Source organism: Nocardia sp. NPDC057663, assembly GCF_042799895.1.
Lineage (GTDB): Bacteria > Actinomycetota > Actinomycetes > Mycobacteriales > Mycobacteriaceae > Nocardia.
In genome coordinates, this window is record NZ_JBHVHX010000002.1 from 340,966 (window position 1) to 570,648 (window position 229,683).

The following is a 229,683-nucleotide window of genomic DNA, read 5'->3' on the forward strand; positions in this document are numbered from 1 at the left end:
GATGAACGGCGGCAGGGTGACGACGACGTCGGCCTGCGGGTTGGACTGCTCCTTGTCGACGCGGTTCACGACCTCGCCGGAGCCCGCCTCGACCAGGTTGACCGCGATGCCGGTCTGCTTGGTGAACTCGGCGAAACGATTCTTGTACCAGCCGCCGACGCCGTCGGCGGAGTACACGGTGACGGTCTTGCCGTCCGCGGATTCGGTGCCGGTGCCACCGCAGGCCGCGGTGAACGCGACGGCGGTGACGCCGGCCAGCAGCAGCGCGGCCCTGGACAGGCGGCGCGCGGTGAGGGAAGTACGCACGATGACAGCAACTTTCGGCTCGTTGTCGAGGGGGAATCGCAGGGACGGTGGGACGTACCGCGACGGCTGCCGCGGCAACGGGAATCAGGAAGCGAGGACGAGTGCGGGGAACTCGGCGACCGAGGCGACCACGTGGGTGGCGCCCGCCGCGCGCAGCTGGTCGGCGGTGTGCGCGCCGGTGCGGGTGCCCGCGACGATGCCCGCGCCCGCGGCGAGACCGGTCGCGATGTCGCTGGTGGTATCGCCGAGCACGGCGATCCGGTCGACCGCGTCGACGCCGAGGCGCAGGGCCGCAGTGAGGATCATGTCGGGGTACGGGCGGCCGCGGCCGGCGTCCGACGGCGCGAGGGTCAGGTCGACCAGGTCCGCCCAGCCGAGGGCGGCCAGCAGCTTGTCCTGGGTGCCGCGGCTGAATCCGGTGGTCAGCGCGACCCGCACACCCGCCTCGCGCAGTGCGGTAATCGCCTCGACCGCACCCGGGATAGGCGCGATGTCGGCCTCGTCGATGAGGGCATCGTAAGCGGCTTCGAAGGCGAGATTGGCGGTCTGGGCGCCGTTCTCGTCGCCGAGCAGCGCGCGGAACACCTCGATCTTGGACTGCCCCATGGTGTCGGCCACGTACCGGCGGGCCTCGTCGCGGCGCGGGCCCTCGGTGTCGATCCCGGCGGCGGTCGCGGCGGCTTCGAAGGCGCGCAGCACCAGTCCGCCGTCGGCGACGGTGGTGCCTGCCATGTCGAGGGCGGCGAGCTGAATCCTGTTGTCCGGCATGGTCGTCCTCACAGTCCGATCTGGTCGGCGGTCTGCTCGCCGATGGCGGGGCCCAGCGTCATGCCGCGGCCGCCGGGGCCGGTGACGACCCAGACGTTGGTGTCGGCCCGCACCCGGGTGACGATGACGTCGGGGTCGGCGCTCTGGCTGTAGACGCCCGCCCAGCGGCGCACGATCGGCGGCAGCGTGCGGCCGAGCAGCTCCTCGGTCACCTCGGTGAGGTGGTCGTAGGGCGCTTCGTCGACGTCGAAGGCGAACGGCTCGGTGTACTCGTGGGTGTCACCGATGGTCAGGCCGCCGTGCAGGCGCTGCACACACAGCAGCTGCATCCTGTGCTCGGCGGCGGTCGCGGTCTGGGACTGCTCGGCGGCGAGCGAATCCACCTCGGCGCCTGCGAAACCCGGGTAGTAGCGGAAGCTGTCGCCGTCGGCGATCGCGGTGGTGAGCGGTTCGCCCAGCGGCGCGGTCTGCATCATCTGCAGCCGGACCCGGCGTACCGGCAGCTCACCGGCGAGCTCGCGGGTGAGTCCGGAGTGCGCGGCGCCGGGACAGTGCACGACCAGGTCGGCTTCGTGGCGGCGGCCGTGATCGTCCACGACGACGGCAGCCGATCCGGTATCGAGCACCGACCGGGCCTCGGTGCCCTCGTGGAAGGTGTAGCGGCCACTACCGGCCATATGGGCGCGCAGCGCGGGCAGCGCCTGGCGCGATTCCACCGCGGCGTCGGTCGAGCAATGCAGTCCGGCAAGGTATTTGCCGCGCAGCGCCGGGTTGAGCGCGCGCACCTCGTCGGGGTCGAGCAGGGCGAAGCCACGTGCCTGCGCGGTCGCGCCCGCGGCCGCGGCCTCGGCGACGGCGAGTTCGGCGGGCGTGCGCACCAGTGTGATCGAGCCCGCCGGCCGGAAGCCGACGCCGGCGACCCGGCCGCCGATCTCCTCCCACAGTTCGCGCGAGCGCAGGGTCAGCTCCAGCTCCCCCGCCGCCCGGCCGGAGACCCAGACCAGGCCGAAGTTGCGGACCGTCGCACCGCGTGCCGCACGTTCGCGTTCGAGCTGAACGACCTCGTGGCCACGGGCGATCGCCGCCCAGGCGTGTGCGGTGCCGAGTATCCCGCCACCGATGATGACCAATCGCATGCCAATGATGGTGGCAAATGGTCTAGACCGATAGGTGTGGGCAGCGAGAACGGAAAGTTAATTTTTGGTATAGACCAATCCATGTAGGCTGGATCGCATGGCAGTACCGCACCCGACGCGCGTTCCCAAGGTGTTCCTGGTTCGCACCGAAATCGACGGCATCCTGGCCGATCTCGGCGAAGGCGACCCGGTGCCGTCCGAACGCGACCTCGCCGCCCGCTTCGGCGTCGCCCGCGAGACGGTGCGCCAGGCACTGCGAGAACTGCTGGTGGAGGGCAAGATTCGCCGCCGCGGCCGCGGCACGGTGGTCTCCCGCCCGAAACTCACCCAGCCGCTGTCGCTGCGCTCCTATACCGAGGGCGCGATCAGCCTCGGCCGGACACCGGGCCGCATTCTCGTCGCCTGGGAAGACGTCCCCGCCGACGCGGAGACCGCCGCCGACCTGGAACTGGAGCCAGGCACACCGGTGATGCACCTGGAACGGGTGCTGCTCGCCGACGGCGAGCGCATCGGGCTGGAGAGCACCTACCTGCCGCTGCACCGTTTCGCCGGCCTGCGCGGCGGCTACGATCCGACCACCTCGCTGTACGCGGCGATCCGCGCGACCGGCGTCGTCTTCGCCGGTGCGCGCGAACGCATCGAAACCGTACTCGCCGCGCCGCGCGAAGCGGGCCTGCTGGAATGCACCACCGCGCTACCGATGCTGTTGCTGCACCGGCGCAGTGTCGACGCCGACGGCGCACCCATCGAACGGGTGCGATCGCTGTACCGGGGCGACCGCATCGCCTTCGAGGCGATGCTGTCACCCGAGCACGCGTGATGCGCTACTGCTCCGGCAGCCTGCGCCTGCCGCCGGCCACATCGGTGACCAGATCGGTGTAGCCGTCGACCAGCTCGGCCAGGTGGTACCAGTGCTTGTGCGTGCTGTCGCTGCGCGCACCGTCGATGTCGATGGCCTGGTTGGCATCCACCCAGCTGCGCGCCATCCGGTCGACCACGGCGCCGAGACTCTCGGTGTGCAGTGACGCGCCGTTGCGATGCAACGGGATCTCCTGCACGATCCAGTCGTTGATATCGTCGACGAGTTCGCTGCGACGGCAATCGATTTCGGCTATCAGTGCGGCATCGCGCACCTGCGCCCGCCGTTCGTGCAGTTCAGCCAATGCGTGCGCTGAACGCAACAATTCTCGATCTTGAAAACGCCTGCCCTGGAATGCACACAACAATTGCGGCGCAGTCGGCAGTACCCCCATCACCGGCGCGCTCATCGCAACGCCCCGAATTCACCCGACACCCAAGATTTGTCTACCAACATGATTGGCTCTCGATTCGGTTATCCCGGTCTTCTGTTCGGATTGCTCGCAACCAGGCTAACTGGATCATGCTCGCTCACAAGACGAAACGCAAGATTGCGTTGTCACTCCTGCAGTAAAGCCACCCTGACAGAACCGGTGGTCACATCCGAAGGGCAGCAGGGCTTTCCGGCGTGTCTCCGCGCGCGCCGACCTCCGGCTATACGCGATGGCCTGCCTTCTTCGCCGATCGCGTGACATCGGCGCCCCACAGCGCAATAATGCGATTCACGAAGCGCGCCACAGGCGAAGGGGAACCATGGCAGGCAAGCGCACGACACTGACCGTCCGGCTACGCAGGCTCGCCGCCATGTTGCGCGAGTTGCGCGAAACGGCGGGACTCAGCAAGGAAGATGTCAGCGCTCGCACCGGCATCAACGTGACCACGCTGTATCGCATCGAAATGGCCCAGGCTCGCCCGCAACGCCGCACTCTCGGCGCGATGCTGGACCTGTATCAGGTGAACGAGAAAACGCGCGATGAAGCGCTCAGCCTGCTCACCGACGCGCTCAAACCCGGTATGTCGCACGCCTATGAGGGCGCGTTATCCGATGTATACGCCACGTACATCAATTTCGAGGCGGAAGCGCTGTCGGCCCGCCAGTACCAGACGTCGACCGTGCCCGGCCTGCTGCAGACCTTCGACTACGCCGCAGCCGTGATCGACACATCGATGCCGCGCCTCGATGCCGCGGTGATGGAGAGCAGGGCGAAGGCGAGGATGGATCGTGCCGTCAACCTCACCAAGGAGGAGCCGCTCGAGCTCTGGGTGGTGATGGACGAGGCGGCGATCCGCAGGGTGGTCGGCGGGCCTGCCACGATGGCCGGTCAGCTCGACCGGCTGCTGCTCGAGACCAAGCGCAAGAATGTGATCCTGCAGGTACTGCCGTTCGACGCGGGCGCCCATCCCGGCATGGCAGGCTCGTTCACCCTGCTCGACTTCCGCAATCCGGTCGACCCCGAACTGGTGTACGTGGAGAGCATGTCGGTGCACGACCTTGTCGAAGGACATTCCGAGATCCGCCGGTTCGGCGTGATCTTCGACCAGCTGCGCGCGATGGCGTTGAGCCCGCGTGATTCGGCGGCGCTGATCGCCCAGGCACGCGCCGATATCGCTCAGTAGCGACTGGGGCTGCCGGAGCCCGATCGCGGCCGGGCGCGATCAGCCTGAGGTGCGGGCCGTCGACGTCGCGGTGGCCATGCCGAGGACGCGGGCGATCTCGGCCAGCCCCTCCGGTGCGGTCAGCTCGTCGGGCGCCGCGTCCAGGACCAAGCCGGTCACCGCGCCTTCGACGTACGGACGCCAGTTGCGTACCACGACTTCCGGATTCGGCCGGTCGTCACCGCCGGGCTCGCGGCCAGCGACGCAGACGGTCAGATCGCCGGCGAGGAGCGCGGGGCGATGGCCGGCCACCATCCGCGCGGCCGTGTCCGCCGCGTCGGCGATCCGGTCCAGGTCGGCGCCGGTGAGCTCCACGGTCCCGGCGAGGGCGGCGGTGACGACCGCGGCGGTCTGGTCGGCGGTGAGTTCGGCCGTATCGGTCTCGACACCGAGCAGCGGGCCGAATCGGGCCACGAACTCCCCGGCCGAGAGCCGCTGCGGCGGAACGGCTCTGTGTGCGGCGGGGTCGGCGTCGAGCAGCACGACCCGGACATCGTCACCGGCCGCTCGCAACAGCACCGCGATCTCGTGGGCGACGAAACCGCCCACGGACCAGCCGAGTAGTTGACAGGGACCGTGCGGGGCGATGCTGCGGATCTCGGCGACGTAGCGGGCGGCGTATTCGCGGATCGTGCGCGGCGCCGGGTCAACAGGCGCCTGCAGCCCGTAGATCGGAACGCGGGGATCGACGTGCGCGACCAGACCGGCGTAATTCCAGGCCAATCCGGCTTCACCAGCCACACAGAACAGCGTGGCACCGTCGGCGGACGCCGTGCGCGGACGAATCGGCAATACGACCGACAAGGCCGACGACCCAGCGGGCCCGCCGTCGAACGCGGACGCCGCCAGACAGGAATCGGGCCGATCCGGCGACCACACGCAGGCAGAGTCGGGCGGGGCGCCGGACGAATCAGCGTGAATGCTCACGCCCAATGATACGTCGTACGAAACCTCCACCGGCCCAAGAGTTTCGGGGGCATCGTGGGTCAGTACGTGTACGCGGGCAGGCAGCGCACCCCTGCCCACAGATCGTCGACGAGGCGCTGATAGCTGTCGGCGAGATCGTCGAGCCTGACCCACTCGTCGTAGTAGACCGGGTCGGGCGCACCGGCCAGCGCGACGAACGCCTGGGTGCTGTGCCTGGCCAGCCGGTCGACCAGTCCGCCCAGCGTCTCGCAGTGCTCGTCGGCCGCGGCGAACGGAATCGGCGCGGCCAAGATCACCCAGCGGTCGATCGACCGCATGAGCTGCGCCCTGCGGCGGTCGATCTGAGCCGACTCGCTCAGCGGTGTCCGCTCCCGCAACTCGTGCAGCTGAGCCAGCTCGCCTGCCGCGTCGAGGATCGGATGGTCATCGTGTGGCAAACCACGAAACGCCGCGAGCAGCACGTCGCGACCGGGCAGCATCGACCCCCGAGCCGACTGCCGCATCTCACCGCTCCCCCGCCGAACCGACAACGTCACCGCACGAAACCTTCATCTGGCATCCCTCCGGATCGGCCACGACACCCCGGCGGGAGCGCCATCGCGTGCGACGGAACGAAGGCACGGCCACGCGAATAGCGCGCACCCGGCAATCATTCCGCCTCCACTGTCCCGCACAACGCGCAAAGACGGAAGCAATGGCCCACCGGACACTCGAGTTGTCCGGTGGGCCCGCTCTCGCAAGCACCGATCTCGCAAGCACATGGGTAACTCACCGGGCACGGGCTACCTAGACCACCCACATCCCGCCGGCCGCACGCCCGAGGCGACCACGCACCTAGTCTGGCCTGAATACCCGGAGAGGCGGCTAGAGCACGCGGAGGCTGCCGAAGAGGCCGTCCTTTTCGTCCTCCGGGCCCGCCGTGAAGTACAGCGCGTTCGCATCGCCCAGGCTCTCGCCGTTGCCGAACATCAGCGCCCACAGCCCGGCGATCTCGACCGGCTTCGCGTCACCGTCGCGCAGGTAGTCGACGAAGGTGCCGGTGGTGTCGTCGTAGGCCAGTACGCGGCCGAGGCCACCGAAGTTGCCGATCAGCAGCTTGCCCGAGAGCGCACCGAAGTTCGACGGCGCGATCGCCACGCCCCACGGCGCGTTGAGCCTGCCGCCGTCGTCGATGATCCGCACCAGCTTGCCCGCGGCGTCGAACTCGGCGATCTTGCCCTTGTCCGGCTTGCCGCCCGACGCCTTGTCCGCCTCGGCGTCGAGGGCGTCCTCTTCGGCCTTGTCGAACTTCGCGGGATTCTTCTCGTCCGGCTTGGTCACCGCGTAGGAGACGAACACGCGGCTGCCCAGGGTGGTGATGTTGAACGGCGCGGGGTCGCCCGGCTTGACCTTCTTGCCCTTCTCGGGCGTGGCCGGGTCGATCACGTCGCCGGTGGCGAACGGGTTGGCGAAACCGGTGGTCGCCACCGGCTGCCAGAACTTGTCGAACGTGCGGACCTGCGGGTCGGTACCGAAGTCGGCGGCGAGCAGCTTGTCACCGGACGGGGCGAGCGCGATCCCGAAGAACGCCATGCCCTGCGCCGAACCGTCGAACACCTGGTTCGAGCCGCCGTCGCGGCGCACGATCGCGCCGTCGGGTGCCTGCTCGGTCCAGGCCGAGATCTTGCCGGAGTCGGTGGCGAAGATGAAGCGCGAGGAGCCGCCGAGCGGGATCGGCATGCCGTCGACATCCACCCATTGGTCGCGCACAGCGAACAGGTCGGAGGTGATCGGCGCCGGGTTGAACACCACGCCGGTGATCTTGCCCGCGCTCTTGTCGGAGGTGTCGGCGTCGGCGCCGGGCACGCCGACGAGCTTGAGCTGGTCCTGGAACAGCTTCTGCAGCTTCGGGTCCGACGACGTGTGCACGTCACCGACGAACTGGAACGACTTGCCGCCCGCGCCGACCCAGAAGTGACCGCCCGCGCCCTTGGGGCGATCGGCCAGGCCCCAGGCGTTGACCAGGTCGGGGTAGGTGAACTGGGCGTGGTAGGAGTCCCTGTTGGCCGCCAGGTTGGTCTGGCTGTACAGGTTGCCGTCGAGCGCGGCGACATCGTCGCCTGCGGGCTCGTTGCTCGAGCACGCCGCGGCCAGCAGCAGGGCCGCTCCGAGAACCACACCGCGCACCAGCCCGGACCGTACCCCGCGGGTACCCCTCACATGTCCGTTCACGTTCTTTCCTTTCGACCTCCGCCGGACGGCGTTTCAGGCGACGCTGACCTTAGCCTGACGGCGGCGGCGGCGTGCCGTGACCGTCGCACCCGTGACACGTCCAGGCGTACCTCCGCCTTCGCTCCGCCCATGCGCGGGTCTGTCGACGGCTACGCCGACTGCGCCATTAGGCTGTCGCCCGTGGTCGAACCCTCCGCCCCCGTCGCCCCGCACCCCGACATCGCCGCCCTGGCACCGCTACTCGGCAGCTGGCGCGGCCGCGGCCACGGCGAGTACCCGACCATCGAACCGTTCGACTATGTCGAGGAGATCATCTTCGGGCATCTCGGCAAGCCGTTCCTCACCTACCGGCAGCGAACCAGGGCAGCTGCCGGCGGCAGGCCGATGCACGCCGAGACCGGCTACCTGCGCAGTCCAGCACCCGGCCGGGTGGAGCTGATGCTCGCCCACCCCACCGGCATCACCGAGATCAGCGAGGGCACGATCACCGAAACCGTCGACGGAATACGCCTCGAATTGAACTCGACGAATATCGGCCGCTCCGGATCGGCGAAATCGGTTACCGCCGTCGGCCGCTCATTCCACGTGACCGGCGACACCATCGACTACACGCTGCGAATGGCCGCCGTCGGTGAATCCCTGCAGCACCATCTGGCCGCAACTCTGCAACGGGCGTGACCGCCGCCGAATTCGAAATATTACCCAGACACGGCCGCTGAACTGCGTATTCGCGCGATCGATACCGATCATTCACCGTTTCATCACGGTCGGATACCGGTTGCGTTCGAACACGCCCGCACATAACGCAACAATTCGGTGTCGCTTACCGCCGCCGCCTGTTGCGGCTGTGATCACCGTTCTACGGTTCAAGCAACCAGCTATCCGTCAGACAATCGAAAGGCTGCCCGGGAAAGCACGTCGAAACCCTGAACGAGGGAGACGGACCATGAGGCGTTCCACCCTGATCTTGACCACTGCCGGGATGATTCTGGGCGGCGCGGCCGCCATCGACCTCCTGGAGGGCGCGGGCACCAACGCCGCACCCGAACCCACTGCGAGCTACAACGTCTCGCACAACATGGCGACAACGCATTCCGAGAGCAGTTCCCTCGCGGTGGTGCGGGGCCTGCTGACGACCGAGAACGCCCACAGACCCGGCCACACCGCCGGCGCCCCCGCTCAGTAGCCGGGCGGCAGCGCGGCGAACATGTCCCGCGTGACGGCGACGGCATTGTCCGAGCTGCCACCCTTGACCAGCAGCGTCGCGAACGCCATATCCCCGCGATAGCCGACGAACCACGAGTGCGACCCGCCGTCGACCTCGGCTTCGCCGGTCTTGCCGTACACCTCGCCCTGGTCCCTGATCCGTTCGGCGGTGCCGCCGGTGACAACCATGCGCATCATCGAACGCAGGCCGTGCACCACGGTCTGGTCGATCGCGGGCCGGTCGCCGGTAACCTCGGTCGGCCGGCCCGCGATCAGATACGGCACCGGCGCCGACCCGTGCGCGACGGTCGCCGCCATCACCGCCATCCCGAACGGGCTCACCACCACCCGGCCCTGGCCGATGCCGTCCTCGGCGCGCTGCACGAGTTCCTCCGCGGGCGGTACCGACCCCGACATGGTCGGCAGCCCCGCCACCTTGTAGTCCTGGCCGATTCCGAGGCGAGCGGCGGCCGCGGTGAGCGCGGTGCCGTCGAGCCTGCTCGCCAGCCGCGCGAATGTGGTGTTGCAGGACCGTTCGTAGGCGGTCGCCATCGGCACGTCGCCGACGGAGAAGAGGTTGTAGTTGGGGATCGTGCGCTCGCCGATGGTGGTGCGGCTCGGGCACGGCAGCACCGTGTCGGGCGTGACGATGCCCGCCGCCATCGCGGCCGAGGCCGTCACCGTCTTGAAGATCGAGCCGGGCGGGTACTGACCGCTCGTGGCCACCGGGCCGTCGCGATCGGCGGCCTTGTTCTGGGCGACCGCGAGGATCGCGCCGGTCGACGGGCGGAGCACCACCATCATGGTCTGCTCGGTGCGCAGGTCCACCGCGTGCTGCGCGGAGTTCTGCACGAACCGGTCGATGCTCAGCGCGAACGACGGTGCGGGCTGGGCCGAAACCTCGTGCAGCACATCGAGATCGGCGCCGTGGGCATTGCGGGTGACCACACTCCAGCCCGCCTTGCCGTCGACCTCGGCGATCACCGTCTTGCGGACCTGGGTGAGCAGGTCGGGCGCGAACTTGCGGTCGGTGGGCACCATGTCCCACTCCTGGGTGAGTGTGATGCCGGGCAGCCCGATCAGTTCGCCGCCGATGGTCTCGGCCTCGTACTCGTCGAGCAGGATCACCGTGTACGGGCCGTCGGACCTGCGCGCGGCGTCCAGGATCGACTGCGGGGTATAGGCGACCGGGTCGATGCGGCTCAGCGCCGCGGCGAGCGTGCCGGCGACCCGGGTCGGATCGGGGGCGTCGGCCGGATCGAACCGGACTCGGGACACCTTGCCCGGCACCAGGACATCGCTGCCCGCCGATTCGTTGACCCGCGCGCGCGGCGCCGGTGCGGTGCGCAGTTCCAGCGTCTGGGTGTCGCCGAGTTTGGGATGGATGTCGGCCGAGGTCCAGCGGACCAGCCAGCGGCCACCGCTGCGGCCCATCTGCAGTTCGCCGGTGTAGGTCCATTGACGGCCCTTGGGCAGAGTCCAGGCGTAGGTGTAGTCGACCGTGGCGGTGTCACCGCTGACGCGGGCGTCACCGGTCCTGATCTCCAGTTTCTCGGCCTGCAGCGCCTGCCACGTCGAAGTCAGTGCGGCCGTTGCCTTCTCGGGCGAGCTGGTCAGCCCGGCGGCCGCGACGAGATCGCGGTCGGCGAACGCCGCGGCGAAGGCGTCGGCGGCGGGAACCGGTCCCTGCGGGCCGGCGGAACAGGCGGTCGCCGCCACCGCGAGGGCGGCCACCGCGTACGTGGTTACCATCCGTGTCCTCATCGGCACCGATCGTAACGGCGACCGGGCAGCAAACCCTGGATGACGGCGCCGTACACGCCTGGATTCAGTCCACGAGCACCGTGGCGAAGGTGGCGATCTGGCGGAAACCCACACGGCTGTAGGCACGTCGGGCGATCTGGTTGTAGTCGTTGACGTACAGGCTGGCCGTACGTCCCGTCGCGACAACAGCATTGGCGACCGCGGCCGTGCCCGCCGTGCCGACGCCGGAGCCACGGAATTCGGGATGCACCCACACGCCCTGGATCTGGCCGGTCCGCCGCGACAGCGCACCGATCTCCGCCTTGTAGACGACCACGCCGTCCTCGAAACGCGCCCAGGCCCTTCCTGATTCGATCAGGCTCTTGATTCGCCGACGGTAGCCGCGGCCACCGTCGCCCGCGCGCGGGTCGACACCGACCTCCTCGATGAACATCGCGATCGCGGCGGCCAGGTAGCGATCGATCTCGTCGGGCCTGACCCGGCGCACTCCGCTGTCGGGCCGGGCCAGCGCGGGCGAGGCGAGGGCGAGCAGCGGCTGATCGGCACGCAGATCCCGGGCGGGCCCCCACGTGGGCTGCAGCAGTTCCCACAGCGGCAGCGCGAGTTCCTGCCTGCCGACCACCGAGGAACACACCCGCGGCCAGCGCGCCGCGCGTTCGGCGAACGCCCGCAGGGCCTGCTGGTCACCGCGAAGCGGCATCAGATTCGCGCCGGAGAAGCACAGCGAATCCGCGGGCCCGCCGCGACTCCACAACTCACCGAGACCGGAGCGCGCGTCGAGACCGAACTCCTGGACCCGGGCGGCGATCATGCAGGATGCCACCGGGTCTGCGTCCAGGACACGCAGCACCTCGGCCAGATCTCGGACGGACACCGGGCGCGCGGGCGCGGTTTTGGACCGTCGCGTCGGCTCCAGCAGACTCCGCACGGCACCAGCCTGCCACGAAAGCACGCCGAGCGGTACGGGTCCGCGGAATCCGATGCCCGTGGCGAGCGAGCCGTGACTCAGCTGACAGTGACGACCGGCTCGGCGCCCGGCTGCTCGCCCATCTCCTCGGCGATGCGCATCGCCTCTTCGATCAGCGTCTCCACGATCTGGGCCTCCGGCACGGTCTTGATGACCTCGCCCTTGACGAAGATCTGGCCCTTGCCGTTGCCCGAGGCGACGCCGAGATCGGCCTCGCGGGCCTCGCCGGGACCGTTCACGACGCAGCCCATCACCGCGACCCGCAACGGCACCTCGAGCCCGTCCAGGCCCGCGGCGACCGCGTCGGCGAGGGTGTAGACGTCGACCTGCGCGCGACCGCACGACGGGCACGACACGATCTCGAGCTTGCGCGGGCGCAGGTTCAGCGACTGCAGGATCTGGCCGCCGACCTTGACCTCCTCGGCGGGCGGCGCCGACAGCGAGACCCGGATCGTGTCACCGATGCCCTCGCTCAGCAGTGCGCCGAAGGCCACCGCCGACTTGATCGTGCCCTGGAACGCCGGGCCCGCCTCGGTGACACCCAGATGCAGCGGGTAGTCGCTCTGCGCGGCCAGCTGCCGGTAGGCCTCCACCATGATCACCGGGTCGTTGTGCTTGACCGAGATCTTGATGTCGCCGAACCCGTGGTCCTCGAACAGGCTCGCCTCCCACAGCGCCGACTCGACCAGCGCCTCGGGGGTGGCCTTGCCGTACTTCTCCAGCATTCGCTTGTCCAGCGAACCGGCGTTCACGCCGATGCGGATCGGGATACCCGCGGCGCCCGCGGCCTTGGCGACCTCGCCGACCCGGCCGTCGAACTCCTTGATGTTGCCCGGGTTGACCCGGACCGCGGCACACCCGGCATCGATCGCGGCGAAGATATAGCGCGGCTGGAAGTGGATGTCGGCGATCACCGGGATCTGCGACTTCCGCGCGATCGTGGCGAGCGCGTCGGCGTCCTCTTGGCGGGGACAGGCCACCCGGACGATGTCGCAGCCCGACGCGGTCAGCTCGGCGATCTGCTGCAGCGTCGCGTTGACGTCGTGGGTCCTGGTGGTCGTCATCGACTGCACCGAAATCGGCGAGTCACTGCCGACGCCGACATTGCCCACCTTCAGCTGGCGGGTCTTGCGCCGCGATGAGAGAACAGCAGCGGGAGCGGCGGGCATCCCCAATCCGATTGTGCTGGTCACGTTCGGCTGCCTTCTTTCGTACGTCTGTCGATTCGACCGGGATTGTTGCTGCCGAGCTTAGTCGCGCCGGTACCCGGGGCGCCCTGTGAGGGGCACGACACCGGGCGGACGCGGATCAGGGGAGGCGGATCGGGTTGACGATATCGGCGGCCAAGGTCAGCAGCATGAACGCACCACCGATCACCACCGCCACATACGTCACAGGGAGCAGCTTCAGGTAGTCCACCGGGCCGGCCGGGGCCTTGCCACGCCAGGACCGGATCGTGTCCCTGGCCTTTTCGTAGAGCACGACCGCGATGTGCCCGCCGTCCAGCGGGAGCAACGGCAGCAGATTGAACGCGCCGAGGAAGAAGTTGAGGCTGGCCAGCACCAGGATGAACATGCCCCACAGGCCGCGCTCGGCGGTCTCGCCGCCGATGCGGCTGGCGCCGTACACGCTGACCGGGGTCTCCGGGTCGCGCTCACCGCCGGTGACAGCCTCCCACAGCGCCGACACCTTCTGCGGCATCTTCGCCAGCGACTTCACCGTCTCGATGAAGAAGTCGCCGGTGAACGAGATCGTCGCCGGGATCGCGGCGACCGGGCCGTACTGCTTCGGCTCCGCGAAATCCGGGCCGACGCCGACCGCGCTCACCTCACGGCTCGGGCCCTCCTTCGGGTACCGCACGGTGCGCTCCGGCGTCACGGGCACCGTCAGCGTCTTGCCGTCCCGCTCGATCGTGTAGGTGAAGGTGCCGGTCTGCTTCTGCGTCTCGGCCTGGAACTGCACCCAGGTCGTCACCGGCACACCGTTCACGGCGGTCACCACGTCGCCACGCTGCAGACCCGCCCGCTGCGCCGGACCGGCACCGGCACACGGCTGCATCGTCTGGTCGGGGTTCTGCTGCGCGACACAGCTCATCGAGCCCAGTGACGTCGCCGGCGGCTGCTCGAGTTGCGGCAGACCCCAGCCGATTGCCAGGACGACCAGCAGCACGAAGCCGAGCAGGAAGTTCATCGCGATACCGCCGAACATCACGACCAGGCGCTTCCAGGTCGACTGCCGGTACATCGCCCGGTCGACCTCTTCGGGCTCGAGCTCGTCGAGCGCCGTCATGCCCGCGATATCGCAGAACCCACCCAGCGGCAGTGCCTTGAGGCCGTACTCGGTCTCACCACGGCGGAACGAGAACACCTTGGGTCCGAAACCGATGAAGTAGCGGCGCACCTTCATGCCGGTGGCCTGCGCCGCCCACATGTGCCCGCACTCGTGCAGCGCGATCGAGATCGTGATACCGAGGGCGAACAGCGCGAACCCCAGCGCGAATACCATCTGGCTCCTGTGTCGATTCGCGTCGTGTCAGGACGCGATGATTTCCGTGGCGTACTGCCGTGCCCAGCGGTCGGCCGCGAGGACGTCGTCCAGGGTATCGGGTTCCGCCTGCCAGCGGTCGGCGGCCTCTACCGCCTGTGTGACGGTGCGCACGATCGCGGGAAAGCTGATCTTGCCGTCGAGGAAGGCTTGGACCGCAACCTCGTTGGCGGCGTTGTAGACGGCGGTGACGCTGCCGCCCGCCTCGCCCGCCTGCCTGGCCAGGCGCACCGCGGGGAAGACCTTGTCGTCGACCGGTTCGAACGTCCAGGTCGACGCGGTGCCGAAGTCGCACGCGGCCGCGGCGCCCGGGACCCGGTCGGGCCAGCCCAGCGCCAGAGCGATGGGCAGTTTCATGTCCGGCGGGCTGGCCTGGGCGAGGGTGGAGCCGTCGGTGAAGGTGACCATGGAGTGCACGATCGACTGGGGGTGCACGGTGACGTCGATGCGGTCGTAGGGGACGCCGAAGAGCAGGTGGGTCTCGATCAGCTCGAGGCCCTTGTTCACCAGCGACGCCGAGTTCAGGGTGTTCATCGGGCCCATCGACCAGGTCGGGTGGGTTTTGGCTTCGGCGGGGTTCACCGCTTCGAGCATCTCGGCGGTCCAGCCGCGGAACGGGCCGCCGGAGGCGGTGAGGACCAGTCGCGCCACTTCCTCGGCCCGGCCGCCGCGCAGACACTGCGCGAGCGCGGAATGCTCGGAATCGACCGGGACGATCTGGCCCGGCGCGGCCGCGCGGGTGACCAGGGATCCGCCGGCGACGAGGGATTCCTTGTTCGCCAGCGCGAGGCGGGTACCCGCTTCCAGGGTGGCCAGGGTCGGCCCGAGGCCCAGCGAGCCGACCAGGGCGTTGAGCACGACATCGGCTTCGGTGCGGCGCACGAGTTCGGTCGCGGCGTCGGGGCCGCCGAGCTCGAGGTCGAGCGCCTGCGCGGCGGCGGGATCGGCGACGGCGACATTGCGGGTGCCGGTGGCCGCCATCTGCTCCACGAGCAGGGCGGTGTTGCCCCCGCGCGCGGCGAGACCCACCACCTCGAAGCGGTCGGGGTTGGCGGCGATCACCTCTAGCGCCTGGGTACCGATCGAACCGGTACTGCCGAGGAGCAGCACCTTCACCCGGTCGGCGGACGTGGAGCGGCCTTCTGCGGCACGCGTTGCTGGGTGGGACACGGCCCCATTGTGGCAGGGCTGCTGGCTACGACGGACGGTCGTATGCCACGATATGACCAACTCGCCCAACCAGAACTCGAGCCCTAAGGAGCGATCGTGGCCGCCACGGACCTCGAATCAGCCAGCACCGAGCGCGCCGTCGCCACCAGCGTCGACCCCGCCGAGGTGCCCTCGGCCGCATGGGGCTGGAGCGGTGAGTCGCGCAAGACCTTCCGCATCGCGGGCTGGGTCGTCGTCGTGGCCCTGCTCGGCATGACCATCGGCAACCACCAGGGCCACGTGGAGGACATCTTCCTCATCGGCCTGGCCGGTCTGCTGGCGACGATCATGGTCGTCGACTCGCTCACCCGGCGCGTCCCGAGGTAGCACCTCGATACGAAACCTCCGCCTGCGGCCGCAATAATTCTTGCGCCGCAGGCGTTTTCGTGTGTCCGGAGGTCAGCGACCGCGCCGGGCGCCCGGCTTGCGTCCCTTGCCCTGACGTGCGGGCTGCTGCTTGGCCACCGGCTTCTTGGCGGTGTTCTTGCGGGCGGGTTTCGCCGCGGCACGCCGCTCCGGTTCCGCGGCGGCGACACCGCGGGAACTGTTCGCCGACCGGCCGCGCACGATCCCGACGAACTCCTCGAGCAGTTCGCTGTCGGTACCCGCGGGCCACGCGAGCGCGATCTCGGTGAACTCGGTGTCGCTGACCGGGCGGTACACCAGATCGCGGCGGTGATGCAGACGTGCGATCGACTGCGGCACGATCGTGGCGCCGCCGACCGCGGCGACCAGCGCGAGCGTGTCGGCGGCCTGATCGATGTCGCTGCCGTGCTGGATCCGCTCCTCGGCCAGATCGGCCGGGTTGATCGTCTCCAGCAGTGAGAGCGCGTCGTCCTTCTGCACGACCGCGACCGGCGTCTCCTGCCACAGCGGGATCGCGTTCAGCGCGGTCCGGTCGATCGGCAACCGGACGAAGCACAGATCGATCCGGCCCTCGCGCAGCGCGGACTCCTGCTCCCCCTGCGCGACCCCGACGACCTCGAGCGGATGATCCGGCAACCGGTCACCCCAGATCCGCGCCCACTTCGACACGGTGACGCCGGGCACGAACCCGACCCGCAGACTCGCGGGCGCTTCCGGCTTCTGCTCACGTTCGGCCTGCTCCTGCGCGCTGATCAGCGCCCTGGCATGCGTCAGCAGCGCCGCGCCGTCCTCGGTCAGCTGGGTGGGCGCGGCGCCCGGCACGAAAACCCTTGTCCCGAGCTCGTTCTCCAGCTCGATGACGGTGGCGCTCAAGCTCTGCCGGGAGATCCGCAAGCCCTTCGCGGCGCGCGCGAAATGCAGTTCCTCGGCGACCGCGACGAAGCGACGCAGCCGGGCGAGGTCGATGGAGTCGGCGGCGGTGACATCGAAGTCGCTCATTCTGACCAGAATATGGCACCCGCCGCGGCGGCCTGTCGCCCGATCACAGGTTCGACAGCAACCACATCACGCCGATGACCGACCCGATGACGGCGACCACGATGAGGAAGGTGCCGAGCACCGATCCCCATCCGGCCCGTGACGGCGCGGGATACGGCATCGGCGGCCGCACCGCCGGGCCCTGCCAGGCAGCGGGAGCGACCGGGCGTGGCGCCATCGGCTGGTACGGATTCACCGGCGCCGGATAGGGGACGCCCGAATTGTGCACCGGGCTCATGGGCGTCATCCCGACGAACGGCTGGGCGTGTGCTCCCGATGCCGCCGTCGGCCTGGCCCCGGTCGGCGGTGTGCGCAACGCGCGCTGCACCGCGTCGACGAACTCCTCACACGAGGTGAACCGGTCGGCCGGACGCTTGGCGAGCGCACGGGCCATCACGGCGTCGAGCACCGGCGGCAGCCCGGCTCGGCGCGGGCTCACCGGCGGTGGCGGTGCCTGCAGATGCCCGGTGATGACGGCGGCCGGGCTCGCGGACTCGTACGGCGCGGTGCCGGTCAGCAGCGAGAACAGCGTGCAGGCCAGCGCGTACTGGTCGGCGCGGTGATCGAGGGCGGCGCCGGTGAGCTGCTCGGGCGCCGCGTAGGCGAGCGTTGCCGTGAACGACCCCGTCTCGGTCAGGTGACCGGAGTCGTCGCGCAGCCGGGCGATCCCGAAATCGGTGAGATACACCCGTTCCTGGCTGTTGGACCGCGCCAGCAGGATATTGGCCGGTTTCACATCGCGGTGCAGCACGCCCGCGCGATGCGCGTAGTCCAGCGCGGCGGCGGTCTCGCCGATGATCTGCACCGCCCGGTCCGGCGGCAGCGTCCGCGGATCCAGCGTGGAGGCGTCGACCCCGTCGATGTACTGCATGCTGATCCACAGCTGGTCACCCTCGACGCCGCGGTCGAAGACGGTGACGATATTCGGATGGTCGAGCTGGGCGACCAGGTCGGCTTCCCGCTCGAACCTGGCCCTGATCTCCTTGTCGGAGTACAGCTCCTGATTCAGCAGCTTCAGCGCGGTCCACCGCGGCAGCCGCGGATGCCTGGCCAGATACACCGACCCCATCCCGCCACGGCCCAACTGCCGGTCGATCGTGTACCCGGCGAATACCGTCCCGTCAGAAACCATTCTGACCCCCGAATCTCGCTCGTCGTCCGACGGGTGAGGACCCTACCAAAATGCCGTTGGTGCCGTCGCGGGCATTGCGGTCGGCTCATCCCAGCGGGAAGCTGGAGAGTTCGGTGAGCAGCACAGGGGGTGACGACGTCAGTCCTCGATCCGCACACCCATCGATCGGGCGGTACCCGCGACGATCCGCATCGCCGCCTCGACATCGGTGGTGTTGAGGTCGGGAAGTTTGCGGATCGCGATGCGCCGCAACTGTTCCCGCGAAAGCGCGCCGACCGGTTTGTGGCCGGGCTGGGGTGAACCGGGTGTGCCGAGAGCCTTGCGGATCAGCGACGCGGTCGGCGGCGTCTTGAGTCGCATGGTCCAGCGTTTGCGGGCATCGATCGTGATGACCGCGGGGATGATCTCCCCGCGCCGATCCGCCGTCGCCGCGTCGTACCGGCGTTTGACTTCGAACGGCGGGATGCCGGTGGGGCCTAGCATCTTGCCGAGAATCATGAGGGAGGCATTGCCCGCCTCGAGTTCGAGAGTGACTGTGACAGAGGCTGTTCCGCGCGCCATAGTCAACCATCTCGGACGCGGGCCTCGATCCGGTCCCGCGCCGGTAACGCCTGGGCCGCAACGTGTTCGAGCTCAGTCGAACCGCGGGTGTCCCGTCTCCGGCGCCACGAACCCGGTAGTAGGACCGCGATCCCGGCAGGCGATCGGGTTCGAGTCGCCCCGCGCGTGTTCGCCTGGCAGGCTGGAGCGGTGAAACGTGACGTTTCCGCCACCTTGGAGATCGCGGTCCACGCCGACACGGTCCTGCAATGGCAGATCGCCGTGGCCCGGCAACCGGGCATCGACCTGGTCGAGTCCATGACGTGCGTGCTCGACGGGGAGTTCCTCACCCCGCGCGAGGTGATCGGACCGCACCATTCCCGGCTCCATGTGCTCGAGGCTCGCGCGGGCACGCTCCGCCTCGACTATCAGGCGACGGTGTTCGGCACAGCCGTTCCCGAACCGGCCTCCGACTACGAGATCGCGCTGTACCGGCGCCCCAGCCGCTACGCCGAATCGGACAAACTGCTCGGCTACGCGGCCGCCGAATTCGGTTACGGCATCATCGATCCGGACATGCCCGCCCGCGTCGCGGCATGGGTGGGCAGGCGCATCTCCTACGTCTCGGGCAGCAGCGCGCCGATCGACGGCGCGGTCGAGACGCTACTGTCCGGAACCGGCGTCTGCCGCGACTTCTCCCACCTGGTGGTGGCGCTGCTGCGCGCGGTCGGCGTACCCGCGCGGGTGGCGGCGGTCTACGCCCCCGGCTGTGTGCCGATGGACTTCCACGCGGTCGCCGAGGCCTATGTCGACGGCGCGTGGCGCTCCCTGGATCCGACCTGCCTGGCGCCGCGGTCCAGCCTGGTCCGCATCGCCACCGGCCGCGATGCCTCCGATATCGCTTTCCTGGACAATCACGGCGGCGACATCACCCTGAACTCGATGTCGGTGCAGGCCTTCGTCGACGGCCCACTGCCCTATGACGACTTCGTCCAGCCGATCAGCATCGAATAGCGGATCAGCCTTCGGCGGCGAGCTGACCGCAGGCGGCGGCGATCTCCTGGCCGCGGGTATCGCGCACCGTGCACGACACGCCCTGGGCGATCACGCGGCGCACGAATTCCTTCTCGACCGGCTTCGGGCTGGCATCCCACTCGCTGCCCGGGGTGGGGTTGAGCGGGATCAGGTTCACGTGGACGAGCGGGCCGAGCGCCTTGTGCAGCTTCTTGCCGAGCATGTCCGCCCGCCACGGCTGATCGTTGACGTCGCGGATCAGCGCGTACTCGATCGACACCCGGCGCCCGGACTTGTCCGCGTAATACCGGGCGGCGTCGAGCACTTCGGCGATCGACCAGCGGTTGTTCACCGGCACCAGGGTGTCGCGCAGTTCGTCGTCGGGTGTGTGCAGCGACACCGCGAGCCGCACCGACATGTCCTCGTCGGCCAGCTTGCGGATCGCGGGTGCCAGGCCGACGGTCGACACCGTCACCGAACGCTGCGAGATGCCGAGGCCGTCGGGCGCGGGCGAGGTGATCCGGCGGACCGCGTTCACCACCCGCTTGTAGTTGGCCAGCGGCTCGCCCATCCCCATGAACACGATGTTGGACAGCCGGCCGGGACCACCGTGCACCTCACCGTCGCGCAGCGAAGCGGCGGCGGCCCGCACCTGGTCGACGATCTCCGCCGTCGACAGATTGCGGTTCAGGCCGGCCTGGCCCGTCGCGCAGAACGGGCACGCCATGCCACAGCCCGCCTGGCTGGAAATGCACAGGGTATTGCGGTCGGGGTAGCGCATGAGCACGCTCTCGAGCAGGGTGCCGTCGTGGGCACGCCAGAGCGTCTTGCGGGTGTCACCCTCGTCGCAGGCGAGGTGGCGGACCACCGACAGCAGCGGCGGGAACAGCGTCTCGCCGACCTTCTCGCGCACATCGGCGGGCAGATCGGTCATCTGCGCCGGGTCGGCCTGCAGCCTGCCGTAGTACTGACGGGCCAGCTGATCGGCACGGAACTTCGGCAATCCCAGCTCCTGCACCGCGACCTTGCGTTCGTCCGCGTCGAGATCAGCGAGGTGGCGCGGCGGCATACCGCGACGCGGGGCATCGAACACGAGGGGCAGGGAGATGGCCATAATTCGACCATTGTCCCAAACGAAGCGGCGGGCCCGGTCGCCGGGCCGCCACGCCGAACGCCGTTATCGAGAAGATGCGTGCACCGGTGATAGCTGTCGGCAATGATCGAACCATGTCCACCAATGCCGAATCAGGGGCGTCACCGGCCGAGCAGGAGCCCGCGGCACCGACGACCGGGCACACCGAGGCCAAGCATCGACGGGACGAGCGGGTGCCCGCGAAACGCGCCACCCCGGCCGGGGTCCACGGTTCGAAAACCGGCTACGCCTGGATCGCCCTGCTCGCGGCCGCGATCATCGGCATCGTCGTGCTGATCTTCATCATCCAGAACCTCGAAAAGGTCACGGTAGACCTGCTGCTCTGGCACTTCTCGCTACCGATCGGCATCACCGTGCTGCTGTCGGTGATCGCGGGCGCGCTGGTGATGGGCCTGGTCGGTGGCGTGCGCATCCTGCAGCTACGCCACGCCGCCAAGAAGCCCTGACCTGGCGCTCTACAGCAGCGCGCTGAGCACCAGCCACGACACGAAGGCCGAGGGCAGCATCGAGTCGAGGCGGTCCATGATACCGCCGTGGCCGGGCAGCATCGTGCCCATGTCCTTGATGCCGAGTTCCCGCTTGATCTGCGACTCGATCAGATCGCCGCAGGTCGCGACGACCACCAGGCCGACACCGAGCACGACACCGATCATCGAGTTCGCCTCGAGCAGCAGGGTGACGGTCAGCAGACCACCGATCACACTGAACACCAGCGAACCGCAGAACCCCTCCCACGACTTCTTGGGGCTGATCGCGGGCACCATCGGATGCCTGCCGAACAGCACGCCGGCGACATAACCGCCGACGTCGGAGCAGACAACCAGGATCATGAACGTCAGCACCCGCAGGTTGCCGTCGGGTTCGAGCAGCAGCAGCGTCGAGAACGCGGCGAGCAGCGGAATCCAGGTGAGGGTGAACACCGTGATCGCGGTGTCGCGCAGGAAGTTCTTCGGCGCGGTATTCAGGCCGTGATCGAACAGTCGCCACACCATGCACACCAGCGCCGTCGCGGCGAACGCGCCGACCACCCCGCGCGCACCCCACGGCCAGCCCAGCCAGAACACCGCCTGGCCACCGACCAGCAGCGGAATCCGCGGCACCAGGACGTCGGCCTCACGCAGCCGCTTGGCGACCTCCCAGGTCGCCACGGCCACCCCGACACCGGCCACCCCGATGAACACCTTGGGGACGAACAGCAGGATCGCGATCAGCGACAGGCCGAGGCCGAGCCCGACCGCCAGTGCGGCGGGCAGGTTGCGGCCTGCGCGCGACGCGGGCGCCTGCTGCTCGGCAGGCGCGTCGTCGCCCGGTGTCGGCGTCGCCGCGTGGGTCGTGTCGACCCGGTCCGGCATCGGCTCCGGTGCCGCTCCGGTGGCGGCGGCGTCTTCGGCCACGATTGTCCCGTCGCTCAACTCGTCGTTCCGTTCATCCCCCGCACGAGCGGGACTGGCGAGATCTGCGCTCAGACCTCGAGCAGTTCGGCTTCCTTGTGCTTGACCAGCTCATCGATCTGGCCCACGTACTTGGCGGTGGTCTTGTCGAGCTCCTTCTCGGCGCGCCCGACCTCATCCTCACCCGCCTCGCCATCCTTCTGGATCCGGCTCAGTTCGTCCATGGCCTTGCGACGGACGTTGCGAATCGAGACCTTGGCGTCCTCACCCTTGCCCTTGGCCATCTTGACCATCTCGCGGCGACGTTCCTCGGTGAGCTGCGGCACCGTGATGCGCAGGATGTCACCGTTGTTGGTCGGGTTCACGCCTAGATCGGAGTTGCGGATCGCGTTCTCGATCGGGCCGAGCTGGCTCTGCTCGTAGGGCTTGATCACCACCATGCGCGGCTCCGGCACGGTGATGCTCGAGATCTGGGTGATCGGCGTCGGCGAACCGTAGTACTCGACCACGACACGGGCGAACATGCCCGGGTTGGCGCGGCCGGTGCGGATGGTTCCGAGGTCGTCCTTCGCCACCGAGACGGCCTTCTCCATCTTCTCCTCGGCATCGAAGAGCGCTTCATCAATCACGACCGGTTCCTCCACAGCGTCGTCATCGTCATCTTCCGCGGTTGCGGGATCAGGACCGAACCAAGGTGCCGATGTGTTCACCGGCGACTGCGCGGGCAATATTGCCCTTGGTCAACAGATTGAACACCAGAATCGGCATCTGGTTGTCCATGCACAAGCTGAAGGCGGTCGCATCGGCCACCTTCAGGCCCTTCTCGATCACTTCCTTGTGCGTGATCTCGGTGAACATGCTCGCGTTCTCGTCCACGCGCGGGTCGGCGTCGAACACACCGTCGACCGCCTTCGCCATCAGCACGACGTCGGCGCCGATCTCGAGCGCGCGCTGGGCGGCGGTGGTGTCGGTGGAGAAGTAGGGCATGCCCATGCCGGCGCCGAAGATCACGACGCGGCCCTTCTCGAGGTGCCGCTTGGCGCGCAGCGGGAGGTACGGCTCGGCGACCTGACCCATCGTGATGGCGGTCTGCACGCGCGTGTCCACCCCCTGCTGCTGTAGGAAGTCTTGTAGCGCAAGGCTGTTCATCACGGTGCCGAGCATGCCCATGTAGTCCGAGCGGGCGCGTTCCATGCCGCGCTCCTCCAGCTCGGCGCCGCGGAAGAAGTTGCCGCCACCGATCACCACGGCCACCTGCACACCGGTCTCGACGATCTCGGCGATCTGCTCGGCCACGGTCTGCACGACATCGGGGTCGAGACCGACCCCGCCGCCACCGAACATCTCCCCACCCAGCTTGAGCAGCACCCGGTTGTATCCAGGGCGGTCGTTACCCGGGTCGGTCATGGGTGTTCGTCTCCTTCGGCGAGATTGAGATCGGTCGAACTGCGGGCACGCGAATCGGCCGCACAGCAAGGCGAAGCGGCATCCATCCTGCCTTATCCGGTTCCCGCCACCGCACAAGACCCCCTTGCGCGACACGGACACCCCGGAACTGGGGGCAGCTGCCGCCAGGAATCGGCAAGAGCCCCTCGGGTGCAGACGTACGCTGCTCCCGAGGGGCTCTCGTTCAGGCGGATCAGGCCTGGCCGACCTCGAAGCGGGCGAAGCGGGTCAGGGTGACACCGGCCTCGTCCAGGAGGGCCTTGACGGTCTTCTTCGAGTCGGTGACCGACGCCTGCTCGAGCAGGACGACGTCCTTGAAGAAGCCGTTGACGCGGCCCTCGGTGATCTTCGGCAGCGCGGCCTCCGGCTTGCCCTCTTCGCGGGCGGTCGCCTCGGCGACGCGACGCTCGTTCTCGACCAGCTCGGCCGGGACCTCGTCACGGGTGACGTAACGGGCCTTGAGCGCGGCGACCTGCATGGCGGCGGCGCGGGCGGCCTCGGCGGCGGCGTCGCCTTCACCGGTGTACTCGACGAGCACGCCGACGGCGGGCGGCAGGTCCGACGCACGCTTGTGCAGGTAGGTGGCGACCGGGCCGTCGAAGGAGACGACGCGACGCAGTTCCAGCTTCTCGCCGATCTTGGCGGCCAGCGCCTGCACGGCCTCGTCGACGGTGCCGTTGTCGAGCTTGAGCGCCTTGAGTGCGTCGAGGTCGGCGGGCTTACCGGCGGCGGCAGCGGTGACGACGGCCTCGGCCAGCTCCTGGAACTCGGCGTTCTTGGCGACGAAGTCGGTCTCGGAGTTGATCTCGACCAGGACGCCGTCCTTGGCGATGACCAGACCCTCGGCGGTCGCGCGCTCGGCACGCTTGCCGACATCCTTGGCGCCCTTGATGCGCAGCACCTCGACGGCCTTGTCGAAATCGCCGTCGGACTCGGCCAGCGCGTTCTTGCAGTCCATCATGCCGGAGCCGGTGAGCTCCCGGAGCCGCTTCACGTCAGCAGCGGTGTAGTTCGCCATCGGGGGCGAGCCTCCTCGTGTGTGGGGTGCTTGGGTGTTTACACCACCTTGCCGACCGCTTCTGAATTCAGAAGGGCCGGCAAGGTGAACGTAGAGCTACCGATCAGCTCAGAAGTCGGCCGGGGTGTGCTGCGCCGGGTCGGCCTTGACCTCGGCCTCGGCCTCGGCGGGCGTCTCGACGGCAGCTTCGGCGGCCGGGGTCGCCTGAGCCAGCAGCTCCTGCTCCCACTCGGCGAGCGGCTCACCGGCGCCGGCCTCGGGCTTCGCGTCGCCGGAAGCCTGGCCCGCGCGGGCCTGCACGCCCTCGGCCACCGCGGAGGCGACGACCTTGGTGAGCAGAGCGGCGGAACGGATCGCGTCGTCGTTACCCGGGATCGGGTAGTCGACCAGGTCGGGATCGCAGTTGGTGTCCAGGATCGCGATGACCGGGATGTTCAGCTTGCGAGCCTCGCCGACGGCGATGTGCTCCTTGTTGGTGTCGACGACCCAGATGGCCGAGGGCACCTTGGCCATGTCGCGGATACCACCGAGGGTGCGGTCCAGCTTGGTCATCTCACGCGTCAGCATGAGAATTTCCTTCTTGGTGCGACCCTCGAAGCCACCGGTCTGCTCCATGGCCTCGAGCTCCTTCAGGCGCTGCAGGCGCTTGTGGACGGTCGAGAAGTTGGTGAGCATGCCACCCAGCCAGCGCTGGTTGACGTAGGGCATCCCGACGCGAGTCGCCTCGGCCGCGATCGACTCCTGGGCCTGCTTCTTGGTACCGACGAAGAGAACGGTGCCACCGTGGGCGACGGTCTCCTTGACGAACTCGTAGGCCTTGTCGATGTAGGTCAGCGTCTGCTGCAGGTCGATGATGTAGATGCCGTTGCGGTCGGTGAAGATGAACCGCTTCATCTTCGGGTTCCACCGACGAGTCTGGTGCCCGAAGTGCGCGCCGCTGTCGAGCAGCTGCTTCATAGTTACGACAGCCATAGCTCCCGTATCTCTCTTTCGTTGCCGGTTGACGCAGCCGATCGGCGATCGACTGCCCTGGCGCCACCGAAACCGCCGGACCCGATCGAAAAACCGGGACCAGCCGACGATTTCACTGTTCATCCGCTGGAGAACTCGCGCTGACATGCCCTCGCGGACCGTCTGCATAGCGAGCGACGACCGGATGGACGAGCACGGGTGGCGCGCGAAGTCGGTCCGTGCTGTGCACACACTCGCTGCTGAGCACAAACCGCGTTGATCAGTCTACGCGGACCTACGCCAGGGCCGAAATCGCCCCCGGACGGGCACCGCCCATACCCGCGGTGAAGTGCGCGGTATCCACATGCGGCGGAGTTGTCCACATTCGCCGAATCGGTCCGCCGGGCGGGTTGTCCGGCATCGAGAGTAGGTGCATGAACACCTTCACACGAACTCTGATCTCCACGTTTCCGCTGCTGTGCGTGGCCGGAGTCCTGGCGGCGCCTGCCGCGGCTCACCCCGGCGATCGAGTACCGATCACGCCGGTGTGCTCGGGCGGTGCCGTTGCTACGCCGCCGGAGCGTCACGGCGCGGCGGGACCGAGTGTTCCCTCGCGCGATCGGGCAACACCCGCGCCGGTTCCGGTTCGGGTGACGGTCCACGATCTGACCGGCACTCCTCCGTCGGCCGTGCGCGGCGAGACGGGACGCTCAGCAGCGCCGGTCGAGGTCGAGATCGTCGTCAAGGGTGGTGGCAGCGGCTCGGCGGCGGAATTGCCCGCCGTGCTGCGCGACCTGGTGCGGACGCTCGCGACGCCGCAGCGCGTGCCTGCGCCTCGGCCTCACCGCTGAGCTCGGTGTGTGCATTCACCGGCGCCGAAGGGGGTCGCGGTGGGACCGCCACCGGTTTGCGCCAGTCGGCACCGTAGTCCCGAACCATTCGGTTGTCGGCCCGTCCCGACCGGGGTCCGTGCCCAGTGCACTTCCGTCTACCGGCCGGCGTCTCGCGAAGTTCACGAACGTTGTGCCCTCGGGCACCAGTCGACATTCGGCGGAATCCGTGGACTCTGTGGCTCCCGGCCGACGATTCGCAGGGGGCGCAATCGGGAAATGTCAGGTAGCTGGGAGCAGTGTCGCGGCGCTGTGTCTGGTGGCGGTGATGCTCGGGGTTGCGGCGCCGGTCGGTGCGGCCGAGGTGGGCGTCTTCGGGTGGCCGCTGCGACCGCGGCCGACCGTCGAACGGCACTTCGACAAACCGGAACGGAACTGGCTGCCCGGGCATCGCGGGGTGGATCTGGCGGGCAGCGCCGGGCAGACAGTGCTGGCCGCGGGCGAGGGCATCGTTGTGTTCGCGGGGGTGGTCGCGGACAAGCCGGTGGTGTCCATCGACCATCCCGGCGGTCTGCGCACCACATATGAGCCGGTGGAAGCGCGGGTCACCGTGGGGAGACGGGTGAGCAGGGGGACGCCGATCGGCACGTTGGTGGCCGGGCATGAGGGGTGCCCGGCCGCCGCCTGTTTGCATTGGGGCGCGCGACGGGAGGCGAGCGAGCACGGAAGACGCGAATATGTCGATCCGCTGGGTCTGCTGCACGAGGTGCCGGTCCGGTTGAAGCCGCTGGAACCGGTGCTGTGACGAACCGCTCGGCCACACCGAGTACATCGACGTCGATCGAGGGACGACAATCAGGGTGTGTCAGAGGAATCAGCACCCTTCACCTACCCCGAGGTGGGTGCCACCCGTGCGACTTTCCCGTCGGGCTACCACCGGTTCGAGCATCGGCGGCCGCTCGGCCACGGCCGTGATCTGTTCGACCGGGCTGCAACGCACATCCTCGACTTCGGGATACAGAAGGGCTCCGGCGTCTTCGAGCGCGCCGATACCGAAACCGCAGTGGCGGGAACGGAATTGACGGTGCGGATCGGGCTCGGCCCGATCGGCATCGTCGCCCCCTGTCGTGTGGTCTACATCCTGGACGAACCAAATCGGCGGGGGTTCGCGTACGGCACGCTCCCCGGACATCCCGAGGTGGGTGAGGAACTGTTCGCTGTCGAATACGACCCCACGGACGACACGGTGTACGGACTCGTCACCGCCTTCTCACGGCCCGGTACCTGGTATGTGCGGCTGGGCGGTCCCGTCGTCCGGCTGATTCAGCGCTGGTTCGCCCACCGCTACGTGAACACCCTCCCGACAGGCGACTGAGCCCGCCTGATCATCAGGTATCCCGACATGACCTCAGGTGCCGACGCGAGCCTCACGTAAAGGTGCCCAACGCGGGGTCTCGGGTGCCCGACATAAGCGCAGGCGCCGACTCCCACCGTCTCGTCGAGACTGGCTCGATCCTCGAGTCACCGACGCGAACCGTGGAGTGCCGGGGCCGCCATCGGGTCGTTGCCGCGTCGGTCAGAGGAGGGCGGCGAGGGTGTCTGCTTCGGCGGTCAGGGAATCGCGGCGGTCGGTGGCGCCGAGGCGGTCGTATTCGGCTGCGGCGTCTCGTCTTTCGCCGATTTCACGACGCACGATATCGGCGATGTCGGCTTCGGTGAGGTCGCGGCGGCGGGCTTCGGCCGCGCCGAGGCCGACCGCACTGTCCTCCAGCGCACCGGCTTTCACGTCTACCGCGTCGATTGCCTCGGCATTGTCGATCGCTCCCAGCGCGGAGCGCAGTGCCGAGACCGCACTGTGGTCGCGGGCCCTCATCGCGGGCTTCAAGGCGGCGCGGAGCCGCTCGCGCAGAGCCGAATCGGGCTGGTCCGACAATCCGGGAGTCATGCTCGACGAGCCTAATTGCCGGTTCGGGGAGCGTCGAGCGAGTTCTCACCGCGGTAGGCATGGCGTGGAAGCCGTCGTCGAGCAACTGCACGCGCGAGTCGCGGCAGGCGATGAAGCCGACCGACGCTGCAGGGACAAGGGCTGGGCGCGGGCGGCACCGACGCGATGGCGTTCGCGCAGTCGCCAGGCTGATCGGTTCTGCGACGGCTCAGTCGAACAGCCGATCGACCAGCACGCCGCTGATGGCGATGAGCGCGATGACCACCACCACGAGCGTTGTGGTCACCACGACACGGGCGCCCGCGGTCACCTGCCCGCGATGGAGTGCGCGACCGCGTGACCAGCCGAGGAAGCTCAGCAGCAAGGCCGCCAAGGAAGCGGCCAGCGGGAGCATGATGATCGGCCAGCCACCGCGGGTGACCTGGTGGGCGAACAGGAGGGCGCAGCCCGCCGCGCCGAGGGAGGTACGACGCCAGGCCAGCGCGGTGCGCTCCATCGCCAAGGTAGGCGCCGTCATGACAACAGCACCGCCAGGCAGGCGAGCGCGGCGACGAGTGCGACGCCGGCGGACAGCACGGGAACCAGAATCGTGCCGGGAAGCGGTCGTCCTACGCGCATCGCGACATCGACCCGGCGCCAGTGCCGGAAAGCGCCGAGCGCCACCGCGAGTGCCATCGCCAGGCAACTCAGTGCGATGACACCGCCGAGCCCGGCCAGGCGCAGTGGCTGGACCAGGGTGTGCACGGCGACACCGCCGGCGAGCAGGCCGAGCGCAGTCCGGATCCAGGCCAGAAACGTTCGCTCGTTGGCGAGGGTGAACCGATAGTCGACCTCGTCCTCACCGTCCTCGGATTCGCCCCCGACCTCGGGCAACGCCATCACCACCACCTCCGTTCCCCATCTTGCCGTGCCGACCCGGGACACCACCGCAACGCCACCGCGCGGGCGCGCCGGTCACGCGCGGGGGTGTGCCTGGTCGTGTACTCGTTTGAGTCGCTCTACGGAGACGTGGGTGTAGAGCTGGGTGGTCGCCATGCTGGCGTGGCCCAGTAGTTCCTGGACGACTCGGAGGTCGGCGCCGCCCTCGAGCAGGTGGGTGGCGGCGGTGTGGCGTAGTCCGTGTGGGCCCATATCGGGCGCACCGGGGATCGCCGCGACGACCTCGTGGACGACGGTGCGGGCTTGGCGTTGGTCCAGGCGGCGCCCGCGTTGGCCGAGGAGGAGCGCTCGTCCGGAGTGATCGTTGACGAGGGACGGGCGGCCCGCACGGAGCCAGGCGTCGAGCGCGGTGTCGGCGGGACCACCGAACGGCACCGAACGCTCCTTGTTCCCCTTGCCGAGAACCCGGACGAGCCGGCGTTCCCGATCGATGTCGTCGATGTCGAGCCCACACAGCTCGCTGACACGGATTCCGGTGGCGTACAACAACTCGACGATCAGCCGATCCCGTAGCGCCATCGGATCCTGCTGGGCAGCACCGGATTCCGCGGCATCCATGGCCCGCACGGCCTGCCCCTGTGCCAGCACCGCAGGCAGTACCCGGTGCGCTCGCGGCGCTTGCAGCCGCAACCCCGGGTCGACTGCCAAGCGCCCGGTTTCGGTCAGCCACGCGGTGAAAGTCTTTGCGGCAGAGGCTCGCCGGGACAATGTCGTCCGCGCCGCCCCCGACGCGGCGAGCTCGGCCAGCCACGACCGCAACAACGGCAGATCCAGCTCACGCACCGCCGAATCGGCCGACCGCGCATACAGATGCTCCAGCAACGACCGCACATCCCCGAGATAAGCCCGCACCGTATGCGCCGACCGATTCCGCCCCAACCGCAGATGCCTCCCGAACTCGGTGAGCAGCGCAGTCAGATCGTCGGGCAGCACATCCATTCCCCCACCGTGACCCTTCCCGCCACCCCACGCAACCCACCACGCCGCACCAGATAGCCACCATCGCCCCCGATGCACGTCCCGGCACTCGCACAACCGAACTCAGCCCACACACGCTCACCTGTGAATTCGACCGCCACTCCCGGAACCAGCTACCTCGCTGCGCAGCGGCCCCACCCGGCCTGGTCGCGCCTCCCGACCCAACCGGGCTCACCTCGTGCGGCGGCCTCGGGTGCGGAACCAACCGTCGGCATCGCAGCCGACCAGGTCGGCGAGCTCCAGGCCGGGGAGGACGGCGCGGACAGTGGCGAGATCGAGGCCGGATTGCTGGGCCAGTTCGAGAGGGAGGCGGGAACCGATGGCGGGGAGGGCGGCGTAGACGTCGGCTTCGGCGCCGCGCAGGTGGGCCACAGGGTCGGTGACGGCGGCCTCGGCGACCGGGAGGCGGAGTGGGCCTGCTTCGTCGATGACGTCTTCGGCGCGGGTGACGAGGAGCGCCTCACCCTCGCGGATCATGCGGTGACAGCCGGCCGACGATGCGGATCCGACAGGACCGGGGACCGCCATCGCGGGACGGCCGAGTCGGCGGGCCCATTTCACCGTGTTGCGGGCACCGCTGCGCAGGCCGGCTTCGACGACGAGGACGCCGTCGCCGAGGGTCGCGATGAGCCGGTTGCGCGCCAGGAACCGGTGTTTCTGCGCACTCGTCCCCGGGGGATATTCGCTGAGGACGAGGCCGGTGTCGGCGATGGCGGCGAGAAGGCGGTCGTGCTGGGCCGGGTACGGCCGGTCGACGCCGCAGGCGAGGACAGCGACGGTCGAACCGCCGACGGCGAGCGCCGCCCGGTGCGCGGCCGCATCGATGCCGAAGGCCGCACCGGAGACGATGGTCCAGCCCCGTCCGGCCAGGTCGCAGGCGATCTCACCGGCCACCTGCACGCCGTAGCCGCTGCTACATCGCGAACCGACCACGGCGACAGCACGTTCGGACGCGGCCTGCAGGGACAGCGGGCCGCGCGCCCACAGCACGAGCGGCACCGCACCTTCGCGATCGCGGTCGGTGTCGAGTTGATCCAGTCCGAGCATCCGCCAGCCGGGCCATTCGTCGTCGTCCGGCGTGATGACCCGCCCGCCCAGCCGCGCCATCGCGTCGAGATCGGCTGCTGCCGTATCGATCTCACGGCGGGCCGCCGTCGGTCCGCGCAAGGCCTCCGGCAGTTCGTGCTCGCGCACGGCCCGTGCCGCCTCGCACACCCCGACCGAGGCGATCAACGCCGACAACGGCGCACACGGCCCCTGCACCACCCGCGACAGATACACCCACGCGAGCCTGCGCTCGTCGACGTCGAGATCCACCGTTCCGGTCCGGGCCACACCCCGCCCGCTCACTGCGCACCCCGCTGCCGGAAGTTCAAGGCCGACAACACATCCTGCACACTCGGGACTTCCCCGCCCCGCAGGTCGCAGACCGTCCAGGCGACCCGGATCGCCCGGTCCGCGCCACGGGCCGACATCCGGCCCAGCCGCAACGCCGTCTCGATCGGCGCGATCGATTCGCGGGGCAACCGGAACCGTTGTCGCAGAATATGACCGGGCACTTCGGCATTCGTCGCCCACCCGTCGGCACTCCAGCGCTGCGCTGCCAGCGCTCTGGCCTGCGCCACCCGTGCCGCCACGGTGGAGCTGGTCTCGGCCTGCTCGTCGCCGAAAGTCGCGCCTGCTTGACCGCGCATCTGCACCCAGATATCGATGCGGTCCAGCAGCGGACCGGACAGTTTGCCGAGATAGCGACGCCGAGCCAGCGGCGCGCAAATGCAGTCGACATCCCGGGCGGGCGCGCACGGGCAGGGGTTCGCGGCCAGCACGAGCTGGAACCGGGCCGGGTAGCGTGCGACACCGTCGCGCCGGGCGATACGCACCTCACCCTCCTCGAGCGGAGTGCGCAGCGCCTCCAGCACTTTCGTGCCGATCTCCGCGCATTCGTCGAGGAACAGCACGCCCCGATGCGCCCGGCTCACCGCACCGGGTCTGGCCATGCCCGAACCGCCGCCGATCATCGCGGTCACCGATGTCGAATGATGCGGGGCGACGAACGGCGCGAGGGTGATCAACGGCTGCTCGGCGGACAGCGACCCCGCCATCGAATGGATCGCGGTGACTTCGAGCGATCCGGTCTCCGACAGCGGCGGGAGCAATCCCGGAAGCCGTTGCGCCAGCATTGTTTTGCCGATGCCGGGCGGCCCCGTCAACAACAGATGGTGACCACCGGCCGCCGCGACTTCCAGCGCCCAGCGCGCCTCGTCCTGGCCGACCACATCGCTCAGGTCGCCGCTGGGCGCCTGTGCCCCCGGCACGATCCCGTCCGGTTCCAGCAGGGTGCCTTCGCCACGCAACCAGGCGACCACCGCCCGCAAGCTGGTCGCGCCGAGCACCTCGATCCCCTCGACCAACCCCGCTTCGGCCACCGCGTCCGCGGGCACCACCACGGTGGGCAAGCCCGCGGTACGCGCCGCGATGACGGCGGGCAGCACACCACGCACCCGGCGCACCCTGCCGTCGAGGGCCAGCTCACCGAGCAGCACTGTCTTGGCCAGCCGCTCCCCCGGCACCGCACCGGAGGCGTCGAGCACCGAGACCGCCAGCGCCAGGTCGTAGACGCTGCCCACCTTCGGCAGCGTGGCGGGCGACAGTGCCAGGATCACCCGCCCATCCGGCCATTTCTCGCCCGTGTTGGCGACCGCCGACCGCACCCGGTTGCGCGATTCCTGCAATGCGGTGTCGGGCAGGCCGACCAGATTCACCGAAGGCAGACCCTGACCGATATCGGCCTCGACCTCCACCAGCTGACCGTCGACACCGGTCACCGCCACCGACAGCGCCCGGCCGAGCGCCATCAGAAAGCCCCAGCCAGATGGTCGATGACCGGCCGGTGCCCCCGCGGGACCAGCACCGAGACCACGTCGAACCGGATGCGCCGCCACGGCCCTTCCTGCTCGGCCAGCCACAGCAGCGCGAGCCGCCGGATCCGCTGCTGCTTGCTGAAGGTGACCGATTCGGCCGGTGTCCCGAATCCGAGCCCCGACCGCGTCTTCACCTCGACGAAGGCCGTGACCGTCGGGTCCTGGACGATCAGGTCCAGCTCGCCGTACCGGCATCGCCAATTGCGGGCGACGATCTCCATCCCCGACTCACGCAGGTACTGCGCGGCCAGCTTCTCCCCGTATGCGCCGAGCGCCTGTTTGTCTGCCACGGGTCGAAGCATGCCGACCGGCGGCGTCGGCAATCGCCCGCCGACCTGGGCGGACAACAAACCTGTGGACAACCGTCGGCCTGTGGACAACCACAGGCCGACGGTGCGCTGTCACTCCGGCAGACGGAGGTCGGGCTTCTCCAGCTCTTCGATGTTCACGTCCTTGAACGTGATCACTCGCACGTGCTTGACGAAGCGCGCGGGGCGGTACATGTCCCACACCCACGCATCGCTCATCCGCACTTCGAAGTAGACCTCGCCGTCGGCGTTCTGCGGCCGCAATTCGACAGAATTGGCCAGGTAGAAGCGACGTTCGGTCTCCACCACGTACGAGAACTGGCCGACGATGTCCTTGTACTCGCGGTACAGCGACAGTTCCATCTCGGTTTCGTACTTCTCGAGGTCCTCAGCACTCATCGGGTGGGCCGTCCTCCTTCTAGCAGCGCCGCTTTCATAGTGGACATCATCGCGCATGCGCGGCGCGGGTAGCCACTCGGCTACCGCCCGGCAGTTCGAGTTCGCGCACATTGCGCCAGGACCGGCGATGTTCGGTGCTCGGTCCGAGCTGTCGCAACGCGGCGGTGTGTTCGGGCGTGTTGTAGCCCTTGTGCGCGGCGAAACCGTATCCGGGCAGCTGCCCGTCGAGCTCGACCATCATCCGGTCCCTGGTCACCTTGGCCAGGATGCTCGCCGCGGCGATACAGGCCGCGGTGCCGTCGCCGCCGATGACCGGCAGCGACGGTGCGGGCAGGCCGGGAACCTTGAAACCGTCGGTCAGGATGTAGCCGGGGGTGTGGCCGAGACCGGCGACGGCCCGGCGCATGCCCTCGATATTGGCGACGTGGATGCCGATGGAGTCGATCTCCCAGGCAGGCACCACCACGACGCTCCACGCCAGCGCCAACCGCTGAACGACCGGGAACAGCTCCTCACGGGCCGCCTCGGTCAGTTTCTTGGAGTCGTCGAGCCCGGACAGCTTGTCGTAGGCCTTGGGCGCCAGCAGGCACGCGGCGATCACCAGCGGCCCGGCGCACGGGCCGCGGCCCGCCTCGTCGACGCCGGCCACCGGGCCGAGGCCGCCGCGGATGAGCGCCGCCTCGAGTGTGCGTAGTCCCCCGGCCCTGCGCATCACCACCCGCGGCGGCCAGTTGGTCCGATCCTGCCCCACAGTTCGATTGTCCCCGTGTCTCGTCGCCTGTCAGTTTTCCTGAGGGTTCTGGCTGCGTACCGGGCCCATCCGGCTCGGCGGCCAGATCTTGAACACCGTCTTGCCGCGCACATTGTCCACCGGCACCGTGCCCTGCAGATCGTCGCTGACATGGGCGCGGGAGTCGGCCGACTCGTTGCGATTGTCGCCCATCACCCACAGGTTGCCCTCGGGCACCTTCACCGGACCGAACACCCGGCCCGCCGGGTAGACGGCGTTGGGGCGGTCGGTGAACCAGGGGTAGTCCTTCTTGATGTACGGCTCGTCGAGCGGTTTGCCGTCGACCATCACCCGGCCCTGCGCATCACAGCACTGCACGGTCTGTCCGCCGACGGCGATGACACGCTTGACGAGATCGTTCTCGTCCGGCGGGACCAAGCCGAAGTAGGACAGGAAGTTCTGCACACCGCGCACGACGGTGTTGTCGGAGCGGATCGACTTGTAGTGCCCGTTCCACGACGGCGGACCGACGAAGACCACGACATCGCCGGGGCCGGGTTCGGAGCCGTAATAGCTGATCTTCTCGACATAGATCCGGTCGCCGATCAGCAGCGTGTTCTCCATCGACTGCGACGGGATCACGTAGGGCCGTCCGACGAAAGTGACCATCAGCGCGGCGATGACCGCCGCGATCACGATCAGTATCGGCAGCTCCTGCCAGAACGGGCGCTGCTTCTTCTCGCTGCGCTGTCTCTTGCGCCGTCCACCTTCGTCACCCGAATCGGACACCGACACCGACCCACTTTCGTCTGCCACGCCGAACAGAGTAGCCCGGCGCCCCGACCGAAGTCGGAGCGCCGGGCTACCGGAAAATTCTGTGCCGCGAACAGCTACCGCAAGATCAGCGCTTTTCCTTGATCTTGGCGGCCTTGCCGCGCAGATCGCGCAGGTAGTACAGCTTGGCGCGACGCACGTCACCGCGGGTCACGACATCGATGTGGTCGATGTTGGGGCTGTGCACGGGGAAGGTGCGCTCGACACCGACACCGAAGGACACCTTGCGGACCGTGAAGGTCTCGCCGATGCCGCCGCCCTGACGCCGGATCACGACGCCCTTGAAGACCTGGATGCGCTCCTTCGAGCCTTCGATGACCTTCACGTGCACGTTCAGGGTGTCGCCCGGACGGAAGTCGGGGACATCGCTACGCAGCGACTTCTCGTCGACGAAATCAAGGGTGTTCATTTTCCACCTTTTCGGATTCTTTGCGCGAACAGAGGAACCTGGCGGCACTCGCGCGCTCGACCGGTTCATGCTCAGAACAGGAGTGCTCTCGGACATGACTCGTCCAAGGCAACCGGTTTATTGTGCCAGACCAGGTAGCCCGGACTGAAATCGGGCGACCGCGGTCACTCCCCCGCCGACGTGTCGGCATGGGCGTCCGCCCGCCGGCCATCCCCGGCCGACGTGTCGTCGGTGGCGTCGGCCCGCCGGCGCGGCAGCAGATGCGGGTGCGGTGGCGGCGCGGGCGGCGCCGCGACGACCGTGCGCTGCAGCTCGGCCTCGGCCGCGGTGCGGGCGTGCTCGACATCGGGTTTACCCGCGATGAGGTCCTGGATGAAGATCTTCGCCCGGACGACGGGGCGCCGGTACCGCCGCTCCCTGGCGATCGCCCTGCCCATCGTCCTGGGCCGGTTGCCGTAGCGCCAGCGGGCCCAGGGCGCGCCCGGCCTGCTGAGCCGGACGGCGCCGATCAGCAGCAGCGGGGGGAAGAACATGCCGAACAGCCCGGTCCAGATCTTGCCCTTGGCGATCACCACCCCGGCCAGCAGCAGGTTCAGCACGAGGGTGGCGAACAGGGCGATGTGGACGCCGATCCCGCGCGACTGCCGGAAGTCGTCGAAGTCGAGAAACGTCGCCGGTTGCACGCCGAGCAGCAGCAGGCCGGCGACGGCGAGGGCGACGAAGACCGCGTCCACCGAGGTGCGGCCCTGTTCCTCCCAGTAGACGTCACGCAGGTAGAAGATCAGCGCGAACTCGTCGAGGACCAGCGCGGCGCCGATCCCGAACAGGGCGGCCAGCACACTCGAGGTGACCTGGGTGGAGTCCTCGGCGGTCGCGATCAGCCCGATGCCGGTGAGCAGCACCGTGATGACGCCGAACACCATGTGGTGGATGTGGGTGTCGCCCGCCTTGATGTTGCCCGGCCACCACCGCACCTTCGCCCTGATCAGCCGCACGCTGACCCGGATGACCACGAAACCGAGGATGAACCCCAGCAGGAAGCACAACAGGGGCAGGCGGCCGCGATCGATCACTTCGTCTTCGAGCCACCGTTGCATGCCGCCCGCCCTGTCGTCGAGTTACTTGCCGAATCCCGCCCGGCGCAACGCGTCGGCCATCGATCCGCTGGGCTCGGCCGCCGGCTTGCGCTGGCTACCGCCACGCCCCTGACCTTGGTTTCGGCCCTGTGCCTGGCCACGTTCCGAACCCTGGCCACGACCGCCCTGCGGACGGCCCTGACCTCGGCCCTGGCCGCGCGGTGCGCCGCCACCACGATTGTCCCCCTGCGCGGGCTTGCCCGGTTCGTCATCCAGGCGCAAGCTCAGGCCGATCCGCTGCCGGGCGACGTCGACCTCGAGGACCTTCACCTTCACCACGTCACCGGACTTGACCACTTCGCGCGGGTCCTTGACGAAGGTGTGCGACATGGCCGAGACGTGCACGAGGCCGTCCTGATGCACGCCGACATCGACGAACGCGCCGAACGCGGCCACATTGGTGACGACACCTTCGAGCACCATGCCCGGCTCCAGGTCGGCGACCTTCTCCACACCCGCGGCGAATTCGGCGGTCTTGAACTCCGGACGCGGGTCGCGGCCCGGCTTCTCGAGCTCGGCGATGATGTCGCTGACGGTGGGCACACCGAACTTCTCGTCGGTGAAGTCGGCGGGCCGCAGTGCGCGCAGCGTGCCGGTGTTGCCGATGACCTCGGCCATCGGGCGGCCGGTGTGCTCGAGAATGCGGCGCACGACCGGGTAGGCCTCAGGGTGCACGGCGGAGGTGTCGAGCGGGTCGTCGCCACCGCGGATGCGCAGGAAGCCCGCGCACTGCTCGAAGGCCTTGGGGCCGAGGCGGGGAACCTCGAGCAGGGCGGTCCGGCTGCGGAAGGGACCGTTCTGGTCGCGGTGCGCCACAATGCTTTCCGCCACCGAGCCGGACACGCCCGACACACGCGAGAGCAGCGGCACCGAGGCGGTGTTCACGTCGACACCGACCGCGTTCACCGCGTCTTCGACGACCGCGCCCAGCGAGCGGGCCAGCAGCGTCTCGGAGACATCGTGCTGGTACTGGCCGACGCCGATCGACTTGGGATCGATCTTCACCAGCTCGGCGAGCGGGTCCTGCAGGCGACGGGCGATGGAGACCGCGCCACGCAGCGACACGTCCATGTCGGGCAGTTCGGCCGAGGCGTAGGCCGAGGCCGAGTACACCGAGGCGCCCGCCTCCGACACCACGATCTTGGTCGGCTTGTTCTCGGGGATGCGCGAGATCAGTTCGGTGGCAAGGGCATCGGTCTCGCGGGAAGCGGTGCCGTTGCCGATGGCGATGAGCTCGACGCCGAACCGCGCGACCAGCGCGGCCAGCACGGCCAGGGACTTCTCGGTCTGGCCCTGCGGCTTGTGCGGGTAGATGACCTCGGTCGCCACGGCCTTGCCGGTGGCGTCGACCACCGCGACCTTCACGCCGGTGCGGTAGCCGGGGTCAAGGCCCATGGTGGTGCGGGTACCCGCCGGTGCGGCGAGCAGCAGGTCGCGCAGGTTCGCGGCGAACACGTCGACCGCGTCCTTCTCCGCCGCCTGCCGCAACCGCATCCTGGTGTCGATGCCCAGACTCACCTGCAGCTTGGTGCGCCATGCCCAGCGCACGGTGTCGAGTAGCCAGGGATCGGCCGGGCGGCCCTGATCGGCGATGCCGAAGGCGATCGCGATGCGGCCCTCGTAGATGGTGCGGGCGCCGGGCTCGGGCTCTTCGGTGTCGGGTTCCAGGTGCAGGGTGAGCACCTCTTCCTTCTCACCGCGCAGCAGCGCCAGGATCCGGTGCGAGGGCAGCTTGTGGAAGGGCTCGCTGAACTCGAAGTAGTCGGCGAACTTGGCGCCCGCCTCCTCCTTGCCCGCGCGCACCGTCGAGGTGACCTGGCCGCGGTTCCACATGAGCTCGCGGAGTTCACCGACCAGGTCGGCGTCCTCGGCGAAGCGTTCGACGAGGATCGCGCGGGCGCCGTCGAGCTGTTCGGTGGTGTAGCCGGCCGGGTCGGTGGTGGGGTCGCCGATCAGGGCGTCGGCCACCGGCTCGTGTCCGGCTTCGCGGGCGATCTGGGCTTTGGTGCGGCGCTTGGGCTTGTACGGCAGGTAGATGTCTTCGAGGCGGGCCTTGGTCTCGGCGAGCATGATCTGCTGGTGCAGTGCCGGGTCGAGTTTGCCCTGGCCGCGGATGGATTCGATGATCGCGCCGCGGCGTTCGTCGAGCTCACGCAGGTAGCCGAGCCGCTCGTCGAGCTGGCGCAACTGGGCATCGTCGAGGCCGCCGGTGACCTCCTTGCGGTAGCGCGCGATGAACGGCACCGTCGAACCGCCGTCGAGCAATTCGACGGCGGCGCGGACCTGGGTCTCGCGCACCCCCAGCTCGTCGGCGATCCGCCTGCCCACGCTGGCGAGGATGGTCGTGCTGTCGGTCGGAGTGCCGTTCGACGTCGAACGGGCGATCTCGGGCGCTGTCGTCACGACCGCAGAGACTACAGCGCTTCCCCGACACCCGGCCGACTCGCAGGTCAGCCGAGGAGATCCTCGGCCAGTTCACGCATCTCCGCTTTGCGGACCTTGCCGGTGACCGTCATCGGGAACTCGTCGACCACGTGCACGTAGCGCGGGATCTTGTAGTGGGCCAGGCGGCCGGTGCAGAAGGCGCGGATCGCGGCAGCGTCGAGGACGGGGGCGCCCTCGCGCAGGCGGAGCCAGACCATGAGTTCCTCCCCGTATCTGTCGTCGGGGACACCGATCACCTGGGCGTCGACGATGTCGGGGTGGGTGTAGAGGAATTCCTCGATCTCGCGGGGGTAGATGTTCTCGCCGCCGCGGATCACCATGTCCTTGATCCGGCCGGTGACCGAGAGGTAGCCGTCGTCGTCCATGACGCCGATGTCGCCGGTGTGCATCCAGTGGGCGGCGTCGATCGCCTCGGCCGTCTTGTCGGGCTGATCCCAGTAGCCGAGCATCACCGAATAGCCGCGGGTACACAGTTCGCCCGCCTCGCCACGGGGCAGGGTGCGCCCGCTCGCCGGGTCGATCACCTTCACCTCGAGATGCGGGCCGACCCGGCCGACGGTGGCGGTGCGGCGGTCGATGCTGTCGTCGCGGCGGGTCTGGGTGGACACCGGCGACGTCTCGGTCATGCCATAACAGATCGCGACCTCGGTCATCCCCAGCTGGTCGATCACCCGTTTCATCACCTCCACCGGACACGGCGAGCCCGCCATGATGCCGGTGCGCAGACTCGACAGATCGGCGGTGGCACCGGCGTCGAGTTCGGCGAGCATCGCGATGAACATGGTCGGCACGCCGTAGAGCGAGGTGCAGCGCTCGGCGGCGACGGCGGCCAGCGTCGCGGCGGGATCGAACGACGGCGCCGGAATCACCACGGCCGCACCGTGCGAGGTGGCCGCGAGGTTGCCCATCACCATCCCGAAGCAGTGGTAGTACGGCACCGGCACGCAGATCCGGTCGGCCGCGGTGTAGCCGCACAGCTCGCCGACGAAGTAGCCGTTGTTGAGGATGTTGTGGTGGCTCAGCGTCGCGCCCTTCGGGAAACCTGTTGTCCCCGAGGTGTACTGGATGTTGATCGGGTCGTCGGCGGACACGGTCGCGGCGATCTCGGCCAGTCGTGCGGCATCGGGCGCGGTAGCCGCCACCTGCTGCCACTGCTCGGTGCCGAAGATCAGTACCTGTTCCAGGGCCGGACAGTTCGGCCGCACCTGTTCGATCATCGCCACATAGTCCGAGGTCTTGAACTCCGGCGCGGCGATCAGCAGCCGTACGCCCGCCTGACCGAGGACGTACTCGAGTTCGCTGGTGCGATAGGCGGGGTTGATATTGACCAGGACCGCACCGATTTTCGCCGTGGCGTACTGCACCAGGAACCACTCGGCGCAGTTGGGCGCCCAGATCCCGACCCGGTCGCCCGCGCCGATACCGCGCGCGGCCAGTCCGGTCGCCACGGCGTCGACGGCCACGCCGAGCTCGCGATAGGTCCAGCGACGGCCGGTCGGACGGTCGACCAGCGCTTCGGTGTCGGGATGCGCCGCGACGGTGCGGTCGAGATTCGCGCCGATGGTGTCGCCGAGCAGCGGGGTGTCGGCGAGCCCACAGGTGTAACTCAGTTCGGGCATCAGCGGATCTCCTTGCCGCGCAGCACGAATCGCTGCACCTTGCCACTCGGGGTCTTGGGCAGACTCGACACGAAATGGACCGTCCGCGGATAGGCGTGCGCGGCGAACTTGTCCTTGACCAATTGCTGGAGCTCGGCGGCCAGCTCGGCACTGCCGTCGGCGCCGTCGCGCAGGACGACGAAGGCTTCGAGCACCTCGCCGCGCAGCTCGTCCGGCATCCCGACGACGGCGGCCTCGGCGACCTGATCGTGCAGGACCAGGACGCTCTCGACCTCGAACGGGCCGATCCGGTAGCCCGCCATGATGATCACGTCGTCGTCGCGCGCGCTGAAGCGGAAGAATCCGTCGGCGTCGCGGGCGCCGACGTCACCGGTCAGGTACCAGCGGCCGTCCGCGGTGTAGCGGCTCGCGGTGCGCTCGGGCGCGTCGAGATAGCCCAGGAACCACAGCAGGGGGCTGTGATCGGTGTCGATGGCGACGCGGCCGACCTCGCCGGGCGCGGCTTCGGTGTCGGCGTCCTCGGCCAGGACCGCACAGGTCCAGCCGGGCAGCTGGGCGCCCATCGAGCCGAGCGGAGCGGGCCGGTCGAGGGCGGGGTGCCAGGCATGGCAGATGACCATGCCGTGCTCGGTCTGGCCGTAGTGGTCGCGCACGGCGACACCGAGCGCGCGTTCCGACCAGGCGACGACGTCCGGCGTGAGCGGCTCACCCGCCGACGACGCCCTGCGCAGCGCGATCCCCTCGGGCACCGCGCCCGCGCGCAGCGCACGGTAGACCGTCGGCGCCGCGGCGAAATTGGTGACGCCGAAGCGGCGCAGCACGTCCAGGGTGAGCGGTGCGGAGAAGCCCGCGTGCAGCAGCAGGCTGCGCACGCCGGTCGCCAGCGGGGCGAGGATCGCGTAATAGAGGCCGTACGCCCAGCCCGGGTCGGCCGCGTTCCAGTAGACGTCCGCCGGGCGCACGTCCAGGGCGAACTCCTGGTACGCGTGGAAGGAAGCCAAGGCGCGCACCGGAATCGGCACGCCCTTGGGCGTACCCGTGGTGCCGCTGGTGAACAGCTGGACCAGCAGGCCGTCACCGCCGACCGTCACCGGGACCGCACGCGGGTCATCGGACCGGTGCGCGGCGAGCAGGTCGCCGAACGAAAGTGCGCCGGGGACCTCGGCGGCGCCGACGATGATGGTCCGGCGCTCCGGGGCGGCGGGGATGTCCGCGCCCACAGCCAGTTTCGGCGCCTGATCGGCATCGGCGACGACCACCTTGGCATGACTCGCCGCGAGCCGGAAGCCGATGGCGGGCGGCGCGAACGCGGTGAACAGCGGCACGTGCACCGCACCGCGCCGCCAGATACCGAGCAGCGCGACCACCAGATCGGCGGACTTCGCCATCAACGTCGCCACCCGATCCCCGGCACCGACACCGAGTTCGGCCAGGGCCGCCGCGAAACGGGCCGACCGCTCCCGCAGCTCGCCGTAGGTCAGCTCGTGCGCGCTCAGATCGGACTCGACCACCGTGAACGCGATCCGCTCGGCCGGATGCCGGTCACACAGCAACTCGGCCGCGCAGGCCTCGGGTCCGTCGTAGCAGTCGAGCAGGTCGCGCACCCGCGCGTCCAGGTCGATACTCATCGCAGTTCTCCTCAACACCTGGGCCGGGCCGCCAGGTCTCCCCTAGAATGTGGCACACCTCACCTTCGCCACTACCCCCGAAAAGGGGTGACCGATGCCGGCCACTTCCCTGCTGCGTCCCCGCGACGGCGATGCGCTGCGCGCCGAGATCCGCTGGGTGGCGCGCCGGGCTAATGTCCCGGTGGTCTTCGGCGGGCCGGTCGACGAGGACACGCTGCTGCTCACCGAGTTCGTCGGCACGATCACCACCGGGCTGCGCGGGTTGTCGGTGCTGCGCACCTCCGGACTCGGCGGGCAGGTCATGGAGCACCACCGACCGGCCGCGGTCGCCGACTACCGGGGCGCGTCCTCGATCACCCACCACTACGACGGGCCGGTCTGCGGCGAGGGACTGCGGTCGGTGGTCGCCGTTCCGGTCGTGGTGGCCGACCGACCCCGTGCCGTGCTCTACGCGGCCACCCGCGGCACCAACCCGATCGGCGATCGCACCACCGAGGTGATCGTGCAGGCAGGCAGGCGGCTGGCAACCGAGATCGCGATCCGCGACGAGGTGGATCGGCGGGTCAGGATGCTCGAACTCGCCACTCCGGCCCCGGCCGCCACCCCGGCGGTCGCCGAGGAACTGCGCGAGATCCACGCCGAACTGCGGGCCTTGGCGACCGCCGCCGGCGATGCGGCGATGCGCGACCGGCTCTCGGGCGTGTGCGATCGGCTGACCGGGGTGCTGGCGGGCGAGTCGGCGGACGACGTTCCGCGGCTGTCCCGGCGCGAGCTCGACGTGCTCGCGCAGATCGCGCTCGGCTGCACGAATCAGGAAGCGGCGCTTCGCCTGTCGCTCGGCGCGGAAACCGTCAAGAGCTACCTGCGGCAGGCGATGAGCAAGCTCGACGCGCGAACCCGGCACGAAGCTGTGGCGCTGGCACGGCGTCATCGCCTGCTGCCCTGATGTGGAATGCGTCACGCTCTCGATCGGAGTTCCGTCGCTGTGAGCACCCGCGACCGATCCCGCAGGCGAGTTCGGTGGCCCGGCCGCTGCTCGTTTCACACCGCGCAGCGCTCAGCGCGCCGACTGCCGTGGATGCCGAATCACCAAGGGGCGCACGGTCTGTCCAGGGCACATGGGCACGGTGACCGGTCGGCCGCGTCCGTCGAACCGAGCACCTCGCTCACGGAACCCATTCCGGATGGAACGAGTAATACTCACCATGGACGATGACACAACGAATGACCTTGATGAATACCCAAACATCTTTAGGACAAAACAATCTCGGCGTCCATCCCGACCGGTACCGTCGGTCCGATGACGGAGCCTTTTCAATTGGCCGGCGTCTCGCTGGACTGTGATGACCCCGAGTCCCTCGCCCGCTTCTACCTCGGGCTGCTCGGTGGCCGTGTGCTGTGGAACGACGCCCACAGCGTGGGTATCCGCATACCGTCGGGGTTGACGCTGGCAGCACAACGCGTCGAGAACTACTTCCCGCCGCAATGGCCGGGCAGCGCCGCGGTACAACTGGAGTTGGCGGCCGACGCCGACCTGGATCTGTGTGAGCAGCACGCACTGGCGATCGGTGCCAAACCCGCTCCGGTGCAACAGGATCCGCGCTGGCGCGTGTTGCTCGACCCAGCCGGGCACCCGTTCTGCATCACCTCCCGCGCCGCGTCGATGTAGACGTGCGGGCGCCGGTCTACTGTTCCGGCAGTAGATCCGGCCTGCGCGCGCGGGTGCGTTCCAGCGACTGCTCGTGGCGCCACGCGGCCACCTTGGCGTGATCGCCGGACAACAGGATCGGCGGCACGTCCAGGCCGCGCCACGAGACCGGGCGGGTGTAGCTCGGCCCTTCCAGCAGACCGTCGGAGAACGAATCCTCCTGGTGGGACTGCTGATTGCCGAGCACGCCGGGAATCAGCCGGACCACGGCCTCGGTCATCACCAGCACCGCGGCCTCGCCGCCGATGAGGACGTAGTCGCCGATGCTCACCTCTTCGACGCGGACCCGGCGGGCGGCGTCGTCGAACACGCGCTGATCGATGCCCTCGTAGCGGCCGCAGGCGAAGACGAGGTGTTTCTCGGTGGACCAGCGTTGCGCGGTGGCCTGGGTGAACGGCACGCCGGCCGGGGTGGGGACGACGAGCAGGGCGTCGTCGGGGCACACCGCGTCGAGCGCGTCGCCCCAGACGGTGGGCTTCATGACCATGCCCGGCCCGCCGCCGTAGGGCGAATCGTCGACGGACTTGTGTATGTCGTGGGTCCAGTCACGCAGATCGTGCACGCCGACCGAGATCAGGCCCTTGTCGACGGCCTTGCCGAGCAGCGCGGTCCGCAGCGGCTCGAGGTATTCCGGGAAGATCGTGACGACATCGAGTTGCACGAATTACTCCGGATCGAGCAGGCCCTCGGGCGGCGTGATGACCACCAGTCCATCGGCGATCGACACGGTCGGCACGATAGCGGTGACAAAGGGAATGAGAATTTCGCGGCCGTCGTCGGCGGCACGCACCGACAGCAGCTCGCCCGCGGCCGAATGCAGCACCTCGGTGACCTCGCCGACGACGGTGCCGTCGGTGAGCTCGACGCGGAGGCCTTCGAGCTCGTGGTCGTAGAAGGCGTCCTCGTCGCCGGACGGCGGCAGGGACTCGCTGTCGACGACGAACAGCATGCCGCGCAGTGCGTCGGCGGCGGTGCGGTCGTCGATGCCGTCGACGAACACCAGAAGCCGGCCCGAGTGCTCTCGGGCCGACTTCACGGTGTAGTCACGGGTCGCCGCGGATTTCGGCATCTTGCCGTGCAAGGTGGCACCGGGCGCGAACCGGAGTTCCGGCTCGTCGGTGCGCACCTCGACGACGAGTTCGCCGCGCACGCCGTGCGACTTGGCGACTCGACCTACGACGAGTTCCATCTAGGCGTCGGTGTCGACCACGTCGACCCGGATCCCACGGCCGCCGATGCCGGCGACCAGGGTGCGCAGCGCGGTCGCGGTACGACCACCGCGCCCGATCACCTTGCCCAGGTCTTCAGGATGGACGTGCACCTCGACGGTGCGTCCGCGACGGCCGGTGATCAGCTCGACGCGGACGTCATCGGGGTTGGCGACGATGCCGCGAACCAGATGTTCGACGGCATCGGCAACAACGGCAGTCATTACTCGGCAGCCTCGGTGGCGGCCTCTTCGGCGGCCTCGTCCTTCTTGGCGGCCTTCTTCTTCGGGGTGACGGCCTCGGCAACGGGCTCGTTGTCGGCGGCGGCCAGCGCGGCGTTGAACAGGTCCAGCTTGGACGGCTTGGCGGCCTTCACCTTGAGGGTGCCCTCGGTGCCCGGCAGGCCCTTGAACTTCTGCCAGTCGCCGGTGATCTCCAGCAGACGCTGCACCGACTCGGTCGGCTGCGCGCCGACGGACAGCCAGTACGCCACGCGATCGGCATCGATCTCGATCAGCGAAGGCTCTTCCTTCGGGTGGTACTTGCCGATGGCCTCGATGGCCCGGCCGTCACGGCGGGTGCGGGCGTCGGCAACCACGACGCGGTACTGCGGGTTGCGGATCTTGCCCAGGCGGGTGAGCTTGATGCGAACAGCCATGCTGATCTGCCTCTTTCGATAGTTGGTCACCACGCGATTCGGCGACCCACATGGTCTGCGGGTCCGGTTTCGCGCATGGAGTGCGTGACCGCCGCGCGGCACATGACCGGAGACGGGCTGACACTGTCCAGGAAGGACGGTTGACCATTGTGCCAGACCGGCCCACCACGACCGAAATCGCCTCCGAGCGGGACGGCGCAGCCCGCTCAGCGGTGGCCGGTGACGGGGTTGGGGGTTTTGACGACGAGGCCGCGCAGGACGACCCACTGCGGGTCGGTGAGGGCGGCCGGGTCGGTGCGAGGGTCGTCGGCGTAGACGACGAAGTCGGCGGGGGCGCCTTCGTCGATACCGGGGCGGCCGAGCCAGGTGCGGGCGTTCCAGGAGGCGGCGCCGAGGGCTTCGTGGGGGGACAGGCCCGCGCCGGTGAGGGCGGCGATCTCGTCGGCGATGCGGCCGTGGCGGATGGAGCCGCCGGCGTCGGTGCCCGCGTAGATGGGGATCCCGGCTTCGTGGGCGCGGCCGACGGTGTCGCGGACGCGGCGGTGCAGGTCGCGCATGTGGGCGGCGTAGACGGGGAACTTGGTGGCGCTGTCGGCGATGCCGGGGAAGGTGTCGATATTGATCAGGGTGGGGACCAGGGCGGTGCCGTGGGCGAGCATCAGTTCGATGGTGTCGTCGGTGATGCCGGTGCCGTGTTCGAGGCAGTCGATGCCCGCGTTGATCAGGCCGGGCAGGGCGTCCTCGCCGAAGACGTGGGCGGTGACGCGGGCGCCGTTGGCGTGGGCGGCGTCGATGGCCTGTTTCAGGATGTCGTCGCTCCACAGCGGGCGCAGATCGCCCACGGATCGATCGATCCAGTCGCCGACGATCTTCACCCAGCCGTCGCCGAAGCGGGCCTGCTCGGCGACGATCTCGGGCAGGTCGCGTTCGTCGTCGAGTTCGATGCCGAGTTCGCGGATGTACCGCATAGGGCGGGCGATATGGCGTCCGGCGCGGATGATGCGCGGCAGTTCGGCGTGCTCGTCGATGAAGTGGGTGTCGATCGGCGAGCCCGCGTCGCGCAGCAGCAGGGCGCCCGCGTCGCGTTCGGTCTCGGCCTGTTCGATCGCACCGTCGCGGGTCTCGTCGCCGCCGCCGTAGCGGATGCCGACGTGGCAGTGGGCGTCGACGAGGCCGGGCACGATCCACCCGGTGTGGCACAGGGTTTCGGCCCCGCGCACCGGCTCGAAGGTCACGGTGCCGTCGACGACCCAGAGATCGCGCTCCTCGTCGCCGGGGAGAACCACGCCACGCAGATGCACACGAACCTCCAGATGTCGGCCTTGGCCCAACCTACCGCGCGCGATCGGGGCCCGCACCCAGTCCGGGCAGGGGCCGCTCAGGACGACAGGACGTCGCTACCGCCCTGCCGGCGGACCGTCGAGGAAGACCGTCACGGCGACGATCCGCGGCGCGTCGGCCGCGAAGTCGACGAAGGCCACGCCGCGCGCCGCGCCGATCCGCACGCTCGCGCTGACCGTGCGCCCGGCGGCGATCATCTTGTCCCACTCCATGTCTCGCGCGAGCTCGGCGAATTCCGCCGCGCCGACCGGATGCCGGGCGGGCAGCTCCACCGCCGCCTGCGTGCCGAGCAGGTCCCGCACACCGGCCAGGTCGCCCGCGGCGGCGGCGCCGAACAGCCGGCCGACGACACGTTTCCCCGTCGCGCCCACACTGCGCAGGCCCCGCATCATGCCCATCGCCCCACCGACACCCAGGTCGCCGACGAGTTGCGGACCGAGCTTGCCCCCGGCCAGCAGCCCGGACGGGCCCGTGCCCAGCAGCCGCCGGATCATCACGGCCAGTTCCCAGTGCGCGGCCAGTCGGGCGATCCGCCAGCCGCCACCGGATTCGATCAGGTCGTAGCGCAGGTGCATGGGCACGGTGACGGTGGCGCCGGTCGACATGGTCGTCTCGATGTGCAGGTCGCGCACCACGGTGCGCCCGGCGACGAGGTCGCGCTCGACCCGGAAGGCGATGGAGTTCGGCGCGATGAAGACGTTGTAGAACCGCGAGATCGCTTCCCGGCCGATGTGCTCGCGCGCACCGTACGGATCGTGCACCGCGGCGTTGTCCACGAACAGGCCGACCCAGGCGTCCTTGTCGTGCGCGGCCACCGCGCGCGGCGACGCCTGCACCGCCGCCAGCAGGTCTTCAGCGGTCCGATCCAACGGCATGTAGGTCCTCCATAGTCGCGCTCCCCCTACCCGATCCATGATAGAACGTGTTCTAGTTTTGCGTCGGCGATCGTGCCCGCGCGCAGTTGGACAAAGGAATCTCGATGGACTGGTACACCGGGAACGCCACCTACGACACGGTGCTGGCCATCGCCTTCGCCTTCGCCGCGTTCGTGATCGTGGGCGGGCTGTTCGCGCAGAGCCCCTACGGCCGATTCGCCTCGACCTCGATCGGCTTCAATCTCAACCCCAAGCTGGGCTGGTGGTTGATGGAACTGCCCGCGACCGTCGTGTTCGCGGTGTTCTACTTCACCGGCCCCGACCGTTTCGAACCGGTGCCGCTGGTCCTGGCGGCGATCTGGCTGCTGCACTACGGCAATCGCGGCTGGTTCTTCCCGCTGTCCATCCGGCAGGTGCCGGGCAAGAAGAGCAGCTTCAACTTCTCGGTGGTCGCGGCCGGGGTGTTCGTGACCTCGCTGCACGGCTACCTCAACGGCGCGTTCTTCAGTCACGACTACAAGAATCAGTACGGCACCGCCTGGCTCACCGATCCGCGGTTCCTGATCGGGCTGGTCGTGTATCTGTGCGGATTCGCGCTGCTGGTGCGGTCCGAGGCGATCGTGCGCAATCTGCGCGACAAGAACAACCCCGGCGCCGCCGAGTACCGCATCCCGTACGGCGGCGGCTTCCGTTTCGTCAGCAGCCCGGCCTACCTGGGCGAACTGATCGCCTGGGCCGGGTTCGCGCTGCTGACCTGGTCACTGGCCGGTGTGGCGATCTTCCTGATCACCGCGGGCAATCTGGTGCCGCGAGCCTTCGCGACGCACCGCTGGTACCGCGAGAAGTTCGTCGACTACCCGGCGCGCCGCAAGGCGCTGATCCCCGGCGTGATCTGAAACGACACCGCGGCCGGTGATCCTCATCGGATCACCGGCCGCGGTGCTGTATCAGGTCAGTTCTTGGGGAACTTCAGCTGCGACAGGTCGATGCCTTCCAGACCGGGCGGCAGCTGGTCGAGCCCGGGCGGCATCTGCGACAGGTCCATGCCCGGCGGCAGACCGGGCATCCCGGCGGGCATGCCGGGGAAACCACCGCGCACCTTCGGCGGGGTCGGGCCGCGGCCGCCCTTCTTGCCCTTCTTGCCCTTCTTGGTGTTGCCGCGGCGCGAACCGGGCAGGCCCATCTGACGGCCCATCATGGCCATCATCTTCTTGGCCTCGAAGAAGCGGTCGACGAGCTGGTTCACCTCGGAGACCTGCACGCCCGAGCCGTTGGCGATGCGCAGGCGGCGGGAGGCGTTGATGATCTTCGGGTTGTCCCGCTCGGCGGGGGTCATGCCGCGGATGATGGCCTGCACCCGGTCGAGCTGCTTGTCGTCGACCTGGGCGAGGACGTCCTTCATCTGACCGGCGCCGGGCAGCATGCCGAGCAGGTTGCCGATCGGGCCCATCTTGCGGATGGCCAGCATCTGGTCGAGGAAGTCCTCGAGGGTGAGCTCACCGCTGCCGATCTTGCGGGCGGTCTCCTCGGCCTGCTGGGCGTCGTAGACCTGTTCGGCCTGCTCGATGAGGGTGAGCACGTCACCCATGCCGAGGATGCGCGAGGCCATCCGGTCGGGATGGAAGACGTCGAAGTCCTCGAGCTTCTCACCGGTGGAGGCGAACATGATCGGCGAACCGGTCACATTGCGCACCGACAGCGCCGCACCACCGCGGGCGTCACCGTCGAGCTTGGTGAGCACGACACCGGTGAAGCCGACGCCGTCGCGGAACGCCTCGGCGGTGCTGACCGCGTCCTGACCGATCATCGCGTCGAGCACGAACAGCGTCTCGTCGGGCTGCACGGCGTCGCGGATGCCCGCGGCCTGGTTCATCAGCTCGGCGTCGATGCCGAGGCGGCCCGCGGTGTCGACGATGACCACGTCGTACTGCTTGGCCTTGGCCTCCTCGATACCGGCCGAGGCAACCGCGACCGGGTCGGCCGCGGAGATGCCGAGCGGGTTCTCGCCGCCGCCGACGGAGGTGCCGGGGTGCGGGGCGAACACGGGCACGCCCGCGCGCTCACCGACGACCTGCAGCTGGGTGACCGCGCCGGGGCGTTGGAGGTCACAGGCGACCAGGATCGGCTGATGCCCCTGACCCTTCAGCCATTTGGCGAGCTTGCCCGCCAGGGTGGTCTTACCCGCACCCTGCAGACCGGCCAGCATGATGACCGTCGGCGGGTTCTTGGCGAGGTTGAGCCTGCGGGTCTCGCCACCGAGGATGCCGACGAGCTCCTCGTTGACGATCTTGACGACCTGCTGCGCCGGGTTCAGCGCCGCGGAGACCTCCGCGCCCTTGGCGCGCTCCTTGACGTTGGCGATGAAGCCGCGCACCACGGGCAGCGCGACGTCGGCTTCGAGGAGGGCGAGGCGGATCTCGCGCGCGGTGGCGTCGATGTCGGCCGGTGACAGACGCCCCTTACCGCGCAGATCCTGCAGTGCACCGGTAAGCCGGTCGGACAGGGATTCGAACACCGATCGCGCTCCTGATCTGAGAGGGACGTCTATTGCCCTCCCAGGGTAATGGGTGTTATTCCCGGTGGCGCACGTGCGGTGGCGTGGTGCGGCACAGCTCGTGATTCTCGATGTTCACGAGATACACCGCTTCCCTGCCGGTGAGGCCGAGTTCGCGGGCGAGTGCCTCGATGCGCTGCCATTCGGCATCGGGGCTGTCGATGTGCCGTGCGGTGGTCGAGGCGATGGTCATCGCGGCCAGCGCTTGGGATCCGGTGAGTGTGCGGCCGGGCAGCCACGAAACCACCCACAGGTCACCACCGACGCAGCGCGCGATGTGCGCGGTCGCGTCGCTGGTCATCATCGATGCGGAAACGACTTCGATAGCCACAGATCTGCTCCCCTCGTACGAGTGACAGCCAGACCTCTCGAATGCTATAGGTCCATTCTCGACCGATCGGGCATCGATAACGGTTTGCGGGGCAACCTGATAGCAATCGGTGAGTAAACCGTGTCCTACCGATCTCCGTCGGCGGCATCCTCCGCGGACGGCGGGGCGGGCGCCGGATGCGGAACAACGTCCAGGACGGCCTTTTCGATGCGGTCTCGTAGCTGCGGGCTGTCGGCGTCGCCGAGATCGAGGCAGAACGCGTCGACCACGGCCGAACCCATCGTGACCACCTTGGCCCACCGCACGTTCGTCCCGGCCGCGGCGAAGGCGCCTGCCAGCCTGCTGAGCAGGCCGACCCGGTCCTCGGCACGCAGTTCGAGGATGGCCTGACCGGGTGCGCTGGTCGTCGACCAGATCAGCCGCGGCACGGCCCGCGCGTAGCGGCCGGGCCCGGCGCCGACCGCCTCCGCTTCGCGTTTGGCCAGCACCTCGGGCAGATTCAGCGCGCCGGAGGTCGCGCGGATCAGCTCCTGCCGCAGCAGGCCCGCGTCGGGCGGGTCACCGAACTTCGGGGTCACCACGAAGGTGTTGATCGCCGAATCCCCCGCCCCGCCGAGCGCGGCCGAGAGGACACGCAGGGAATGCAGGGCCAGCACGCCCGCCGCGTCGGAGAGCAGGCCGGGTTCGTCGGGGGCGATGACCGTCACCACGTAGGTGTGCTTGCCCTCGCCCGGCGCGAGCGTGACGTGCACGCCACCGGCCCTGGCCTTGTCCAGCAGGACGGGGTCGATCGGTTCCGGTTGCGGCAGCGGCTCCCCCGCCATCACCAGCTTGCAGCGGCGGACCAGGTCGCCGATCAGCGAGGCCTTCCAGTCGCCCCAGACGCCGGGGCCGGTGGCCATCGAGTCGGCCTCGGCCAGTGTGTGCAGCAGTTCGAGCAGACCGACATCACCGCCGAGCGCGTCGGCGACGTACCGCACCGTCTCCGGGTCGGCCAGATCGCGCCGGGTCGCGGTGTCCGGCAGCAGCAGATGGTGGCGCACGATGGCGCTCAGGGTGCGCACGTCCGACGGCCACAGGCCGAGCCTGCGGCCGATGTGAGTGGCGAGTTCGGCGCCGACCGCGCTGTGATCGCCCGCCCTGCCCTTGCCGATGTCGTGCAGCAGCGCACCGAGGGTGAGCAGGTCGGGCCGGGCGACCCTGGTGCTCATCGCGCCGGCGTAGGCGACGGTCTCCATCAGGTGCCGGTCGACGGTCCAGGTGTGCAGCGCGTCGCGGGGTGGCAGATCACGCACCGCGCCCCACTCGGGAAACAGCCTGCCCCACAGACCGGTTCGATCGAGCGCCTCGACCGCGTCGATGCTGCCGCGGCCCGCGCCGAGCAGCACGAGCAGATCGTTTTGCGCGTCCTTGGGCCACGGCTCGCGCAGTTCGGGCGACTCCTCGGACAGCCGGTTGAGCGTGGTCGCCGACATCGGCAGCCCGGTCTGCGCCGAGGCGGCGGCGACCCGCAGGATCAGGCCGGGGTCGCGCTGTGGCCGCGCGTCCCTGGCCAGCACCACCTCGCCGGCGTGCTCGACCACCCCCTCATCGAGTGGTCGGCGCACCGGCATCCGGCGCAGGCGGGCCAGGCCGCGGCGCGGCAGCGCGTTGGCCGCGGTGCGCAGGCCGACATCGGTCGAATAGCTCACCGTGCGGGCCGAATCGCTCAGCGTGCGAGCCAGATCGAACCGGTCGCCGATGCGCAGCGCGGCGCCGATCTCGTCGGCGTCCTGGGCGCGCAGCTGGTCGCGGGCACGACCGGCGACCCGGTGCAGTTCGGTGCGCACGTCGAGGAGCCTGCGGTGCGCCTGCTTCAGACCGCCGCCCGGCACCTCGGGGCCGAGGCCCGGCATGGCGTCGGTCAGCTGGGCGATGGCGAGTGCATCGAGCAACTGGACGTCGCGCAGACCGCCGCGCCCGTTCTTCAGGTCGGGTTCGGCGCGGTGGGCGATCTCGCCGCTGCGCTCCCAGCGGGCGGTGGTCTGGGCGATCAGGTCGTCGAAACGGGACCTGATGCCGGTCCGCCATTCCCGGCGCACCCCGCCGATGAGCAGGTTCGACAGGTCCTCGTCGCCGACGATGTGGCGGGCCTCGAGCAGGCCGAGCGCGGCGATCATGTCGTCGGCGGCCACCCGCAGGGCCTGCGGCACCGTGCGCACGCTGTGATCGAGCTTGATGTGGGCGTCCCAGAGCGGGTACCAGAGCTGGTCGGCGATCTTCGACACCACGGCGGGGTCGACATCGTCGTGCAGCAGCACCAGATCCAGGTCGGAGTACGGCAGCATCTCGCGGCGCCCGAGGCCACCCACCGCGACGACGGCCAGGCCGCTGTCAGCGGTGATGCCCAACTCGTTGCCCTTGCTGGTCAGCCAGAGTTCGAACAGGTCGACCAGCGCCGCACGCAGGGATTCCGGATCGAGCCGCGGATTGCGGGTCCCCGCCCCCTCGAGCAGCTGCGCCCTGGCCTTGACCAGGTCAGCCGCGCCGTTGTGCTGAATACCGCCGTTCTGTTGTGCCACAGTCCCACCCGCCATTCATGCAGGCGGCCCCGCCCCGACCGGTCGTGCCGGTGGGAGCGGGGCCGCCGCTCGATCGTCAGCTGTACGTCGCTACCGAATTACAGTGCGTCGCTTCCACGTTCGCCGGTGCGGACGCGGATGATGGTGTCCACCGGGGTCACCCACACCTTGCCGTCACCGATCTTTCCGGTGCGCGAGGCCTCGACGATCACCTCGACGACCTTCTCGACCGAGGCATCGTCGACGACGACCTCGACGCGGACCTTCGGAACGAAGTCCACCGAGTATTCCGCACCGCGGTAGACCTCGGTGTGGCCCTTCTGCCGGCCGTAACCCTGGACCTCGCTGACGGTCATGCCGAGCACGCCTGCCTGTTCCAGCCCGGTTTTCACATCTTCGAGCGTGAACGGTTTGACGATTGCCGTAACCAGTTTCATGTTCGTCATGCCTCCTTGACGAGCGAGCGTGCCGTGCCACCCACAGCAGTGAAATCGTATGCGGTTTCCGCGTGCTCGGACTCGTCCAGACCCGCCGACTCGGACTCTTCGCTCGCGCGCAGGCCGATGGTGAACTTGATCGCGTAGGCGATGACGGCCGTCACGACGAGCGAGTAGGCCAGGACGGCGAAGGCACCGACAGCCTGCAGCTTCAACTGCTCGACTCCACCACCGTAGAACAGACCTTCGACAGCCGCGGGAGCTTCGGCCGTGGCGACCAGACCGACCATCAGGGTGCCGACCAGACCACCGACGAGGTGGACGCCGACGACGTCGAGCGAGTCGTCGAAACCGAAGCGGAACTTCAGGCCGACGGCCAGTGCGCACAGCGCACCGGAGACCACGCCGATGGCCAGCGCGCCGACCACGTTCACCGACGAACACGCCGGGGTGATGGCGACCAGACCGGCGACGATGCCCGAGGCCGCGCCCAGGGAGGTCGGGTGACCGTCACGGATGCGCTCCACGAGCAGCCAGGCGAGCATGGCGGCCGCGGTGGCGATGGTGGTGGTGAGGAAGGTGGCACCGGCGATGCCGTTGGCGCCGACCGCCGAACCCGCGTTGAAGCCGAACCAGCCGAACCACAGCAGACCGGCGCCGAGCATCACGAACGGCAGGTTGTGCGGACGGAACGGGGTCTTCGGCCAGCCCTTGCGCTTGCCCAGGATCACGGCCAGGACCAGGCCGGCAACACCGGCGTTGATGTGGACGGCGGTACCACCGGCGAAGTCGATCGCCTTGATGCCGGACGCGATCCAGCCACCGTTCTCGGCGGTGACGCCGTCGAAGGCAAAGACCCAGTGCGCGACGGGGAAGTACACGACGGTGACCCAAATTCCGGCAAACAGGAGCCACGATCCGAACTTCAGGCGGTCGGCGACCGCGCCCGAGATGAGTGCGACGGTGATGATCGCGAACATGAGCTGGAAGGCGACGAACACCGACAGCGGGATGGTGCCCGCCAGCGGGATACCCGCCGGCGCCTCCGGGTCGGTGGTGGCCAGGTACTGACCGCCGAACACGCCCTTCAGGCCGAAGTACTGGAGCGGATCACCGAGGAGGTTGCCTTTGTCCTCGCCGAATGCCACTGAGAAGCCGTAGAGACACCACAGGATGGTCACGAGGCCCATCGCCGAGATGCTCATCATGATCATGTTCAGCACGTTCTTGCCACGGACCATACCGCCGTAGAAAAACGCCAAGCCCGGCGTCATCAGCAGCACGAGTGCTGATGCGGTCAGCAACCATGCAGTGTCACCGGCGTCGGGTGCGCCGATTACGGGAAATGCCACCTTGTGTTCCTCCTCATCTCGGGCCCTGCCGATGACGGCAAAAGGACCTGTACAGAGGGTCGCCACTCGGTGTTTCATCCGTTGAGCAGTGGTGTTTCACCTGAGTGAACGGATTGCGCGGTTGTGTTGCTTCCACGTTTCGTGTGGTTGGCCACCGCCTGACTGCTCACGGTGAGGTCGGTATGAGTGTGCGATTCACCTGGTGTTCGCGGTGGGAGGCGGAGACGGCGTTTCGCCTGGAAACAGCGCTGCCCGCCCGATCGCTGGGATCGGGCGGGCAGCGGGGACAGGCTAGGAGGTACCGCCGAGCAGGGCGTCGACGAAGGCGCCGGGCTCGAACGGCGCCAGATCGTCGGCGCCCTCACCCAGACCGACGAGTTTCACCGGAACGCCGAGCTCGTGCTGCACCTGGAACACGATGCCACCCTTGGCGGTGCCGTCCAGCTTGGTCAGCACCACACCGGTGATGTCGACGACGTCGGCGAACACCCTGGCCTGCATCAGGCCGTTCTGGCCGACGGTCGAGTCGAGGACGAGCAGCACCTCGTCGACCTCGGCCTTCTTCTCGACGACCCGCTTGACCTTGCCCAGCTCGTCCATCAGGCCGGTCTTGGTGTGCAGGCGACCGGCGGTGTCGACGAGGACGGCGTCGACACCGCGATCGATGCCTGCGGTGACCGCGTCGAACGCGACGGCGGCCGGGTCGGCGGCCTCCTTGCCGCGCACGGTCTCCGCACCGACCCGTTCGCCCCAGGTCTGCAGCTGATCGGCGGCGGCGGCGCGGAAGGTGTCGGCGGCGCCGAGCAGCACCCGGCGGCCGTCGGCGACGAGCACGCGGGCCAGCTTGCCGGTGGTGGTGGTCTTGCCGGTGCCGTTGACACCGACGACCAGCAGGATCGCCGGGTGATCGGCGTGCGGCAGCGCGTGGATGGACCGGTCCAGCTCGGGGCGCAGCGCCTCGATCAGCACGTCGCGCAGCGTCGCGCGGGCCTGTTCGGGGGTGCGCACGCTGCGCGCGGCCATCTCCTCGCGCAGGCGTTCGACGATCTTCGCGGTGCTCGCGGTGCCGATATCGGCCAGCACCAGGGTGTCCTCGATCTCCTCCCACGAGTCCTCGTCGAGGTCACCACCGCCGAGCAGGCCGAGCAGGCTCTTGCCGACCGCGTTCTGCGAGCGCGACAGGCGGCCGCGCAGGCGGACCAAGCGACCCGAGGTGGGGTCGATCTCCTCGATGGCGGCGGCGACGGCGTCGACCTCGGCGGGCGCGGTCTCGACGGGCGCCGCGGTGGTGGCGGGTGCCGATTCCTCGACGGGCGCGGTTTCCGTCGGTGCGGCCTCGGCGGGGGCGGTGTCGGCCGGGGTGGTCTCGACGGGCGGGGCGGTGGCGACCGGCGGGGTGTCGAGCGTGCTGAGATCGTCCGGGACCACCACATCCTCGGTGACCTGCACGTCCGCGTCGGGCAGCGGGACATCGGTGATGCTGCGCCGCGGCGCGTCGCGCGGGACGGCGGCATCGTCACCGACGTGCGGCTGCCCCTCGGTATCGGTCCGCTCGGGCGCCGGTTCGGGGCGCGGCAGGGTGGCCGCCGGCCCGCCCTGTTTGAAGTTGAACCCCCCGGACGCGGTGTAGCCACCGGACCGGTCCGTCAACTCCTTGTCCGGCTCGGGCGGCGCCAGGGAGATCTGGCGCCGCTTGTACAGGACGAAACCCGCGACGAGCGCCACCAACAGCACGGCGGCGATCGCGGCGATCAGGATCCACGCTTGCGAACTCACCCGGCCGAGTCTATTCGGGCGGCTGATCGTCCCACGTCGGCGGCGTCGGCGCGGCGGGTCGGTAGCAGGGGAAAGGGCCCGTCGGCACGCCGCGGAAACAGTACAGATTCGTTGTCCTGCGGAACTTCTGGCGCTCGCCCCATAGGATCGGCGGCGTGACCGATCGAAACGTGCTTGGGGGGCCGCTGGAAGAGTGCGGCACCGATCCTCTCACGGGCTTCTACCGGGACGGCTGCTGCAGCACCGGTCCGGAGGATCTCGGCAGCCACACCGTGTGCACCGTCGTGACGGCGGAATTCCTGGAGCATCAGGCATCCATCGGCAACGACCTCAGTACTCCGCGTCCGGAGAACAACTTCCCCGGCCTGCAGCCGGGCGACCGCTGGTGCGTGGTGGCGGTGCGCTGGTTGCACGCGCACGAGGACGGCGTCGCCGCGCCGGTGGTGCTGGCCGCGACACACGAGAATGCCCTGGAGGTCATCTCCATGGACATCCTGCGCAAATACGCCGTAGACGTCCCAGACGACGTCAGCGACCTGTTGTAGGGGTCCACGACAGCTCCTCGCAGGGACATGGGTAACTCCCGGGGAACGCCCAACACCTGACCGTACGGAAACCCCCGGCCCGATACGAAACGCCGCCACCCACTCACGACCGGCAAGAGTCGCGGAGAGGCGGGTGAGCGTGGCGTCGCCGGTGGGCCTTTTGACGGCAGGCCGGTGAGCAGTAGCGGGCTGGTCGGCCGGTGGTGGACCGATGAACGGGTCCGGCGCAGACGGGGCAGAGCGGTTGCGATGTTTCGTCACGTCGACGGGTTTCGTCACGATCGACTTTCGCGGGTTCCGTTACGAGTGACGGGCGGGTGCGCAAGGCATCGAGGATGAGCACGACCGCGGGCGCCAAGGGGTCTTCGGCGCGCCGATGTCGTTGGATCGCAACGCATCCGGTGAAGATGTCGAGGACATCGGTGACGGCGACATCCGGGCGTACCGCGCCCTGACGCTGGGCGGCGGCGAGCAGTGCGCCGAGGGCGCGGTGGAAGCGGTTGCCCGCGCCGCGCAGGAGTGCACGCGGCCAGCCGTCGTCGGATTGCACCAGGTCGCACAGGTCTTTGTTGCCGGGCGTCGTGACGATGACGTGGGTGCACAGGGCGAAGAAGGCCGCGCCGGGGTCGGGGTCGGTGAGGTGGTCGGCGGCCAGCGCTGCCAAGCGGTCGACCCGCTGGTGCATCACCGCTTCCAGGAGATCGGTTTTCGTGGGGAAATGCCGGTGGACGGTGCCCGCGCCGACACCGGCGCGGCGGGCGACCTCGGCCAGTGAGACCGTGGTCCCCCGCTCGGCGAGCGCGCGTTGCGCGGCGGCGAGGACGAGGGCGCGGTTGCGCCGCGCGTCCGCTCGGATCGCGGGTTCCACGCCGTTGTCGACGGTCATTTCGTTACGCCTTCCCTGCACGACACCTGGCCAACCGGGTCGGACCGCCCGTACCGTCCGGAATACGGGTCGCCCGACCCGATTCTAGGGAACGAAACGGAGCTCATCCGCAATGTCATCAGCACATCCCGTTCTGGTCACCGGCGCGACCGGCAAACAGGGCGGTGTCACCGCCAGGACACTGCTCGCCGGCGGCCACCCGGTGCGCGCCCTCGTCCGCGACCCCGCCGCCCCGGCGGCCCGCGTCCTGGCCGACGCGGGCGCCGACCTGGCGGTAGGCGATTTCGACGACCCCGCCTCACTGCGCGCGGCGGCGACCGGCGCACGGGCCGTATTCCTCATTCCCCCAGCCGATTACGGCCCCAGCGGCTGGACCGCGGGCGCCGAGGCCCGGCGCGGCATCGCGATGGTCGACGCGGCCCGCGCGGCAGGCGTCGAGCAGATCGTCTTCTCCGGCATCGCCACCATGGGGCAGGCCGACTCGTGGGGCCAGGAGGGCAAACGGCAGATCGAGGACGCGATCCTCGCCTCGGGCCTGCGCTACACCCTGCTGCGGCCGGTGCGCTTCATGGAGAACTATCTGTTGCAGGGCTCGCCCGTCGACGGTGTCCGCGTGGGCGGCGAGCACCCGCACCTGTTCCCGGCCGACCGGCCGCTGCAGATGATCGCGCTCGACGACATCGGCGCGTTCGCCGCGCTGGCCTTCGGCGATCCAGACGGCTGGCACGGCCGCGCACTGGAACTGGCGAGCGACGCGATCACTCCAGTCGACGCGGCCGCCGCCATCAGCGCGGCCACCGGCCGACCGGTCCACTACCGCGAGGTCGGCGAGGCCGAGGCCGAAGCGATCGGCCCGCAGCTGGGCAACACCTGGCGGCTGATCCGCGAGACCGGCGGCTGGCAGGCCGACCTGCCCGCCCTGCGGCAGCTGTACCCGCAGCTCACGAGCCTGCCGGAGTGGCTGGCCCGTGGCGGCGCCGCGAAGATCCGGGCCCGGCTCGATGCCGAGGCCTCAGCGGCCTGACCGACTGCGTCCCGGCGGGTGTCGCGCCGTTCGGACAGGGCCCCGGCATCGCGGCGCCGGGCGGATCAGTTCAGCGCGCCGTCGTAGTCCGGGAACTTGAAGGTGCGCTCGGCATGCCCGCCGGACAGGTCCGACGGGCTGTTGCCGATATTGGCGACGATCGTGTAGCCCTTGCTCTCGATGTCGGCCCGGCTGGCGGTCTTGTACTCGGCCAGGCCGGCATTGCCCGCCGACAGCGTGGTCGGCGCGCTGCCGTACAGCGCGTCGACCGGGTAGCCGACCGAGGTCAGGTTCGCCTGCGAGTAGGCGTTGATCAGGGCGGGCCTGCCGGTGACGAAGATGATCGCGGCGCCGTTCTGTTTCGCCCAGGTCGCCAGGCCGAGCACCGGCTGGATCGCCGGAATGATCAGGCCGGTGTTGTAGGAGGTCTCCAGCGTCGTGTTGTCGATGTCGAAGACGATCGCCGGACGGGTCGCGCCGGGCAGCCTGCCCGCGAGATAGGTCTTCGCCTCGGCCACGACGGGGGTGATCTCGCCGATCCACTGCGCGTATGGCGGCAGCTCGGACTTGTTGCCCGACAGCGAGGACGAGCCGCCGCCGGACAGGGACGACGAACCGGTGTCGGCGCCCGCGGCGGGCAGGGGAGCGAGGAGCGCGGCCGCGACACCGACGACGAGCGATGCAGTAACACGTTTCATCTATCGCACGCTAACAGCGACCGGGCCAATGAAACGTGTCACAGTTTCACAATCCCGCACAGTGGGACTACTAAGCGGGCGCGCCCACCGGATCGGCGTCGGACACCTCGGCCCGGTTCAACCGCTGCGAGATCACCTGCGTGATGCCGTCACCGCGCATGCTCACGCCATAGAGGGCATCGGCGATCTCCATGGTCGGCTTCTGGTGTGTGATGACGATCAGCTGGCTCTTCTCCCGCAGCTGCTCGAACAGCCCGATGAGCCTGCGCAGGTTGGTGTCGTCCAGCGCCGCCTCGACCTCGTCCATCACATAGAACGGGGACGGCCTGGCCCGGAAGATGCTGACCAGCAACGCGACCGCGGTCAGCGACTTCTCGCCACCGGAGAGCAGCGACAGTCGCTTGACCTTCTTGCCCGGCGGCCTGGCCTCCACCTCGATGCCGGTGGTGAGCATGTCGGTCGGATCGGTGAGCACCAGCCTGCCCTCGCCACCGGGGAACAGCTTGGCGAAGACGCCGACGAATTCGCGTTCCACGTCGGCGTAGGCCTCGGTGAACACCTGCAGGATGCGGGCGTCGACCTCGGCGACCACATCGAGGAGGTCCTTGCGCGCGTTCTTGACGTCTTCGAGCTGGGTGGCGAGGAAGTTGTAGCGTTCCTCGAGCGCCGCGAACTCTTCCAGCGCCAGCGGATTCACCTTGCCGAGGGTGGTGAGGTCCTTCTCGGCGCGTTTGGCGCGGCGCTCCTGGGAGGCCCGGTCGTAGGGCATCGGCTGCGGTGCGCTGACCTGTTCGCCGCGCTCCTTGGCGTCCTCGTACTCCTGCAGTTCCAGCGCCGACGGCGGCAGCGGGACATCGGGTCCGTACTCGGCGACGAGATCGGCCAGGGCGATGCCGAACTGTTCGGAGATGGTGGTCTCGAGCTGCTCGATGCGCAGGGCCGCTTGGGCTTTGGCGACCTCGTCGCGGTGCACGGCGTCGGTGAGCTGGGCCAGCTGGGTGGTCAGCGCCCGCGCCCGTTCCTTCACCTGTTCCAGCGCGGCGGCACATTCCCCGCGCCGCCGGACCAGCTCGTCCCGGCGCGCCGCCGCCGCGGCGACGACCCGTTCGAGCTCGTGCGCGATCTTCGCGCCCGATTCGGCGACCGCCGCGGCGACGGCGGCGGCCTGCCGGCGGGCGGCTTGCGCGCGTTCGGCGCGGGCCCTGGCCTCGCGTTCGGCACGGGCGGCTCGGCGCAGTGAATCCGCTTTGCCGCGTACCGATTCCGCGCGTTCCTCGGCGGTGCGCACGGCCAGGCGGGCCTCGACCTCCATGGTCCGGGCCTCGGCGAGCGCGGCGGCGGCTTCCTCGCGTTCCCGGCCTGCGGTCTCGGTGCTCGCGGCGCCGTAGCTGTCGTCGTCGCCGTCGTGTTCCATCTCGGCGTGCCGGAGGCGGTCCTCGAGTTCGGCCAGGGTGGCCAGGGACTTCTCCCGCGCGGATTCGGCCTCGGCGCGCTGGGTGGCGTGCCGCTCGCCCTCGGTCTGTGCCGCGCGAGCGGTCTGGCCGACGCGGGCCAGCCGGTCGTAGATCGCCAGGAGCGCCTGATCGGATTCGTGCAGCGCCAGCAGCGCGTGGTCGGCGGCGTCCTTCCGGTCGGTCTGCTCGGCCAGGGCACCGGCCAGGGCCGCTTCCAGTTCCTCGGCCCTGCGCTGCGCCGCCGCCAATTCGGCGGTGGCGGTGTCGATCTCGGCCTGCACCTCGAGCTGACTCGGCATCCGCTCCGCACCACCGACGATCCAGCCCGAACCGGCCAGATCGCCGTCGCGGGTGACCACCCGCAGTTCGGGGCGCAGCGCGACGAGCTCGGTCGCGGTCGCCAGATCGTCGACGACCACCACGCCGGCGGTGAGCGCGGCGAGGGCTGGGCGCACCTGCTCGGCGCCGTCGATGACCTCGGCGAGCCAGCGCGCGCCCGCGGGCAGGGCGCCACGCTCGGCGGGGACCAGCCCGGCGGTGGCGAAGACGAAGGCGACCCGGCCGCCGTCGCCGGAGCGCAGTTCGCGCACGGCCGCGTCGGCGGCGGTCGGGGTGTCGGCGGTGATCGCGTCGGCCAGCGGGCCGAGCAGCGCGGCGACCGCGGCCTCGAAGCCACCCTCGACGCGCAACTGCGCCGACAACCGGTCACCGAGACCGCTCACGCCGTGTTCGAGCAGCCAGGCCGCGCCGTCCTTGCGGGCCAGGTTCATTCCGAGCGCTTCGATGCGGGCGCCGAGCCGGGCGACCAGCTTGCTTGCCTCGCGGTCCTGTTCACGCAGTTCGCGCACACGCTCGTCGGCCAGTTCCAGCGCCGCGACGGCATGTTCGTGCTGGGCGTCGAGCCCCTTCTCCCCCGCGTCGAGTTCGCCGAGTTCGTCCTGCACCGAGTCGTATTCGACCTGGGCGGCCTCCCCGCGGTGGCGGGCGTCGGCGATCGCGACCGACAGCCGGGCGATCTCGGCGTCGACCGATTGCGCCCTGGTGCGCAGGTTCTCGACCTGGCCGGAGAGCCTGGCCAGGCCTTCGCGGCGGTCGGCGATGGCACGCACGGCGGCCAGATGCGCCTGCTCGGCGGCCTTGGCGGCGTATTCGCGATCGGCGAGGGCCTCCCTGGCAGCTTCGAGGGTCTCGGCGGCCATCTCCACCGCGTAGCGCAGTTCGGCTTCCTCGGCCTCGATCCGGTCGGCCTCGGCTTCGAGCTGTTCGGGATCGCGGCCGGTCCCCACGGGCGCCTCGGCGTGCAGGTGCCTGGCCCGGTCACCGGCGATGCGGATGGTGGCATTGACCCGCTCGGCCAGCGCCGAGAGCTGGAACCAGGTCTGCGCGGCCGCCTCGGCGCTGGGACTCAGCCGCGACAGCTGGAACTCCTGCTGGGCGAGTGCGGCATTGGCGGCGTCGAGCGCGGACTGCACGGTGATCTGCTGCTCGCGGGCGTAGGCCTCCTTGCTGAGCTGGGACTCCAGCTCGTGGCGCCGGGTGACCAGGTCGTCGGCGGCCAGCCGTAGCCGCGCGTCGCGCAGGTCGGCCTGCACGGTCTGCGCGCGCCGCGCCACCTCGGCCTGCCTGCCCAGCGGCTTGAGCTGGCGGCGCAGCTCGGTGGTGAGGTCGGTGAGCCGGGCGAGGTTGGCCTGCATCGCGTCGAGCTTGCGGACCGCCTTCTCCTTGCGCCTGCGGTGCTTGAGCACACCCGCGGCCTCTTCGACGAACGCGCGCCGATCCTCCGGCCGGGACTCCAGGATCGCCGAGAGCTGGCCCTGACCGACGATGACGTGCATCTCGCGCCCGATGCCGGAGTCCGACAGCAGTTCCTGCACATCCATCAGCCGGCAGCTGCTGCCGTTGATCTCGTACTCGCCCGCGCCGTCACGGAACATCCGCCGGGTGATCGACACCTCGGCGTAGTCGATCGGCAGCGCGCCGTCGGAATTGTCGATCGTCAGCGTCACCTCGGCGCGCCCGAGCGCCGCGCGCCCGGTGGTGCCGGCGAAGATGACGTCCTGCATCTTGCCGCCCCGCAACGCCTTGGCACCCTGCTCGCCCATGACCCATGTGAGGGCGTCGACGACATTGGATTTACCGGACCCGTTCGGCCCGACGACGCAGGTAATCCCCGGTTCGAAGCGCAGCGTGGTCGCGGACGCGAAGGACTTGAACCCCTTCAACGTCAGGCTTTTCAAATGCACGCTGTGCCGCCTCTCCGCGATTCGGGCCAGACCTGGGCGCGGGAGGACAAGGCACGCGGCCGGCGGTGGTGGGGTCGCTCAGGTAGCCGGTACCCGGTGAGTTACCCATGTGCTCACGAGAGACTAGCGGAAAACGCGGCAAAACTTTCACGAGAGCAGGGGTAGCTGATCGGTCGCGAGCCGACGTTCCGTGCTCGCGACCGGCGTCAGTGCAGGTTGTGTGGGTGGTGCGGTTCTCTGTGCTTCATCTGCCGCTGGAGCTGGCGAAGGTGGGTTTGGGTGCCCGGGGTAGCTTCCCAGCCGGTGATCACGCGGAACAGCAGGACCGCGCCCCACGGGCCGATGACCCACATCGGCCAGAAGTACGTGAGCTCCCCCGCGGTGAGCGAGATCAGACCCCAGATGACCAGCACGATCACGCTGACGCCGAGCCAGCTGCCCGCCTCGATGCGCTGCCAGACCGGGATGCGCTTGCCGGGTTGGCGCTCGGCGGGTGCGGTGGCCTGTTTCGGCAGCGGTGGCAGGTCGGACAGGACGACCGCGAGTTCGTCGCGCGTGGTGGTCGCGTAGACCTTGGCGACGCGCTGGTCGTATTCGGCCAGGTCGAGGCGCCCGTCGGCCAGGTGGGTGCCCAGCTGGGCGACGATCGCGTTGCGCTCGGCATCGGACGCGCGTGTGCCGGGGGTGATGTCCATGCCGACATCCTCTCGTTCACCAACCACAGTGGAGTATTGGTTCCAGCCTCCACCCTCCACTGTGTAATGTCAACCCGCGTGCGGTGGGTCAGAGGATGGCGAAGGCCACTACGAGACCGAGCGCGAAGTGCGCGGCGGCGACCACGAGCACCTCGGGGGTGTAGGTCTCGGCGTGCAGCGTGCGGCCGATGTCGATGCCGGTGACCTTCTCGATCACCCGCACCGAGATCACCTGCGCCACGATGCCGACCAGGCCGTACACGACCGCGGCGATCAGCCCTTCCGACAGCTTGTTGACACCGCCGGTGGCCAGCACGGCGAACACGACGATGAACGCCATGCTCACCATGCCCGCCGCGGACACGATCAGCGCGTTGGGCTTGCCCGCGACGACCAGGTCGCGCAGCTTGCCGGGCGTGGTCAGGTCGATGGCGAAGAAGCCGATCAGCATCAGTACCAGGCCGATCAGGCAGTACAGGATGATGGCGCCGACGCCTTCACCGAGCGCACTCCAATAACCCGATTCCAGGGCGAGGGCGGTCATCGTGGTCCTTTCGAACAATGGTGGGTGGTCACGGGTCAGTCGACGATGCGGTGCGGGACGAACGCGGCACCGTCATCGGTGATCAGGCCTGCCGTCTCGCGGATGCCGAGGCCCGCCGCCGTGTCGCCGACGACCCAGGCGCCGAGCACCGGGCGCATGCCGTCGAATTCCGGGAGCGGGTCGAGCAATTGGTAGACGAAGCCCTCGGCGCCGTACACGCCGCCGGTCGCGGTCTCCATGCCGGGACCGACGATGGTCATATTGGCGCCCTCGCGGCCGAGCTTGGGTTTGCGGATGTACTCGGTGAGCTCGTGCGGGCTGTCGAGGTAGGCGGGCAGCAGGTTCGGGTGGCCGGGGTACATCTCCCAGAGGACGGCCAGCAGCGCCTTGTTGCTGAGCAGTGTCGTCCACAGCGGTTCGATCCAGGCGGTGGCGGGCAGGCTCTCGACCACGCGCTTGCCGAAGTCGTCGTCGAGGATCCACTCCCACGGATACAGCTTGAAGGCCGCCTCGATCGGCGCCTCGGCCAGATCGACGAACCGGTGCAGCTCGGTGTCGAAACCGATCTCCTCGATCGGCAGCGCGACCGTGTCGAAGCCCGCCTCGGCCGCCGTCTCCTGCATGTAGGCGGTGGTCACGTTGTCCTCGCCGGTCGCGTCGGCGCCCGACCAGGTGAAGTGCAGCTCGGTGCCGGGCAGCACCTTGCGCAGCTCGGTCCAGCGTTCCACCAGCTTCTCGTGCAGCGAATTCCATTGGTCGCCACCGGGATACACCTGCTGCAACCAGTGCCACTGGATGATCGCGGCCTCGAGCAGCGAGGTCGGGGTGTCGGCGTTGTACTCGAGCAGTTTGGCCGGACGACGCGCGTCGTAGCGCAGATCGAAGCGCCCGTACACGTACGGGTCACTGCGGCGCCAGGATTCGGCGATCGGCGCCCAGCTCCACTCCGGCAGACCGAAATCGGCGTAGCGCTCGGTGAGCACCACGTGCTCGGCCGCGTGCAGGCACATCGACTGCAGCAGTTCCACATCGGCTTCCAGCGCGAGGATCTCGTCCATCGAGAACTCGTAGTGCACCGACTCGTCCCAGTACGGGCGCGGCTGACCGCTGGCATCGCGGCCGGGCGCGCCGTAGACCAGGCCCTGACTCTCGATGATCTGCTGCCAGCCCGGTCGCGGCGTACTCGCCACCCGGCGCACTAGGACCCGCTCCCGCCGGTCGACTTGCTGCCGAGCCCGCCGCGCTGGATCGTGGTGCCGCTCTTGGTGGTGATGGTCGCGTTGCGCGGCTTCACCGAACTGCCGCCGACCGGCGGCTTGCCGATGGTGGGCGTGCCACCGTAGTGGTACCGGTACTGCGGCCAGCCGAGCAGGATCAGGCTGCCACCGCCACCATGACTGGTGTCGCTGCGGAAGTTGGTCTTGCCATCGCCGCATTTGTCGTCCGGGACGACGACTTCGTTGCCGTTCTGGTCGATCTGCACGCACGAGGCGGTCACCTGGTCCGGCGCGGAGATCGCCCGGTAGGCCAGGTAGCCACCGCCGACCAGCGCGGCGACACCGACCACGGCGACACCGCCGATCATCACGCGTTTCCTGGTGCGCCGCTTGGCTTCCGCGGCCTCGGCCGCCGCGCGCTGGGCCTGCTCGGCCTGCTTGCGCGCCTTGTCGCGGGCCCGTGCCTCGCCGACCGTCGGCGGGCGCGGCTGGGTGACGCCGGGTTCCTGCCTGGCCATCCGGCCCGGCCGCGGGGGCTCACCCGCGGGTTCCGGCGCGGCGGGCGGTTGCTGCGGCATCGGCGGCCAGCCCGCACCGGGATCCGGTGGCTGCCACGGCGACTGCCCGGAGCCACCGTTCGGGGGCTCACCAGGTTGATCGGGCGGACCAGGGTTCTGTGTGCTCACCGCTGCCGCCCCCTAGCCCCCGAAGTCACCACTAGCGCTCCTCGAATCCCGTCATATCGCCCCGCGCGGGCTCCCAGCTTTCCACAACCAGGTCGACCCGGCCAGGTGCATGGCCGGACCGTAGCAGTTCCAGCAGCTTCTCGCCCGCGGTTCGCTGCCCTTCGGCGACGACATGCACCCGGCCGTCACTGTGGTTGCGCGCGTAGCCGGTGAGCCCGAGTTCCAGTGCGCGCGAGCGGGTCCACCAGCGGAAACCCACCCCCTGCACCATCCCGTGCACCCAGGCGCTCAACCGCACCGGCGTCTCGCTCATGCTGCATCCCCTCTGCCGGAGCGGGGGCCCGGCGCGGTGACGCTGCGCTGCCACCCCCAGCGCTGCCCGCTCATCCGTCGATGTCGAAGTTCAACGTCACCTTGGTGCCCGACTTGAGTGTGCGGCCCACAGTGCACACCTTGTCGACGGCGCGCTGCACGGTGACCAGTAGTCGCTCCCGGGCGGCCTCGTCCAGCTCGGACAGATCCAGTTCGACGACCTCGTCGAGCTGCGGGTACAGCTCGTTCTCCCGGTCGGCGTCGCCGGAGACGCGGATCGTGGCGTCGAAGTCGTCGCCGAGGCGCCGCGAGAGCGGCAGGTCCGAGCTGAGCCCGGTGCAGGCGGCGAGGGCGATCTTCAGCAGCTCACCGGGGGTGAACGCGCCCTCGACGCCCTGCGAGGCGATCAGGACCTCCGCGCCACGATTGCTGCGCCCGGTGTAGGCCCTGGTTCCGGTGCGCTCGACCCACAGTTCGGTCGGTGCGGTGGTCACGGGTGCGTTCTGCTCAGCCATGCCTAGATCCTGCCATTCGCGTCGAGGACGATTCACGCCTGGGAACGCCTGCGCACAGGGCGGCATTCCGCCGGAGTGACCCGCGGCACGTTCACTCCTGGAAGCGGTACCCCATGCCCGCCTCGGTCAGCAGGTGCCGCGGATTCGCTGGGTCGTCCTCGAGTTTGCGCCGCAACTGCGCGAGATAGACCCGCAGGTAGTGGGTCTCGGTGGCATAGGCGGGACCCCACACCTCACGCAGGAGTTCCTTACGCCCCACCAGCTTTCCGCGATGGCGCACCAGCATCTCGAGCATCCCCCACTCGGTGGGCGTCAGGTGCACCGCCGCACCCCGCTTGGTGACCTTCTTGGCGACCAGGTCGACGGTGAACGAGTCGGTGACCACCACCGGGTCCACGCTGTCGACATCGGTCGCCCCGCGCCGGACCGCGGCGCGCAGCCGGGCCAGCAGCTCGTCCATGCCGAACGGCTTGGTGACATAGTCGTCGGCGCCCGCGTCGAGCGCTTCGACCTTGTCGGCCGAGTCGGTGCGCGCCGAGAGCACCAGCACCGGCGCCGAGGTCCAGCCACGCAACCCGGCGAGTACCTCGATACCGTCCATATCCGGCAGGCCCAGATCGAGAATCACCACGTCGGGATGCTTCTCGGCGGCGGCGCGCAACGCGGCCGCCCCGTTGCCCGCGGTGATGACCTCGTACCCGCGCACCGACAGGTTGATCCGCAGTGCGCGCACGATCTGCGGCTCGTCGTCGACCACCAGTACTTTGACAGCGGGGGCCGCGTCATCCTTCACAGTGAAGACTCTCCTCGAAATCCGGGCAGGTCGACCAGCATGGTCAGGCCGCCGCCGGGGGTGGGTTCGGCATGCACTGTTCCGCCCATCGCTTCGACGAAGCCGCGCACCACCGACAGGCCGAGGCCGACGCCGGTGGTGTTGTCGCGGTCGCCGAGGCGCTGGAAGGGTTCGAACAGCTGCTCCTCGGTGCCCGCGGGGACACCGGGCCCGACGTCGACCACAGCGATCGAGACCCGGTCGCCGTCGTGTTCGGCGGTGACCCGGACCGGAGTCTCACGGCCGGAGTGACGCAAGGCGTTGTCGATCAGATTGGCCAGCACACGTTCGAGCAGTCCGAGGTCGGCGAGGACGGAGACCTCCCCGACCTCGACCTTCACCCGGTCCATCGCCGCCCGGCGTAGGCCGCGGGTGCCCATGCCGACGCTGACCAGCGCGCGATGCACGGCCTCGTCCATATACACCTGCCGCAGCTGCGGGGTCACGACGCCGACCGCGAGGCGCGAGGAGTCGAGCAGATTGCCCACCAGCGCCGTCAGCTGGTCGACGGACTCCTCGATCGCCTCCAGGAGTTCGCCGGTGTCCTCCGGCGAGAACTCGATGTCGTCGCTGCGCAGGCTGGACACGGCCGCTTTCGCACCGGCCAGCGGGGTGCGCAGATCGTGGCTGACCGCCGACAGCAGCGCCCGGCGCAGCCGGTCGGCTTCCAGCAGCGCCGCCGCCGCACTGGCTTCCTCGGCCAGCCTGGCCTGCCGGACCAGCCCGACCGCCTGATTGGCGACCGCGTTGAGCACCGGCCGGTCGGTGGAGTTGATCGCCCGGCCGGCCAGCAGCAGGTGGCTCTGCGCGTCACCCGCCTCGATGACGGTCTCGGCCTCGGACGGCCGCATCGGTGGCTTCGGTCCCACCGCGGCCACGATCTGATCGCCGCACTGCACACTCACCGCGCGCTGCCCGTAGGTCTCGCGGACCTGCTCGAGCAGGTTCGTCAGGTCGGCGCCGTGCAGCACCGAACCGGCGAACATCGTCAGCAGCTCCGCTTCGCGGGAGGCCTTGCGCGCCTGCAGCGTCCGCTTGGCCGCCACGTCGACCAGCGCGGCCACGGCGACGGCGACAATCAGCAGCACGACCACGGTGACGAAGTTGTCCGGCTCGGCGATGGTGAAGCTGTAGCGCGGCTCGGTGAAGTACCAGTTCAGCAGCAACCCCGACAGCAGCGCCGACAGCCCGGCGGGCACCACGCCACCGAACAGCGCCACCCCGACGACGCCGACGAAGAACATGGCGCTGAGCCCGCCCAGTTTCAGCCAGCCGTCAAGGAGCACCCAGCAGATCACGCTCACCAGCACCGGCACGACGATCGCGGCCAGCCACGCGGTGACCGGGCGGCGCGGACTCAGCCAGTGCCTGCGCACTCCCCGGTTGGCTTCCTCGTGGGTCACCATGTGCACGTCGATCTTCCCGGACCGCTGCACCACGGTGGACCCGATGCCCTCGTCGATCATCCTGGCCCACCGCGAACGCCGCGACGTGCCGAGCACCAGCTGCGTGGCGTTGACTTCCCGCGCGAACTCGAGCAGCGCGGTGGGTACGTCGTCGCCGGTGACGGTGTGCAGTGACGCGTCGAGACCGGCGGCGAGTTCGCGGAGCTTGGCCATCCGCTCGGTCGACACCCCGGCGAGGCCGTCGCCGCGCACCACGTGCACCACGACCAGATCCGCGCTGGACTTCGACGCGATCCGCCCGGCCCGGCGCACGACCGTCTCCGATTCCGGCCCACCGGTCACCGCGACGACCACCCGCTCGCGGGCCTCCCACAGCTCGGTGATCTTGTGGTCGGCCCGGTATTTGGCGAGCGCGGCGTCGACCTGGTCGGCCAGCCACAGCAGTGCCAGCTCGCGCAGCGCGGTCAGGTTGCCGGGGCGGAAGTAGTTGCGCAGCGCCGCGTCGACCTTGTCGGCGGCGTAGACGTTGCCGTGGGAGAGCCTGCGCCGCAACGCCTCCGGCGTGAGGTCGACGAGCTCCACCTGATCGGCCGCGCGGACGACGGCGTCGGGCACCGTCTCGCGCTGCTCGATACCGGTGATCTGCTGGACCACGTCGTTGAGGCTCTCGAGGTGCTGCACATTGACCGTCGAGATGACATCGATGCCCGCGGCGAGCAACTGCTCCACGTCCTGCCAGCGCTTCTCGTGCACACTGCCCGGCGCGTTCGTATGCGCCAACTCGTCGACGAGCACCACCGCGGGCCTGCGAGCCAGCACGGCATCGACGTCGAGCTCGGGCAGCTCGGTCCCCCGGTACTCGATCAGTTTCGTCGGAATCCGCTCGATGCCCTCCAGCAGGTCGGCGGTCTTCTTCCGGCCGTGCGTCTCCACGACGGCCGCGACCACATCGCGGCCGCGTTCCAGCCGCCGATGCGCTTCGCCGAGCATGGCGTAGGTCTTGCCGACGCCCGGCGCCGCACCGAGGTAGATGCGCAGCTGTCCGCGTTTCACCTGTTCATCATCGCGTGTCGATGCTCCGAAGCCTGCGGGCGCACCGGCAACACACCGACGGTCACCATCGGCGCGTGTGACGTGTCGAGCCGGCCCAGCACCCGGATCAGCAGCAGCGATGCGACGAAACCGAAGATCACCGCCAGGGTCACCACAGACACCGTGATCTCACTTTCCGTGAACAAGGGACCGGCGGCGTTCTTCGCAGGCCGGTGCACCCTTTGTAACCGCGCGGATATCGCCTGATCTCGATCTTTACGGTGTGTTGACGGCTATCGGCCCTGCCTTGACGGCATCCTCACACTCGCTACCGGGCGTCGCGTCAACATTCCGCAAAGGCCGTACCACCCGGCGCTAAGGAGTCGTAAGGAAACCACGCCGAGCCCTGATCCGGCGCTTCACTCACCTAGGCGCTTCACCTCGAAGCGCAAGGAGGTTGGAAATGTCTGTCGTGGTGTTCACGGTGCTCACCGTGGCGATCTTCGCGCTGCTGGGCTTGATCCAGCGAGGGGTGGAGAAGCTGTGATCGCGAACCTTGTCGGTCTGGTTCTGGCCGTCCTCGTCGCCGTGTACATGGTCGCGGCGCTGCTCTTCCCCGAGAGGTTCTAGGTGAGCACGACAACAGCGGGGATCGCGTTCGTCGCGGCCCTGGTCATCACGCTGGCCCTGGTGCATGTGCCGCTCGGCGACTACATGTACCGGGTCTACAGCAGCGACAGGCACTCCCGCGCCGAACGGCTGATCTACCGTGCCATCGGCGCCGAACCCGAAGTCGAACAGACCTGGCCGGTCTATGCCCGCAGTGTGCTGGCGTTCTCGGCGGTCGGCATCCTGTTCCTGTTCTTCTTCCAGCTGGTGCAGGGCGCGCTGCCGCTGCACCTGAACGACCCCGGCACCGAGATGACCCCGGCGCTGGCCTGGAACACCGCGGTCAGCTTCGTCACCAACACCAACTGGCAGAACTACTCCGGTGAGTCGACCCAGGGTCACCTGGTGCAGATGGCCGGTCTGGCGGTGCAGAACTTCGTCTCCGCGGCCGTCGGCATGGCGGTGGCGGTGGCGCTGGTGCGCGGGTTCGCCCGTCGCCACACCGGTGAACTCGGCAACTTCTGGGTGGATCTGGTGCGCGGCACCCTGCGGATCCTGCTGCCGATCGCGTTCGTCTTCGCGATCGTGCTGATCGCCGGTGGCGTCATCCAGAACTTCCACCTGCACGATCAGGTCGCCCAGACCATCGGCGGCGCCGAGCAGACCCTGACCGGCGGCCCCGTCGCCAGCCAGGAGGTCATCAAGGAACTCGGCACCAACGGCGGTGGCTTCTACAACGCCAACTCCGCGCATCCGTTCGAGAACGCGAGCACCTGGACGAACTTCCTGGAGATCTTCCTGCTGATGGTGATCGCCTTCTCGCTGCCGCGCACGTTCGGCCGGATGGTCGGCAACACCTTGCAGGGCTACGCGATCGTGGCGGTGATGGGCACGATCGCGCTGACCAGCATCGCGCTGACCAACCTGTTCCAGCTGCGGCATCACGGCACCGTGCCGACCGCGATCGGCGCGTCCATGGAAGGCGTGGAAACCCGCTTCGGCGTGGCCGATTCGGCCACCTTCGCCGGCGCGACGACCCTCACCTCGACCGGTGCGGTGAACTCGTTCCACGATTCCTACACCAGCCTCGGCGGCCTGATGACGATGTTCAACATGCAGCTGGGCGAGGTCGCGCCCGGCGGTGTCGGCTCCGGCCTCTACGGCATGCTGATCCTCGCCGTGATCACGGTCTTCGTGGCGGGCCTGATGGTCGGCCGCACCCCCGAGTACCTCGGTAAGAAGATCACCCCGCGCGAAATCAAGCTGGCCGCTTCCTATTTCCTGGTGAGCCCGCTGATCGTGCTGATCGGCACCGCCGTCGCCATGGCCATGCCCGGCCAGCGGGCGAGCATGCTCAACAGCGGCCCGCACGGGCTCTCGGAAGTCCTGTACGCCTTCACCTCCGCGGCCAACAACAACGGTTCCGCCTTCGCCGGACTCACCGGCAACACCGAGTGGTTCAACACCGCGCTCGGCCTGGCCATGGTGTTCGGCCGGTTCCTGCCGATCATCTTCGTGCTGGCCCTGGCCGGTTCGCTGGCCCAGCAGGGCACCACTCCCGCGTCGATCGGCACGCTGCCGACGCACCGGCCGCAGTTCGTCGGCATGGTCGTCGGTGTGACGGTGATCCTGGTCGCGCTCACCTTCCTGCCCGCTCTCGCGCTCGGGCCGCTCGCCGAAGGAATTCACTGAAATGACCAGTCCCGCACTCGAAACACCGGCCGCGCCGCGGCCCGAGCACCGGACCAAGGGTGTGCAGAAGGGCGTCCTGGATCCGAAGCTGCTGCTCACCTCCCTGCCCGACGCGCTGCGCAAGCTGGATCCGCGCACGCTGTGGAAGAACCCCGTCATGCTGATCGTGGAGATCGGCGCGGTGTGGTCGACGATCCTGGCGATCGCCGATCCGAGCTTCTTCGCCTGGGCGATCGTGGTGTGGCTGTGGCTCACCGTCGTCTTCGCCAACCTGGCCGAGGCCGTCGCGGAGGGGCGCGGCAAAGCACAGGCCGACACTCTGCGAAAAGCCAAGACCGACACCGTCGCTCGCCGATTGGCCGACTGGACCCCCGGTGGCCGCATCGTCGAGGAACGGATCGCCGCGACCGAACTGCGCCGCGGTGACGTCGTCGTGGTCGAAGCCGGTCAGGTCATCCCCGGCGACGGCGACGTCGTCGAAGGCATAGCCTCGGTGGACGAATCGGCCATCACCGGCGAATCCGCCCCGGTCATCCGCGAATCCGGTGGCGACCGGTCGGCCGTCACCGGCGGCACCACGGTGCTCTCGGACCGGATCGTCGTCGAGATCACCCAGGAACCCGGCGCCAGCTTCATCGACAAGATGATCGCGCTCGTCGAGGGCGCCAGCCGCCAGAAGACACCGAACGAGATCGCGCTCAACATCCTGCTGGCCGCGCTCACGATCATCTTCATCTTCGCGGTCACCACGTTGCAGCCGCTCGCGATCTTCGCCAAGTCGAACAACCCCGGCGTGCCGGACACCTCGGCGCTGGATGCGCACGGCATCACCGGCATCGTGATGGTCTCGCTGCTGGTCTGCCTCATCCCGACCACCATCGGCGCGCTGCTCTCGGCCATCGGCATCGCCGGGATGGACCGGCTCGTGCAGCGCAACGTGCTGGCCATGTCGGGTCGTGCGGTGGAAGCCGCGGGCGATGTGAACACGCTGCTGCTCGACAAGACCGGCACCATCACCCTCGGCAACCGCCAGGCCGCCGAATTCGTCCCGATGCCGGGCATTCCCGACGACGAGCTCGCCGACGCCGCCCAGCTGTCGAGCCTGGCCGACGAGACGCCGGAGGGGCGGTCGATCGTCGTGTTCGCCAAGCAGACGTTCAACAAGCGGGAACGTTCCGCCGGCGAGCTGCCCGGTGCCACCTGGGTGGAGTTCACCGCGCAGACCCGCATGTCGGGTGTCAACCTGGCCGATGGGCACCAGCTGCGCAAGGGGGCAGCGGGTGCCGTCACCGAATGGGTTCGCGGCCACGGTGGTTCGGTACCCGAGCAGGCCGCGATCATCGTCGACGACATCTCCGCCTCCGGCGGCACCCCGCTGATGGTCGGCGAGGTCTCCGGCGGCACCCCGCGGCTGCTCGGCGTCATCCACCTCAAGGACGTCGTCAAGCAGGGCATGCGGGAACGCTTCGACGAGATGCGCCGCATGGGCATCCGCACGGTGATGATCACCGGCGACAACCCGTTGACCGCCAAGGCGATCGCCGACGAAGCCGGCGTGGACGACTTCCTCGCCGAAGCCACGCCGGAGGACAAACTCGCCCTGATCAAGAAGGAACAGGACGGCGGCCGCCTGGTCGCCATGACCGGTGACGGCACCAACGACGCGCCCGCCCTCGCCCAAGCCGACGTGGGCGTGGCGATGAACACCGGCACCTCGGCCGCCAAAGAGGCGGGCAACATGGTCGATCTGGATTCGGACCCGACCAAGCTGATCGAGATCGTGGAGATCGGCAAGCAGCTGCTGATCACCCGTGGCGCGCTCACCACCTTCTCCATCGCCAACGACATCGCCAAGTACTTCGCGATCATTCCCGCGTTGTTCGTGGCGCTGTTCCCCGGCCTGGACGCACTGAACATCATGCGCCTGGCCAGCCCGCAGTCGGCGATCCTGTCCGCGGTCATCTTCAACGCGATCATCATCGTGGCGCTCATCCCGCTGGCGCTGCGCGGTGTCGACTACCGGCCGAGCAATGCCTCGAAGCTGTTGAGCCGCAACCTGACGATCTACGGCCTGGGCGGCATCATCGCGCCGTTCCTCGGCATCAAGATCATCGACCTGCTCGTCCAACTCCTCCCCGGGATGTCCTGAAATGCGTATGTCAACCTGGATCCGCCAGCACCTGGCCGCCCTGCGCGCCCTGCTCGTGCTGACCGTGATCACCGGAATCGTGTACCCCGTCGCGGTTTTCGCGGTCGCGCAGCTGCCGGGACTCGACGACAAGGCCGACGGCTCGCTGATCGAGCGGGACGGAAAGCTGGTGGGCTCCAGCCTGATCGGGCAGTCGTTCGCCGACGCCGACGGCAAGGCCATGGCGCAGTACTTCCAGAGCCGCCCGTCGGCCGCGGGCGACGGCTACGACCCGCTGTCCACCGCGGCGAGCAACCTGGGACCGGAGGACATCGTCGACACGGCCGCCCGCCCCAGCCTGCTCACCACCGTGTGCACCCGCTCGAAGGAGATCGGCGACCGTGAGGGGGTCGACGGCACCCGCCAGTTCTGCACGAAAGACGGTGTGGGCGCCGTGCTCTCGGTGATCGGGCCACGCGATGCCGACGGCGGCGTGTCCCGGCCGGTGCGGGTGGTCAGCGTCAACGAGCTCTGCCCGGCGCAGCCGTTCCTCGCGACGTTCCGCGGCGTCGCCGTGGAGTGCGCGCAGGAGGGCCAAGACTACTCGGTCGGCCGGATCATCCCGATCCTCGGCGACGCCCCGGCCGATGCCGCCGTGCCCGCCGACGCGGTCACGGCCGGCGGCAGCGGCCTGGACCCGCACATCTCCCCCGAGTACGCGGCCATCCAGGTCGAGCGGGTGGCGACGGCGCGCGGCATCACCGCCGAGCAGGTTCGCGCGGTGCTGGACGAGCACACCGACGGGCGCACGCTCGGTTTCCTCGGTGAGCCGCAGGTGAATGTCGTCGAGCTCAATCTCGCACTGGACGAACGCTTCCCGTTCCAGGGCTGAGCTGCCACCGCACGACGATCGGGGCCGGATCCACCACGGATCCGGCCCCGACGCGTCGACGCGCTACTGCTCGTCGGTGATCAGCGCCCATCCGTCGGGCAGTCCCGTCACGGTGACCGTGGATCCGCAGACCTCGATGTCGACGGTGACCTCGCCGAGCCGGAACTCCGACATCCGCACACACCCCCAGGCCGGCGGCACCTGCGGCCGCAGGGTCAGGGTCCGGGCGGGCACATCGGGGTCGAGCCCGAGGAACGACCGCACCAGCAGCAGCGGCGCCGCGCTCGCCCACGCCTGCGGCGAGCACGAGGTGGGATAGGGCACCGGCGCCGCGAAACGCGTACGCGGGAAACCGCAGAACAACTCGGGCAGCCTGCCGTCGAACGCGGCCGCGGCGTCGAGCAGTCCGGCCGACAGCTTGGTCGCCAGTTCCACCGCGCCCGGCACGTGCTGGTAGCGCATGAGCCCGGCGACCGCGATCGCCGTGTCGTGCGGCCACACCGACCCGCTGTGATAGCTCATCGGGTTATAGGCGCCCATGTTCGACGACAGTGTGCGCAGGCCGAAGCCCGAATCCATCTCCGCCTTGGACAGGTTCTCGATCAGGAGCTCGGCGTGCTCGTCGGTGGCGATGCCCGACCAGAGGCAGTGCGCCGCATTGCTGGTCAGCGCGTCGACCTGCCGCTTGCTGCCGTCCAGTGCCACGGCGTACCACCCGCACTGAGGTAGCCAGAACTGCTCCGCGAACTTGGTCCGCAAATCGGCCGCGCGTTCGCGCATCCGATCGGCCAGGGCGGGATCGTCGAACGCGTCGGCCAGCTCGGCCCTGGCCAGGTACGCCGCGTACACATACCCCTGCACCTCGCACAGGGCAATCGGTGCCTGCGCGATATGTCCTGCGGCGTCGTTGATCCCGTCGAAGCTGTCCTTCCAGCCCTGGTTGATCAGACCGCGATCGGTGGCGCGCACGTATTCGACGAAGCCGTCGTCGTCGCGGTCACCGAAGTCGGTGATCCAGCCGATCGCCGCGTCCGCCGCGGGCAGCAGGGTCGCGATGGAGGCCGGTTCGGCGCCCCAGCGCAGGCATTCGGCGAGCAGCATCACGAACAGCGGTGTGGCGTCGACGGTTCCGTAGTAGATCTGGCCGCCCAGTACCTGCCCGACCGCGGGTCCACGCCGCATCTCGTGCATGATCCGGCCCGGTTCCTCTTCCACCAGCGGATCGACCGTCTGGCCCTGCAATTCGGCCAGCTGCTGCAGAGTCCCCAGGGCGAGATCGGTCTCCAACGGCAGCGACATCCATGCCGTGAGCAGGGAGTCCCGGCCGAACAGTGTCATGAACCAGGGCGCGCCCGCCGCGACGAACGGCCTGCCGGTGCCCGAGTCGGGCTGGATCTGCAAGGCGCCCAGGTCACTTTCGCTGCGGCGCAGGATCTGGTTGAGCAGCCCGAAATCGGCGGAGATGTCGGTGGCGGTGGCCCGCCACGCCTGGATCTTGCGCACCGGCTCACTGGCCCGGTACCGCTCGCCCGGGGTGCCCTGGGTCTGCGGACGCTGCGCGGCGCCCGCGGGCTGGGCGGTGATCTCGGTCTGCCAGCGTCCGCCCGCGGGAACGACGACGCGCCAGATCATGGTGCCGTTCAGCACCATCGGCTCGACGGTCGAGGTGAGCGCGAGCCCGCGCGAGAGGTCGGCCCGGTCGTGCAGCAGCAGCTCGCCGTCGGCGGTCGTCATCTCCGCCCGGTGGCCGTTCATCCGGCCTTCCTTCACCGAGAACAGGTCGACGAAATCGGCGTCGACGTGCAGCTCGATCACCACCGCGGTGGCCTCGCGGCTCATGTTCTCCAGCGTGATGAGCTCGTGCATGCCCTCGGCGACGAGGCGATCGCGCACGACGAGCAGGGTGCTGTCGGCCCTGCCCTGCTGCGGCGGCCTTCGCTGCACGAACCGTGCCGCGAAGGCCTCCGGGCTCAGCACCGACAGCGGTTCGGGCCGTTTGCCGTCGATCATCAGCTCCCAGCGCGAAATCACCCTGGCGTCACGGAAGAACAGGCCCTGCGGCTTGCCCGGCTCGATATCGCCGAGCCGGTCGGACAGGCAGAAGGTGCCGCCTTCGACGAGGGTAACGTTGCCGCCGAGCCCCGCGGGTTCCCCCGCGTTGAGTGGGCTCGGCGGCGACGCGCTGTTCAGGCTCATCCGCGCCCGCTGACCGCCGCCCCGAACGGCATCGGCATCGCGAACGCGTTGCCGTACCCGATCGTGGTGCGGGCCAACAATTGCCGGTACACCTGCTCGTAGCCACCGCCGAGCGTGTCGTCGCCGAAATTCGCTTCGACGTGCGCCCGGCAGGCCGCCGGATCGAACGTCGCGACTTCCGCGATGGCGCCGGGCAACTCGTCCGGCTCCTCACAGATGCGTCCGGTGACGCCGTCGACCAGCACCTCGGCCACCGCGCCGCCGCGCAACGCGACCACCGGCGTTCCGCAGACCATTGCCTCGATCATCACCATGCCGAACGGCTCCTCCCAGCAAATGGGGAACAGCAGACACCGCGCTCCGGACAACAGTTTACGCTTGGCCGTCGCGTCGGCGAGACCGAATACATGATCGTCGTCGGTCAGCCGCGGGCGCACGTACTCCTCGAAGTAGGCCTTCTCATGCGGCTCGGAACACTTGCCCGCCAGGATGAGCGGGATTCCGGCCGCGTGGGCGGCGTCGAGCGCCAGATGCGGGCCCTTGTCCATGTGGAAGCGGCCGAGGAACAGCGCGTAGTCCTGCTTCTCGGTCTGGAACGGCCACAGATCCGGCCGCAGCGCGTTGTGCACGCGTCCTGCCCACGGCAGATCGGGCGCGAGTTCGCGCTGCCGGTCGCTGATCGCGACGAGCGAGCATTCCTCGCCCAGTTCGCGGTAGTAGTCGTAGCACTCGTCCTGCACGGGACCGTGCACGGTGACCAAGGTCGGCAAGCCGAGATTGGCGTAGGCGGGTGCGTTCAGCGGACCCGCGAAGGTGTGATCGTGGACCAGGTCGATACCTTCGGTCTCGGCCAGGCGCTCGATCGCGCGGCGCACCCGCAGGGCGTGCACCACCTCGGGAAACGGATCGCCGAGTCGTTCCGGGACGATCCGGTCCCACAGCGGGACGAAATTCGCCTTGGTACCCGGTTCGCCCGCACCGAACAGGGTGACGTGATGGCCGCGCTCACAGAGCGAATCGACCAGATCGGCTACGACGGCCTCGACGCCGCCGTATGCCTTGGGAGGGACATCGAAATACGGTGGAACCACCATCGCGATCCGCAGTGGGCCGCCGTTGTGCTCGATCGAGTAGAGATCGGACGTGGAGAACCCGGTCGGCGACATTGCCGACATATCTGCACTCATGACCTTCCTTCCAGGGACACAACCTCGCAACACTTGCGCGAACAAGAGATGGCCGCCTCGGCGGGGTGGAGACGAGAGCTTCACCGCCGTCCATGGGGCATGGTTGGCCTGGTCAGACGTGGAACGCACCACCTGGGTGCCCGCCTGAACAGAGGGGCCGTAGTGGAACGTACCCCGCTACCGGTGAGTAAACCAGTGGTTTGCTGGGTTTTGAGTCGGCGATTCTGTGCCGCGACAGGAGATTACGCCGTCAGAGGCGGTCTACGGCGTACAGAATTTCGGTTCGCCCGGATCGCCGCACGGGATGTTGCCGAACTCGGTCATGGTGAGCCTGGCCTTACCCCGCGTCAGATAGTCCAGGAACTGGGCCACCAGCGAATCACCGGCGACCGGTCCATGAGTGTAGGCGTACTCGACACCGGTGAAGCGGTAGGCACCGGAACGGATCGTGTCGGACGTGGGGCCTACCCCGTCGATCGTGACGGCCGCGACCGCACTGCCGATCGCCGAGGTTTCCAGATACCCCACCGCACCGGGGATTTTGGCAACGAATGTAGCCACTTCCTCGGTGACGTCGACCTCGCACTGCTCGCCACCCGCGGCCATCCCGACGCAGCTGGTGTAGCGGAACACCTTGCGGTTGTCCTCGAGCAGTCTCGACTCCAGCGCGCGGCGCGTCCCCGAGCCCGCGGTCCGATCGATCAGCACCACCGGCAGGTCGGGCCCGCCGATCTGGTTCCAGTTCCTGACGCTTCCGCGGTAGAGGTCCCTGACCTGCTGCGTCGTCAGGTCTTTCAGCCCGACACCCGGGTGCACGACCATGGAGAACGACGCGCGAGCCAGCGGCAGCTCGGTGAGCGCCTCGAACGAGGTGCCCTTGGACCCGTCACCGATGGCGAGCATGCCCTGCGTCGGCCCCGTTTTGGCCAACGTGCGCAACCCCGGCTCGGTGCCGGCGAAGTCGAACCGGAATCGTGCTCCGGCGCAGGTCTTCTCGTAGTTCTGCGCCGCCTTGCGGATCATCGGCGCCATCGCGGTGGAGCCGACTACGGTGAGATCGCCCGCAGCACAGTCGCGCGGCGGCGGATCGCCGCGCAGCACGGTGGCCAGCAATTGCACCATCACCACCAGGGCGAGGAACACGCTCAGACCGAGCAGCGCGGGTTCCCGCCGCGAGCGGCTGGTGGTTTCGACGAATCGGCCGCCCTTGAGGCTGCCCGCCTTGCTCACCACCTGCTCCGCGTTGACGTCTTGCGGATCGGGGGCCGGACCTGCCAGCACAGCCAGCACCTTGTAGTGCTCACCGCGTTCGAGCCGTTCGCTCGGCAGCACGATCCGCGCGGCATTGTCCGCGCCTACGCTGGGAGCCAGCTCCCGCAGGGCATCGCTGAGCGCGGTCACCGGTTGCCCCGTGCGGGTGACCCGCTCGGTGACCTCGAGCGCCCGGATCGTGTGGTGCCGGAACAGGAGTCGTGGGCTCTCGGCGGCGGCGTAGTCATCGTCCTCGATCACCGTGGAGCCGTAGTTCTCGATCCGGATCAGCACCACCGACACCGGCTCTGCCGCCGAGTTGACCCCCTGTGCCGCTGCGCCATTGGCGTCGGTGAGCTGGATCCGGCTGGCCGGGGTGTTCATCTGCACGCGGTAGCCGAGGCGCTTGCGGCCGACGAAAACGAACTCACGGAGAAAAGTGGCCGTCGCTACGAGCAGACCGAGCGTCGACAGCACGATCTCGACCGGGAACTCACCCATCGGCTTCCCCCCTCACCCCGGATACCTGTATCCGACTATCTATCAGGCCGATCCGTGACCGCAGCGCCCGACGCCAGGTGTTCGGCGAGTCTTCACCCGGTGGTCGCCGCGCACCAGGCCAGCAGCTCGTCGACGGGCCAGGTGTTGATCACCCGGTCGGCGGTGACGCCGTTGGCCAGTGCGCGCTCGCAACCGTAACCCTGCCAGGCCAATTGGCCCGGGGCGTGCGCGTCGGTGTCGATGCTGAAGTGACAGCCCATGTCGACGGCCAGGTCGATGAGGCGGCCGGGTGGGTCGCGGCGTTCGGGGCGGCTGTTGATCTCCACGGCGGTGCCGTACTTGCGGCAGGCTTCGAAGACGAGTTCGGCGTCGAAGGTGGATTCGGGGCGGGTGCCGCGGCCACCCTCGACGAGGCGGCCGGTGCAATGGCCCAGGACATCGACATTCGGGTTCGCGACGGCGTAGACCATGCGCTTGGTCATGGTGGCGCTGTCGTCGCGCAGGTGTGAATGCACGCTGGCCACAACGACATCCAGGCGTTCGAGCAGATCGGCACGCTGGTCGAGGGTGCCGTCGTCGAGGATGTCGACCTCGATGCCGGTGAGGATGCGGAAGGGTGCCAGCTGGTCGTTGAGCTCGGCGACCACGTCGAGCTGGCGCAGCAGGCGTTCGGCGGACAACCCGTTGGCGACCTTCAATCGCGGCGAATGATCGGTCAGCGCACAGTATTCGTGGCCGAGCGCCGCGGCGACACCCATCATCTCGGCGATCGGGCTGCCGCCGTCGGACCAGTCCGAGTGCGTGTGCAGATCACCGCGCAGCAGGGTGCGCAGCGGGTCGCCCGCGGGCCCGACCGGTTGTGCGGCACCGCGCAGTTCGACCAGGTAGTCGGGAACCTCACCGGTACAGGCCTGTTCGATGACGGCGGCGGTCTTGGGACCGATGCCGGGCAGCTCACGCCAGCTGTGCTCGCGGGCCCGGGTGGCCCGCTCGGTGTCGGACAGGGCGGCGACGACGTCGGCGGCGCGGCGGTAAGCCTTCACCCGGTGTGTCTCCGCGCGCGAGCGTTCGAGCCAGAACCCGATCTCGCGCAGGGCCGCCACCGGGCCGGGACTCGCCGCCGACGTCATCGGCGCTACCTGATCCGGCCGTACTTGAGGAACGCGACGCCGTCGGCGTACACGCGGCTGGTGATCACCCGGAACCGTTCCGGCTCGGGCAGTTTCGTGCCGCCACCGAACAGCGGGCGACCGGTGCCGAGCACCACCGGGTGCAGTTTGAGGAACACCTGGTCGATCTCGGGCAGCAGCGTCTGCGCCAGCTCGCCGCCACCGCACAGCCAGATACCAAGTCCCGCTTCACGTTTCAGCTCTCGAACGGCGGAAACCGGATCGTCCGTGATCAGCTCGACCCCGGGTGCGGGCGGCTCGGGCAGCGTCGTGGACACCACGAACTGCCGCAGGTGCTCGTACGGGCTGGCGGTGCCGGTGCGCACCCCGAAGTCGTGGGTCTTGCGCCCCATGATCACGGTGTCGAAGTACACGTTGCCCGCCGCGATGCCGCGTGACTCGCGCACCTTGGTCGGCAGCGTCTCGGGGTACTGCGAGGTGATCGCGGGCCCGTGGTCGCCGCCGACCGGGAAGAAGTCCAGGGTCCCGTCCTCGGCGGCGATGAACCCGTCAATCGTCGATGCCACGAAATAGGTCAGCTTACGCATAACGTCCTCCTGCACGGACCTGGTCCTTGTACGACCTGTCAGGAGAAACCGTAGCGTGCCCGGATCAGCGGCGGCGCGGCTTCCGCTGACACTTCGGGCAGGAAAACGACGAACGATTCATGAATTGCTCGCGGATCAGCAGCGTGCCGCAGCGGTCGCACGGCTCGTCCACGCGCCCGTAGGCGGCCAGCGAGCGGGAGAAATACCCGGATTCGCCGTTGACGTTCACATACAGGGCGTCGAAGGAGGTGCCGCCGACGGCCAGCGCCTCGTTCATCACCGCGGTGACACTGTCGAGCAGGGTTCGCACGACCGGGCGGGTGAGGTCGGCGGCGACGCGGGTGCCGTGCAGACCGGCCCGCCACAGCGCCTCGTCGGCGTAGATGTTGCCGATGCCCGACACGACCGTCTGGTCGAGCAGCACCCGCTTGATCTCGGTGTTCTTGGCGCGGATCTTCGCGACCACGGCTTCGCGGTCGAACCGCGGATCCAGCGGATCACGGGCGATGTGGGCGACCGAGTCCGGGACGACGGTGCCGTCGACCTCGACGAGGTCGGCCAGCGCCCAGCCGCCGAAGGTGCGCTGGTCGACGAACCGCAGCTCACTGCCGTCACCGAGGGCGGCGCGGATATGGGCGTGTTTCTCGACGGGGGCGCCTGCGGGCTGCACCAGCATCTGACCGCTCATCCCCAGATGGACGACCAGCGCGGTGTCGGGTTCGTCGAAGGTGAGCCACAGGTACTTGCCGCGGCGCTGCGCGTCCTCGATCTTCAGGCCCGTGAGACGGCCCGCCAAATCGACACCACCCGCGATGTGCCTGCGCACAGCTCGCGGGTGGGTGACGGCGACGGAATCGATGACCCGACCGACCGCATGCTCGGCCAGACCGCGCCGTACCACCTCGACTTCGGGCAGCTCGGGCACAGGTCAGGCTGTCTCGTCGCGCGTGCCCTCGAGGGCCTGCGTGGTTACGCTCCGCTGCCGCCTCCGGCCCGCCGTGGTCACGCGTCGGGTACGGATTCGTCGGTGAGTGCCTTGTAGGCGGTGCCTGCGGCCTTCTGCTCGGCTTCCTTCTTGGAGCGGCCGACACCCTGACCGTACGGACGACCGGCGATCACCGTGGTGGCGGTGAACTCCTTGTTGTGGTCCGGGCCGGTGGAGGTGATCTCGTAGCTGGGCACACCGAGTCCGCGTTCGGCGGTGAGCTCCTGCAGGCTGGTCTTCCAGTCGAGGCCGGCACCCATGCGGGGGCCACGCTCGAGCAGTTCGGCGAACAGGCGCAGCACGACGCCACGGGCCACTTCGATGCCGTGCTCGAGATGCACGGCGCCGAGCAGGGACTCCATGCCGTCGGCGAGGATGCTCGGCTTGTCGCGGCCGCCGGTGAGCTCTTCGCCCTTGCCGAGCAGCAGGTACTGACCGAGTCCGCCGTCGCCGAGACCACGCGCCACCTCGGCGAGCGCGTGCATGTTCACCACACTGGCGCGCAGCTTCGCAAGCTCACCCTCGGACTTGTCGGGGTGCTCGGTGTAGAGGCGCTCGGTGATGCTGAGGCCGAGCACCGAGTCGCCGAGGAACTCGAGGCGCTCGTTGGTCGGCAGGCCGCCGTTCTCGTACGCGTACGACCGGTGCGTCAGCGCGAGGCGCAGCAGCTCCGGTCGTACGTCGACACCGAGGGCGGTGAGCAGGCTGGCGTGATCGGCCGAGCCCGCTGTGTCTTTGCTGGCTGTCACGAATCAGACAGCAGAGGTGACCTGGCGGCCCTTGTAGGTGCCGCAGGACGGGCACGCGATGTGCGGGAGGGTCTTCTCACCGCAGGCACGGTTCGGGCAGGTGACCAGGGTCGGCGCGGTGGCCTTCCACTGGCTGCGCCGCGACCGGGTGTTGGAACGGGACATCCGGCGCTTGGGAACAGCCACGGCTACTTCTCCTCTGTGTTTTCGCTGACCACGTCGGCATCGTTTGCCACGGGAGCGGATCGGTCTGGGGTGGTGGAACCCTCAGCGGGGTCGCCGGTGCCGGGCGCCTCTGCGGCGAAACCCGCCAACTTGGCCCAGCGAGGGTCCAGTATCTCATGCCCATGATCAGGACCCGCAATCGCCATCCGCACACCGCACTCGGGGCACAGGCCCGCGCAGTCCGGGGTGCACAGCGGCTGCAGCGGAAGCTCCAGGCCGATGGCGTCGAGGATCACCGGCTCGAGATCGATGAGGTCGTCTTCCATGCGGTAGACCTCGTCGTCCTCGGTCGTCTGTTCGGTGGTGCTGTCCGGATACGCGAACAGCTCCGTCAGACGAATCTCCACCTGGTCGTCGAACGGTTCGAGGCAGCGCGAGCACTCCCCGACCGTGGGACCGGACGCCGTGCCGGTGACCAGCACGCCTTCCGAGACCGCCTGCAGCTGCAGATCGAGTTCCACCGCGGCGTCGGCCGGGATGGCGATCAGGTCGAGACCCAGCCGCTCATGGTCGGTGACGGTGCGACGCAGTTCCCGCATGGTTCCCGGCCGGCGGCCGAGACTGCGGGCATCCAGCACGAAGCCCGCGTCGGACACAGGACCACTGGTCTTGTGCGGACGCGAGGGCGAACCGGAAGCGGCGGGCATCACTGACTCACTTACTCCTGAGGGGATTTGGGCAACCACTCAACAGTACGGCAGGACCCCGCCCGAACTCAAAACGCGCTGCGGGCTCAGCGCCGGTGCTCGGCCACGTATTCCGGGTATTCGGCGGCCTGACCGCCGCGCATGTGCTGGCGGCCGCGGGTGATCGTGCGGCGGGCGGTGGCCAGCGTCTCGCCCAGCGCGGCGAGCCTGCCGTCGAACTCGGCCATCTGCTCGTCGACGTAGTCGTCGCATTCGGCGCGTACCCGGTCGGCCTCGGTCTGCGCGCCGTCGATCAGGCGCGCCGACTCGGCGTGCGCGGCGCGCACGACCTCGGTCTGCGCGACCAGCCTCGCCTGTTCGGCCTTGCCGTCGGCGACCGAGCGCTCGTAGGAGTCCTTGCCCGCCTGGATGGCCCGGTCGGCGTCGATCTGGGCGCGGCCGGTGAGCTCGTCGTATTCGGCGTTGCCGTCGGCGACGACCCGATCGGCCTCGGCCTGCGCGGTCGCGACCAGGCGGTCGGCGTGCGTGGTGGCCTCGGCGACCATCCGGTCGGCGTGCGCCTTGGCGTCGGCGAGGATGCGGTCGGCCTCGGCGCGGGCCTTCTCGATGGTGGTGCGCGCCTGCTCGTTGGCGGAGGTGACCGTGGCCTCGGCGCCGGTGCGGGCGTCGCCGACGATCTTGTCGCGGTGGTCGAGGACGTCCTGGGCGTCGTCGAGCTCACCGGGCAGGGCGTCGCGGACGTCGTCGAGCAGTTCGAGGACATCGCCACGGGGCACGATGCAACTGCGGGTCGGCGGAATGCCGCGCGCCTCTTCGACGATGGCGACCAGCTCGTCGAGTGCTTCGAATACGCGATACATGCTCACTACCCTCCTGCCGACTCACGGCGAAACCACTACCGCCGTGGCCCAGTGTGCCTGGCTGCGGCGCGTGTTCCGAATGTCGTCGCGGTGTGTCGCGACAGTGTCCTAGATCGCACAGATATCAAGTGGAGTGAACCCCTCCACTTCCGCTACCATCGGGAGGCACGACAACGCCGTCCGCCGGGAAGCACTGCACATTTTTAGCTGTTGTACCTCTCGACGCTCGTTCATTGCGATCGGAGTCGACCATGACCGTTCTGGAAACACCGCGAACCGCGGTGTCGCATGTCGCGGGCATGTTCACTCCCTGGATCGGCACGTTTCCCGTGCCCGCGCCGAGCGCGCCTGCGCCCGCGCTGCGTCCGCAGGTCGATCGGGCGCTCACCTACGTGCGCGGTGACCACGCACTCCCCCAGCTCATCCGCTTCGCCCTGGTCGGCGGATTCAGCAATGTCGCCTACGTGCTGCTGTTCTTCGCCATGCACGGCATCGGCCCGCTGATCGCCAATGTGGCCGGCTCGGTCGTCAGCACGATCATCGCCAACGAGCTGCACCGCCAGCTGACCTTCCATGCCGCCGGCCGTGTCACCTGGTTCACGGCCCAGTGGGAGGGCGGCGGACTCGCGCTGCTCGGTTTGGGCATCACGACGGCGGGCCTGGCCGCGCTGGGCGTGTGGGCCCCCGGCCTGGGCGACAGTGTCCAGGCGCTGGCGGTCCTGGCCATCACCGCCGCGGTCGGCGGCATGCGCTTCCTTGCCCTCCGAGGCCTCGTCTTCTGAGGCTGTCCCCGCCCCTCCGCGACTCAGGCCGGATTCAGGCGCACATCACTTCGCGTCGGCGACCTGCGGAAAGTTGCCGGTGACGTGAGCTCGTACCCGGTGAGTTACCCATGTACCGGCGTAATCAGCTACGACGTTCTGCGAGGCGGTCGAGGAGGCGCTTGTGAACTGCTGGGGGCAGCATGTCGCTGACGTCGCCGCCGTAGGCCGCGACTTCCTTCACCAGTGAGCTGGACAGGAAGCTCAGGGACGGGTTGGTGGCGATGAAGAAGGTGTCGACGCCGGCCAGCTTGTGGTTCATCTGGGCCATCTGGAGCTCGTAGCCGAAGTCGCCCGCGTCGCGCAGGCCCTTGACGATCGCGCCGACGCCTTCCTGCTTGGCGAAGTCGACCAGCAGGCCCTGCCACGACGCGACGCGCACATTGGGTAGGTGGGCGACCGCTTCGCGCAGCAGTTCCATGCGCTCATCGACGGTGAACATGCCCTGTTTCTTGGGGTTCACCATGACGGTGATGATCACCTCGTCGAATTGCGCGGCCGCGCGGGTGAACACGTCGAGGTGACCGTTGGTGACCGGGTCGAAGGAGCCGGGGCACAGTGCTGCAGCCATGGGTCAGACGCTAGCACCGAACTCGGCGAGCTCGATTCTGGTCTCCCCGTATTTGCGCGTTTTCAGCGGCGCATAGCCTGCGGGCCAAGTGATTTCGGGTGAGCGGATGGATCGCTCGACGATCACCAGCGCGTCCGGCGCGAGCCAGCCGTTGGCCGCCAGCGCGGTGAGGTCGGCGAGCACGTCCTCGGTGCTCACGTCGTACGGCGGGTCGGACAGGACCAGGTCGTAGGCGGCGGGCGCGGCGTGCGCCAGCACCGAGCCGACCGTGCCGACGCGCAACTCGGCCCCGGGCAGGCCGAGCTCGGCGATATTGGCGCGCACGACCGCGGCCGCCTTGCGGTCGGCCTCGATCAGCAGGGCGTGCGCGGCGCCACGCGAGAGCGCCTCCAGACCGAGCGCGCCCGACCCCGCGTACAGGTCGACGACCCGCACACCGTCGAGGTCGAGGCGCGCGGCGATGGCGCTGAACAGGGCCTCACGCACCCGGTCCGAGGTGGGCCGGGTACCGGCGGGCGGCACCTTCAGCCGCCGCCCGCCTGCCGTGCCCGCGACGATGCGGGTCATTCCGACTCGCGCGCAGCCAGTTCCACCAGCAGATCGCCGCCCTCGACCTGCTGCACCTTGGCGGTCGCGATCCGGCCGACGATGCCGCCGCGCGGCGCGGTGATGGCGGCTTCCATCTTCATGGCCTCGATCGTGCCGACGGTGTCGCCCGCGTGGATCTCGTCGCCCTCGGAGACCGCCAGGGTGACGACGCCGGCGAAGGGTGCGGCGATGTGGCCAGGGTTGTTCTTGTCGGCCTTCTCCGCAGCCGGAACCTCCGAAGCGATCGACCTGTCGCGCACCGCGATCGGGCGCAGCTGCCCGTTCATGATGCACATCACCGTCCGCATGCCCTTCTCGTCCGGCTCGGAGATCGCTTCCAGCCCGATGAGCAGGGTCACACCCTTCTCCAACTGCACACGGTGTTCCTCACCGCGGCGCAACCCGTAGAAGAACTGGTTCTCCGACAGACCGGTGGTGTCGCCGTACTTCTCCCGATGCGCCTGGAATTCCGCGGTCGGGCCGGGGAACAACAAACGGTTGAGGGTGTCGCGGCGTTCGGCCGAGGAACCATCCAAACCCTTCTCGTCCGCCGGGGTCAGCGGGGTCTCCGGTTTGGGTTCGTTGCGTCCGGCCAACGCCTTGCTGCGGAACGGTTCCGGCCAGCCACCGGCCGGGGTGCCGAGTTCACCACGCAGGAAACCGATCACCGAATCCGGAATGTCGTAACGGCCCGGATCAGCAGCGAAAGCGTCGATCCCGACACCGGTACCGACCAACGCCAACGCCAGATCACCGACGACCTTCGACGACGGAGTCACCTTCACCAACCGACCCAACAACCGGTCCGCGGCAGCGTACTTGGCTTCGACTTCCTCGAACCGGTCACCCAACCCGAGCGCGATCGCCTGCTGACGCAGATTCGACAACTGACCACCCGGGATCTCGTGGGTATACACACGCCCGGTCGGGGCGGGCAGACCCGACTCGAACGGCGCATACACCTTTCGCAGCGCCTCCCAATACGGTTCGAGATCGCACACGTTCTGCAAGCTCAGGCCGGTGTCACGCTCGGTGTGGGCGGCCGCGGCCACGATCGCCGACAGAGCCGGCTGCGAGGTGGTGCCCGCCATCGCCGCCGATGCACCGTCGACGGCATCGGCACCGGCCTGCCAGGCGGCCAGGTAGGTGGCGAGCTGACCGCCCGGGGTGTCGTGGGTGTGCACATGCACCGGCAGATCGAAGTTGCTGCGCAACGCCGTCACCAGCTTCGCCGCCGCGGGTGCCCGCAACAAACCGGCCATGTCCTTGATCGCGAGCACATGCGCGCCGGCGTCGACGATCTGCTCGGCCAACTTCAGGTAGTAGTCCAGGGTGTAGAGCGTCTCGTTCGGATCCAGCAGATCACCGGTGTAGGACAACGCGACTTCGGCGACCGCCGTACCCGTTTCGCGTACCGCGTCGATCGCCGGACGCATCTGATCGACATTGTTGAGCGCGTCGAAGATACGGAAGATATCGATACCCGTGGTCGCAGCCTCGGACACGAACGAGCGGGTCACCTGCTCCGGGTACGGGGTGTAGCCGACGGTGTTACGGCCACGCAGCAACATCTGAATACAAATGTTGGGCACCGCTTCACGCAATGCTGCCAGCCGCTCCCACGGGTCCTCGTGCAGGAACCGCAGCGCCACATCGTAGGTCGCGCCACCCCACGCCTCGATCGACAACAACTCCGGGGTCAGGCGCGCGACATGCCCGGCCACACCCAACAGACCGTTGGTCCGCACACGCGTCGCCAACAGCGACTGATGCGCGTCACGGAAGGTGGTGTCGGTGACCCCGAGGGCTTTCTGCTCCCGCAGGGCCCGCGCGAAACCCTCGGGCCCGAGGGTGAGCAACCGCTGACGCGACCCGTCCGGCGGCGGCACCGTCAGATCGACAGCGGGCAGCTTGTCGTACGGGTACACCGTGGTCGGGCGGTTACCGTGCGGCTTGTTGACGGTGACGTCGGCCAGGTAGCTCAGGATCTTGGTGCCACGGTCGGCCGAGCCGCGCGAGGTCAGCAGTTCGGGACGCTCGTCGATGAACGAGGTGGTGACCCGGCCCGCCTGGAAGTCGGGGTCGTCGAGCACCGACAGCAGGAACGGGATATTGGTCGTGACGCCACGGATACGGAACTCGGCCAGCGCGCGGCGGGCGCGGGCGGCCGCGGCGGGCAGGTCGCGACCACGGCAGGTCAGCTTGACCAGCATCGAGTCGAAGTAGGCGCCGATCTCCGCGCCCAGGTTCGCGCCGCCATCGAGGCGGATACCCGCGCCACCCGGCGTGCGGTAGGCGGTGATGCGGCCGGTGTCGGGCCGGAAACCGTTGGCCGGGTCCTCGGTGGTGATACGGCACTGCAGCGCGGCGCCACGAATGGACACCTTGTCCTGGCTCAGGCCGAGGTCGGCGAGAGTCTCCCCTGCCGCGATCCGCAACTGCGACTGCACCAGATCGACATCGGTGATCTCCTCGGTCACCGTGTGCTCGACCTGGATCCGCGGGTTCATCTCGATGAACACATGCTTGCCACGCTCGTCGAGCAAGAACTCCACCGTGCCCGCATTGCTGTACCCGATCTGACGAGCGAAAGCCACCGCGTCCGCGCAGATCCGTTCCCGCAGTGCGGGATCCAGATTCGGGGCGGGCGCGAGCTCGATCACCTTCTGGTGACGGCGCTGCAGCGAGCAGTCACGCTCGAACAGGTGCATCACATTGCCGTGCTGATCGGCCAGGATCTGCACCTCGATGTGGCGCGGGTTCACCACCGCCTGCTCGAGGAACACCGTCGGATCACCGAACGCCGACTCCGCCTCACGCGAAGCCGCCTCGATCGACTCACGCAACTGCTCAGGCGCGGCGACCCGGCGCATACCGCGGCCACCACCACCGGCCACAGCCTTGACGAAGATCGGGTACTCGAACTCCTGCGACGCCGCCAGCAACGCACCGATGTCGGCGCTGGGCTCACTGGACTTCAACACCGGCAGCCCGGCAGCCTTCGCCGCCGCGATCGCGGTGGCCTTGTTACCAGCCATCTCCAGCACCGACGCCGACGGACCGATGAAGGTGATGCCCTCACGCTCACACGCCGCGGCGAGGTCGGGATTCTCCGACAGGAACCCGTAACCGGGGTAGATGGCGTCAGCACCCGCCGACTTGGCCGCATCGATGATCGCCTCGATCGACAGGTACGCCCGGACGGGGTGCCCTTCCTCGCCGATCTGGTACGACTCGGCCGCCTTCAACCGGTGCACGGAGTTGCGGTCCTCATGGGGGAACACCGCGACCGTTCCGATGCCGAGTTCGTATGCCGCGCGGAATGCGCGAATGGCGATCTCGCCGCGATTGGCGACCAAGACTTTCGAGAACATTGGACCACGGTACCCGGCCGTGACCGCACCACCGACACGCAAGGTCGCTTCGCCACAATCTTCACACCGTATACCCGCCCACCTGCGAAGTTGCGTTCATCCGGCCGTCACATCTCACCGTGGCGACCGGTTGGCGGTGCGCCCGCAACGTGCAGGTCACGCCGGGTGGGCCGGACGGGGCGGTAGCTGGCACCGCCTGCGAGGCCCTATGCTGAGTGATGCAGCTGGTTCGTCTGCGCGGTGGAAGAGTCGGAGCCCCGACCTCCCGCGCCGGCGTCGAAACCCGGGTGCGCGTCACTGCGCGCCGGGTGAAGAGGGAACCCGGTGGGAATCCGGGACTGTCCCGCAGCGGTATGCAGGAACGACCGCCGTCATCAGCACTGGGCACGATGCCTGGGAAGCGACGGCCAGTAGGTCGGTCGATCACACGACCGGTGCCCGCGAGTCCGAAGACCTGCCGACTGTGCCGGATACGCCGTATCCGGCGGCCACCGCCTCGTGGATCGGGCGCGCTGACCACCTGTGCCGACCCGTCGTGTCAACGCGACGGGTCCCTCCGGTGTCGGTGTCTGCCCGCAGTAAGGCGACGGCTCTCCCTGCACGACACTGGAGAATCTCCGTGACTGTTTCCCACACCCCGTTCACCGCAACGGTTCTCGGCCTTCCTCGGGTCGGCCCGAACCGGGAACTCAAGCGCGCCACCGAGTCCTACTGGGCGGGCCGCACCGACGCCGAGCACCTGCACACCGTCGGCCGCGAACTGCGCCGCGCGCAACTCACCGAACTCGCCGCCGCAGGCATGGATTCCGTGCCGGTCGGTACCTTCTCCTACTACGACCAGGTCCTCGACACCGCCGTGCTGCTCGGCGCGCTGCCGCCACGGGTCGCGGGCATCGCCGATCCGCTGGACCGCTACTTCGCCGCCGCGCGCGGCACCGACACCGTCGCGCCGCTCGAGATGACCAAGTGGTTCGACACCAACTACCACTACCTGGTGCCCGAGATCGACGCGGCCACCACGTTCTCCCTGCACCCGGAAAAGCTGCTGGCCGAACTGGCCGAGGCGATCGAACTCGGCCTGCCCGCCCGTCCGGTGGTGATCGGCCCGCTCACCTTCCTGAAGCTGGCCAAGGCCGCCGACGGTGCCGCCCTCGACCGCCTGCCCGAGCTGCTGCCGCTGTACCTGGACCTGCTGGCCCAGCTGGCTGGCGCGGGTGCGCGGTGGGTACAGATCGACGAGCCCGCACTGGTCACCGACCTGACCGAGGCCGAGATCACGCTGGTGCGCGAGACCTACACCGCGCTCTCGGCTGCCCAGGACCGCCCGGCGATCCTGGTCGCCACCTACTTCGGGCACCCCGATGCGGCGCTGGCGGCGCTGGCCGACACCGCGATCGAGGGTGTCGCCCTCGACTTCACCGGGGGCACCGAAGTCGCCGCCGTTCCGGCGCTGGCCCGCAAGCTGCTGGTCGCCGGTGTGGTCGACGGCCGCAATATCTGGCGCACCGATCTCGACGCCGCGCTGGGCACCCTGGGCACCCTGCTGGGCAGCGCCGACACGGTGGCCGTGGCGAGCTCGTGCTCGCTGCTGCACGTGCCGTACTCGCTGGCTCCCGAGACCGGGCTCGACGAGCGGCTGCGCTCCTGGCTGTCCTTCGGCGCGGAGAAGGTCGCCGAGGTGCGGGTGCTGGCCACCGCCCTCACCACGGGCACCGACGCGGTCGCCGACGAGCTGGCCGCGGCCCGCGCCGCCGCCGGCTCGCGCCGCACCGACCCCCGCCTGCACGACGAGCGGGTGCGGGCCCGGCTGGCCGCTCTGGACGAGAACGACCTGAGCCGATCGCCCGCCGACGAGCGTCGCGCGCTGCAGCGCGATCACCTCGACCTGCCGGTACTGCCGACCACCACCATCGGCTCCTACCCGCAGACCTCGGCCATCCGCCTGGCCCGCGCCGCGCTGCGCAAGGGCGAGATCGACCAGGCCGAATACGTGCGCCGGATGCAGACCGAGATCGCCGACGTGATCACCCTGCAGGAGCAGCTCGGCCTCGACGTGCTGGTCCACGGCGAGCCCGAACGCAACGACATGGTGCAGTACTTCGCCGAACTGCTCGACGGTTTCGCCGCCACCGAGAACGGCTGGGTGCAGTCCTACGGCACCCGCTGCGTGCGCCCGCCGATCCTGTTCGGTGACGTCTCGCGCCCCGAGCCGATGACGCTGTCGTGGATCGGCTACGCCCAGTCGCTGACCGCCAAGCCGGTCAAGGGCATGCTCACCGGCCCGGTGACCATCCTGGCGTGGTCGTTCGTCCGCGACGATCAGCCGCTGGCCGACTCGGCCCGCCAGGTGGCGCTGGCGATCCGGGACGAGACCGTCGACCTGGAGGCCCAGGGTGCGCGGATCATCCAGGTCGACGAGCCCGCCCTGCGCGAGCTGCTGCCGCTGCGCGCGGCCGAGCAGCCCGCCTACCTGCGCTGGTCGGTGGACGCGTTCCGCCTGTCCACCGCGGGTGTCGCCGACACCACCCAGGTGCACACGCACCTGTGCTACTCGGAGTTCGGTGAGGTGATCTCGGCGATCGCGGGCCTGGACGCCGATGTCACCTCGATCGAGGCGGCGCGCTCGCACATGGAGGTCCTCGACGACCTGAACGCGGCCGGTTTCGCGCTCGGGGTCGGCCCCGGTGTCTACGACATCCACTCCCCGCGGGTCCCCTCGGTCGAGGAGATCACCACCTCGCTGGCCGCCGCACTGAAAGCGGTGCCCGCGGAGCGGCTCTGGGTGAACCCCGACTGCGGTCTCAAGACCCGTGGCCCGGTGGAAGTCGAGGCGTCACTGCGCAACCTGGTGGCGGCGGCCGCCGCACTGCGCTGAGCAGACCGCTGCCCCGGACGGAGCGAATCCGTCCGGGGCAGCGAGTCCCATCTGCCCCCATCGACCCCCTTCGCACGTTACGCACCAGTAGTCACAGATAAATTCCCTTGCAGGACTGGACTTCTCCCCGGACAAACGCCGTTTCGAGCGAACATTGCGAACCCGGAGAGTTAGGATCTCGGCGTGCGGAAGATGTACGCGGGGGCCAGGCTACGACGGCTACGTGAAGAACGACGGATGACTCAGGCGGCGCTCGCGAAATCGCTGGATCTCTCGCCCAGCTATCTCAATCAGCTCGAGCGCGACCAGCGCCCGCTCACCATTCCCGTTCTGCTCAAACTGAACTCGACCTTCGATCTGGATGTACAGTTCTTCGCCGCCGATTCCGACGCCCGGCTGGTCTCGGACCTGCACGAGGTGCTGGTCGAAGCCGCGGGGGGCGGCGATACCGCGCCGATCACCGAGGTCGAGGAACTCGCGACCCGGCTGCCCGAAGTGGCGCGGATCGTCATCGCGATGCACCGGCGGTTGCGCGCGGCCACCGATCAGCTCGATCTGCTGTCGTCCCGGGTCGACACGCCCAGCGGCGCGCCGGGCACCCCGATGCCGTACGAAGACGTGCGGGACTTCTTCTACGACCACCGCAACCACATCTCCACCCTCGATCACGCGGCCGAGCAGCTGTTCGAGGAATCCGGGTTGAGCATCGGCTCGCTGGATCGCCAGCTGGCCAGGATCGCCGAGGAACGCGCCGGCGTCACCGTGCTGGTCCGCGGCGACGGCGCCGACCCGACCATCCCGAAACGGCATTACGACCCCGATACCCGCACGCTCACCCTGGCCAGGCGGCTGCGTCCCGGCCAGCGTGCCTTCCAGATCGCCGGCACCCTCGGCCTGCTGCTCTACGGTCGCGAGATCGACAATGTGCTCGCCGAGTCCAGGGCGCTCACCGGCGAATCCCGCACCCTGGCCAGGGTCGGGCTGGCCAACTATTTCGCGGGCGCGCTGATCCTGCCCTACGGGCGCTTCCTGCGCTCGGCCGAGGAACTGCGCTACGACGCCGATCTGCTCGGCCTACGGTTCGAGGTCGGTTTCGAAACGGTCTGCCACCGGCTCAGCACCCTGCAACGGCAGGGTCAGCGCGGTGTCCCGTTCTTCCTGGTCCGCACGGACCGGGCGGGCAATATCTCGAAGCGCCAGTCCGCCACCGCGTTCCATTTCTCCCGGGTCGGCGGCAGCTGCCCGCTGTGGGTCACCCACGAGGCGTTCGCGCATCCGGGCCGGATCCTCACCCAGATCGCGGAGATGCCCGACGGGCGCCGCTATCTGTGGATCGCCCGCACCACGCCGGCCAGCGCCCAGGGGTTCGGGGCGGCGTCGAAGAACTTCGTCATCGGCCTCGGCTGCGATATCGAATACGCCGACCGGCTGGTGTACTCCCAGGGCATGCAGCTCGACGACCCGCAGGTGGCGGTCCCGATCGGGGCCGGCTGCAAGGTGTGCGAGCGGCCCTCGTGCCCGCAGCGCGCGTTCCCGCAGATCGGGAGGCCGCTGGCGGTGGCCGAGCACACCAGCACCGATCTGCCGTATCCGCGCCTGCCGCGCTGAGCGTCAGGACTTCGCGAGGTACTCGATGCGTTCGCCGTCGACGGCGGCGTCCATCATGCCCGCCAGACCGGGATGCTTCACCAGGCCGGGGTCGTCGGCGACGACCTGCCTGGCCAGCTCCTGGGCGGCGGTGATCACCTCGAGATCGTCGAGCAGCGACAGCAGGCGCAGCGAGCGAGCGGTACCGGACTGGGCCGCGCCCAGCACGTCACCCTCGCGTCGCTGGCGCAGATCGAGCACCGAGAGTTCGAAGCCGTCGGTGGTCGCGGCCACCGCCTCGAGCCGTGCCATCGCCGTCCCGCCGGGCGCGGCATCGGTGACGAGCAGACACAGGCCGGGATGTTTGCCACGGCCGATCCGGCCGCGCAGCTGGTGCAGCTGACTGACGCCGAACCGGTCGGCGTCGACGATCACCATCACCGTCGCGTTCGGCACGTCGACACCGACCTCGACGACCGTGGTGCAGACCAGGACATCGATGGCGCCGTCGTTGAACTGACGCATCACCTGGTCCTTCTCGTCGGCGGGCAGCCGGCCGTGCAGCAGGCCGACCCGGACTCCGGCCAGCGGTCCCGCGCTCAGCGTCTCGAACATGTCGACCGCCGCCTGGGTGGTCGGGCCTTCCTTCTCCTGCGCCGATTTCTTGCCCTTGGCAGGCGGGGCCTCGGGGTCCTCGCCGATGCGCGAGCACACCACGTACGCCTGCCTGCCCGCGCCGACTTCCTCGAGAATGCGTTCCCAGGCCCGGTCCACCCAGCCCGGATGCAGTTTGCGCGGAACGACTTTCGACACGATCGGCGAGCGGCCCCGCGGCAGCTGGGTGAGCGTGGAGGTCTCCAGGTCGCCGAGGGTGGTCATCGCGATGGTGCGTGGAATGGGAGTCGCGGTCATGACGAGCAGATGCGGGCTGATGCCGCCTTTCGCCTTGGCCCGCAACGCATCTCGCTGCTCGACGCCGAAGCGGTGCTGTTCGTCGACCACCACCAGGCCGAGGTCGAAGAACTCGACCGCGTCCTGGATGAGCGCGTGGGTACCGATGACGATGCCCGCCTCGCCGGTCATCGCGTCCAGCAGCGCTGTTTTCTTCGCCGCCGCCGTCATCGATCCGGTCAGCAGCACCACTTTCGTCGACTGCTCGGCCGCGCCGAGCTCCCCGGCGGTTCCCAGGTCGCCGAGCATCGCCCGCAACGACCGATAATGCTGGGCGGCAAGAACTTCGGTCGGCGCGAGCAGCGCGCACTGCCGACCGGAGTCGACCACCTGCAGCATCGCGTGCAGCGCGACGATCGTCTTGCCCGAACCCACCTCGCCCTGCAGCAGGCGATGCATCGGGCGGGTGCGCGACAGGTCGGCGGCGATCTCGTCGATCACCTGCTGCTGACCCTCAGTCAGTTCGAACGGCAGCCGATCGTCGAAGGCGGCGGCGATGCCGCCGGTGCTCGGCGGGCAGGCGGGGGCGGTGCGGCCCTCGACCTCGTGCCTGCGCTCGGCCAGCACCAGTTGCAGCGCCAGGGCCTCGTCGAAACGCAGCCGGTCCCTTGCCTTCTCGATGTCGAGCTTGTGCTCGGGCAGGTGGATCAGGCGCAGCGCGCCGGAGACCTCGAGGAGGTTGCGTTCCTCGCGCAGGTCGGCGGGCAGCGGGTCCTCGATCGGGTCGAGCTGGTCGAGCACCTGGCGGATGCAGGCCAGCAGGTCCCAGCTCTGTACCTTCGCCGTCGCCGGATAGACCGGGACGAACTCGCGCTCGAAGAACGCCGCGTCCACTCCCCCGGCGCCTTTCGCGCTCTGCGCCAGACCGCGCAGCGCACCGCTGCCGCGCACGGAGGTGAGATCTTCGACCCCCGCCTCGGCCTTGTCGGGCAGGATCAGATAGTCCGGGTGCGAGAGGTTCCAGCGGTCGGGGCGCCACCAGTGCACGGTGCCCGACATCATCGCCCGCACACCCTCTTTCACCAGGTAGCGCACCTTGTCGCCATTGAAGAAGGTGGCCTCGATCGGCCGCGCGGCGCCGGTGTCGAGCTGCACCTTCAGCAGCGAGCCGCGCCGGTTCTTCATCGGGCGCAGTTCGGTTTTGGTGATCCGGCCGATGACGGTGATGTGCGCGCTCTCCTCCGGCTCCTCCTCGGTGAGCGGCTGTCCCTGGGTGGCGTAGCGCGCCGGGTAGTGGCGCAGCAGGTCCTCGACCGTGGTCATGTCGAACGCCTCGGTCAGCCGGTCGGCCGCCTTCACGCCCAGCACGTGGTCGAGCCGGTCACTCAACGTCGCCATCACTCGACCCCTATCTGCACCAGATCCGCTTGCTGCCCACCGGAATACACCACGACCTCGACACCGGGGAAACCGGCCGTCACGTGATCGGCCAGGACCGGGCCCAGCTCGGGGCCCGCGTCGGCGCCCATCAGCAGTGTCACCAATTCGCCACCGAGACCGAGCATCCGGTCCAGCAGGATGCGGCCGGCGCCCACCACATCGGGGTCGATCACCACCACATCGTGGCCGACGAGGCCGAGTCCGTCACCGGGCGAACACATTCCGACCATGGTCAATGCGCGCACCCGGGCCGCCCGCAGTGCGCCCCATCGCGTGGTCGCGGCGGCCTCCGACATCGCGAACGCGTCGTCGACCGCGATCCGCCCGCGATCGTGGACCGCCAGCGCGGCCAGGCCCTGCACCATCGATGCACTCGGCAGCAGCAGGACGTCACGTGACCCGTCACGGGCGGCCACACCGGCGGCAACGAGTTCCTGCGCGGGCAGCGCGCCGTTGGGCAGGACCAGGACTTCCCGGTGCGGCATCGCGCGGATCGCGGTAAGCAGGGCGGTGGTGTCGAGCTGCCGGTCGCCGCGCAGCACCACCGCGCCCGCGTCTTCGAACAGGCGCGCGGCCGCCGCGCCGGACGCCACGGCGAGGATGCCGCGGTCCGCGAGACCGTCGGGCCGCTGGGCCGGTACCGCGAGATGCTGGTGGCCGTTGCCGTGCGGCACGGCAACGGCGCGGTCCCGGTGGTCCTCGTGGCTCGCCCCGTGGGGCGCGGTCACCGCGAAACTCTCGATGCGGATGCCGGTGACGGTGCCGATCGCGAGTCCGGCTTCGATCGCCGCGCCCGCGTCGCGGCAATGCACGTGCGCCGACCAGGTGTGGTCACCGTCGCCGACCACGACCACCGAATCGCCGAGGACCGCGAGGCGGTCGCGCAAGGTGCCCGCGGCCGTCTGGTCGGCCTCCGCGATCACGTACATGACCTCGAAGTGGGGGTCGGAGGATTGATCGCGGTGGTCGACATCGCCGCTGCGGTCACCGTCGGCGCGTTCGTCACCACTTCTGCGCGGCGGACCGTCGTCCTCGTGATCGCGGGTATAGCTGTGCCGGGCGGGGGCCTCGCCGCAGATCTGGGCCACGAGACAGTCGAGCAGCACCAGCAGTCCCCGGGCGCCGGCGTCGACCACTCCGGCCGCGCGCAGGACGCCCAGCTGCGCGGGCGTCTCGTTCAGCGCACGCGCGGCACCGTCGGCGGCCGACCGGGCAACGGTGGGGAGCGAAGGGTCCGCCGATTCGGCGGCGGCGACCGCGGCGCGGTCGAGGACAGTCAGGATCGTGCCTTCGACCGGGGCACTCAGTCCCGTGCGCACGAGCACCGCAGCCCGATGCAACGCCGTTCGCAACCGTTCACCGGTCAGCGGGCCGTCGACGACCGCCTCGGCGATGCCGCGCAGCACCTGCGACAGGATGATCCCCGAGTTCCCCCGAGCACCGATCGTCGCTCCGCGCGCGAGCGCCTGCGCGACGAGACGTGCGGACGGGCTATCGCCCGCGGCCAGGTCGACTCCTGCGGACGGGTCGGTGGCCACGAGCGCGCCGGCGTCTGCGGTAGCGGGATCGGTGCCGAGCCGATCCCCACTGCCCGTCGGCCCTGGCACCGCCCGCTCAGCGGTGGCGACCGCCGCCCGCACCGTGGCGAGCAGGTTGGTTCCGGTGTCGGAGTCGGCGATGGGGAACACATTGAGCGCGTCGATCTCGGCGCGGCGTAGCTCCAGGTCGGTGCGGCAGGTTCGGGCCCAGGCCAAAAGATCGGCGCCGTCCAGCGCCTCCCGCACGTGCGACACCGCCACCTCGCTCCCGGTTCTGCGTGCCCGCGCGCCGAGCACCGCACGCCAGGTTAGCGGCAGCGGCCGACAGCGGTATGCTGACCACGGACGGGCCCGGCATCCGGGCCGTGCCCGGCGTGTCGACCGGGACACCCGGTTTGGAAGATCACGGCCCGGCCAGCTACCCTTGCAGGGTTGCCTCGTGCGGCCCATCCGGTCTGCGCTGGCCGACGCGAGTCGGCAAGGCATTTGACGACATCAGTTTCCGGTTCAGCGGGCATACGTGCGCCGCTGTCCGCTTATGACATGAAGGAGCTCGCGACATGGCTGCCGTTTGCGACGTCTGCGCCAAGGGCCCCGGTTTCGGGAAGTCGGTCTCGCACTCGCACCGGCGCACCAACCGTCGCTGGAACCCGAACATCCAGACCGTGCGTGCGCAGGTTGCCCCTGGCAACACCCGCCGGATGAACGTGTGCACCTCCTGCCTGAAGGCGGGCAAGGTCGTCCGCGGCTGATTCTCAGCCCGTACATTCTGCCGACAATGCCCCGGCACCCCTCGTGGGTGATCCGGGGCTTTGTCGTCGAGGGGGGCCGAGGTGCCTGACTGGCGGATCGAGGCACTGACCGCCGAGCGCGTCACCGCACTCGCCGCCTGCCACATCGCGAGCTGGCGCGAAGCCTACGACGCACTCGTCCCCGGGCATGTGCTCGCCGGATTCGACCTCGAACGCTCTGCCGCCACCTGGGAACGCCGCCGAACCGACGGAACCCACCGGCTGCCGGTCGCGCTGGCCGGTGACCGGCTGATCGGTTTCGCCGCCGCGACCGACACCGAACTGGAAGCGCTCTACGTCCGCGCCGCCTGGCACGGCACCGGCGTCGCCGACGCCCTGATCGACGCCGCCGCGCCGGGTTCACCGTGCACGCTGTGGGTCTTCGGCGACTATCCGCGCGCGCACGCCTTCTACCGCAGGCACGGCTTCGCCGACACCGGAGTCCGCCGGGTCGACCCGTTCACCCTGCTGCCCGAACAATTGTGGCGGCGCGGCCCTCGCTAGGGTGACGCCATGAGTACCACCGAACCGGTCACCGCCGTCACCCTCGTCGACGGCGTGCTGCAGCTGACGATCGCCACCGCCGCGGCGGGCACCTCGATGAATTTCGACCTGATCAACGCGGGCACCGAAGCCCTGCGCTCGCTCGATTCCGAAGTCGGCGCCGTGCTGCTGACCGGCGCCGGCGCCAATTTCTGCGCGGGCGGCAACGTCCACCACTTCGCCGGTGCCGACGACCGCGGCGCCTACCTCCACCAGCTGGCCACCGAACTGCACGACTTCGTGCGCGCCCTGGCCGCGACCCCCGTCCCGGTCGTCGCCTCGGTGCACGGCTGGGCCGCAGGCGCGGGCATGAGCCTCGTGTGCGCCGCCGACATCGCGATCGGTGGCCCGTCGACCAAGCTGCGCCCCGCCTACCCGGGCATCGGACTGAGCCCCGACGGCGGCATGTCCTGGCTGCTGCCCCGCATCGTCGGTGCGAGCCGCGCCAGGGAAATCCTGCTCACCGACGCCGTGATCGGCGCCGAGGAGGCCGTGCGCCTCGGCATCCTGAGCCGCACCGTCGCCGACGACGAGGTCCGTGCCGAGGCCCTGCGCGTCGCCCAGAACTTCGTCTCCGGCCCCCGCGCCACCTACTCGGCCATGAAAAAGCTGCTGGCCCAATCGCCCATGGCGACCCTGGACCAGCAGCTCGACGCCGAACGCGACAGCATCTCCGCCGCCGCGAACAACAGCACCGGCCGCGAAGGCGTCGACGCCTTCGTTGCCAAGCGCAAGCCCGATTACCTCGGGCTGAACTGAATCAGCCTCAGCAGGCTGCGCCGAGGGCGCTGAAGGTGTTCTGCAGCAGGCAGGTCACCTTCGCGTTCACGCCCGCGGAGATGGTGGAGGTGCCGGTGGAGGTCCATTCCTCACCGATCTGGCTGGTGGCCACCGGCGCGGCCTGCTCGTCGTAGGGCTCGAGTGCCAGCCCGGCCGCGTTGGCCGAGGCGGCGCCCGCGGTGAGGGCGGCGGCGACGGCGGCGGTCGCGACGGCAGCGCGAACGGTCGTGATGTGCATTCGGTTGTGCTCCTTCATCATTTTCTTCTGGTGCGGGCGACGCCCCGGGTCAGGGCAGCCGCCAATCGACTGGTTCGGCGCCGAGTTCGTCGAGCAGTTCGTTGACCCGGGAGAAGGGTCGCGAACCGAAGAATCCACGAGAAGCCGACAGCGGTGAGGGGTGCGCCGATTCGAGGTAGGGGATCTCGGCGTCGGTGAGAGTGGGTTTGAGCGAGCCCGCGTCGCGGCCCCACAGCACGGCGACCAGCGGTTCGTCCCGGGCGACCAGCGCCCGGATCGCCTGCTCGGTGACCGCTTCCCAGCCTTTGCCGCGATGCGAGGCCGGGGTGCCGGGGGTGACGGTGAGCACCCGGTTCAGCAGCAGCACACCCTGATCCGACCACGGGCTCAGGTCACCGCAGCTCGGCGTATCGAAGCCGAGGTCCTTGCTGTACTCGGCGAAGATGTTGGACAGGCTGCGCGGCACCGGCGAAACATCGGGCGCGACAGAGAAACTCAGGCCCATGGCGTGGCCCGGCGTCGGGTAGGGATCCTGGCCGACGATCAGCACGCGCACCGCGTCGAACGGGCGCCGGAACGCGCGGAGCACGTTCTCCCCGGCCGGTAGATAGCCGCGACCCGCGGCGTTCTCCGCGCGCAGGAATTCGCCCATCTCGCTGATCCGGTCTGCGACCGGTTCCAGTGCCCGGGCCCAGCCCGGATCGATGATGTCCGACAGTGGTTTGGCACCCATGACCGCACAACCTATCGTTTCCGGCCGGTGGGTGTGGCGTCCGCCCCACGGAACGATTCCCAGCCGGTGCCGCCGGTGGGCCGCGCACCGTCCACGGTGACGCCGCTGCCTGCGGAAACAACCCCGATCGGCCGCCAGCCGGGTGGCAGCGCCGCACCCGCGGGCCAGGTTCCGGCGAAGGCGTGGTCCTCGCCACCCGCCAGGATCCATTGCGCCGCATCGACATCGAGCAGGTGTGCGACCGCGGTCAGTTCGGGATCGGCCAGCGCCGCGCTGTGCACGTCGACGGCGACCCCCGAGGCTTCGGCGAGATGACCGAGGTCGGCGAGCAGACCGTCGGAAACGTCGGTGAGCGCGTGCGGGATCGAGGCACCGGCCACGTCCAGCACAGCCGCGTACGGCGGCTGCGGAACCCGATGTGCCGCAAGAGCATGCGCGAAGGCCGGATCGGAAGAGTCTGCGCCACCGGACAATACGGCCAGCCCCGCGCCGGACCAGCCGAGTTCGCCTGCGACCGCGACGATGTCGCCTGCCTCGGCACCCGCGCGGGTGATCGCCGCCTGCCCGCCCAGATCACCGAACGCGGTCACCGAGACGACCAGTTGCTCGCTGAGCACCAGATCGCCGCCGGCGATCGATCCGCCCGCGCGCCCCGCCTCGGCCCACATGCCGTCGGCGATACCCTCCACCACCGACACCGGGGTGTCGGCCGGGCAGCCGAGCGCGACCACGAACGCCGTCGGGCGCGCACCCATGGCCACGATGTCGGCGGCGTTCTGGGCGATGGCCTTGCGGCCGATGTCCTCGGGTGCCGACCAGTCGAGCCGGAAGTGCCTGCCTTCGACGAGCATGTCGGTGCTCACCACGAACCGGCCGTCGGGCGCGGCGACCAGCGCGGCGTCGTCACCGGGTCCGAGCAGGACGTGCGCGGCCTGCTCCCGGCCCGCGTTGATCCGCTCGATCAAGGCGAACTCGCCCAGCTCACGCACCGTCTGCGGACGGCTGTCCTCGCTGATGACCGGCCCCTTCCCACTGTGCTGACGACCGACGAAATCGACCCGACGGTACCCTTTCGGAGGCGATCGGACACAACGGAAAGGACACCGACGTTATGGCGGCGGATTCGTCGGACTCGACAGGCACGGACGATCGGGACGACACGTCACCGGCCGGAGACGCTCCTGACACCCCGGCCGAGTCCTCGACGGACGAGCCGACGACCGGCTCGGATGCCGATTCGGCGGCGGACGCGCGCGCCGCATCGACCGACACCGGTTCCGCCGCCGACAGCGACGCGAAGCCGGACGCCGATGCGAACGCAGACACCGACGCAAAGCCGGACGCCGACTCCGACGCGAAGCAGGAGGCCGACTACGAGGTCGATGCGAAGCAGGATGCGGATGCAGACGACGAGGCGTCGGCGCCCTACTCCCCCGCGCTGATCGCCACCGCGGTCGCCCTGCCGATCGTCCTGATCGTCGGCGTCCTCGCAGCCGCCTTCATCGCCCTGCGCGCCCCCGTCGAACGCGAACCCCTCGCCCTCGGCCCGGTCCCCGCCCCCGCCGCCGACGGCCCCGCCTGCCAGGCCCTGCTCCCCGCCCTGCCCGCCGACCTCGGCGACTACACCAAGTCCACCCTGGTCGAACCGGCTCCGCCGGCCACTCGCGCCTGGCAGCACCCCGACGGCGGCGAACCGATCGTCCTGCGCTGCGGCCTGGACCGGCCGCTGGAATTCAACCGCGCGTCCACGCTGACCGAGATCAACGGCGTGCAGTGGTTCCAGGTCCGCGACGAGGTCGGCAAGGTCGGCACCTGGTTCGCCGTCGACCGCGAAACCTACATCGCCCTGACCGTCCCCGACGGCTCAGGAACGGGCGCGATCACCACGGTGTCCGACGTCATCACCGCGAATCTGCCTGCCCGCCAACCGAACCCGGGCGAATTGTAGTTTCGGCGACCGGCGCCAGGAGATCGCGGCGCCGAACCGTGCGACCCGAGTCGCAACCACCACGTTTTCGGCCGCGGCGCCAGCCGCCGAAGACACAGCTCAGCGCAGGCCGGTGCCGCGCGCCACGGCTGTTTCGATCAGCGTCGACACCAGTGCCGGGTAGTCGATCCCGGTCGCTTCCCACATCCGCGGGTACTGCGAGATCGGGGTGAACCCGGGCATGGTGTTGATCTCGTTGATCACCGGTCCGTCCGCGGTGACGAAGAAGTCGACGCGCGCCAGCCCCTGGCAATCCAGCGCGCGGAACGCCGCCACCGACAGCTCCCGGATCTGATCGGCGACCACGTCGTCGAGCTTGGCGGGCACATCGAACTCGCAGACGTCGTCGAGGTACTTGGTGGCGAAGTCGTAGAACTCGGGCGCGGCGGCATCGGCGTCGGGCATCCGGATCTCGGAGACGACGCTGGCCCGCACCTGGCCGTCGGCGAATTCCAGCACGCCGCACTCGACTTCACGGCCGACGATGCCCGCTTCGACGATCACCTTCGGATCGTGCTCGCGCGCCGCGGCGACCGCGGCGTCGAGATCGGCCCAGTCGGTGATCTTGGTGATGCCGATCGAGGACCCACCGCGCGCCGGCTTCACGAACGCGGGCAGTCCGATCCGGGCCCGCTCCGCCTCGGTCAGCGTCGCGGTGCCGGGCCGCAGCACGACCTGCACGCCGACGGGCAGCCCCTCGGCCGCCAGCAATTTCTTGGTGAACTCCTTGTCCATGCCCGCGGCACTGGCCAGCACGCCCGCCCCCACGTAGGGGACGCCGGCTAACTCGAGCATGCCCTGTAAGGTCCCGTCCTCACCGAACGGCCCGTGCAGGATCGGGAACACCACATCGACCCGGCCCAGCGCGGCCGCGGGATCGTCGAGCGCCACCAGCGCACCGGCGCGGCTCGGATCGGCGGCGAGGGTGAGCGCGGTGCCCGCCGCGTCGACCGCGGGCAGCGAACCGTGGCTGAGCGCGAGTTCGCCGATGCCCTCGGCGAGCACCCAGCCGCCATCGGTGGTGATGCCGATCGGCACGACCTCGTAGCGCTCGGGATCGAGGTTGCGCAGCACGCTGCTCGCCGACACACACGAGACGGCGTGCTCGCTGCTGCGCCCGCCGAAAACCACGGCTACCCTGATCCGGTTCGTCATGAACGTCACCGTAACCGTTTGACCGTTTCGCGGCGCTATCGCCCTACTCGGGTTTGATCCGCCTGCCGAGCAGACTGTCGACCGCCTCGCGCACCGAAAGCCCCTCGTGACACACCCGGTGCACCGCGTCGGTCAGCGGCATCTCCACCTGATGCGCGGCGGCCAGCGCCCGCACCGATGTGCACGACTTCACACCTTCGGCGACCTGCCCATTGGTCGCTTCCTGCGCGGCCTGCATCGACCCGCCCGCGCCGAGCACATGGCCGAAGGACCGGTTACGCGACAGCGGCGACGTACAGGTAGCCACGAGATCGCCGACGCCGGCGAGCCCGGCCAGGGTGACCGGCTGCGCCCCGAGCGCGACCCCGAGCCGGATGACCTCGGCCAGCCCGCGGGTGATCAGGCTGGCGACGGTGTTGTCGCCCAGCCCCATCCCCGACGCGATGCCACAGGCCAGCGCGATGACGTTCTTGCACGCGCCACCGATCTCGCAGCCGATCACATCGGTGTTCGTGTACGGCCGGAAGTACCCGGTGGCGCAGGCCCGCTGCGCCACCCCGGCGCGCTCGGTGTCGGTGCACGCGATCACCGTCGCCGCGGGCTGACGTTGCGCGATCTCACCCGCCAGGTTCGGCCCCGACAGCACCGCGATCCGTCCCGGCTCGGCCCCGGTCACCTCCGCGATCACCTGACTCATCCGCAGCAGCGTGCCGGTCTCGATGCCCTTGGCGAGGCTGAGCAGGGTGGCGTCGGGGTCGATATCGCCCTTCCACCGGTCCAGGTTCGCGCGCAGCGACTGCGACGGCACGGCGAGCACGACCAGGTCGGCGCCGTCGAGCGCGGCCAGGTGGTCGTCGGTGGCCCGCACCGGCGGCAACTGCACGCCGGGCAGGTAGAACGGATTGCGGTGCTCGGTGTCGAGCGCCCGCGCCACCTCAGCTCGTCGTGCCCAGATCGTGACATCGGTCCCCGCCTCTGCCAACACCTTCGCGAACGCGGTGCCCCACGACCCCGCACCCATTACCGCCGCCCTCGTCATCAGCTCAATATGCCATGTAAGGATTGTCGACATGCGTCCGCACACCGTGCACGCCGTGATGGCGGTCAAGCACATCGATCGGGCCAAGAGCAGGCTGGCCGACGTGCTGACTCCCGAGCAGCGCGGGCAGCTCGTGCTGGCCATGTTCACCGACACCGTCGTGGCCGCGACCACCGTGCCCGAGGTGCTGTCGCTGACCGTCGTCACGCCCGATCCACTCGTCGCGGCGCGCGCCCGCGAGCTCGGCGCGCACGTGCTCGACGAGCCTGCGGGCGCGGACGATCCGCTCAACACCGCCCTGGCCGCGGGCGCCGCCGAGGTGCGCGACCGGCACGGCCCGGCCCATCTGCTGGCGCTGCAGGCCGACCTCCCGGCCCTGCGCCCGGCCGAACTCGCCGATCTGCTCACGGTCGCGCCCGACGGGATTCGCTCGGTCGTGATCGATCACACCGGCACCGGCACCGCGGCATTACTGGTCCGCGACACCACGGCGGCCCTGGCACCGCGCTTCGGCGCCGACTCCGCCCGGGCCCACCGCGACGGCGGCGCACACCCCCTCATGGGGCACTGGCCCGGCCTGCGCTGCGACGTCGACACCCCCGCCGACCTCGATACCGTCCGCATGCTCGGAGTCGGCGCGCAGACCGCGCTCACGCTCCGCGAATTCGGGTTGCCCGCAAGGATCGGTGATCCCGTTCGCACCGTGTGCTAGATGGTCGCCGCCATCAGCTCACCTCGGGCCAACCGGTCGGTGTCATGCTGCGAACTGCCCGGTATGTGGGGGATGATTGATGCGTGAGCGACACGGAAACCATCAAGCAGCAGCCCCCGATTTCCCCGCCACCTGCGGCCGCCATCGCCTCGGGCGGTGACGCGACCTCGCAGCGATTGCCCCGGGATCGCTATCTCAACCGCGAACTGAGCTGGCTCGACTTCAACGCCCGGGTTCTCGCCCTGGCCGAGGACGCCTCCCTGCCGCTGCTCGAACGCGCCAAGTTCCTGGCGATTTTCGCCTCGAACCTCGACGAGTTCTACATGGTCCGGGTCGCCGGGCTCAAGCGTCGCGCCGAGACGGGATTGTCGGTCCGCTCCGCCGACGGCCGCTCACCGTCGGAACAGCTGGAGATGATCACCGCGCGCGCCCAGGAACTCGCCGAGCGCCACGCCAATGTCTTCCTCGACGATGTCGATCCGGCCCTGGCCACCGAGGGCATCGACATCATCGGCTGGGCCGACCTCGACGACGATGAGCGGCAGCGCCTTTCGGGCTACTTCACCGACCAGGTGTTTCCCGTGCTAACCCCGCTGGCCGTCGACCCGGCGCACCCGTTCCCGTACATCTCCGGCCTGAGCCTCAACCTCGCCGTGACGGTGAAGGACGCGGGCACCGGCGGCGAGCATTTCGCCCGTGTGAAGGTGCCCGACAACGTCGACCGGTTCGTCCGCGTCCGGCGCACCGCGGCGCCGTCGGCGATCGCGGCGTTCCTGCCGATGGAAGACCTCATCGCCGCGCACCTGGATCTGCTGTTCCCCGGTCTGACCGTGGTGGAGACGCATTCGTTCCGGATCACCCGCAACGCCGACTTCGAGGTCGACGAGGACCGCGACGAAGACCTGCTGCAGGCGATGGAACGCGAACTCGCCCGCCGCCGCTTCGGCAAGCCGGTGCGGCTCGAGGTCTCCGACGACATGACCGAGCACATGCTGGAGTTGCTACTACGTGAGTTAGAGGTCGACCCCGCCGACGTCATCCAGGTACCAGGACTGCTCGACCTGTCCTGCCTCTGGCAGGTCTACGGCGTCGACCGTCCCGATCTCAAGGACGCGCCCTACGTCCCGGCCACCCCGGCGGCCTTCGGCGAGCGCGAGACTCCGCGCAATGTCTTCGCCGCGCTGCGCGAGGGCGACGTGCTGGTGCACCACCCCTACGACTCGTTCTCCACCAGCGTGCAGCGCTTCATCGAGCAGGCGGCGGCCGACCCGCAGGTGCTCGCGATCAAGCAGACGCTGTACCGCACCTCCGGTGACTCCCCCATCATCAACGCGCTGATCGAGGCCGCCGAGGCGGGCAAGCAGGTCGTCGCGCTGGTCGAGATCAAGGCCCGCTTCGACGAGCAGGCCAACATCAAATGGGCCCGCGCGCTGGAGCAGGCGGGCGTGCACGTGGTCTACGGCCTCATCGGTCTCAAGACCCACTGCAAGACCTGCCTGGTGGTGCGCCGCGAGGGCTCGACCATCCGCCGCTACTGCCATATCGGCACCGGCAACTACAACCCGAAGACCGCGCGTCTGTACGAGGATGTCGGATTGTTCACGGCCGCACCGGAAATCGGCGCCGACCTGACCGACCTGTTCAATTCGCTGACCGGTTACTCCCGCAAGGAGGACTACCGCAATCTGATGGTCGCCCCGCTCGGCGTGCGGGCAGGCATCATCGAGCGGATCGACCGCGAGATCGAACTGGCCGGGCAGGGACTCGACGCGCGGATCCGGATCAAGGCCAACGCGATCGTCGACGAGCAGATCATCGACGCGCTCTACCGGGCGTCCCAGGCGGGCGTTCCGGTGCAGATCGTGGTGCGCGGCATCTGCGGCCTGCGCCCCGGTGTGCCGGGGCTGAGCGAGAACATCGAGGTGCGCTCGATCCTGGGCCGCTTCCTCGAGCACTCCCGATTGATCGAGTTCGGCGCGCAGGAGCAGACCTGGATCGGCAGCGCCGACATGATGCACCGCAACCTCGACCGCCGCGTCGAGGTCATGGTGCAGGTGAAGGATTCGCGGCTGATCGAACAACTCGCCACGGTGTTCGATTCGGCGCTGGACCCGATGACCCGCTGCTGGGTGCTCTGCCCCGACGGCACCTGGCAGGCCAGCCCGACCGCGGCCGACGCCAGCCAGGTGCGCGACCACCAGCAGTTCCTCATGCGTCTGCGTCGCCCCGATCAGCCGTGAGCAAGGGCGCACAGAATCCGATGCGTGATCCCAGGGTGCGGCCCAACATCCATGCCGCGGGCGCGGTCCTGTGGCGCCGCGGCGCCGCGGGGCCGGAGATCGCCGTGATCCACCGGCCCAAGTACGGCGACTGGTCGCTGCCCAAGGGCAAGCTCGACCCCGGCGAGACCCCGGTTGTCGCCGCGGTCCGCGAGGTCGGCGAGGAAACCGGTCTGCCGTGCACGCTCGGGCGCTATCTCGGGCACGTCACCTATCCGATCCCCGGCCATCGTCAGCTCAAGCGGGTCGACTACTGGGCGGCCGAAGCCGCGGCGGGCGAGTTCGCGGTCAACGCCGAAGTCGACCAGCTGCGCTGGTTCCCGCTCGACCAGGTGATGGATCAGCTGTCGTATCCGATGGACCGTCAGGTCGTGCGGATGTTCGCCCGGCTGCCCGCGGCGACGAACACGGTGCTGCTGGTGCGCCACGGCAAGGCGGGCAAGCGCGCGCGCTTCGACGGACCCGACGAGTCGCGCCCGCTCGAGCCCGCGGGCGAGCAGCAGGCGAAGGCATTGACACCGAATCTGCTGGCGTTCGGCGCATCCGAGATCCATTCGGCCGATCCGCTGCGCTGTATCCAAACCGTGACACCGTTGGCGGAACAGTTGAACGCCGAAATCAATTGCGAGCCAATGTTTTCCGAGCAAGGTTACGATTCAGCGAAAAGCACCGCGCGGCAACGATTTCTGTCTTTGGTAACGGATCGGGGTGTCCCGGTGGTGTGCAGTCAGGGCGGGGTGATTCCCGATCTGGTGCAGTGGCTCGCCGAGCGCAGCGAGCTCACGCTGCCGCCTGCCCGCAATCGCAAGGGCAGCGTCTGGGCATTGTCGTTCGTCGGGGACCGATTGGTCGCCGCCGACCATATGGACCGGTCGCTGTCGACGGGCATCGTCACCGCCTGAGTACCGGCCTGAGCCCCTCAAACAGCCGAAACGGCCCCGGATTCCCGGGGCCGTTCTCGGTCCAGTGGTGGGTGATGCGGCCTACGTGCACATTCCCCGACCCGATCCCGCTGCGGCGGGATCAACGAGCACGACGGGTGGCTGTCTTCTTCGCAGCAGTCTTCTTCGCGGGGGCCTTCTTGGCGGCCGTGGTCTTGGCGGCGGTGGTCTTCTTGGCCGCCGTGACCTTCTTCGCGGGCGCCTTCTTGGCCGCAGTCACTTTCTTTGCCGCCGTGGTCTTCTTGGCGGCGGTGGTCTTCTTCGCTGCCGCCGTCGTGGTCTTCTTGGCGGCGGGTGCCTTCGTGGCTGCCTTACGGGCGGTGGTCTTGGCCGGACCCTTCGACGGCGTCGCCTTCTTGGCGGCGGTCTTCTTGGCCGCCGTCTTCTTGGCTGCCGCCTTCTTCGCCGCCACCGGGGCGTTCACGCCACGCTTGACGGCGGGGCCCGACGCGGCCAGCTTCTGCTTGCCGGCGATCACCGCCTTGAACTGAGCGCCCGGCCGGAAGGCAGGCACCGAAGTCGCCTTCACCTTCACGGTTTCACCGGTACGCGGGTTACGGGCAACCCTGGGGGCACGCTTGCGCTGTTCGAACACACCGAATCCGGTGATGGTGACGCTTTGACCTTTGTGCACGGCACGGACGATGGTGTCGACCACGTTCTCGACAGCCGCAGTAGCCGTGCGCCTGTCCGTACCCAACTTTTCGGTCAGAACGTCGATCAGTTCCGCCTTGTTCATTGAATCCTCCGCAGACTAATGGCCCGTCGTCGGACCGACTAGGTACCACGGTAAACCCAGTTTGAGCAAGAGTCTATGTGCCACGCCAAAATTCATGTGGTTTAGCACACGTCCAGCTACCGCCCCCAGGGATGCGCCGCCAATCGTCCCCGGTGATTACGCTTGCGAAATAGGCTCCGGCAGCGTCACGGGTTTCCATGACGGCCTTCCCTTTTCGAAGTCGCCGATGACGTCGGCCTGGCGCAGGGTCAGGCCGATGTCGTCCAAACCCTCCAGCAGACGCCACCTGGTGTAGTCGTCAATATCGAACGGCAACACGACGGTTCCCGCCGTCACGGTGCGCGCGGTCAGGTCGACAACCAATTCCAGGCCGGGCTGTTCCTCGATCAGCTTCCACAGCATTTCGACATCGTTCTGTGACATCTGCGCGGCCAACAGGCCGCCCTTGCCCGCATTCCCGCGGAAGATGTCGGCGAAACGCGACGAGATGACCACCCGAAAGCCGTAGTCCGACAGCGCCCACACCGCGTGCTCACGCGAGGAACCGGTGCCGAAATCCGGTCCGGCCACCAGAACACTGCCCTGACGGTAGGGCTCGGTGTTCAGAATGAAGTCCGGATCGGCCCGCCAACCGGCGAACAGGCCGTCCTCGAAACCCGTACGGGTCACCCGCTTCAGGTAAACGGCGGGGATGATCTGGTCGGTGTCGACATTGGACCGGCGCAGCGGGACCCCGATGCCTTTGTGAACAGTGAAGGCTTCCATAACGATTCTCCTTCGATCGTGGTGGTCGGGGCGGTCAGGCCAGATCGGCGGGCGAGGACAGGGTTCCGCGGACCGCGGTAGCGGCGGCCACCAGCGGCGAGACCAGGTGGGTACGGCCACCCTTACCCTGCCTGCCTTCGAAATTGCGGTTCGACGTGGACGCGCACCGCTGGCCCGGCTCGAGCTGATCGGGATTCATGCCGAGGCACATCGAGCAGCCCGCCTGGCGCCATTCCGCGCCCGCGGCGGTGAAAATCTCGCCGAGTCCTTCTTTTTCCGCCTGTGCGCGCACCTTCATCGACCCGGGTACGACCAGCATTCGCACGCCGTCGGCGACGTGGCGGCCCTTCAAAACATCGGCGACGGCACGCAAATCCTCGATCCGGCCGTTGGTGCAGGAACCGACGAATACGGTGTCGACACTCACCGCCCGCAGCGGCATTCCCGGCGTCAGGTCCATGTAGCGCAACGCCTTCTCGGCGGCGTCGCGCTCGTTCTCGTCGGCGATCTGGGCCGGATCCGGCACATTCGCGCCCAGCGGCAGGCCCTGACCGGGGTTGGTGCCCCAGGTGACGAACGGGGACAGCGCGGAGGCGTCGATATGGACCTCGGCGTCGAAAACCGCGCCCTCGTCGGTCTTCAGCGCCTCCCAGGCGGCCACCGCGGCGTCCCAGTCGGCACCCTGCGGCGCGTGCGGGCGGCCCTTCAGGAATTCGTAGGTCACCGCGTCGGGGGCGATCATGCCGGCCCGTGCGCCCGCCTCGATGGACATGTTGCAGATCGTCATCCGCGCTTCCATCGACAGCTTGCGAATCGCCTCGCCGCGATACTCCAGCACATAACCCTGGCCGCCGCCGGTGCCGATCTGCGCGATCACGGCCAGGATCAGGTCCTTGCTCGTGACGCCGGGCGCCAATTCGCCGTCGACGGTGATGGCCATCGTCTTGAACGGGCGCAGCGACAGCGTCTGGGTGGCGAGCACGTGCTCGACCTCGCTGGTGCCGATACCCATGGCCAGCGCGCCGAACGCGCCGTGGGTGGAGGTGTGGCTGTCGCCGCACACCACGGTCATACCCGGCTGGGTCAGGCCCAGCTGCGGGCCGACCACGTGCACGATGCCCTGCTCCACGTCGCCCATCGGGTGCAGGCGGACGCCGAACTCCGCGCAGTTGCGGCGCAGCGTCTCCACCTGGGTGCGCGAGATCGGGTCAGCGATCGGCTTGTCGATGTCGGTGGTGGGGACGTTGTGGTCCTCGGTGGCGATGGTGAGATCGGGGCGGCGCACCGGCCTGCCCGCCGCCCGTAGCCCGTCGAAGGCCTGCGGACTGGTCACCTCGTGCACGAGGTGGAGATCGATGTAGATCAGGTCGGGTTCACGGGAGGAACCTTCGCCGGCACCGGTAGTGACGACGTGCTGTTCCCACACCTTCTCGGCCAGTGTGCGGGCGCGCTCGGCCATGGCTTGATCACCTTTCGACGGGCATACTTGGTATCTCAACATATGAGACGTTAGTATCGTTCTATGAGACAGCATAGCGGTATCGGGGTCCTGGACAAAGCCGTGGCGGTGCTCTACGCCGTCGCGGATGAGCCATGCGGTCTCAACGACCTGTGCACCCGCACCGGCCTGCCCCGCGCCACGGCGCACCGGCTGGCGGTCGGGCTGGAGACGCACCGGCTGCTGGCACGTGACGGCAACGGGCTGTGGCGTCCGGGCCCCGCGCTCACCGAACTGTCGGCGGGGGCCGCCGATCCACTGGTGGAGGCCGCAGGGTCCATTCTGCCCCGTCTGCGGGAGATCACCGGCGAGAGTGTCCAGTTGTACTGCCGTGACGGGCACGCGCGCGTCTGCGTGGCCGCGCTGGAGCCGCCCGTCGGCCTGCGCGACACCGTCCCGGTCGGCTCCCGGCTCCCGCTCACCGCGGGCTCGGCGGCCAAGGTGCTGCTGGCGTGGGCCGATCCGGAACTGCAGCGCACGGTCCTGGCCGACGCGGTGTTCGGCGATCGCGCGCTGGCCGAGGTCCGTAAGCGGGGGTGGGCGCAGAGCGCCGCCGAACGCGCACAGGGCGTCGCGAGCGTGTCGGCGCCGGTGCGCGACGCCGCGGGCGTCGTGGTGGCGGCGGTCTCGGTCTCGGGACCGATCGACCGGATGGGCAGGCGACCGGGTGCGCGCTGGGCCGCCGATCTGGTCGCCGCCGCCGAGGCACTGCACAAGCGGTTGTAAAACGAAGAAGAACCCCCGGCCGAATTCGACCGGGGGTCTTTCTTTGTAGCCCCGACGGGATTTGAACCCGCGCTACCGCCTTGAGAGGGCGGCGTCCTAGGCCGCTAGACGACGGGGCCAGGACGATCTCACCGAAGTGAAACCTTGCTGGGGTACCAGGACTCGAACCTAGAATGGCTGAACCAGAATCAGCTGTGTTGCCAATTACACCATACCCCAAGGATGGAAACGCTCAGCCTCCGTCTCACCGGCTGGTTGTCGGTGTTGCGAGGCCGTGTTCCGCGGCGAGAAGAAGATTACCAAACACCAGGGGGTAAACTACAAATCGCCTGGTCAGAGGCCTATTTTTGGCCGTTTTGACCTTTCCGGAGCGGATGCGGGCCGCCCGCATCCGCTCCGGACGCACTCACTGCGCGGCGGGCGCCCAGCCACGCGCGGCACGCAGCCGGTCGAGCGAGACCTCACGGCCCAGCAGTTCCATCGACTCGTACAGCGGCGGGCTGATGTGCGAACCCGTCACCGCGACGCGCACCGGCGCGAACGCCTTACGCGGCTTGAGCCCCAGATCGTCGATCAGCGCCTTCTTCAGCGCCTCTTCCAGGGCGGGCGTGGTCCACTCGGCCAGCGGCTCCACAGCGGCGAGCGCGGCGTCGAGCACCGGATCGGCCTCGGCGCCCAGGTTCTTGCCGCCCGCGGCCTGGTCGATCGCGAACTCCGCGGGCTCGACGAACAGGAACTTCAGCAGGTCCCACGCGTCGCCGAGGACGACGATGCGGGTCTGCACGAGTTCGGCCGCGGCGAGGAACGCCTTCTCGTCGATTTCGGCACCGATATGACCCTGCGCGGTCAGGTACTCGCGCAAACGGTGGCCGAAATCACCCGGCTCGAGCAAACGAATCTGCTCGGCATTGATGGCGTCGGCTTTCTTCTGGTCGAAACGGGCCGGATTCGAATTCACCGTCGAAATGTCGAATGCCGCCACCATCTCCGCCATGGAGAACACATCGCGATCCTCGGCGATACTCCAGCCGAGCAGGGCCAGGTAATTCAGCAAACCCTCGGGGATGAATCCGCGATCGCGGTGGACGAACAGATTCGATTCGGGGTCTCGCTTGGACAGTTTCTTGTTGCCCTGGCCCATCACGAACGGCAGATGACCGAACTCCGGGGTGAACTCCGCGACCCCGATACGCTGCAGCGCGGCATACAACGCGAGCTGGCGCGGCGTCGAGGACAACAGGTCCTCGCCACGCAGCACATGGGTGATCTTCATCAACGCGTCGTCGACCGGATTCACCAGTGTGTAGAGCGGATCGCCACTGCCACGCGTCAGCGCGAAGTCGGGCACGGTACCGGCCTTGAAAGTGGTTTCCCCGCGCACGAGATCGTTCCAGCTGAGATCTTCGGCCGGCATCCGCAACCGGATCACCGCCGGCCGTCCCTCGGCCTTGTAGGCCGCGATCTGCTCGGCGGTCAGGTCGCGGTCGAAATTGTCATAGCCCAATTTCGGATCACGACCGGCCGCGCGATGCCGCGCCTCGACCTCGTCCGGCGTCGAGAAGGATTCGTAGGCCTCGCCCGCCTCGACCAGCTTGCGCACGATCTCGAGGTGCTGATCACGGCGCAGCGACTGCCGGTACGGCTCGTAGGGGCCGCCGACCTCGGGGCCCTCGTCCCAGGTCAGGCCGAGCCAGCGCAGCGCGTCGAGGATCGCCCGGTAGGAATCCTCGGAATCGCGTGCGGCGTCGGTGTCTTCGATGCGGAAGACGAAGCTTCCGCCGTGGTGGCGCGCGTACGCCCAGTTGAACAGCGCCGTGCGGATCAGGCCGACGTGCGGCGTGCCGGTCGGCGACGGGCAGAAACGGACCCGTACTTCAGTCATGACTCTCTCTCCGCGGTATCAGCGCTTGGTGGCAACAGGATTGGTGAGGGTGCCGATGCCCTCGACGGTGACCGACACGTTCTGCCCGGCCTGCAACGGGCCGACGCCTTCCGGTGTGCCGGTGAGGATCACGTCACCGGGCAGCAGGGTCATCACGGTCGACACCCATTCGACGATCTTGGGGATGTCGTGCAGGAACAGCGACGTGCGGCTGCGCTGGCGGACCTCGCCCTCGACCTCGGTGACGATCTCCAGATCGCTTGGATCCAGCGCGGTTTCGATCCACGGGCCGAGCGGGCAGAACGTGTCGTAACCCTTGCCCCTGGTCCACTGCCCGTCGTGGCGCTGCTGGTCGCGGGCGGTGACATCGTTGGCGACGGTGTAGCCCAGGATGACCTCGGCGGCCTTGGCCGCGGGCACGTCCTTGCACGGACGGCCGATGACCACGGCCAGCTCGCCCTCGTAGTCGACCTGAGAAGAGCTGGGCGGCAGGATGATCGGCGCGTTCGGGCCGACGATCGCGGTGTTCGGTTTCAGGAAGATGACCGGGTCGGCCGGCGCCTCGCCGCCCATTTCGGCCGCATGAGCGGCGTAATTCTTGCCGATGCAGATCACCTTGCTCGCCAGGATCGGCGCCAGCAGGCGGACATCGGCCAGCGGCCAGCTCCGCCCGGTGAACGTCGGCGAGCCGAACGGGTGTTCGGCGATCTCCTTGGCGGTGGCATCGCTGCCGTCACCTTCGATGCTGACGAACGCGACTCCATCGGGACTGGCAACTCGACCTAAGCGCATGCCCCGGAGTCTATCGAGACACGCCCACCTGCCCGAACGCGCCCGGGATGCGGCACGCGACCGGTGATGCGCCCGTGGGCTGAGTGCGAGAAAGATCACACCGATGTCATTCGAAGCCGCTGCCCGCCTACATGATTCGCCATCCACACCGCGGGCACCGGCTGTGATCTGTCAGACACCGAATCGGGGGGCGCCATTCAACGGTCACGGGTGTACCGTGAATCCAGATGTTCACAACATGAGACATCAATCTCAAATATTGAGATGCAATCGTGCAACCCGGCGAGGTGAGAATCGTGACAGAGGTGCGGCCGACGGCCGAAGTGACCCGGATCAGCGACGGCAGACGCTGGCTGATGCTCGCCCTCGGCGTGTTCGCGCAGACCTCGAGCTCGATCTTCATCCACGGCACCCCGTTCCTGCTGCCCGCGCTCACCGCCCGCGGCGATTCCCTGTTCGCCGCGGGCGCGCTGGTCGCCCTGCCGACCGTCGGCCTGGTGTGCACGCTGATCGCGTGGGGCTATGTCGTCGACCGGATCGGCGAACGGATCGTGCTGGTCGCGGGCACCGCGCTGATGTTCGTCGCCGGCGTGGCCGCCGCGCTGGTGGACAACCCGATCGCGTTCGGCGCGCTGCTGTTCCTGGGTGGCGTCGGCGCGGCCAGCTCCAACGGCGCGAGCGGCCGGGTGATCGTCGGCTGGTTCCCGCCCGACCGGCGCGGCCTGGCCATGGGCATCCGCCAGACCGCCCAGCCGCTGGGCGTCGGCCTGGCCGCGCTGAGCATTCCGTGGGTCGCCGCACACCACGGCATCCCCGCCGCCCTGCTGGTCCCCGCGCTGATGGCCGGTGTCGCGGCGGTCGGTTGCCTGGCCGGCATCGTCGACCCGCCCCGCCCGCCCGCCAAGTCCGCCGACCGCGCCAACCCCTACCGCGGCGATTCCACCCTGTGGCGCATCCACGCCGTGTCGATCCTGCTGGTCTTCCCGCAGGCCACCCTGTGGACCTTCGCCCTGCTGTGGTTGCACCGCGACCTGGGCTGGTCGCTGGCGGCCGCGGGCGCGCTGATGACGGTCACCCAGTTCCTGGGCGCCGCAGGACGAATCGGTGCGGGCGCCTGGTCCGACCGGGTCGGCAGCCGCCTGGGCCCGCTGCGCCAGGTGGCCGTCGCCGCCGTCGTCGTGATGGCGGCCCTGACCGTCACCGCCTGGACCGGCTGGTGGTGGCTGGCCGTCCCGCTGATGGTCGCCGCCTCGGTGATCTCGGTGTCGGACAACGGCTTGGCGTTCACCGCCGTCGCCGAGATCGCGGGCCCGTTCTGGAGCGGCCGCGGTCTGGGCGTCCAGAACACCGGCCAGAACCTCGCCATCGCCGCCGTCCCACCGGTTTTCGGCTTGCTGATCACCGCCACCGGCTTCTCCGCGGCCTTCGCCGTGGCCGCGATCGCCGCTGCGGCCGCGATTCCGCTGGTGCCGAGGGCAGGGGGAAAGTAGCTGCGCCGCAGCATGTTTCGAATAGCAAAGGCCCGCTCCGGTTCGCACCGGGGCGGGCCTTCAGCGATTCGGCGTCCTCAGACGATGGCGGCGATCCGGTCGCCCACCTCGACGGTGGAGGCGGTGCCGGTGCGCGAGGCCAGGTCCTTGGCGACGGCGGACTCGATGCGCGCCGCGCCCTCGGTGTTGCCGAGGTGGTTGAGCAGCAGCGAGACCGACAGGATGGCGGCGGTCGGGTCGGCCTTGGACTGGCCCGCGATGTCGGGGGCGCTGCCGTGGACCGGCTCGAACATCGACGGGTTCACGCCGGAGGCGTCGATGTTGCCCGAGGCGGCCAGGCCGATACCACCGCTGACGGCGGCGGCCAGGTCGGTGATGATGTCGCCGAACAGGTTGTCGGTGACGATCACGTCGAAGCGGCCCGGATCGGTCACCATGTGGATGGTGGCGGCGTCGATGTGCTGGTAGGCGGTCTGCACCTCGGGGAACTCGGCGGCGACCTCGTTCACGGTGCGCTGCCACAGCGAACCGGCGAAGGTGAGCACGTTGTTCTTGTGCACCAGGGTCAGGTGCTTGCGGCGGGCCTGCGCGGTGGCGAAGGCGTAGCGGACCACGCGCTCGATGCCGAAGCGGGTGTTGGTGGACACCTCGGTCGCGACCTCGTGCGGGGTCTCGACGCGGATCGCGCCACCGGTGCCGGTGTACGGGCCCTCGGTGCCCTCACGCACGACCACGAAGTCGATGTCGGGGTTGCCGGCCAGCGGACTGGTGACACCGGGGTACAGCCGCGACGGACGCAGGTTCACGTGGTGATCCAGCGCGAAGCGGGTCTTGAGCAGCAGACCACGCTCGAGCACGCCGCTGGGCACCGACGGGTCACCGATGGCGCCGAGCAGGATCGCGTCGTGCTGCTTGAGCTCGGGCAGCACCGACTCCGGCAGGATCTCGCCGGTGCGGTGGTAGCGGGCCGCGCCCAGGTCGTATTCGGTCTTCTCGACACCGGGGGTCACCACGTCGAGCACCTTGAGCGCCTCGGCGATGACCTCGGGACCGATGCCGTCACCGGCGATGACTGCGAGTTTCATGAACAAGCTCCGTTCGAAGTCGGGGCGGATCGTGCCGCGCCGGGGATACAGGTGCGCGCCGCCACCGTGGGGTGACGGCGCGCAGCTGCCGATGTCCCGGAGACCGGGACGTCACAACTCAGGCCAGGTCGACCAGGACGACCTTGGCGGCGCCGACGGCCTCGGCGATCGCGGTCTGCACCTCGGCGGACACCTCGCGGTTGACGCGCAGGACCACGGTGGCGCCCTCGGCGTCCACGTCCTGGCTCAGCTGCGCGGCCAGGATGTCGATCTCGGCCTCGCCCAGCTTGGTGCCGATCTTGCCCAGCGCGCCCGGCTTGTCACCGTAGTTCAGCACGGCCAGGTTCAGGCCCTCGGCGCGCATGTCGTAGTTGCGGCCGTTGATGTTGACGATCTTGTCGACCAGGTTCGGCTCGGTCAGCGTGCCCGCGACGTTCAGGGTCGAACCGTCGCCGAACACGGCGCGCAGGTCGACGACGCTGCGGTGGTTCGGGCTCTCGGTGGCGGTGGTGACCTCGGCGGTGATGCCACGCTCCTTGGCCAGCGCGGGCGCGTTGACGAAGGTGACCTGGTCCTCGACCAGCGCCGAGAACACGCCGCGCAGCGCGGACAGCTCCAGCACGGCGACGTCCTGCGAGGCGAGCTCGCCGCGCACCTGCACCTCGACGCTGACGGGCAGCTCGCTGGCGATGGCGCCGAGCAGGTGCCCCTGCTTGCGCACGACGTCCAGCCACGGCGCGACGACATCGTTCACGGCGCCACCGGTGACGTTCACCGCACCCGGCACGAACTCACCGGCCAGCGCCAGCAGCACCGACTTGGCGACATCGGTGCCCGCGCGGTCCTGGGCCTCGGCGGTGGAGGCGCCCAGGTGCGGGGTCACGACGACCTCGGGCAGGTCGAACAGCGGGCTGTCGGTGCACGGCTCGGTCTCGAACACGTCCAGACCGGCGGCGCGCACGTGGCCCGACTTGATGGCGTCGGCCAGCGCCTGCTCGTCGATCAGGCCACCGCGGGCGGCGTTGACGATGATGACGCCCGGCTTGGTCTTGGCCAGCGTCTCGGCGTTGAGCATGCCCTTGGTCTCGGGCGTCTTCGGCAGGTGGATCGAGATGAAGTCGGCGCGCTCGAGCACCTCCTCCAGGCTCAGCAGCTCGATGCCGAGCTGGGCGGCGCGAGCGGGCGAGGTGTAGGGGTCGTACGCGACGATCTTGGTCTCGAAGGCCGCCAGACGCTGCGCGAACAGCTGGCCGATGCGGCCGAGGCCGATGACGCCGACGGTCTTGCCGAGGATCTCGACACCGTTGAACTTGCTGCGCTTCCAGGTCTTCTCGCGCAGGGTCGCGTCGGCGGCCGGGATCTGGCGGGCCGCGGAGAGCAGCAGGGTGACGGCGTGCTCGGCGGCGGTGTGGATGTTGGAGGTCGGCGCGTTGACGACCATCACGCCACGCTCGGTGGCGGCAGGCACGTCGACGTTGTCGAGGCCGACGCCGGCACGGGCGACGATCTGGAGCTTCTTGCCCGCCTCGAGCACCTCGGCGTCGACGGTGGTCGCGGAGCGCACGAGCAGTGCGTCGGCCTCGGGGACCGCGGCGAGCAGCGCCGGGCGGTCGGGGCCGTCGACCCAGCGAACCTCGACACCGTCACCGAGCGCGTCGACGGTCGACTGGGCGAGCTTGTCGGCGATCAGAACTACAGGACGGCCTGCTTGGCTCACTGTGGGGTACTCCTGGGGAAGAGAGGGGTCGGCAGTTACCGCCGACCAGAATAGTCGGCGGAGTTCGGCTGCCCTTACCCCCCTGCCGAAAACCGGGTGAACCCTGGGTGTCGCGCCACTTACCATCACGCCATGTCATTGCGCACCGTCCCCGACTCGATGGATCCGGCCGTGGTGGCCGCCGTCGACGCCGAGCTCGACCGGGTGGCGGCCGAGCACCGCGTGTCCATCCGGCTGGCCATCGAAAGCGGCAGCCGCGCTTGGGGTTTCCCCTCGCCGGATTCCGATTACGACTGCCGGTTCGTCTATGTGGCGAGCCTGGAGACCTATCTGTCGCCGTGGTCGAGTCGCGATGTCATCGAGACGCCGCTGGTCGGGCTGCTCGATGTGAACGGCTGGGACCTGGCCAAGGCGCTGCGCCTGCTGGTGCAGGGCAACGCGGTGCTGGTCGAGTGGCTGATGTCACCGATCGTCTATCGCGGCGACGAGGCGTTCCGCGCGCGCCTGCGCGAGGTGGCCGGGGAAGTGGCCGATCGCGACCGGATCGCCCGGCACTATCTGCACCTGGGCGCGCGCCAGTGGGCGCTGTTCGAGCGCAACGGCGGCTTGAAGAAGGTGTTCTATTCGCTGCGCCCGGCGATGGCGCTGCGCTGGCTGCGCGAGCACCCCGGCGCCGCGGTGGCCCCGATGCACCTGCCGACCCTGCTCGGACAGTGCGAGCTGCCCGCCGACCTGGTCGCTTCGATCACCGAGCTGACGGCGCTCAAGTCGAAGACCAGGGAGATCGGCTCGGGCGAGCCGCCGCGATTGATCGCGAACTTCGTCAACGACGAGTTCGCCAGGGCGGCAGACGAGTTCACGACGCGCGGGCCGCGCGATCTGACGGCGGCGCGGGCGGTCACCGACGAGTTCTTCCGCGCGGAGGCACTGGCCCCCAGATAGCAGAAACTCCGCACCTGCTGGTGCGGAGCTTCACGTTCGTACGCTGGTCAAGCGCAGAATCAGAGGACGCGGACGTCCTGAGCCTGCGGGCCCTTCTGACCCTGACCGATCTCGAACTCCACACGCTGACCCTCGTCGAGGGAGCGGAAGCCCGAGCCGCTAACAGCCGAGTAGTGCACGAAGACGTCGGGTCCGCCGCCGTCCTGCGCGATGAAGCCGAAGCCCTTCTCGCTGTTGAACCACTTCACAATGCCCTGAGCCATTTCTAAACCTTCTGTAGACGAGCCAGGTCCTAATAGTCCGGTCCCGGTCTCGGCTTCAACAATGCCATGATCCGACGAATTCCTCCACACCCGAGCTCGCCGACTGTGAGGAAGCCAACGCCGCGATGCCGCCTGCCGGTGCTGTCACACAAGCGACCGGATGGATGCTCGGTGTATGCCGAGGTAGTTGCGGCAAGGATGCCGGATTCGATCGGCGCTCTCCCCCGAACCGACTGGCACGGTTCACCATCGACACCTCTACGCAACGACGCCAGGTCACCGTCAGCATCCCTAGACATTTTCAAGAAACCCAGTACGGCAAATTTCCTACCAGCGTATTTTCCGAGTTTGTGAGGGAGCGCACACCGCGCGGAGAATTCACGCAAGGAGTAGACAGTGCTGGACATCAACCATTTCACCTACGGCTGGGTGACCCCGCTGCTGGCGTATCTCATGTCGGTCCTCGGATCGATGCTGGCACTGCGTTGCATGGTTCGCTCGCGCGCATCGGGTAGTCACGGCGGCTGGCTCACCGCGGCCGCGATCGCACTCGGCGGGACCGGCATCTGGGTCATGCATTTCATCGCCATGCTCGGCTTTTCCGTCCACGGCGCGACCATCCGCTACAACGTCCCGATCACCTTGTTCAGCGCCGCGATCGCCATGGCCGTGGTGTGGCTCGGCCTGTCCATCGTCGTCCGCCGCAGCTGGGACAGCGCCGCACTGCCCGTGGGCGGCACGATCACCGGTCTCGGCGTCGGCGCGATGCACTATTCCGGCATGTACGCGATGAAGACCGACATCGAGATCGTCTACGACCCGTTCGTCGTCGCCGTCTCGATGGTCATCGCCGTCGTCGCGTCCACGGCCGCGCTCTGGTTCGCCCTGCACATCCGCGGCCTCATCGCCACCATCGGCGCCGCCCTGCTCATGGGTGTGGCCGTCTGCGGCATGCACTACACCGGCATGTTCTCGATGAGCGCGCACACCAGCGCCCACGTCGCCCACGCCTCCGGCGCCACCGCGACCCAGCTGCTCACCCCGCTGATCATCGGAATCAGCATGGTCACCATGGTGCTTCTCATGCAGGTCGGCATCACCGAAGCCGAGGACCCCAACCTGGCCCGCCCGGTGCACGGTCAGCGCGCGAGCCGGTTCTGGCCGAGCGGCCAGAACTGAGCCTCAGACGACCCGCACGTGGTGCGCTTCCGGCCCGCGCCGGGTCTCCCTGATCCCGAATTCCACCCGCTGACCGGCCCGTAGCGTGCGGAATCCGTCCCCGACCAGCTCGGTGTACTCCACGAACACCTCCGCCCCGCCCGCGTCGGGGGTGATGAACCCGAATCCCTTGCCGCTGTCGAACCAGCTCACGACGCCGCCCGGCATCAACCGACCTTCCGAATCATTTGCCTGACACGCTGATTCGCCTATGCTCCCATGCCCTGTCCCGCGACACGAAAGCCTCGGCGTCGTCACAGCCGTTCGGCGGCATCCGCGCTGGATAAACTCCAGGTAGGTCCGCTGGGGACCGGCCGGTCCGGGAGAACGGAGAGTCGGTGCAGCCGAGCGCCACCACCGTCCGTTCCGTCGCCGAAGCGGTCACCGTTCTCGTGGCCACCTCGGTCGCGGTGCTCGCGATCATGCTCCCGATCAGCTTCGCCGACCTGGCCGAGGCGCGACATGTCGATCTGCTGGTGTTCAACATTCCGCGGGCGATGACCGGTGGCGCGTTCGCCGCGGTCACCACCGCAGCGGTCACGGTGGCCGTCGGCAGCATCCGCACCGCCCGCTGGACAGCGCTGCTCGCACTCGCCGGCATCCTGCTGAGCCACCTGCTCCTGGTCCCCCACAGCGACAACGCGGACTTCAGCGGCCTCTCGCTGCCCACACTCAATTTCATCGACGCGCTGCTGGCCGGCGTGGCGCTGGGCGCGATGGCCGTCGCGGTCTGGCCCGAACCGCTGCTGCGAACCGTCTATCTGTTCGCGGTGCCCGCCGCCGCCATACTCGGCGACCTCACCGAGACCCCCACCGACGCGCGCTCAGCCGGCTTCGACGGTGTCCTCGCGGGTTCGCTGCCGCTGTGGTTCATCGCGGCCGCCGTGCTCGCGCTCGCCTACTTCGCGATCACAACCGTCACCCCGCCGCGCACGGGTTTGGACACCGCGATTCCCTTGGCGCCCGTGTTCGCCGGTGTCGTCGCCTTCTCGACCATTCTGGTGACCTCATTTGCCGTGGCGGCCCGCGAGACGAGCATCCCGTATGTGATCGTCGGCTCGATCGTCGTCGTCGCGGCCGCGACGGTGGCCGCGCTGATCCTGCCGGATCTCGACGGGGTCCTGGTGCTGCTGATGACCGGTTTCGCCGTGGCAGGCAGTCTCGTCATCACGCTGCCCCGTTCGGGTGTGGTCGATGTGGGCACCATCGTGGCCATCGGTGCCGGACTGCTGGTCGGCCTGCGCCGTCCCCGCGCTGTGGTCGCCGCGGTCAGCGTGGTCATCCTGGCCGTCTTCGTCCTCGCCGGCGATGTGCTCGACCCACCGGCAACCTTCCACGCCGCGGTCGGGTGCCTGGCACTCGGCGCGGTCTGCGGCTATTGCGTCGGCTCCGCCGTCCCGATGACCCCCACGTCGGCCACGGTCGGCCTGTCGATCCTGTTTGTGCCGTCCATGGGAGTCGCCTTGAGCGACACCGAGTTCGGCCACCTGGCCTACTCGTCGTCCTGGTACCGCACGGCCGACGTGAACCGCGGCCCGATCCCCGCGACGATCTCCATCGGCATCGCCATCGGCTGCGCCGTCGCCATCGCGCTGCTGATCCGTCACCGCCCCGCGCCCGACTAGTCAGGCGTCCGGCCAACCGAGTTCGGAGAACGCCCGTCCGGTCAGCACTTCCCCGAGCCCGACCCGGCAGTACTCGACGATCTCCGTCGGCAGCGCCACCACATCGAACCAGCGCAACTCCGAACACTTGTCCGGCTCGCAGTTCGTCACGGCGCCACGCCAGCGCCGGACGGTGAAGAACATCTGCACCCGCTCGGCGCTGTGCAGCACGTGCGCGAATTCCACATCCTCCGTGGCGATCTCGACCCCCACCTCCTCGCGCGCCTCACGAATCAGCCCAGCCACCGCCGACTCCCCCGCCTCGAGATGCCCCGCCGGCACGTGAAACAGCCCGTCCCCGAAGCCGGTATCGCGCCTGCGCCCCAACAGCACCCGCCCGTCCCCATCGAGGAGCACCAGATGAACGCCGACGAGCACCCGATACTTGTCCACGAAATCCACCCTACCGAGAACAACGAGACCACCCCTCCCGCAGCCATATTCGGGGTATACCGAGTGCATGAGTTTCCCGGTGACCTTCGGGCTCGCCCAGGTCGTCCTCCTCGCACTGATCGCGCTCGCCCTAGCCCTCCTCGTCTCCGCAGCCCTCGCAGCCCGCCGCCGCCACGGCCCCAAAGCCATCCTCGGCCGAGGCGCCCCCGGCCTCGCCCTACTCCTGGTCGCCGCCCTCCTCCTCTGGATCGCCACCCTGCTCCAGACCTACCTCGGCCTCACCGGCGAAATCACCGCCGCCCACGTCATCGCGAAACCCGTTGCCGGCCAATCCGACCACCTCGACCTGGAACTGACCCTCTTCGACGACGACGGCACCGTAGACACCCGCACAACCCACCGCGTCGAAGGCAACCTCTGGGTCCTACAAGCCAACATCGTCGAACTACACCCCTGGGTCAACGCCCTCGGCTTCCACTCCGGCTACAAAATCACCCGCCTCTACGGCCAGCGCCTAGACGGCAAACACACCACCCAAGACCACATCATGCTCAACGGCAGCGACCGCGACTTCTTCGAAGACATGAACCAAGGCACCTGGTACACCTCCCCCTTCGTGAAATCCGCCTACGGCAACGCCGTCATCGCCACCCCCGGCGAATACGATGTCCTCATCTCCCACGACGCCATCAAGGTCCGCGCCACACCCTGACCGCTCGTGTTCTTCCAGGAGACCACATGCCTGTGCCCTACCCTCCGCCGGACAAGCTCCCAGTCGCGATGTGTGAGATCCCGTCGTGTCCGTACCGCCGACGCGCCACCCGAAACGGCAAACGTGTTTGCCAGCAGCACCAGCGGATGTGGGACACCCACAACTCCTTCAACCGGTCACTGAACCTGCACTCGATCGAGCTCGAGTACACGCGAACAGGATATCCCGACCCTAACCGCGCAGCGAATACAGAGGCACGAAAGGGACAGTAAGTCATGACAATTCAGCGAACGCCCGATGTGTGGGAAGCGCTCGCAGAGTCTCCCGAAGAAGCACAGCGGCTTCGCGTCTGGGCCGAGGCCCTGGATGCAGTGCTCGCCCGAATCGAGGACTAGGAGCTCACGCCTACCCAAGCCGCCGAACGACTCGGTGTAGTCAGGTCACACATCTAGGAGATGCGTACAGGCAAACAGGCGTGTACAGCGTGGAGCAGTTGATCGGATTCGGCGCCTGCCTCGGCTTGCACACCCACCTGACGATGCGGAAGGAACTCCGCTCGTTGCGGATAGCAGGAAGCCAATCATGCCCGCATCAATGGCGTCGTACCACGCTGCCTACAAGGCAGGTTGCTATCAACCTGACCAGCGCCGATGTCTCCAGCAGACAGATCACCGAACGCGCTTCTGAGCCTGCCGCTCCTCCTGGAGGAGGTACCAACATGGTTTGGGTTGGGGAACCCTCAGATGTCGCGGGGCGCATGGCAGACTTGCTGAGGTGAATCTCGACGAGGAAAGAGCCTTGCGCGCGGAGATCTTCGCCGCACTCGACGAACTAGTTGCAGTCAAAGGTGGTGCACTGACTCGGCCTGAGCTTTTCGACTTCAACCTGCATGGTCGCCCCCTCCCCCTCGTCGACCGTAATCGTGGAATCCGAAACCCGGTATCGCTCGCATCGACGCTGTCGATCATGACCAAGCCGGGTAGTGAGTACACCGACGAAGTCATCGGTGAGTCGCTGCACACCTACGCCTACACGAAGACCCCCGCCGACAAGGGCGACAACGTCAAGCTGCGACATTCGGTTACGACCGGTTTGCCAATGATCTTTCTACAGTGGATCAATGTCGACGGGATTCGGTATGTGCCGATCTATCCCGTCTACGCAATCAAGGACGACCTGGCGAACCGAAGGATCGTCCTCGCCCTCGATGAGAAGTTGCTCGACGTAGACGATCCTCTGCACCTGACGCCTGTCGAGAAGCGGTACGCCCAGCGGCTTACCGACCAACGACTGCATCAACCGCAATTCCGGAGCCAGGTCCTCTTTGCCTATAAGAAGCGTTGCGCTGTCTGCCGGCTGGGGCGGCCGGAGCTGTTGGAGGCCGCTCATATCATCGGAGATAAGGAACAACACGGAAGCGCTGAGATCGCGAACGGACTGAGCCTGTGCAGGATTCACCACACCGTGTTCGACTGCGACTTGGTCGGCATCTCACCAGATCTGCGAGTTCATATCGGTCCAGCGGTGATGGATGCCGACAACGAGGGCCCGATCCTGAAATTTGCGCTTAAGGGCATGGATAAGGCACAGCTACTTGTTCCAAGCACGAAAAAGTACAGACCCTCCGCTGATCGACTGGCAGAACGGTTCGAGCAGTTCAAGATCAAGTCTGGTAGTGCCGCCGGGATCGATGTCGCTTTCACCAAACCTATTGCCTGGCAAGGTAGTACAGGTAGCGGTTCCCCGGCTCGCAACCAGAGCGCCAACCTGGCTCAGAAGTCGGATCGAACCTGACGCCGTTCAGCCAGCACTGACTTCGCATCCGGCAAGTTGGCCAGCCGGCCCGCGAGCGTGGTCAAAGCCAAAGTTTCAGGCAGCGCTGCGGAGAATTTGAGCCCTGAGAGAGCATTCGGGTTCACACGGGGCAACGCAAGCTCACGGCCCGACCGAAGAATTGCCAGGTCTTCCAGTTCTACTTCCGCGCGGATTCGGATCATCTTCTCGTCGAATCGCTGGGACTGGTCGAACAACTCAGGGAAAGACGCGGCCAACGTCCGGTTCGTCGCTGTGCCTGCCCACGTCCACCACCGCGCGTCCGCATCGGTCCGTGTGATGATGGATCGGTCGTAGGAGACCGTCTGCGAATAGACCTCTCGTTGATCGGCCAGAACCGCTGCGGCGCGCGGTGTCGTGCTGACGCCTACCACCTTCTCCCCGAGGAGGACAGCCCTCATTCCACGGGCGACGTCATAGGACCAGTCATTCGAACTACCGGACCACTTGGCCTGTCCTGACTCACCGACCTCCACCGCCCAGCAGCGGCGCCGTCGCCAGTCGATGTGTTCGACCCGCCACGACCTGCCCGCCAGCAGCAATACCAGGTCCCCCTCCCGCCGCTCGGCGAGCAGAGTTGTTCCTACCGTTCCGATCTCCTCGTTGCCCACCAGCACCGTGAATTCCGGCGGGGCACTGAAGACCGCGGTCAGATCCGAAAAATACCGATGCCCGAATCGGCGCTCTGCCTCGGGGCCGATGATCAGGAGGTCGCCATCGCGTTCTAAGAAATGCTCTGCGACGAGATGTTCGAGGATCGACTGGGCGGACCCGTCGAACACCGGGAGCGGCCCCCACCAACGATCGCGGCTGTCGAAACTCAGTCGCCGTTCCTGCAGACAGAGAGCGAGTAGCTGTTGTGCCGCAATGTGTCTGGGCTCAGGCGGCGGTACGACAGGTTCGACCCAACCACGCGCCCAACAGTGCAACATCCCGATTGTGCGCAGCACCTCCTCGGGATCGATACCGAGGAACAGACAGTTCCGTTTAGTTCCGGGCCGACGCCCTGTTCGCCCCATCCGCTGCAGGAACGATGCGACAGTGCGTGGCGGTCCTACCTGTATCACGCGGTCGAGATCACCTATATCGATGCCCAATTCGAGCGTCGACGTGGCGACGATGACCGTGTCACGACTATCTGCGAACGCTGCCTCGGAGCGGCGGCGCTCAGCGGTCGACAAAGACGAATGCGACACGTGGGTCTGTACGCCAAGCGCGCGTAGAGCAGCCGCGAGCTCCTCGGCACGCCGACGGCTGTCTACGAACGCGAGCCGCTTCTCTCCACTGTGCATTGCAGCGATCACCCTCGCAGCGTTGGGAATCGTTCCGACATAGTCGACTTCGAGGTCTGGCGCCAACTGCGGAACTGCCGGGTTCGGCGCGACAACTGTCCTCGGGCGATCAGTCATGGCCCCCTGCAACCACTCGACCATTTCCGCCGGGTTCCCGACCGTTGCCGACAAACCAATACGCTGCAAGGGCCGGCCAGCTATGCGCGACAACCGTTCGACCACAGCTAGAAGGTGCCAACCCCGATCGTCACCTGCGAATGCATGCACCTCATCGACGATCACCACTCGCAGGTCGCCGAAGAACGCACGCGGCTCGGTCTTCGTCGAGACGAGCATGGATTCCAAGGATTCGGGTGTCGTCAAAAGAATGTCGGGACGTGCACGCATGATCTTCTGCCGCTCCGGTTGCCCGGTATCGCCATGCCAGATCGCGGCCGTTCGGCCCAACCAAGACCCATACTGCTCAACTCGTGGGCCGAGATTGTTCAACAGCGCGCGCAGCGGACACACGTAAAGGACCGACACCCCTTGCCACGACTCAGATGCCATCCGCGAAAGCACTGGAAAAAGGACCGCCTCCGTCTTGCCACCAGCCGTTGGGGCTACGACCACGGTGTCCTCGCCGGCAATTACCGGTGCAACCGCGCCGGCTTGCGCGTCTCGGAGGGTGTCCCATCTCAACGAGTTGACGATATGGTGCTGCACGTTCGGATGCAGTCGAGCGAACGCGGTGTCTCGATTCTCAGTAGTCATAGCTCGAGAGGCACGTCCGCGGCGCTTATCGCGGCCTTCTCCGCCTCGCCGAGTTCGGATTCGGTAATCCTGATCTCGTAGTCGCGGTAGGGATCGAAAGTGTCGTACTGGTCGATCTTATCGAGGACATCCACAAGCTTGCGGAGGAACAGGCGCGGCGCGATGCCGACTTTGGCGCCGAGAGCTCCGGCGACCGAAGTGGCGAGTTGCTTGATGAACTCGTCGCTGGCAACCGACCGGATCCGGTCTGCATCGGCGGCTCCCACCGCGTAAAGCTCCTTGACCCGCAGGCCGAGTTCGACGAGCTTGTCCAGGTCGAAAGCGGTCAAGCGCAACTGTGGTGCGCGAACGTTGTCGAATTGCGGGTTGCCCGAGAAGTCGGTATGAAGCCGTTCGGCCAACGGTTGGAGCAGCTGCACTCCCTGTCGGCCCTCGAAAAGCGCGGGTGTGCCGGTGACCATGAGGTAGAGGCCCGGATATTCACCTTTGTGCACGTCATCGATGAATTGTCGAAGTGTGTTAAGCGCCTTCATCCGCGTGTCGGCGCGCATACGCTGCACGGTCTCCACCTCATCCAGAATCAGCAGCATGCCCGGATGGCCGGCATCCTTCAGAACCGCAAGAAGACCACGGAAGAAGCTCGGCGCAAGCTCGTTGGTAAGATCACCACGGATGTTGGCCTGCCGCTTTATCGAGGCGGCGACACTCGGCTGCCCGCCTAGCCAGGCCACCAAGCCGTCCGCTGCCATCTGATCGTCCGCTTCGGCCATTCGCCGGTAAGCGCGTATCGCCAACGGGAAGATCGGCGCTTTGTCACTGACTGCTGCGAGTCGTTGATCGATCAATGCGTCTACACCGACACCGCGCTCGTCGGCCTCGTCTTGCACGGCGTAGAGCCATGCATCAAGGATCCGACGCAATGCACTAGGAGGAACGGACGCGGTGCGTAGCGACTCGGTGGCCCTTCGATAGACCGCATCCAGCTTGTACAGTGGGGTGTCCACCTCATTGACCTGGACCTCGGCGACTGCATACCCGAGCTTCAAGGCTCGGTCACCGATCCACCGCGCGAAAAAGGTCTTCCCCGCACCGAACTCGCCGCGCACCGCCTTGAACACGGAGCCACCGTGCGCGAGACTGTCGAGGTCGGCGGCCACTCCGGCATCGAACCGCTCGAGGCCAACCGCCAACTGGTCAAGGCCGTTCGACGGCACGGTACCCAGCCGCAGTGCGTCGAGTATTTCGCGGCGCCTGCGATGCGATACCTGGCTCATCGCGTCAAGCCGAACTGCTCGACCATCGCGCCTTCAACGAGTCGCACCACATCGTTGTCGAGGATCAACACCTCGTATCCCTCCACATCCAAGACGTTCTTCACCTGCGTCAGCGCGCCCTGCACCCGCGTGGCCGGCACTGCTAGAACGGCCGCCGCCTGAGTGCGAGTGATCTCCCGGAATCTGGTGTTCAGGAGCGCACCAACCAGTAGACCGATCTTCGCATCAGGCACCGACACCCGGCCTGCAAGCCGACGTTGATCAGCGAAGGTTTCGCTGATCAGTAGCGCGACCACGAGTGGGTGATCCATTGCCGGAACGCCGTTCGCTACCTCATCGCTGAGCACGGCGGGATCGACTTCTGGTACGGGCAACGCTGGCGTCGCCTCAGACACCGTGGCTGGGTCAGTCTGCTCAGAGAACGAATCGCGAAGGGCGGTTGGGTCCAACCCGAATGCCTCAACAAGAATCCCGGCAAGCTCGTGCGCGATCCGTGCATCGAACTGAATCGACTGACTACTCTTGCGTTTCGAGGCACGGTTGCTCGATCCGAACGTGCTCAGATGCAACAACCGGGTACCGTCGGCGTCCTCCACGACCTTCCACTCGCATTCCACCTGGTCTGCCGGGTCGTGTGCCCGGATGCGTTGGACGCTCGGCAAGACCTTCGAAATACGCGCCATCGCGACGAACCACCCCCGTACAGTTTGACCATCGTTCTCTATGAATTCCGACACCCACGGTACCGCCCGACCTACGTCCTGAGCCGACCATCGCGACTGCCATTGCCAATTTCTCACGTCTCAGACTGATGGACCACAGGGGGAGCCCGTTCCCGTCCAAGTGTTGCTCGGCGGTGCGCTAGCACCACCGTCGTCTCCTACAGAACCAACCCTCGCCACCGTCTCCACCGCCACTGTCACCGCGGCTCGGCCACCGGAGATCGTGGTCGATCACCTGAGATCGTGGTCGACCACGGCGATCCGTTCGGACAACCGGATGCGATTGTCGGCGCCCTCCAGGATTGTGCCGAGCTTCGTGGCGATGGCGATCTCGTCGACGGCCTCAGCCTTGCCCTCGGTGACATCGTCGACCGCTACGAGGCGGAAGGCCCGCGGCGTCTGGCCAGCGAGACTCAGGAGCTTCGGCAGCGAGTGAATCTTCCTCTCCACCAGAACCTTTGCGCACGTCGAGCAGTTGTATCGGTTCGCGGCGCCTATCGGGAGTCCTGGCGTACATGAAGGTGAACTGCGGGCGGTTCGGCAGCGCTCGGATGTACTGCCGCGAAACGCAGGTGCTGGCCTAGTTGAACGAGGATCGCGAGATGCCCGCCTGGTCAAGTCCATCAAGATCTTCTGCGCCTACTACACGGGAGATTTCAAGACTACGGTGAATTTGGCAGAAGAAGGGATTGCGAAGGACGGGACCAGCTCACAAGCGATTCGCCTGTACTCCAATGGATTAGCCCACGCCTTGGGAAAGCTGGGCGATGCAGGGAGGCCGAGCGGGCAATCGAACGGGCCCTGTCCTAGCTGATCGCCAGAATGCGGTTTCGAGCCAAAGCCCCGCCCTGACCTTCGACTCCCACGGCAAAGCACGTCTCATGGCGAACGCGGCCACTACGTTTCTCTCGACGGTCCGGTTCGACAAGGCCGTGGAGTTCGGCAGGTTAGTCGACGACCACGTTTCGTGGTCGGACTCGGTGTGGAGTCGGACTATGGTGCGCTTGGACGTGGCGGCGTTGGACGCAGCCGCTGATTGTGCCAGAAGCCAACAATTAGCCCCCAAGAGGAAGGGCTGCGCGGGTGTCCCAGCGGTAGCTGTGTCCATCTCGTCGGAGCACCACCAATTCGACGTGGTTCACGCGCACTTTGGCGGGTCCGGTGTCGCGCAGCGCTGCGACTGCTTCGATGAGCTCATCTGCGGCTCGGTCGGTGTTGTTGTAGGCGATGCCCAGATGCGGCCGGAAACGAGCGCCGAGTGGTCCCGCCGAGGCAGACAGGCCCTGTATCGACTCCGAAGTACACATCGACAGGATCTGGTGCAGGTCGAGCAGCGGATCCCACGGTGACACCGAGAACCTGACGGCGCTGCGTGAGCCGGTCAGCGGGCCGATGGTGAGGTCGAATGGCTTCACCTCCGCCAGCCTCGCTCGCGCGAGCGAGACCAGGTTGTCGATCTGCTCGTCGGCGACAGTCGTCGTACTGCCGATCCCTGCGATGGTGATGTGCAGGGCGTCCAGCGGTACGTTGTCGAGTTCGTCTTGGGTCAGGGCGTTCTGGCACTCGGCAGCGAGTTCGATCAGTTCAGGGGAATCGAAGGTGAGGTACCAGTAGTACCCCGTGTGCCCCGGAGCCCACTGCTTCACCGACCAGTGGTCCCGGAGGAAGTCGATCTCGGCGTAGGCGTTCCAGTCGTTTTGCGCGATGGCGTCCGTATCCGATGTCGAGTCCGGCAGCAGCTTGGGGAACGGGCCACTCGATGTCATGCCGGCAGGCTGCCTCTCGATGTCGGATTTCTCGGCGAGTCTACTGCGGGCGGCTTGGATCCCCGACTGCGACGATGTTTCTCCGCCGATGTCAAGGGACTTCGGCCATAGAACATCGTCGGTGGAACGTCGGTTCACATGTATCTGTGTCGTTGTTTTCGTTGCTGCGCACAGATATTCGCGAAGTTGTGGTCGGGGGCGGGTGGAGGCGGCATTCTCGGAGGTTGAGATCTACGCGTTGTTCAGGAGCCACATGACTGTCAGAAGTGACCGTGAAGGTGGGGTGCCTGAGACGCTGCCTGCGTTACAGAGTTTGCCCGCCGATGAGGCCAGGGATCTGTTCGAGTTGATGCGGGCGGCGGTGACGTTCGAGGCTGCGGCGCTGGACAAGTCGATCGACTCGATGATCGGGGCGTTGCCCCGGCCGTTGCGTGCGGTGACGAAGAAGATCATGTTCGGCGGCAGATGACTGATTTGACTACGCGGGCGCAGTTGATTCTGCTGGCTCGCACGCTGCATGTTCATCCTCAGCGGTTACAGCATCTGCGGTATCTGGGGGCCGATCGGCTGCACGAGTTGCAGCAGCAGATTTCGGGGGTGCTGTTCGATCAGCACAGTGAGACGTTTCGGCGGATCAGTGCGCTGGTGCCGTTCATTCCGTTGTCTATCTCGATTCCGTTGGTGCAGAGGCTGGTTCCGCCGATGACTACCGGGCGGGCGGCGGGGTCTGTCGGAGTCGAGCATCCGGTCAAGGCTGCTGAGACGTTGATGATGCTGGATCCCAGGTATGCGGCGGACTGTGCGCCGTATCTCGATCCGCGGGCCATCGAGCAGTTGTCCGATGTAGCGCCGCCGGGGCCGATCGTCGAGATCGTTAACGAGCTGCTGCGCCGGTGTGACTATGTGACTGCTGGGCCGTTCTTATCTTGTGCCACACCGGAGTTGATCGCCGCTGTGGAGGCGGGTGTCCCCGATGATGCGGGGCTGATCCACTCTGCCGCCTACTCCTATGACGTCGACATACTCAGTGCCGTGATCAGGCAGCTGCTCGACGGGCCGCATCGGCGGATTCCGCGGATGGTGCATGCGATGTTGGCGGGTCGGCCTGCGCTGCAACATGCTGCGCTGTCGGTGTTTTCGCGGTGTGCGCCGGATGTGATCTGCCGGGTGGGCGATGTGCTGTTCGGCAACGCGCGGCCTGTCGAGGTTGGCAACCTGGTCAGGAATGCGATCGGGGCGGGTGCGGTGCCCGAATTTCTCACGCTGGCTGGGCAACTCACACCGGTCGCGCTGTGGACGTTGGTCGGCAATCCGGTGTTCGACGATCCGGGAGTGGGCGTCGGGCTGGTCGCGCCGCTGGACAACCGCAGCGACTCGGGTAGTTGGCTCGGGCTGTTCACGTTGATGTCGCGCATGGACGAGCGTGTCAGGAGCGTGGTTGGTTACGCGCTGGCTGCGCTGTCGGATTCCACGGTGGCCGAGCTGCCCGCCCGCGCTACGGAAACCCATTGCTGGCCCGCGTTGCTCGATCTGGTTGCCGTCTCCGGGCCCGACGCGCAGGCTCGGTTCGGCGCGGTGTGGTCGGGGCTCGGGCCCGAGCGGCGAGCTCACCTGCACCGGTGCATTACCGAGCACCACTACGACACCCGGTTGGCCGAGATCACGGCGTTGGTGGACCCGGTCGCTGTCGACCAGTTGTTCTTTCGGCGGCGGCGGATGCAGCGGTATCGGCACGGATGACTTCGCGATCTCCGGACAACAGTGAGGTTCGGATCCGGGCGTGTCATCAGCGGCGGGCGCGTGTTCCAGCACCGAGAAGCACACCGATTACCGTGAACACTTGCAGCACAGCCGGATTCATTCAGGAACGGTGGTGACGTCGTGTTCTGCCAGCTCGGGCGCATGCTTAGATCACAGAGCATTCTTCTCAGTCTGGTGACGACGCTCCGCATCCGCGACGGCACCCCACTGCTCCGCCCGCTCGAAGTGCTTCGCACCAACATTGCCCGGACCAGCGAGTATTCCACCCGGGCACGTCGACCGGGAAAACCGTGCGCCACATTCCGCGATCCGGGCAGCTAGTTCCGCTGGGCCGAGGACAGTGAAGTCGGCTTCGACCTTGCCGAGCAGCAGCAGTGGCCAGTCGAGATTGTCGACCGTCGTTTCGATGCGGGTACGGCCAGGGGTCAGGGCGGTGACGGAGCACCAGCGGCCGACGCGGGCTTGGACGTCAGCCGCGGGGGCTTCGATTTCGGCGGTGACGGTGTAACCCGTTCGGCGGGAACCCATTCCGTCGCGAACGAAGGTGGCGGCGTCGGGGGACGGGAGTTCGCGGGGGCGGAAGCGGATGCCGGTGGTGTGGGAGTCGGTGAGGCGGTCAACGCGGAAGGTGCGCCAGTCGTGGCGGGTGAGGTCGTAGGCGACGAGGTACCAGCGGCGGCCCTGGGAGACCAGGCGGTGGGGTTCTACTTCGCGGGTGCTGGTGCGGCCGTCGGCGGCGGTGTAGGTGAAGGTGAGGCGTTCTTCGCCGCGGCAGGTCATGGCCAGGTCGGTGAGGACGGCGGGGTCGACGTCGGAGAGTGGGACGGCGTTCCAGCCGGTGGAGACGGTCATGGCGCGGAGGGCGTCGACGCGGCGGCGTAAGCGGGTGGGCAGGACGGTGACGAGTTTGGCCAGGGCGCGGAGGGACGGTTCGGCCAGGCCGTCACCCGCGCCCTGGGAACCCGCCTGCAGGCAGACGGTGATGGCGACGGCTTCGTCGTCATCGAGGACCAGGGGCGGGAGGGCGGCGCCGGCAGCGAGCTGGTAGCCGCCGTCGACGCCGGGGCGGGCCTCCACGGGATAGCCGAGCTCACGCAGACGGTCGATGTCGCGGCGGAGGGTGCGCGCCGAAACGCCGAGGCGCTCGGACAGTTCCGTGCCCGGCCAGTAGCGGTGCGTCTGCAGCAGCGACAGCAGACGGAGGGTGCGTGCGCTCGTGTCGGCCATGTTTTCGATTATGTCCGCAATTGCGGACGGAAACTGGCCGCAATGGGTTCTACCTTGGATTTCACACCGACAACGAAGGGAATCCACTCATGACCACGCCTACTCTCCTCGACGCCGAGCGCACCGATCTGCTGGAGATGCTCGCCAAGCACCGGTACTTCCTCCGGTACACGACCCGCGATCTGACCGACGAGCAGGCCGGGATGCGGACCACCGCCAGCGAGCTGTGCCTGGGCGGGCTGATCAAGCACGTGTCGGCGGTGGAGGCGAACTGGGCGAAGTTCATCGTCGACGGACCGGAAGAAGGCCCCGATTTCGAGTCGATGAGCGAGGAGGAGATCGCCGCGTGGGGCGACATCTTCCGGATGCTGCCGGGTGAGACCCTGGCGGGCGTGCTCGCCGAATACGAGCAGGTCGCAGCGCGGACCGACGAGCTGGTGCGCACGGTGCCCGACCTGAATGTGACTCAGCCGCTGCCGAAGGCGCCCTGGTTCGAGCCCGGCGGACGCTGGAGCGCCCGCCGGGTGTTCATGCACATCATGACCGAGACCGCGCAGCACTCCGGTCACGCCGACATCATTCGGGAATCGCTGGATGGAGCGAAGTCGATGGGCTGAGCTCGGCGTGGATGGCCTGGGCCGCCGCGCGATGGTGCGCGGCGGTGTCCGGGTCGGTCGGTTCGAGTACCTCGGCGATGCCCTGGTGCGCCATCGCTTCTTCGAGGCGGTAGCCGAGTTTCGGTGCCAGTTCCAGGGTTTGGCGGTGCAGGCGCAGCGCTTCGTCGGGAAGTCCAGCCAGACGGCAGGTTTCGGCGTAGCCGTGCAGGAAGTGGATCTTCCAGTGCTCCTCGAACAGGTCGTCGAGCAGGGCGAACGCCTCGCGATGGCTGGCGAGGGCCTCGTCGTAGCGGCCCATCCGGCGCAGCGCGACGCCCTGACAGTTCAGGCACCAGGCTTCGTTGTGTTTGTGGCCGTCCGCGCGGGCCAGCGCCAGCGCGGTACGCAGGTGGTCGAGCGCTTCGTCGGGTTCGTCGGCGGCGATGGCGACGCCGAGCGTGATCTGGGCCTGCAGCGACGGCGGCCACGACGGGTCGTCGACGGGGATGTCCAGGGCTTCGCGGGCAAGCTGAGCGGCTTGCTCACGGTGACCCAGCTGCAGCATGGCCCAGGCTTCGCTGGCGATGGCGTCGGCGGCGCTCATCGGGCACCCGCTGGTCGCGTAGAGGTCGCGGGCCTGGCGGAACAGTTCGAGTGGTTCCTCGGTATCGCCTTCGTCCCAGCGCAAGTGGGCGCAGCGCATGGTCAGCTCGGCGCGGGGCAGTGGGTCGCCCGCGGCCGCGATGAGCGGTGCCGCGGCGGCGTAGGCGGCGGCCGCCTCGGCCATCCGGCCCGCGTTGTAGCGGGCGAAACCCAGGTCGCTGTGCGCTTCGGCGAGCTGACGTGGGTCGCCGAGATGTTCGGCGGCGGTCAGGGATTGTTCGAACAGGGCGTTGAGATGGGTTGTGCCGCAACGCCGGGCGAAGAACGCGCGCATGAAGCGCGGCAGCTCGCACACGTGGACGTACGCGCCGACCTCGACGGCCGTGTAGAACACCGCCATCAGGTTGGTGTACTCGGTGACGAACCAGAAGAACGCGGGGTCGCGCCCAGGGAAGTGCGGTAGTTCGGCCGGGGGCGAGCCCGCCGACACCGGGCGGGTCGGCGACAGGAACGGCATCGCGGCGTCGGCGGCGGCCGCGGTGTGCACGTAGTAGTCGAGGATCCGGTGCAGCGCGCGATCGCGATCGGCGTCGGAGTCGTGTTCGAAGGTGGCGTGGCGGGCGTGCTGGCGCACCAGATCGTGGAGCCGGTAGCGCCCCTCGGCCGGCTGCTGGACCAGGTGGGCGTCGAGCAGGTCTTCGAGCATGGTGCGCGCGGTGCGCAACGGCACATCGGCGACCGCGGCGGCGACGTAGTCGGTGAAGGTGGACCCGGGGATCAGGCCGAGCAGCCGGAACAGACGGCGCTGATCGCGATTGAGCTGACGCACCGACATGCCGAACGCGGTGTCGAATTCGGTGGCGCCCTCGGCCATTCGCTCCACCAGGATGCCGACCGACCAGCCCGGACGGTGGCGCAACCGGGCCGCGGCCAGGCGCAGGGCCAGCGGCAGATTGCCGCACAGCCGCAGCACCTCGGCGGCCTGCTCGGGTTCCCGCGCGAGCCTGCCGTCGGGTCCGCGCGCATCGCCGCTGGCCCTGACCAGCAGCTCCGCGCTCTCCTCCGGGGTGAGCACGTCGAGAGTCACCGGCGGCACCTCGTCGAGCTCGAGCAGCCGATTACGGCTGGTGATGATGGCGACCGACTCGCCAGCGCCCGGCAGCAGCTGGCTGACCTGCGCGGCGTCGGCGACGTTGTCGAGGACGACCACGGCGCGCAGCCGGGCCAGCTCCGAACGCCAGCACGCCGCCCGCAGTTCGACCCCGCCGTCCTGCGGGACCTTCTCCGAGGGCACCTGCAGTGCGGCCAGCAGGGCGCGGATCGCGGCGTCGGGGTCGAGGGGCTGGCGGCCGTCGGTGAAGCCGTGCAGGTCGAGATAGAGCTGGGCGTCGGGGTATTCGGCGGTCAGCTGGTGTGCGGCGTGCACGGCCAGGGACGTCTTGCCGACACCGGCCATGCCGTCGATCGCGACCACCCGGTCGGATCGGACGGCGGCGAGGACGTCGGCCAGTGCCTGTTCGCGGCCGGTGAAGTCGGGGACGTCGCGGGGCAGGTCGTTGCGCGGCGGCGGTGGGGCGTCGGCGGGCGGGCTCGGCGGGGCGACCTGGCGGCTCGTCTTCGGCGGCGCGGGCAGCGGATTGTTGGCACGCTCCCACAGCGGGCGCAGCGGGCGTGGGTCGCGTTTGACCAGGCGGCACAGTTCCAGCACGGCGGGCCACGGCGGCACCGTCTGTCCGCTGAGGTAGCGCGACAGCGACGACGAGCTCAAGCCCGTGTCGCGAGCCAGCGCGCGCACGCCGCGCCCGGACAGCTCCTGGATCAGGCGCAGGCGCGCAGCGAGTTCGTCCTGCGGGTAGGCCTTTGCCGTCTGCTGTTGCACAACCACCGTTTCCCACTCTGTTGTCCCGGCCCGGATCAAGAAGTTTCCCGATGACAATCGGGAGGTCAGGACCTTTTTCCACTGTCCCACAGTGTCCCACAGCCATCGTGTTCCGGCGCACGACGGGCTGTTATTGAGTCACACCGCAAGCAGCGGAGAACAACGGGAAACAAGGAGAACATCATGCAGTCTCGGATGCAGAACCCGGCCATGGTCCTCACCGACGCGATGGGCCCGATCCAGCAGGTGCTGAAGGCCGTGCAGACCGGCGGCGTCGACGGCGAGATCCTGGAGCTGGTGCACCTGCGGGTCAGCCAGATCAACAACTGCAGCTCCTGCGTCGACGCCGGCACCAAGACCGCCCGCAAAGCCGGTGTCAGCGAGGAGCGGTTGGCCACGGTCGTCGCCTGGCGCGAGACCCCGTACTTCACCGACGAGGAGCGCGCCGCCCTCGAACTGGCCGAGGCGGCGACCCGCCTGGCCGACCGTTCCAACGCCGTCACCGACGAGATCTGGGACGCGGCCGCCAGCTACTTCGACGAGAAGCAGCTCGCCTCTATCGTGCTGATGATCGGCGTCACCAACATGTTCAACCGGCTCAACGCCACCACCCGCCAGATCGCAGGCGCCTGGGGCTGAGCCCCGCACACTCCGACCAACCGAAAGGACCTTCCGATGACCACGAACCAGCCGTCCGGCAAGAACAAGAGCTCGCACGGGGGCTTCTCCCGGTGGATGCAGCACAGGATGAACGCCAGGATGAACCGCAAGATCCGCAAGGGCAACGGCACTTTCATGGGGATGGACGTGCTGATCCTCAACACCGTCGGCCGCCGCAGCGGCGAGCCGAGGCAGACCCCGATCTCGTGGTTCGCCGACGGCGACGGTTCCTGGCTGCTCGTGGCGTCGGGTGGGAAGAACGGAGACCCCGACTGGCAGCGCAACCTCATGGGACACCCCGAGCAGGCGAGCATCGAACTGCCCGGCGAGGCGCCGCTGCCGGTCACCCCGCGGGTACTCACCGGCGCGGAGCGGGCCAAGGCCTGGGATTCCATCACCACCGCGCAGCCGCGATACGGCAAGTACCAGGCCAAGAGTGATCACGAGTACGCGGTCGTGCGACTCAGCCCGCGATGATCGGCGGATGGCGCACCGGGTGGTCCACCACCCGGTGCCTGCCGCGTCGGCAACGACGTTTCCGGGCGGCCCGCGGTGGCGCTGTCACGCCGGTAGCAGGCGACCGATCACTTCGGCGAGCTGCGTGACATTGCGGCACTCGTGCATGGTGACGACCTCGGTGTAGGCCGCGGCGGCCGAATCGCCGGTGTTCCATGATCTCGACGGTTCGGGGTTCAACCAGTAGACCGCTTTCGCCCGTTCGGTGATCGCTTCCAGCGCGGCGAGATTCGGGTCGGTGCGGTTGGTGCGGGCGTCACCGAGGATCAGCACGCAGGTGCGCGGACCGAGCGCGTCGAGGTAGTGGTCGACGAAACCCTGGAGCGCCTCGCCATAGTTGCTGGAACCGAAGCGCGCCACGCCCGCCTCGCGGACGATGTTCTGCGCGAAACCGGGCGGCGGCGGTTCGCCCGGGGAGAAGTAGCCGGTGATCTCGGCGCAGGTGTCGACGAACCCGAAGCTGCGGACCTTGCTGAACTGGTCCTGCAGGGCCTGCACCAGTTGCAGGGTGAACTCGGCGAAACCGGTCACCGAGCCCGAGACATCAGCCAGCACAACCAGATCGGGCCTGCCGTGGCGGCGGGCACGCAGCACCGGATCGATGGGGACGCCACCGGTGGCCATCGAACGACGTAGGGTGCGGCGCAGATCGATCTGGCCGCGGACGGCCTTCTTACGCCGGACCGCGAGCCGGGTGGCGAGTTTGCGGGCGAGCGGGTGCACCAGGCGGCGCATCTCGGCGAGATCCTGTTCGCGCGCGCCGAGGAAATCGGTACTGTCACCACCGGATTCGACGCCGCGACGAGCGATGTAGTCGGTGCCGCGCAGTTGCGCCGAGCGTAAGCGGGCCTCGGCCTGCACGGCCGAGCGGAACTGCTCGACCCGGCGTCGCGCTTCGATCGTGTGGACGGCAGCGTCGAATTGGCCTGTCCCGCCCATGGTTTGCGCGACCTGCTCGGAGATCTCGTCCGGGCGTAGCGATTTCATCGTCAGATAGGACGACCAGCCCGCGCCCGAGGCCGAGGTGACCCGCCCCGCGCTCTCCCCCGCGCCGCCGTAGGCGCCGAAGGTGTTGAGCGCTTCCCTGGCGAGTTCGGCGGTGTCGGCGCCTTGGATCAGGGCGGCGATGATCCGCTCGCGGAGCGGGTCGGAGTCCTCGCTCGACGCGGCGATCGGCCGGGTGGCGTCGAGGAAGTAGAGGTCGAAGAGCTGGTCGAAAACCTTGCGCTGGCCGTTGCGGCGCAGCAGACAGGCGGCCAGCCCCGAGCGCAGCACCCGGGAGTCGGCGGTGCCGAGGGCGACGATCGTGGCCGCGGCGTCGACGGTCTCGCTGGGGCCCGCGTGGATGCCGTGCTCGCGCAACAGGCCGACGAAGCCGACCAGGCGATCGGACATCGGCGCTTCGACACCACCATGCGCGGGCGCGGAGGTCACCATGACGCCGTGCCGATCACGGTGCGAGACGCCGTGTGCGGGCCGGTCATCGGACCACGCTACCGTCGGTCTGGTCGTCGAGACCGAGCCGCTCGATCGCCACGCGATGATCGGACTGGTACTTCAGCAACACACCCAGGGTGGCCCGAACGACTCCCCCGCTCAGCGTGCGCGTTCCCAATGCCACCAGAGTCTTTGCCCAGTCCACGGTTTCAGCGATCGACGGCGCCTTGCGCAGCGACAGCTGACGCAGCGCGCTCACCGTCGTCACCACCGGCTCGGCCAGTGCGGCATCGAGCTCCGGGACCTTCAGCCGGACGATCGCCTTCTCCAGTTCCGCGGTCGGATAGTCGATGTGCAGAAACAGGCAGCGGCGTTTCAGCGCCTCGGACAGGTCGCGGTTGGCGTTGGAGGTGAGGAGGACGAAGGGCTTGCGGACGGCGGTGACCGTGCCGAGTTCGGGGATGCTCACCTGGAAATCGCCGAGCACCTCGAGCAGCAGGCCCTCCAGCTCCACATCCGCCTTGTCGAGCTCGTCGATCAGCAGCACCGTCGGATCGGGATTGCGGATGGCGGCCAGCAGCGGGCGGGCGAGCAGGAATTCCTCGGTGAAGACGTGGTCGCGGGTGCCTTCCCAGGTCTCCCCCGACGTGGCGGTGATGCGGAGCAGCTGTTTGGCGTGATTCCACTCGTAGAGCGCACGGGCCTCGTCGATACCTTCGTAGCACTGCAGGCGGATGAGCTCGGCCGACACCGCCGTGGCGACGGCTTTGGCCAGCTCGGTCTTGCCGACGCCGGCCGGGCCCTCGATCAGCAGGGGTTTACCGAGGTGGTCGGCCAGGAAGACCGCGGTCGCGATATCGAGGGACGGCAGGTAGCCGGCCGCGGTCAGCCGGTCGGTCACCTGGTCTACCGAGGCAAAGAACTTACTCATCGGTAACCAGTGTAGGCGGGTGTGTTCACCGGCGGATCGCGGCGTCGACACCGTCGAGGATCAGGTCGAGGCCGAAGCGGAAATCGGCGTCGGCCGACTCCTGGTCCGGGGGGACGTCGGCGAAGGCCTGATCGGCGAAGAGCTGCGCTACCTCGGGGAAACGGTCGGTATCCAGCCCCGCCGAGACCTCCTGCTGGTAGACCTGCAGCGCCGTCGCCTCGTCGAACTGCTCGACCAGGCGGCGCTCGGCCAGGTGGCGGCCGGTGACGAACGCTTGCCGGACGTAACCACCGACGACGGTGATCACGCCGATCTTGGCACCCCAGTCCAGGCCGGTGCCACGCAGCGCGGCCAGTCCGGCGTCCATCCAGGCGAGGGCGTTGAGACCACGGGGTGGGCCGGTGATGGGGATCTGAGCGAGCCATGGATGACGGGCGAACACCGCCAATTGCGCGTCGGCCCAGGCGCGCAAGGCTTGACGCCAGTCGGGGTCGGTGGCCGGAGGCAACCCGAAGGCGGTGTCGGCCATGCGGTCGGTGAGGCCGTCCCGGGAACGGATGTGCCGATACAGCGACATCGGCGTGACACCCAGCGCGGCAGCGACTTTCGACAGGGTCGCACCGGCGAGACCGTCGCGGTCGGCGAGGGTGATCGCGGTGGCGACGATGCGGTCGGCGTCGAGTTCGGGCGGGCGGCCGAGGCGGGGGCGGCCGTGTTCACGCTCGCCGCGTTCGGCCCACGCGCCGCGCCGGAACACCACGGGGAAGTCGGGATCCCCCAGCGGTGAGAACTCGGGCGCCGCGGGCCGCGAACGTTTCGGTCGCACCGTCTCCTCTTTCGATCGGGGGTTCCCCGAACTTAGCATACGTCCTATAGTTTAAGTCATATACTAATGACGGGCCGGGGGGTGATACCCCGGGGACGAGGTCGAATCACCATGAACACCAGCACTGTTCAGCGCATCACGGGCGCCGCCGCCATCGCGGGCGCGACCTGCACGTTGATCGAACTTCCGCTGTATTTCGTCTACGCGGGACCGCCGCCGGATACCAATGTGCTCACCCGATCGGTGCTCGGACTCATCGGCGTCACGCTGTTCGTGGTGTTCATGAGCGGCGTCGCCTACGTGGTGAAGCGGCGCGATCCGGAGCGGGAATGGTTCGGCTCGGTGGCCGCGACCGCCGGCACCGCCTGGCTCATCGTGGTCGCCGTGTCCATGGGGTTGGAGGTCGGCGCCGTGATCGCCGCGCCGGAGCCGATCGACCCGACGATCACCGTCACCGGCACCTACATCCTCTACGGGACCGTGTCGCGATTGCTCGAAGGATTGTTCCTGGTGGCGTTCGCCGTCGCGGTCGTGCGGCTGCTCCCCCGCTGGTGCATCGTGACCAGCTGGCTGCTCGCCGGGGTGAACTTCGTCTTCGTGCCGTCACTGTTCTTCGGCAATATCCCCGCGAACTTCTACGCGGCCAACGGCTGGGGCACCACGGCGACCGTCGGCGGGCTGACGATGCTGTGGTTGTTCGCGATCGGCACCGCGCTGGTTCGGACAGCCACCGCCGAACAGCGCGAGGCGGTCCCGGGGCCGGACCGCCTCGCGCCGCTACGGTGAATTCAGTAGGCGTGCGGGGCCGCGGTGATCCGGCCCGAGTCGATCGCGGCGAGCAGGGAGAGCCGGTCGGTGACCGTCTGGTCGCCGTAGGCCAGGCCGAATTCGCCCATCGCACGGTCGAATCCGTCGTTCTTCCCCAGGTAGGCGGCAATGGCGACGCGATCGCCGGAGCGGGCGTGCGCGCGGGCCAGGACGGAACCGCACAACCCCGCGTATGTTGCGAGCTCGCCGTAGGTCATGCTGTCGATCGCCGCGGAACCCTTCATGTCACGCAGCTGGCGCACATAGAAGAACCGACCTGCGGGGCCGGTCGCCCAGCCGAGGAAGACGTCGCTGGCCGACTGCATGAGCCGCTGCCCGACCACCACCCGATGCCCCTGGTGGTGATATTTGCTCGGCTTCAGGTGCGGTGCGAGCACCGACGTCTCGGCTTCCTTCAACTGCAGGAACAGCGGACTGCCCGATTCCTTGTCCATCATCAGCGCGATGAAGCACCGCGTGCCCACGCTGCCGACACCGACCACCTTCATCGCCTGATCCACCCGCCGGTACCGGTCGAACAGCACGCGGCGCTCGTCCGGCAGACTGCGGCGGAAGTCGGCGAAGACGTCCTTGACGATCTTCTCGTCGTGCAGTTCGATCGGCACCAGCAGCGGCGGCTGGTTCTTGATCCGTGGAATACCGTCGGCGTCCGGCTCGGTGAGCTTGGCCAGCGCCTGCAGGCTGGTCTTGCTGCGGGCACTGGTGATGGCTCTGGCAACCTTTTTGCGCTGCTTGGGTTTCCGGACCAGTTCGGCGACCCGCTCGGCGTCGACGCGCTCGTACCAGACCGTCATGCTGTCGGTCTCGGCGAGCATGCGCATCGTCTCGCGATAGCTGCGGGCCGCGGCTTCGACGGCGGTGGCGGCCCGGTCATCGTCGCAGCCGTTGTCGCGGGCGGCGACGGCGACACTGGCGGCGAGGCGCTTGACGTCCCATTCGAACGGACCGGGCAGGGTCTCGTCGAAGTCGTTGACGTCGAAGACGAGATTGCGCTCCGGCGAGGCGTAGAGCCCGAAGTTCGACAGGTGGGCGTCACCGCAGAGCTGCACGGTCAAGCCGGTGTTCTCGCTCTTGGCCAGATCGGCGGCCATGATCGCGGGCGCACCGCGCAGGAAAGCGAAGGGCGACTGGCTCATCCGGGCATACCGGATCGGCACCAGCTCCTGGAACCTGGTCTCGGCCTGCCGCTCCAGAATGGCAACCGGATCCTCCCGGTCCGGGCCCGCGCCCCACCCCCCGAGCTGCGATCGCGAGATCCGCTTCCGCGCCGCCCTACCCTCGTCGACCGCTTCGTCCGCGAAGTCCTCCACCGTCTGATTCGTCATCCAGCAAGTCTCCCGCTATCACTCCGCGACAGCAAGCTCTTCGCTACATGCCCAGCTGCCTTCGCCACTCGTCGACTCGGCGGACGAGTTCCTGCCACCAGGTTCGCTGCGGGTTCGGCGTCGGCTCGGGGGTCGGCTCGGGATCCGGGCCAGGAACCAGCACCTTGCGGCGAATCCCGTCGCAGGTGAATTGAGTCGCTCGGTAAGGGTTCCCGTTCTCGGCCCACTCGGAGATGATCAGGGTGAACTTGCCGTCCTCGAGCCTGCTGTAGGGATGGATGTAGCCACCGTAGAGACGCGGCACCGTATCGACACCGCGCGGCATCCCGGTCACCGGCCGATGAGTGTGTGCCGTTATCCAGTTGGTGTTGTCGATGCGGTCGCCGACCTTGACGAAGATCGAGTAGTCCCCCGCGTCGAATCCGGAGATGACGGCCCTGTTCTCGACATAGCGCAGGCAGATCTCACCGAATCGCCAGCCGGGCAGGATCGGCGTCGGCTCGCGGTTCCAGCCCCAGTTGTCGCCGTTCCAGCCCCAGCCCTGCCAGGCGTGCGGATCGGACAGGCCGTCGACCGTCGCGCGCCACAGCAGCATGTCCTTGTTCCGGGCCAGGCCGCCGGTGGAGATGATGTGGACCCAGTCGCTGTGCGGGTCCTTGGCCCAGGAGATCATGACCCGCTTACCGGCGAACGCGCCGCACCAGAACTTCGAACCGCTACGCGCCCAGGTGATGCCGCTGTCGTCGGATGTCCAGACCTCGCACCACTTCTCGTTGCCCAGACCCTGGGTGTACATGACCCACAGGTAGATCCGGCCGTCGATGGTCATCGCGTCGCACGGGAGGACGGTGGAGTATTCGGCGTTGTCGTGCTGGTAGTCCCACAACTGGCGGCCGTCGGTGCTCGGCGAGGTGGCCATGACGATCGGCTCGGCGGGGTCGCGCTGGGACGTGCGGGTGATGATGGGCGAACGCCAGTTCCCGATGCCGCTCATCGGCGGCCCGAACGGACCGTCCCCGGAAAACGAGTCGCCCCAGATGAATCCGACATCGCCGTTGGGCAACTCGAACGGAATAGCCAGATCGCCGCCGCCGAGGTCTGCAGAGGGGACCGGGTTCAGATCGGTGACGCGCATCGAGCACTCCCCATCGTCGACTCGAGCCAAAATCGTTGGGCTGGTGTTCCTTCCGCCGCCCCCCTCAGGTTACGCCAGAACGCCGAAAGGCCCGCTCGCACGAGGCGAACGGGCCCTTCGGAACGAACAGCGAGAACCTACGCGGTCTCGGTGATCGGGCGGTCGACCCAGCTCATCAGGCTGCGGAGCTTGGCGCCGGTGACCTCGATCGGGTGCTCGGCGTTGGCCTTGCGCAGACCCTCGAGCTCGGTGTTGCCGTTCTCGACGTTGGCGACCAGGCGGCGGGTGAACTCGCCGGACTGGATGTCGGCCAGGATCGCCTTCATGCGCTCCTTGGTGCCGGCGTCGATGACACGCGGACCGGACAGGTAGCCACCGAACTCCGCGGTGTCGGACACCGAGTAGTTCATGCGCGCGATGCCGCCCTCGTACATGAGGTCGACGATCAGCTTCAGCTCGTGCAGGACCTCGAAGTAGGCCATCTCGGGGGCGTAGCCCGCCTCGACCATGACCTCGAAACCGGTCTTGACCAGTTCCTCGGTGCCACCGCAGAGCACGGCCTGCTCACCGAAGAGGTCGGTCTCGGTCTCTTCCTTGAAGGTGGTCTTGATGACGCCGGCGCGGGTGCCGCCGATGCCCTTGGCGTAGGACAGCGCCAGGGCCTGGCCCTCGCCGGTCGGGTCCTGGTCCACGGCGATCAGGGCCGGAACGCCCTTGCCGTCGGCGAACTGACGACGCACCAGGTGGCCGGGGCCCTTCGGGGCGACCATCGCGACGGTGACGTTGGCCGGAGCCTTGATCAGACCGAAGTGGATGTTGAGGCCGTGGCCGAAGAACAGCGCGTCGCCGTCCTTCAGGTTCGGCTCGATGTCGTTGGTGAAGATCGACGCCTGAGCGGTGTCGGGCGCCAGCACCATGATCACGTCGGCCCACTCCGAAACCTCGGCGGGCGTGCCGACGGTCAGACCGGCCTCTTCGGCCTTCGGCCGCGACTTCGAACCCTCAGCGAGGCCGACGCGCACGTCGACGCCGGAGTCGCGCAGGCTCAGCGAGTGCGCGTGGCCCTGGCTGCCGTAGCCGATCACGGCGACCTTGCGGCCCTGGATGATCGACAGGTCAGCGTCGTCGTCGTAGAACATCTCGACTGCCACTGTGGAGTCCCTTCTGGATAATTTCTGGTGGGTAAAAGTTAGCGGGTGGCCGTGATCGACTTCGGACCGCGTCCGACTGCGACCACGCCCGACTGCACGATCTCGCGGATACCGTAGGGCTCGACCATGCGCAGCAGGGCATCCAGCTTGGACCGGGTGCCGGTGGCCTCGATGGTCAGCGCGTCGGGCGACACGTCGATCACCTTGGCGCGGAACAACTGCACAGCCTCGATCACCTGGGTGCGCACCGACGCGTCGGCCCGCACCTTCACCAGGATCAGCTCGCGGGCCACCGAGGCGTCGGCGTCCTGCTCCACGATCTTGATGACGTTGATCAGCTTGTTGAGCTGCTTGGTGACCTGCTCGAGCGGCAGATCGTCGACGGTCACGACGATGGTCATGCGCGAGATCTCGGGGATCTCGGTGCCACCGACGGCCAGCGACTCGATGTTGAAGCCACGGCGCGAGAACAGGCTCGCGACTCGCGCCAGCACGCCCGGCTTGTCCTCGACGAGAACGCTCAGGGTGTGGGTGGTGCTCATGCTTCGGAACCCTTCTCGAATGCCGCCTGCTCGCGCTCCATCGCCTCGTGGATGACGGCGGGCTCGGAGACCGACTCGTCCTCGTCGAACAGCGGGCGGATGCCACGCGCGAACATGATCTCGTCGTTGCTGGTGCCCGCGGCGACCATCGGCCACACCTGGGCGTCCTTGCCGACGATGAAGTCGATCACGACCGGACGGTCGTTGATCTCCTGCGCCTGCCGGATCGCGGCCTCGACGTCTTCTTCCTTCTCCACGCGGATGCCGACGCAACCCAGCGCCTCGGCCAGCTTGACGAAGTCGGGGATGCGCAGGGTGTGGGTGCCCAGGTCGGTGTTGGAGTAGCGCTTTTCGTAGAACAGGGTCTGCCACTGGCGGACCATGCCGAGGTTGCCGTTGTTGATCAGCGCGACTTTGATCGGCACGCCCTCGATCGCACAGGTGGCCAGCTCCTGATTGGTCATCTGGAAGCAGCCGTCACCGTCGACCGCCCAGACTTCCTTCTCCGGCGCGCCCATCTTGGCGCCCATGGCCGCGGGAACCGCGTAGCCCATGGTGCCGAGACCACCGGAGTTCAGCCAGGTACGCGGGTTCTCGTACTTGATGAACTGCGCGGCCCACATCTGGTGCTGACCGACGCCGGCGCAGTAGACGGCCTCCGGGCCGGCCAGGCGGCCCAGCGCCTCGATGACGAACTCCGGCGACAGCGAACCGTCGCTGGGGGTCTTCCAGCCCAGCGGGTAGTTGTCGCGGATGTCGCTGAGGTAGGCCCACCATTCGGTGAGGTTCAGCAGCGGGGCCGCGCCGGACTGCGGGTCGGCCTTGAGGGTCTCGATCAGCTCGACGATCACCTCACGCGCGTCGCCCACGATCGGGACGTCGGCGTGGCGGTTCTTGCCGATCTCGGCCGGGTCGATGTCGGCGTGGATGACCTTCGCGTCGGGCGCGAAGGAGTCCAGCTGGCCGGTGACGCGGTCGTCGAAGCGGGCGCCGAGGGTGATCAGCAGATCCGAGCGCTGCAGGGCGGCGACGGCGCCGACGGTGCCGTGCATGCCCGGCATGCCCATGTTGAGGGTGTGGCTGTCGGGGAACGCGCCACGCGCCATCAGGGTGGTGACCACCGGGATGCCGGTCAGCTCGGCGAGCTCGAGCAGCTCGGCCGAGGCGTCGGACTTGATGACGCCGCCGCCGACGTAGAGCACCGGCGCCTTGGACTCCAGGATCATCCTGGCGGCCTCGCGCACCTGCTTGCCGTGCGGCTTGGTGACCGGACGGTAGCCGGGCAGACGCATCTCCGGCGGCCAGGAGAACGTGGTCTGGGCCTGCAGCGCGTCCTTGGTGATGTCGACCAGGACGGCGCCCGGGCGGCCCGAGGCGGCGAGGTAGAACGCCTCGGCCAGGATGCGCGGGATGTCGATCGGGTCCTTGACCAGGAAGTTGTGCTTGGTGATCGGCATGGTGATGCCGGAGATGTCGGCTTCCTGGAACGCGTCGGTGCCGACCAGGCTCGACGGCACCTGACCGGTGATCGCCACGATCGGGACCGAGTCCATCTGCGCGTCGGCCAGCGGGGTCACCAGGTTGGTGGCGCCGGGGCCGGATGTGGCCATACACACACCGACCTTGCCGGAGGCCTGCGCGTAACCGGTCGCCGCGTGACCGGCGCCCTGCTCATGACGCACCAGGACGTGGCGGACCTTCTTGGAGTCGAACAGCGGGTCGTAGACGGGGAGGACCGCGCCGCCGGGAATGCCGAATACGGTGTCGACGTCGAGCTCTTCGAGGGACCGGACCACCGACTGCGCGCCGGTGACGCGCTCGGGCGCGACCTGGCGGCGGGTGGGGTTGGTCGCCGGGCTACCAGCGGCAGGCTGGCTCGCCGAAGGCGCTGACCTGCGGGCCGATGGCCCGGGCCGTGCGGTTGGTGCACTCACCGTCTTCGTTCCTAACTTTTGTCGTTCTGACCCCGGACAACACTGGTGTGCCTGACACGCGGTGCCTTGCGACCCGTCGCGCATCGGATAATGCCCGAACACAAAAAAGCCCCCGACCAGCGCATGGCTGTTCGAGGGTGGCGCGTCGCAACGCGAGCTGACGTATTCGACTCAGGCAGTCAGGCTCAACGCTGGACGCGCCGGCCGAGTACGAGCAACTCAGCTCTTGAATTGACACTGTGGTTCACGAGCACGACGTTATGTGCGCGTGGGCCGAAGAGTCAAACAGGCTACACTCTCCATCCCATTATGTGGGACTCGAGTGGTTGCGTGGGTCCGTGTACCAGGATGCGAGGATAGGAGGGTGTCATCACCGCATCAGTCCGTGCCACCGGCTAAATCGTCCCACACCGCCGACGAGGGAACCGATACGGGTCGCCCCTCGCGGCCCAGCGGTCTGCGCTCGGCGAGTCCGGGCCGACTCGCGGCGATCGCCGCGGTGGTGCTCGGGTACCTGATCTTCGTCGTCGTCGGCACCGTGCAGGAGTGGTCGCTCGGCATGCGGATCGGCCTGCTCGTGCCGACCGCGGTGGTCGTCTGGCTGCTCGTGCCGCGCAAGGCGAGCACCCCGACGCCGGGTGTGCACGTGATCGGGGTGCCGCGCCTGGCCTACATCGGTGTGCTGGTGCTCGCGTTCTGCGTGTTCTTCCCGTTCGTCGGCTGGCCCGCCGTGCTGTGGTGGCTGCTGCTGCTGCCGGTCATCGCGGTGTACTGGGTCGTGCGGACCCACACCACGGTGTCCGATGCCGGGCTCGATCTGAGCTCGATGTTCGGCAAGAAGCACCTCGACTGGGCACAGGTCAAGGGCATCAGCATCCCCAAGCGCGGCTCCGTCAAGGCTCGCCTGGCCGACGACTCCGAGGTCAAGCTGCCCGCGGTGGGCTACGACCGGCTGCGTGAGCTGATCGACGCCTCCGGCGGGCGCCTGCCCGATGTGTTCGCCGCGGCCGAGCAGGCCGAGGCCGAGCGCGTCGCCGCCGAGCGAGCCGCCGCGGCCGAGAAGGCGAAGAAGGCCGAGGAGCCCGACACCGAGGAGTGACCGCCGCCTCGGTCACCGCGGGAATCGGCACGGCGTCGCGCGCCGTTGCACCGGTAAGCTGACGGCGACCGGGCACCCCGCGCCGACGGCACCACCGCGGCGACACCCTCCGGAGCGACACTCCCGCCTCGAGCCCCGGTTCCATCACCCCTGCACGGACTCCCGGCGCGACGCGACCACCGCCCGCCGGAGTAACGTGCACGGTTGCCGGACGCACCGCGCACTCGCACCGCGCCCCGCAGGTCAGCCCCCTGCGCGCATGCTTGGACGCACCCAGCGACATTTACGAGGACACCCATGCCACCGCTTCGTTCACGCACCACCACCATCGGCCGCAATGCCGCGGGCGCCCGCTCGCTCTGGCGCGCGACCGGCATGACCGACTCCGATTTCGGCAAGCCGATCATCGCGATCGCGAACTCCTACACGCAGTTCGTTCCTGGTCACGTGCATCTGAAGAACATGGGCGACATCGTCGCCGAAGCCGTGCGCGCCGCCGGTGGCGTGCCACGCGAGTTCCACACCATCGCCGTCGACGACGGCATCGCCATGGGCCACGGCGGCATGCTCTACTCGCTGCCGTCGCGCGAGATCATCGCCGACTCGGTCGAGTACATGGCCAACGCGCACACCGCCGACGCGCTGGTGTGTATCTCCAACTGCGACAAGATCACTCCCGGCATGCTCAACGCCGCGATGCGCCTCAACATCCCCGCCGTGTTCGTCTCCGGCGGTCCGATGGAGGCCGGTAAGGCCGTGGTCGTCGACGGTGTCGCGCACGCGCCGCTCGATCTGGTCAGCGCGATCTCCGCGAGCGCGAGCCAGGCCGTGTCCGACGAGGGCCTCGACGAGGTCGAGCGGTCCGCCTGCCCGACCTGTGGTTCCTGTTCGGGCATGTTCACCGCCAACTCGATGAACTGCCTGACCGAGGCGCTCGGACTCGCGCTGCCCGGCAACGGTTCCACGCTGGCCACGCATTCGGCGCGACGCGCGCTGTTCGAGCGGGCGGGCACGGTGATCGTCGATATCGCCAAGCGCTGGTACCAGGACGACGACGCGTCGGTCCTGCCGCGAAACGTGGCCAATGCCAAGGCTTTCCGCAATGCGATGGCCCTCGACGTCGCCATGGGCGGTTCCACCAACACGGTGCTGCACACCCTCGCCGCCGCGCAGGAAGGCGAGATCGACTTCGATCTGCAGACCATCGACGAGATCAGCCGCCGGGTGCCGTGCCTGTCGAAGGTGTCGCCCAACTCGGACTACCACATGGAAGACGTGCACCGCGCCGGTGGCATCCCCGCCATCCTCGGTGAGCTGCGTCGCGGCGGCCTGCTCGAGACCGACGTGACCACCGTGCACACCGCCGATTACGCGGAGTTCCTCGACACCTGGGATATCCGCTCGGGCAAGGCTTCCGACGAGGCGATCGAGTTGTTCCACGCCGCACCCGGTGGCGTGCGCACCGTCGAGCCGTTCTCCACGAGCAACCGCTGGTCCTCGCTGGACACCGATGCCGCCGGTGGCTGCATCCGTGACATCGAGCACGCCTACACCGTCGAAGGCGGACTGTGCGTGCTGCGCGGCAATATCGCCCCCGACGGCGCGATCCTCAAGACCGCGGGCATCGACGAAGAACTGTTCACCTTCGAAGGCCCGGCCGTGGTGGTCGAGTCGCAGGAGGAGGCGGTGTCGATGATCCTGGGCAAGAAGATCCAGCCCGGTGACGTGGTCGTCGTCCGCTACGAAGGCCCCGCGGGTGGTCCGGGTATGCAGGAGATGCTGCACCCGACCTCGTTCCTCAAGGGCCTTGGCCTGGGCAAGGTGTGCGCGCTGATCACCGACGGCCGCTTCTCCGGTGGCACTTCGGGTCTGTCGATCGGCCACGTCTCCCCCGAGGCCGCCTCCGGTGGCGTCATCGGCCTGATCGAGAACGGTGACCGCATCCGCATCGACGTGCACACTCGCGCACTGGAAGTGCTCGTCTCCGACGAGGTCCTCGCCGAGCGCCGCTCGAAGATGGAAGCCTCCGAGCGCCCGTGGCAGCCGGTGAACCGCGACCGCCCGGTGACAACGGCCCTGCGCGCCTATGCCGCACTGGCCACCTCGGCCGACAAGGGCGCCGTCCGCAACGTGCCGTAGGCCCACAGACGAACAGAAAGACGGCGTCCCCCGAAGCTTCGGGGGACGCCGTCTTTCCTGATCAGCGACCGCTGATCTCGTACGCACATGGGTAACTCACCGGGTACGGGCTAACCCACCCCCTACATCACCGCCGGCCGCGTCACCAACTCCCCACGCCCCTCACTCTGGCCTGAAGACGCGGAGAGGCGGATCAGCCCTGCAAGGGGTTGCCGCCGTGGAGGAACCAGTAGGTGGCGATCGCGGCGGCGACGGCGAGCAGGACCACGGCGCCCGAGCCCCAGGCGGGGCGGGTGGCCCAGCCGCGGGCGCGGTCGAAGGACCAGCGGCCGGGACCGGTGAGGATGATCGCGAGGGACGCGCCGACCAGGATGGAGTCGAGCTCGACGCCGGTGGGGGTCGAGGCGTTGTATTGGAAGCCGGGGACCAGGCCCTGCTTGAACATCCACGCGTTCAGGATCGTGGCGAGCACGGCGCCCGCGGCGAGCGGGGTGGCCAGGCCGAGGACGAGCAGGATGCCGCCGCCCAGTTCGCCGGCGATCACCAGGGCCGTCGACAGCGACGGGTAGTCCCAGCCGCCGCTCTCCATCATGGTCTTGGTGCCGTCGAGGCCGGGGCCGTGGAACCAGCCGGTCAACTTCTGCAGGCCGTGGTAGATGAAGGTGTAACCGACCACCAGGCGCAGCACGAACAGGCCGAGGTCGAGGGTGCCGCGGCGGGGTTCCCGGTTGCGGCGCTGCAGCCGCGCCGCGCCCGCCGAAGCCGCGGCCGCGGGCGGGATCGACGCGTAGCCGTAGCCGTCGACGCCCCCGCCTGCCGTGTGTGCCGCGCTCGCGGTGGGCACTTCGTCCTCGCCGGGGTCGAGACCGAGGTCCTCGTCGGTGCGCGGAATATCCTTGTGCAGATCCGGTTTCGGCATCTGTGTCGTCGGCGAATCGTAGGGGCTGGTCACCGGGCGACCCGCCGACGACGCGGCCGGTCCGGTCTGCGACGACCCATCTGCCTGCGGTGTGTCATTCGACTTCTCGCTCACGGGTGTCACCTTATGACGTGCCATCGTGGTGCGCCGGTCTTCCTCGCATCAGGCGTGTCAGCCCCGCTCGACTGCCGGTAACGTCTGTGCCATGAGTTCGGTATTCGCGGGCCGCGTGGCAGTCGGGTTGGCACTGGGCACCGTCTTGGTCGCCGGGTGCGCCCGGTTCGACGAGTCGGCGTCGAGCCCGTTCACCACCGAGCCGTCGCTGGGCGGGTCCAATGCGGAGCCGAAGAAGCCGCAGGATTCGCCGTCGCAGGTGCCGCGGCCGACCGGTCCGTGCATCGATCCCGATCCGAACGTCATCGCCACCTGCCTGGACTCGGCGGCCGGGCTGATCCCGGTCGGCGACGGCGCGCTGGTGGCCGAGCGGCGGACCGGCCGCATCCTGCAGGTGACCCCGGTCGACGCGAGCACGCCGCAGGAGACGCCGGTGGAGGTCGCGAGCGTGGCGGTCGACGGATCCGGTGACGGCGGCATCTCCGACATCGTGCTGTCCCCCACGTTCGGCGAGGACGGGCTGATGTACGCCTACATCACCACCGGCAGCGACAACCGGGTGGTCCGGCTGTCCAAGAACGGTGGCGCGCCCAAGGAGATCCTCACCGGAATCCCCAAGGGCGCCACCGGGAATCGCGGCGCCATCGAATGGGCGACGCCGACCCAGCTGATGGTGCTCACCGGCGACGCCGGAAACCCCGGCGCGGCGGCCGATCCCGGCTCGCTCGGCGGCAAGGTGCTGCGCCTGGAGTCGCCGTCGTCGGGCGCCAACAATCCGCAGATCGTCGCCTCGGGCATCGGCTCGGCCGGGGACCTGTGCCGCGACGGCAGGGACGGCATGTGGGTCACCGACCGCACCGCCGCCGAGGACCGGCTCCAGCACCTGGGCACCGACGGCACGCTGATCGTCGCCTGGACCTGGCCCGATCGTCCCGGTGTCGGCGGCTGCACCGCCACCGGTGACGGCGTCGCCGTCGCCCTCGGCGCGGGCAAGGCGCTGGCCGCGGTCGGCGCCGACCCCAACACCTTCGCCGTCACCACCGCGCCCACCCTGATCGCCCAGGACAAGTACGGCAAGCTCCTCGGCGCCTCGGCCAGCGCCGACGGCAGCGTGTGGGTGACCACGACGAACAAGACCGACGGCGAACCAGGCGAATTCGACGACCGCGTCGTGCGCATCCCACCCCCGCAGGGCGGCGCAGGCGGCCCGGACTAGAAAACGACCGCCCCCACCGGAAGCCCGTGGGGGCGGTTGTTTGTCACGCTCACGCGCAGGCTGCGAGTACCAGTTCGCGAACCTTCGCGGCGTCGGCCTGGCCACGGGTGGCCTTCATGACGTCGCCGACGATCTTGCCCGCGGCCTGGACCTTGCCGGAGCGGATCTTCTCGGCGATGTCCGGGTTGGCGGCGAGGGCCTTCTCGACCTCGGCCTGCAGGGCGGTGTCGTCGCTGACCATGCCGAGGCCCTTGGCCTCGACGATCGCGGCGGGCTCACCCTCGCCCGCGAGGACGAAGTCGACGACCTGCTTGGCGACCTTGTTGTTGACGGTCTTGGCCTCGACCAGCGTGATCACCTCGGCCACCTGGGCGGGGGTGATCGGCAGGTCGGCGAGGGCGATCTCGCGCTCCTTGGCCTTCTCGGTCAGGTACGCGACCCACCAGGAGCGGGCCTCGTTGGCGGGGGCGCCCGCCTCGACGGTGGCGATGATCAGGTCGAGCGCGCCCGCGTTCACCAGGTCGCGCATCACCTCGTCGGACAGACCCCACTCGGCCTGGATGCGCGCGCGGACCAGCCACGGGTACTCGGGGATGGTGGCGCGCAGCTCGTCGACCCAGTCGGCGTCCGGGGCGACCGGCTCGAGGTCCGGCTCGGGGAAGTAGCGGTAGTCCTCGGCGGTCTCCTTGCGGCGACCCGCGGAGGTGGACCCGTCGGCCTCGTTGAAGTGGCGGGTCTCCTGGACGATCTCGCCGCCGTCGGTGAGCACGGCGGCCTGGCGGCGCATCTCGTAACGCACCGCGACCTCGACGCTCTTGAGCGAGTTCACGTTCTTGGTCTCGGTGCGGGTGCCGAACTCCTTGGCGCCCACCGGCATCAGCGACACATTGGCGTCGCAGCGCAGCGAACCCTGCTCCATCTTCACGTCGGAGACGTGCAGCGATCGCAGCACCTCGCGCAGCGCGGTGACGTAGGCGCGGGCCACCTCGGGCGCGCGCTCACCGGAGCCGGTGATCGGCTTGGTGACGATCTCGATCAGCGGCACGCCGGCCCGGTTGAAGTCGAGCAGCGAGTGGCTGGCGCCGTGGATGCGTCCGGTCGCGCCGCCCACGTGCAGCGACTTGCCGGTGTCCTCCTCCATGTGCGCGCGCTCGATCTCCACCCGGAAGATGGAGCCGTCGTCGAGCACGACGTCGAGGTAGCCCTCGGTCGCGATCGGCTCGTCGTACTGGCTGATCTGGTAGTTCTTCGGCTGATCGGGGTAGAAGTAGTTCTTGCGCGCGAACCGGCCCCACGGGGTGATCGAACAGTTCAGCGCGAGACCGATCCGGATGGCCGACTCGACGGCCTTCTCGTTGACCACCGGCAGCGAGCCGGGCAGGCCGAGGCACACCGGGCACACCTGGGTATTGGGTTCGGCGCCGAACTCGGTGGGGCAACCGCAGAACATCTTGGTCGCCGTGGACAACTCGACGTGGACCTCCATGCCGAGCACCGGCTCGTACCGGGAGATGACATCGGCGTAATCCATCAACTCGACCGTGGGTGCGCTCATGCCTAGCAGTCTATGTAAGCCCTAACGGGCCGGGATGTGCTGGGTGAGCCAGTCGGTGACGTAGGTCAGCACGGCCGGGTCGATGGTGGTCTCGATGGTGGCGTATTCGCTGGGTTTGCCGGTCTCGGTGGGCTGCATCAGGTGGTTGAGGCCGGGAAAGGTGTACACGGTGGCGTCGGGGTCGCCCGCCAGGTTGGCCCGCATCGGCGCTTCGTTCTGGGACACGAGTACCTGCTGGTCCTTGTCGCCGAAGAAGGCGAGCACGGGGATCCGCAGCGCTTCCAGCGCAGGTTTCGGGTCGTAGGTGATGAACGAGGTCATGTACGGGGTGTTGAAGGAATCGACGGCCTCCTGCGACGCGCGTTCCTCGGGGGGCAGCGCGTCGTTGTGCTGCTGGGCGAAGGCCTTGGCGCCGTCGATGTCGCCGGAGCGCAGCAGCGTCGACCATTGGGTGACGTAGTCGACCTGCTCGTCGATCTTGTCCTGCGGTTCGCCCGCCGCGGCCATGATGACCTTGTTCTGCTCGATCAGCACGTCGGCGCCGACCACCGAGGGACCGGCCATCAGCACCGCGAACGCGACATTGCTGTCGGGCCGGGCGGCGACCAGCGGGGCGAGGTAGCCGCCCTCGCTGTGCCCGAACAGGCCGACCCGCGCCGGGTCGATCTCGGGGCGGGCGCGCAGGAACGCGACACCGGCGGCCGCGTCGCCCGCGAGGTCGGCGTAGGTGGCGTCGTCGAGTCTTCCGCTGGTGCCGCCGACGCCGCGGTCGTCGGTGCGCAGCACGGCGTAGCCCGCGCGGGTGAAGGTGTCGGCCAGCAGCAGGAACGGGCGGTGGCCCATCAGGTCTTCGTTGCGGTCCTGCGGGCCGCTGCCGGTGATCAGCAGCATCGCCGGGAACGGGCCCGTGCCTTCGGGTTCGGTGAGGGTGCCCGCGATGGTGATGTCGCCGTTGCGGTAGGTGACGTCCTCGCTGCGATACGGGTACGGCGGTTTCGGGTCCTGCGGCCTGGTGAGATTCTCGACCTGGCCGCGGCGCAGCACCAGCGGCACCGTCTGGCCGGACTGCACCCAGTCACCGGCGATCTGCTCGCCGTCGAGCTTGCCGCGGAACCCGGGGTCGCCCGGCACGTCGGGCACCGTGAACTCGACCCGATCGGGTTCGGTGCGCACATCTTTCAACGGCGCGGCGCGCACGCCCTGCACCGGGATGTCGATGGTGGCCGAGCCGTTCTCGGCGAAGGTCACCCCGATCGAGATCGGCTGACCCGGCACCTCGATGTCACCGTGCCATGCCCCCTGGACCGCGGGACCCGCCTCCTCGTCCGAGGAACATCCCGTCACCAGCGCGGCAAGGACGAACAGAACCGAAACGATCACTCGACCGGTGCGCATACGGCAACGGTACCGATGCGCACCGAAAAGTCGAGGATCGCAGCGGTTCCGCGCTCAGCCGAAAAAGGCCTGTGCCTCGCTGAGCCGCTCGGCGGGGACCCGCTTGAGCTGCTTGGTGGCCTCCGACAGCGGCACGAGCCCGATGTTCGTGCCGTGCAGGGCGACCATCTGCCCGAAGTGCCCCGCGTGCACCGCCTCCGCCGCGTGCACGCCGAACCTGGTCGCGAGGATGCGGTCGTACGGGGTCGGGCTGCCGCCGCGCTGCACGTGACCGAGCACCGTGGTGCGCACCTCTTTGCCGATGCGGCGTTCGATCTCCGAACCCAGCTGCTGGGCGACGCCGGTGAATCGTTCGTGGCCGAACTCGTCGATCCCGCCTTCCCGCAGCGCGAAGCCGGAATCCGGTGCGGGATGCGCGCCTTCGGCGACCACGCAGATGAAGTGCTTGTCGCCGCGCTGGAAGCGGCTCTTGATCAGCGCGCACACCTGCGCGACGTCGAACGGCTCCTCGGGCACCAGGGTCAGGTGCGCGCCCGCGGCGATGCCGGAGTTCAGCGCGATCCAGCCCGCGTGCCTGCCCATCACCTCGACCAGCATCACCCGCTGGTGGGATTCGGCGGTGGTGTGCAGGCGGTCGATGGCCTCGGTGGCGATCGAGAGGGCGGTGTCGTGGCCGAACGTGACGTCGGTGCAGTCGATGTCGTTGTCGATGGTCTTGGGCACGCCGACCACCGGCACGCCCTCGTCGGAGAGCCAGCTCGCCGCGGTCAGCGTGCCCTCGCCGCCGATCGGGATCAAGGCTTCGATGCCGTTGTCGTCGAGGGTCTGCTTGATCCGGCCGAGCCCGGCGAGCAGCATGTCGGGATTGGTGCGCGCGGTGCCGAGCATGGTGCCGCCCTTGGTGAGCAGCCGGTCGGTGCGGTCGTCGTTGAGGATGCGGATCTTGCGGTCCTCTAGGAGGCCGCGCCAGCCGTCCTCGAACCCGACGATCGCGTCGCCGTAGCGGCCGTTCGCGGTGCGGACGACAGCCCGGATCACCGCGTTCAGGCCTGGACAGTCTCCGCCTCCGGTCAAGACTCCGATGCGCATGGCGTTCATCTTGCCGCACCGACGGCGATCAGGAGCAGTGACCGCCGCCCAGCTCGCCGAGGTGACCGGAGATCACGGTCGCCATCTTGTCCAGCATGGTCATGCCGTCGGCGAAGGCGCCCGAATCCGGTTGCGCGGCGAAGGCGATCGCGATCCGGCCCGAGGGCGAATCGATGAGACCGAACTGGCGGACGAGGTACTTGCCCGAGATGTCCGGACCCCAGCCGCCCTTGAATTCGGCGCTGCCGAACGCGCCGAGACCCCAGCGGTGACTCGCCACGATCTGCTGCATGAGACCGACCACGCGCTGGCTCTGCGGCAGACACGGCAGGTGCGCGGCGAAGCGCACCTGATCGGCCAGCGACCATTCGGCCTGGCCGTAGATCGATACGTCGGAGCGAGTGCGCACCGCGGGCACGGTGGTATTGATGTCGCCGCCTTCGCGCAACACGTTCTGCACGGACTCGGCCGCCGCGTCGCCGCCGCCGAGCGACTGCCACAGCGTGTCGGCGGCCCCGTTGTCGGAGGCGGTGATGGCGGCGGTCGCGGTCGTGCTGTACGACGCGTTGTTGCGCAGCGCGGCGATCGCCAACGGCACCTTGATGGTCGACCAGGCCGGACCCGAAGTCCAGGTGCCGAAGGTGATCATCTTCTCGCCGCCGACCGGCATGATCGCCAGCCCGAGGGTCCCACGGAAGCCCTGCTGGAGCGCGGCGAAGTCGCCGGCCAGGCTCCCGGGTACCGCGATCGAGACGTTGCCGGCGCCCCCACCGGGATCCACCGCGGCGGCGGTCGTGGTCGTGCGCCGCGCGGTCGAGGACTTCTGCTCATCGCCGCATCCGGCCACGAGCAGGACGACGGCCCCGAGCATCGCGGCGAGTACCGCCAGGACGGGGCGTCGGTCTTTCGTCATCATGTAAAACATCTTCGTTTCTAAACTCCCCCCAGGGCTTCGGTGCCGGGGTAGCAGTTCCGACACCGTACTGGGCAGTATGGCCGAACGCACACTTCGACCACGAAACGCTCAGGTCAGACGGTGTTCACCGGTATAGATATTCATCGTTTCGCCGCGTAGGAACCCGACGAGCGTCAGATCCGACTCGGCGGCCAGATCGACGGCCAGCGAACTCGGCGCCGACACCGCCGCCAGGATCGGGATACCCGCCATCACCGCCTTCTGGGCGAGCTCGAAGGACGCGCGACTGCTGACGACGAGGACCAGATCGTGCGCCGGAATCCGGTTCTCGCGCACCGCCCAGCCGATCACCTTGTCGACGGCGTTGTGCCTGCCGATGTCCTCGCGCAGCGCGAGCAGGGTGCCGTCGGCGGTGAACAGGCCCGCCGCGTGCAGACCGCCGGTGGCCTCGAAGAGTTTCTGCCCGTCGCGCAGCTGTTTCGACAGGCCGGCCAGGATGTCGGTGGCGATCGATGCGGTGTCGTGCGCGATCGGGTAGCGGGTGTGCGTGCGCACTTCGTCGAGCGCGGACTTGCCGCAGAGCCCGCAGGCGCCGGTGGTGAGGAAGTTGCGGGTGTGCAGCGGGACCGGGGTGCGCAGCCGGATGTCGAGCACGTTGTAGGTGTTGCGCCCTTCGCTGTCGGTGCCGGCGCAGTAGCGGGCCGAGACGATGTCGTCGGCCGAGCCGATGATGTCCTCGCCGAAGAGGAATCCGTGGACCAGGTCGATGTCGTTGCCCGGGGTGCGCATGGTGACCGTGAGCGACTGCCCGTCGACGCGGATCTCCAGCGGTTCCTCTACGGCGAGGGTGTCGGGTCGCTGGATCCGTCCGGCCGGGGACAGCCGGGTGGTCTTGCGCCGTGCGGTGACTCTGCTCATCTAGGTTGCCGATCGGTTCGTTGGCTCCACGGGTCCTCGACTCAACCGGTCGCGAAGCCGGCGACGAGGTTGAGGGTACGACAACAAGCTGTGCCGCAGCACGACGGCTTGCACAGTACCGAACGGTTGCCGAGTCATAGCTGAATCCGATCGACGGTGGCGAAGTCGATGCCGCGCGCGGTGCCGGCGAGCGCGGTGGTGAGCACCGAGCCGGGTTCGGCGGCCGTGGTGACCAGGGCGATCCGCGCGGTGACAACCGGATCGACGAGGTCGACCACGCGAACCTCGGCGGTCGGTCCCAGGGTCGACACCCACGGCTGCGGGACGATGCAGGCCCACCGCCCGGTGCGCGCGTGCTCGAGCAGGGTCGCCACCGAGTCGCTCTCCAGTTGTGGCGCCGCGACGAGTCCCCGGCCGGCCAGGGCGTTGTCGATCAGCTGACGGCCGCGCATTCCCTTGGGGAGCAGGCACATCCGCAGTTCCAGCGCCTCCGCCCAGGAGATCTCCGCGGTGCGGCCTGCCAGCAGTTCGCTCCCCGCGACGAGAACGTGCCGTTCCTCGTAGAGCGAGGTGCAGGTGAGTCCGTCGGTGTCGATGCCGTCGGCGTAGATGATCCCCGCGTCGAGTTCGAACCGGCGGATCCGGTCGACGATGTCGCGCGAGCGCAGGCTGGTCTCGACCCGTACCCGCACCAGCGGATGCTCGGTGCAGAACGGGTCGGTCAGCTGGGTGACGGTGCCCGAGGCGGCCGGGATCACCCCGATCCGCAGCTGACCGGTGAGACCGGTCCGCAGCGCGTGGACCTCGTGTTCGAGCGCGTCGCGGTCGGCGAGAATCCGCCTGGCCCACAGGACGAGTCGCTCCCCTTCCGGGGTGAGTCCCTCGAACGTGCGCCCGCGCCGGACCAGCGGAACACCCAGCTCGTGTTCGAGTTTGCGGATCGCCTCGGACAGCGCGGGCTGGGAGACGTAGCAGGCCGCGGCCGCGCGGGCGAAGTGCCGTTCGCGGGCGAGGGCGACGAAGTACTCGAGTTGACGGAACAGCATGCGCCCCCGCGGTCAGTCGTCCTCGGCGTCGTCGGCGGCCTTGTTGCGTTCCCGCGCGATCTCGAGTGCCCGCTCGGCGGTGGCCTGGTCGGGGTACGGGCCCATCCGGTCGCCGTACCAGCAGGTCTTGCCCTGTTCGGCCTTATGGTGCTTGATGCAGTAGTACCACTGGTTGTCATCAGCCATCCCGCCAGTATGCAACGATTCGCATACCGGCGTCTCGAAGGTCGGCACCGAGTCGGCGAGCGGATCGCGGATCAGTAGCGCGACAGCGATTCCCACCGCGACACCGATCACCGTGTCGACCGCGCGATCGGTGAGCAGGGTGAGCGGGTCGGTCGGCTCGGCCAGTTCGGTCATGGCCATGATCAGCGGGGTGAAGAACCCGAGCGCGACCGCGTAGTGGCGGGCCATGAACAGTTCGGTCGGGTAGAGCAACGCGATGATCGCCGTCGCCAGCATCGCCGGGCTCGGGCCCGGGATCAGCAGCGGCGCGGTGACCGCGAGACCGATGAAGGTGCCGACGACCCGGTGCAGGCCGCGGGAGATCCGGTCGCGGGAGGTCGCGGCGGCCAGCGGCACCGCGGCGCCCGCCATCGCCCAGTTGGCGTGGCCGACGCCGAGCAGCAGCCCGATGCCGCCGGCGATCGAGATCGCCAGCGCGTAGCGGCCTGCCTGGACGAGCGAGACCCGGCCGGTCCGGTGCGGCGGGATCGTCTTCCGGAGAACACAGACACCGGCGCGGCGCTCCCGGCGGGTGGACTCGAAGTAGCCGACCACGACGCACAGCACCGCGGTGCACGCGCAGATCACCAGTGCCAGAAGCGGATCGGGCTGGGTGCCCGCCACCATCGCGATCGCCCCGAACGCGAAGATCCCGAAGAACGGGCCCTCCGGCCGCAACCCGAGCCGGTCGGTGACCGGCGAGGCGACCGCGGCGAAGACGGCCACCGCCGAGACCAGCACGGCGGGCGAGGCGTGCAGGCGGGCGAGCAGGATGCCCGCGCCGACGGCACCGACCAGCATCACCGCGGCCTCGCTCTGGTGGATCAGCCGCTGCCGTGGTGACTCGGCGAAGCCGTACATGCCGGTGAAGGAGCCGAACACGGCGTAGATGAGCAGGTCGGTGCGGCCCGCGGCGATCAGCACGAGGCCGGGGATCGCCAGGCCGACGAACACCCTGGCGGCGGGCAGGTGATCGATGTCGGTGACGAACCGTGGCATCGGCAGGCCCGCCCGGGTCGGCATGGTGCGCACAGTGGTTCCTCCGAAGGTCGGTCACGGGGCGATGTCCCCTGGGCCGATGGAGGCATCGTCTACGACCGCCGCGGCACACGTCAAACCGTGTCTACGCAGGTGAAAGGCGGTTTTCGGCACCGTACCGGCGGTGATAAGCGCCGCCTATCGAGTGCTCGGAAGTTGGTCTTGGACGGGTCGGGGCGAGCGGGCGCAGACTCGAACGGTCCCCCGCGACACGCTCGATGTCGGTGCGCCGGAACCAGGCCTACGCCCATCCGTGACCTCGGCGGTAGAGAATCCCAAGCGGGCACCGACAGGCTTCGCACTCTCGTCGAAGGGAACATGTCATGGCTGACGGTCCGTTCACTCCGTACGACCCGGACAGCGGCCCGAGCGGCAACGGGCATCGCGAGGCGGTGCCGAAGGTCAAGCCGTACCACCATCCCGCCGCCGGCTGGGGCGCCGCGATGGCCGTCGGCAAGTTCATGGTCCTGAAGGAGCACGAGCCGCTCATCGGGACCAAGGCCATCCTCAAGATGAACCACGCCTCGCACGGCTTCGACTGTCCCGGCTGCGCCTGGCCCGACGCGACCGACGGCCTGCTGCTCGACGTCTGCGAGAACGGCATCAAGCACGTCACCTGGGAGATGACGCACAAGCGCTGCACCCCGGAGTTCTTCGCCGAGCACACCGTGAGCGAGCTGGCCACCTGGAGCGACTACGACCTGGAAGACCAGGGCAGGCTCACCCACCCGATGGTCTACGACGCCGAGACCGACCACTACGTGCCGATCAGCTGGGCCGACGCGTTCGAGATGGCGGGCAAGGCATTGCGCGAACTGCCCGACCCGAACCTGGCCTCCTTCTACACCTCCGGCCGGCTGGGCAACGAGGCCACGTTCCTCTACCAGCTGATGGTGCGCGAATTCGGCACCAACAACCTGCCCGACTGTTCCAACATGTGCCACGAGGCGAGCGGTCGCGCCCTGCAGGCCTCGCTCGGTACGGGCAAGGGCACCTGCGACATCGAGGACTGGGACAAGGCCGAGGCGCTGTTCGTGATGGGCATCAACGCCGCGTCCAACGCCCCGCGCATGCTCACCGCGCTGGCCGAGGCGCACAAGCGCGGCGCCCAGATCGTGCACGTCAACCCGCTGGTCGAGGCGGGCTCGCGCAACACGATCATCCCGCACGACTTCGCCGCGATGGCCACCTTTCACCCCACCAAGACCAGCACCATGACCATGCAGGTGCGCATCGGCGGTGACTTCGCGCTGATGCGCGGCATCGCCAAACATGTTCTGGAAGAAGCGGAAACGGACCCGAAGGCGCTCGACCACGAGTTCATCGAACGCTACACCGACGGCTTCGACGACTACGTGCGCGAGGTCGAGGCCACCACCTGGGCCGAGATCCAGCGGCAATCGGGCTTGAGCGAGAACGAGATCCGCAAAGCGGCGGGCATCTACTGCGACTCCGACCGCACCGTGATCAGCTGGTGCCTGGGCATCACCCAGCACGAACACGGCGTCGACACGATCCGCGAGATCGTCAATGTGCTTCTCCTGCGGGGCAATCTGGGCCGCGAGGGCGCGGGCCCGTCACCGGTGCGCGGACACAGCAATGTGCAGGGCAATCGCACCTGCGGCATCGCCAACAACCCGACCGCGGAGTTCCTCGACCGGCTGGCGCAGGTGTGCAAGATCGACGTGCCGCGCGCGAACGGCTACGACGTGGTCTCCACGATCCAGGCGATGCAGGCGGGCAAGCTCGAGTTCTTCCTCGGCATGGGCGGCAATTTCGTCGCCGCCGCCCCCGACAGCGCCTACACGTTCGCGGCGTTCCAGAAGTGCGGCTTCACGGTGAATGTCAGCACCAAGCTGAACCGCAGCCATGTCATCCACGGCAAGCGCGCGCTGATCCTGCCCTGCATCGGCCGCACCGAGCGCGACATCCAGCGCAGCGGCCCGCAGATCACCTCCATGGAGAACGGCATGGCCGTGGTGCACATGTCGCGAGGCATGAAGAAGCCCGCGTCGCCGCATCTGCTGTCGGAGCCCGCGATCCTGGCCGGCATCGCGAAAGCCGCACTGCCCGAGACCAAGACGCCGTGGGAGTACTACATCGAGGACTACGACCGCATCCGCGACACCATGTCGAAGGTGCTGCCGGGCTTCGAGGACTACAACCGCCGGGTCCGGCTGCCGCTGGGTTTCCGCATCCGCCAGCCCGCCCGCGAGCTGATCTTCCTGACCCCGTCGGGCAAGGCGGAATTCTCGACGGTGACGCTGCCCGACACCGTCAATCCGCCCGGTGTGCTCACGTTGGCCACCCAGCGCTCGCACGATCAGTGGAACACCAGCATCTACTCCGACAGCGACCGCTACCGGGGCGTGCAACACCTGCGCACGCTGATCTTCATGAACGAACACGATATGCGCGAGCGCGGGCTGAAGGAGTTCGACGACGTCGACATCACCAGCACCGCCCGGGACGGGTCGACCCGCTCGCTGCACCGGTACAAGGTCGTCCCCTACGACATCCCGCCGGGCTGCGCGGCCGGGTACATGCCGGAGATGAATGTGCTGTGCGCGATCGGCGATTTCAGTACCGAGAGCGATCAACCGCTGATGAAGAGCGTGAAAGTCACTGTCACACCGTCGAGTTGAACCGCCGAGGAGACCACTGTGCACACGCATACGCGAAAGACCATGGCAGGGACGCTGTTCGTCGTCGCGATGGACAGCGAGACCGCCCGGATCCTGCACGTCGATCTCGACCCGACCGGGGTCGCGGCCCAGAAGATCGTCCGGCAGGCGAGGTAGCGCTGATGTCGTATCTCCTCGCACTGGTCGCCGAACCCAGCGAGAGTTCCACGGCGGCGCAGCTGGCGGCCGAGGCGCAGCGGGTCGCGGTCGGCAACAACGTCGACGTGGTGACACTGGCCGAACTCGACACGCTGCCCGCCTACAGCGCCGACCTCGACACCGAGGACGGGCGTCCGTTGATCGCCAACCAGTTGCGCCGATCGACGCTGGAGGCCGACGGTGTGCTGCTGTTCGCGGACGAGGGCACGGAGGTGTCGCCGCTGGCCGAGAGCGTGCTCGCCTGGCTGGCGCATTCCGGGTCAGGACCGGCGCCGACGGTCGAGGGCAAGCCCGTCGCGGTGATCACGGCGGGGCCCGGTGAGGTCGTCAACCAGAACATGGCCGATCGGTTGCGCAAGGCGGGCGCCGAGGTGGTGGCCGACGGCGTGTCAATCACCGGCTCGTGGAGCGACCCGGCCACGATCACCCGGCTGGGTGACACCGTGGTGGCGGTGGCGTCGTCCGCGGGCTGAACCAGACCCGAAGTCCCGGCCGCGGTCTCGTTCGAGGCCGCGGCCGGTTCGTGGATCAGTAGACGTACACCACGGCGTTCTCGCCACCGGTGCAGGTGACGAGCTTGCCCTCCGGCGTGCAGTCCATCGTGTAGGTGCGACCGGTCACCGGGCTCGTCGCCACCACCGACCGGGAGCCGGTACCCGAGCCACCGCTCGCGTAGGCGGCCCTGACCGCTTCCGCGAAGCCACAGCTGGTGACCGTGCTGCCCACCGCCACCTTGCCGAAAGCGCCACTGGCGCTGCCGGATTCGCAAGGCTGCGCGCCGGCGGGCAGGGTCACCGGACCCGCCGAGGTGGTCGGGGCCGCGGTCGTCGCGCGGGGTGCCGTGGTCGCGGCGGCACCCCCGGCACCACCGGCAGCGGCGACCGAACTCGGCGCGGCAGCCGTGGTCACCGCCGAATCCGCGGCCGACATCAGGCGCCAGCCGATCGCGCCACCGATGGCCAGCACGACGACGGCGAGGACACCGACAAGTATCGGCAGGAGCATCGAACGCTCGCGTCGCGAATTCTGTTGCTGCCAGGACTGTTCCGGGGTGTAGCCGGGATCGGGACCGTAGGGGTCTGCCGGGTCGCGGTAGGCGTGGTCGCCGTAGGCACTGTTCGGATCGTCGTACTGCTGCGCGTAGGCGTCCTGCGCGGGTCCGGCGTACTGCCTCGTCGCGGCCGCCCGCGCCGGGTCGTCCGTCGGGGCCTGATGCGCGGGGAACGCCGCAGCACCGCCCCGGTACTGCCGAGTCGCCTGCGCCCGTTGCGGATCCAGGTCGTCGTACTGCTCCGTCGACGCCGCGAATCGGTCGGCTCCGGGCGGCGTGCTCTGGTAGTGCTGGGTCGGCGCCGATCGCTGCGCATCGATACCCACCGGGTCGTATTGCTCGGTCGCAGGCCCGAACCGACCGTCCACCCCACCACCGAAGTGCTGCGTCGCGGCCGACCGCTGCGCATCGACGGCCCCCGGTTCGTACTGCTCGGTGGGCGGCCCGAACTCGCCTTCCGGCGCGCTGAAGTGCCGCGTCGCCGCGAATCGCTGCGGATCGTCGGCCGGTCCCGGACGCCCGCCGTACTGCTCGGTCGGCGGCGCGAACAAGTCGATCGGACCGTCGCCGAATCGGTCTGCCGCAGAACCGAATCGGGCATCCGGGTTCGCGCCGTCGAATCGCTGCGGATCGTCGGCCGGACCCGGACGGCCGCCGTACTGCTCGGTCGGCGGTGCGAACAGGTCGGCGGGACCATCATCGAATCGGTCTGCCGCAGAACCGAATCGGGCGTCCTGATCCGGGGGCGGTCCGCCGAACTGCTGGGTGGGGGCGAAGCGGGGGTTCGGGGCGGCGGGGGCTTGGGGATCGCCGGAGAAGCGTTGGGTGGGGGCGGCACGGTGCGAGACCGGGCCTGACGGGACGTCGAGGCGAGGTGCGGGGGCCTGTCTGCCTGCGTCAGCGGGCGGGGCGAAGCCGGTGGGTGCGGGGAAAGGTGGGGCCGGGGTCGGGATCGGCGCGGAGGTTTCGCCGGGCTGGGAGCCGTCGAAGAGATGCGCGTCGGGGAACGGGCGCATCTTCGGGAGGCCCTGGTCCGGGGTGTAGGCAGGCGGGGGCGCGGGCGCGACGACTGTGGGCGTGGCGTCCGCCGGTGGGAGGGGGGTGAAATGGGTGTCGGCGGCGCGGATCTCGGCGGGGCCGGTCGGCTGGATCACCGCGGGGATGGAGATCTCGCCGGTGCCCTCGACCGGGACGCGGTGGAAGCCGGTGGTCTCGGCCGGACCCGGCGCGGCGGCGGGCGGACGGATGATCAATGTCGGCTGGGCACCGGTCGCGCTCGTCTGGCTGCGTGAGGTCTCGATGCCGCCGGTCGCGGTCACCGCCCCGACGACACGGAACTCACCGGTCGGCGTGGGCGCGGGCTCCGCGGCATCTTCCCCCGGCGCACCGGGAACAGCCCGTCCACCGGTCGTCGCACCCGCAGGGTCCCCACCGGAGACGTTGCGCCCGCCGGTCGTCGCACCCGCAGGCGCTCCACCAGGAACGTTGCGGCCACCCGTGGTGGCACCGGTTGGCGCGCCACCGGGGACACTGCGTCCACCAGTCGTCGCGCCTGGCGGCACATTCTGGGCAGCGACACCACCAGCGAATCCGCCGGATGTGTCACGTCCCGGTACCGGACCGGACGGCACCGGGTGGGCACCGGTCACGGCGCCGAACGCCGCGCCCGCGGCACCGAATGCCGCACCGGCCGGGGCACCCGCGGGACCGAATGCACCGACGGGACCCTGCCCACCGGGCTGCGGGAAGCCGGGCGCCCGCATCGGCGCGCCACCCTGTATTGCCGCGGCCAGTGCTTCCCTGGCCGCCACCGCGAGCGCACCCGCGCTCGCGTACCGATCGGCCGGATCCTTGGCCATGCCGCGGGCGATGACCTCGTCGAGGGTCGAGGGCAGGCCGGGCAGGACCTCGCTGGGACGCGGCGGCGTCTCCGACAGATGCGCGCGGATCAGCACACTCATGCTGGCCGCGGGGAACGGCGAGGCTCCGGTGAGGCATTCGTGCAGGACGCAGGCCAGCGAATAGACGTCGGCGCGGTGCGAGATCGGGCCGACGTCGAACCGTTCCGGCGCCATATAGATGTAGGAGCCCATGGCCATCCCGGCCTGGGTCACCGCGCTGTCGCCCTCGGTATGGGCGATGCCGAAGTCGGCGAGGTAGGCGAAGTCGGCGGGCGTCACCAGGATGTTGGCCGGCTTCACATCGCGATGCACCAGACCGCCCGCGTGCGCGGCATCGAGTGCGGCGGCGATCTGCTCGACCACCGCGACCGCGCGATCGGGGCTCATCGGCCCACCGGCACGCAGCACGTTCCGCAGATCGGTGCCGGGGACCAGGCGCATGTCGATGAACAGCACCCCGTCGATCACGCCCCAGTCGTGAATCGGGATGATGTGCGGCTCGGCGAGTTTGGCCGCCGCCTGGGACTCCCGGCGGAACCGGACCTGATAGCTGGGGTCCTGCGCGAGTTCCTCCGCCAGCAACTTCAGGGCGACCACCCGGTCCTTGCCGGTGTCGTAGGCCTCGTAGACCTCGCCCATCCCGCCCTTGCCCAGCATCGACCGCAACTCGTACGGACCGAACCTGCTCCCCGTCCGTGACCCAGGTGCCTGCACCAGCGTCCGCCTCCCACTTCTCGCATGCCCGAAGACCTGCTCGTCAGAAGGAGGATTCTCCCGGTGCCACCACGCCGTGGTCAAACGCGAACACGATCGCGGCGGCTCGATCACGCAGGTCCAGCTTGCCGAATATATGCCCTACGTGGCTTTTCACGGTGACTTCGGAGATACCGAGTTCGGCGGCGATCTCGCTGTTGACCCGGCCTCGGCCGATCAATTCGAGCACTTCGTACTCGCGTGCGGTGAGTTCGCCGAGCCGGTGATCGGTGCGGGTCCCGGCCGGTTTGACGGTCCGGTAGGCGGTGAGCACCCGGCCGGTCACCGAGGGGTCGAGCCAGGCACCGCCCGCGGCCACCGTGCGCACCGCGCGGATGAGGTCCTCGGCGGGTGAGTCCTTGAGCAGGAACCCGGCCGCGCCCGCGCGCAGCGCGCCCGACAGCAACTGGTCGTCGTCGAAGGTGGTGAGGACGAGCACCGGCGGAGCGTCGGGGCGAGCGCGCAGCAACCGCGTCGCATCGATGCCGCCGACCCGCTTCATCCGCAAGTCCATCAGCACCACGTCGGGACGGTCGGCGGCGACGGCGGCCACCACCTCGTCACCGTCGGCGCATTCGCTGACGGTGAAGCCGTCGCGGCGGCGCAGGATCCGGCGCAGACCGCCGCGGACGAGTTCCTGATCGTCCACGACGAGCACCGACACCGGGTTCTCGATCGGCGCGACGGCCGTCACATGTCCTCCTGGGGTTTGGTCTTGAGCATGCCGGGCAGCAGCGCCGTGATGGTCGAGCACGCGCCGGATTTGAGCGGGAACCTCGCGCGCACCGTCCACCCGTCGTCGGCGGCGCCCGCGGTGATCGACCCGCCGAGCAGTTCGGTGCGCTTGCGCATGCCGCGCAGCCCCATGCCGATGTCGTGCCGCGGGGGCGGGCCGAGCGGCAGCGGATTGGTCACCACCAGCGTGGCCGCCTCGGTGCTGACATCGAGCTGCACCGTCGCCGCATTGCCGGGTGCGTGCTTGGCGACGTTGGCCAGCGATTCCTGCCCGATCCGGTACAGCGCGTGCCCGACGGTGCCCGCGACGACGGCCAGGTCGCCGGTGCGGGCGTATTCGACCGTGAGCCCGGCGCGCCGGTAGTCGCCGACGAGTTCGTCGATATCGGCGGCGCTGGGCTCGGGTGCCAGCAGCGCGGGGCTGGTGTCGAGCATGCCGACGGTGCGGCGGATGTCGGCCATCGCCTGCCTGCCGAGGCGTTCGGCGTCGACGAGCGCCTCCACCGCCTCGGTGACGTCGTCGTCGGTCTGCAGCGCGCGCCGGGCCGCGGTCAGGTGCAGCAGGGTGATCGACAGGGAGTGCGCGATCACGTCGTGCACCTCGCGCGCGATCCGGCGCCGTTCCTCGTCGGCGGCCTGACCGGCGCGAATGGCCTGGTTCTCCCGTTCCTGATACAGGAAACGGCGCTGGTACTGCAGCATCACCCCGCAGAAGACGCCGAGCATGATGCCCATGACATACATCGGCAGCCCCTGCAAACGCTGTCCCTCATTGCCCCACTGCACGTGGCCCGCGAGGTCGAAGGCGACCAACTCGAGGATCGCGAGCAGCGCGAACCCGATGGTGAGCCCGCGTGACGCGACCGCGGCCACCTCACCGGCGACGATCACCAGCACGAACGGTGCGAAATCGGCGTTGACCGGCTGCAACAGGAACAACGCGCACGACAGCAGCGCCGACCCTTTCAACAGCACCGGGTGCGGCTTCACTCCGAAGATCGCGAACAGCGGGATCGGCAGGAAGGCGGTGGCCATCGCGATCAGCGGTAGCGGACTCGGGAAGTAGGAATGCCGCTGGATCACGGCAGCACCGGTGATCACCAGCAGCGCCACGTCGGCGCCGATGATCACCGCAGGCGGGTAGTCGTAGGGCAACGACTCGATGCGCTCGCGCACGGTATCGAGCAGCCACCGCATCCCCGCCCGCGGCCGGTCCGCGAGCCGCCGCCAGCGACTCGTCCGGCCCGCCATACTCGCGGGGATGGCGTGACTCACCTCCATGGGGTAAGGCTAGCCGCCGTGCCCACGGCCCGTCATCGTCCCGCGAACGGTACCGGCCTCCTACCCGGGTAGGAGAAGAAGTCGGGTCCCCGGCACGACGATTCGGCCCCTCGATCTCCGTAGCGTCATGGTCACCGCTCACGGAAGGTGAAGCCCATGACCTGGACCGATCAGCATCAGCGCACTGCTATCGTGCAGACCGTGCTCGCCAGGGCAGCGATCGACCCGAACGATTCCGGCTTGTTCGCCGGCCTCCCCGGGATCGACCGGCTCTTCGGCGGGATCGACGGACTGCTGCAAGCCCTGTCCTACCGCTGGAACAACCATTTGCGTGCAAAACTCGAGCAAGCCGAGATAGAAGGACACACGACCGTCGAGGCGTATCTGGAACTGGCTGCCGAGCAGCCCGCGCTGCGCGCCGTTCTCGACGCGCGAGCGGCGACCGTGCAGACTACCCGTACTCGCGCCTTTGCTCGCTGACATCCTGCCAACCAAAAACCCTTGGGGGACATGACATGCCGGACAACGATTCGCCGCAACCGCCGATGCTGGAGCTGGCGCGGGTGGTCAAGCAGTACCGCGTCGGCGAACAGCAGGTCCGCGCGCTCGACGAGGTGAGCATGCGGATCGAGGCAGGCCAGTTCACCTCGATCATCGGGCCTTCCGGCTCGGGCAAGAGCACCCTGCTGCATCTGCTCGGCGCACTGGACCGTCCCGACGAGGGCTCGATTCGCTTCCGTGGCACCGAGATCGGCGATCTCGACGAGGACGCCCAGGCCGCCTTCCGGTTGCAGCAGGTCGGTTTCGTCTTCCAGTTCTTCAACCTGCTGCCCACCCTGTCGGCGTGGGAGAACGTGGCGGTGCCGAAGCTGCTGGACGGCACCGGATTACGCAAGGCCAAACCGCGGGCGCTGGAACTGCTCGACCTGGTCGGCCTCGGTGACCGCGCCCAGCACCGGCCCGCGGAACTGTCCGGCGGGCAGATGCAGCGCGTCGCGGTGGCGCGCGCGCTGATCATGGATCCGCCGCTGATCCTGGCCGACGAACCCACCGGCAACCTCGATTCCAAGACCGGTGCGTCGATCCTCGCGCTGCTGGGAGAGATCACCGCACAGGGCAATTCGGTGGTGATGGTGACCCACGACATGGGCGCGGTCGCCCACTGCGACCGGGTGATCGCGCTGCACGACGGCCGCATCGATGCCGACGACATCGTGGCGGCGCGGGTGGACGCATGATCGCGGCCATGTGGGATCGGTTGCGGCTGTTCAACATCGGCGAACTGATCCGCCATCCCGGCCGCACGATCATGTCGACGGCGGTGATGGCGGTTTCGGCCGCGCTGCTGGTCGCCGTGCTGAGCATCTCCGGGTCGGTCACGGGGTCGGTCGACCGGCTCACCCAGGGCCTGGCGGGCGACGCCGTCCTCGAGATCACCGGCATCACCGACGCCGGTTTCGAACAGTCGCTGCTGACCACGATCGCCGCGACACCCGGTGTCGCCAAGGCCGTGCCGATGCTGCGCAGCACCCTCGGCGCCGGCCCCGACCGGGCCATGCTGGTCGGCGCCGACGCGAACATCGCCGCGCTCGGCAGCGATCTGGCCGGACCGATGTCGCAGCACACCACCAAGCTGCTCACCACGCCGAAGGGCGTGCTGGTCGGCGCGGCGATGGGCTACAAGGAAGGCGACAGCATCCCTATCGGGTGGGGCACCGCGACGGTCGCGGGCGTCCTCGACGACGAGGCGGCCAACCGGCTCAACGGCGGTCACCTGGTCGCCGCGCCGCTGCCGCTGGCCCAGCTGCTCACCGACCGGGTCGGCAAGCTGGACTCGGTGCAGATCCTCGCCACCCCCGGCACCGACGTGACCGCCCTGCGGGCCGCGCTGACCACGGTGGTCGACGGGCGCGCGGTGGTCGCCGAACCCAGTCTGCGGACCGCGCAGGCGGGCGGGGCCATCCAGATCATGCGCTATTCCACGCTGATGTCCTCGGCGGCGGCGCTGATGGTGTCGGCGTTCCTGATCTACAACGCGATGAGCATGGCGGTGACGCAGCGCAGGCCGACGCTGTCGCTGCTGCGCGCGATCGGCGGGCAGCGTGGTCCGATGGTCCGCGATCTGCTGGTCGAAGCGGCGTTGCTCGGGCTGATCGGCGGTGTCATCGGGTCGGCGATCGGTGCGGTGATGGGCAAGGTCGCGATCGGGCGCCTGCCCGCGGCGATCGTGCAGTCGGTGGAGGCGCGGACCGAGTTCATGGTGCCGGATTACGCTGTGCCCGTGGCGATCGCGGCCTGCGTGCTGGCTACCGTGCTGGCGGCGGCGATCGCGGCGCGGCAGGTGTACAAGGTCGCACCGGTCGAGGCGCTCGTGCCCGTGGAGGCCGGTCACTCGGCTGCCGACAGTGCCGTCCTGCGCTGGTCGGCGCTGGCCGGTGGCATCGGCTTCGTCGCGGCGGCCGTCACGCTGGCATTCCTCGATCTCGGGCGGGTCTCGCTCGGCGCGATCTCGGCCTCGTTCGCGGCGTCGGTGCTGCTGTGCTTCGCCGCGACCAAGCCGATCGTGCGCGGCGCCGCGGGGATCGCCCGCTGGTTCGGCGCGCCGGGCGCACTGGGCGCGACGACCCTGGAACGGGCGCCGCGCCGCGTCTGGGCGACGGCGATGACGGTGATGATCGGCGTGGCGGCCGTCGTCGCGCTCGGTGGGGCCTCGGGCAATATGGTCGACTCCGCGACCGAGTCGTTCGAGAGCCTCGGCGACGCCGACCTGTATGTGAGTCCCAGTCCGGTGGAACAGTTCCCGACCGGGCCGGTGCTGCCGCCGGACCTGGCCGAGCGGGTCGCCGCGGTGCCCGGCGTCGCGCAGGTGCGGCCCGCGCAGATGGCGTTCGCGACCGTCGGCAGCGGACGGGTGATGCTGCAGGGTTATCCGGCTCGCAACGACGATGCCCGGCTCGGCGCGGTCGACAAGGCCGTGATCGAACAGATGGAGCGCGGGGAAGGCGTCGTCGTGACCCGGGACGTGGCGCGCTCGATGCATCTCGCGGTGGGCGACGAGCTCACCATGCCGACGCCGTCCGGTGAACGCACTGTGCCTGTGTTGCAGGTGATTCCGTACTTCACCGCGGTGTCCGGCGTGGTGATGATGAATCTGGATCAGATGCGCGAGTGGTATCAGCGGCCCGGCGAGACGATCCTGTCGGTGCAGTTCGCGCCCGGTGCCGACCCGGAGGCGGTGCGCGCCGCCGTGCGCGCCGCGGTGCCGCAGGAGATCCATGTCGACACCGGCGCCGCCATGGTGCAGGCGATCTCGTCGAGCGTGCAGCAGGGTGCGGCGATGAGCAACATGATCCTGTGGATCGTGGTTTTGGTGGCGACGGTGGCGCTGCTCAACACGCTGATGCTGTCAGTGCTGGAGCGGCGCAGGGAACTGGGCGTACTGCGGGCCATGGGCACCAACCGCAAGTTCCTGCTGCGCTCGGTGCTGGCCGAGGCGGCCGGTATCGGATTCATCGGCGCGGCCATCGGACTCGTGATCGGTGCGGCGGTGCAGTATCTGGGCACCGTCGCGATCGGGCACGCGATGACCATCGACATCGTCTACCAGCCGAGTCCGCTGCTGGTCGTCTACGGTGTGATCGCCCTGGGCCTGGCGCTGCTCGGATCGATCCCGCCCGCGCTGCGGGCCGCCCGGATGCCGATCGTGGCGGCGCTGGCCGTGGACTGAAGTCAGCCGTCGCAGCGTCAGCGCGGGTTCGCCGACGCTGCGACGGTAGTCATCGCATGGTGCGGTGCGAGCCCCTGTGACGCTGGGGCAGTGAACTTTTCACTGTCCCCGCTGCGTCACAGTGGCACTTCCTCCCACCAGGCGATCACTTCGTCCTGGGCGGAGGGCCGTGGCGCTCCACCCGCGCCGCTGCTCCCCCGGCGACTCACCGCGATGAGGTAGTTCGCGCGGGTCGGGTCGCCGGGGAAGCTGATGACCTGGTGCGCGGTGTGCATGCGAATACTCGCCGGGTCGGGAACCACCCAGCGGCGCAACGAGAACGGCACCCCGTCCTTGTCCCCCGGGTACTTCACCGCCGCAGGCATCGCCTCCACCACCGAACGCGCCTGCGCCGCAGTCGGATACTCCAGCACCAAGTAGCTCACGGACCCGGCATGGTTGTCGGTCCGCTCGCACTGCCAGCCCGCGATGATCGGATTCCACTGCAGTGCGGGCACTTTCCACTCGAGCTCACTCACACCACGCACCGCGGCACACCTCGCCCCGCGATACCCCGGACCCTCAGCCGCTGTCCCCTGCGGAACCAGCGTGGGAAATACCCGCCGGCTCGCCGCGAACGAATCCCCCACCGCCGTCACCGAACTCGACGGCACCGGCGGCGCCCCATCGGCGGCTCGGTCGTCATCATCACCGTCGGGCAACACGACAACCAGCAAGGCCACCAGCAGAGCCACCAGCGCCCCGATGAGCGCCACCAGCAACACCCACCCCAGCCGATGCAGCCTGGACATCCGTCGCGGCACAGGCCGCCGCGGACCGACCCACGGCCCCCGCCCCATCCCCTGCGGTCCCATCGGCGGACCAGCAGGCACAGCACCAGGGTTCGGCGGGATACCCGGTCCAGCGACCGCTCCCGGCATGGCCGACTCCGGCGCGTGCCCACCGCGCACCGGTGCACCGGCGGGCACTGGGCCCTGCGCGGCCCCGGAGGCCGATCCCGGCGACGCGGTGGCCGGCACTTCGACACCACCCATCTCGAACGGCTTGTCCGCCGAATCAGGCGCACCGACCGCCCCACCCCCGGAGGCCACCCCGCCGGTACTGCTGCCTGAACCTGCTCCCGGACCTCCTACGGCCTCCGTGAATCCCCCAGCGGCGCCGGGCGAACCCGATGAAGGCACAGGGCCCCCGAGCCCGGAATCGGCAGCAGCGCTGGATGATCGGCCCGAATCGTCAGGCCCGCTTGGTGCCGCGATCGGCGTCACGTCAGTCGAGGCACTCGCGTTCGCCGCATCCAACCGCCCGGATTCCGCGAACGGCACGACATCGGTTGCTGCCGAATCGGATACCTCGGTGCCACCGCCGGGCCGATGCGCCGTATCGGTGTCGCCCGCGGGATTCCTTGCGACGCTGCCGAACGCAGGCTGCGCTCGAGGCTCCGGCGAGCCAGAGCCTGACACGACGTCACCACCGGCACCGGACCCCGAACGAGAATCGGCGTCTACAGCGGGCCGCTGAGCGTCGGCCTGCGCTACCGCCGCAGGCTGCTGACCCATCGCCTGCTGCGCACCCGGTGGCTGCTGGGTCGCAGCCTCCACGTGGGGTTGCCGCGAGGCCGGCGCCGGCGCACCAGATTGCGGGGACAGCTGCGGCTGCGCACTCGGCTGCAGACCCATCGGCGACTGCTGTCCGTGAGGTGGATGCGGGCCTGGCTGGGCAGGTGGCGCCGGCTGGGGGGCGAACGGTGGTGCAGCGGGGGCGTGCTGGGCGGCAACGGGCGCCGCCGGGGCGGGTGGGGGTTGGGCTGGGTGCCAATTGCCCTGTGGCACAGGCTGGATCGGCGGGGCAGGGTTTCCCGCGTAGCCGGATGCAGGCATGGCCGGGGGCTGGGCCGGGTGCGGAAAGGCGGCCGGGACGGGTTGTTGGGCGGGCGGATAGTAGGCCGCCGGGTGGGGCAGGGCGGGTGGGGTGTTGGAGGTGAGGGCCTTGCGGGCGGCCTTGGCGAAGGCGGCGCACGAATCGAACCGGGAGCCGGGGTGTTTCGCCATGGCGGCGGCGAGGACGGCGTCGAGGGCGGGCGGGAGGCCTTGGCGGCGCAGGGCCAGGGGCGGGGGGTTGAGGTAGAGGGTGCCGCGGATGATCTCGTTGGGGTCGGGTGAGTCGAAGGGGGCGACGCCGGTGAACAGCCAGTACAGGGCGCAGGCCAGGGAGTACTGGTCGGAGCGGTGGTCGAGTTCGGCGCCGGTCATCTGCTCGGGGGACGCGTAGGCCAGCGTCGCGGTGAACATGCCCTGCTGGGTGAGGTGGGTGGAGTCGGCGCGCAGGCGGGCGATGCCGAAGTCGGTGAGGAAGACCCGCTCGCCCTGGCCGCCGCTGGATCGGGCCAGCAGGATGTTGGCCGGCTTCACGTCGCGGTGCAGCACTCCCCTGCCGTGCGCGTAATCCAGCGCGTCGGCGACCCCTTCGATGATCTGCACGGCCCGCTCGGGGGGCAGCGTCATCGGGTCGACGGTCGCGGCGTCGATCCCGTCGACGTACTGCATGCTGATCCACAGCTGTTCGCCCTCGGTGCCACGGTCGAAGACGGTGACGATGCCGGGATGGTCGAGCCCGGCCGCGAGATCGGCTTCGCGTTCGAACCGCGCGCGAATGCGTTCGTCGGCGAACAGATCGCGGTTGAGCAGCTTGAGCGCGGTCAGCCGATCCAGCCGCGGATGCCGCGCCAGATACACGGTTCCCATGCCGCCTTGGCCGAGCATCCGCTCGACAGTGAACCCGGCGAACACCTCACCGATATCGAGCACTGCGACCCCCTTCCGGCGCCTGTGGCGGACCAGCATGGCACCCGCACAGCCGCGTGACCACCGTCATTCGAATTCTCGCCGAAAATCGGTGAAACTTGCTATCTGTCGTCCGGTATTGTCCGGGCGCGCTCGACGAGAAGTTTGCACCGCCGAAGCAGGGCGCCGACGCGCAGTGGGTGGTGGGGAGGATTCGGTGGTGAAGTCGACCGGAAAGGCGGCTGCCTTGCGCGGGCTGCTGCACAGTGTGGTGCTGGCATCGGCCGCACTGTCCGCGGCCGCGTGTGCCATGCCGGGCACCCAGGCGGCCGTCAGCGCCCCCACGGTGACCGTGAACAGCGAGGACGCCTGGCACCCAGGCCTGTCCATCATGCTGCCCGACTCGCTGGCCGCGGAGTTCACCCAGTTGCAGTCGCAGCTGCCTGGGCAGGTCGGCATGGCGCTGATGCCGGTCGGCGGCGGCCGGATGACGATCTACGGCGACTGGACCACCGGCATCGCCTGGTCGACGATCAAGGTGCCGCTGGCCGTCGCCGCGCTGCGCCACGATCAGGACCAGTCGATCTTCGAAATGGTGCAGGCCGCGATCACGGTGTCGGACAACGACGCCGCCTACGGGCTGTGGGAATCGCTGGGCGACGGGGAGGAAGCTGCCGAGGCCGTGCAGCAGGTGCTCGACGAGGCCGGTGACATCTCCAGCCCCGGCAAGGAGAGCCTGCGAACCCAACTCGACTACAACTCCTTCGGCGGCACCGAATGGTCGCTGGCCAACCAGGTCCGGTTCGCGTCGCGGCTGCCGTGCCTGCCGCATTCCGAGATCGTGACCCAGCTGATGGGCGAGATCACGCCCGATCAGGGCTGGGGTCTGGGCCTGCTCGACAACACCGAGTTCAAGGGCGGCTGGGGTCCCGACGACGACACCGGGGTGTACACAGTGCGCCAGTTCGGGCTGGTGCCGGTCGGCAGCGGTCACCTCGCGGTCGCCCTTGCCGCACAAGCGGATTCGGGCACCTTCGACGACACCACCGCCCTGCTGGACCGGCTGGCGCTGCTGCTGGGCCGGCATCTGCCGGAGCTGCGCGGCGGCGTCTGCCCGCGCTGAGCGCTCCCGCTCAGCCGGGGACGACCAGGCCGGATTCATAGGCCAGCACCACCGCCTGGGCCCGGTCGCGCAGGCCGAGCTTCGAGAAGACCTTGGAGACATGGGTTTTCACGGTCTGCTCGGCGACGAACAGCGCCTCGGCGATCTCGGTGTTCGACAGCCCCTTGGCGACGAGTTCGAGCACTTCCCGTTCGCGCGGGGTGAGCGCGGTCAACGCGGGCGCGGCGGGTGTACGCGCCGTGTTGCGCCTGCGCGTGACGTCGGCGATCAGCCGTCGGGTGATGGTCGGCGCCAGCAGCGCCTCGCCGTCGGCGACGACGCGCACCGCCCGCACCAGTTCCTCGGCGGGCGCGTCCTTGAGCAGGAAGCCGCTCGCGCCCAGGCTCAGCGCCTCGTAGACGTAGTCGTCGATGTCGAAGGTGGTCAGCATCAGCACCCGCACCGGCGGATCGAAACCGGCGGCCAGGATCGCGCGGGCGGCCTCGAGCCCGTTCATCTCCGGCATCCGCACGTCCATCAGGACCACGTCGGGCCGCAACCGCTTGGCCTCGGCCACCGCGACCCGGCCGTCCGGCGCGTCCCCGATGACGCTGATGTCGGGCTGGGCAGCCAGCAACGCGCCGAAACCCTGCCGCACCATCGCCTGGTCGTCGGCGATCAAAACGGTAATTGCCACTCGACCACCCTAGTGCGCGCCGACGCGTAGCGTTCCACAGTCTTTCGCGCATGGCCGCGGCGAGGCGGAGGTACTCCCAGTGTGCGCAGACGCGAAGCGGTCCTCGGTCTTTCGCGATGGACGTACTCCTACACGGTGGGCAGTTTCGCCGAGACCTCGAAACCGCCGTCCTGGGTGGGGCCGGCAGCCAGTGAACCGCCGACCGCCTCGACCCTGGTGCGCATACCGTCGATGCCGTGCCCGCCACCCGCACCGGGGCGCGACGGGGTAACCGACGGCGCGTTGCGCACGGTCACCGTCACCGCGTCGGGGGCCACGGCGACGGCGACGAGCACCGGCGCGCCGGGCGCGTGCCTGGCCGAGTTGGCCATCGACTCCTGGACCACCCGGTAGACCGTCAGCCCGGTGGTCTCGGGGACTGCCTCGAGCTCACCGGTCACGGTCCATTCGACCGGCAGACCCGCACGCTGCGCGGAGGCGCACAGCTCCGGCACGTCCGCGGCTCGCGGCTGCGGCGCGTGCTCGGGCAGCTGCCCGTCGCTGCGCAGGACCCCGAGCAGCCCGCGGATCTCGTTGAGCGCGGTGCGCGCGGTGGCGCCGATGGACTCGAACTCGGTGCGCGCCGCCGGATCGAGATCGGTGATCCGGTAGGGCGCGGTCTGGGCCTGCACCACGACCATCGACATGTGGTGGGCCACGACATCGTGCAGGTCACGGGCGATGCGGGCCTTCTCCTCGAGGATGGCCCTGCGCGCGCGTTCGAGTTCGGTGACCTCCTCCTGCCGCTCCAGCTTGCGCCGCGAGGCAACCACGATGCGCAGCAGATAGCCGAACAGCGCCAGCGCGCCGAAGCCCATCGCCCACCCCCACAGCGGCCCCTGGGCCGAGCCCGGCATCGTGGTGGCGAACAGCATCGACTGCGCCGCCCAGGCCACCACCACGATCGGCACCGCGGCCCGCAGCGCCACCGCGAACAGCAGCACGAACAGCACGATGATGTGCACCACCTGGAACGGCAGATCGTTGTCCGGTGCGGGCTGGAGGCCGACCGAGAACAGCAGCGCCGCGCCCGCCGAGACAGCCCAGCCCAGTGACGGGTTGATCCGCACCAGCAGGATCGGGAACGCCGCGAACGCCGACAGCAGCGGAGCCAGGGCCGCGGGCACGTCGTGGGTGACGAACAGGGTCGGCCAGGCGATGCTGTAGAGGATCAGCGCGACCGCCACCGTCGTGAGGTCGAACCAGGTGCGCGCGCTGATGCGAGCGGCGGGGCGCAGTTGTCCGGACATGGCTCGAGCCTACGAACCGTCCGGTGAGCGGACCTCATACCGCCGAGCGATTTCGCACCCCCTACCCTGGTGTGACCCTGGCGCCGGGTCACCCACCCGCGCGCCCCGAGAACCGGTCCACAGCGGGATGCCCGCCACCGGACCCGCTCCTTACCGTCGGAGGCCATGAACACCCCGCTTCGCCCGGTACCCGCCGCTCGCCGTGCCCGTACCGCCGTCTCCGTCGCCTCCGCCTCGTCGAACTCCGGCACGCCGGCCGAAGCCGCGCACCGCCGCCGCAGCGGTGTCGCCCTGTGCACCGCGGGCCTGGCCATGGCCGCCGCCGTCGTCATGTCGGCGCCCGGCGCCATGGGCACCACGCCCGGTGGCACCGAGAACGCGGCCGCCGCCGCCGTGGTCCGCGCGCTCACCGACGACGACCTCGACGCCCCCGCGCTGATCCCGCCCGACTTCGGCTACAAGTTCGGCTACGACCCGGCCCAGCAGGACGGTCTGCTGGTGAACCCGAACGGCAGCTGCTCCTCCCCGGTGACGTTGCCCGCCGAGTTCGGCCCGGCCTGCATGGCGCACGACCTCGGCTACGACATGCTGCGCTACGCCGAGCGGGTCGACGAACCGCTGGGCGCCTGGGCCCGGCGCTCGGTGGACGCGGCACTGAACCGGCGCATCCACGCGGCCTGTGAGCAGCGCGACGACGAGTTCTCCCGGGCCCGCTGCGCTGTCATGGCCGATATCGCGTTCACCGCGGTCGACGTGAACTCACGCAGGCAGGAGTACGGCGCCCCGGTGGTCGAGAACGTCTTCGCGACGACCGACCCGGCCGACCGGCCGAATCTGTGGCCGCTGGCGCGGACGGTGCTCGGCCTGTTCGCGGTGACGGCGGCCTCGGCGGTCATCATCGACGCGCTGCGCAAACGACGTCGCCGCCTCGCCTGAGGCGCTTGCCGAAAACTAGAACATGTCCTAGTTTTCACGCATGGCCCTCACTATCGACGAAACGATCGAGATCGACGCCCCCGCCGAGAAGGTGTGGGAGGTACTCACCGATTTCGGTCGCTACGGCGAATGGAACACCTTCTGCTACGAGGCGGCGAGCACGCTGGAGCCGGGCTCGCCCATCGACATGCAGGTGCAGCTGGGCGGCAACCGCCGTCCGCAGCGCGAGTGGATTCGCACGCACACGCCCGGCGTGGAGTTCAGCTACGCCATGAAGCCGGTACCGCTGGGCGCGCTGCACAGCCTGCGCTCGCACACCGTGGTGCCGCTCGGCCCCGGCCGCACCCGCTACGAGTCGCGGTTCACCCTCGCCGGCTGGCTCAGCCCCGTGGTGAACCTCGCGCTCGGCAAGCACCTGCGCGCGGGCTTCACCGCGATGACCGCGGGCGTCGGCAAGCGGGCGACCGAGATCTGAAAAACGGGGTGCGCCGGACCGATTCGGCCCAGCGCACCCTGCTGTCGGTAGTTCTCAGACCGCCGCGGGCACGGGCAGCGCGCCACGGGCGAGCTCGTAGGCCGCGCCCACCCGGTACAGGCGGTCGTCGGCCAGGGCGGGCGCCATGATCTGCAGGCCCACCGGCAGGTTGTCGTCGGCCGACAGTCCCGACGGCACCGACATGCCGCAGTGCCCGGCCAGGTTGGTCGGCAGCGTGCACAGGTCCGACAGGTACATGGCCAGCGGGTCGTCGACCTTCTCGCCCAGCTTCCACGGGGTGAACGGGCTGGTCGGCGAGACGAGCACATCGACCTTTTCGTAGGCGGCGTCGAAGTCACGCGCGATCATCGTGCGGACCTTGAGCGCCTGACCGTAGTAGGCGTCGTAGTAACCGGCCGACAGCGCGTAGGTGCCGATGATGATGCGGCGCTTGACCTCCGGGCCGAAACCGGCCTCGCGGGTCAGCGACATCACCTGGTCGGCGCTGTGGCTGCCGTCGTCACCGACGCGCAGGCCGTAGCGCATCGCGTCGAAGCGCGCCAGGTTCGACGACACCTCCGACGGCATCACCAGGTAGTACGAGGACAGCGCGTACTCGAAGTTCGGGCACGACACCTCGACCACCTCGGCGCCCAGTTCCTCGAGCACCGCGACCGCGGCGTCGAAGGAACCCAGCACGCCGGGCTGGTAACTGTCGGAATGCAATTCGCGCACCACACCGACGCGCACACCGGTCAGGTCACCGTTGGCGCCCTGTCGCGCCGCCTCGACCACGGGCGCCACCGGCACATCGCGGGAGGTGGAATCGCGCGGGTCGTAGCCGGCGATCACCTCGTGCAGCAGCGCGGTGTCGAGCACCGTGCGACCACACGGGCCACCCTGATCCAGCGACGACGCGCACGCGACCAGGCCGTACCGGGACACGGTGCCGTAGGTGGGCTTCACGCCGACCGTCGCGGTGACCGCGGCGGGCTGACGGATGGAGCCACCGGTATCGGTGCCGATCGCCAGCGGCGCCTGGAACGAGGCCAGCGCCGCCGCCGAACCGCCGCCGGAACCGCCGGGGATACGGGTGGTGTCCCACGGGTTGCGGGTCGGGCCGTACGCGGAGTTCTCGGTGGAGGAGCCCATCGCGAACTCGTCCATGTTGGTCTTGCCGAGGATCGGGATGCCCGCGGCGCGCAGCCGGGAGGTGACCGTCGCGTCGTAGGGCGACATCCAGCCTTCGAGCACCTTCGAGGCGCAGGTGGTCGGCATGTCGGTGGTGGTGAAAACGTCCTTGAGCGCCAACGGAACTCCCGCCAGCGGCGAGGCCGGGGTCTCGCCCGCGGCCAGCGCGGAGTCGACGGCGGCGGCCGCGACCAGCGCCTCGTTCCCGGCGACGTGCAGGAAGGCGTTGAGCTCACCGTCGACCGCGGCGATGCGATCCAGGTGCGCCTGGGTGACCTCGGTGGAGGACACCTCGCCGCCGTGGATCTTGGCCGCCAGCTCCGCTGCCGACAGCGTGGTCAACTCGCTCATTCGCCCTCTCCCAGGATCTGCGGGACCAGGAAACGCTGTTCTTCCACGGCGGGCGCCTGGTCCAGCGCCTGCTCGGGAGTCAGACCTGGCACGACCACATCGGGCCTGGTCACATTGGTCGTCGGGTTCGGCGACGCGGTGGCGGGGACGTCGGCGGCGACCTCGGAGATGGTCCGCACGTGGCTGAGGATCGAATCCAGCTGACCGGCGAACTGGTCGAGTTCGGCGTCGGTCAACGCCAGCCGGGACAGCCGGGCGAGGTGAGCGACCTCGTCGCGGGAGATTGCGGGCACCGCGGGACCCCTTTCGGCTTCGGTTGGGAAGTAGTGGCTACAGCCTAATTGGCACCGCTGCGCAGCAGTCGACAGCCCTGCGCACGGCTGGAGCGACGGCGGAGGTACGCCTAGTCAGGGGTTGGACGGGGTAGAACGGGGTAGGACGCACCTGCCTCGCGCGAAAGTTCGCGCATGTCGGGGCGTTGGGTTCATACTTCGAGTCGTGCAACCCGCGTTCAGGGGTGTAAGTATGGCGTCACCGGGTATTCATTGTGAACAACCCCGGCCCTAGGAAAGGAACGCACGTGTCATTCCTGCTCCGCGTGCAACTTCCGGATCGACCGGGAAGCCTCGGTTCCCTCGCACTCGCCCTCGGCGGGGTCGGCGCGGACATCCTCTCGCTCGATGTCGTCGAACGCGGCGCCGGATTCGCGATCGACGATCTGGTGGTCGAAGTTCCTACCGGCGCGCTGCCCGACACCCTGATCACCGCCGCGGAGTCCGTGCACGATGTGAGCGTCGACTCCATCCGCCCGTACTCCGGCGTGCTCGACACCCATCGCGAGCTCGAGCTGATCGACCAGGTCGCCAGCGCCCGCGACGACCGGCTGCAGGTCCTCGTCGACGGTGTGCCGCGCGTGCTGCGCGTCGGCTGGTCGACCATCATCGGGCTGGGCCCGGCCGGCGCCTATCGCGTCGTCGGCAGCCCGAGCGCCCCTGAGACGCAAGCGGGTTCGGCGCCGTGGATGCCGCTGGAGAAGCCGTCGTTGCTCGACGGCGAGGCCGAGTGGGTGCCGCAGATCTGGCGCGACATGGACACCAAACTGGCGGCAGCACCGCTCGGCAACACCGGCAAGTCGCTGCTACTCGGCCGCCCCGGTGGACCGGACTTCCGCCCGTCGGAGGTCGCCCGCCTCGGCTACCTCGCCGGCATCGTCGCCACTGTCCTGCACTGACGGGTCGGTCCCTACACGAGGGCCAGGCGCATGACGTAGAGCTGCAAACCGTCGTGCGGGGACCAATTGCGTTCCGGCACAGCGACGAAGCCGAGACGTTCGTAGATGCGGTGCGCGTCGACCATGGTCGCCATGGTGGTGAGCGCGACCGCCTCGTACCCGCCCGCCCTCGCCTCGGCGACGACCGCGCGAACCAGCGCGGTGCCTGCGCCGAGACCGCGGGCCCGCTTCGCGACGGCGAGCATGCGGAACTCGAGTTCGCCGGGAAGAGCGATCTCGGCATAGCGGGTACCCGGCTTCGCGACGGTCAGCGAGCCCGCGATCTCGTCTTCGTAGACGGCGACGAAGACTTCCGCTTCGGCGGCGCGATGGGCGACGTCGCCTAGTTCGGTGACGTAGCTGTCCTCGGGTGAGACGTAGCCGTCGCCGACGTACACGTCGACGGTGAGGGCGGAGATCGCGTCGTATTCGCTGGGGTGTGCGGTGCGGATCTCGAGGCCGGTGCCAGGGGTGGGGGCTGATATGCCGTGCATCTCGGAATGATCCCACCCGCACCGCTGTGAGCTCGACCTCACCCGAAAATCGGGAAGCCGGTGAGCTCGCGCCTCACGACCCGAGGTACGGCCGCAGGCCGGGGTGATCGGCGACCCACTTGTCGGGGTTGCGCGGCGGGTAGGCGACGGCGAGCTGGTCACCGATCGCAGGCCAGTGGGCCGCGTCCCAGGCGAAACGGCGGTAGACGACGACTCCGGTGACCGACGGGCCGGTCAGCGTGCCGGTGATGGTGACGTAGTGCTCGCCGGTCATGGCGGGCAGCGCGCTGACGCCGGTGATGTAGAGCGACCCGTGTTCGAGACTCGCTCCCCCGCCCTTCCCGGTGCGGGCGGCCAGCACCGCGCCGATCGTCACGACCAGCATCGTCACCATGGCCGCCGCCATCACCACTTCGAGCATGTCTCCATGCTAAGGCGTACCTCCGCCTTCGCTCCGGCCGTGCGCGGGTCTGTCGACGGCTTCGCCGACAGCGCCCGTTATACCTGAGCTGCGCGGCCGCGCGCCCGCCTCACAGTGGCGTGAGCTCGCTGACGCCCTGCTCGCGGCGCAGCTGCCAGACCGCGCTGCGGGTGCGCTGCGACCGGCCGTTGCCGCGATCGATCAGCGCGCGATTGGCGGTGGTGTAGATCAGTTGCGCGCCACGAGCATTCGTCTCCGGGTTCTGGAACAGCTGGACGAGCCGGTCGGTCTCCTCCACCGGCAGGCCCGCGCCCAGGTCGTCGACGGCCAGCACCTGGCCGGTGTCGAGCGCCTCGAGCATGGCGGGCAGCACCCGCAGCAGCGAGCGGGTGGCGGTGGACGCGTCGGCCAGCTCGAACGGCACATCGATCCCCTCGTGCACCAGGCTCAGTCCGGGGCCGCGGCGATCCACCATCCGCCGATACAGCGCGTCCCGCGCGGCCCGCAGCGTACTGAGTTCGCGTTCCAGCAGGATCGGGTCGGCGCCACCGTGGTCGAGTTGTGCTGCCAGCGCGCTGATTTCGGCATCCAGATCACGCAGGTAGTCGGCGTACATCGGATCGTGCTCGGCGACCAGCAGATCCTCGATGCCCAGATCCGCTGTCCGCAACAGCATCAGCAGCCGCGCGGCGTTGTCGGGCGAGCGCGAGATGTGACTGCCGAGATCGTGGGCGAGTTCCTCGCCGCCCGCCTCCCCCTGCTGCACCTGCAGGTTCGCCGCGAACCAGCGATACGCGGGCACCAGCGCCTCGGCGTACATCTGCCCGGCCAGACTCAGCAGCAAGGCGTTCGGCCGCACCAGCGGCACCAGCGCCGCCACACCGTAGCGAGCCGGCTCGAACATCGGCCCGATCTTGATCTGATCACCGGTGCGTTCGAACACGATCCGCTTGCGCGAGCGCGGATGCGTGTACAACCACTCCGCGATCACATCGGCATTGTCGAGCCGGAACCCGTAGGTGTAGGGCACCCCCTCGGCCACGAACCCGGCGACGAATTCGGTGGGCCGGTCGGCGAACCCGAGATGCGGCCTGCGCACCGGCCCCGCGTACGGATCCCAGCCGCTCACCGAATGCAGCACAGCGTCGCGCATCTGTGCCAGCGCGTCGATCAGGCTGGTTTTCCCCGAGGCGGCCACGCCGTGCACCGCGGTCACCGGCACCGCCACCGGCCCACCGACGCCCTTGCTGAGCCGCAATTGCTGCGCCTCGGCCAGCGACCGGTGGTTTGTCACCTGAAAACTACGCAGCACTGAGCTCGTCCGCCTCTCCGAATCTTTTGGCCAGACTAGGGGACGCAAGGGCTCATCGACGCGGCAGGCGATGGGGTACGTGGTCGGGTCGGCCCGTCCCCGGCGAGTTACCCGTGTTCTCGCCGGGCGAGTCCGCTAGCGGCTCAGGTCCCGGAACCGCCGCACCGCCAGCGGGAAGAACACCGCGACCAGGGCCACCGGCCAGACCACCGCGAGCAGTTCCGCGTTGGCCGCGGCCCACGAGTCACCCGCCGCGACCGGGTTGCCGAACAGGCCGCGCACCGCAGTCGCTGTCGCCGACAGGGGATTCCACTCGACGACCGCGCCCAGCCAAGACGGCATCGATTCGGGCGAGGCGATGGCGTTGGAGAGGAAGCCGACCGGCCAGACCAGGATCTGGACCGCCTGCACCAGTTCCGGTTTGCCCGCGACCATGGCCAGGTAGATGCCGATCCACAGCATCGCGAACCGGAGCAGCAGCAGGAGCACCACCGCCCCCAGGAACGCGGCCAAGCCGCCGTGCCAGCGCCAGCCGATCGCGTACCCGACCGCGATCATCACCGTCAGCCCGACCGCCGACTGCAGCATGTCGGCGACGCTGCGGCCGACCAGGACCGCGGCCGAGTTCATCGGCATCGAGCGGAACCGGTCGATGACACCCTTGTTCAGGTCCTGGGTGACCGCGAGCATCGTCGACTCGAGGCCGAAGGCCATGGTCATCGTCAGCATGCCGGGAACCAGGTAGTCCTTGAAGTCGCCGTCGACGCCACGGCCACCACCGATCAGGTAGCTGAACATCAGCAGCAGCATCACCGGGAAGACCAGCCCGACCACCAGCTGCACGGGCTGGCGCGCCCAGTGCGCCAGCTCGCGCCTGGTCATCGTCCACGAGTCGGCCGCCGCCCAGCTCAGCGTCGAATCTGTCTGCTGCGTCGTGCTCATGCCGCGTTCTCCTCCGTCAGGTGCAGGAAGACTTCGTCCAGCGTCGGGCGCCGGACCGCGATGTCCTCCGGCTCGATCCCGGTGGCCGCCAGCGCCCGGACGGTCTCGGTCAGGGCCGCCATCCGGTCGCTGACCGAGGCGCTGACCATCCGCCGGTCCTCGTCCACCACCGCCTCGCCGGGCAGGAGCGAGGCCGCGAGCGCCAGTTGGGCCGTGTCGTGCAGGACCACGTCGATGCGGTCACCGCCCGTTGTCGTCTTCAGCTCGTCCGCGGTGCCCTCCGCGATGACCTTGCCGTGGTCGATCACCGAGATCCGGTCGGCCAGCTGATCGGCCTCCTCCAGATACTGCGTGGTCAGCAGAACGGTGGTGCCGCCGTCGACCAGCGACCGCACCGAGTTCCACACCTCCGTGCGACCGCGGGGATCGAGCCCGGTCGTCGGCTCGTCCAGAAAGAGCACCTGCGGTTCGGAGATGAGCGAGGCCGCGAGGTCGAGCCGCCTGCGCATGCCGCCGCTGTACTGCTTGACGGCCTTCGTGCCGGTGTCCGCGAGCCCGAACCGCGCCAGGAGCTCGTCGGCCCTGACGCCGGCGCGGCGCGCGCCCAGGTGATAGAGGCGCCCGAACATCTCCAGGTTCTGCCGCCCACTGAGCTCCTCGTCGACGGCCGCGCTCTGGCCGAGCAGCCCGATCCGGGAGCGCACCCGATCGGCGTCCTTGCGCACGTCCAGGCCCGCTACCTCGACTCGCCCCGCCTCGGGCCGCAGCAGTGTCGACATGATGCGCACGGCCGTGGTCTTGCCCGCGCCGTTCGGGCCGAGCACCGCGTGGACGGTACCGGCCCTGACAGCGAGGTCGAGGCCGTCGATTGCCCGTTTGGCCCCGTAGTTCTTCCGCAAGCCTTCGACGACGATCGCCGGATCGTGGTCAGTCACTTCAGCCCTCCATCACGCATTGATCAAATTTGACTAGACGGCCAAGGTACGGCGCCCTCGGCAATTAGTCAAACTTGAATACTGCTAGTTTGGTCAAAGTTGATCAGAAGGGAGACGTCCATGTCAGCGATCCGCCTGCTTGTCCTCGGCGCGGTCCGGCAACACGGACGAGCACACGGCTATCAGGTCCGCAACGACCTGGAATTCTGGGGCGCCCACGAGTGGTCCAACGCCAAGCCCGGCTCGATTTACCACGCGCTCAAGCAGATGGCCAAGCAAGGACTCCTCGTCGAGCACGAAGTCGCGCCGAGCACCGTCGGCGGGCCGCCCCGCGTCGAGTACGAGATCAACGACAAGGGCACCGAGGAATACTTCACGCTGCTGCGCCAGGCCCTGACCTCCTACGACCAGAAGATGGACATGCTCTCGGCGGGTATCGGGTTCATCGTCGACCTGCCCCGCGACGAAGCCGTCGCCCTCCTCCGCCGGCGGATCGCCGGCCTCGAACAGTGGCGCGCCTCGGTCACCGAGTACTACACGCCGGAGCAAGGCCCCGAACAGCTCGGCCACATCGGCGAGATCATGAACATGTGGCTGCACTCCGCCGACAGCGAAGCGGCATGGACCCACGGCCTGATCGGTCGCATCGAAGGCGGCGCGTACATCTTCGCCGGCGAGGGTGAACCCTTCGTCGGCGTGCTGGCCGACGATGAGCCGAACCCGTTCGCGACGGGACCGCATCCTGCGGACTCCCGCTAGCGATCCCCGCGGATCGATGCCCTCACCCCGCAGGTTCACACCCTCGGTCGCGTTCCGAAAAGATCAGCGGCACATCGAATTTCGTGCTACTTCTTGACCCGCGTCGCAAGGTGGGCAAGCAGGCGACGAGACGACGCCTGCCGAGATCGTCCGGCAGCGTTTCGACGACCAGCTGCGGTGGTACCGCGAGCACACTCGGTCGGCTCAGCGCATGTACCGGCGCGTCAAATTCGGCCAGCTCGTCATCGCCGCAGTGGTCCCGGTCCTGGCTGACGCAACCAGGCCGGTGACCGAGTGCCGGAGTGCCGGCTGAGCTCGGCAGCAGCCGGGCGTGTCCGCCTGCGACGCACTAGCATGCTGGACACACCGCGACCGGCCGTTCGACGGGCCGGCGTCGACGACGAGGATGGGTGCGCAGGATGGCTGTTCGGATGATGGTTCGCGGGGTTGTCGTCGCGGCGGTGACGGCCGGCGCCGCCGTGCCGGTGGTGCTGCTGGGCGCGCCGAACGCGGTGGCCGACCCGTGCCCGAACGGGACCGCGCGGGTGTTCCTCGGGGACGAGACGAACTCGTGTCAGGGGGCCGGGTCGCAGACCTATGTGCTGGCGGGGGTGTCGAAGGTCTGCTCGATGACCAGTACCGATGTGACGATCGATATCGACAGCGAGAGCAAGAAATTGCGGCGGCACGTGGAGATTCGGAACGGGCAGTGTGCGTCGTTCCAGCTGCGGGGGCAGACCGGAGCGACGGTTACCGTCACGCCGAACTGAGAATCGCGCTGAGCCGGGTGCGGGATCCGCTGTGCTACTGCGGATCCCGCAGACGATTACTCGCCCTCGGCGGACTCCGGCGCGGTCTCGGCGGATTCGGGCGCGGGTGACACTGCGGCGGGTCCCCCTTCGAGCAGGAGCCGGAAGCCGTCCTCGTCGAGGATCGGCACGCCGAGTTCCTCGGCCTTGGCCGCCTTCGAGCCGGGCGCTTCGCCGATCACCACGAACGCCGTCTTCTTCGAGACCGAGCCCGCCGCCTTGCCGCCGCGGATCAGGATCGCTTCCTTGGCGCCGTCGCGGGTGAAGGTTTGCAGGGAGCCGGTGACGACGATGGACAGGCCGTCGAGGTTGCGTTCGATGGAATCGTCGCGCTCGTCTTCCATACGGACACCGGCCGCGCGCCATTTGTCGACGATGGCGCGGTGCCAGTCGACGGTGAACCATTCCACGACCGCGGCGGCGATGGTCGGGCCGACACCGTCGGTGGCCGCGAGTTCGTCGCCGGTGGCCGCTTCGATGCGGTCGAGGCCGGCGAATTCGGCGGCGAGGGCGCGGGCGGCGGTCGGGCCGACGTGGCGGATCGACAGGGCGACGAGCACCCGCCACAGCGGAGTGTCCTTGGCGGCGTTCAGGTTTTCCAGCAGGCGGGCACCGTTGGCCGACAGCGCTCCGTCCTGTTTGGTGAACAGCGGGACACCGAGCAGGGCCTGCTCGTCGAGGGCGAACAGGTCGCCTTCGTCGGTGATGGCGCCCGAGGTGAGCAGCGCATTGGCGGCCTCGTAGCCGAGGGCTTCGATGTCGAAGGCGCCGCGACCGGCCAGGTGGAAGACGCGTTCACGCAGCTGGGCCGGACAGTGCTGCTGGTTGGGGCAGCGGATGTCGGCGTCGCCCTCCTTGGCCGGGGCCAGTTCGGTGCCGCATTCGGGGCAGTGCGTCGGCATCACGAACTCGCGTTCGTCGCCGGTGCGGGCGTCGACCACGGGGCCGAGGACCTCGGGGATGACGTCACCCGCCTTGCGGATGGTGACGGTGTCGCCGATCAGCACACCCTTGCGCTTCACCTCGGAGGCGTTGTGCAGGGTGGCCATGGCGACGGTCGAGCCGGCGATGGAGACCGGCGCCATCACCGCGAACGGGGTGACCCGGCCGGTGCGGCCGACATTCACCTCGATATTGAGCAGCGTGGTGGTGGCCTCTTCGGGCGGGTACTTGTAGGCGATGGCCCAGCGCGGCGCGCGGGAGGTGGAGCCGAGGCGGCGCTGCAACGCCATCTCGTCGATCTTGATCACCTGACCGTCGATCTCGTGCTCGATATCGTGCCGGTGCTCGCCCCAGTAGGCCACGCGCTCGATGACCGCGTCGATGCCCTTGACCAGGCGGGTGTGCTCGGAGACCGGCAGGCCCCAGGCGGCCAGTGCCTGGTAGGCCTCGTGCTGGGACCGCGGGCGGTAGCCCTCGATGCGGCCGAAGCCGTGACAGATCATCCGCAGCCTGCGCTGGGCGGTGATCGCCGGGTTCTTCTGGCGCAGCGAACCGGCGGCGGTATTGCGCGGATTCGCGTACGGCGGTTTGCCTTCGGCGACGATCTGGGCATTGAGGGTCTCGAAGTCTTCGAGCCGGAAATACACCTCGCCCCGCACCTCGAGGAGTTCCGGGATCGGGAAATCCTCGGTCGGGGTGAGATCAGTGGGGATGTCTTCGATAGTGCGAGCGTTGAGGGTGACGTCCTCGCCGGTGCGGCCGTCGCCGCGGGTGGCGCCGCGCACCAGCTTGCCGTTCTCGTACACCAGGTTCAGCGCGACGCCGTCGATCTTGACCTCGCACAGGTAGTGCAGGTCGGGACCGGCCTCGGCTTCCACCCGGCTCGCCCAGGTGCGCAGCTCGTCGTAGTCGAAGACGTTGTCCAGCGACAACATCCGTTCGAGATGGTCGACGGCGGTGAACTCGGTGGCGAACCCGCCACCGACGAGCTGGGTCGGCGAATCCGGCGTCCGCAGGTCGGGATGGGCCTCCTCGAGGGCCTGCAACTGCCGCAGCAAGGTGTCGAACTCGCCGTCGGTGATGACCGGCGCGTCGCGCACGTAGTAGCGGAACTGGTGCTCGCGCACCTCGTCCGCCAGCTGCTGCCACTGCACCCGCTGCTCGGGGGTCGCGCCCGGCTCGGCACTCACGGAAACCACGCTGTCGCTGTCACTCACCTGTCGAACAGTAGTCGAGCCCACCGACACATCCGCCGACCGTTCCCGCACGTCGCGGGGCCTGTCGGCGACCTCACTCGAAGGTGATCGACTCCGGTTCCTCGGCGAAAGCCCGCGCGACATCAGCGGTGAGCGAGAGCGCCTTGCGCGACCACGGCAGCGGCGCACCGGCCAGTCCGCAGGCCGGGGTGACGAGGATCTGCTCGGCGAGGACGCGGCGCGAGAAACCCAGCCGGTCGATCAGGCGGACACCGGGTTCGGCGACGTCGCGCCAGGTGATCGGTGCGGCCGGAGCCTCGGTCGGCGTCAGGCCGAGCGCGACCTTCCTGCCGGAGTCGATGATCTCGCCGAGCGCGTCGAGGTCGGCGGTGGTGATCGTCGACGCGTCGAAGGAGATGCCTGCGGCGGCCGTGCGGCCCAGCGTGCCGAGGGCGGGACGGGACGCGCAGGTGTGCAGCAGGATCGGCGCGGACTGGGCGTTGATCACGGTGTCGAGGATGTGCACCGCCTCGGGTTCGGGCACCGCGCGAATGGTGTTCAGGATGCTCGGTCCCCGCAGGGAACCGTCGAGCACCGTGGTGAGCCGGGGTTCGTCGAGCTGGATGACCACCTCGGCGCCGAGTCGTCGGCGGACCTCCGCGGCGTGCCGGGCCAGCCCTTCGGCGAGTGACTCCGAAAGATCGCGCACCGCACCGGAATCGGTGAGGATGCGGTGTCCGCCGGGGAGTTCGACCTCGGCGGCGAGGGTGAGCGGGCCCGCCGACTGAAGTTTCACCACGCGGCCCGCACCGGCCAGACCCGCTGTCTCCCAGGCTTCTTCGATGGCGTCGAGGTCGACGCGCAGGAGATCCCTGGCGCGCCGGGACACCGCACCGGGGCGGGCGGCCAGGCGGTAGCCGCGGGTCGTCGAATCGAAGCGCAGGTCGACGAGCAGCGCCGAGACGCGTCCGATCATGTCGGCGCCGACCCCGCGATCGGGCAGCTCGACCAGGTGCGGGAGATCGGGCAGCTCGCCGATGATCGTCGCGGCGGCCTCGCGGGGGTCGCTGCCGGGCCAGGAGCCGATCCCGGTGGCGATCCCGGCGACGAACGGGTCGACGGGTTCCGGTGCGGCGGATTCCTGCGAGTTCTCGCTTCGCCACAGTGTCACGCGCTCAGCACCTTTCGTGTCATCGTTCGAAGCCATCACTCGGTCGGTGCGGACACCACGCGCCATGGATCGCACCACGCCGATCGTGCGACGCACGGACCCGCCACCCGCTATCTTGCCCGCACCGCCCTGACCGATCCCACACCGGATCCGCGCCCGTTCCGCGTCCGGCCCAGAACGACCGGCGATGTCTCAGCAGACCAGCACTACGTCGCGTGACGGCGCGCGCCGGCCTGGAGACTTCCTTCCCGCAGGTGGAGCGCCGCTACCAGGCTTCGACGTGTGCCGACCTCGCAGGCATGCTCAGGTGATCAGGCCGAGGCGTCGGCGGAGTCCGCGGGAACCTCGGCCCGATCCGTGCCATTGATGGTGCCACTACCGACCACCGTGTCCCCGCCCTCGGCATCAGGCAGGTACAGCACGATCGCCTGACCCTTGGCGACACCGGTGAGCGGTTCACGCAGCCGGGCGACGAAACCGTCACCCGCGGGCTCGACGACGGCGGGCGCGGTGCCGCCGTGCGCACGCACCTGCACGACGCACTCGACCGGCTCGCCCGGGCGCACGCCGGAGGTCCAGATGGCGCGATCGGCCGTGACGACGTCGACCTGGAGGTCCTCGACCGAGCCGACGCTGACCGTCCCGGAATCGGGATCGATGCCGGTGACGTAGCGCGGCTTGCCGTCGGCGGCCGTGTGGGTCAGGCCGAGGCCCTTACGCTGGCCGACGGTGAATCCGTGCACACCCTCGTGCTCACCGAGGACGGTGCCGTCGGAGTCGACCAGCGCGCCGGGGCGGATGCCGATCTTGGCGCCGAGGAAGGCGCGGGTGTCGCCGGAGGGGATGAAGCAGATGTCGTGGCTGTCGGGCTTGTTCGCCACGGCAAGGCCGCGTTCGGCCGCTTCCTCGCGGATCCGCGGCTTCGGGGTGTCACCGACCGGGAACATCGCGCGCGCGAGCTGCTCGGCGGTGAGCACCGCGAGCACGTAGGACTGGTCCTTGTCCGCGTCGACCGCGCGGCGCAGCACGCCGTCGGAGAGCCGGGCGTAGTGGCCGGTGACCACGGCGTCGAAACCGAGGGCCTGCGCGCGGTCGGCGAGGGCGGAGAACTTGATCTTCTCGTTGCAGCGCAGGCACGGGTTGGGCGTCTCGCCCGCGGCGTAGGCGGCGACGAAATCGTCGATCACGTCTTCCTTGAAGCGGTCGGCGAAATCCCAGACGTAGAACGGGATACCGAGCACGTCGGCGGCGCGGCGCGCGTCACCGGCGTCTTCCTTGGAGCAGCAACCGCGCGAACCGGTGCGCAGCGTGCCCGGCGTCGCCGACAGCGCCAGGTGCACCCCGACCACCTCGTGGCCGGCGTCGACGGCCCGCGCCGCGGCCACCGCCGAATCGACGCCACCACTCATCGCGGCGAGTACTCGCATCAGGCACCTCCTCTAGCGCCGGCCATGCCCGCGGCTCTGGCCCGTTCGATGACCTGCGGAAGAACGGTCAACAATGTCTCGATATCGGCCCCGGTCGAGGTGTGACCCAGCGAGAACCGCAGCGAACTGCGGGCCTGCCACGGCTCGACGCCCATCGCGATCAGCACATGACTCGGGGAGGCCACGCCCGCGTTGCAGGCCGACCCGGTGGAGCATTCGACACCGGCGGCGTCGAGCAGCATGAGCAGCGAGTCGCCCTCGCAGCCGGGGAAGGTGAAGTGGGCGTTGCCGGGGAGGCGACGCGCGTCGACGGGCCCGTTGAGCACCGCGTCGGGCACCGCGGCCCGCACACCGTCGATCAGCTGCTCACGCAGTACGCGCAGCTGCTCGGCGCGCGCGGGCAGGTCACCGACGGCTTCGCGCAGCGCGGCGGCCATGCCGGCGGCCGCGGCCACATCGGAGGTGCCCGAGCGCAGGTCGCGTTCGTGTCCACCGCCGTGCACCAGCGGCACACACGGCACCTGCCTGCCGAGCAGCAGCACCCCGATACCGTGCGGACCGCCCGCCTTGTGCCCGGCGACGCTGAGCGCGGCCAGCCCGCTCGCGCCGAAATCGATGGGGAGCTGGGTCACCGCCTGGATCGCGTCGCTGTGCATCGGGACGTCGAATTCCTGGGCGACAGCGGCCAATTCGGCGATCGGCTGGACGGTGCCGACCTCGTTGTTGGCCCACATGACACTGACCAGCGCGACCTCGTCGGCCTGCTCGGCCAGCACCTCGCGCAGCGCGTGCGGCGAGACGACACCCTCGGCGTCGACGGGCAGCCAGGTGACCCGCGCGCCCTCGTGCTTCTCCAGCCACTCGACCGCGTCGAGCACCGCGTGATGCTCGACCGCGCTGGTGACGATCCTGGTGCGCCGCGGATCGCCCGCCCTGCGCCCCCAGAAGATGCCCTTGACGGCCAGATTGTCGCTCTCGGTGCCACCGGAGGTGAAGATCACCTCGGACGGCCGCGCCCCCAGGTCGGCCGCGATCGACTCGCGCGCCTCCTCCAGCGACCGGCGTGCGGCCCGCCCGGATCCGTGCAACGACGAGGCGTTACCCACCGTGCTCAGCGCAGCCGTCATCGCCTCGACGGCGGCGGGCAACATCGGAGTGGTCGCCGCGTGGTCGAGGTAGACCGTCTTGGGCGCACCGTTGACCGGACCCGTATAAGCCGACTTCATGACCGACAAAGCCTATACCACCGCTGACCAGGGCATCTTCGGGGTCCACCCCTGCTTTCTAGGATATTTCTACGATTTACCCACGATCCTCAACCCGCGCACCGCCATCGGGTATTCCCGGATCCACACCGCAGCGAGCTCCACCACGATCCGGAGCAGGGCACCGGACCTCAGTCCGCCCGGAGCCGCCACCGCACGCCAGGCGCAGATCGCCGGCCTGCCTCACCAGCCCCGCCGTTCCGGTCTCGAGTACACCGCACCGGGTGACGTCGCAATTCACCGTCACAGACTCTCCCCGCCGGAATTGTCCGGTGTCGGTAAATCTGAGCCATCGCCAATTGATCTGATCCACGCAGACGTCAATGTCTTCTAGACTTGCGACATGCGAGCAACCGTAGGCGATCGACTCGTTATGCACGGCAGGACAGTAGGCCAGCACGACCAGCAGGCCGAGATCATCGAGGTGCTGGGGCCTGACGGCACTCCCCCGTTCCGGGTGCGGTACGAGGATGGGCACGAAACGTTGATTTCGCCCGGTCCCGACACAACGGTGCGACATATCGCCGAAGAGGGGTAGCAACCCAGAAACTGCCCTGTGGGCCGGGGGTGGCTGTCATCTCCCGGAAAAGAGCAGATCTTCGCAACACCTCGAATACTCTTCCGGCGAGTCCGAATTCGAAGAGCCGCTGATATGGGAGGGTGCGGCCCATGCTGATCGAATACGGGGTGTGGGTTACGCGGTTGGCGCTCGCCGTGGTGTTCGGGTTGTCGGCCTGGGGAAAACTGGCCGATCGCGCGGGTACGCGGCAGGCGGTGGGCGAGTTCGAGGTGCCGGTGCGGTGGGTGCCCGTCGTGGCGTGGGGGCTGCCGGTCGCCGAGGCGGTGTTGGCGGTCGGCGTCGTCGTGCCGTGGACTGCCGCCGCGGCGGCAGTCGGCGCGCTGCTGCTGCTGACGGTCTTCACGGTGGTCATGGCCGGCTTGTTGCGGCGCGGCAAGCGCCCCTCCTGCTCATGCTTCGGCGCGGCGAGTACGAGGCCGATCGGCGCGCGCAGCATCGTGCGCAACGGCGTGCTGATGGTGCTCGCGGCGGTGGTCCTGTGGGGCGCGCTAGCCCATCCCTCGGTGCCCGCGGGCCTGGCTGCCGATGCCGCGACCGGACTCGCGCTCGTTGCGCTGCTGTGCGGGGTCCTGGCGTGGCTGGTCGGCCAGGTCGGCGCGCTGCGGCGCCGGCTGGACGAGCAGGCGCTCTCGACGCTGGGCGCCGAGGGCTTGCCGGTCGGCTCGGTCGCGCCGGAGTTCGAATTGCTCGACGTCGCGGGCGCCCGCACGAACCTCGCGGACCTGCTCTCGAGTGGCCGGGCGGTGCTGCTGGTGTTCGTGCATCCGGGCTGTGAGTTGTGCGCCGCGCTGGCCCGCGAGCTGCCGCGGTGGCGGGCGCGCACGGCCATGACGATGGTCGTCGTCGGGAACGGCGACGCCGATGAGCAGGCCCTGTGGGGTATCGAACAGGGTCTGGGCGAGATCCCGTCGCTGGTGCAGCAGGGCAACGAGGCGGCGCTGCGCTACCGCGTCCGTGGCACACCGTCGGCTGTGCTGATCGACACCGAGGGCCGAGTCGCCGCGCCCGTTGCCCGGGGCGCTATCGCGATTCGTGAGTTGACTTTCGCCGGTAAGTCGATCCGAACCCAGCTTTTCTCTCGAAGCAACGGCGACCACGCAGCTATCCAGCGCCAGAACTGACCCTCCGCCAGATACCGACGTCGTAAACCGGCGGTCAGTCGAATTTCACCTGGCGCACAAAGAATTTCGTTTACAACAGCGCGCGCACGCCGATACGATACTGAGTGCATTGATGCAGAACCGCACGCAAACCCCATCCACTACTTTTGGCAGGGAGATGTCATGGCGGACTTCGCATTCACCGATTACTCCGGCAAGGAATTCATCATCCGGCTCCATAACGAGCAGCGCATCCAGGAAGCGCGTCGGATTCTGTCCGGCGAGGAGACGATGTCGGTCCATGTCATGGGACGCATCAGGAAACAGCCGGCCGAGTACAACCCGGGCTGGAGCTTCCATCTCGACCCGGACACGATCACCTTCTTCACCGTGGCGATCGAGGTCTGTGACTCGGCTATCAACTACCTCGAGGAAAACCTGGACGAGGCTTGCGGCGCTTTCCTGCCGGGTTGCTTCTGGTGTCCGTGGTCGTCCCGGCTCACCCGAGAGATCCGCTAGTAGCGACGCCGTCGGCGGCAGACCCCGACCGAGTGCTTCGGCCGGGGTCCTGCTGGGCCGCAAGGAGGACCGGGTTGCGGCGTATGCCGACGCCCGGTCAGTGGGTCGGTGAAGGTGTCCGGCTCGATGACCGCACGCTGCCGAGGAAGTCCGCGATGGTCGCCCAGGTGGTTTCGCGGGCGGCGGGCCCCGCGATGATGCCGAGATGACTGCCCGGAACCTCGGTGAAGCGGACCTCGGACGCGCCGGTGAGCACCCGGACGCCCGCTTCGACGGACGCCGAGGAGGCCAGCGCGTCCTTGGTGCCGCCGATCAGCTGGGTCGGCGCCGTGAGTTCGGTGAGGTCGATCGCGCGATCGGGTCGCAAATGCACTGTGCCCTTGAGCATTTCGTTGCGGATGATCAGTTGCCGGTAGGCCTGGCGGTAGAACCGGCCCGGGTAGCCGGGCATGGTGTCCATGAATCTATCCACCGATTGCATGCGGGCCAGTGCCTCGGTGTCGGCGATATTGCGGGCGATGTACCAGGGCTTGGTGAGCTCACGGTCGATCGCCTGGATGCGGAATCCGGCCCGCACCCCGTACTTCGGAACGCCACCGGCGACCCGGATCGGCAGGGTGACTTCGCGGCCGCCGGTGAGCTGCCCGAACCTGCGGGCCAGCGAGATCTGGCCGTTGCGCCGCTGATCGAACGGGGTACCGACCGCGGTGACCGAGCCGATCGGCAGGTCCGGGTGGGCGGCGGCGGTGAGCACGCTCATGGTGCCGCCGAACGACCATCCGATCAGGTCGACAGTGGCGCCCTCGGCCTCCGTGCTGACCGTGGCGATCGCCGTCGGCACGATGTCGTCGACCCATTCCTCGAAGCCGAGATCGCGGTCCGCGTAGGTGATCTCGCCGTAGTCGAGCACAGAGACCTCGCGACCCAGGTCGAGCAGGAATCGCACCAGGCTCTGGCTCGGCCGCATGTCGTAGCAGGAAATGGTCACTGCCAGCGGCGGGACCAGGAGCACGGGATTGCCGGTGGCGGGGGTGGCGCGCCGGTAGCGCAGGAGCCGGCGGTGCGGTTCGTCGTAGACGATGTCCGACGGCGTCGGTGTGTACGGCTCGACGCCGTCGCTGAAGAGTGCGACCGCGTTGCGCAGCGCAACCGACAAGGGGCCCATGTAATTCTCCGGATAGATCGCGACGACGGGAGAAAACTAACTGTAACTCCCTGTATCACCTTATCGGTTCCCGAAGCGCTTCCTCCGAGCAGGTCCGGTTTCCGCCGTGCCACAATGCGGCATGACCATCAAGTTCGATGCTCTCGACGCCGCGTTGCTGGCCGAACTGGCGCGCGACCCGCGGGCGCCGATTCTCGAGCTGGCACAGCGACTCGGCATCGCCCGCAACACGGTGCAGGCGCGGATGAAGCGGCTGGAATCCTCGGGCGCGGTGCGCGGCTATCCGCCCGATATCGATGTGCAGGCGATCGGCTTCCCCGTGCACGCGTTCCTCGGCATCGAACTCGATCAGAACAAGATGGATCCGATCATCGAGACGCTGCGCGGCTTCCCGCACGTCCTCGAGGTGCACGCCACCACCGGTCGCGCCGACCTGCTGGTCCGCATCGCCGCGCAATCGCAGCAGGATCTCCTGGAAATCATCCAGCGGGTGCACGCCATCGACGGCGTGAACCACACCGAGACCATGCTCGCGCTGGCCACCCCGATCGAGTACCGGAGCATGCCGCTGGTCGACCATCTGACGAAGCGGGCGGACCGGCCGTGATGTGATGCAGGTCTCCCCAACTCGAGCAGATTGACACATCCATCCCAGTGGCGCAGATCACTTTTGAGCAGAGTGATCAACTTTTCGACTGACTGTTGACACCGATTCCCCTCCACGGCACATTTCGCTGCACCGATAGCAAGTTCCTTCGTTGCGCAGCTCACGATCTGGGCTGCGGAAAGTGTGGTGAGGCGTCCATGACCACCGTCGTCTGTCCGACCGCCCGGCCGCAGGCCGAGCCTGCCGCGCCCTACGACCTCGCCGATCGCTATCGCTCCGGGGCCGGTCCGGTCCTGCTCACCGGCGTCCAGGCCATCGCGAGGCTGCTGGTGGAACAGCATGTGCGCGATATCCGCGCCGGGCGGCGGGTCGCGACATTCGTCTCCGGCTATCAGGGCAGCCCGCTGGGCGGGGTGGACAAGATGCTGCTCGGTATGCCGGACGTGCTCGCCGAACACGACATCACCTTCGTCCCCGGACTCAACGAGGAGCTGGCCGCCACCTCGGTCTGGGGCAGCCAGGCCGAGCTGCCCGCCGGACGGGCGACCCACGACGGTGTGGTCGGCGTCTGGTACGGCAAGGGCCCCGGTGTCGACCGCGCGACCGACGCCATCCGCCACGCCAACATGTACGGCGTGAACCCGCGCGGCGGCGTCCTGCTGCTGGTCGGCGACGATCCGGCGTCGAAGTCGTCGACGGTGCCCGCCGTCAGCGAGCGTTCGCTGGCCGCCATGGGCGTTCCGGTGCTGTTCCCGCGCAACGCCGAGGAGATCATCACCCTCGGGATGCAGGGCATCGCGATGTCGCGGGCTTCGGGGTGCGTGGTGGCGCTGAAGATCGTCGCCGATGTCGCCGACGGGGCATGGACGGTCGATGCGGACGTGGCCGATACCGCAGTCACGGTGCCCGAGGTGCAGTGGGAGGGAAAGCTTTTCACCTACCGGCAGCGGCCGATGGCGGCGCCGACCGACAGCGTGCTCGCCGAGGCCGACCTCTACGGGCCGCGCTGGGCGACTGTGCAGGCTTTCTCGGCGGCCAACGCCCTCGACACCATCGAGGTGGATCCGGCCGAGGCGAAGGTGGGCATCGCGGCCACCGGGACCACCTTCGACGCGGTCCGCCAGGCACTGCTCGACCTGGGCGTCGACGAGGCGGCCATGCACGCGGCCGGAATCCGGCTGCTGCGCATCGGCATGCCCTATCCCGTCGGCGCGGCCGCTGTCACCGAGTTCGCCCGCGGTCTCGACGAGCTGATCGTGGTGGAGGACAAGACCGCGTTCATCGAGACCCAGATCCGCGAGATCCTCTACGGCACCGCCGCCGCGCCACGCGTCCTCGGCAAGCACGACGCGCGCGGCGGCCGGCTGATGCCGGTCGACGGCGAGCTCACCGCCGGGCGGCTGCTGGCGCCGCTGCGCCGGGTGCTGCGCGAGCGGGTCGAGCTGACCAGGGCCGCACCGCCGCCGCTTCCGCTCGAGGTGCTGTCCACCAAGCGGACGCCGTACTTCTGCAGCGGCTGCCCGCACAACCGCTCCACCGCGTTGCCCGACGGCTCGATCGGCGGCGGCGGTATCGGGTGCCACACGCTGGTGACGATGTCGGGCCGCACCGACAGCGCGGTCACCGGGCTGACCCAGATGGGCGGCGAGGGCAGCCAGTGGATCGGGCAGGCGCCGTTCACCGACGTGCCGCACCTGTTCCAGAACATCGGCGACGGCACGTTCTTCCATTCCGGCCAGCTGGCCGTGCAGGCCTGCGTCGCGGCCGGGGTGAACATCACCTACAAGCTGCTGTGGAACGAGGTCGTCGCGATGACCGGCGCCCAGGACGTGGAGGGCGGGCTCACCGTCGCGCAGCTGACCCACAAGCTTGCTGTCGAGGGCGTCCGCAAGATCATCATCTGCGCCGACGAACCCCGGCGCCACACGAGGCGGGCGCTGGCCAAGGGCACGCTGCTGTGGCATCGCGACCGGCTCGACGAGGCGCAGCGGCTGCTGCGCGAGGTCGAGGGCGTCACCGTGCTGATCTACGACCAGCACTGTGCCGCCGATGCGCGCAGGCAGCGCAAGCGCGGCGCGCTGCCGGTCCGCACCACCCGGGTGGTGATCAACGAGGCCGTCTGCGAAGGCTGCGGCGACTGCGGCACCAAGTCGAACTGCCTGTCCGTGCAGCCGGTCGACACCGAATTCGGGCGCAAGACCCGCATCGATCAGACCTCGTGCAATACCGACTACAGCTGCCTGGACGGCGACTGCCCGTCGTTCGTCACGGTGGACGTGGTCCCGGACAAGGACAAGTCCAAGGCCGGGCGCCGCAAGGCCGTCGCGCCGCCCGTGGTCGCCGACCCCGATGCCGGCGCACCGCAGCGGACGCAGAACGTGCTGATGGCGGGCATCGGCGGCACCGGCATCGTGACGGTGAATCAGGTCCTTGCCACGGCTGCCCTGCGGGCCGGATACGAGGTCGAGAGCCTGGATCAGATCGGCCTGAGCCAGAAGGCCGGGCCGGTGGTATCCCACCTGCGGTTCTCCACAGGGGAATTGGAGCCGTCGAACCGGCTCACCCCGGGCAGCGCGGACTGCCTGCTCGCCGTCGATCTGCTCACCGCGACCGATCCCCGCTATCTCCAGTACGGCGACGCGGCGAGCACCGTGGCGGTGGCCTCGACGAGCCAGACCCCGACCGGCGACATGGTCTACGACAAGTCGGTGACCCATCCCGCCACCGATGCGCTGCTGGATCGGCTTGCGACGGTGACGAATTCGATCAGCCACTTCGACGCACTCGCGGCGGCGCAGACCTTGTTCGGCAACACCGCGGCGGCCAACTTCCTGATCGTCGGCGCCGCCGTCCAGTCCGGTGGGCTGCGACTGCCCGTAGCGGCGATCGAGGAGGCCATCGGCATCAACGGCGTCGCGGTGGACGCGACGATCGCGGCCTTCCGCTGGGGACGTGTCGCCGTCGCGGATCCGGCGGCGTTCGCCGCGGCTGTCGATGAGGGGCAGCCGCGGCGGACTCCGCCAGTGGTGCCCGCGGAAGTGCTGGCGCACACCAGCTTTGCGGGTGAGGTGCGGCGGCTGGTGGAACTGCGGGCGGCCGAGCTGGTCGGCTACCAGAACGCCAAGGTGGCGCGGCGGTATGTCGAGGCCGTCGAACTCGCCTGGTCGGCGGAGCGAGCCGTCGGCGAGCGGACCGACTTCAGCGCGGCGGTGGCGCGGGGGCTGTACAAGTTCACCGCCTACAAGGACGAGTACGAAGTGGCGCGGCTGCTGGTCGATCCCGCCTTCCTCGCCGAGGTGCAGGCCCAGGTGCCGGGCGGTGAGAAGCTCACCTACAAGCTGCATCCCCCGGCCCTGCGCGCGATGGGCCGTCGCAAGAAGATCGGGCTCGCACCGACATCGCATGTGGCACTGAAGGTTCTCGCGAAGGGCAAGTTCCTGCGCGGCACCCGGCTCGATCCCTTCGGCTACGCCCACGTGCGCAAGGTCGAGCGAGAACTGCTGGCCCACTACACCTCCATGGTGGCGCGCCTGGCGAGCGACCTGGACCCGGAGAACTACGACACGGCCACCGCGGCCGCCGCTCTTCCCGATGTCGTGCGCGGCTACGAGAACGTCAAGCTCGGCAATGTCGAGGTGTACCGCGCCGGATTGCGCGAGCTCGGCATCGAGTACTGACCGGGACGCACGCCGCACCCCGCGGCGCCACAGCATCCGCGAACCCGCGGCACCACAACACCGCCGCACCCCGCGGCACGACAACACCGCCGCGTACCTGCGGCTCTGCAAAACCGCCGCGGACCCGCGGCACCACACACCGCCGCACCCAGGGCACGACCCGTGGTGGGCGGCACCAGGAAAGGAATCGACAGTGACCGTTGTGCACACCGAGGCGGGAGTCTTCGGCCGATCGCACGCGTTGAGCACCCGCGCCCATGAGCAGGTGGTGTTCTGCGAGGACGACAAGTCCGGGCTGAAGGCGATCATCGCGATCCACTCGACGGCGCTCGGCCCTGCCCTGGGCGGGACTCGCTTCTACCCGTACGCCGACGAATCCGCGGCGTTGCAGGATGTGCTGCGGCTGTCGTGGGGCATGACCTACAAGGCGGCGGCTGCGGGCGTCGACCTCGGTGGCGGCAAAGCCGTGATCATCGGCGATCCGGCGACCATGAAGAGCGAGGAACTGCTCGCCGCCTACGCGCGCTTCGTCGACACGCTCGGCGGCCGCTACATCACCGCGGGCGATGTGGGCACCAACACCGACGATCTGGATGTGATCGGCAGGCACACCCGCTACGTCACCGGCCGCAGCGTCGCCGCCGGCGGCAGCGGTGACAGCGCCCGGCTGACCGCGCTCGGCGTGTTCCACGCGATGCGGGCCGGAGCCGAATCCGTCTGGGGCGCGCCGACACTGGCCGGCCGCACGGTCGGCGTCGAGGGTGTCGGCAAGGTCGGCCGCGAGCTCACCGCCCTGCTGCTGGCCGACGGCGCCGAGGTCTGCGTCACGGATGTGAACGAGGCGGCGCTGCGGCGCATCGCCGCCGAACAGCCCGCGGTGCGGCTGCTGTCCACGGTGGCCACCGCGCCGGTCGACGTGTACGCCCCGTGCGCGATGGGCGCCACGCTCACCGCGTCGAGCGCCGCGACGATCGAGGCCAAGCTCATCTGCGGCGCGGCCAACAACCAGCTCGCGACTCCCGATGTCGAAGAGGCGCTGAACGACCGGGGCATCACCTGGGTGCCCGATTTCGTCGCCAACGGCGGCGGACTCATCCAGGTGGCGGGCGAGCTGCGCGCCGCCGCCCCGGCCGAGGTGGAAGCCGAGGTCGCCGACATCTACCCGCGCTGCCGCGAGATCATCGCCGCTGCCAGGGCCGCGGGCATCGGCACCGGCGCTGCCGCCAACCGGTTCGCCGAGCGCCGTCTCGACGCCATCCCCCGGTCGCTCTGAGCGCGCCCGAGTTTCGAAGAGGAGACCACAGTGGCGATCGCGAGCGGCTTGTTCCGCACCAAATCAGTCGAACAGTCGATCCGGGATACCGACGACCCGGATTCCAAGCTACGCAAGGATCTGACGGCGAAAGACCTCACGATCTTCGGTGTCGCGGTGGTGATCGGCGCGGGCATCTTCACCCTCACCGCACGCACCGCGGGCACGGTGGCGGGGCCCGCGGTCTCGCTCGCCTTCGTCTTCGCGGCGATCGCGTGCGGGCTGACGGCCCTGTGCTACGCGGAGTTCGCCTCCACCGTTCCGGTGGCGGGCAGCGCGTACACCTTCGCCTATGCCACTTTCGGTGAGGTCATCGCCTGGATCATCGGCTGGGATCTGATCCTGGAATTCGCGCTCGCGGTGTCCGTGGTCGCCAAGGGGTGGTCGCAGTATCTGGGCAATGTGCTCGGGTCGTCGGCGCCGGTGGTCCACTTCGGCTCGGTGACCTTCGACTGGGGCGCGGTCGTGATCATCGCGGTGGTCGGCGTGCTGCTGGCGACCGGGACCAAGCTGTCGTCGCGGGTCTCGGCCATCGCCGTCGCGATCAAGCTGGGCGTGATCGCGCTGGTGCTGGTGGTCGGCGCGACCTACTTCGAGCCGTCGAACCTGACGCCCTACATTCCGCCCTCGGCGCCGTCGGAGAAGGCCGAAGGGCTGCGGCAGTCGCTGTTCGCCTTCCTCACCGGATCCGGTGGCACCAGCTACGGCTGGTACGGCCTGCTCGCCGCGGCCAGCCTGGTGTTCTTCGCCTTCATCGGCTTCGACGTGGTCGCCACCACCGCCGAGGAGACGCGCAATCCGCAGCGCGACATCCCGCGCGGCATCCTGGGTTCGCTCGCCATCGTGACGGTGCTCTACATCGCGGTCTCGCTGATCCTCACCGGCATGGTGTCCTACACCGAACTCGCCGACGGCAACGCCACCCTCGCCACGGCCTTCGCCATCCACGGCGCGACCTGGGTGAAGAACATCATCGCCATCGGCGCCCTGGCCGGTCTGTCGACGGTCGTCATGGTGATGTTCCTCGGCCAGACCCGGGTGCTGTTCGCCATGGCCCGGGACGGTCTGCTGCCGCGCAGCCTCGCCCAGACCGGTAAGAAGGGCACGCCTGTCCGGTTGACCGTGCTCGTCGGCGTGGTCTGCGCGCTGCTGGCCGGTTTCGTCGACTTCGGCACGCTCGAGGAAATGGTGAATATCGGCACCCTGGTCGCCTTCGTCCTGGTGTCGGTCGGCGTGCTGGTGCTGCGCCGGACCCGCCCCGATCTGCCGCGCGGCTTCCGCGTCCCCTTCGTCCCGGTGGTCCCCATCCTCGGCGCGCTGGCGTGCCTGTGGCTGATGGTCAACCTCTCGATCGAGACCTGGCTGCGGTTCGTGATCTGGATGGCCCTCGGTGTCATCGTCTACTTCGCCTACGGTCGCAGGCACTCGGTCCTCGGGCGCGACCGACGGCAACCGGACGAGCCGGAGCTGACGCCGGTGCGATGACCGAAACCCGCTGGACCGCCACCACTTCCTATCGAGCCGGTGGCGGCCCAGTCGGCGTTCTCACCCCCGGCCGGCGCTCTCGGCAGCCTGTGGCACCGAGTGCCAGTCCACCTGAAGTGAATTCACCTGTTGGCTGCGCCGATGAGGTCGGCTGCCTTTTCGCCGATGACCACCGAGGGGGCGTGGGTGTGGCCACGGATGATGGTCGGCATCACCGAGGCGTCGGCCACCCGCAGCCCCTCGACGCCGCGGACTTTCAGCTCCGGGGTGACGACGCTGGCGGGGTCGCTGCCCATCCGGCAGGTACTGGTCGGGTGGTAGAGGGTGTGGGAGTGCCAGGTGAGGGCATCCTCGAGGGTTTCCTCGACCGTCGGCTGTTCCCGTTTCGGCTGCAGGAACCGCCCGATCCGGGAGCCGAGCGGCTCGGAGTTCACGATGCGATGGGCGATGCGCAGCCCTTCGAGCATCGCGGCGCGGTCGACGCCGTCGCTGTCGGACAGGTATTCGGGGTCGACCACCGCCTTGGCCGTCGGATCGGCGGACGCGAGCGTCACCGTGCCGCGGCTGCGCGGCTGGACCAGAATCGGTCCCAGCGCGATGCCGTGGCCGGGCGCCACGCCGATCCCTTCGTCGTAGAACGGAGCGGGCCCGAAGATGATCTCGAGATCGGGCAACTCGAGTTCGGGCCTGCTGCGCACGAAGCCGTACGCCTCGCCCACATTGGAGGTGAGCATGCCGTGCCGCCGCGCGAGGTAGTTGACGATCTCCCACGGCTTCTCGGCGTCGAACAGCGTGTCGGATTCGACGGCGAAGCCGAGCAACGCGATCAGGTGATCGGTGAGATTCCGGCCGACCTCGGGCAGGTGCCGCACCACCGGTATGCCCTGGCCGCGAAGCTGCTCCTGGTCGCCGACACCGGACAGTTGCAGCAGCTGCGGGCTGTTGATCGCACCACCGCACAACACGACCTCTTTGCGGGCGCGCACGGTGCGGATCGCGCCGTCCTTGCGGTATTCGACGCCGACGGCACGGGTGCCCTCGAACAGGACTCTTGTCGCGTGCGCGCCGGTGAGCACGGTCAGGTTCGGCCGTTTTCGCGCCGGCTTCAGGTAGGCGTCCGCGGTGCTCCAGCGCGCACCGCGCTGCTGGCACACCATGGTCTGGGTGAACCCTTCGGGCTGTGGAAGATTGGCCCGCTCGCGTGTGAAACCGGCGTGCTCGGCCGCGACGAGGAAGTCACTCGTCCAGCGGCGGGCGCTGCGCTGGTGCGAGATCCGCAACGGTCCGGAGCGGCCCTCGTCGGGTTCGCGTGCGTCCTCGACCGCCTCGATGCGCCGGAAGTACTCGACCACATTCGCGAACGACCAGCCCTCGCCTGCGGCGCTTGCCCACTGGTCGTAGTCGGCGGCGTAGCCACGGACCCACATCATCGCGTTCATCGACGACGAACCACCGAGCATCTTGCCGCGTGGCCAGAAGATCTGGCGGTCACCGAGTTCGGGCTGTGGGGTGGTGAGATAATTCCAGTCCAGGTCGGTCTGGAAGAGCTTGGAGAACGCCGCCGGAATGTGGACGGCCTGGTCCTTGTCCTCGGGGCCTGCTTCCAGAGCTATGACACTGTCGGACGAGCGCTCGCTGAGCCGTGCGGCGACCACCGCGCCCGAGGAACCGGTGCCCACGACGACGTAATCGGCATTGGTGTTGGTCATGTCGTTCTCCATGGTGTCGGAGCTCAGCCGCGCAGGGCCGAAGCGAAGATGGCGGGCAGCCGCGTCCAACCGGGATCGGCGGCGAACCCGGCCAGCAACCTGCCGGTGCTCGCCGCGGTCTTGTTGCCGACGAACCACGGTGGCTTCGGAGAGATCGCCGGCTCGCCATGCAGCAGCGAGCGTGGCGCCGGACGGAACGGCCCGCGCACGACAGTGCGCTCTACCCGGTCGATCAGCCACGCGTTGTGCACCACGCCGATGCCGCTTTGCACGTCCGCGAGAGTGTGGCCCGGGAACGCTCCCCAGGAAGCGGTCGGCGTCAGGTAGCCGACGCCGGTCCACGCGTTGACGGCCACCGTGCCGTAGCGCAGCTCTTCGATCAGATCGTCGAACGCCGCACCGAGCTCGGAGATCGTGTCCGGCCGGGCGATGATATTGACACCGAGCGTCCCGACGAAGGCGTCGTTCGCCGTCCGGGCCGCCGCGCGGGCGAAGTCCGCTCCGGTGCCAGGCAACTCGACCACGCCGAGCACCGGTGCGAAGTACTCATCGGCCAGCAGCGGCTCGGCCGGGGACGGTTCGAGCCCGGTGACCAGCAGACGATCGCCGTTCGGTCCGAGGCGCTCGGCGTGTGGATAAGCCTTGCGCGCCTGCGCGATCCGATCGTCGCTGCCCGGGTAGTAGGCGCGGCGAGCGGGCGCGTTCGCGATCGCGGCGCGCAACGCGGCGAGGAATCGTTCCTTGTGTGCCCAATCGGCGGAGATGATCAGGGCTTGCGCGGCGACGCAGTTGTAGCCGCCGTTGTGCAAACGCTGGGTCGCGACATGCTCGGCCTGGAAAGCGATGTCGGCCGCGGTCCAGTCGCCGGGTAGCACGATGGTCGGTGACACGCCGCCGAGTTCGCTGGTGACCGGCTTGGTCAGCTTCGGCGTGCCCGCCGGCTTCCGCTCCGCCGCCTCGGCGTCGGTGCCCCAGACAATCGCGTCGTGGGTTCTGGCGCTGCCGGTCATGTGCACGTGGTCGACGAGGTCGTGCGCGATCAGGTAGCCGCCGACCTCGGCCCCGCCGGTCAGCAGCCGCACCGCGCCGAGCTCGATCAGCGGGGCGAGGATCTTGCTCAACACCGGCAGCAAGGGGTCGGTGATCGGATTGAGTTTGAGCGCGACGACCCGGTTGTGAGCGATCAGCTCGTACAGCGCGTCCAGCGGCGCGATCGAGGTGATGTTGCCTGCGCCGAGCACCGCGCCGATCCCGTGCGTCCGGCTCGGGTCGAGCTGGGCGAGACCGGCATTCGCCTTCGCGGCGGCGCTGCTGACACCTCGCTGCAACCACACCTGAGCGCTGAACCCGTTGAGCAGCAGCGCGTCGAACGGCCCTGCGGGCAGCACGTCGACGGTGACCCGGTTTCCCCTGGTACCGAACCTGGCCTTGTCGAGAGGGCTCTTGTTCTCCGCGAGGGCATCGAGCGTCTTCGACAGCGCCCCCAGCCCGGCGGCCAGCACATACGGTCCCGAGATCCACTCCTCACCGACCAACGACGAGGAAGCCGCGAGACCCTTGAGGCCGACAGCCGCATCCACCCACTCCTGAGCATGCCGCCCGGTCAGCTCGCGAACCCGGTCGAGCACCTCACGTCGGCCACGCAGCGAGGTGGCCGCCCACTTCTTCTCGCCGTCGACAAGCTCGGACAACGCGACATCGACCGCGGCCTGCGCGGGCGCTGCCTTCTTTGTGGCCACTTTCGATCCTCCACGACTATTGGGACGGTCCACAGAATGCAGCGGACGGAATGGATTGATTCTGTCGCCGCGGACGAGGCGGACGCCATGTGCGCACGTTGCGGATTGACCCCCGTCACTACTGTGCTCGAGCACAATCGCGGGGTGGCGCAGCCCACACCAAATGCGGGGGTTTCGATCGACGGTCGACGGTGACACGGGGTGACTTCCGGCGCCCGCGATGTGCGGATGTGCTCGCGCACAACCCGGAGGTGGCGTAGATCACCGCTTGCGCCCTAGTCTGAAATGGTGAGTGTCCCACCTCCCACCGTTTCCGCCGCGCCGCCCCGACTGGCTGCGGGCCTGCTCGACACGGTCGAGGCGATGGCAGGCGAACTGGTCGACCGCATCGCCGGCGCAGACCGGTCCTACGCGGATCCCGGCCTGCTGACCGCCGAGGAACTTCGCCAGGCTTGCCTGGACAACCTCACCGCGATCATCGGCGCACTCGCGGGCGCCCATCCCCCGCGGCTGCAATCGGCGCGCGAGGTCGGACGACTCAAGGCTGAGCGGGGTGTCCCGATCGCAGCACTGCTGCACGCCTACCGGCTCGGCGGCAGATTGATCTGGGAGGAGCTCACCGCTCGGTCCGGCGGGCCGGGCGACCCGCAACTACACGATCTCGCCACCGAGCTGTGGGAACTGATCGATACCTACTCCGATGCGGCGGTCGAGGCCTATCGCGAGACCGAGATCATGCTCGCGCACGCCGACGCGCAGACCCAAAGCCGTTTGATCCGAACACTGTTCGATGATCATTCCGACAATCCCGGACGAACGCTGACCGCGTTGCGGACGCTGGGCCTGATCGAGCACGGCATATTCGCCGTCGTGTCGATCGAGGCCGCCGACCCCGGCGCAGCGCTGCCCGGCAACCTCGTCAGCGCGTTGCGCGACCTCGGCGCGAAGTCCGTCTGGGATTCACAGATCGACTCCCACACCGGACTGCTGTCGTCGGTATCGCCGTCCGCGGTCGACCGTGCCGCCGCCGGACTGGCCGACCTCGTCGCCGGACGGATCGGCCTCAGCGCTGTCTTCACCAGTCCGGCTGCCATCCCCGGCGCGCTGACCGAAGCCCGCCTCGCCGCCCGCAGCGCACGGCCGGGCTCACACACCGCTGTCCGCTTCGGCAGCGAGCCCGTCGCTCACCTGCTCGTCACAGTGCCCGAGGCCAGCCGACGGGCCGTCGCTCAGATTCTCGGGCCGGTACTGCGACTGCCCGCGCCCGAGCGCGGGGATCTGATCGCCGCACTCGACGCCTGGTACCGGTGCCACGGTTCGACCGCCGCGGCCGCCGAACAGCTGCACTGCCACCGCAACACGGTGCGGTATCGCCTGCGCAAGATTCGCGACCTCACCGGACGAGACACCTCCGAACCCGTCCAGTCGGCGGAGCTGCACCTGGCCCTGCAAGCCGTGACCCTGCTCGAACTGTAGCTCCGCCGGCCCTCGTTTTCGACAGCCTGTGGCACTGAGTGCCAGGCCGGGTGAAATAATCCCCGGGACAGCCAGGGCAATGCGATGTTGGGAGTTCTGCAGTGGAGTTGATCGGAGTGATCGGTGGCGGCACCATGGGTGCCGGCATCGCTGAGGTGTGTGCCAAGGCGGGTAGCTCGGTGCTCGTGCTCGAGACCAAGCCGGAGTTCGCCGAGGCCGCGCAGCAGCGCATCGCCGGCTCGATCAGCCGGGGCGTCGCCCGCGGCAAGATCACCCAGGAGGAGGCCGACGCGGTGCTCGCGCGCGTGCGGGTCACCCTGGACATGGACGAGTTCGCCGACCGCGACCTGGTGATCGAGGCCGCGCCGGAGATCGAGTCGCTGAAGTACGAGATCTTCGGCAAGCTCGACAAGATCGTGAAGCCGGAAGGCATCCTCGCCACCAACACCTCCTCGATCCCGGTGATCAAGGTGGCCGGTGCCACCGAGCGTCCCGAGCGCGTCGTCGGCGTGCACTTCTTCAACCCCGTGCCGGTGATGCCGCTGGTCGAGATCATCTCGACCCTGGTGACCGCGCCGGAAGCGGCCGCGGCCGTCACCGATTACGCCAAGAACACCCTGGGCAAGATGACCGTGCAGGCCGGTGACCGCTCCGGTTTCATCGTCAACGCGCTGCTCATCCCCTACCTGTGCTCGGCGATCCGGATGCTCGAATCGGGCTACGCCACCGCCGAGGACATCGACGCGGCCATGAAGGGCGGCTGCGGCTACCCGATGGGCCCGCTCACCCTCCTGGACACCGTCGGCCTCGATATCGCCCTGGCCGCCTCGGAGTCGCTGTACGCCGAGTTCGCCGAGCCGCACCTCGCCCCGCCCGCGCTGCTGCGCCGGATGGTCGACGCGGGTCGCCTGGGCCGCAAGTCCGGTCGCGGGTTCTACGACTACGCGAGCTGATCGCCATGACCCGCAGGAGCACCGCTCCTGCGGGTCGGCCCAGCCTCACTCAGGGTGTGGGTGCCTGCGCCGCTTCGACGCCGCCGACGACAGCCCCGACGCCCGCGCCGACCGCGGCGAACGGCGCCACCACCATGCCTACGGCGAGGCTGGCGGCGATGATGGGCATGAAGACGAGCCCGGCGGGCGCGAAGGGGAGTGCGACAACGAGGCCGACGCCCACGCCGATGATCGCGGCGGCCGCGGCGATCGGACTGGCCACGATCGCACCGACCGCCGCACCCTGCGCGGCCCTGCCGAACACGTTGGCGGCTATCTGATCGGACCGGGCGGGCGCGAACCCCTGCCCGTCCAGCATCCGCGCCAGCGCGGTCTCCGCGCCGCCGAGGGTGTCGTTGAACTGGGCGACCTGCTCGGGCGGGAGGAAGTCCGGTCTGGCGACCTGCACATTGCCGATCCGCAGCACATCGGTCGGCGCGGGAACGGGCACCGCGATCGGATCCGCTGTGCCGCCGGGTTCACCCACCGGGACCGGCAGGCTCGCCAAGGGAATGGGATCCAGCCCGACATGCTTCAGGTCGAGGACCAGGCCTTGCGCCGTGGTGACGGCAGCTGAACCCACCGGCTCAGCGCCTGGTGGGGTCTCCGCCAGTGCCGGGGCGCTCGCGGCGAACACCGCGACGCCGAGAACGCCCGCGACGAGCGTCGTGCGCAGTGACCGAGACCGAACCCGAATGACACACCGCTGTGTGCTCATATGTCGAACCTTCCTATCCAAAGCTGCGGAAGAGAGACTTCTTCGAATCTGATTCGGAACCACAGGGTGGATGGATGTGAAACGGTTCGCCGCGTCCCGCGGAAGCACGGCTCCCGCGGGACATCTCAGGCCGGGGTGAGCTGCCCGGCACCAGGAGCCGGGAAGAAACCGACCTCGATGTAGTGATCGAAGTAGCGGCTGATGACGGCCGCGTCGACCGCCGGGAATTCGATCGGCAGGCCGCGGTAGGGCTCCGCGGGGGCAGCCGATTCGACCGCACTCAGGACCGTCGCCGGGGTCGCCTGCGCGATGGCGGCGGCGTAGTTGCCGCTGAGTGCGGAAGCGCGAGCCAGGATCGGATCCGCGTCCACGCGTTCGGCGGCCCTGGTCAGCACCAGGCCGAATTCCATCGGGTCGATGAAGTCGAACTGGTACTCGCGCCGCACGATTTCCTCGTAGACCACGTGCAGCGGCACCTGGGCGCCCGCCGCCCGGTAGATGTTGCCGATCGCGGCGGCATCGCGGGACTGGCGGACGATGCCCGCCGCGACGTGGTCCACCGGCGCCATCTCGACACCGATCGCCCGCACGTCGACGGCGACGCCGAGCACCAGCATGGCGCGCAGCATGGTCCACCAGGCGTCCTCGGCCGGTGCGACGCCGGTGCGGGAGTCGCCGGTGATCAGGCCGGGGCGATAGACGGCGATGGGGATTCCACGCTCGATCGCGGTGTGCACCAGCTGTTCGGCCACCCACTTGGTCATCGCGTAGCCGGGCAGACCACCCGGAACACCACTGTCCTGCGGGATACCCGCCAGCACGGACAGTGTGGAGACGTAGTGGATCGGCTTCACCCGGTCGGTGGTGGCCAGGCGCAGCACCTCGGTGGTGCCGCCGACATTGGCGTCGCGCATCCGGCCGTACGGCTCGAGGTGATTGACCAGCGCGCCGTTGTGATAGATCGCGTCGATCCGGGCGGCCAGCTCGGCGAAGCGCAGCGGGTCGATGCCGAGGTTGGGTCGCGCGAGATCGCCTGGCACACCGACGATCCGGTCGAGGTACGGGGTCACATCGATGCTGTACTTCGCGGCGGTCGCGACGACCCGGTCCACCGCGCTCGCGTCGTCGGTGGCCCGGACCAGGCAGTGGATGGTGGCGCCGGTCTGCTCGAGCAGCTCGCGCAGCAGGAAGCTGCCGAGGAAGCCGGTGGCGCCGGTGAGCAGCAGGGTGGCGGGATCGCCGACGTGCTGGGGCGCGCAGCCGGTGAGGTCGATCGCGGGGTCGAGAACCGCGTCGACAGCCGGATCGGGGCCGGCGGCCGAGGCCGCGGACTCGTCGCGCACGGCCAGGGCCAGGTCGCTGACCAGCGGATAGCTGAACAGCAGGCGCAACGGCACCTCGATGTCGAGGCGTACGGCGAGCGCGGCGCGGACCCGGATCGCCGACAGTGAGGTACCGCCGAGGACGAAGAAGTCGTCGTCGCGGCCGACCCGGTCGAGATCGAGGACCTGCGCGAACACCTCGGCCACGATCTGCTCGTCGGCGGTGACGGGCGCCTGGTATTCGCGGATCTCCACGGCGGGCGCGGGTAGCGCCTTGCGGTCGAGCTTGCCGGTCGCGCCGAGCGGGAACTCGTCGAGCACCAGCAGCCGGTGCGGAATCATGTACGGCGGCAACAAGGTCCGGATCGCCGCCTGCACATCGGCGACGTCGACCGTCTGCTCGGCCGCCGGGGTGACGTAGCCGACGAGCTGTTCGTGGTGCACCGCGACCGCGGCGCCCGCGACGGCCGGGTGCGTGCGCAACGCGGCCTCGATCTCGCCGGGTTCGATCCGCAGGCCGTGCAGTTTGAGCTGAACGTCGGTGCGGCCCAGGTAGGTCAGGTCGCCGGAGGGCAGCCTGCGGACCAGGTCGCCGGTGCGGTACATGCGTTCGCCGACGGGACCGTACGGGTCGGCGACGAAGCGTTCGGTCGTCTTGTCCGGGCTGCCGAGGTAGCCGAGGGCCAGCTGCGCGCCGGCCAAGTACAGCTCGCCGGGCGTGCCGACGGGCACCGGCTGCAGCCGGGCGTCGAGGACATACGCGCGAGAGTTCCAGTGCGGCTTGCCGATCGGGACGATCCCGTCGCCGATCTCGGTCACGTCGGCGGCGGTGATGGACACGGTGGCCTCGGTGGGCCCGTACAGGTTGTGCAGCCTGCCCGCGGTGGCGGTGGTGTAGCGGGCGATTGTCGCGTTGGGCAGCGCCTCACCGCCGACCCACACCGCGCGGACCGAGCGCAGGGCACCCGCGGGCGCGGCCTCGAGCAGCATCTGCAGCACCGATGGCACGATGGTGGTGCCGGTAACCCGGTGCCGGGCAATGAGATCGGCCAGGTAGGCGGGATCGGTGAGACCGTGCGAGGCGGCCACGATCATGTGCGCGCCTGCCCGCAGCGGGGTCGCGAAACCGATCATCGAGGCGTCGAACGTCCACGGAATCGACTGCAGGACAGTGTCGTTGTCCCCCACCCCGTATTCGCCGACCATGAACGCCACCTGGTTGACGATGGCCGAGTGCGGCACACCGACGCCCTTGGGTTTGCCGGTCGAGCCGGAGGTGAAGATGACGTAGGCAAGATCCAGCGTGCGCAACGGCCGCAACCGGTCGGCGTCGGTCAGCCAGGCATCCGAGAAGGCCGAGAGCGCACCGGAATTCGCGACCAGATCCACCGAGACGACAGGCAGTCCGTCGACCTCGATGGCGTCGGCCGCGGTGGTCAGCACGCAGATCGGGCGCGCGACGGACAGGATGTCGGCACGCCGGTCGACGGGCGAGTCCGGGTCGATCGGCACATAGGCACCGCCCGCGGCGAACACCGCGTACATGGCGACGACCAGGTCGATCGACGGCCGGATCGCGACGCCGACAGTGGCGCCGGGGCCGACGCCGGTGGCGACGAGGAGCCGGGCCAGCCGGTTGACCCGGCCCGCCAGCTCGCCGTAGGTGAGGGTCGACCCGGCGAAGGTGACGGCGGGCGCGTCGGGACGCCGCAGCGCCTGCGCACGGAATTCGTCGAGCAGAGTCGGGTCGGGGACCAGTCGCACGTCACCGGACGGCTCGCTGCGTTCGGCCTCGGTCAGCAGCGGCAGATCGCCGACGGGCCGGTGCGGTGCGGCGACGGCCGCGCTCAGCAGCCCGGCCAGTCGCAGGCCCAGGGTCGCCATCGTCGACTCGTCGAACAGGTCGGTCGCGTAACGCCAGGAGCAGCGCAGGCCTGCGGGACCGTTGTCGTCCTCGTGCGGAACGACGGTCAGCTGCAGGTCGACCGGTGCGACCTCGTCACCGAGATCGACCGCCGACACCACCAGATCGGGCAGTTCCAGCCGGGCGCCGCCGAAGTTCTGGAACGACAGCGCCACCTGATAGAGCGGGTGGTGCGCCTGGGTGCGCGGCGGATCCAGTTCGGCGACAAGACGTTCGAACGGCACGTCGGCGTGGGCGAAGGCGGCCAGGTCGGTCTCGCGGACCCGATCCAGGAGGGCGGCAAAAGATTCGGCGGCGTCGACGCGGGTGCGCAGCACCACCGTATTGACGAACATGCCGACCAGGTCGTCGAGTTCGGGCTCACCGCGGCCGGCGACGGGGGCGCCCACGGTGACGTCGTCGGTGCCTGCGACGCGCGCCAGCAGCACCGACAGCGCGGCCCGCACCACCATGAACAGCGAGGCATTGTGTTCGCGCGCAAGGACTTCCAGCGCCTGATGCAGGGCGGGTTCGAGCGCGAAGTGGTGCGCGGCGCCGCGACTGCCCGCGACGGGCGGACGCGGCCGGTCCGTCGGCAACTCCAGCAGGGTCGGCGTGCCCGCGAGCTCCCTGCGCCAGTAGCCGAGCTGCTCGGCCAGCAGCGAGCCGGAATCCTCGGCGGCGCCGAGCATTTCCTGCTGCCACAGGGTGTAGTCGGCGTACTGCACCGGCAGCGGGGCCCAGTCCGGCGCCGCGCCCTGGGTCCGGGCGACGTAGGCGGTCATCAGGTCGCGGGTGAGCGGGCCGAGGGAGAAACCGTCGGTGGCGATGTGATGCACGACCACGGCCAGTACGTGCTCGGACTCCGCGAGCTGGAACAGCGCGGCGCGCACGGGAACTCGCTCGCAGACGTCGAAGCCGCCGAACGTCAGCCGGGCCAGCTCCATCCGCAGGTCGCTCTCGGCGATCGCGGCGACGGCCACGTCGAGTCCGGCCTCGGCCACCGGCAGCACGTGCTGGTAACCCTGGCCGTCGTGCTCGGGGTATACCGTGCGCAGCACTTCGTGCCGGTCGAGCACGTCGTCGAGCGCGGCGGTCAGCGCGGCAGCGTCGAGCGGGCCGGACAGGCGCAGTGCGACCGGGATGTTGTACGCGCTGGAACCTGGGTCCAGGCGCGCCATGAACCACATGCGCTGCTGGGCGAGCGAGAGCGGCACCCGCACGCCGCGCTCGCGCCGGGTCAGCGGCACCCGCACGGCCGCGTCACCGACCAGCGCGTCGAGCGCGGCCGCCAGGTCGGCGACCGTGCCGTGTTCGAAGACCGTCCGGGCCGGCACGCGCACACCGGTGACCGCGCCGAGGCGGCCTGCGAGCTGGGTGGCGAGCAGGGAGTTGCCGCCGAGGGCGAAGAAGTCGTCGTCGCGTCCGATCGGGTCGGCGCCGAGCAGCTCGGCGAAGACCCCCGCCACGGTTTCCTCGGTGCCGGTGCGCGGCGCTTCGAAAGCACGGGCGGTGAGCTCCGGTTCCGGCAGCGCCTTGTAGTCGAGCTTGCCGACCGGGGTCAGCGGCAGCCGTTCGATTCCCACGATGGCGGCGGGGACCGCGTGCTGCGGCAGCCGCTGCTCGGCCAGGCGGGTCAGCGCGACCGGGTCGACGGTTTCGCCCGCCGCGGGCACCACGTACGCGACGAGCGCGTCGACGCCGCTGGGCAGGGTGCGCACGAGCGTGGTCGCGAAGCGGACGGATGCGTCGGAGGTGAGAACGGCGTCGATCTCGCCCAGTTCGATACGGAAGCCGCGCAGCTTGACCTGGGCGTCGGTGCGGCCGAGGAAGGCCAGCTGGGGTTCGCCGTCCGCGGTGAGTTCCCATTTCACCAGGTCACCGGTGCGGTAGAGCCTGCCACCGGTGATCGGGTCGGCGACGAAGCGGGCCGCGGTCAGCCCGGCGCGCTCGTGGTAGCCGCGGGCCAGGCCGGGCCCGGCCAGATACAGCTCGCCGGGGACGCGATCCGGCACCGGCCGCAGGCGCGCATCGAGGACCAGCGCTGTCATGCCGGGAATCGGCCCGCCGATGGTGATCAGGTCGCCGGGGGTCAGCGGATCGCTGATCGAGGCCGCGACGGTGGTCTCGGTCGGGCCGTAGAGGTTGTAGAAGTTGCGGCCGGGCGACCAGCGCGCGATCAGTTCCGGCGGGCAGGCCTCGCCGCCGACGACGATGGCGGCCAGCTCAGGCAGGCCCGACCCGTCGACACCGGCGAGCGCGGCGGGGGTGATGAAGGCGTGGGTCACCCGCTCGGTGCGCAGCAGGTCGGTCAGCTCGTCGCCGCCGTAGATGTCGGGCGGGGCGATCACCATGGTCGAGCTGGCGCCGATGGCGAGGAGCAGTTCGAGGATGCTGGCGTCGAAGCTGGGCGAGGCGAAGTGCAGGGTGCGGGCCGAGCCGGTGATGCCGAAGCGGCGGATCTGCTCGGCGCACAGCCCGGCCAGGCCGGTGTGGGTGACGGCGACGCCCTTGGGGACACCGGTCGATCCGGAGGTGTAGATGATGTAGGCGATGTCGTCGCCGAATACCCTGCGGGTGCGGTCGGCGGCCGACACCGGTGCGTCCGGGGCCACGGCCAGTTCCGCGCGGCACTCGGCGGAATCCAGTGCCAGCCATCGCAGTCCCGCGTCGAGCCGGGCCGCGTCGGCGGCCAGGGCCAGGCCGAATCCGGCGCCGGAGTCGGCGAGCATGTGCGCGACGCGTTCGGCCGGGTAGCGCGGGTCGACGGGCACGAACGCGGCGCCGGTCTTGGCCACGGCCCACAGCGCCACGATCGCCTCGAGCGACCGGGTCAGCGCCAGGACGACCCGGTCACCAGGGCCGACGCCACGACCGATCAGCACCCTGGCCAGTTGGGACGACTGCTGGTCGAGTTCGGCGTAGGTGAGAGACTGCCCGGCGAAGCTGACCGCGGGCGCCTCGGGGGCGCGCTCCACGGCGGCCGTCAGCAGACGCGGCAACGTGGACACGGGCGCTCGACGGCCCCGCCGCGCGGCGGAAGAGCGGACGCCAGAAGCTTGCTCGGTCACCGGTATCTGCTTCCCTTCACCATCGATCACCCCTGCGATCGCACTACTCGAACGTCGCCCAGACTCTCGGCTACACCGGGGTATCGGGAAATTCCTGCGTGACGGTACCGCAAATATCTCATCAATTTCGGGGCAGCGGCAATTTAGGGGTTTCAGTTCGGGGCGACTGGGTATAGGGCAACCGTTCGGTATGTAACCCAGGTCATACGCAGGAAATACGCAGTGCGAACGATCTCGAGGCGGACATGACCTTTTCACATTTTGCGTCGAATCCCGCACCGGGCTGGACCTGCGAATCTTCCGCTACCTGCCATCGGGAAACGCCTTTACCGGAGACCGCAAACGCGATCTCCGGCAGCGGACGAGCAGATTCGAGCAGAGTTACCAGGCAGTAGCGGACGCTGTTTCCGGTACCCGCCGATCGGCCGACGGATCTTGCACGCGCGTGTTCCCCGCTTCGATCCATTCGGTGTCGAGCACGCCGTGGCGCGAGCGGTCGGTGCCACGCACCGCGGCCTCGCACCGGCGAGCCAGATCGCGCCGATCCACACCGGGATACTCGAGCGGCTCGAGCACGATCTCGGCGGTCATGCCTTTGCTGCGCAGCACACGCTTGGCCGAGTCGGCGAAGGTGTCGTCACCGACGAAACCCGGGACGGTGCATGGCACTCCGTGCCGGTCGAGATAGCGCAACCGGACCGGCTGGACCGGGGTCGCCGTATCGATCGCCGCCTGGAACATGGCAGGCCGCATCGAACCGTAGGCCCGGCCGCACCAGGTGGTGCCCTCCGGGAAGACGGCGATCCGGTTGCCGTCGGCGAGCCGTTGCGCGACCTGGCCGACCACACCCGGAAGTTCACGCAGGCGCGCCCGCTCGATCGGGATCACGCGGGTGAGCTGCGCGAGCCTGCCCAGCACCGGCCATTCGACCATGTCGGCCCTGGCGACGAAGCTGACCGGCTGCACCGCGGCCAGCGAGACCACGTCGGCCCAGCCGATGTGGCCGGTCACGACCATCACCGCGGTGCCGGGATCGGCGAACCCGGCGCTCGACGCGCCCTGCCCGGCCGCACGGTTGTCGACGATGCGCAGCCGCATCCCCAGGCAACCGAGCGCGGCACGGGCGTAGCGGCGCTGCAGGTTCTCGCGCCGCGACTTCGGGGTCGCGGCGGTCAGCACCGGGAAGGTGAGCACGAGTCCGATCACGCCGGCCAGCCGGGCGACCATCCTGGCGGTACCGACGTCGTCGATCGGTTCGATGCAGCGAGACCCACAGGGGCTCGACGGCATCCACGAGTGCGAGTGTGTGGCGGGCGGCGCGTCGAACACCATGGCGGTTACTTCCCGTCGAAATTGGCGGCCGCGCTCTGCAGCCGCTCCAGATACCGGGTGTTGATGGTTTCCATACCGAGCAGGGCGACGAAGTCGGCGACCGCGAAATCGGGGTCGTGCGCCGGTTCGCCGCAGATCTCGGCACCCAGGCGCAGGTACCCGCGTAACAGCGGCGGCAGCTTGGGACGGCTCGGCGGGGTCAGCTCGTCGAGGGACAGACCGTCGACGACGACCGGGCGGTGCGGGTGCACGCGACGCTCGGGGTCGCAGGCGTGGCGGCCCAGCAGCATGTCGCGCACGCCGCGCACGTTCACACCGGCCGGGTCTTCGGGGCTGTCCTGCATCGGCACCGACACGCAGCCCATCACCCAGTCGTAACCGGTGAGCTGGATGTAGTGCAGGATGCCCGCCCACATCAGGGTGAGCACCGAGCCGTTGCGGTGATCGGGCACCACGCAGGCCCGGCCCATCTCGACGATCCGGTGACCGGTGGGGTCGAGCTGGCTGAGATCGAATTCGGTCGCCGTGTAGTACCCGCCCGCGGCACTCACCTTGTCCGGCGGCAACATCCGGTAGCAGCCGACGAACTGCTCGGTGAACTCGTCACGGACCAGCAGGTGGTCGCAGTGCTCGTCGAACCGGTCGGCGTCCAGGCCGGTGCCGTTGTCGGGCATCTGAAACCCGGGCTCGGAGGCGAAGACCTGGAATCGGAGCCGCTGGGCGGCTTCCCTGTGCTCGGCATCGGACGCGACGACCAGAGAGTACCGAGACTTCCCCACCCCGGAGTCCGGCGCCGGCGCGGTCAACACGGACGAAATAGTCATACCGCTGATGAAGCCAGTCCGAGCTGGCATCGGAGCGACACATCGGTGTCGTGTCGATGCCAGCTCGGTGAACGAGATACCCATCACACCGAGCGTTCACCGATGCGCTGCTTATCGTTCGCCCACCTGCGGGTTTCTAGCCGAAGAGTCCGGTTTCGGGGCCCAATCGGGCTGCGAGATCCGGCCTGGCGGCCCGCATTCCGATGGCCCGGAACGACGATCGGCCCGCCGTCGCACGGCGGGCCGATCACGGTGTTCCTCAGGCGGCCGATCGCGCGGGTTCGGTGCGCTTACCGGTCCGCTCGGCCTCGTCGAAGCCGGGGCGGGCGGTGCCGATGAAGGCGACCAGCCACGACGCGACCGCGGCGAAGCGGTTGCGGAAGCCGACCAGATACATCAGGTGCACGGCCAGCCACATCCCCCAGGCGATGGTGCCGCGGAAGGTGATGCGGTCGTTGAGCTTCACGACGGCGCTGAACCGGCTGATCACCGCCATGCTGCCCTTGTCCCAGTAGACGAACGGCGTGCCCGCGTCCTTCTTGCGCCGGATGATGTCGGCGGCGTGACGGCCCTCCTGCATGGCGACCGGCGACTGGCCGGGGTAGCCGTTGAGCGAGGTCATGTCGCCGATGGCGTAGATGTCGGCGTGGCCGCCGACGGTCAGGTCCGGGTTGATCAGCAGCCGGCCCGCGCGGTCGGTCTCGGCGCCGGTGGCCTCGGCCAGCAGCGCCGCGAATCCGCCCGCCTGCACGCCGGCCGACCACACCACGGTCTCGGCGGCGATGCCGCGCTCGATGCCCTCGGCATCCTTGACCGTCACCTTGCCCTCGTCGATATCGGTGACGAAGGTGCCGAGCAGCACCTCGACGCCGCTGCCGGTCAGCGAGCGCTTCGCGTATTCCGAGAGCCCGCCGCCGAAGGGCGGCAGCACCGCATTCGCGCCCTCGACCAGGGTCACCGAGACCTCCTGGTGGAAGTGCCGCTTGGCGAGCTCCTTGATCTGGCCCGCCACCTCGACACCGGTCGCACCGGCGCCGACGACGACGAAGCTGAGCAGCTTGCGCCTCGTCGCCTCGTCGGCGTTCTCGGCCGCGGCGAACACCGAGGCGATCTGGGCACGCAGGCGCTGCGCGTCGTCGATGGTCTTGAGCGAGAAGGTCTTGTCGGCGAAGTCGTCGCGGCCGAAGTAGCTCTGGCTGGCGCCGGTCGCGGCGATCAGCGAGCCGTAGCTGATCTGCCGGGTACCCTCGGCGGTCTCGTAGGTGAGCACGGCGGCGTCGGCATCGATCCCGGTGACCTTGCCGAGTCGGACGTCGGCCTCGGGGTGGCGGCGCAGTACGTTCTTGATGGGCGGCGCGATCTCCTCCGGCGCGAGCACGCCGGTCGCCACCTGGTAGAGCAGTGGCTGGAACAGGTGCTCGGGCGTGCTCGAGATCAGGACGTAGCTGATTCGTGACTTGCTCAGTTGCTTGGCAGCGGCGAGTCCGCCGAAGCCCGAACCGACGATGACGACATCCGTGTGTTCCATGATCGCGCACTCCAAGATCGGTAATGAGTCCTTTCATATGAGTAAACGCGATGCGGAACGCAGATGTTTCCGGTGTTTGGGCGCATACTGAAGATGACTCTTATCTGTATGACTAATAAATAGGAGGTACCTGGTGGAACTTCGCCAGTTGGCGTACTTCGTCGCGGTGTGCGAGGAGCTCAGTTTCAGCCGCGCCGCGAGCCGCTGCTTCATCTCCCAATCCGCGATCAGCCACCAGATCGCGAGACTGGAACGTGACCTCGGCGCGCAGCTGTTCGAGCGCACGACCAGGGCCGTCGTCCCCACCGACGCGACCCTGCGGCTGCTCCCGCTGGCCAAGCAGATGCTGAGCCTGGAGTCCGCGATCCGCGCCGCCGTGCGCACCACCGGCCCGCGCATCCGCCTCGCCGCCAACATGTCGTTCGCGGCCCGCTCCCTGTCCGCGATCGCCGCCGCCCGCGCCGCCCACCCCGACGCCGAGATCGAATACGTCATCAAGCCGTTCCGTCAGCGGATCACCGCCGTCGCCGACGGCGACTGCGATCTGGCGCTGATCCGCGGCAGCGTGGATCAGCCGGGTCTGGCGGTGGAGCAGCTCTGGGTCGAAGACCTGGTGATCGCGATCTCCAGCAGTCACCCGCTGGCCGGAAAGGGCGTCGTCACCCTCGCCGACCTCAGCCCCTACCCCCTGCTCTTGCCGCCCGAGCAGGAACAGGTCCTGCTACACACCCTGATCCGCTCGGCCTTCGCCGATCTTCCGGTCGGTCCCACCTTCGGGCCCCCGATCCCACCCGATCACACCGCGACGATGGAACTGCTCAACCGCCCCGAATCCTGGACCGTCCTCTACGAGGGCCCGACCAAGGGCCTGCTCACTCTGGACCTCACCGACCACCGCCTCCGCATCCCGGTGTCGGCGGTGCTGCGCGAGGACGCGCGCCAGAATCCGATCGTGAACACGCTGCTGGCCGCGTTGCATCGACGGTGATCGTGGTGAGCCCGAAGTGGACCGAGGCACCCGGTGCGGAAGCGGCGGCTAGCCGGCGGGCGCGACGGCCAGTGCGTGCGCGACGGCCAGGTGCAGCGGCAAGGTCTCTTCGTCTTCGTCCTCGACCGACCAGATGATCTCCTCGATCGCCCGCAGGAAGGCCCAGCCGCGGGCGCGGTCGGCCGGGATGCCGAGGTCCCGTGCCGTCGCGGCGACCACGGCGCGCGCGTGCTCGGGCGTCGGCGCCGACTGCACCTGGATCATGATCAGGAAGCCCGCGTCGAAAGCGGCCTCACCCAGGTAGGGCTTCGGATCGATCAGCAGCCACGGTTCCCGTTCGGCCGCAACGATATTGCCCAGATGGGTGTCGCGATTCACGACGAGCAGTGGTCCGACCGGGACGGCGAGCCGCGCACACCAGGCCGAAGCCTGCTCGCGCAGATCCGCCGGAAGCACTTCGGCGAGTTCGGGTTCGGGCTGCCGCAGCCGTTGCGCCCATTGCGCGACCACGTCGGTCGCCGTCGGCAGCGGCGGATAGTCACCGGGAACGCCACTCGGCTCCCGCCGCAACCGGCGAAGTACCGTGCACGCCAGGCGAACCCGGCTCGCGTTCTCCGGCCTGCCCTCCAGACTCGGGAACCCCGGCTGCTCGAGCAGCGGCTGTCCCGGCCGGGCCCACTCCATCAGCATCGCGCCGCTGTCGGCATCGAACCGGTACAGCGTCACGGCCCCCTCCCCGCCGTAGCAGAACAACCCGGTCGCCTCCGCGACATTCTCCTCATCGACCACCGGCACCTTGAGCACCGCCACCGACCCGTCGCCGCGTCGCACCGGCGCGACGAACGCGTGCGTGCCACCCTCGAACGCCGGGCCGATCACCGTCAACCCCCAAGCCCCACAC

The 229,683-nt window shown here is 68.9% G+C and carries 209 protein-coding genes, 2 tRNA genes and 1 riboswitch (2 of these 212 cut by a window edge); of the genes, 70 read left to right on the plus strand and 141 right to left on the minus strand.

Features of this window, described 5'->3' with window-relative positions; genetic code table 11:
• The 3 genes from ACFVAV_RS06215 to ACFVAV_RS06225 all read right to left on the minus strand — a co-directional run.
• Positions 1–306 carry the 5' portion of a 2-aminoethylphosphonate ABC transporter substrate-binding protein gene (locus ACFVAV_RS06215; protein ID WP_379030819.1) on the minus strand. 741 nt of this gene lie to the left of the window's left edge, so 306 of the gene's 1,047 nt are visible here — the first part of the coding sequence; its start codon is at positions 304–306; the stop codon falls past the left edge of the window.
• Between the two features lie 84 nt (positions 307–390).
• A complete protein-coding gene (locus ACFVAV_RS06220) occupies positions 391–1,074 on the minus strand; it encodes a phosphonatase-like hydrolase (protein WP_379030823.1) in 684 nt (227 codons plus the stop codon).
• Positions 1,075–1,082: 8 nt separating this feature from the next.
• Positions 1,083–2,210, minus strand: a complete 1,128-nt coding sequence (locus ACFVAV_RS06225) for a TIGR03364 family FAD-dependent oxidoreductase (RefSeq protein ID WP_379030826.1) — start codon at positions 2,208–2,210, stop codon at positions 1,083–1,085.
• 97 nt (positions 2,211–2,307) lie between these two features.
• Between ACFVAV_RS06225 and ACFVAV_RS06230 the strand changes: the two genes are divergently transcribed.
• On the plus strand, positions 2,308–3,030 hold the full coding sequence (locus ACFVAV_RS06230; protein WP_379030829.1) for a GntR family transcriptional regulator: 723 nt from the start codon (positions 2,308–2,310) through the stop codon (positions 3,028–3,030).
• A 4-nt stretch (positions 3,031–3,034) separates the two neighbouring features.
• Here ACFVAV_RS06230 and ACFVAV_RS06235 read toward each other — a convergent pair whose 3' ends face one another.
• A complete protein-coding gene (locus tag ACFVAV_RS06235) occupies positions 3,035–3,394 on the minus strand; it encodes a DUF4254 domain-containing protein (RefSeq protein WP_379030832.1) in 360 nt (119 codons plus the stop codon).
• Between the two features lie 427 nt (positions 3,395–3,821).
• Between ACFVAV_RS06235 and ACFVAV_RS06240 the strand changes: the two genes are divergently transcribed.
• Positions 3,822–4,685 (plus strand): helix-turn-helix domain-containing protein, encoded by an 864-nt coding sequence (locus tag ACFVAV_RS06240; protein ID WP_379030835.1) that lies wholly within the window; start codon positions 3,822–3,824, stop codon positions 4,683–4,685.
• Positions 4,686–4,724: 39 nt separating this feature from the next.
• On the opposite strand, the gene ACFVAV_RS06245 is transcribed toward ACFVAV_RS06240, so the two are convergent.
• From ACFVAV_RS06245 to ACFVAV_RS06255, 3 genes are all read right to left on the minus strand, one after another.
• A complete protein-coding gene (locus ACFVAV_RS06245) occupies positions 4,725–5,465 on the minus strand; it encodes a thioesterase domain-containing protein (protein ID WP_379030838.1) in 741 nt (246 codons plus the stop codon).
• 245 nt (positions 5,466–5,710) lie between these two features.
• Positions 5,711–6,154 carry a hypothetical protein gene (locus tag ACFVAV_RS06250; RefSeq protein ID WP_379030840.1) on the minus strand — a complete coding sequence of 148 codons (444 nt, stop codon included), beginning with the start codon at positions 6,152–6,154 and terminating at the stop codon, positions 5,711–5,713.
• 361 nt (positions 6,155–6,515) lie between these two features.
• Positions 6,516–7,862: a TIGR03118 family protein gene (locus ACFVAV_RS06255; RefSeq protein ID WP_379030843.1), complete on the minus strand. Its 1,347-nt coding sequence runs from the start codon at positions 7,860–7,862 to the stop codon at positions 6,516–6,518.
• Positions 7,863–8,042: 180 nt separating this feature from the next.
• On the opposite strand from ACFVAV_RS06255, the gene ACFVAV_RS06260 reads away from it, so the two are divergent.
• Positions 8,043–8,540, plus strand: coding sequence for a peroxynitrite isomerase (locus ACFVAV_RS06260; RefSeq protein ID WP_379030846.1), 498 nt, complete (start codon positions 8,043–8,045; stop codon positions 8,538–8,540).
• Positions 8,541–8,808: 268 nt separating this feature from the next.
• Positions 8,809–9,048 (plus strand): hypothetical protein, encoded by a 240-nt coding sequence (locus ACFVAV_RS06265; protein ID WP_379030849.1) that lies wholly within the window; start codon positions 8,809–8,811, stop codon positions 9,046–9,048.
• Here the strand turns inward: ACFVAV_RS06265 and ACFVAV_RS06270 are convergent.
• The 5 genes from ACFVAV_RS06270 to dxr form a co-directional block, all read right to left on the minus strand.
• A complete protein-coding gene (locus tag ACFVAV_RS06270) occupies positions 9,042–10,832 on the minus strand; it encodes a penicillin-binding transpeptidase domain-containing protein (protein WP_379030852.1) in 1,791 nt (596 codons plus the stop codon). The genes ACFVAV_RS06265 and ACFVAV_RS06270 overlap by 7 nt on opposite strands.
• 64 nt (positions 10,833–10,896) lie before the next feature.
• The gene (locus ACFVAV_RS06275) at positions 10,897–11,760 is read right to left on the minus strand and encodes a GNAT family N-acetyltransferase (protein WP_379030855.1); all 864 of its coding nucleotides are present in this window, start codon (positions 11,758–11,760) and stop codon (positions 10,897–10,899) included.
• 77 nt (positions 11,761–11,837) lie between these two features.
• Positions 11,838–12,992: a flavodoxin-dependent (E)-4-hydroxy-3-methylbut-2-enyl-diphosphate synthase gene (ispG, locus tag ACFVAV_RS06280; RefSeq protein WP_379030858.1), complete on the minus strand. Its 1,155-nt coding sequence runs from the start codon at positions 12,990–12,992 to the stop codon at positions 11,838–11,840.
• A 115-nt stretch (positions 12,993–13,107) separates the two neighbouring features.
• Complete coding sequence (locus ACFVAV_RS06285; RefSeq protein WP_379030861.1) at positions 13,108–14,304, minus strand: M50 family metallopeptidase; 1,197 nt, start codon at positions 14,302–14,304, stop codon at positions 13,108–13,110.
• A 27-nt stretch (positions 14,305–14,331) separates the two neighbouring features.
• The gene (dxr, locus tag ACFVAV_RS06290) at positions 14,332–15,513 is read right to left on the minus strand and encodes a 1-deoxy-D-xylulose-5-phosphate reductoisomerase (protein WP_379030864.1); all 1,182 of its coding nucleotides are present in this window, start codon (positions 15,511–15,513) and stop codon (positions 14,332–14,334) included.
• Positions 15,514–15,609: 96 nt separating this feature from the next.
• On the opposite strand from dxr, the gene ACFVAV_RS06295 reads away from it, so the two are divergent.
• Positions 15,610–15,879 carry a DUF2631 domain-containing protein gene (locus ACFVAV_RS06295; RefSeq protein ID WP_379030867.1) on the plus strand — a complete coding sequence of 90 codons (270 nt, stop codon included), beginning with the start codon at positions 15,610–15,612 and terminating at the stop codon, positions 15,877–15,879.
• A 72-nt stretch (positions 15,880–15,951) separates the two neighbouring features.
• On the opposite strand, the gene ACFVAV_RS06300 is transcribed toward ACFVAV_RS06295, so the two are convergent.
• From ACFVAV_RS06300 to ACFVAV_RS06310, 3 genes are all read right to left on the minus strand, one after another.
• Complete coding sequence (locus ACFVAV_RS06300) at positions 15,952–16,917, minus strand: LysR family transcriptional regulator (RefSeq protein ID WP_379030870.1); 966 nt, start codon at positions 16,915–16,917, stop codon at positions 15,952–15,954.
• Between the two features lie 43 nt (positions 16,918–16,960).
• Complete coding sequence (locus tag ACFVAV_RS06305; RefSeq protein WP_379030873.1) at positions 16,961–18,088, minus strand: protein kinase; 1,128 nt, start codon at positions 18,086–18,088, stop codon at positions 16,961–16,963.
• Between the two features lie 138 nt (positions 18,089–18,226).
• Positions 18,227–18,649: an uL11 family ribosomal protein gene (locus ACFVAV_RS06310; RefSeq protein WP_379030876.1), complete on the minus strand. Its 423-nt coding sequence runs from the start codon at positions 18,647–18,649 to the stop codon at positions 18,227–18,229.
• Between the two features lie 189 nt (positions 18,650–18,838).
• On the opposite strand from ACFVAV_RS06310, the gene ACFVAV_RS06315 reads away from it, so the two are divergent.
• Positions 18,839–19,642: a transglutaminase family protein gene (locus ACFVAV_RS06315; protein ID WP_379030879.1), complete on the plus strand. Its 804-nt coding sequence runs from the start codon at positions 18,839–18,841 to the stop codon at positions 19,640–19,642.
• Between the two features lie 4 nt (positions 19,643–19,646).
• Here ACFVAV_RS06315 and rlmN read toward each other — a convergent pair whose 3' ends face one another.
• Entirely contained in the window at positions 19,647–20,756 is a 1,110-nt protein-coding gene (gene rlmN, locus ACFVAV_RS06320) for a 23S rRNA (adenine(2503)-C(2))-methyltransferase RlmN (protein WP_379030882.1), read from the minus strand.
• Between the two features lie 113 nt (positions 20,757–20,869).
• Here rlmN and ACFVAV_RS06325 point away from each other — a divergent pair, with 113 nt between their 5' ends.
• Positions 20,870–21,241: a lipopolysaccharide assembly LapA domain-containing protein gene (locus tag ACFVAV_RS06325; RefSeq protein ID WP_379030885.1), complete on the plus strand. Its 372-nt coding sequence runs from the start codon at positions 20,870–20,872 to the stop codon at positions 21,239–21,241.
• A 9-nt stretch (positions 21,242–21,250) separates the two neighbouring features.
• Here ACFVAV_RS06325 and ACFVAV_RS06330 read toward each other — a convergent pair whose 3' ends face one another.
• From ACFVAV_RS06330 to rpsB, 5 genes are all read right to left on the minus strand, one after another.
• A complete protein-coding gene (locus ACFVAV_RS06330; RefSeq protein ID WP_379031810.1) occupies positions 21,251–22,147 on the minus strand; it encodes a phosphatidate cytidylyltransferase in 897 nt (298 codons plus the stop codon).
• 110 nt (positions 22,148–22,257) lie between these two features.
• On the minus strand, positions 22,258–22,815 hold the full coding sequence (gene frr / locus ACFVAV_RS06335; protein ID WP_379030888.1) for a ribosome recycling factor: 558 nt from the start codon (positions 22,813–22,815) through the stop codon (positions 22,258–22,260).
• A gap of 49 nt (positions 22,816–22,864) precedes the next feature.
• Positions 22,865–23,593: a UMP kinase gene (gene pyrH / locus ACFVAV_RS06340; protein WP_379030891.1), complete on the minus strand. Its 729-nt coding sequence runs from the start codon at positions 23,591–23,593 to the stop codon at positions 22,865–22,867.
• A gap of 232 nt (positions 23,594–23,825) precedes the next feature.
• Positions 23,826–24,650: a translation elongation factor Ts gene (gene tsf / locus ACFVAV_RS06345; RefSeq protein ID WP_379030894.1), complete on the minus strand. Its 825-nt coding sequence runs from the start codon at positions 24,648–24,650 to the stop codon at positions 23,826–23,828.
• 108 nt (positions 24,651–24,758) lie between these two features.
• Positions 24,759–25,622: a 30S ribosomal protein S2 gene (gene rpsB, locus ACFVAV_RS06350; protein ID WP_189024364.1), complete on the minus strand. Its 864-nt coding sequence runs from the start codon at positions 25,620–25,622 to the stop codon at positions 24,759–24,761.
• 413 nt (positions 25,623–26,035) lie between these two features.
• Here rpsB and ACFVAV_RS06355 point away from each other — a divergent pair, with 413 nt between their 5' ends.
• The 3 genes from ACFVAV_RS06355 (at position 26,036) to ACFVAV_RS06365 (ending at position 27,806) form a co-directional block, all read left to right on the plus strand.
• Complete coding sequence (locus ACFVAV_RS06355; RefSeq protein ID WP_379030897.1) at positions 26,036–26,452, plus strand: hypothetical protein; 417 nt, start codon at positions 26,036–26,038, stop codon at positions 26,450–26,452.
• A gap of 307 nt (positions 26,453–26,759) precedes the next feature.
• Positions 26,760–27,236, plus strand: a complete 477-nt coding sequence (locus ACFVAV_RS06360) for a M23 family metallopeptidase (RefSeq protein WP_379030900.1) — start codon at positions 26,760–26,762, stop codon at positions 27,234–27,236.
• Positions 27,237–27,293: 57 nt separating this feature from the next.
• Positions 27,294–27,806, plus strand: a complete 513-nt coding sequence (locus tag ACFVAV_RS06365) for a DUF1990 family protein (RefSeq protein WP_379030903.1) — start codon at positions 27,294–27,296, stop codon at positions 27,804–27,806.
• A gap of 201 nt (positions 27,807–28,007) precedes the next feature.
• Here the strand turns inward: ACFVAV_RS06365 and ACFVAV_RS06370 are convergent, their stop codons facing one another.
• The 15 genes from ACFVAV_RS06370 to ACFVAV_RS06440 all read right to left on the minus strand — a co-directional run bounded on the left by ACFVAV_RS06370 (position 28,008) and on the right by ACFVAV_RS06440 (position 42,722).
• Positions 28,008–28,376, minus strand: a complete 369-nt coding sequence (locus ACFVAV_RS06370) for a hypothetical protein (protein ID WP_379030906.1) — start codon at positions 28,374–28,376, stop codon at positions 28,008–28,010.
• 208 nt (positions 28,377–28,584) lie between these two features.
• Positions 28,585–28,893 carry a DUF202 domain-containing protein gene (locus tag ACFVAV_RS06375; RefSeq protein WP_379030909.1) on the minus strand — a complete coding sequence of 103 codons (309 nt, stop codon included), beginning with the start codon at positions 28,891–28,893 and terminating at the stop codon, positions 28,585–28,587.
• Entirely contained in the window at positions 28,890–29,255 is a 366-nt protein-coding gene (locus ACFVAV_RS06380) for a YidH family protein (RefSeq protein ID WP_379030911.1), read from the minus strand. The genes ACFVAV_RS06375 and ACFVAV_RS06380 overlap by 4 nt, the downstream gene beginning before the upstream one ends.
• Before the next feature lie 75 nt (positions 29,256–29,330).
• Entirely contained in the window at positions 29,331–30,254 is a 924-nt protein-coding gene (locus tag ACFVAV_RS06385) for a tyrosine recombinase XerC (RefSeq protein WP_379030914.1), read from the minus strand.
• A 210-nt stretch (positions 30,255–30,464) separates the two neighbouring features.
• Positions 30,465–31,628, minus strand: coding sequence for a DNA-processing protein DprA (gene dprA, locus ACFVAV_RS06390; RefSeq protein WP_379030917.1), 1,164 nt, complete (start codon positions 31,626–31,628; stop codon positions 30,465–30,467).
• A gap of 11 nt (positions 31,629–31,639) precedes the next feature.
• On the minus strand, positions 31,640–33,148 hold the full coding sequence (locus ACFVAV_RS06395; protein WP_379030920.1) for a YifB family Mg chelatase-like AAA ATPase: 1,509 nt from the start codon (positions 33,146–33,148) through the stop codon (positions 31,640–31,642).
• On the minus strand, positions 33,148–33,504 hold the full coding sequence (locus ACFVAV_RS06400) for a YraN family protein (protein ID WP_379030923.1): 357 nt from the start codon (positions 33,502–33,504) through the stop codon (positions 33,148–33,150). The genes ACFVAV_RS06395 and ACFVAV_RS06400 overlap by 1 nt, the downstream gene beginning before the upstream one ends.
• Positions 33,505–33,615: 111 nt before the next feature.
• Positions 33,616–33,921, minus strand: a complete 306-nt coding sequence (locus tag ACFVAV_RS06405) for a DUF2469 domain-containing protein (protein ID WP_011210678.1) — start codon at positions 33,919–33,921, stop codon at positions 33,616–33,618.
• Positions 33,922–33,967: 46 nt separating this feature from the next.
• A complete protein-coding gene (locus ACFVAV_RS06410; protein ID WP_379030925.1) occupies positions 33,968–34,672 on the minus strand; it encodes a ribonuclease HII in 705 nt (234 codons plus the stop codon).
• 30 nt (positions 34,673–34,702) lie between these two features.
• A complete protein-coding gene (gene lepB, locus ACFVAV_RS06415; protein ID WP_379030927.1) occupies positions 34,703–35,467 on the minus strand; it encodes a signal peptidase I in 765 nt (254 codons plus the stop codon).
• Between the two features lie 85 nt (positions 35,468–35,552).
• Positions 35,553–35,894, minus strand: a complete 342-nt coding sequence (gene rplS / locus ACFVAV_RS06420; RefSeq protein ID WP_019048201.1) for a 50S ribosomal protein L19 — start codon at positions 35,892–35,894, stop codon at positions 35,553–35,555.
• Between the two features lie 164 nt (positions 35,895–36,058).
• A complete protein-coding gene (locus tag ACFVAV_RS06425) occupies positions 36,059–36,991 on the minus strand; it encodes a hypothetical protein (RefSeq protein WP_379030930.1) in 933 nt (310 codons plus the stop codon).
• Positions 36,992–37,012: 21 nt separating this feature from the next.
• Entirely contained in the window at positions 37,013–39,433 is a 2,421-nt protein-coding gene (locus tag ACFVAV_RS06430; protein ID WP_379030932.1) for a Tex family protein, read from the minus strand.
• A 47-nt stretch (positions 39,434–39,480) separates the two neighbouring features.
• A complete protein-coding gene (locus ACFVAV_RS06435; RefSeq protein WP_379030935.1) occupies positions 39,481–41,094 on the minus strand; it encodes an AMP-binding protein in 1,614 nt (537 codons plus the stop codon).
• Positions 41,094–42,722 carry an AMP-binding protein gene (locus ACFVAV_RS06440; RefSeq protein WP_379030938.1) on the minus strand — a complete coding sequence of 543 codons (1,629 nt, stop codon included), beginning with the start codon at positions 42,720–42,722 and terminating at the stop codon, positions 41,094–41,096. The genes ACFVAV_RS06435 and ACFVAV_RS06440 overlap by 1 nt, the downstream gene beginning before the upstream one ends.
• A gap of 94 nt (positions 42,723–42,816) precedes the next feature.
• Here ACFVAV_RS06440 and ACFVAV_RS06445 point away from each other — a divergent pair, with 94 nt between their 5' ends.
• Together ACFVAV_RS06445 and ACFVAV_RS06450 are read left to right on the plus strand one after the other, a co-directional pair.
• Positions 42,817–43,668, plus strand: coding sequence for a response regulator transcription factor (locus ACFVAV_RS06445; RefSeq protein WP_379030941.1), 852 nt, complete (start codon positions 42,817–42,819; stop codon positions 43,666–43,668).
• Between the two features lie 354 nt (positions 43,669–44,022).
• Positions 44,023–44,391, plus strand: coding sequence for a VOC family protein (locus tag ACFVAV_RS06450; RefSeq protein WP_379030944.1), 369 nt, complete (start codon positions 44,023–44,025; stop codon positions 44,389–44,391).
• A gap of 16 nt (positions 44,392–44,407) precedes the next feature.
• Here ACFVAV_RS06450 and trmD read toward each other — a convergent pair whose 3' ends face one another.
• From trmD to ACFVAV_RS06480, 6 genes are all read right to left on the minus strand, one after another.
• Positions 44,408–45,091 (minus strand): tRNA (guanosine(37)-N1)-methyltransferase TrmD, encoded by a 684-nt coding sequence (gene trmD, locus ACFVAV_RS06455; RefSeq protein ID WP_379030947.1) that lies wholly within the window; start codon positions 45,089–45,091, stop codon positions 44,408–44,410.
• A 3-nt stretch (positions 45,092–45,094) separates the two neighbouring features.
• Positions 45,095–45,619, minus strand: a complete 525-nt coding sequence (gene rimM / locus ACFVAV_RS06460) for a ribosome maturation factor RimM (protein ID WP_379030950.1) — start codon at positions 45,617–45,619, stop codon at positions 45,095–45,097.
• A complete protein-coding gene (locus ACFVAV_RS06465) occupies positions 45,620–45,862 on the minus strand; it encodes an RNA-binding protein (protein WP_019048210.1) in 243 nt (80 codons plus the stop codon).
• Entirely contained in the window at positions 45,862–46,296 is a 435-nt protein-coding gene (gene rpsP / locus ACFVAV_RS06470) for a 30S ribosomal protein S16 (protein ID WP_379030953.1), read from the minus strand. The genes ACFVAV_RS06465 and rpsP overlap by 1 nt, the downstream gene beginning before the upstream one ends.
• Before the next feature lie 206 nt (positions 46,297–46,502).
• A complete protein-coding gene (locus tag ACFVAV_RS06475; protein ID WP_379030956.1) occupies positions 46,503–47,597 on the minus strand; it encodes an amidohydrolase family protein in 1,095 nt (364 codons plus the stop codon).
• A 96-nt stretch (positions 47,598–47,693) separates the two neighbouring features.
• Positions 47,694–48,512: a nuclear transport factor 2 family protein gene (locus tag ACFVAV_RS06480; protein WP_379030959.1), complete on the minus strand. Its 819-nt coding sequence runs from the start codon at positions 48,510–48,512 to the stop codon at positions 47,694–47,696.
• A gap of 104 nt (positions 48,513–48,616) precedes the next feature.
• On the opposite strand from ACFVAV_RS06480, the gene ACFVAV_RS06485 reads away from it, so the two are divergent.
• Entirely contained in the window at positions 48,617–49,408 is a 792-nt protein-coding gene (locus ACFVAV_RS06485) for a 3-oxo-5-alpha-steroid 4-dehydrogenase (protein ID WP_379030962.1), read from the plus strand.
• Between the two features lie 56 nt (positions 49,409–49,464).
• On the opposite strand, the gene ffh is transcribed toward ACFVAV_RS06485, so the two are convergent.
• The 6 genes from ffh to ftsY all read right to left on the minus strand — a co-directional run bounded on the left by ffh (position 49,465) and on the right by ftsY (position 57,523).
• The gene (gene ffh / locus ACFVAV_RS06490) at positions 49,465–51,027 is read right to left on the minus strand and encodes a signal recognition particle protein (protein WP_379030965.1); all 1,563 of its coding nucleotides are present in this window, start codon (positions 51,025–51,027) and stop codon (positions 49,465–49,467) included.
• 55 nt (positions 51,028–51,082) lie between these two features.
• Positions 51,083–51,397: a hypothetical protein gene (locus ACFVAV_RS06495; protein WP_229739554.1), complete on the minus strand. Its 315-nt coding sequence runs from the start codon at positions 51,395–51,397 to the stop codon at positions 51,083–51,085.
• A gap of 125 nt (positions 51,398–51,522) precedes the next feature.
• The gene (locus tag ACFVAV_RS06500) at positions 51,523–53,958 is read right to left on the minus strand and encodes a [protein-PII] uridylyltransferase (protein WP_379030968.1); all 2,436 of its coding nucleotides are present in this window, start codon (positions 53,956–53,958) and stop codon (positions 51,523–51,525) included.
• Positions 53,959–54,056: 98 nt separating this feature from the next.
• The gene (locus ACFVAV_RS06505; protein ID WP_110036141.1) at positions 54,057–54,395 is read right to left on the minus strand and encodes a P-II family nitrogen regulator; all 339 of its coding nucleotides are present in this window, start codon (positions 54,393–54,395) and stop codon (positions 54,057–54,059) included.
• 5 nt (positions 54,396–54,400) lie between these two features.
• On the minus strand, positions 54,401–55,747 hold the full coding sequence (locus tag ACFVAV_RS06510; protein ID WP_379030971.1) for an ammonium transporter: 1,347 nt from the start codon (positions 55,745–55,747) through the stop codon (positions 54,401–54,403).
• A 291-nt stretch (positions 55,748–56,038) separates the two neighbouring features.
• Complete coding sequence (gene ftsY, locus ACFVAV_RS06515; protein WP_379030974.1) at positions 56,039–57,523, minus strand: signal recognition particle-docking protein FtsY; 1,485 nt, start codon at positions 57,521–57,523, stop codon at positions 56,039–56,041.
• Positions 57,524–57,678: 155 nt separating this feature from the next.
• Between ftsY and ACFVAV_RS06520 the strand changes: the two genes are divergently transcribed.
• The gene (locus tag ACFVAV_RS06520; protein ID WP_019048221.1) at positions 57,679–58,068 is read left to right on the plus strand and encodes a DUF2237 family protein; all 390 of its coding nucleotides are present in this window, start codon (positions 57,679–57,681) and stop codon (positions 58,066–58,068) included.
• 103 nt (positions 58,069–58,171) lie between these two features.
• Here the strand turns inward: ACFVAV_RS06520 and ACFVAV_RS06525 are convergent, their stop codons facing one another.
• Positions 58,172–58,954, minus strand: coding sequence for a TetR/AcrR family transcriptional regulator (locus tag ACFVAV_RS06525; protein WP_379030977.1), 783 nt, complete (start codon positions 58,952–58,954; stop codon positions 58,172–58,174).
• A gap of 112 nt (positions 58,955–59,066) precedes the next feature.
• On the opposite strand from ACFVAV_RS06525, the gene ACFVAV_RS06530 reads away from it, so the two are divergent.
• Positions 59,067–59,978, plus strand: a complete 912-nt coding sequence (locus tag ACFVAV_RS06530; protein ID WP_379030980.1) for an NmrA/HSCARG family protein — start codon at positions 59,067–59,069, stop codon at positions 59,976–59,978.
• A 65-nt stretch (positions 59,979–60,043) separates the two neighbouring features.
• Here ACFVAV_RS06530 and ACFVAV_RS06535 read toward each other — a convergent pair whose 3' ends face one another.
• The 11 genes from ACFVAV_RS06535 to ACFVAV_RS06585 form a co-directional block, all read right to left on the minus strand.
• Positions 60,044–60,676: an HAD family acid phosphatase gene (locus tag ACFVAV_RS06535; protein ID WP_379030983.1), complete on the minus strand. Its 633-nt coding sequence runs from the start codon at positions 60,674–60,676 to the stop codon at positions 60,044–60,046.
• A 70-nt stretch (positions 60,677–60,746) separates the two neighbouring features.
• The gene (smc, locus tag ACFVAV_RS06540) at positions 60,747–64,373 is read right to left on the minus strand and encodes a chromosome segregation protein SMC (protein ID WP_379030986.1); all 3,627 of its coding nucleotides are present in this window, start codon (positions 64,371–64,373) and stop codon (positions 60,747–60,749) included.
• A gap of 206 nt (positions 64,374–64,579) precedes the next feature.
• Positions 64,580–65,068: a DUF1707 domain-containing protein gene (locus tag ACFVAV_RS06545; RefSeq protein WP_379030989.1), complete on the minus strand. Its 489-nt coding sequence runs from the start codon at positions 65,066–65,068 to the stop codon at positions 64,580–64,582.
• A gap of 88 nt (positions 65,069–65,156) precedes the next feature.
• Positions 65,157–65,612: a DUF350 domain-containing protein gene (locus ACFVAV_RS06550; protein ID WP_379030992.1), complete on the minus strand. Its 456-nt coding sequence runs from the start codon at positions 65,610–65,612 to the stop codon at positions 65,157–65,159.
• Positions 65,613–65,647: 35 nt separating this feature from the next.
• Entirely contained in the window at positions 65,648–66,811 is a 1,164-nt protein-coding gene (locus ACFVAV_RS06555; protein WP_379030995.1) for a glutathionylspermidine synthase family protein, read from the minus strand.
• Positions 66,811–67,515 carry a hypothetical protein gene (locus ACFVAV_RS06560; RefSeq protein WP_379030998.1) on the minus strand — a complete coding sequence of 235 codons (705 nt, stop codon included), beginning with the start codon at positions 67,513–67,515 and terminating at the stop codon, positions 66,811–66,813. Before ACFVAV_RS06560 ends, ACFVAV_RS06555 begins: the two co-directional genes overlap by 1 nt.
• 31 nt (positions 67,516–67,546) lie before the next feature.
• On the minus strand, positions 67,547–67,828 hold the full coding sequence (locus tag ACFVAV_RS06565) for an acylphosphatase (RefSeq protein WP_379031001.1): 282 nt from the start codon (positions 67,826–67,828) through the stop codon (positions 67,547–67,549).
• Between the two features lie 70 nt (positions 67,829–67,898).
• Positions 67,899–68,342 (minus strand): OsmC family protein, encoded by a 444-nt coding sequence (locus ACFVAV_RS06570; protein ID WP_379031004.1) that lies wholly within the window; start codon positions 68,340–68,342, stop codon positions 67,899–67,901.
• A 91-nt stretch (positions 68,343–68,433) separates the two neighbouring features.
• A complete protein-coding gene (locus tag ACFVAV_RS06575; RefSeq protein WP_379031007.1) occupies positions 68,434–69,135 on the minus strand; it encodes a response regulator in 702 nt (233 codons plus the stop codon).
• Positions 69,132–71,633 (minus strand): DUF4118 domain-containing protein, encoded by a 2,502-nt coding sequence (locus tag ACFVAV_RS06580; RefSeq protein WP_379031010.1) that lies wholly within the window; start codon positions 71,631–71,633, stop codon positions 69,132–69,134. The genes ACFVAV_RS06575 and ACFVAV_RS06580 overlap by 4 nt, the downstream gene beginning before the upstream one ends.
• Complete coding sequence (locus tag ACFVAV_RS06585) at positions 71,630–71,785, minus strand: hypothetical protein (protein WP_379031013.1); 156 nt, start codon at positions 71,783–71,785, stop codon at positions 71,630–71,632. Before ACFVAV_RS06585 ends, ACFVAV_RS06580 begins: the two co-directional genes overlap by 4 nt.
• A 290-nt stretch (positions 71,786–72,075) precedes the next feature.
• Between ACFVAV_RS06585 and ACFVAV_RS06590 the strand changes: the two genes are divergently transcribed.
• From ACFVAV_RS06590 to ACFVAV_RS06610, 5 genes are read left to right on the plus strand one after another with little or no spacing between them, the layout of a single operon-like run.
• Positions 72,076–72,159, plus strand: coding sequence for a potassium-transporting ATPase (locus tag ACFVAV_RS06590; RefSeq protein ID WP_067449012.1), 84 nt, complete (start codon positions 72,076–72,078; stop codon positions 72,157–72,159).
• A complete protein-coding gene (locus tag ACFVAV_RS06595) occupies positions 72,156–72,242 on the plus strand; it encodes a potassium-transporting ATPase subunit F (RefSeq protein WP_218719288.1) in 87 nt (28 codons plus the stop codon). The genes ACFVAV_RS06590 and ACFVAV_RS06595 overlap by 4 nt, the downstream gene beginning before the upstream one ends.
• On the plus strand, positions 72,243–73,913 hold the full coding sequence (gene kdpA, locus ACFVAV_RS06600) for a potassium-transporting ATPase subunit KdpA (RefSeq protein WP_379031017.1): 1,671 nt from the start codon (positions 72,243–72,245) through the stop codon (positions 73,911–73,913).
• Position 73,914: 1 nt separating this feature from the next.
• Complete coding sequence (gene kdpB / locus ACFVAV_RS06605) at positions 73,915–76,062, plus strand: potassium-transporting ATPase subunit KdpB (RefSeq protein WP_379031020.1); 2,148 nt, start codon at positions 73,915–73,917, stop codon at positions 76,060–76,062.
• 1 nt (position 76,063) lies between these two features.
• On the plus strand, positions 76,064–76,933 hold the full coding sequence (locus ACFVAV_RS06610; RefSeq protein ID WP_379031023.1) for a potassium-transporting ATPase subunit C: 870 nt from the start codon (positions 76,064–76,066) through the stop codon (positions 76,931–76,933).
• Between the two features lie 63 nt (positions 76,934–76,996).
• On the opposite strand, the gene ACFVAV_RS06615 is transcribed toward ACFVAV_RS06610, so the two are convergent.
• From ACFVAV_RS06615 to ACFVAV_RS06660, 10 genes are all read right to left on the minus strand, one after another.
• Positions 76,997–79,129: a glycogen debranching N-terminal domain-containing protein gene (locus tag ACFVAV_RS06615; protein ID WP_379031026.1), complete on the minus strand. Its 2,133-nt coding sequence runs from the start codon at positions 79,127–79,129 to the stop codon at positions 76,997–76,999.
• A complete protein-coding gene (locus ACFVAV_RS06620; protein ID WP_379031813.1) occupies positions 79,126–80,295 on the minus strand; it encodes a glycosyltransferase family 4 protein in 1,170 nt (389 codons plus the stop codon). Before ACFVAV_RS06620 ends, ACFVAV_RS06615 begins: the two co-directional genes overlap by 4 nt.
• 282 nt (positions 80,296–80,577) lie before the next feature.
• Positions 80,578–82,068, minus strand: a complete 1,491-nt coding sequence (locus ACFVAV_RS06625; RefSeq protein ID WP_379031028.1) for a PstS family phosphate ABC transporter substrate-binding protein — start codon at positions 82,066–82,068, stop codon at positions 80,578–80,580.
• Between the two features lie 92 nt (positions 82,069–82,160).
• Positions 82,161–83,198 (minus strand): PHP domain-containing protein, encoded by a 1,038-nt coding sequence (locus ACFVAV_RS06630; protein WP_379031030.1) that lies wholly within the window; start codon positions 83,196–83,198, stop codon positions 82,161–82,163.
• Between the two features lie 5 nt (positions 83,199–83,203).
• Positions 83,204–83,785 (minus strand): dihydrofolate reductase family protein, encoded by a 582-nt coding sequence (locus ACFVAV_RS06635; protein WP_379031033.1) that lies wholly within the window; start codon positions 83,783–83,785, stop codon positions 83,204–83,206.
• A gap of 64 nt (positions 83,786–83,849) precedes the next feature.
• Positions 83,850–84,710: a bifunctional DNA-formamidopyrimidine glycosylase/DNA-(apurinic or apyrimidinic site) lyase gene (mutM, locus tag ACFVAV_RS06640; RefSeq protein ID WP_379031036.1), complete on the minus strand. Its 861-nt coding sequence runs from the start codon at positions 84,708–84,710 to the stop codon at positions 83,850–83,852.
• 77 nt (positions 84,711–84,787) lie between these two features.
• Positions 84,788–85,519 carry a ribonuclease III gene (gene rnc / locus ACFVAV_RS06645; RefSeq protein ID WP_379031039.1) on the minus strand — a complete coding sequence of 244 codons (732 nt, stop codon included), beginning with the start codon at positions 85,517–85,519 and terminating at the stop codon, positions 84,788–84,790.
• Between the two features lie 3 nt (positions 85,520–85,522).
• A complete protein-coding gene (gene rpmF, locus ACFVAV_RS06650; RefSeq protein ID WP_040708879.1) occupies positions 85,523–85,705 on the minus strand; it encodes a 50S ribosomal protein L32 in 183 nt (60 codons plus the stop codon).
• A gap of 2 nt (positions 85,706–85,707) precedes the next feature.
• Positions 85,708–86,391 carry a YceD family protein gene (locus ACFVAV_RS06655; RefSeq protein WP_379031042.1) on the minus strand — a complete coding sequence of 228 codons (684 nt, stop codon included), beginning with the start codon at positions 86,389–86,391 and terminating at the stop codon, positions 85,708–85,710.
• Positions 86,392–86,477: 86 nt separating this feature from the next.
• Entirely contained in the window at positions 86,478–87,251 is a 774-nt protein-coding gene (locus ACFVAV_RS06660; RefSeq protein WP_379031045.1) for a DivIVA domain-containing protein, read from the minus strand.
• A gap of 251 nt (positions 87,252–87,502) precedes the next feature.
• On the opposite strand from ACFVAV_RS06660, the gene ACFVAV_RS06665 reads away from it, so the two are divergent.
• A complete protein-coding gene (locus ACFVAV_RS06665; RefSeq protein WP_379031048.1) occupies positions 87,503–88,033 on the plus strand; it encodes a GtrA family protein in 531 nt (176 codons plus the stop codon).
• 124 nt (positions 88,034–88,157) lie between these two features.
• On the opposite strand, the gene coaD is transcribed toward ACFVAV_RS06665, so the two are convergent.
• Genes coaD through ACFVAV_RS06680 form a run of 3 tightly spaced genes read right to left on the minus strand, consistent with a single transcriptional unit; the run spans position 88,158 to position 92,605 of the window.
• Positions 88,158–88,643, minus strand: a complete 486-nt coding sequence (gene coaD, locus ACFVAV_RS06670) for a pantetheine-phosphate adenylyltransferase (protein ID WP_379031050.1) — start codon at positions 88,641–88,643, stop codon at positions 88,158–88,160.
• A 3-nt stretch (positions 88,644–88,646) separates the two neighbouring features.
• The gene (gene rsmD, locus ACFVAV_RS06675) at positions 88,647–89,210 is read right to left on the minus strand and encodes a 16S rRNA (guanine(966)-N(2))-methyltransferase RsmD (protein WP_379031053.1); all 564 of its coding nucleotides are present in this window, start codon (positions 89,208–89,210) and stop codon (positions 88,647–88,649) included.
• On the minus strand, positions 89,207–92,605 hold the full coding sequence (locus tag ACFVAV_RS06680) for a pyruvate carboxylase (RefSeq protein ID WP_379031056.1): 3,399 nt from the start codon (positions 92,603–92,605) through the stop codon (positions 89,207–89,209). Before ACFVAV_RS06680 ends, rsmD begins: the two co-directional genes overlap by 4 nt.
• A 278-nt stretch (positions 92,606–92,883) precedes the next feature.
• Positions 92,884–93,082: riboswitch (cobalamin riboswitch) on the plus strand.
• A 142-nt stretch (positions 93,083–93,224) separates the two neighbouring features.
• Between ACFVAV_RS06680 and metE the strand changes: the two genes are divergently transcribed.
• Together metE and ACFVAV_RS06690 are read left to right on the plus strand one after the other, a co-directional pair.
• Entirely contained in the window at positions 93,225–95,480 is a 2,256-nt protein-coding gene (gene metE, locus ACFVAV_RS06685; protein ID WP_379031059.1) for a 5-methyltetrahydropteroyltriglutamate--homocysteine S-methyltransferase, read from the plus strand.
• A gap of 183 nt (positions 95,481–95,663) precedes the next feature.
• Entirely contained in the window at positions 95,664–97,088 is a 1,425-nt protein-coding gene (locus ACFVAV_RS06690) for a short-chain fatty acyl-CoA regulator family protein (protein WP_379031062.1), read from the plus strand.
• A gap of 3 nt (positions 97,089–97,091) precedes the next feature.
• Here ACFVAV_RS06690 and recG read toward each other — a convergent pair whose 3' ends face one another.
• On the minus strand, positions 97,092–99,356 hold the full coding sequence (gene recG, locus ACFVAV_RS06695; RefSeq protein WP_379031065.1) for an ATP-dependent DNA helicase RecG: 2,265 nt from the start codon (positions 99,354–99,356) through the stop codon (positions 97,092–97,094).
• Complete coding sequence (locus ACFVAV_RS06700) at positions 99,356–101,191, minus strand: DAK2 domain-containing protein (protein ID WP_379031067.1); 1,836 nt, start codon at positions 101,189–101,191, stop codon at positions 99,356–99,358. The genes recG and ACFVAV_RS06700 overlap by 1 nt, the downstream gene beginning before the upstream one ends.
• Positions 101,192–101,496: 305 nt before the next feature.
• Between ACFVAV_RS06700 and rpmB the strand changes: the two genes are divergently transcribed.
• The 3 genes from rpmB (at position 101,497) to ACFVAV_RS06715 (ending at position 103,029) form a co-directional block, all read left to right on the plus strand.
• Positions 101,497–101,688 carry a 50S ribosomal protein L28 gene (rpmB, locus tag ACFVAV_RS06705; protein WP_011210730.1) on the plus strand — a complete coding sequence of 64 codons (192 nt, stop codon included), beginning with the start codon at positions 101,497–101,499 and terminating at the stop codon, positions 101,686–101,688.
• An 81-nt stretch (positions 101,689–101,769) separates the two neighbouring features.
• Positions 101,770–102,231, plus strand: a complete 462-nt coding sequence (locus ACFVAV_RS06710; protein ID WP_379031070.1) for a GNAT family N-acetyltransferase — start codon at positions 101,770–101,772, stop codon at positions 102,229–102,231.
• A 9-nt stretch (positions 102,232–102,240) separates the two neighbouring features.
• On the plus strand, positions 102,241–103,029 hold the full coding sequence (locus ACFVAV_RS06715; protein WP_379031073.1) for an enoyl-CoA hydratase/isomerase family protein: 789 nt from the start codon (positions 102,241–102,243) through the stop codon (positions 103,027–103,029).
• 7 nt (positions 103,030–103,036) lie between these two features.
• Here the strand turns inward: ACFVAV_RS06715 and ACFVAV_RS06720 are convergent, their stop codons facing one another.
• The 3 genes from ACFVAV_RS06720 to ACFVAV_RS06730 are packed head-to-tail and all read right to left on the minus strand — an operon-like array spanning position 103,037 to position 105,037.
• On the minus strand, positions 103,037–103,288 hold the full coding sequence (locus ACFVAV_RS06720; RefSeq protein ID WP_378849454.1) for a hypothetical protein: 252 nt from the start codon (positions 103,286–103,288) through the stop codon (positions 103,037–103,039).
• A gap of 49 nt (positions 103,289–103,337) precedes the next feature.
• Positions 103,338–104,021 (minus strand): uracil-DNA glycosylase, encoded by a 684-nt coding sequence (locus ACFVAV_RS06725; RefSeq protein WP_379031076.1) that lies wholly within the window; start codon positions 104,019–104,021, stop codon positions 103,338–103,340.
• A gap of 11 nt (positions 104,022–104,032) precedes the next feature.
• Entirely contained in the window at positions 104,033–105,037 is a 1,005-nt protein-coding gene (locus ACFVAV_RS06730) for a thiamine-phosphate kinase (protein WP_379031816.1), read from the minus strand.
• A gap of 95 nt (positions 105,038–105,132) precedes the next feature.
• On the opposite strand from ACFVAV_RS06730, the gene ACFVAV_RS06735 reads away from it, so the two are divergent.
• A complete protein-coding gene (locus ACFVAV_RS06735; protein ID WP_379031079.1) occupies positions 105,133–105,969 on the plus strand; it encodes a DUF3515 family protein in 837 nt (278 codons plus the stop codon).
• Between the two features lie 99 nt (positions 105,970–106,068).
• On the opposite strand, the gene ACFVAV_RS06740 is transcribed toward ACFVAV_RS06735, so the two are convergent.
• Entirely contained in the window at positions 106,069–107,163 is a 1,095-nt protein-coding gene (locus tag ACFVAV_RS06740) for a D-alanine--D-alanine ligase family protein (RefSeq protein WP_379031082.1), read from the minus strand.
• 43 nt (positions 107,164–107,206) lie between these two features.
• Complete coding sequence (locus ACFVAV_RS06745) at positions 107,207–108,202, minus strand: NAD(P)H-dependent glycerol-3-phosphate dehydrogenase (RefSeq protein WP_379031086.1); 996 nt, start codon at positions 108,200–108,202, stop codon at positions 107,207–107,209.
• A gap of 31 nt (positions 108,203–108,233) precedes the next feature.
• Here ACFVAV_RS06745 and cofC point away from each other — a divergent pair, with 31 nt between their 5' ends.
• The 3 genes from cofC (at position 108,234) to ACFVAV_RS06760 (ending at position 112,095) form a co-directional block, all read left to right on the plus strand.
• Positions 108,234–108,914 (plus strand): 2-phospho-L-lactate guanylyltransferase, encoded by a 681-nt coding sequence (cofC, locus tag ACFVAV_RS06750; protein WP_379031088.1) that lies wholly within the window; start codon positions 108,234–108,236, stop codon positions 108,912–108,914.
• A gap of 83 nt (positions 108,915–108,997) precedes the next feature.
• A complete protein-coding gene (locus ACFVAV_RS06755; protein WP_379031091.1) occupies positions 108,998–111,154 on the plus strand; it encodes an RNA degradosome polyphosphate kinase in 2,157 nt (718 codons plus the stop codon).
• A 20-nt stretch (positions 111,155–111,174) separates the two neighbouring features.
• Complete coding sequence (locus ACFVAV_RS06760) at positions 111,175–112,095, plus strand: NUDIX domain-containing protein (RefSeq protein ID WP_379031094.1); 921 nt, start codon at positions 111,175–111,177, stop codon at positions 112,093–112,095.
• Positions 112,096–112,216: 121 nt separating this feature from the next.
• Here ACFVAV_RS06760 and ACFVAV_RS06765 read toward each other — a convergent pair whose 3' ends face one another.
• From ACFVAV_RS06765 to leuC, 3 genes are all read right to left on the minus strand, one after another.
• Positions 112,217–112,873, minus strand: a complete 657-nt coding sequence (locus tag ACFVAV_RS06765; RefSeq protein WP_189024485.1) for an HU family DNA-binding protein — start codon at positions 112,871–112,873, stop codon at positions 112,217–112,219.
• Between the two features lie 156 nt (positions 112,874–113,029).
• Positions 113,030–113,638: a 3-isopropylmalate dehydratase small subunit gene (leuD, locus tag ACFVAV_RS06770; protein WP_379031098.1), complete on the minus strand. Its 609-nt coding sequence runs from the start codon at positions 113,636–113,638 to the stop codon at positions 113,030–113,032.
• Between the two features lie 34 nt (positions 113,639–113,672).
• The gene (gene leuC, locus ACFVAV_RS06775; protein ID WP_379031101.1) at positions 113,673–115,097 is read right to left on the minus strand and encodes a 3-isopropylmalate dehydratase large subunit; all 1,425 of its coding nucleotides are present in this window, start codon (positions 115,095–115,097) and stop codon (positions 113,673–113,675) included.
• A gap of 63 nt (positions 115,098–115,160) precedes the next feature.
• On the opposite strand from leuC, the gene ACFVAV_RS06780 reads away from it, so the two are divergent.
• Complete coding sequence (locus tag ACFVAV_RS06780) at positions 115,161–115,862, plus strand: IclR family transcriptional regulator (RefSeq protein WP_379031104.1); 702 nt, start codon at positions 115,161–115,163, stop codon at positions 115,860–115,862.
• 46 nt (positions 115,863–115,908) lie between these two features.
• On the opposite strand, the gene ACFVAV_RS06785 is transcribed toward ACFVAV_RS06780, so the two are convergent.
• The 4 genes from ACFVAV_RS06785 to ACFVAV_RS06800 all read right to left on the minus strand — a co-directional run bounded on the left by ACFVAV_RS06785 (position 115,909) and on the right by ACFVAV_RS06800 (position 118,536).
• Positions 115,909–115,981, minus strand: a tRNA-Glu gene (locus ACFVAV_RS06785).
• Between the two features lie 28 nt (positions 115,982–116,009).
• Positions 116,010–116,081, minus strand: a tRNA-Gln gene (locus ACFVAV_RS06790).
• 187 nt (positions 116,082–116,268) lie between these two features.
• Positions 116,269–117,744, minus strand: a complete 1,476-nt coding sequence (gene gltX / locus ACFVAV_RS06795; protein ID WP_379031106.1) for a glutamate--tRNA ligase — start codon at positions 117,742–117,744, stop codon at positions 116,269–116,271.
• A gap of 18 nt (positions 117,745–117,762) precedes the next feature.
• On the minus strand, positions 117,763–118,536 hold the full coding sequence (locus ACFVAV_RS06800; RefSeq protein WP_379031109.1) for a fumarylacetoacetate hydrolase family protein: 774 nt from the start codon (positions 118,534–118,536) through the stop codon (positions 117,763–117,765).
• Positions 118,537–118,841: 305 nt separating this feature from the next.
• On the opposite strand from ACFVAV_RS06800, the gene ACFVAV_RS06805 reads away from it, so the two are divergent.
• Complete coding sequence (locus tag ACFVAV_RS06805) at positions 118,842–120,026, plus strand: MFS transporter (RefSeq protein WP_379031819.1); 1,185 nt, start codon at positions 118,842–118,844, stop codon at positions 120,024–120,026.
• A gap of 77 nt (positions 120,027–120,103) precedes the next feature.
• On the opposite strand, the gene ACFVAV_RS06810 is transcribed toward ACFVAV_RS06805, so the two are convergent.
• Both ACFVAV_RS06810 and serA read right to left on the minus strand, forming a co-directional pair.
• Positions 120,104–121,111: a 3-isopropylmalate dehydrogenase gene (locus tag ACFVAV_RS06810; protein WP_379031112.1), complete on the minus strand. Its 1,008-nt coding sequence runs from the start codon at positions 121,109–121,111 to the stop codon at positions 120,104–120,106.
• A 118-nt stretch (positions 121,112–121,229) separates the two neighbouring features.
• A complete protein-coding gene (gene serA / locus ACFVAV_RS06815; RefSeq protein WP_379031114.1) occupies positions 121,230–122,828 on the minus strand; it encodes a phosphoglycerate dehydrogenase in 1,599 nt (532 codons plus the stop codon).
• 132 nt (positions 122,829–122,960) lie between these two features.
• Here serA and ACFVAV_RS06820 point away from each other — a divergent pair, with 132 nt between their 5' ends.
• Positions 122,961–123,770 carry a DNA polymerase beta superfamily protein gene (locus tag ACFVAV_RS06820; RefSeq protein ID WP_379031117.1) on the plus strand — a complete coding sequence of 270 codons (810 nt, stop codon included), beginning with the start codon at positions 122,961–122,963 and terminating at the stop codon, positions 123,768–123,770.
• 59 nt (positions 123,771–123,829) lie between these two features.
• On the opposite strand, the gene ACFVAV_RS06825 is transcribed toward ACFVAV_RS06820, so the two are convergent.
• Positions 123,830–124,033, minus strand: coding sequence for a cold-shock protein (locus ACFVAV_RS06825; RefSeq protein ID WP_014987157.1), 204 nt, complete (start codon positions 124,031–124,033; stop codon positions 123,830–123,832).
• 396 nt (positions 124,034–124,429) lie between these two features.
• Between ACFVAV_RS06825 and ACFVAV_RS06830 the strand changes: the two genes are divergently transcribed.
• Positions 124,430–125,212, plus strand: a complete 783-nt coding sequence (locus ACFVAV_RS06830; RefSeq protein WP_379031120.1) for an MHYT domain-containing protein — start codon at positions 124,430–124,432, stop codon at positions 125,210–125,212.
• Between the two features lie 3 nt (positions 125,213–125,215).
• Here ACFVAV_RS06830 and ACFVAV_RS06835 read toward each other — a convergent pair whose 3' ends face one another.
• Positions 125,216–125,419: a cold-shock protein gene (locus ACFVAV_RS06835; RefSeq protein ID WP_379031122.1), complete on the minus strand. Its 204-nt coding sequence runs from the start codon at positions 125,417–125,419 to the stop codon at positions 125,216–125,218.
• A 170-nt stretch (positions 125,420–125,589) separates the two neighbouring features.
• Between ACFVAV_RS06835 and ACFVAV_RS06840 the strand changes: the two genes are divergently transcribed.
• Complete coding sequence (locus ACFVAV_RS06840; protein WP_379031125.1) at positions 125,590–126,876, plus strand: hypothetical protein; 1,287 nt, start codon at positions 125,590–125,592, stop codon at positions 126,874–126,876.
• Here the strand turns inward: ACFVAV_RS06840 and ACFVAV_RS06845 are convergent, their stop codons facing one another.
• Complete coding sequence (locus ACFVAV_RS06845) at positions 126,877–127,308, minus strand: NUDIX domain-containing protein (protein ID WP_379031127.1); 432 nt, start codon at positions 127,306–127,308, stop codon at positions 126,877–126,879.
• Positions 127,309–127,375: 67 nt separating this feature from the next.
• On the opposite strand from ACFVAV_RS06845, the gene ACFVAV_RS06850 reads away from it, so the two are divergent.
• Complete coding sequence (locus tag ACFVAV_RS06850; RefSeq protein ID WP_379031130.1) at positions 127,376–128,020, plus strand: hypothetical protein; 645 nt, start codon at positions 127,376–127,378, stop codon at positions 128,018–128,020.
• A gap of 774 nt (positions 128,021–128,794) precedes the next feature.
• Entirely contained in the window at positions 128,795–129,814 is a 1,020-nt protein-coding gene (locus ACFVAV_RS06855; RefSeq protein ID WP_379031132.1) for an HNH endonuclease, read from the plus strand.
• Here the strand turns inward: ACFVAV_RS06855 and ACFVAV_RS06860 are convergent.
• The 5 genes from ACFVAV_RS06860 to ACFVAV_RS06880 all read right to left on the minus strand — a co-directional run bounded on the left by ACFVAV_RS06860 (position 129,793) and on the right by ACFVAV_RS06880 (position 135,660).
• Positions 129,793–131,898 carry a DEAD/DEAH box helicase gene (locus ACFVAV_RS06860; protein ID WP_379031135.1) on the minus strand — a complete coding sequence of 702 codons (2,106 nt, stop codon included), beginning with the start codon at positions 131,896–131,898 and terminating at the stop codon, positions 129,793–129,795. The two genes, ACFVAV_RS06855 and ACFVAV_RS06860, sit on opposite strands and share 22 nt — an antisense overlap.
• Positions 131,895–133,172: a BREX system ATP-binding protein BrxD gene (gene brxD, locus ACFVAV_RS06865; RefSeq protein WP_379031138.1), complete on the minus strand. Its 1,278-nt coding sequence runs from the start codon at positions 133,170–133,172 to the stop codon at positions 131,895–131,897. The genes ACFVAV_RS06860 and brxD overlap by 4 nt, the downstream gene beginning before the upstream one ends.
• Positions 133,169–133,855, minus strand: a complete 687-nt coding sequence (locus ACFVAV_RS06870) for a hypothetical protein (RefSeq protein WP_379031141.1) — start codon at positions 133,853–133,855, stop codon at positions 133,169–133,171. Before ACFVAV_RS06870 ends, brxD begins: the two co-directional genes overlap by 4 nt.
• A 270-nt stretch (positions 133,856–134,125) precedes the next feature.
• The gene (locus ACFVAV_RS06875; protein ID WP_379031144.1) at positions 134,126–134,344 is read right to left on the minus strand and encodes a hypothetical protein; all 219 of its coding nucleotides are present in this window, start codon (positions 134,342–134,344) and stop codon (positions 134,126–134,128) included.
• Between the two features lie 605 nt (positions 134,345–134,949).
• Positions 134,950–135,660: a 2'-5' RNA ligase family protein gene (locus ACFVAV_RS06880; RefSeq protein WP_379031146.1), complete on the minus strand. Its 711-nt coding sequence runs from the start codon at positions 135,658–135,660 to the stop codon at positions 134,950–134,952.
• A gap of 283 nt (positions 135,661–135,943) precedes the next feature.
• On the opposite strand from ACFVAV_RS06880, the gene ACFVAV_RS06885 reads away from it, so the two are divergent.
• The gene (locus ACFVAV_RS06885; protein WP_379031149.1) at positions 135,944–136,129 is read left to right on the plus strand and encodes a hypothetical protein; all 186 of its coding nucleotides are present in this window, start codon (positions 135,944–135,946) and stop codon (positions 136,127–136,129) included.
• Positions 136,126–137,400, plus strand: coding sequence for a hypothetical protein (locus ACFVAV_RS06890; RefSeq protein ID WP_379031152.1), 1,275 nt, complete (start codon positions 136,126–136,128; stop codon positions 137,398–137,400). Before ACFVAV_RS06885 ends, ACFVAV_RS06890 begins: the two co-directional genes overlap by 4 nt.
• 171 nt (positions 137,401–137,571) lie before the next feature.
• Here ACFVAV_RS06890 and ACFVAV_RS06895 read toward each other — a convergent pair whose 3' ends face one another.
• Positions 137,572–138,648 (minus strand): helix-turn-helix transcriptional regulator, encoded by a 1,077-nt coding sequence (locus ACFVAV_RS06895; RefSeq protein WP_379031155.1) that lies wholly within the window; start codon positions 138,646–138,648, stop codon positions 137,572–137,574.
• A gap of 89 nt (positions 138,649–138,737) precedes the next feature.
• On the opposite strand from ACFVAV_RS06895, the gene ACFVAV_RS06900 reads away from it, so the two are divergent.
• Positions 138,738–139,265, plus strand: a complete 528-nt coding sequence (locus tag ACFVAV_RS06900) for a DinB family protein (protein WP_379031157.1) — start codon at positions 138,738–138,740, stop codon at positions 139,263–139,265.
• Here ACFVAV_RS06900 and ACFVAV_RS06905 read toward each other — a convergent pair.
• Positions 139,225–141,732 (minus strand): tetratricopeptide repeat protein, encoded by a 2,508-nt coding sequence (locus ACFVAV_RS06905; RefSeq protein ID WP_379031160.1) that lies wholly within the window; start codon positions 141,730–141,732, stop codon positions 139,225–139,227. The two genes, ACFVAV_RS06900 and ACFVAV_RS06905, sit on opposite strands and share 41 nt — an antisense overlap.
• 177 nt (positions 141,733–141,909) lie before the next feature.
• Between ACFVAV_RS06905 and ACFVAV_RS06910 the strand changes: the two genes are divergently transcribed.
• Positions 141,910–142,365 carry a carboxymuconolactone decarboxylase family protein gene (locus tag ACFVAV_RS06910; protein WP_378849479.1) on the plus strand — a complete coding sequence of 152 codons (456 nt, stop codon included), beginning with the start codon at positions 141,910–141,912 and terminating at the stop codon, positions 142,363–142,365.
• 36 nt (positions 142,366–142,401) lie between these two features.
• Positions 142,402–142,863 (plus strand): nitroreductase family deazaflavin-dependent oxidoreductase, encoded by a 462-nt coding sequence (locus ACFVAV_RS06915; RefSeq protein WP_379031163.1) that lies wholly within the window; start codon positions 142,402–142,404, stop codon positions 142,861–142,863.
• A gap of 84 nt (positions 142,864–142,947) precedes the next feature.
• Here ACFVAV_RS06915 and ACFVAV_RS06920 read toward each other — a convergent pair whose 3' ends face one another.
• From ACFVAV_RS06920 to ACFVAV_RS06930, 3 genes are all read right to left on the minus strand, one after another.
• Positions 142,948–144,297, minus strand: coding sequence for a VWA domain-containing protein (locus ACFVAV_RS06920; protein WP_379031166.1), 1,350 nt, complete (start codon positions 144,295–144,297; stop codon positions 142,948–142,950).
• Positions 144,298–144,382: 85 nt separating this feature from the next.
• Positions 144,383–145,270: an AAA family ATPase gene (locus ACFVAV_RS06925; RefSeq protein WP_379031169.1), complete on the minus strand. Its 888-nt coding sequence runs from the start codon at positions 145,268–145,270 to the stop codon at positions 144,383–144,385.
• Between the two features lie 25 nt (positions 145,271–145,295).
• Entirely contained in the window at positions 145,296–146,096 is an 801-nt protein-coding gene (locus ACFVAV_RS06930) for a TetR/AcrR family transcriptional regulator (RefSeq protein ID WP_379031172.1), read from the minus strand.
• 111 nt (positions 146,097–146,207) lie between these two features.
• Here ACFVAV_RS06930 and ACFVAV_RS06935 point away from each other — a divergent pair, with 111 nt between their 5' ends.
• Positions 146,208–146,882, plus strand: a complete 675-nt coding sequence (locus tag ACFVAV_RS06935) for a hypothetical protein (RefSeq protein ID WP_379031176.1) — start codon at positions 146,208–146,210, stop codon at positions 146,880–146,882.
• 2 nt (positions 146,883–146,884) lie between these two features.
• On the opposite strand, the gene ACFVAV_RS06940 is transcribed toward ACFVAV_RS06935, so the two are convergent.
• The 5 genes from ACFVAV_RS06940 to ACFVAV_RS06960 form a co-directional block, all read right to left on the minus strand.
• On the minus strand, positions 146,885–148,249 hold the full coding sequence (locus ACFVAV_RS06940; RefSeq protein ID WP_379031179.1) for a DUF2252 domain-containing protein: 1,365 nt from the start codon (positions 148,247–148,249) through the stop codon (positions 146,885–146,887).
• Positions 148,250–148,292: 43 nt separating this feature from the next.
• Positions 148,293–149,384 (minus strand): DUF4185 domain-containing protein, encoded by a 1,092-nt coding sequence (locus tag ACFVAV_RS06945; protein ID WP_379031182.1) that lies wholly within the window; start codon positions 149,382–149,384, stop codon positions 148,293–148,295.
• Positions 149,385–149,521: 137 nt separating this feature from the next.
• Positions 149,522–150,523 carry a ketol-acid reductoisomerase gene (ilvC, locus tag ACFVAV_RS06950; RefSeq protein WP_355282871.1) on the minus strand — a complete coding sequence of 334 codons (1,002 nt, stop codon included), beginning with the start codon at positions 150,521–150,523 and terminating at the stop codon, positions 149,522–149,524.
• Between the two features lie 50 nt (positions 150,524–150,573).
• Positions 150,574–151,077 carry an acetolactate synthase small subunit gene (gene ilvN, locus ACFVAV_RS06955; protein WP_019048314.1) on the minus strand — a complete coding sequence of 168 codons (504 nt, stop codon included), beginning with the start codon at positions 151,075–151,077 and terminating at the stop codon, positions 150,574–150,576.
• Positions 151,074–153,011: an acetolactate synthase large subunit gene (locus tag ACFVAV_RS06960; RefSeq protein ID WP_379031185.1), complete on the minus strand. Its 1,938-nt coding sequence runs from the start codon at positions 153,009–153,011 to the stop codon at positions 151,074–151,076. Before ACFVAV_RS06960 ends, ilvN begins: the two co-directional genes overlap by 4 nt.
• Before the next feature lie 364 nt (positions 153,012–153,375).
• Between ACFVAV_RS06960 and ACFVAV_RS06965 the strand changes: the two genes are divergently transcribed.
• Together ACFVAV_RS06965 and ilvD are read left to right on the plus strand one after the other, a co-directional pair.
• On the plus strand, positions 153,376–154,110 hold the full coding sequence (locus tag ACFVAV_RS06965; protein WP_379031188.1) for a PH domain-containing protein: 735 nt from the start codon (positions 153,376–153,378) through the stop codon (positions 154,108–154,110).
• Between the two features lie 297 nt (positions 154,111–154,407).
• Positions 154,408–156,249 carry a dihydroxy-acid dehydratase gene (gene ilvD / locus ACFVAV_RS06970; RefSeq protein WP_379031191.1) on the plus strand — a complete coding sequence of 614 codons (1,842 nt, stop codon included), beginning with the start codon at positions 154,408–154,410 and terminating at the stop codon, positions 156,247–156,249.
• Positions 156,250–156,442: 193 nt separating this feature from the next.
• On the opposite strand, the gene ACFVAV_RS06975 is transcribed toward ilvD, so the two are convergent.
• The gene (locus tag ACFVAV_RS06975; RefSeq protein ID WP_379031194.1) at positions 156,443–157,282 is read right to left on the minus strand and encodes a DoxX family protein; all 840 of its coding nucleotides are present in this window, start codon (positions 157,280–157,282) and stop codon (positions 156,443–156,445) included.
• A gap of 91 nt (positions 157,283–157,373) precedes the next feature.
• Between ACFVAV_RS06975 and ACFVAV_RS06980 the strand changes: the two genes are divergently transcribed.
• Positions 157,374–158,498 carry a PQQ-dependent sugar dehydrogenase gene (locus tag ACFVAV_RS06980; RefSeq protein WP_379031197.1) on the plus strand — a complete coding sequence of 375 codons (1,125 nt, stop codon included), beginning with the start codon at positions 157,374–157,376 and terminating at the stop codon, positions 158,496–158,498.
• Between the two features lie 49 nt (positions 158,499–158,547).
• Here the strand turns inward: ACFVAV_RS06980 and gatB are convergent, their stop codons facing one another.
• The 7 genes from gatB to ACFVAV_RS07015 all read right to left on the minus strand — a co-directional run bounded on the left by gatB (position 158,548) and on the right by ACFVAV_RS07015 (position 166,665).
• Positions 158,548–160,053, minus strand: a complete 1,506-nt coding sequence (gatB, locus tag ACFVAV_RS06985) for an Asp-tRNA(Asn)/Glu-tRNA(Gln) amidotransferase subunit GatB (RefSeq protein ID WP_379031200.1) — start codon at positions 160,051–160,053, stop codon at positions 158,548–158,550.
• A gap of 21 nt (positions 160,054–160,074) precedes the next feature.
• Entirely contained in the window at positions 160,075–161,448 is a 1,374-nt protein-coding gene (locus ACFVAV_RS06990) for an alpha/beta hydrolase family protein (protein ID WP_379031203.1), read from the minus strand.
• Positions 161,449–161,502: 54 nt separating this feature from the next.
• On the minus strand, positions 161,503–162,537 hold the full coding sequence (locus ACFVAV_RS06995) for an ATP-dependent 6-phosphofructokinase (protein WP_379031206.1): 1,035 nt from the start codon (positions 162,535–162,537) through the stop codon (positions 161,503–161,505).
• Between the two features lie 28 nt (positions 162,538–162,565).
• Complete coding sequence (locus ACFVAV_RS07000; RefSeq protein ID WP_379031209.1) at positions 162,566–163,450, minus strand: hypothetical protein; 885 nt, start codon at positions 163,448–163,450, stop codon at positions 162,566–162,568.
• 111 nt (positions 163,451–163,561) lie between these two features.
• A complete protein-coding gene (fdhD, locus tag ACFVAV_RS07005; protein ID WP_379031212.1) occupies positions 163,562–164,371 on the minus strand; it encodes a formate dehydrogenase accessory sulfurtransferase FdhD in 810 nt (269 codons plus the stop codon).
• 134 nt (positions 164,372–164,505) lie between these two features.
• The gene (locus tag ACFVAV_RS07010; RefSeq protein WP_379031215.1) at positions 164,506–165,417 is read right to left on the minus strand and encodes a LysR family transcriptional regulator; all 912 of its coding nucleotides are present in this window, start codon (positions 165,415–165,417) and stop codon (positions 164,506–164,508) included.
• Positions 165,418–165,429: 12 nt separating this feature from the next.
• The gene (locus ACFVAV_RS07015) at positions 165,430–166,665 is read right to left on the minus strand and encodes an FUSC family protein (RefSeq protein ID WP_379031822.1); all 1,236 of its coding nucleotides are present in this window, start codon (positions 166,663–166,665) and stop codon (positions 165,430–165,432) included.
• 338 nt (positions 166,666–167,003) lie between these two features.
• On the opposite strand from ACFVAV_RS07015, the gene ACFVAV_RS07020 reads away from it, so the two are divergent.
• The 3 genes from ACFVAV_RS07020 to ACFVAV_RS07030 are packed head-to-tail and all read left to right on the plus strand — an operon-like array spanning position 167,004 to position 169,996.
• Positions 167,004–169,325, plus strand: a complete 2,322-nt coding sequence (locus tag ACFVAV_RS07020; RefSeq protein ID WP_379031218.1) for an FdhF/YdeP family oxidoreductase — start codon at positions 167,004–167,006, stop codon at positions 169,323–169,325.
• 18 nt (positions 169,326–169,343) lie between these two features.
• Positions 169,344–169,481, plus strand: coding sequence for a hypothetical protein (locus tag ACFVAV_RS07025; protein WP_379031221.1), 138 nt, complete (start codon positions 169,344–169,346; stop codon positions 169,479–169,481).
• 5 nt (positions 169,482–169,486) lie between these two features.
• Positions 169,487–169,996, plus strand: coding sequence for an NADPH-dependent FMN reductase (locus ACFVAV_RS07030; RefSeq protein ID WP_379031224.1), 510 nt, complete (start codon positions 169,487–169,489; stop codon positions 169,994–169,996).
• Positions 169,997–170,051: 55 nt separating this feature from the next.
• Here ACFVAV_RS07030 and ACFVAV_RS07035 read toward each other — a convergent pair whose 3' ends face one another.
• From ACFVAV_RS07035 to ACFVAV_RS07045, 3 genes are all read right to left on the minus strand, one after another.
• A complete protein-coding gene (locus ACFVAV_RS07035) occupies positions 170,052–173,132 on the minus strand; it encodes a protein kinase (RefSeq protein WP_379031228.1) in 3,081 nt (1,026 codons plus the stop codon).
• Between the two features lie 100 nt (positions 173,133–173,232).
• Positions 173,233–173,886, minus strand: coding sequence for a response regulator (locus ACFVAV_RS07040; protein ID WP_379031825.1), 654 nt, complete (start codon positions 173,884–173,886; stop codon positions 173,233–173,235).
• 32 nt (positions 173,887–173,918) lie between these two features.
• Positions 173,919–175,244 (minus strand): sensor histidine kinase, encoded by a 1,326-nt coding sequence (locus tag ACFVAV_RS07045; protein WP_379031231.1) that lies wholly within the window; start codon positions 175,242–175,244, stop codon positions 173,919–173,921.
• A gap of 156 nt (positions 175,245–175,400) precedes the next feature.
• Between ACFVAV_RS07045 and ACFVAV_RS07050 the strand changes: the two genes are divergently transcribed.
• From ACFVAV_RS07050 to ACFVAV_RS07060, 3 genes are read left to right on the plus strand one after another with little or no spacing between them, the layout of a single operon-like run.
• Entirely contained in the window at positions 175,401–175,724 is a 324-nt protein-coding gene (locus ACFVAV_RS07050) for a hypothetical protein (RefSeq protein WP_379031234.1), read from the plus strand.
• Positions 175,725–175,759: 35 nt separating this feature from the next.
• Positions 175,760–176,482 carry an ABC transporter ATP-binding protein gene (locus tag ACFVAV_RS07055; protein WP_379031237.1) on the plus strand — a complete coding sequence of 241 codons (723 nt, stop codon included), beginning with the start codon at positions 175,760–175,762 and terminating at the stop codon, positions 176,480–176,482.
• Positions 176,479–178,971: an FtsX-like permease family protein gene (locus tag ACFVAV_RS07060; protein ID WP_379031240.1), complete on the plus strand. Its 2,493-nt coding sequence runs from the start codon at positions 176,479–176,481 to the stop codon at positions 178,969–178,971. The genes ACFVAV_RS07055 and ACFVAV_RS07060 overlap by 4 nt, the downstream gene beginning before the upstream one ends.
• Positions 178,972–179,087: 116 nt before the next feature.
• Here ACFVAV_RS07060 and ACFVAV_RS07065 read toward each other — a convergent pair whose 3' ends face one another.
• Positions 179,088–181,775 carry a protein kinase gene (locus ACFVAV_RS07065; RefSeq protein ID WP_379031244.1) on the minus strand — a complete coding sequence of 896 codons (2,688 nt, stop codon included), beginning with the start codon at positions 181,773–181,775 and terminating at the stop codon, positions 179,088–179,090.
• Positions 181,776–181,971: 196 nt separating this feature from the next.
• On the opposite strand from ACFVAV_RS07065, the gene ACFVAV_RS07070 reads away from it, so the two are divergent.
• Positions 181,972–182,874 carry a hypothetical protein gene (locus tag ACFVAV_RS07070; RefSeq protein WP_379031247.1) on the plus strand — a complete coding sequence of 301 codons (903 nt, stop codon included), beginning with the start codon at positions 181,972–181,974 and terminating at the stop codon, positions 182,872–182,874.
• 10 nt (positions 182,875–182,884) lie between these two features.
• Here ACFVAV_RS07070 and ACFVAV_RS07075 read toward each other — a convergent pair whose 3' ends face one another.
• Together ACFVAV_RS07075 and ACFVAV_RS07080 are read right to left on the minus strand one after the other, a co-directional pair.
• On the minus strand, positions 182,885–183,550 hold the full coding sequence (locus ACFVAV_RS07075) for a response regulator (RefSeq protein ID WP_379031250.1): 666 nt from the start codon (positions 183,548–183,550) through the stop codon (positions 182,885–182,887).
• Between the two features lie 128 nt (positions 183,551–183,678).
• Positions 183,679–184,839 carry a sensor histidine kinase gene (locus ACFVAV_RS07080; RefSeq protein ID WP_379031252.1) on the minus strand — a complete coding sequence of 387 codons (1,161 nt, stop codon included), beginning with the start codon at positions 184,837–184,839 and terminating at the stop codon, positions 183,679–183,681.
• A 165-nt stretch (positions 184,840–185,004) separates the two neighbouring features.
• Here ACFVAV_RS07080 and ACFVAV_RS07085 point away from each other — a divergent pair, with 165 nt between their 5' ends.
• Both ACFVAV_RS07085 and ACFVAV_RS07090 read left to right on the plus strand, forming a co-directional pair.
• Positions 185,005–185,775 (plus strand): hypothetical protein, encoded by a 771-nt coding sequence (locus ACFVAV_RS07085; RefSeq protein ID WP_379031255.1) that lies wholly within the window; start codon positions 185,005–185,007, stop codon positions 185,773–185,775.
• 40 nt (positions 185,776–185,815) lie between these two features.
• A complete protein-coding gene (locus ACFVAV_RS07090) occupies positions 185,816–186,250 on the plus strand; it encodes an SRPBCC family protein (RefSeq protein ID WP_379031258.1) in 435 nt (144 codons plus the stop codon).
• Between the two features lie 54 nt (positions 186,251–186,304).
• Here ACFVAV_RS07090 and gatA read toward each other — a convergent pair whose 3' ends face one another.
• Both gatA and gatC read right to left on the minus strand, forming a co-directional pair.
• Positions 186,305–187,792, minus strand: a complete 1,488-nt coding sequence (gatA, locus tag ACFVAV_RS07095; protein ID WP_379031261.1) for an Asp-tRNA(Asn)/Glu-tRNA(Gln) amidotransferase subunit GatA — start codon at positions 187,790–187,792, stop codon at positions 186,305–186,307.
• Positions 187,789–188,085 (minus strand): Asp-tRNA(Asn)/Glu-tRNA(Gln) amidotransferase subunit GatC, encoded by a 297-nt coding sequence (gene gatC / locus ACFVAV_RS07100; protein WP_067493225.1) that lies wholly within the window; start codon positions 188,083–188,085, stop codon positions 187,789–187,791. Before gatC ends, gatA begins: the two co-directional genes overlap by 4 nt.
• 287 nt (positions 188,086–188,372) lie before the next feature.
• On the opposite strand from gatC, the gene ACFVAV_RS07105 reads away from it, so the two are divergent.
• Positions 188,373–189,023: an amino acid-binding protein gene (locus ACFVAV_RS07105; RefSeq protein ID WP_379031265.1), complete on the plus strand. Its 651-nt coding sequence runs from the start codon at positions 188,373–188,375 to the stop codon at positions 189,021–189,023.
• 11 nt (positions 189,024–189,034) lie between these two features.
• Here the strand turns inward: ACFVAV_RS07105 and ACFVAV_RS07110 are convergent, their stop codons facing one another.
• The 5 genes from ACFVAV_RS07110 to ACFVAV_RS07130 all read right to left on the minus strand — a co-directional run bounded on the left by ACFVAV_RS07110 (position 189,035) and on the right by ACFVAV_RS07130 (position 193,166).
• Entirely contained in the window at positions 189,035–189,556 is a 522-nt protein-coding gene (locus tag ACFVAV_RS07110) for a GNAT family N-acetyltransferase (protein WP_379031268.1), read from the minus strand.
• Positions 189,557–189,629: 73 nt separating this feature from the next.
• The gene (locus tag ACFVAV_RS07115; protein ID WP_379031271.1) at positions 189,630–189,977 is read right to left on the minus strand and encodes a hypothetical protein; all 348 of its coding nucleotides are present in this window, start codon (positions 189,975–189,977) and stop codon (positions 189,630–189,632) included.
• Positions 189,978–190,086: 109 nt separating this feature from the next.
• Positions 190,087–191,271: an ATP/GTP-binding protein gene (locus ACFVAV_RS07120; protein ID WP_379031274.1), complete on the minus strand. Its 1,185-nt coding sequence runs from the start codon at positions 191,269–191,271 to the stop codon at positions 190,087–190,089.
• A gap of 153 nt (positions 191,272–191,424) precedes the next feature.
• Positions 191,425–192,231, minus strand: a complete 807-nt coding sequence (locus ACFVAV_RS07125; RefSeq protein WP_379031277.1) for an ABC transporter permease — start codon at positions 192,229–192,231, stop codon at positions 191,425–191,427.
• On the minus strand, positions 192,228–193,166 hold the full coding sequence (locus tag ACFVAV_RS07130) for an ATP-binding cassette domain-containing protein (RefSeq protein ID WP_379031280.1): 939 nt from the start codon (positions 193,164–193,166) through the stop codon (positions 192,228–192,230). The genes ACFVAV_RS07125 and ACFVAV_RS07130 overlap by 4 nt, the downstream gene beginning before the upstream one ends.
• A 120-nt stretch (positions 193,167–193,286) precedes the next feature.
• Here ACFVAV_RS07130 and ACFVAV_RS07135 point away from each other — a divergent pair, with 120 nt between their 5' ends.
• The 3 genes from ACFVAV_RS07135 to ACFVAV_RS07145 all read left to right on the plus strand — a co-directional run bounded on the left by ACFVAV_RS07135 (position 193,287) and on the right by ACFVAV_RS07145 (position 194,695).
• Entirely contained in the window at positions 193,287–193,925 is a 639-nt protein-coding gene (locus tag ACFVAV_RS07135) for a PadR family transcriptional regulator (RefSeq protein ID WP_379031283.1), read from the plus strand.
• 172 nt (positions 193,926–194,097) lie between these two features.
• Complete coding sequence (locus tag ACFVAV_RS07140; protein WP_379031828.1) at positions 194,098–194,238, plus strand: DUF4231 domain-containing protein; 141 nt, start codon at positions 194,098–194,100, stop codon at positions 194,236–194,238.
• Between the two features lie 106 nt (positions 194,239–194,344).
• Positions 194,345–194,695 carry a hypothetical protein gene (locus tag ACFVAV_RS07145; protein ID WP_379031286.1) on the plus strand — a complete coding sequence of 117 codons (351 nt, stop codon included), beginning with the start codon at positions 194,345–194,347 and terminating at the stop codon, positions 194,693–194,695.
• A gap of 56 nt (positions 194,696–194,751) precedes the next feature.
• Here ACFVAV_RS07145 and ligA read toward each other — a convergent pair whose 3' ends face one another.
• From ligA to ACFVAV_RS07165, 4 genes are all read right to left on the minus strand, one after another.
• On the minus strand, positions 194,752–196,893 hold the full coding sequence (gene ligA / locus ACFVAV_RS07150) for an NAD-dependent DNA ligase LigA (RefSeq protein WP_379031289.1): 2,142 nt from the start codon (positions 196,891–196,893) through the stop codon (positions 194,752–194,754).
• A 73-nt stretch (positions 196,894–196,966) separates the two neighbouring features.
• Positions 196,967–198,037, minus strand: coding sequence for a methionine synthase (locus ACFVAV_RS07155; protein ID WP_379031831.1), 1,071 nt, complete (start codon positions 198,035–198,037; stop codon positions 196,967–196,969).
• 317 nt (positions 198,038–198,354) lie between these two features.
• Complete coding sequence (gene mnmA / locus ACFVAV_RS07160; RefSeq protein ID WP_379031292.1) at positions 198,355–199,470, minus strand: tRNA 2-thiouridine(34) synthase MnmA; 1,116 nt, start codon at positions 199,468–199,470, stop codon at positions 198,355–198,357.
• Positions 199,470–200,696 (minus strand): cysteine desulfurase family protein, encoded by a 1,227-nt coding sequence (locus ACFVAV_RS07165; RefSeq protein ID WP_379031295.1) that lies wholly within the window; start codon positions 200,694–200,696, stop codon positions 199,470–199,472. The genes mnmA and ACFVAV_RS07165 overlap by 1 nt, the downstream gene beginning before the upstream one ends.
• Here ACFVAV_RS07165 and ACFVAV_RS07170 point away from each other — a divergent pair.
• From ACFVAV_RS07170 to ACFVAV_RS07185, 4 genes are all read left to right on the plus strand, one after another.
• Positions 200,695–201,069 carry a hypothetical protein gene (locus ACFVAV_RS07170; protein WP_379031297.1) on the plus strand — a complete coding sequence of 125 codons (375 nt, stop codon included), beginning with the start codon at positions 200,695–200,697 and terminating at the stop codon, positions 201,067–201,069. The two genes, ACFVAV_RS07165 and ACFVAV_RS07170, sit on opposite strands and share 2 nt — an antisense overlap.
• A 9-nt stretch (positions 201,070–201,078) precedes the next feature.
• On the plus strand, positions 201,079–201,273 hold the full coding sequence (locus ACFVAV_RS07175) for a DUF1918 domain-containing protein (protein WP_379031300.1): 195 nt from the start codon (positions 201,079–201,081) through the stop codon (positions 201,271–201,273).
• A gap of 131 nt (positions 201,274–201,404) precedes the next feature.
• Positions 201,405–202,436 (plus strand): MauE/DoxX family redox-associated membrane protein, encoded by a 1,032-nt coding sequence (locus tag ACFVAV_RS07180; protein ID WP_379031303.1) that lies wholly within the window; start codon positions 201,405–201,407, stop codon positions 202,434–202,436.
• 162 nt (positions 202,437–202,598) lie between these two features.
• Positions 202,599–202,934 (plus strand): calmodulin, encoded by a 336-nt coding sequence (locus tag ACFVAV_RS07185; protein WP_379031306.1) that lies wholly within the window; start codon positions 202,599–202,601, stop codon positions 202,932–202,934.
• Positions 202,935–203,031: 97 nt separating this feature from the next.
• Here the strand turns inward: ACFVAV_RS07185 and ACFVAV_RS07190 are convergent, their stop codons facing one another.
• Complete coding sequence (locus ACFVAV_RS07190) at positions 203,032–204,099, minus strand: alpha/beta hydrolase (RefSeq protein ID WP_379031309.1); 1,068 nt, start codon at positions 204,097–204,099, stop codon at positions 203,032–203,034.
• Between the two features lie 121 nt (positions 204,100–204,220).
• Between ACFVAV_RS07190 and ACFVAV_RS07195 the strand changes: the two genes are divergently transcribed.
• The 4 genes from ACFVAV_RS07195 (at position 204,221) to ACFVAV_RS07210 (ending at position 211,180) form a co-directional block, all read left to right on the plus strand.
• Positions 204,221–204,706: an Lrp/AsnC family transcriptional regulator gene (locus ACFVAV_RS07195; protein WP_379031312.1), complete on the plus strand. Its 486-nt coding sequence runs from the start codon at positions 204,221–204,223 to the stop codon at positions 204,704–204,706.
• 197 nt (positions 204,707–204,903) lie between these two features.
• The gene (locus tag ACFVAV_RS07200) at positions 204,904–208,383 is read left to right on the plus strand and encodes an indolepyruvate ferredoxin oxidoreductase family protein (RefSeq protein WP_379031315.1); all 3,480 of its coding nucleotides are present in this window, start codon (positions 204,904–204,906) and stop codon (positions 208,381–208,383) included.
• 193 nt (positions 208,384–208,576) lie between these two features.
• Positions 208,577–209,656, plus strand: a complete 1,080-nt coding sequence (locus ACFVAV_RS07205; RefSeq protein WP_379031319.1) for a Glu/Leu/Phe/Val dehydrogenase dimerization domain-containing protein — start codon at positions 208,577–208,579, stop codon at positions 209,654–209,656.
• A gap of 30 nt (positions 209,657–209,686) precedes the next feature.
• On the plus strand, positions 209,687–211,180 hold the full coding sequence (locus ACFVAV_RS07210) for an APC family permease (protein WP_379031321.1): 1,494 nt from the start codon (positions 209,687–209,689) through the stop codon (positions 211,178–211,180).
• Between the two features lie 122 nt (positions 211,181–211,302).
• Here the strand turns inward: ACFVAV_RS07210 and ACFVAV_RS07215 are convergent, their stop codons facing one another.
• Both ACFVAV_RS07215 and ACFVAV_RS07220 read right to left on the minus strand, forming a co-directional pair.
• Complete coding sequence (locus ACFVAV_RS07215; RefSeq protein ID WP_379031324.1) at positions 211,303–212,889, minus strand: GMC family oxidoreductase; 1,587 nt, start codon at positions 212,887–212,889, stop codon at positions 211,303–211,305.
• 23 nt (positions 212,890–212,912) lie between these two features.
• The gene (locus tag ACFVAV_RS07220; RefSeq protein ID WP_379031327.1) at positions 212,913–214,628 is read right to left on the minus strand and encodes an aldehyde dehydrogenase family protein; all 1,716 of its coding nucleotides are present in this window, start codon (positions 214,626–214,628) and stop codon (positions 212,913–212,915) included.
• 288 nt (positions 214,629–214,916) lie between these two features.
• Between ACFVAV_RS07220 and ACFVAV_RS07225 the strand changes: the two genes are divergently transcribed.
• Together ACFVAV_RS07225 and ACFVAV_RS07230 are read left to right on the plus strand one after the other, a co-directional pair.
• Positions 214,917–216,104, plus strand: coding sequence for a PucR family transcriptional regulator (locus tag ACFVAV_RS07225; RefSeq protein ID WP_379031330.1), 1,188 nt, complete (start codon positions 214,917–214,919; stop codon positions 216,102–216,104).
• A gap of 101 nt (positions 216,105–216,205) precedes the next feature.
• On the plus strand, positions 216,206–217,057 hold the full coding sequence (locus tag ACFVAV_RS07230) for a 3-hydroxybutyryl-CoA dehydrogenase (protein WP_379031332.1): 852 nt from the start codon (positions 216,206–216,208) through the stop codon (positions 217,055–217,057).
• A gap of 49 nt (positions 217,058–217,106) precedes the next feature.
• Here the strand turns inward: ACFVAV_RS07230 and ACFVAV_RS07235 are convergent, their stop codons facing one another.
• From ACFVAV_RS07235 to ACFVAV_RS07255, 5 genes are all read right to left on the minus strand, one after another.
• Positions 217,107–217,814 (minus strand): hypothetical protein, encoded by a 708-nt coding sequence (locus tag ACFVAV_RS07235; RefSeq protein WP_379031335.1) that lies wholly within the window; start codon positions 217,812–217,814, stop codon positions 217,107–217,109.
• Positions 217,815–217,939: 125 nt separating this feature from the next.
• Positions 217,940–224,050 carry an amino acid adenylation domain-containing protein gene (locus tag ACFVAV_RS07240; protein ID WP_379031338.1) on the minus strand — a complete coding sequence of 2,037 codons (6,111 nt, stop codon included), beginning with the start codon at positions 224,048–224,050 and terminating at the stop codon, positions 217,940–217,942.
• A 441-nt stretch (positions 224,051–224,491) separates the two neighbouring features.
• Complete coding sequence (locus tag ACFVAV_RS07245) at positions 224,492–225,442, minus strand: lysophospholipid acyltransferase family protein (RefSeq protein ID WP_379031341.1); 951 nt, start codon at positions 225,440–225,442, stop codon at positions 224,492–224,494.
• A 5-nt stretch (positions 225,443–225,447) separates the two neighbouring features.
• Positions 225,448–226,266: a GNAT family N-acetyltransferase gene (locus ACFVAV_RS07250; protein WP_379031344.1), complete on the minus strand. Its 819-nt coding sequence runs from the start codon at positions 226,264–226,266 to the stop codon at positions 225,448–225,450.
• Positions 226,267–226,525: 259 nt separating this feature from the next.
• Positions 226,526–227,794 (minus strand): NAD(P)/FAD-dependent oxidoreductase, encoded by a 1,269-nt coding sequence (locus tag ACFVAV_RS07255; RefSeq protein ID WP_379031346.1) that lies wholly within the window; start codon positions 227,792–227,794, stop codon positions 226,526–226,528.
• A 133-nt stretch (positions 227,795–227,927) separates the two neighbouring features.
• Here ACFVAV_RS07255 and ACFVAV_RS07260 point away from each other — a divergent pair, with 133 nt between their 5' ends.
• Positions 227,928–228,782, plus strand: a complete 855-nt coding sequence (locus ACFVAV_RS07260) for a LysR family transcriptional regulator (RefSeq protein WP_379031348.1) — start codon at positions 227,928–227,930, stop codon at positions 228,780–228,782.
• Between the two features lie 48 nt (positions 228,783–228,830).
• On the opposite strand, the gene ACFVAV_RS07265 is transcribed toward ACFVAV_RS07260, so the two are convergent.
• Positions 228,831–229,683, minus strand: the 3' portion of a protein-coding gene (locus ACFVAV_RS07265) for an aminoglycoside phosphotransferase family protein (protein WP_379031351.1). 110 nt of this gene lie beyond the right edge of the window; the window shows 853 of its 963 coding nt (coding positions 111–963); the start codon falls outside the window, past its right edge; its stop codon occupies positions 228,831–228,833.

Excerpts from the sequence above, each read along its gene's own strand:
- ACFVAV_RS06450 (WP_379030944.1), top strand. The coding sequence starts at position 44,023 with ATGACGGAGCCTTTTCAATTGGCCGGCGTCTCGCTGGACTGTGATGAC.
- ACFVAV_RS06820 (WP_379031117.1), top strand. The coding sequence starts at position 122,961 with ATGTCATTGCGCACCGTCCCCGACTCGATGGATCCGGCCGTGGTGGCC.
- ACFVAV_RS06525 (WP_379030977.1), bottom strand. The coding sequence starts at position 58,954 with ATGACCGTCGACAACGGCGTGGAACCCGCGATCCGAGCGGACGCGCGG.
- ACFVAV_RS06485 (WP_379030962.1), top strand. The coding sequence starts at position 48,617 with ATGGACTGGTACACCGGGAACGCCACCTACGACACGGTGCTGGCCATC.
- ACFVAV_RS06895 (WP_379031155.1), bottom strand. The coding sequence starts at position 138,648 with ATGGCCGACACGAGCGCACGCACCCTCCGTCTGCTGTCGCTGCTGCAG.
- ACFVAV_RS06995 (WP_379031206.1), bottom strand. The coding sequence starts at position 162,537 with ATGCGCATCGGAGTCTTGACCGGAGGCGGAGACTGTCCAGGCCTGAAC.
- ACFVAV_RS06825 (WP_014987157.1), bottom strand. The coding sequence starts at position 124,033 with ATGGCTCAGGGCATTGTGAAGTGGTTCAACAGCGAGAAGGGCTTCGGC.
- ACFVAV_RS06305 (WP_379030873.1), bottom strand. The coding sequence starts at position 18,088 with ATGGTTTCTGACGGGACGGTATTCGCCGGGTACACGATCGACCGGCAG.
- ACFVAV_RS06725 (WP_379031076.1), bottom strand. The coding sequence starts at position 104,021 with ATGGGTGCCAAACCACTGTCGGACATCATCGATCCGGGCTGGGCCCGG.
- gatA (WP_379031261.1), bottom strand. The coding sequence starts at position 187,792 with ATGAGCGAGTTGACCACGCTGTCGGCAGCGGAGCTGGCGGCCAAGATC.
- ACFVAV_RS06625 (WP_379031028.1), bottom strand. The coding sequence starts at position 82,068 with ATGGGTGAGTTCCCGGTCGAGATCGTGCTGTCGACGCTCGGTCTGCTC.
- ACFVAV_RS06425 (WP_379030930.1), bottom strand. The coding sequence starts at position 36,991 with ATGCAACGGTGGCTCGAAGACGAAGTGATCGATCGCGGCCGCCTGCCC.
- ACFVAV_RS06465 (WP_019048210.1), bottom strand. The coding sequence starts at position 45,862 with ATGACTGCCGTTGTTGCCGATGCCGTCGAACATCTGGTTCGCGGCATC.
- ACFVAV_RS06680 (WP_379031056.1), bottom strand. The coding sequence starts at position 92,605 with ATGTTCTCGAAAGTCTTGGTCGCCAATCGCGGCGAGATCGCCATTCGC.
- ACFVAV_RS06530 (WP_379030980.1), top strand. The coding sequence starts at position 59,067 with ATGTCATCAGCACATCCCGTTCTGGTCACCGGCGCGACCGGCAAACAG.
- ACFVAV_RS06915 (WP_379031163.1), top strand. The coding sequence starts at position 142,402 with ATGACCACGAACCAGCCGTCCGGCAAGAACAAGAGCTCGCACGGGGGC.
- ACFVAV_RS06330 (WP_379031810.1), bottom strand. The coding sequence starts at position 22,147 with ATGCCGGACCGGGTCGACACGACCCACGCGGCGACGCCGACACCGGGC.
- ACFVAV_RS07250 (WP_379031344.1), bottom strand. The coding sequence starts at position 226,266 with ATGACTATTTCGTCCGTGTTGACCGCGCCGGCGCCGGACTCCGGGGTG.
- ACFVAV_RS07135 (WP_379031283.1), top strand. The coding sequence starts at position 193,287 with ATGTCAGCGATCCGCCTGCTTGTCCTCGGCGCGGTCCGGCAACACGGA.
- cofC (WP_379031088.1), top strand. The coding sequence starts at position 108,234 with ATGCGTCCGCACACCGTGCACGCCGTGATGGCGGTCAAGCACATCGAT.
- leuC (WP_379031101.1), bottom strand. The coding sequence starts at position 115,097 with ATGGCCGAGCGCGCCCGCACACTGGCCGAGAAGGTGTGGGAACAGCAC.
- ACFVAV_RS06535 (WP_379030983.1), bottom strand. The coding sequence starts at position 60,676 with ATGAAACGTGTTACTGCATCGCTCGTCGTCGGTGTCGCGGCCGCGCTC.
- ACFVAV_RS07245 (WP_379031341.1), bottom strand. The coding sequence starts at position 225,442 with ATGGTGTTCGACGCGCCGCCCGCCACACACTCGCACTCGTGGATGCCG.
- ACFVAV_RS07000 (WP_379031209.1), bottom strand. The coding sequence starts at position 163,450 with ATGACGAAAGACCGACGCCCCGTCCTGGCGGTACTCGCCGCGATGCTC.
- ACFVAV_RS06990 (WP_379031203.1), bottom strand. The coding sequence starts at position 161,448 with ATGCGCACCGGTCGAGTGATCGTTTCGGTTCTGTTCGTCCTTGCCGCG.
- ACFVAV_RS06565 (WP_379031001.1), bottom strand. The coding sequence starts at position 67,828 with ATGAGCGAGACGCCGGTGCGGTTGAGCGCCTGGGTGCACGGGATGGTG.
- ilvN (WP_019048314.1), bottom strand. The coding sequence starts at position 151,077 with ATGAGCACCACCCACACCCTGAGCGTTCTCGTCGAGGACAAGCCGGGC.
- ACFVAV_RS06435 (WP_379030935.1), bottom strand. The coding sequence starts at position 41,094 with ATGCCCGAACTGAGTTACACCTGTGGGCTCGCCGACACCCCGCTGCTC.
- ACFVAV_RS06550 (WP_379030992.1), bottom strand. The coding sequence starts at position 65,612 with ATGACCGCCCTCGCCCTGGAATCGGGTTATTGGAGTGCGCTCGGTGAA.
- ACFVAV_RS07080 (WP_379031252.1), bottom strand. The coding sequence starts at position 184,839 with ATGTCCGGACAACTGCGCCCCGCCGCTCGCATCAGCGCGCGCACCTGG.
- ACFVAV_RS06370 (WP_379030906.1), bottom strand. The coding sequence starts at position 28,376 with ATGACTCCCGGATTGTCGGACCAGCCCGATTCGGCTCTGCGCGAGCGG.
- ACFVAV_RS06735 (WP_379031079.1), top strand. The coding sequence starts at position 105,133 with ATGGCGGCGGATTCGTCGGACTCGACAGGCACGGACGATCGGGACGAC.
- rlmN (WP_379030882.1), bottom strand. The coding sequence starts at position 20,756 with ATGGCCATCTCCCTGCCCCTCGTGTTCGATGCCCCGCGTCGCGGTATG.
- ACFVAV_RS07020 (WP_379031218.1), top strand. The coding sequence starts at position 167,004 with ATGGCTGACGGTCCGTTCACTCCGTACGACCCGGACAGCGGCCCGAGC.
- ACFVAV_RS07110 (WP_379031268.1), bottom strand. The coding sequence starts at position 189,556 with ATGCACGGCATATCAGCCCCCACCCCTGGCACCGGCCTCGAGATCCGC.
- gatB (WP_379031200.1), bottom strand. The coding sequence starts at position 160,053 with ATGAGCGCACCCACGGTCGAGTTGATGGATTACGCCGATGTCATCTCC.
- ACFVAV_RS06615 (WP_379031026.1), bottom strand. The coding sequence starts at position 79,129 with ATGAGCCTGAACAGCGCGTCGCCGCCGAGCCCACTCAACGCGGGGGAA.
- ACFVAV_RS06360 (WP_379030900.1), top strand. The coding sequence starts at position 26,760 with ATGCTCGGGGTTGCGGCGCCGGTCGGTGCGGCCGAGGTGGGCGTCTTC.
- ACFVAV_RS07090 (WP_379031258.1), top strand. The coding sequence starts at position 185,816 with ATGGCCCTCACTATCGACGAAACGATCGAGATCGACGCCCCCGCCGAG.
- ACFVAV_RS07255 (WP_379031346.1), bottom strand. The coding sequence starts at position 227,794 with ATGGAACACACGGATGTCGTCATCGTCGGTTCGGGCTTCGGCGGACTC.
- ACFVAV_RS07190 (WP_379031309.1), bottom strand. The coding sequence starts at position 204,099 with ATGGGCCCCTTGTCGGTTGCGCTGCGCAACGCGGTCGCACTCTTCAGC.
- ACFVAV_RS07125 (WP_379031277.1), bottom strand. The coding sequence starts at position 192,231 with ATGAGCACGACGCAGCAGACAGATTCGACGCTGAGCTGGGCGGCGGCC.
- pyrH (WP_379030891.1), bottom strand. The coding sequence starts at position 23,593 with ATGACCGACCCGGGTAACGACCGCCCTGGATACAACCGGGTGCTGCTC.
- ACFVAV_RS07115 (WP_379031271.1), bottom strand. The coding sequence starts at position 189,977 with ATGCTCGAAGTGGTGATGGCGGCGGCCATGGTGACGATGCTGGTCGTG.
- rpsB (WP_189024364.1), bottom strand. The coding sequence starts at position 25,622 with ATGGCTGTCGTAACTATGAAGCAGCTGCTCGACAGCGGCGCGCACTTC.
- ACFVAV_RS06880 (WP_379031146.1), bottom strand. The coding sequence starts at position 135,660 with ATGACATCGAGTGGCCCGTTCCCCAAGCTGCTGCCGGACTCGACATCG.
- ACFVAV_RS06920 (WP_379031166.1), bottom strand. The coding sequence starts at position 144,297 with ATGTCCGATCGCCTGGTCGGCTTCGTCGGCCTGTTGCGCGAGCACGGC.
- ACFVAV_RS06925 (WP_379031169.1), bottom strand. The coding sequence starts at position 145,270 with ATGAGTAAGTTCTTTGCCTCGGTAGACCAGGTGACCGACCGGCTGACC.
- ACFVAV_RS06890 (WP_379031152.1), top strand. The coding sequence starts at position 136,126 with ATGACTGATTTGACTACGCGGGCGCAGTTGATTCTGCTGGCTCGCACG.
- ACFVAV_RS07180 (WP_379031303.1), top strand. The coding sequence starts at position 201,405 with ATGCTGATCGAATACGGGGTGTGGGTTACGCGGTTGGCGCTCGCCGTG.
- ACFVAV_RS06940 (WP_379031179.1), bottom strand. The coding sequence starts at position 148,249 with ATGACGAATCAGACGGTGGAGGACTTCGCGGACGAAGCGGTCGACGAG.
- ACFVAV_RS06620 (WP_379031813.1), bottom strand. The coding sequence starts at position 80,295 with ATGTCGCCGACCGGGTTCTCCACGTCCGATCTCTACTCGATCGAGCAC.
- ACFVAV_RS07165 (WP_379031295.1), bottom strand. The coding sequence starts at position 200,696 with ATGAAGTCGGCTTATACGGGTCCGGTCAACGGTGCGCCCAAGACGGTC.
- ACFVAV_RS06445 (WP_379030941.1), top strand. The coding sequence starts at position 42,817 with ATGCCGGCCACTTCCCTGCTGCGTCCCCGCGACGGCGATGCGCTGCGC.
- ACFVAV_RS07015 (WP_379031822.1), bottom strand. The coding sequence starts at position 166,665 with ATGCCGACCCGGGCGGGCCTGCCGATGCCACGGTTCGTCACCGACATC.
- ACFVAV_RS06570 (WP_379031004.1), bottom strand. The coding sequence starts at position 68,342 with ATGGCTGAGCAGAACGCACCCGTGACCACCGCACCGACCGAACTGTGG.
- ACFVAV_RS06220 (WP_379030823.1), bottom strand. The coding sequence starts at position 1,074 with ATGCCGGACAACAGGATTCAGCTCGCCGCCCTCGACATGGCAGGCACC.
- ACFVAV_RS06745 (WP_379031086.1), bottom strand. The coding sequence starts at position 108,202 with ATGACGAGGGCGGCGGTAATGGGTGCGGGGTCGTGGGGCACCGCGTTC.
- ACFVAV_RS06910 (WP_378849479.1), top strand. The coding sequence starts at position 141,910 with ATGCAGTCTCGGATGCAGAACCCGGCCATGGTCCTCACCGACGCGATG.
- ACFVAV_RS06935 (WP_379031176.1), top strand. The coding sequence starts at position 146,208 with ATGAACACCAGCACTGTTCAGCGCATCACGGGCGCCGCCGCCATCGCG.
- ACFVAV_RS06780 (WP_379031104.1), top strand. The coding sequence starts at position 115,161 with ATGAGACAGCATAGCGGTATCGGGGTCCTGGACAAAGCCGTGGCGGTG.
- ACFVAV_RS06590 (WP_067449012.1), top strand. The coding sequence starts at position 72,076 with ATGTCTGTCGTGGTGTTCACGGTGCTCACCGTGGCGATCTTCGCGCTG.
- rpsP (WP_379030953.1), bottom strand. The coding sequence starts at position 46,296 with ATGGCTGTTCGCATCAAGCTCACCCGCCTGGGCAAGATCCGCAACCCG.
- ACFVAV_RS06225 (WP_379030826.1), bottom strand. The coding sequence starts at position 2,210 with ATGCGATTGGTCATCATCGGTGGCGGGATACTCGGCACCGCACACGCC.
- brxD (WP_379031138.1), bottom strand. The coding sequence starts at position 133,172 with ATGAGCCAGGTATCGCATCGCAGGCGCCGCGAAATACTCGACGCACTG.
- ACFVAV_RS07195 (WP_379031312.1), top strand. The coding sequence starts at position 204,221 with ATGACCATCAAGTTCGATGCTCTCGACGCCGCGTTGCTGGCCGAACTG.
- ACFVAV_RS06505 (WP_110036141.1), bottom strand. The coding sequence starts at position 54,395 with ATGAAACTGGTTACGGCAATCGTCAAACCGTTCACGCTCGAAGATGTG.
- ACFVAV_RS06860 (WP_379031135.1), bottom strand. The coding sequence starts at position 131,898 with ATGACTACTGAGAATCGAGACACCGCGTTCGCTCGACTGCATCCGAAC.
- ACFVAV_RS06270 (WP_379030852.1), bottom strand. The coding sequence starts at position 10,832 with ATGAGGACACGGATGGTAACCACGTACGCGGTGGCCGCCCTCGCGGTG.
- ACFVAV_RS06655 (WP_379031042.1), bottom strand. The coding sequence starts at position 86,391 with ATGCCCGCCGCTTCCGGTTCGCCCTCGCGTCCGCACAAGACCAGTGGT.
- ilvD (WP_379031191.1), top strand. The coding sequence starts at position 154,408 with ATGCCACCGCTTCGTTCACGCACCACCACCATCGGCCGCAATGCCGCG.
- rplS (WP_019048201.1), bottom strand. The coding sequence starts at position 35,894 with ATGAACACCCTTGATTTCGTCGACGAGAAGTCGCTGCGTAGCGATGTC.
- fdhD (WP_379031212.1), bottom strand. The coding sequence starts at position 164,371 with ATGAGCAGAGTCACCGCACGGCGCAAGACCACCCGGCTGTCCCCGGCC.
- ACFVAV_RS06765 (WP_189024485.1), bottom strand. The coding sequence starts at position 112,873 with ATGAACAAGGCGGAACTGATCGACGTTCTGACCGAAAAGTTGGGTACG.
- ACFVAV_RS06665 (WP_379031048.1), top strand. The coding sequence starts at position 87,503 with ATGACCGTTCTGGAAACACCGCGAACCGCGGTGTCGCATGTCGCGGGC.
- ACFVAV_RS06900 (WP_379031157.1), top strand. The coding sequence starts at position 138,738 with ATGACCACGCCTACTCTCCTCGACGCCGAGCGCACCGATCTGCTGGAG.
- leuD (WP_379031098.1), bottom strand. The coding sequence starts at position 113,638 with ATGGAAGCCTTCACTGTTCACAAAGGCATCGGGGTCCCGCTGCGCCGG.
- ACFVAV_RS06610 (WP_379031023.1), top strand. The coding sequence starts at position 76,064 with ATGCGTATGTCAACCTGGATCCGCCAGCACCTGGCCGCCCTGCGCGCC.
- ACFVAV_RS07045 (WP_379031231.1), bottom strand. The coding sequence starts at position 175,244 with ATGGAGGTGAGTCACGCCATCCCCGCGAGTATGGCGGGCCGGACGAGT.
- rimM (WP_379030950.1), bottom strand. The coding sequence starts at position 45,619 with ATGGAACTCGTCGTAGGTCGAGTCGCCAAGTCGCACGGCGTGCGCGGC.
- gltX (WP_379031106.1), bottom strand. The coding sequence starts at position 117,744 with ATGACTGAAGTACGGGTCCGTTTCTGCCCGTCGCCGACCGGCACGCCG.
- ACFVAV_RS06250 (WP_379030840.1), bottom strand. The coding sequence starts at position 6,154 with ATGCGGCAGTCGGCTCGGGGGTCGATGCTGCCCGGTCGCGACGTGCTG.
- mnmA (WP_379031292.1), bottom strand. The coding sequence starts at position 199,470 with ATGCGAGTACTCGCCGCGATGAGTGGTGGCGTCGATTCGGCGGTGGCC.
- ACFVAV_RS07035 (WP_379031228.1), bottom strand. The coding sequence starts at position 173,132 with ATGCTGGGCAAGGGCGGGATGGGCGAGGTCTACGAGGCCTACGACACC.
- ACFVAV_RS06760 (WP_379031094.1), top strand. The coding sequence starts at position 111,175 with ATGCGTGATCCCAGGGTGCGGCCCAACATCCATGCCGCGGGCGCGGTC.
- ACFVAV_RS07185 (WP_379031306.1), top strand. The coding sequence starts at position 202,599 with ATGGCGGACTTCGCATTCACCGATTACTCCGGCAAGGAATTCATCATC.
- ACFVAV_RS07030 (WP_379031224.1), top strand. The coding sequence starts at position 169,487 with ATGTCGTATCTCCTCGCACTGGTCGCCGAACCCAGCGAGAGTTCCACG.
- ACFVAV_RS07055 (WP_379031237.1), top strand. The coding sequence starts at position 175,760 with ATGCCGGACAACGATTCGCCGCAACCGCCGATGCTGGAGCTGGCGCGG.
- ACFVAV_RS06440 (WP_379030938.1), bottom strand. The coding sequence starts at position 42,722 with ATGAGTATCGACCTGGACGCGCGGGTGCGCGACCTGCTCGACTGCTAC.
- ACFVAV_RS06945 (WP_379031182.1), bottom strand. The coding sequence starts at position 149,384 with ATGCGCGTCACCGATCTGAACCCGGTCCCCTCTGCAGACCTCGGCGGC.
- ACFVAV_RS06310 (WP_379030876.1), bottom strand. The coding sequence starts at position 18,649 with ATGGCGCGCGGAACAGCCTCTGTCACAGTCACTCTCGAACTCGAGGCG.
- coaD (WP_379031050.1), bottom strand. The coding sequence starts at position 88,643 with ATGGCTGCAGCACTGTGCCCCGGCTCCTTCGACCCGGTCACCAACGGT.
- ACFVAV_RS06660 (WP_379031045.1), bottom strand. The coding sequence starts at position 87,251 with ATGTATCGCGTATTCGAAGCACTCGACGAGCTGGTCGCCATCGTCGAA.
- ACFVAV_RS06810 (WP_379031112.1), bottom strand. The coding sequence starts at position 121,111 with ATGAAACTCGCAGTCATCGCCGGTGACGGCATCGGTCCCGAGGTCATC.
- ACFVAV_RS06635 (WP_379031033.1), bottom strand. The coding sequence starts at position 83,785 with ATGCGTAAGCTGACCTATTTCGTGGCATCGACGATTGACGGGTTCATC.
- ACFVAV_RS07085 (WP_379031255.1), top strand. The coding sequence starts at position 185,005 with ATGAACACCCCGCTTCGCCCGGTACCCGCCGCTCGCCGTGCCCGTACC.
- ACFVAV_RS07010 (WP_379031215.1), bottom strand. The coding sequence starts at position 165,417 with ATGCTGTTCCGTCAACTCGAGTACTTCGTCGCCCTCGCCCGCGAACGG.
- ACFVAV_RS07235 (WP_379031335.1), bottom strand. The coding sequence starts at position 217,814 with ATGAGCACACAGCGGTGTGTCATTCGGGTTCGGTCTCGGTCACTGCGC.
- ACFVAV_RS06300 (WP_379030870.1), bottom strand. The coding sequence starts at position 16,917 with ATGAGCGACTTCGATGTCACCGCCGCCGACTCCATCGACCTCGCCCGG.
- ACFVAV_RS07050 (WP_379031234.1), top strand. The coding sequence starts at position 175,401 with ATGACCTGGACCGATCAGCATCAGCGCACTGCTATCGTGCAGACCGTG.
- ACFVAV_RS06380 (WP_379030911.1), bottom strand. The coding sequence starts at position 29,255 with ATGGCGTTGCCCGAGGTCGGGGGCGAATCCGAGGACGGTGAGGACGAG.
- ACFVAV_RS06230 (WP_379030829.1), top strand. The coding sequence starts at position 2,308 with ATGGCAGTACCGCACCCGACGCGCGTTCCCAAGGTGTTCCTGGTTCGC.
- ACFVAV_RS06395 (WP_379030920.1), bottom strand. The coding sequence starts at position 33,148 with ATGGCGCTCGGCCGGGCGCTGTCGGTGGCGGTGACCGGTGTCGACGGT.
- ACFVAV_RS06385 (WP_379030914.1), bottom strand. The coding sequence starts at position 30,254 with ATGGATGTGCTGCCCGACGATCTGACTGCGCTGCTCACCGAGTTCGGG.
- ACFVAV_RS06355 (WP_379030897.1), top strand. The coding sequence starts at position 26,036 with ATGAACACCTTCACACGAACTCTGATCTCCACGTTTCCGCTGCTGTGC.
- ACFVAV_RS06715 (WP_379031073.1), top strand. The coding sequence starts at position 102,241 with ATGAGTACCACCGAACCGGTCACCGCCGTCACCCTCGTCGACGGCGTG.
- ACFVAV_RS07145 (WP_379031286.1), top strand. The coding sequence starts at position 194,345 with ATGGCTGTTCGGATGATGGTTCGCGGGGTTGTCGTCGCGGCGGTGACG.
- ACFVAV_RS06480 (WP_379030959.1), bottom strand. The coding sequence starts at position 48,512 with ATGCCGTTGGATCGGACCGCTGAAGACCTGCTGGCGGCGGTGCAGGCG.
- rsmD (WP_379031053.1), bottom strand. The coding sequence starts at position 89,210 with ATGACCCGCATCGTCGCGGGCACGGCAGGCGGGCGGCGGCTGAAGGTG.
- ilvC (WP_355282871.1), bottom strand. The coding sequence starts at position 150,523 with ATGTTCTACGACGACGACGCTGACCTGTCGATCATCCAGGGCCGCAAG.
- ACFVAV_RS06545 (WP_379030989.1), bottom strand. The coding sequence starts at position 65,068 with ATGGACATCACCCCCGGCACACGCGCGTCCGATGCCGAGCGCAACGCG.
- ACFVAV_RS07215 (WP_379031324.1), bottom strand. The coding sequence starts at position 212,889 with ATGACCAACACCAATGCCGATTACGTCGTCGTGGGCACCGGTTCCTCG.
- ACFVAV_RS06630 (WP_379031030.1), bottom strand. The coding sequence starts at position 83,198 with ATGACGTCGGCGGCGAGTCCCGGCCCGGTGGCGGCCCTGCGCGAGATC.
- ACFVAV_RS07170 (WP_379031297.1), top strand. The coding sequence starts at position 200,695 with ATGACCGACAAAGCCTATACCACCGCTGACCAGGGCATCTTCGGGGTC.
- ACFVAV_RS06375 (WP_379030909.1), bottom strand. The coding sequence starts at position 28,893 with ATGACGGCGCCTACCTTGGCGATGGAGCGCACCGCGCTGGCCTGGCGT.
- recG (WP_379031065.1), bottom strand. The coding sequence starts at position 99,356 with ATGGCGACGTTGAGTGACCGGCTCGACCACGTGCTGGGCGTGAAGGCG.
- ACFVAV_RS06740 (WP_379031082.1), bottom strand. The coding sequence starts at position 107,163 with ATGACGAACCGGATCAGGGTAGCCGTGGTTTTCGGCGGGCGCAGCAGC.
- tsf (WP_379030894.1), bottom strand. The coding sequence starts at position 24,650 with ATGGCGAACTACACCGCTGCTGACGTGAAGCGGCTCCGGGAGCTCACC.
- ACFVAV_RS06265 (WP_379030849.1), top strand. The coding sequence starts at position 8,809 with ATGAGGCGTTCCACCCTGATCTTGACCACTGCCGGGATGATTCTGGGC.
- ACFVAV_RS06405 (WP_011210678.1), bottom strand. The coding sequence starts at position 33,921 with ATGAGTGCTGAGGACCTCGAGAAGTACGAAACCGAGATGGAACTGTCG.
- ACFVAV_RS06325 (WP_379030885.1), top strand. The coding sequence starts at position 20,870 with ATGTCCACCAATGCCGAATCAGGGGCGTCACCGGCCGAGCAGGAGCCC.
- ACFVAV_RS06850 (WP_379031130.1), top strand. The coding sequence starts at position 127,376 with ATGAGTTTCCCGGTGACCTTCGGGCTCGCCCAGGTCGTCCTCCTCGCA.
- ACFVAV_RS06285 (WP_379030861.1), bottom strand. The coding sequence starts at position 14,304 with ATGGTATTCGCGCTGGGGTTCGCGCTGTTCGCCCTCGGTATCACGATC.
- ACFVAV_RS06870 (WP_379031141.1), bottom strand. The coding sequence starts at position 133,855 with ATGGCGCGTATTTCGAAGGTCTTGCCGAGCGTCCAACGCATCCGGGCA.
- ACFVAV_RS07200 (WP_379031315.1), top strand. The coding sequence starts at position 204,904 with ATGACCACCGTCGTCTGTCCGACCGCCCGGCCGCAGGCCGAGCCTGCC.
- ACFVAV_RS06240 (WP_379030835.1), top strand. The coding sequence starts at position 3,822 with ATGGCAGGCAAGCGCACGACACTGACCGTCCGGCTACGCAGGCTCGCC.
- ACFVAV_RS07060 (WP_379031240.1), top strand. The coding sequence starts at position 176,479 with ATGATCGCGGCCATGTGGGATCGGTTGCGGCTGTTCAACATCGGCGAA.
- ACFVAV_RS06800 (WP_379031109.1), bottom strand. The coding sequence starts at position 118,536 with ATGCGCTTAGGTCGAGTTGCCAGTCCCGATGGAGTCGCGTTCGTCAGC.
- kdpB (WP_379031020.1), top strand. The coding sequence starts at position 73,915 with ATGACCAGTCCCGCACTCGAAACACCGGCCGCGCCGCGGCCCGAGCAC.
- ACFVAV_RS06835 (WP_379031122.1), bottom strand. The coding sequence starts at position 125,419 with ATGCCGGGCGGCGTCGTGAGCTGGTTCGACAGCGGCAAGGGATTCGGG.
- rpmB (WP_011210730.1), top strand. The coding sequence starts at position 101,497 with ATGGCTGCCGTTTGCGACGTCTGCGCCAAGGGCCCCGGTTTCGGGAAG.
- ACFVAV_RS06980 (WP_379031197.1), top strand. The coding sequence starts at position 157,374 with ATGAGTTCGGTATTCGCGGGCCGCGTGGCAGTCGGGTTGGCACTGGGC.
- ACFVAV_RS07175 (WP_379031300.1), top strand. The coding sequence starts at position 201,079 with ATGCGAGCAACCGTAGGCGATCGACTCGTTATGCACGGCAGGACAGTA.
- ACFVAV_RS06720 (WP_378849454.1), bottom strand. The coding sequence starts at position 103,288 with ATGCACATCACGACCGTTCGCGCTGCCGTCGCGACCGCCGCCGTCGCC.